Below are 230686 nucleotides of genomic sequence, written 5' to 3'. Positions count from 1 at the left end.
ATATTTGTGCAAAATGAAAAAAACCCAGAAACATTGGATTGCCTCTGGATTTTCTTATTAATTTAGCGCATTTGTTTTTTTCGTTCGTTTGCCATCTTTAACAATTCTGTCGCATGCTGTAAAGTTAAATCGGTAATTTCTGCACCTGACATCATTCTGCTCACTTCTTCAATACGAGCATCTGTATCGATTTCTGCTAAAGAAGTAAATGTCCGATCATGTTCAACCTCTTTTTTAATGAAGTAATGATGGTCAGCCATCGCCGCCACTTGAGGTAAATGCGAAATACACAAAACTTGAGAATTAACAGAAATAGCTGCAATTTTTTCAGCGATTGCTTGCGCTACACGACCGCTTACGCCGGTATCCACTTCGTCAAAAATAATGGATGTTACACCATTGGAAGAAGAAAAAATCGTTTTTAATGCTAACATCATACGCGACAATTCCCCACCTGAAGCAATTTTCGGTAAAGATTTCGGTGGTTCCCCGACATTCGTTGAAATATAAAAGATCACTTGGTCTTTACCATTGACATCAAAGTAAGGTAAAGCATCAAAATTTACAATAAATTTTGCTTTTTCCATATGTAATTCACGTAGCTCTGCCATAATAGCCTCGCTTAAATCATTGGCTGCTGCTTTTCGAACATGCGAAAGTTTTTCAGCAAATTCACTTAATACTATTTCCATTTCAAGTACTTTTCGTTCTTTTAATTGCAATATTTCATCACGATTCAAAAGCTCACTAAGCTCTGTTTTAATCTTCTCATAATAGGCGAGCATTTCTTCAACAGTGGAGCCGTATTTGCGCTTTAAGTTTTGGAAAAGTGCCAAGCGTTGCTCCACTTCATTTAATCGCGCAGGATCAAATTCTAACTCGTCTAATACATTTTTTACCTGATAGGCGGCATCCTGTAAAGCGTAAAAAGCAGTTGTTACCGACTCAGATGCCTCTTTAAACTGTTCATCGATGACCGCCGCATCATCTAATGCGCCCATCGCTGTACCGATCCAGTCAAGCCCTTTTGTCTCTCCCTGAATTGCTTCATAGGCAGCACTCGAGCGTTCGAAAATTTTATTAAAGTTCATTAGACGACGACGTTCATCTAACAGCTCATCTTCTTCACCAAGCTTTAAATTTGCATCTTCCAATTCTTTCATTTGGAATTGGTACAAATCAATGCGTTGCGCCATTAACTGCTCATCAATAGAAATGGTGGCTAATTCTTTTTTTAATGCCCGATATTCGTTATATTGAATACTATATTGTTCAAGAATCGGTGATAGTTGCTCTTCTGCAAATTGATCCAATAAATGAATATGTTGTTTTTCATCCATTAGTTCTTGATTTTCATGTTGGCCATGTATATCAATTAAACTTGCACCAATATCTCGTAAAACCGATAAAGGGACCAATTTGCCATTTACCCGACAAACACTTTTACCAGAGTCATTTAAATCGCGGCGTAAAATAATAGAATCTTCTTCTATTTCAATGCCTGCTTCCTCCAATTTCTTGTATACAGGATGTGCAGTGCTTGAAATTTGAAACAACCCGCCTAACTCTGCTTTTTTAGCACCATGACGAATAAATTCTGAATTGCCTCTACCACCAGCAAGTAAATGTACCGCATCAATAATAATGGATTTCCCAGCACCAGTTTCTCCTGTTAGTACAGTTAAACCATCCGAAAAACTAACCGTTAAATCCTCGATGATGGCAAAATTTCGAATACTAAGCTCTCTTAACACAAATTGTCACCTCTGAATTAAATTCAACTGCTATTATATCTCGTGCTATCAGATGCAAAATGACCGCTTTTTTTAAAACAGGCAAGCAACTGTTAACCTTTGGATTTTTGTTTCTTTCTTATAGCATGTCCAATAAGCGATTTTTTGTATTTTCTCGCTCGGCTTCATCGCGACAAATAATTAAAATAGTATCATCCCCTGAAATCGTACCTAAAATTTCAGGCCAATCTAAATGATCCAGTAATGACGCAATAGCATTTGCATTACCTGGGAGTGCTTTCATTACTAAGAAATGGGATGCTCCGTCAATGCTCACAAAAGCATCCGCTAATGCACGATGTAATTTTTGTACTGGATTGAATCGTTGGTCTGCGGGTAAGCTATATTTATAGCGTCCATCCTGCAAAGGTACTTTTACTAAGTGCAGTTCTTTAATATCACGTGAGACCGTTGCTTGTGTCACATTATAGCCTGCATCCTTTAAAAAATCGACTAAATCATCTTGTGTTTCAATTTCATGATTTGCAATAATATCACGAATCCGTATATGTCTTTGCCCTTTATTCATATCGTTCACCTCTTATAAATAGTTAAATATTTGTATAATTACACTACCATTTTCAGCATAAAAGCACAAGAAAAAACACGGCTCTACTTAATGAGCACGTGTTATTTTAGTGCACTATGCGCTTCTTCAACGAGTGCATTAAAAGCTGTATATGGTGGAATACTTTCATCCCCTATAGGATTCACTAAATGGAATAAAAATTCAATATTCCCCTCACCGCCAGTAATCGGCGAAAAAGAAGCATCCTTCACAACAAAGCCGACTTTTGTTGCCATAGCAGCGGTTTTTTCTAGAACATCGAGATGGACTTTTTTATCACGGACGATACCCTTTTTACCAACATTCTCTTTACCTGCTTCAAACTGTGGTTTAACAAGTGCCATGACATCCCCACCTGGCATTAAAACCGTTTTTAGTACCGGTAAAATCAATGATAGTGAAATAAAGCTCACATCGATTGTAGCAAACTCTGGTAAACCTTCCGTTAAATCTGCCGCTGTTGTATAGCGGAAATTCGTTTTTTCCATAACTGTTACACGTTCATCTGAACGAATTTTCCACGCAAGCTGATTGGAGCCAACATCTAAGGCATAACAATGTCGCGCACCATTTTGTAATGCACAATCTGTAAAACCACCTGTAGAGGAGCCGATATCAAGCATCAGCTTCCCCTCTACAGACATATCAAAAATTTGCAAAGCTTTTTCTAGTTTCAAGCCACCACGGCTCACATATTTTAAATCCGACCCTTTTACTTGCAGCGGTGCATCGATTGCAATTTTTTCTCCTGCTTTGTCGATGCGTATTTCATTAGAAAAGACAAGACCCGCCATAATGGACCGTTTTGCCTTCTCACGCGTCTCACAGAGCCCACGCTCTACAAGTAAAATGTCTACACGTTCTTTCGGTTGTTTTGTCATTATTTGTTCAAACCTACTTGCTGTTTTTGTTGTAGTAACACTTGCATACGTGCCACTGTATCTTCTGCTGTCATATGGATTTCCGCTAGCAGTTGGTCTACGTTTCCATGCTCAATAAATTGATCTGGAATACCCATTCGATCAATGATTGCAGTGAAATAACTATGGTCGTGCGCAAATTCTAAGACGCCACTACCAAAGCCCCCCTGTAATACCGCTTCTTCAATCGTTAGCACTGGTTTATTGCTAGTAAATATACGATGCAGCATGTCCTCATCCATCGGCTTAATAAAGCGAGCATTCACCACTTCAATTTCTACGCCTTGTTGCGCGAGCATATGCGCTGCTTCCATTGCCATTGGAATAGTTGTGCCGAATGTTAATATCGTCGCATCTTTCCCCTCACGCAGCACTTCCCAACTACCTATTGGTAAAGCCATAAGCTCCTCATCGAGTGGGACGCCTATCCCATTTCCACGTGGATAACGAAGGGCAATCGGTCCGCCGTTATAATCAATGGCTGTTTTCACCATATGTTGACCTTCATTCTCATCCTTTGGCATCATAATCGTCATATTGGGAATATGGCGAAGGAATGCTATATCAAAGACGCCTTGGTGTGTTTCACCATCTGCACCAACTAAGCCAGCACGATCAATCCCAATGAAAACGTTTAAATTTGGACGCGCAATATCATGTAGAACTTGGTCATATGCACGCTGTAAAAACGTTGAATAAATCGCTAAAAACGGCTTCATTTTTTGAGTAGCAAGACCTGCAGCCATCGTTGCGGCATGTTGTTCAGCTATGCCGACATCAAAAAAGCGTTTAGGAAAGTCTTTTTGAATCCCTTGCAATTTTGAGCCAACAGGCATCGCTGGCGTAATCGTCACAATGCGTTCATCTTCATGTGCAATTTTACGAACAGTTTCAGCGATTAAACTACTCCACGCAGGACCTTTTGTTTCAGATTTAACAAAGGCACCGGTCTCCATTTTATATGGCCCTGTCCCATGCCAATTCCCGATTGTATCGTCTTCTGCTGGTTTGTAACCTTTTCCTTTTTTCGTAATGACATGCACAAGCACTGGGCCTTTTACTTTTTTAGCATAGGATAAAGTCGTTTCAAGCGCCTCAAAGTCGTGACCATCAATTGGCCCTAAATATTTAAAGCCTAATTCCTCAAAGAAGACACCAGAAACGACTAGATATTTCAAACTGTCTTTCAAGCGTTCAGCAGTTGAAGCTAGCTTCCCACCTAAAACCGGAATTTTATTAATTAACGATTCTAATTCTTCTTTGGCTTTTGAATATTCTTTGGCAGTTCGTAAGCGACCTAATACGTTGTGTAATGCGCCAACATTCGGTGCTATGGACATTTCGTTGTCATTTAAGATGACAATCATATTAGTTTTTGCATGCCCTATATGATTTAATGCCTCAAGCGCCATACCGCCAGTTAAAGCTCCGTCCCCAATAATCGGTACAACGAAGTTTTTTTCGTTTTTAATATCACGTGCTGCTGCCATACCCATGGCTGCTGACAACGATGTCGAGCTATGACCCGTTTCCCATTCATCATGTTCACTCTCCACAAGCTTTGGAAAACCACAAAGCCCTTTGAACTGACGCAAAGTGTCAAATTGACTCGCACGACCTGTCAAAATTTTATGCACGTAAGCTTGGTGGCCAACATCCCATAAAAACTTATCTTTTGGACTGTCAAACATTTTATGAAGCATAATTGTCAGCTCCACAACACCCAGGTTCGGTCCGATATGACCGCCTGTGACAGAACATTTTTCAATTAAGAAAGTTCGAATTTCTTTTGCAAGTTGTTCAAGCTCTCTCTTATCTAAGTTTTTTAAAAAGGATGGACTAGAAATCTTGTTTAAATCCACCTTTCTCACACACCTTTTCAATAAATTATTCACCGCAATCGTGTTTCCACCATTATAACAGTGTTATCCATATGCTAAAAGTACGAACACTTATTGTTTGCCTCTTGGCAAACGTCCTCACCTATTCTAGCATATTCTTTCCCTTTAACGCCCATTTTTTCTCTTAGTTTTTACGATGAACAATATAGGCCGCAAACTCACGCAGTAAGCTGACATCTACTTGTAAGTTATCCAGTGCTGCAATAGCTAGCTGATAATGGTCAGCAAGTTTTTCTTTGGCTCCAGCTAACGTTAGTAATGCAGGATATGTGCTTTTATCGCTCGCTACATCCTTCCCTGCTGTTTTGCCTAATTCCTCTGTTGTGCCTTCAATATCTAAAATGTCGTCTTGGATTTGGAATGCCAGCCCAATATGATGCGCATATTCTTTTAAAGTAGCACGGTCTTCTTGAGAAGCATTGGCTAATACTGCACCCGATTCAATACTAAATCGTAAAAGTGCACCTGTTTTATTGACATGTACATGTTCTAGTTCCGTTAGGCTTAGTTGACGTTGCTCACCTTCCATATCGAGCACTTGACCGCCAACCATCCCTTCAGCACCTGCTGCTACGCTTAGAAGATTGACAAGTTCTATTCGTTGCTCCGCTGAAAGATCCATGCGCGCTAAAATGCCAAACGCTAGCGTATTTAACGCATCGCCTGCAAGTGTTGCAAGGGCATCACCAAACACTTTATGGTTAGTTGGTTTGCCACGACGGAAATCATCGTTATCCATGCTCGGTAAATCATCGTGAATTAAAGAATACGTATGAATCATTTCAATAACAGCACCGACTGTAAGCCCTGCTTTTAGGTCTTTACCGTAGATTTCTAAAACTGCTAATACAAACAGTGGGCGAATACGTTTGCCTCCTGCCTTTAATGAATATAGCATCGACTCTTTTAAATGAGCTGGTGCGTCAATTTTCTCAACAAGTGCAAACATCTCAGCCTCCACTTGTGGTGTGTTGCTCTGAATAAAATGTTTTAATTGTTCGTTCATTTTAACTAGTTCTCTCCCTTTAGCGGATCAAATACTGTTGTTTCGCCTGTTTCTTGAACAATTGAAATTAACTGTTCCTCAGCATGCTGTAGTTTACTATGGCAAAACTGTGAAAGCTCCATGCCCTGCTTATATAAATCAATAGCATTTTCTAATGGCACATCACCCTGCTCTAATTGGCGGACTATTTCTTCAAGTGCCGTCATTGCTTCTGCGAATGTTTGTTGTTTCTTCGCCATTGCTATTCCTCCTTACTATTTGGCAAGACATTTGTCACTTCGGCTATTACTTTCCCATCGTGGAAGGCCAATGTTAGTTGATCTTGCCGCTTTAAGTCAGTAGACGATTTCAACACTTTGTCATCTTTATATGCGACTGTGAATCCTCTTGTTAAAATAGCAAGCGGATTTAATGCTTCGAGTGTTCTTACAGATGCCTCAAATTGTTGTTTTTGCTTTGTTACGTAATGTGTTGCAGAACGTGTTAGCTGTTGAATGCGCTGTTCTAATTCCCTTTGATGAAAAACGAGCGCTTTTTTTGGTGATTGCTGCTCTACTGCGCTATGCAATTTTTGAAGTTGTGCTTCTTTTTTCATCAAATCCACTTGCATCGCTTTTTGTAAAGTTGTTTCAAGCTGTACTAGCCGTTCGGTAAACGGACGATACAATCTTTCTGGCATCGATAAAGGATAGGACTGTTGTAGCTTATTTAGACGTTGTCGCTCCGTTATAAGTTGCGCCCTCACGATTTGGTGAAGCTGCGATTTTTGAGTCAACACTCGTTGATACAATTCTTGCTGGTCAGGAACTGCCATTTCAGCAGCAGCAGTCGGTGTCGGTGCACGTAAATCTGCTACATAATCGGCAATCGTCGTATCCGTTTCGTGCCCTACTGCGCTAATAATTGGAATCCGACTATCAAAAATAGCACGTGCTACAGCTTCCTCATTAAACGCCCATAAATCTTCAATTGATCCTCCACCCCGTCCTACTAACAAGACGTCACAAACAGCATCTTGATTAGCGCGTTCAATATTGTGTACGATGCTTGGTGCTGCTTGTGCCCCTTGTACAAGGGTCGGATAAATGAGAATTTCAGCAAGCGGATACCGTCGCTTTAAGGTTGTACAAATATCTCGAATCGCGGCTCCAGTAGTGGATGTTAAAACACCTATTTTTTCAGGAAACTTTGGAATTGGCTGTTTCCATTCTGGTTTAAAAAGCCCTTCTTTTTGAAGCTGTTCTTTCAGTTGATTAAAAGCAACAAACAGGCTTCCGATTCCATCTGGTTGCATTTCCTGCACATATAATTGATATGTACCATAGCCTTCGTAAACGTTTACATCTCCTCGGATAAATACTTGCATACCCTCTTTAGGCTCGAATGCTAATTTTGTTGCTGCAGTTTTAAACATCGTAGCTGCAATCCGTGCGCCATCATCCTTTAACGTAAAGTAAATATGCCCAGATTGGTGTACTTTAACATTCGATAATTCCCCTTTGACATAAACTTCGCGAAGATGTGGATCTGCATCGAATTTTCGTTTAATATATTTCGTTAACGCTTTTACAGTTAAATAAGAAGCTGATGACATTATTTTCGGCTCCTTTACTAAAATCAAGTTTTTCACAAAACTACACTTATCATAACATTTTTTGTCGCCCCTGACGTGTAAAAATACAGTTTCACGAGAAAAAACGTCTGTCTTTCATCCTATTTTAAAACATTACTGTAACATATTTATTCCAAACTTGGCTCGGATGAAAGTGGCTACTATGTGTCCTTTTTAGTGGCGATTCTTGCAATATTTTATCCGCACACGATGTACTTGCAAAAAGAGAGCCACCTCAAAAGTAATGAGATGGCTCTCTAAGCAAACGAAATTCTATTGTAAGTAATTACTTCATTTTATTCGCAAGCTTTGTTTCTGCCGCTTGCACTGTGTTGAAGAGTAACATCGTGATTGTCATCGGGCCGACACCGCCTGGAACTGGTGTAATGTGAGATGCGATACCGTCAACCTCTGCAAAGTTTACGTCCCCGCATAGCTTGTTGTTTTCATCGCGGTTAATGCCGACATCAATAACAACAGCACCTTCTTTCACATGCTCTTTTGTAATAAAGTTCGCACGCCCCACCGCTGCAATTAAAATATCCGCTTGTTTTGTGAATGAAGGTAAATCTGGTGTTTTTGAATGCGTGTATGTCACCGTCGCATCTTTTTGTAGCAATAGTTGTCCCATTGGTTTCCCTACAATATGACTTCTACCTACAATGACTGCATGCTTTCCAGCGATTTCAATTCCTGAATATTCAAGAAGCTTCATCACGCCAAACGGAGTACATGGTAAAAATGTTTCCTGGCCAAGCATCATTTTCCCAACGCTAACTGGCGAGAAGCCATCTACGTCTTTTTCAACAGCGATTGTCGCAATAACTGTGTCCTCATCAATATGTTTAGGCAGTGGTAATTGTACTAAAATCCCGTGAATATCTTCACGATTATTTAAACATTCAATTTGCCCTAACAGCTCTTCTTGTGTCGTTTCCTCTGGCAGTTTAATTAACTCTGAAAACATCCCAATTGCTTCACAAGATTTTTGCTTATTTCTCACATATGTAGCTGAAGCTTGGTTGTCCCCAACTAGAACAACCGCTAAGCCTGGAATTAAACCTTGCTCCTTTAAACGAGCTACTCGCTCGGCTACTGAACTACGAATTTCTTGACCAATCTCTTTACCATTAATAATTGCACTTGACATAAACCTTAGTTACTCCTTCCAATTCAACACATTTTTATTGTTCTGTAAATTTAGAAAGTACGCCATTAACAAATTTTGACGATTTATCGTCTCCAAATGTTTTGCATAACTCGATTGCTTCATTAAGTACTACTCTTTTTGGTGTTTCTTGCATGTATAAAAGCTCGTATACAGCTAGTCGTAAAACTGTTCTCTCAATTTTTGGCAGACGGGCAAGTGACCACTTTTCTAGATGCTGCGTTAATGCCGCATCAATTTCCTCTAAATGTTCAGCTGTTCCATTTACAATCTTTTCGTAGAAAGCATTTGTCGGTTGACCTTTAATATGTGCTTTTGCTTCTTCGACTGTAAGATCTGTATTGTCTAGCTGAAACAAAACTTGCAACGCTTTTTCACGTGCTTCATGTCGTTTCATGTAAAGCTCTCCTTCTTAAGTGGCATTAAGGTTTATAATAGCATAAATTCGTACGAGAAACACGGATTCAAGCAAGTTTTCAATAATCTGAAACCTTTTTCAAGCAACTTTCTACTTATTTTAACTTCTAATTTGTTGAAATGTTAAAAATGTAGTGCTACCTTATTTTTAACTTGTGGACCTTCTTACAATATATAACGGAAACTTTTTATAATAGGATGCAATCTTATCGAGCCATTTCTTTGCTGAATGCTATAATAAAAAAATACACTTTCTTTAGCGAGAGTTTGACACAAACGCAACATTTTTTACTAGTGGAGGAAAACAGATGAAAGAACATTATTATACAATCGGGGAAGTTGCAAAATTAGCAAACCTTTCTGTGCAGACCCTTCGTTACTACGACCAAATTGACTTGTTTAAGCCTGCTTATACTGATTCCGCTAGCAATTACCGCTATTATAAAGACAGTCAGATTTTTTACTTAGATATCATTAAGTCACTAAAATATATCGGGACATCACTTGAAGACATTAAAAAGGCGCTTATGCTAACGCCTGAAGAGCTGCTTGTTTTTTTAGAACAACAAGAACAACGGTTGGAAGAAAAAATTTCACGTCTGAATGAAGTAAGATACACGCTGTTGAAAACAAAAAAGCAAATGCAAGAGCAAATTGACATCCCCATCTTCGGCGAAGTTTACACGCGTTTTGAAGAAGAAATGCCAATATTACAAGTGACTACGACTGAACTGACACCCACTTCTAGCACCAATACATACTACAGCATTTTAACAAAAATTATCGAGAATGAAGGAAGTGTCTTAAATAGTCGCTATGGATGTATTTATCCGCTCGCTCATTACAAAGATGTAAATGACATTTTTTATGATGCGATTTTCACTCCACTATTAACGGAACGTAGATTTTCTAAACTGACAACGAATATGAAACAAACCATTGTACCAGCAGGTAAGTATGCTTGCATTGCTTTTATTTATCACCCCGATACGTATTTTTCCTTTTACGAAAAACTTAAAAAATATGTAGATGCGCAACAAACAGCATTTGAATCCACCGTTTACGAATTATATATGCCCGCAACCTTAACTGATCAGCAGGAAAAGAAGTTTATTGTAGAATTAAAAATCAGACAAAGTACGACGCTTTAATCACCTTCCTCATTGTAATAAGAATAATTCTAGTGCATTGCATAACTATGCCGTTTTACTTCCACACTAAAAAAATAAAAACAAATCTTTTGACCCTATAGTAACTATAGGGTTTATTGTATTAGATGGAAAATATTCTAGTAGATTATGAATCTCGTGTATCGTGAACTGTTGAAGGAGAGAAAAATGAACAAGAATCAAGCTATAACATTAACTATTTTATTAGCCAATCTCTTTATCGCCTTTTTAGGAATAGGATTGGTTATCCCGGTATTACCAACTATTATGAACGAGCTTAATATTACAGGCTCTGTCGTTGGCTATATGGTGGCAGCATTTGCCATAACACAACTCATTGTATCGCCAATTGCAGGGAAACTGGTGGACCGTATTGGCCGAAAAATCATGATTGTTGTTGGTCTATTTATTTTTGGCCTTTCAGAGCTATTATTTGGGATGGGCCGTTCCATTGAAATTTTATTTTTATCGCGCATGCTTGGTGGTGTAAGTGCTGCTTTTATTATGCCCGCAGTAACAGCATTTATTGCTGATATTACAACAATGGCGCAACGTCCGAAAGCACTTGGCTATATGAGTGCAGCTATTAGTACTGGCTTTATTATAGGACCAGGGCTCGGTGGATTTTTAGCAGAATACGGTACACGTTTACCTTTCTTCGCTGCCGGTGTTCTCGGTTTCGTAGCAGCGTTATTATCGCTCACATTTTTAAAAGAACCGACACGTGCTACGGATGATACAGAAGCCGCATCTTCTATTTTCAGCAGTGCGAAACGAATTTTTAGCCCTTTGTATTTCATTGCATTTGTGCTTATTTTTGTCCTTTCATTTGGTCTTGCAGCATTCGAGTCACTCTTTAGTTTATTCGTTGATCATAAATTTGCATTTACACCATCTGATATTGCTATTATCATTACCGGTAGTGGTATTATTGGTGCCATTGCCCAATTACTATTGTTTGACTGGCTTACGAAGAAAATGGGCGAGATTAATGTTATTCGATACTCCCTCATTCTGTCTGCCACGCTGACTTTTGCCATGACAATCGTTAATCATTATTTCGCAATATTATTTGTGACATTCTTTATTTTTGTCGGCTTCGATTTAATTCGTCCTGCTGTTACGTCCTATTTATCAAAAATCGCAGGAAATGAGCAGGGCTTTGTTGGGGGCATGAACTCTATGTTTACAAGTCTCGGAAATATATTCGGACCAATTATTGGGGGAATATTATTCGACATTGACTTAAATTATCCATATTACTTTGCTACCATCGTGTTAGTTTTCGGCGTAATACTTGCACTGTTCTGGAAGAAACCAAAAGATATCGCGCTATAAAACCTTTTAACCAATTTAAAAAGGAGTTGCCTTCTATGGTGAAATATCACCAAGATGGCAGCTCCTCTTTTTTTATTCTGGTACTACTGTTTCCTCTTTTTCGAAGTGAATACCTGTAATATGGACATTCACCTCTGCTGTTTCAAGTGCAGTCATATTTAAAATTGCTTGGCGAATTTGCGTTTGTACATCCTTTGCCACTTTCGGAATTGAATAGCCATATTTTACAGAACAAAATACATCAATGGTAATTTTCCCATGTTCTGTTATACCAGATTTTATGCCCTTATTGTGTACTTTCTTACCGAAGCGTTCAACGACGCCAGTTGCTATATTACCACGCGTTGCTGCGATACCCTCTACCTCGTTTACTGCGATTCCAGCTACAATTTCAATTACTTCTGCAGCTACTTCAATTTTCCCAAGCTCTTCTTTACCAGAAGGTGTTGGTTGTACGAAAGATTGTCCTACTTTCTCTGCCATACAAATATCATCCTTTCCCTTACACATCGCAAGCAAATGCTGTTGTTATGCTTATTATACTATAAAAAGGAAGGTTTGGCTTAGAAAAGACGTTTTCATTTTTTTACATACAAGTAATCCTAGAAATTTCTTCCTTGTTGAATAGACATTGAAAGTTAATCACCGGCTTCTATTATGCTTTCAATGGGCTTTTTATTGTTGACTGCTAATAACACAAGTTATATCACTAACGATATCTTAACGATTCTATCTACACCTTACACTGCCTACGTGCTACAATTGCTTTATGATTGAAAAATATTCCAGATGTTTTATGGTGGGGGATTGAAGATGGATAATGAAACAATTGAGAAAAACGAACTTTATGGTTATAAAACCTACAATATTTTTGCTTATATCATCGGTTTATTATTATCACCATTACTAGGGGTTATTATGGGCATAGTAGGCGTCAAACAACGTAAGAAATATGCATGGAGTATTATTGTTGTTTCAATTGTAGGTGGGTTGTTGAATTTTTTCTTAGTTAGTAATCTATAAAATTTTTTACGCTTGTAATGATGAACTTGCGTTATTGGATATCCTTACACGCAAGTTCTTTTTGATAGTTCTTCCGTTCTGTCAATAGCGTGTCTATAAAAAACCTTCAAACTTTTCAGTTGCTTATTTTTTTACAAACATAGATTAACTCGTAACTGTCATTCGTAGCAACGGTTTCTTTCCAGTCCTGAAATACATCTACAATTTCAAAACCGTTGTACAATAAAATCCGTTCCATTTCTTTTGGATATACATATCTTAAGCTTATCTTTGTGCTCTTTTCATCCACCATTTGACCTTCACTATTTTTATACTTTCTAATTGTTGTATAGTGTTGGATTTGACTTAAAGCATCATAATGACTAATTGTATAGACATCAACAATATGAATCGAATCGCGATCAGTATACGTTCTCCAATATTCTTCCGTACTTGGTTGAAGTAATTCCTCTGCGCTAGGAAACCTCGTACCAAAAATGAAGATGCCTCCCATTTCCAAATGTTTATTCACTGAAGAAAGTAAACTATCTTGCGCATTGTTCGTCAAAAAATGTTGAAATGAATTCCCAACTGAATAAATGAAATGACTTTTCGTTGGTAATTGCAATTTTGTACAATCTTGTTCCACCCATTCAATCGGCAAATCAAAATCTGCTGATTTTTTCTTTGCTTCATTTAACATACCTTTATGGATGTCTACTCCTATCATTTGATAACCATTTTTAGAAAGTGGAACCGTCAGTCTCCCCGTTCCACAAGCTAAGTCAATGATTGTTCCTTGTGTAGTTGACGCCCACTTTAACAAAAAGGGTAATTCTGCCAAATAGCTTTCATTTTCTATGTCATATAAAATCGGGTCATCGTATTCTTCAAAATTATACATAACCATATCTTCTCCTCTCTTTTCAATTTATTTACAATGTTAACATAAAACAAAAAATAGATATCTACTAAATAAAAAACCTTCTGACTACTAAAAGCCAGAAGGTTTAAGAAATAGATATTCGATTCTATTCCATCGTTTGTTAATTATTTCTTACTTGTTCCTAATACGTCATTTTCTTCCAAGAATTTCGTGTTGAATTTCGCAGATTTGAAGACGTCGTTGTTCATTAATGCTTGGTGGAATGGGATTGTCGTATTGATACCAGGACCAGCTACTTCAAATTCACCTAGCGCACGATTCATTTTCGCAATTGCTTCTTCACGCGTATCCGCATGAACAATCAGTTTTGCTACCATTGAATCGTAATATGGAGGAATTGTGTAACCTGCATATACAGCAGAGTCAATACGTACACCATAGCCACCTGGTGTTACATAAGTATCTACAGTACCAGCTGATGGCATAAAGTTTTTGTATGCATTCTCTGCGTTAATGCGGCATTCAATTGCCCAACCATTTAATTTAATATCATCTTGTGTGAATGGAAGTTTCTCACCTGATGCAATTTTTAATTGTTGTTGAACAAGATCGACACCAGAAATCATTTCTGTTACAGGGTGTTCTACTTGGATACGTGTATTCATTTCCATGAAGTAGAACTTGTCCTCTTGATAGTCATAGATGAACTCGATTGTACCAGCACCTTCATAGTTACATGCTTGAGCTGCTTTCACCGCTGCTGCACCCATTTCTGCACGGCGTTCAGAAGATAGAGCAGGAGATGGAGCTTCCTCTACTAATTTCTGCATACGACGTTGAACAGTACAGTCACGTTCGCCTAAATGTACGACATTACCGTACCCATCAGCTAACACTTGAATTTCACAGTGACGGAAGTATTCAATGAATTTTTCTAAATATACGCCAGGGTTACCGAATGCTGCAGCAGCCTCTTTTTGCGTAATATCAATACCTTTTACAAGGTCTTCTTCTGTACGTGCTACACGGATACCTTTACCGCCACCACCAGCAGTTGCTTTAATGATAACTGGGTAACCAATTTTCGCAGCCCATTCTTTACCTGTTTCGATATCTGGAACAATACCAGTACCTGGTACAAGTGGAACGCCCGCTGCTTCCATTGTTGTACGAGCAACGTCTTTAATCCCCATAATTTTGATGGAATCAGATGAAGGACCAATGAATTTAATGCCCGCATTTTCACATGCTTCAGCGAAATCAGCATTTTCAGAAACGAAACCGTAACCTGGGTGGATACCGTCTGCTCCTGTTTTTTCTGCAACGCTTAACAATGCTGGGAAGCTTAGATAAGAATCTTTAGATAGCTTTGGACCGATGCAATATGCTTCGTCTGCTAACTTCACATGTAATGCATCTGCGTCAGCTTCAGAATATACAGCAACCGATTTGATGCCTAATTCTTTACAGGCACGAATAATACGAACAGCGATTTCGCCGCGGTTTGCGATTAAAACTTTTTTCATGGTTTGCACTCCTTACTCAGCTTTTACAAGGAATAATGGTTGACCGTATTCTACTAAATCGCCATCTTTGGCAAGTACTTCAACGATTTCACCTTTAACTTCAGCTTCGATTTCGTTGAAAAGCTTCATCGCTTCTACGATACAAACGATTGTTTCATCGCCTACTTTGTCGCCAACTTTTACGTATGCTGGTGAATCTGGGTTTGGAGCTGCATAGAACGTACCAACCATTGGTGATACAATTTTATGTAACGATGGGTCGTTGCTTGCAGGTGCTGCTACTGGAGCTGCTGGTGCTTCTTCAGCTTTCGCTGGAGCTGCTGGTGCTACTGGTGCAGTTTGTTGTACAACAGGGGCTGTTTCTTGTTTTTTAGGTGCTACTGTTTCAGTTACGACAACACCATTCTTTTTTAATTTAACCTTTGCGCCATCTACTTCATAAACGAACTCGTCGATTGAAGAAGAATCTACTAATTTGATAATTTCACGAATTTCTTGAATTTTGAACATTTCTAACTCTCCTTATGAAATAAAATCTACTACAATCACTATTCTATATTTTTTTCAAACAATTTGAAACACTAAAATGAAAATTAAGTAAATATAAACAAAATAAAAGGCTTTCTTTTACTAAACGAAAGCCTTTTCATTATGCTGATATATAACAATGATTAATTAATAAACAGAATATTCCTTTTTTTCTTTATTATTTAATAGTTATTTGCACTGAATTTAACTTGAACGTCATTTGCGCCTTCCCACTCTGTTTTTACTAAATAAATAATTTCATTTGCTTGTGATTTTGATAATTCTTCTGCCATAACCGTTACGGAAACTTTTTCACCTTCCGCTCTAACAAACGCATCATTATAGCCTAAAGACTTAATCAACATTTCAAGCATTGCTTCAGCCGATTCCTGTTTAATCAAGCCATCGATTTCATTGAAAGCCTCATTTTTTTCTTCAGCAGTATATTCTTCAGACGCAATTTTTTGCGTTAATTGTTCACGTAATTGGCTTCTTTCATCATTTACTTGCATACGCATTTCTTCAAATAAATGACTTGGAGACAATACTTCTTGGGTTGCATCTTGCTTATTAGTAGCTTCCTGATCTGTAACACCCGTAATTGCTGTTTGTTGTAATGTATCATCTGTAAAAATCGTTAAGCCATTAAACTGTTTTGCAGGATCCACCAAATAATAAACTGAAATAACTGCTACAAGACTTAATAATGTCATAAACCAAACTGTTCTTCTACGTACGCGCATTTACTTTTCCTCCTTATTTTCCATTGGAACAATAATAATTCGATGAATAGGTAATTGCATCACTTGACTAACGACCGCACGAATTTCATTTTTTACAAATATATCTGATGCTCCTTCTGAAACAATTAGCATTCCTGTTACATCTTTCGTACCTTGGTCAGTCCCTCGAAAATACTGGCTAAATAGTTTATTTTCATCCTTGGCATCTGTCATCTCTCCGTAATAAAAATATACTTTAACCTCCCCAACACCATGCATTGCCTTAAGCGTTTGCTCAAGTTTTTCTTCATTCGTATTCGGTGTTACTCGCTCATTTGATGAATTCGTTTGATACAAAGGAAACACGATGAAAATTCCCACGGAGGCAGCAATCAACATTAAGACGATAAATGACGTTGTTTTTTTTCGTGCCTTTTCCACATCACTTGTACATTGCCTCCTTTCATCTTCTCTTTTTCAAGTGTATGTACGCTTGTTTCCTCCTATGAATTGATAAATGGAATCTTTAATAGCAATTGCAAAAATACTAACGTAATGACAAGTTTTGTTAGTGAAATTATTTGTTTATCATCCGTCAGAAATACGAAAAATTGACAAATAAAGAGCAATGCCAATAAAAGAATCAATCTATCTCCCCCCTGCCAGCACTTGCACGAAAACAATAAGGAAAAAACAAGAAAACATAAATGAAAAAGCAATTAGAAATGATACTGCACATAATGTAAAGAGAGATTTACTAACATGATCAAGTAATTTACATATATCATCAAAAGCAATCGGTTCTAAAATAGCGGCTAATAGTTTTAATGAATACGCACTAACCACAAGCTGGACTGTCGGAATAAACGATACAGTTATCACGGCAATAAAAGCACTTATACTACTAATTGAAGTAGAAAATTGGGTCATATGCTGAAACATTGAAAAACTATCTACGATAAAAGAACCGACTACTGGAATATTTTCTTCTATTAACTTTTTCACTGGCTCTGCAACAGCCTTATTGACACTAAATGCAGCAACACCACTTGCCGACATTAAAATGATGTAGCAAATAACAGACGCAGAAACAATACTCATAATAGTAAAACGAATTAATTCTGCAATTCTCGTAAAAGATATTTCTTTGACAATGACACTGCATACATCAAAGACAATGGCAAAGAGTACACCTGGGATAAGCCATTTACTACTAATGATCGTTAAGACTTGTACAAAAAAAAGCAAAAAAGGCTGCCAAGAAGCAATTGCAGTAATACTACTGGATAGCAAAAAACTAGAAGTAAGAATTGGATAAAAGGCTGTGAATATATGAGAAAGTCCTTGTGCAATTTCATCAATAAGTTGAAATGAGTTAACGACTACTGGTCCAATCGTGGCTAACACAATAAGAAAAAAAAGGATTCTTGTCCCTTTTTCAAATTCTGGTAAAAGCATGTTGACAATTAACGTAATGATGACATAGCCACACAATATGAGCGTCATCTTGAGCAAGAGAAAAAATGGATCGATGAAAAACGAAAGTAGTTGCTCCTGCACTGGCTTCGCCCCTTAGTTTAACCTTTGTAAAATAGATGACACCCCCTGTAAAACAACCACAAATTCTTTAAACCAATACAGTAAAATAACAATTTTAACTGCATCGAAAACGATACTACCTAACACTTTATAGCTATGCTCCACTAATAACATCGACACCCATTGCCCTACATAAAAAAGACTAGCACTCATTACAATGGCTTTTGCATAAGGCAAAAATGAAAGCATATCGAGAATTTGTTTGACGAAAGGCAATAGGAGTGTCGTAAACAAAAAACTGAACAGCAAAAAAGAAAACATTACACTAATTAGCGCGTGGAGTGGCTGTATGACTTCTTTTATAAGCAACAATAAAAGCAGCATGACAACAGCAACAATGACAATTTCCATTTACTTACCCAGATGAGGTTAACCACTGGAAGAATGTTAAAATTTCAGTGAAAAATAGACGTAAAAATCGGAGCAATTCTGCTGTCATATATAAGTAGGCAATAAAAAATAAGAAAAATGAAAATTCTTTCTTCCCTGTTTGATCAAAGAAAACATGAAGAAGCGCTACTACTAGTCCCACTCCAGCGACTCTTAATACGTCTTGTAATTCCATTCATACGCCCCCTCGTGTACAGCAATATATGTCGCACTCCAAAAAAAAAGAACAGTGCCAGTCACTCAAACAATTCAGAATTGTTTGAGTGACTGGCACCTATACTAATTTTTCAATAATACTTTTCACTGTACCGGGTTGCACTAAGTGACTGTTTTCCCCCATCCACATCGATAAATATTGTGGATTGCCTTGTGCTGCACTTTCCTTACGAATAGTGGAGGTTAAATGATGTTGCAATGGATACGGTGCTACAATAGCATCCTTCATATGTTCTGTAAAATGATTGGTTAAGCCACGCGCTGCTTTACCAGTAAAAGCATACGTAATCGTCGTCTGTTGTGGCTTCGACTGCAAGATAGCCTTTTTATACAATGGTGATATTTCGCATTCATCAGCTACTAATAATGCAGTACCTATTTGTACCGCCTGTGCACCGCCCGCTAGTGCGCGCTGCACATCTTCATGAGAAACAATGCCCCCTGCAACAATAATTGGGATTGTTATGTTGCCTACTACTTGTTGCAGTAAATCTTCACGGGCAATTAATTGCATGGGGTTCGTAAATGAGCCACGATGCCCTCCTGCCTCACCACCTTGTAAAACAACCGCATCCATAGCTGATTGCTCAACTTGAATGGCTTCTTCTAGCGTAGTAGCTGTCCCAATCACATAAATATTTTTATCCTTTAAACGTTGAATAACTTCTGGAGATGGTATACCAAATGTAAACGAGCACACAGCTACTTGCTCATCAAGAACTGCTTGCAATTGCCCCTCAAAAACTTCGTTTGACATCACACTTTGCACTGGTGATAATCCGAGCTCATCATAGTAAGGCTGTAGCGCCATACGTGCTTTTTGGAGAACATCTATATCAATGCGTGGCTCTTCTTGCACAAATAAATTTACGGCAAATGGCTTTTGCGTAAGCTTTTTTACTTCCTGAATAAAATTCCTTGTCTGCTCACCATCTAAATAGCCCGCTCCAATTGAGCCTAGTATCCCAACTTCCGCACAGGCAGCAACAAATTTTGGTGTAGTAACCCCCGCCATCGGTGCTTGAATAATTGGATAGTGCATTTCAAATTTTTTTAACATTGCATTCACTCCTTACTTTTATTGTAAACCTTATTTCTCTTTCCGACCTCCTTCTATTTTTACATATTTTTGTACTTTACTCGATATATGTATTAAAAAAAAGTAAAAACCTACCCTTTTGAAAGAGTAGGTTTACAAAATATTACTTATGCACGTGATACGTAAGATGCTTCAGTAGTGTTAATCACTAACTTGTCACCTTGGTTCACGAAGAATGGAACTTGCACGATAAGACCAGTTTCAAGTGTAGCAGGTTTTGTACCGCCTGAAGCAGTATCACCTTTAATACCTGGTTCTGTTTCAGTTACTTCTAATTCAACCGTGTTTGGTAATTCTACACCTAGCATTTCACCTTGGTAAGATTGAATGTGTACTTCCATATTTTCTTTTAGGAATTTCAATTCATATTCAATGGCAGTTGAAGCAAGTTCAGTTTGCTCATATGACTCTAAATCCATAAATACATGCTCATCACCTTGAGCATATAAATATTGCATTTTACGATTATCAATTTGTGCTTTCTCTACTTTTTCACCAGCACGGAATGTTTTTTCATTCACAGAACCGTTACGAAGGTTACGTAATTTAGAACGTACGAATGCAGCACCTTTACCTGGTTTAACGTGTTGGAAATCTAACACGCGATATAATTGGCCATCAACAATAATTGTTAGACCTGTACGGAAATCGTTTACTGAAATCATTTGTGTTCCTCCATTGTTTATAAGATAATAAGTTCTTTTGTCGAATGTGTTAGTAGTTCATTACCTGATTCAGTGATCAAAATATCGTCTTCGATACGAACACCACCGACCCCCGGTACATAAACACCTGGTTCAATCGTCACGGCCATTCCCGGCTCTAAAACCGTATTTGATCGTTTCGATAGGCCAGGGCCTTCATGTACTTCAAGACCAATCCCATGCCCTAATGAATGACCAAATGCCTCACCATAGCCTTTTTCTGTTAAATAGTCACGTGCAATGGCATCTGCTTGAATACCTGTTAAGCCAGGACCAACTTTTTCAAGTGCTAAAAGTTGTGACGCAAGGACTGTATTGTACATTTCTACTAATTTTTCAGATGGCTCACCAACTGCCACCGTACGTGTTATATCCGAAATATAGCCATTGTATAGCGCACCAAAATCAAGTGTGACAAAGTCGCCTTTTTCAATAACTTTATTTGTTGCAACACCATGTGGTAGTGCCGAGCGAAGACCAGACGCTACAATTGTATCAAAAGAGGACTGTGTTGCTCCTTGTTGTCGCATGAAAAATTCTAATTCATTCGAAACGTCAAGCTCTGTTTTACCTGGCTTGATGTAGTCTAAAATATGTGTAAATGCGTGGTCAGCAATTTCACACGCAACCTTAATAATATTAATCTCTTGTGCAGTCTTAATCAAGCGAATTTTTTCAATTAATCCAGAAACGGGCACTAAATCAGCTTGAATTACATTTTTATACAACTCATATGTACCATAGCTGACAGAATCTTTCTCAAAGCCCAATAATTTAATACCCATCGCTTTAACTTGTGTCGCAATTTCTTCTAGGAGTGTTGCTTCATGTTGCACAATTCGGTAATCCTTAATTTGTGCAGTTGCTTGCTCTGTATAGCGGAAGTCTGTAATAAACACAGCATCATTTTGGGACACAATCGCTACGCCAGCCGTACCAGTAAAACCTGTCATATAGCGGCGGTTATACTCGTTCGTAATTAAAATGCCATCGATGTTTTGTTCTTGAAGTATTTTACGAAGCTTTTGTAATTTCAACATAATTATTTCTCCCTCTCAATAAAAGTGCGTAGTGCTAGTTCATAGCCTTTTGTACCAAGTCCACTAATTTGACCTAGACAGGCTGGGGCAAGATAAGAATGGTGGCGAAATGCCTCACGTTTGTGGATATTGGAAATATGTACTTCAATAACCGGTACGGTCACTCCTGCAATTGCATCATGTAATGCTACACTTGTATGGGTATACGCACCTGGATTAAAGATAATCCCATCATACTTTTCATCTTCCGCCTCGTGCACCCAATCTACAAGAACACCCTCGTGATTCGATTGACGAAACTCGACTGTAGCACCAAGAGAAGCCGCAAGATTTTGAACATTATTTTTGACATCGTCTAGTGTTTCATGGCCATAAATATGTGGCTCACGCTTTCCCAGTCGATTTAAGTTTGGTCCATTCAAACATAATAACTTCACGCAGTATTCGCCTCTTTCTATGTACTTGTTTTTTATTTTATCATACCAATTGCATACAGCAACTAATTTCCTTTTTGTGCTGTATGCTCTTTGTAATGAAAATTAGCTGTTTCAAGTAAAAAGCGCAAAAGGCAAATAACCACAACCATAAAAGGGATGGATAATTTTTTAAAAGATGAGGATTGTAACGGTAAATCCAAAACAAACCACTCCAATGTGATTGTTACCAAAAGTCCGATTAAAAATGAAGTCAAGATTGCAGGTATAATATGAACATATCGTAACGTCATATATAAAAAGAATCCGACTAAAAACAGTGCTAACGTTAAAAAACTCCAATGAAATAATTTAGAACTATCTTCGAACAACTCCCATTTTTTATAGAAGCCTATTGGATTCCAACGAATAAAATGAAAAAAATGAAGCCCTTTTAAACATAATGCTAACACGATCGCATTAACAGCAGCGGTTATTAGTCCTACTTTCAAAGCTACCCCTCCTATAAATAAGCAGCGTGCACATTGCTTACACGCCCTGTCTTTAGCCAATGGCAATGAAATACATAAGCGCTCTTCCTAAAAAAGCAAAATTATACGATAAGTGTAGCCATAAAGAAAATTTACTATGCGTACCTCTAGAGGTTTTTCGCTAAATTTAGTACAATGGTACAGTTGAAATATATAAAGAGAGTGGTGTTAGCCTTGAGCAATTCACCTGTATACGGGGGACAAGCACAATTAGAGGGTGTGATGTTCGGAGGGAAGGAACATACGATTACTGCCATTCGCCGTAACGATGATTCCATTGATTACTATCATTATAAAAAAGTCCAAAAACCAATCCTGCAAAAGCTTAAAAAAATTCCATTTGTACGTGGGGTTGTTGCACTTATTGAATCAGCAGGTTTAGGTTCACGTCATATGCAATTTTCAGGGGACCGTTATGACGTTACACCTGGCGAAGAAGTCGAAAATGTAGAAGAAAGCGGCTCAAAATTACAAATGATTTTAGGCGTAGCCGTTGTCGGGATTCTTTCTTTCCTATTCGGTAAATTTGCATTTACACTAATTCCAGTGTTTATTGCGGATTTATTCTCACCATGGATAGAAGGGAAAGTTGGTCAAGTGCTACTTGAAAGTGGCATTAAGCTTCTTCTACTGCTTACCTATCTATATTTTATTTCTTTAACACCAATTATTAAACGCGTTTTCCAATATCATGGTGCCGAGCATAAGGTCATTAATTGCTATGAAGCTGGTATGGATATTACTGTGGAAAATGTGCAAGCACAATCTCGTTTACATTATCGATGCGGTAGTAGCTTTATGCTATTCACTGTGTTCGTTGGTATGTTTTTATATTTCTTCGTACCTACAGACCCGCTGTGGTTACGAATTGTAGACCGTATTTTATTAATTCCTGTTGTATTAGGGGTATCATTTGAAGTACTACAAGCAACAAATGCATGCCGCAATATTCCTTTGTTACGCTATTTAGGTTATCCGGGTCTATGGTTACAACTACTGACAACAAGAGAGCCGATGGACGAACAGGTCGAAGTTGCAATTGCCTCATTTAATATGCTACGTCGAGTTGAACAACAACCTGAAATTGCTGCAACATTAAATCACGATTAATAAAGTTCCATAACTAAGACAATACAAAAACGCACAATTGTTGGTTAAACAGCATTGTGCGTTTTGTTTTTCCTAACATCCTAAAAGGGCACTCATCCAGGGATTACAAAGACTGTACCACATTCAATCGTTGCTTTGCGCTTTCATATTCCTCATGTAATGACATAATAATTTCACGCACAGACTCACGTTTTTCAATCGTTGTGACACCATGTCCTGCCGACCAAATATCACGCCAAGCCTTCACATTTACAAGGTGTGTTAAATCAATAGCCTCTTTTGGCGTTAATGTCGACGGGTCAATTCCTTCTTTTATTAAGGATGGAATTAGCACATTGACAGGCACGCCACTAAAGGCATCTGTATACAAAACATCATCTGTTGTACTTTCGATAACCATATTTTTATAAGCCTCTGGTGCATCTCCTTCATGACAAGCAATAAAGCGAGTGCCTAAATAAGCATAGTCCGCTCCAATAATTTGCGTTGCCAATACATCTGCACCACTTGATATAGCACCTGACAAAATAATGGTGCCATTAAAGAATTTTTTGACTGCAGCGACAAAGCCGAATGGATTCAGTTGCCCACCATGTCCACCAGCTCCTGCACACACAAGAATTAACCCATCTACACCCGTGGCTGCCGATTTCTCAGCATGCTTGACATTGGCCACATCCGCATAGACCTTTCCCCCATAACGGTGCACGATATCAATCACACGCTTCGGGTTGCCAAGCGATGTAATGACAATAGGTGGCTCATATTTTTCAATTAATTGTAAATCTTCTTCAAAACGTGCATTCGCTACTGGATGACATATAAAATTGACGGCCCATGGCTCTGTTGGCAACGCCTCTTTAATCTCTTGAAGCCAGTCTACGCAAGTTGAAACGGGTCTTGCATTTAATAGTGGAAACGAACCAATAGCCCCTGCTCGACTTGCCTCGATGACCATCGCTGGATTCGAAATTAAAAACATTGGTGCTACAATAATTGGTAAACGTGACATTCTCTCTCCCCCCTTTCTATATAAACATTCGAGCTACCTTCCAAAATCCCTACTTTAAAATTTAATTAAAAATGCGCTCGCATTTTTTGCTTAAACGCTAAATTGACAATAATAAACGTGAAGAGCGTATAAACAATGACAACAGATAGGGGTAGGATGGCATCATCATAATGTCCATTTAGCACATCTCGTGCAGCATCCACCGCATAAGCAAATGGAAGGAAGTTCGCTATCTTTTGCACTGTACCTCCAATCATATCTAGCTCAAACCATGTACCACTTAACCAAGTAGCAATGTTTACAAATATTGCGAATAAGCCACCAACTTGTTTATCTGTAAATAATGTCCCTAGTAGCAACCCAATTCCAATATATAGTAAGGAAATAATAAGTAGCACGACTACTAACAGTAACGTATAGAAATCCAATGTTAAACCTAGAAACCCTGCTGTTAATAAACATAAAACAATTTGTAAAATGGCAATCGGCAATAAAGGTAAAACATACCCGACAATATAATCCACTGCGACCATCGGAGAAGCAAAGATACGCATTAAAAATGAGGTACTTTTATCTCTCCCGAGTAACATACCCGAGAAAAGTGTGAGGAATGAAAAACTAAAAACAATTACGCCTGGCGTTAGATTGTTGATTTCATATAACCCAAACGGGATATTTTTTTGCATGACAGAAAATAATCCCATCAGTACTATTGGTAAGCCAATACCGAAAAGTAGCGTTAATGGATCTCGTATAATTTCTTTATGATTTCTTGTTGCAAATACAATCGCTTTCAATGTTATACCTCCTTTGTTAACTCTAAAAATACTTCTGTTAATGTTGGTTTTCCCGTTTCATCTATTAATTGCTGTACTGTACCAAGAGCACATAATCTCCCTTGATTCATAATACCAACACGATCAGCTAACATTTCTATTTCCTCTAAATAATGAGTAGTTACAACAATCGTTACATCACCTTTTATTTGCAATAAAATTCTCCATAAATCACGGCGTGCTCGCACATCCATACCTAATGTTGGTTCATCAAGAAAAAGTATTTGCGGTTTCGACATCATGGCCATCGCTACACTTAATCTGTGCAAATAACCGCCTGATAGCACTTTTGCCCTTTTCTCCTTCACCGACGTCAAACCAAATAAATCCATTTGAGAGACTGCATGCTGTTGTGCTATTTGCTTTGAATCTCCGTAAATTTGGCCCATTAACAGCAAATTTTCCTGCACAGTTAAATTGGGAGCAACAGCCGTTTCTTGAGGAGAAATATTAATGATTTTCTTTACAGCCGTTTGACTGAAAATAATACTCTCTCCTTCCAAAATAGCATCTCCACTCGTTGGTGTTAAAAGACCACAAAGCATTTTAATCGTAGTGGTCTTTCCTGCGGCATTTTGACCGAGTAGTGCGAATAGTTCTCCCTTTTTAACGCTTAAGGTCAACTGGTCAACTACCACTTGATTCTTATAATGTTTTGATAGTGCTTTAATTTCAATTGTCACTATACTCACCTCTTAAAAGTACTCCATTTATTTTTTCAATATCGCGTTTTGATAAGTTATATTGCAAAAGCCAAGTCACAACATAAGTACCCAAAAAACTCGCTATTAAAGAAACGATATTTATCATCGTTTTAGGGGTCCACAATATCAAAACAACCGGAATCCATACTAGTGCCGTTATAAAAAAATGTACTGTATATTGTTTCAACATCCCCCATTTCGCCATATCAAAGATTAATGCAGCCAAGGCAAAAACAATACCAATCAAACCTGTTAACAACATTTGTGTAACAACAGCTGCTAGCTCACTTTCAAATAACGCCCGAAATTCAGGTAAAACGAATATATACCTTCCTTGTCCCAAGCCGATAGATAAACAAAGCTGTACAAATTGTCCAATCATAACACCAATGACGTATCCACCTAATATGCGGATCAGCAATTCTTTTTTCATGTTTTTCACCTCATATTCCTAATTGTTTCTTGATTTTTGCAACATAGCGCCTTGATGCAAACGTTTTAACATTGCCTTCTAGGAAAACACCAATCGTTCCTGTTTTACTTATATCCATGTATTTAATTTTCTTCCGATTAACAATCTCAGCATTTGATATTCGCACAAACATTTGTGAATTTAACTTTGCCTCTAGTTCATACATGCGAAAACGAATCGTAAATAGATTATCTGCCGTTTGAACGAGGACTTTTTTCTGCTCCGTATATAACCTTATAATGTCTTCACAATGAATAAGCTCTACCCCCTTATTTGACAAAACCGGTAATGTATCTTCCTCAGTAGAAAAAATATTCCGCATGATGTGCTCGATTTCAGTTGTCATTTTATCTGTGTATATAATGATTTTAGGTTCTCTACATAGTGGATCAATGGATACTTCTACATTCATATCCCACACCCCCTTCATTCGCTTTCACTATAAAGATTTCAACCAACGATGTAAATGCATTTTCGACGACCGGTCGTTTTCAATGAATAAGTGGTTATATAAAAAAGTGGCTATCCGTTTTATTTGACGAGATAGCCACTTTTATTTTAATTTGAAGTTTGATTCTCACTCTCTAAAGCCTTGATTTTACTGTAAATTTCCAACGCAATTGGATAGCAATTCGAAATTGCAAAAACTTCATCTACCGAGAACATTTTTACAAAAACTTCATGTATCCTAAGCGCTAAATTTTCAACAGAAGTTACTGTTGGTAGCAGCTCTACAATCACCCTGATTTCTGGGTCATATTCATCCTCAGGTGTGTAATGCAAAAATCGCTTTGGATCCCAATTATCAATGACTTCCTTAACAATTCGATAGTGCTCCATATTACACCTCTTTAACATTTTTCCTCGTAAATATAAAAAGTGCGTTAAACTTATTAACGCACTTCTAGTATAAAATCATTTTCCTATAAATTACAATAAATCCAATGTTTAATTACTCAAATGTCGTTAACTCTTCGGAAATGGCTGTTAAAAAATCTTTCTCAAACGTAATGTAATATTTTCCATCTATCATATCATCTCGAATGCCGGCACTTAACGATACTGATTTAATTGAATGAAGATTTATGTTGTTTTCAAACAATTGTTCTAGTGGTATATTGGCTTCAATTTGAGTAGAAAGTTCTTTTAATTTCGCTTGCGCCATTTCGTTTTTCGTTTTATTCACCACAATTTGAATAAGATTTAATAAGTTTTCTTCCTTTAAATTTCTCCCGTCTGTAGCAGCCATCATTAATGCCACAACCTCTTCCCCATTTAAACGATTCGTTCCTTTTTTGAAATCTAGCCCTACTTTCGTGATAGCTCTTACGCGAGTATCTTCTTGCAAGTCATAATCTATACCGTTTATAGATGCAATCCATGCTGAAAAGGTCTCTAAGTCGATGACCGCATAATAATCAATGGGTAAATTAAATAGGTTGGAAACGGTCGTTCTTACATTTTCTGCTCCTCCTGAACCAAAAGCATAAGCAAATAATAATTTATCGTACACTGTAGTCCCATCATTGTTCGCTATCGGTGCATACGTTTCACGAGGAATCGACAGAACTTTCATAGCGTTTTTCTCTTTGCTATATGTGAGTAAAAGATTTAGAGGTATTCTATCGTCCTCCTGTTCTGCTTTCACCGTAATTAAAGTAGTGACAATTTGATCTTCCTGAACTACTGTTGCACTATTGTTCCCATCTTCATGAAAGCTCTTAGGCAACATCGATGGCATAAATAAAACTAGACATAAGCCTAGCACTAATAATGAAATGAGCACTGGCACAATCTTTTTTGAAAAAGGAACAAGAGACTTCTTTTGTACTCGGTGTTTCTTTTCCAACCTACGAATTTGTTCAAAAACCTTTTGTCGGTCTTCTTGCGTAAATCTTAAATCTTGATTAGAAATCTTCTGCATTTTATCTCTTAATCGCTTATCTTCCATTCAATTCAGCCTCCTTTATCATCGACTCTAATCGTTGTTTGGCTCTTCTTAATCTCGTTTTCACTGTATTCATTGGAATATCCAATACTTCAGCAATTTCATCTGTCTTTAACGATTCATAGTAGTAGAGATACACCACTTCCCGATACACTTTTGGCAGAGAAAAGATGGTATCCTTTAGTTCTTCATTATTGTATTTATCGATTACTGTTTTTTCTGTTGATGGATAAATCGACTTCGCTGTTTCATGAATAAAACTTTTTACTTGTACCATTTTGAAATGCCAACTTTTTAAATAATCTTTACATTCGTTAATTGCAATACGATAGAGCCATGTCTTTATATGGGCATCATAGCGAAACGTATCCACGTTTTTGTAGCATTTGATAAACGTATTTTGCACCATATCCTTCGCAATTTCAGTATCTTTTACATAAGAAAATGCCAATCGTACCAACTCATCACCATATTCAATCATCATTTTTTCTAATAAGAAATCTTTTTCTGTTCTGTCCATCTACTACCCTCCCTTCCTCTCTTAAATTCTGCTATTAGACGATTAGTAAATGATTATAGGTTCAATTTTTAAAAAATAGTATTTTAAAAGTTTGACAAAAAAACCTGTATTTATGAATTACACACGTAATCATAGATACAGGTTTCTACACGGCTCTTCGTCGTTTAATATGTAAGTGTTAAATAAGTTCTACTAACTCTGGGTTGAATATCACTTGATGGATCCTCCAACAATCAGAGTATTCTGTAGCAATTTCGTGATTATGCAAGCAGACCCTATTCATTCCATCACAACCATCAAGACCACAACAACCATTTAATCTGCTTCTATTTGAATGGCGTTTTGAATTGATTAAATCCTTGATGTTAATAATGATAGAACCTTTTACTATATCGTAAGCTGTCTCTTGTTGAATTAAATAGAAGCCTCTAGGAATGTAATCTTGACCATCATTTTTATTAATCAAATTTAAATCTTTTAATTCTATTAATGATTCAGAAATTTCTAATTTACAAGCTTTACAAAGCACTTTCAACTTGTCGTTTCCTCCTTTTATTGAAAACCTTTTTCTTAATCGCTATGCTAACGATATATTCAATCCTATTAAAAGAATATCCTCTTTCACCTAGTTCGCTTAAGAAAATCAGCAGGCTGATTAAATATTGAAGGTCCTGTCGTTAAAGAAATATTACAACAACTGCATATATCTGATGTTAATGAAGTAAACTATATGATAAAAATCGAACTGATTGGGAGCTTTATTCGTTCGTTTGACCCTTCAATTAGGAAGTAAATATTTCATAATAGAAGGTATTATTAAGAAAAGAGGAGAGATACGATGTTCGATCAAGTTGGGTATTTTATTTTACAAGCTCTGTTAATTCTAACAATTTTAGTTGTTACAGTTGGAATCGCGCTTGGAGAAACGCTGATTCGAAAAAAATAACACTCCACCCAAATGGATTTAGTTGAAGTTACTTTCTTCATTACTATTCAGAACAATACTAACACAATTATCCAATAGAAAACCACCTCATCTCTAATCATCTATAGAGGTGAAGTGGTTTACTTTAGGTTTTATTTTACAAACCGCATTTTAATTGTGCACCACAGTTTGTACATGTGTTACAGCCACCCATTTCTTCGACTGTGCCTTTACGACAAACTGGGCATGTGTTCCCTACATCTGAGCCGATAACTGTTGTTGACTCAAGTGCTTGGATCGTATCCACTAATACGACTGGACGTTTTGCATGCTCTTCTACTAATTCTTCTTCAAATGATAATTGATCCATATCATTTTCTTCTGCTTTTAGTGTCAGCACTTGTGAATCACGGCTACCATCAACATAGACCGTACCACCTTTAGCGCCACCTTTATAAAGGCGCTCGTACACTTTTTCAACTTGTTCGACCGTATAGCCTTTCGGTGCATTTACTGTTTTAGAAATCGACGAATCAATCCATTTTTGGATAATGCATTGCACATCCGCATGCGCCTCTGGTTTTAATTCCATTGCCGTCACAAACCATTCAGGTAACTGATCTTCCGATGCTTCTGGATGACGGTCTAAGTATTCTTGAACGATTTCTGCTTTTACTTCAATAAACTTGCCTAGACGACCAGAACGATAGTATGTGAACGAGAAGTATGGTTCTAGACCCGTTGCTACGCCTACCATTGTTCCTGTCGATCCTGTTGGCGCTACTGTTAGTAAATGCGAGTTACGTATACCTGTTGCTAAAATTTGCTCTTTAATGTGCGCTGGCATTTTTTGCATAAAGCCTGTTTCTGTAAAGGCTTTACGTAAACGTGCCGTTTCTTCCTCTGTCGCCCCTACTAGGAATGGGAAGCTGCCACGTTCTTTTGCAAGCTCTGTAGAAGCCTCGTAAGCAGTTTCTGCAATTGTTTTAAAGATTTCATCTACAAGTGCATTGCCCGCTTCTGAGCCATATTCTTTTTCACAATAAATAAGTAAATCCGCTAAGCCCATTACGCCTAAGCCAACTCGACGTTCACCAAGAGCTTGTACACGGTTTTCTTCAAGGAAATACGGCGTTGCATCGATTACGTTATCTTGCATACGAACACCAACACGAACCGTTTCACGTAATGCTTCGTAATCAACTGTTTGATTTTCTTTATTGGCAAACTGCGCTAAGTTGACAGCAGCTAAGTTACACACTGAATACGGTGCTAGTGGTTGTTCACCGCAAGGATTCGTCGCAACAACACTTTGACCATATGCTTTCGCGTTTGTCATATCGTTGGCATTGTCAATAAAGAAAATCCCTGGCTCTGCCGAATATGTTGCACAGACGTTAATAAGATTCCAAAGCTCTTTTGCTTTAATCGTACGATATGTGCGTACTTTATAGCCCATCTTCTCCCATTCACGTACGTCTCCAACTTTATGCCACTCACTATTGTAAACAGCCATTTCTTCTTTTGTATATTCTTCAACCGCTGGGAAACGCAGATCGAATTCAGCGTCCGCTTCAACAGCTTCCATAAATTCTTTCGTTAACGTTACAGAAATATTAGCACCCGTTAAAAACTCTGGGTTATGAACTGTGTACGTTCCACCGTCACGCAATTTATTTTCGGCTTCACGAATAATGCCACTGTCGAATCCGCCTAAGCCTTCGATGCCTTTATAATTCACAATGCCTTGATACATTGCTTCTTCTTGCATTGAAAGCGGCTTAAAGTTTAATTTTTCTTTCGCTAGACGAATAATCGTCTCATCTGCTGTATTTTCCATTAGGTATCGTAAAATTCGTGGATTTTGCATTTTTGAAATAATAAATTCCACGATATCAGGATGCCAATCTGCTAGCATAATCATTTGTGCCAATTCCCTTGCGCGGGTTCGTTACACCCACTCTCTATGTCGCCATAGAAGTTGAGACCATATCTTACATCTAATTAGATGTCCTCGCACTTCGGAGTGACTTCACTCCTACTCTACTCACTTCCGCTATCCTAGCGTGTTTTCGATGGTCGTTGAACCTTCCTCATCGATAGAGGCTTGGCTGCTGATTGTCTTTATCCCACTACTATTTTTAAGCATTCACGCTTACCGTTTCCAGTTACGTTGTAGCTAGCAGTGCATTTATAATGCGTTTTTTAACATTTTCAAAATCATGTTTTATCTCATCTTCCCAGAAACGGAGTAAATTGTAACCATTTGCTGCTGCAATTTGATTCTTTTCAATATCCCTAGCTTTTATTCGCTTTTGAACTGAATAGAAGGAGGAGTAAAACTTTGGATTTCCATGCCAAAAATCCCCATCACATTCGATTAAGATATTCGTATCTACTAAGTGAAAATCAAATTGTGCGCCTTCGAGTATAAAGGAATATTTATAGGGAATAGATTCTTCTAGCAGGAAAGACTCAATCGTTCTTTCAATGCTCGTTTTTCTATAGGTTGCTCCCTCTATTTGTTTCAAAGCAGCTTGTCTAATTTTTTCTATCGTTTCTTTGCTGTATATCCCAGTCTTGCCACTATTCCAAGACGGGGTGCCATTCAACTTTCGAGTTTTGGCTGTTTTAGAAATAATAGTTTCAAAATGAAGTTTCTTTTGCTCCATAGACATCTCGTTATGCCACTTGCCAGTGTTTTGTGATCTAAGTTGACTTGCACATTCTTTACTGCAAGTTTTTGTCTGACGATGTTTTTCATCAAACAGTTTTCCACATATTACACAAGTTAAAGGGGCACCTTTTCCTCGACAGCTTCTACTGCAAAATTTATTGGGAATGCCTCGCCTTAGTTTAACTATGTTATTACATAAAACATATTGGCAAGTTACCATTTCTTTTGGATAAAAATGAGAAATCAAATAATCATTTAATGTTAAATTATGCTCATTTTTTAAATGAGTTGTAAACCATCCTTGCTTATTGTGATTAATTTTAAAACCACATATTAAACAAGTCTGAGGTTGCTTCGCATCATAAACTTCCATATTTTTCACCTCGATTAAAGTGATAATATTTCAGTCAAAGAGATCCCAGCAATTCACGAGGTTTGTTTACGCAGAAGCACTAAGATTATCCATACCTCTGCGCGATCCACCCTGTTCGACAAGGTGAGTCAGTTTTGCAATGTCATCTAGCCATGATACCGAACCTGACGATTTACCGTTCACACCACGTGCTAACGTGTTGCGAGGACGAAGTGTTGAACCATTTGTTCCTACACCACCACCACGGCTCATAATTTCCATTACTTGCTTGCGGTGATCACTGATTCCTTCACGTGAGTCCGCTACAAATGGCATTACATAGCAGTTAAAGAAAGTTACATCTGTTTCAGATCCTGCTCCATATATGACACGACCAGCTGGTACAAATTTTAATGAAACGAGTTGCTGATAAAATTTTTCAAACCATTCTTGTCGTTTTTCAGCTGTTTTTTCAACAGAAGCAAGCCCTGTTGCATTTCGTTTAGCAATTTGTTCATAAAAAATTTCAAGAGGCTTTTCTAGCACGTCAATTGAACGTGTAATCACACCTGTTTCCTGCTCTTTTGGATCATCTAATGCGCTACGGTAGTCTTCTTCAATCAAAATATCTGCTGTTTTTGTAGCCTTATCAATATGTTGAATTGTTCCTAAACCACGTGCGGGGAATTTTGGATCTGCCTTCACTGTTAATACGACGAAATCACCAGCTTTTAGCGTTTTCTTTTCCGTATCCTTAAACGAGTAGCGGTCGATCATCACAAGTCTTGATACACCTTTATGTGTGATATGCATATCAGGCGTGACAGGGTGAACCTGTGGGAATTGCTCAATATCTTTGTTTAACTGTTCAATTTGTTTGTTTACATCGGGTTGATGATTTGTAAGTACCATCGTTTTGCCTCCCCTTACAATAATAAATACACAATATCATGTGCCGTTAAACACTACATATTGTGTATGTCGCTTTTAAAAAGATACTATATATAGTTTTTAAATTCAACTCTTGCAATTTCGGATAGATTGGTTACTGCTTGCCATTACAAGGTTTAAACGGTGAAAAAATATTTTTCTTATACCACATTTTACTTTTTAAAGTTCCAATCATCATGCGCATATTTTTTTTCCGCTAACTCATGCACATATTTTAATTGCTCCTCAGAAAGTGTAAATGGTTTTAATTCAATTTGCAACGATTTTGCAAAACCATCTCGAAAAGCAGTTACACATTGTTCAATGGACACAGGTTCTTTTACAAGACTATTAATGGCAACTGCCTTCTCTGGTAGCTTTTTGCGCATACGTTCTTTCGCCGCTTCACTTGAAAAATTAAAAACAGATAATAATTTATCCTCATCAAGATCAAGTAAAATCGCGCCATGTTGCAAAATAACACCTTTTTGACGAGTTTGTGCACTACCCGCTATTTTTTTCCCTTCAACGACAAGTTCATACCAACTCGGTGCGTCAAAACACACGGCACTTTTTGGCTGCTTCAAATCTGCCTTTTTTTCCTCTGTGTCAGGCACACTGAAATAGGCATCCATTCCTAAATTATGAAAGCCTTGCAATATCCCTTCACTTAGTACTCGATACGCCTCTGTTACGGATTCAGGCATATTTGGATAGCTTTCCGTAACAATAACGCTATATGTTAACTCATGTTCATGTAATACTGCTCGACCACCCGTTGGACGACGAACAAATCCTATTCCTTGTTCACGTAACGCATCTAAATTAATATCTCTTTTCGCTTGTTGGAAATAACCAATCGACAATGTCGCTGGCTCCCACTCATAAAAACGAATAACAGGGGGAATTAAACCCTCACTATGCCAATCAAGCAATGCCTCATCTAGTGCCATATTAAAAGAGGGACTACATTTTCCTGAATTTAGAAAATACCAAGTTGTCATTATGTCATCTCCTACATCTATCAATCATTTCTAGCCACAATCTAGTTAATTTTATCAAACTCATTGGACTATCGCCAGCGCATCTTTTATAATAATAAAGAAGATAGAAAGGGGTAAGAAGAAATTGGATATACTTATCACAATTGGTGTCGTTTTAGTAGTGCTAATTGCATATATCGCGATTAATGCAATGCGACTAAAAAAAGCCGTAACCAACCTAACACAAGAACAATTTATTGAAGGCTACCGTAAAGCGCAGTTAATCGATGTGCGTGAACAAAAAGAATTTGATGCAGGTCATATCCTTGGCGCACGAAACGTTCCTTCTACAGCATTACGTCAACGTTATAAAGAAATCCGCCCAGATTTACCAGTATATTTATACTGTCAAAATACAGGCCGTAGCGCGCGTGCTGCTCTTTACCTAAAAAAACGTGGCTACAATCAAATCTACCAGCTTGAAGGCGGCTTCCGTAATTGGACTGGTAAAATTAAAACAAAAAAACAATAAGCAAAGTGAATTCAATCAGGCTATAGCAACTATTTAACATAGTCCTTTCCTCAGTGAAGTAGGATACTAGCGCTTGGTTTTTTCATAAAAAGAATCCTTTCCAAATGTTTTGGTAAAGGATTCTTTTTGCTAATATTCAGAGTTTCTTCTATATAATAGTAGTTGTCTAACGACTAACCATCTAGTTCGCTGTCACCATGTCCTTCATCATGCATCGGACAGAAAAAAGTATAACAGCGTGAAGCGATACTCGGCTCATTTTGCAACATAATGTGGTGCTGTAAATGGGCACTGTTCACCCGCTCCATATTCGCTCTAAGCTGCGCCTCCTCTTCTGCTACTTCTTCTTCCGTCCAGCCATATTCCAACGTCTTATTTGCCAAGTCAGCTATTGTTTGCGTACATTCCTCCATAAACGTTGCAATCACTGCTTTTTTATGCGCTTCATCTCCTAATTGGTGAAGTACCCATACATAATCTGCGATCCATTCACCTGTATGGGCATAATGTTGGTAGCCTTTTGCATACCACATAGCGGATTTCTGATAATCTCCAATTCGCCCGTACAACTCTCCTAGCTCTACTTCACCTATAAATCGTTGCTGTTCTTGTTCAATGATTGCTATCCACTTTTTAGCATGCTGAAAATCGTTGGCTAACACAAAACATTCGACAGCATGCATCAGCCCATAGTCCTCGCTTTCATACGATTTTATAAAAAGCTGAGCAGCCTGTTCATATTTTTGTTGTGCCTTGTATAGAGTTGCTAAATTATGCGCTACGACCGGTGATTGAAATCGGTTATATGCTTTTTCTAGCCATTGCTGTGCCGAATGATTGTCACCTCGGCGCATAGACAATTCGCCTAATAATGCATATGGGGAATACGTTTTTGGTTGCCATGCAACAGCCTGCAATGCATAGTGATATGCTTCTTCGTATTGATCCTGTTCTTTATGGTAATCTGCAAAATTATGCGCAACAATACAATTGGGCTGTTCAGAAAATGCATCTAGCAATAATAATTTGGCCTGTTCACTCTCCCCTTCTTGTGCTAACAATCGTGCTGCTTCTTTTACTCGCTCCATTCCTCCACCTCTTTTAGCTTTGTAGTTGTAAAAATAATGATAATGTATTTATTACTCTATGTCTAAAATAACTATTTTTTGTAACAAATATATCATCATGAAACCAATTCTTCTTTTTACCTGCATACTACTGAAAATTTACCCTTGTATTATTGGCTCGTCATTGGTAGGATAAATAATATCTTAAAATAAAGATTGAAGCTATGAATGCTATGGATGAAACTATAGCAGGAGCATTTCTGGAGAGAGCGCAATTAGCGTCGCCGAAGGGTTCACTATCTCAGGCAAAAGGACAGAGGAGTAAGATAAACTTTCACCATGAAAGCTATACCACACGACGAATGTTGCATTGGATATGTTACAAACTAAACCTTCAGTCACGGTATTTTTATTCTGACGTTTACGAGACTAGTGTTGCTACTAGTCTCTTTTTTATTTTCCAGCTAGCGCTTCTACGCATCTTATGGGGGAATAAACTTGGAACAACATCAGTTAAAACGAGAATTAAAAAATCGCCATGTGCAACTTATTGCAATTGGCGGAACAATTGGGACTGGCTTATTTTTAGGATCAGGTAAAGCGATTGCTTTAGCAGGGCCTTCGATTATTTTGGCTTACCTCATTGTTGGGATCGCCTTATTTTTTGTCATGCGGGCACTAGGCGAACTACTATTATCAAACGCAGGCTATACATCATTTACAGATTTCGCCACAGAGTACATCGGCCCTTGGGCTGGGTATGTCACTGGTTGGACCTACTGGTTTTGTTGGATAATGACCGCGATGGCAGATATTATTGCCGTCGGTGTCTACGTACAATATTGGTTTAATATTCCGCAATGGATACCCGCTATTGGCTGTCTAGTACTGCTATTATTTCTTAATTTATTGACAGTAAAGCTTTTTGGAGAACTCGAATTTTGGTTCGCACTGATTAAAGTTGTAACAATTGTTGCATTAATAATTATTGGATTATTCATGCTATTCACAGGCTTTCAAACAACTTCTGGCACTGTATCAGTAAACAATCTTTGGGCACATGGCGGGCTGTTCCCGAACGGTATTTATGGCTTCCTAATGGCCTTCCAAATGGTTGTTTTTGCTTTCGTAGGAGTTGAACTAGTCGGTGTTTCTGCTGCAGAAACAGCAGATCCGAAAAAAAATATTCCATCTGCCATTAATAAAATTCCACTGCGTATTTTACTATTTTATGTAGGCGCATTAACAGTCATTTTATGCATCAACCCTTGGTATGAAATGTCTGCTACAAGCAGTCCATTTGTACAAGTATTTTCATTAGCAGGTATACCTATCGCAGCAGGTATTATCAATTTTGTTGTGCTGACATCTGCGGCTTCAGCAGGCAATAGTGGTTTATTTTCTACAAGTCGTATGCTTTATAATCTTGGCCGTCACAAGCAAGCATCCGCTTCTTTTGCTAAGCTAAATAAAAACAGTGTGCCAAGTAACGCACTTGTTCTTTCAGCCATCGTTGTATCAATAGGAGCATTACTGAGCAAGCTCATGCCAGAAAACGCTTTTAGCGTCGTAACAACGATTAGTGCTATTTGTTTTATTTGGGTATGGAGTATTATTCTAATCTCGCATATTATCTATAAACGTAAAAACCGCGCACTCCACGAAGCGTCGATTTTTAAAGCACCATTGACACCTTTTGTGAACTATTTAGTACTTGCTTTCTTCGCGTTTTTGTTAGTAATTATGTTGATTTCCGAAGCGACTAGAACAGCGCTTTTACTAACACCTATCTGGTTTATCGTTCTTTTCATTCTTTATAAAAGCAAAAATATCAACAATAGATAACAGCAATTTTATAAATTCGCGACAAATCCACTTTAAGACGCAATCACAATGCATTGCGTCTTGTCTTTCATTATAATAGATGATTAAACCGCCTACAGTTCTCCAATTAACCAACACTACTATATGTAGTTATAGAACTGATATCGCTATTGCCTTATACTAGCAAGTTGTCAGGCGATAATAGGGATAAAAAAACGTAGATAAGCCTTTGTGCTTATCTACGGTATTTTTCACCTTATTAAAAAATCGTCATATTCCACTCATCTGCAACATGCTTAAGTAATTTTACACCTGCTACACTATTTCCGATATCATCAATAGCTGGCCCATAAATCCCGATGCCACAACCAGCTGGGAAAGGTGATTCCAAGCTTGCGTGATTGGGAACAGCCGCAACAATGGCACCAGAGACACCACTTTTAGCTGGCAAACCGATAAAAGCAGCAAACTTACCTGATGCATTATACATACCACATGTCACCATTAGGGCTTTCGCTAATTTAGCCACTTGTTTTGGAAAGAGCTGGATTTTCCGCTGTGGATGGTAGCCATCATTCGCGATTACTAAGCCAATCATTGCTAAATCCGAAACATTGACTTCAATTGCACATTGCTTCAAATAAACTTCCAATGCTTCTTCAACTGGACAATCTAAAAAGCCCGAATCCATTAAATAGTAGGCTAATGATCGATTGCGATTAGCTGTTTGCCATTCAGATTGAAACACTTCTTCGTTTACCTTTAACTGTTTGCCAACCATTTGTTCTAAAAACGACAGGATTTTCGCCACTTTCTCCTGTGGCGAACTGCCATCCAGCATCGAGGACACTGTAATCGCTCCTGCATTAATCATCGGATTAAAAGGTTTCCCAGGCTGATGACTTTCAAGACGAATAATGGAATTGAACGTATCCCCAGTAGGCTCAACATCTACCCTTTCTAAAACATAAGGCAACCCTCGGTCCATACAAGCTAAAATAAAGGTCACAACTTTTGAAACACTTTGGAGGGTAAATAATTCCGTTACATCTCCTCCAACGATTTGTTCACTATTCGGTCCGATAATGGAGATGGCTAGTTGCTGTGGATCTTTTTGTGCTAAAGCTGGAATATAGCTGGCACATTTCCCTTCCTTAGCAAAGGGACGGAACTGCTCAACCCACTGCCCTATCGATTGACTATCGTGATGTTCAACTTGATGATGATGTATTCGCATTGCTGTGCTCTCCTTTTCTAGTTAAAAACAGAGCCCTCATAGCTTGAACTACGAAGACTCTATTTGATTCATCTAAGTCAACCATGTATTGTAGCGTCTGTCATAAATTATGACAAGAGAAAATGTCTAAACAGTTACTGCTTTTCGGACTTAGTATACACAATGAATGACTTCTCAAACCTTACCTTAAATATAATACCAAATTAGCCCCTGTTAGACTAAGACAAAAATAGTATGTAAGGTTTGTCTTTCCCCTTACATACTATTTTTACAGATTACACAGAAGTCTGCTTACAGATCGCCTGCGTACATATTCTTATACAGATTTTCTAGTTTTTTAGAGAGTTTACCATAGGCTGTTTGCCAAGCTTTGCGAGCAGCTTCATTGCCATTTGTATCAGATACATATAGCGCATGAACCTCTGCTACTTTTTTCAAGTCATTCTCTGCCTGTGTCAGCTTCGAATAATTTTTTACGACGCTTTTTTCAGAAGCAGTTAATTTATCGTAAGCAGTGCGAATTTGCGTCACTTTCGCTTCTAAATTCGCAATATAATCGCCATTTTGGACAAGTGAATTAATGTCCTCTATTAACGTTAATGCAATATCGTTTGCTTGCTGAAGTTCTTTCTCCTTGGCGATAATTTGTTGGCGAACATTTTCACTGACTAAACTCATTTGTTTAGATGTTAGCTTCGCAAATGCTTTAATAACCGTTGTTGGATTGCTTACAAACGACTTATCGTATTGCTTCATAAATGACTCTACCTTTTTAACATCTGCAATAGCTGCTGTTAAAATTGACGCATTTGTTACGCGTTTTTTATCGCTGGAACTTAGTTTATTATATTGGTTCGCCAAGTTTTGAATATCCTGTATGGATACTTTATATAAATCATCCGTTTCAATTGCCGCAATATCTTGTATTAATTTCGAAATATCAGGTGCAGTCGTGTCTACTAAACGATTTTTTAATAAATCCTCGTACTGCGCTTTCGCTAAATGCTGTTGATTAGCAGGCAGTTTCGCATAAGCCGCTTCGACTGATTCAATTTTTTTCGTTTGCTTTGCAACATCTAGTTCTTCTCGAGCTGCTTGTACTTTTTTATGGAATGCTCTTACCCCAGTAAGATCTTTTGTCGCTGTAGTTAATAAATCATAGTTTGTTACATATTTTCGTGCTGGAGATGATAATTTTTTGTATTGCTTTGTTGCCTCTTCTACTTCCGCTTCAAATTGCGTAAATGTATAACTTGTTACATTGGCGAAAGCTTGTATTTTAACTTTCAGTGCTTCCGCATCTGCCTTATCAGTAGGTTCATTGCCATTATTCCCTACCGTTATATTAGGAGAGCTATTTAAAAATTCCTGCGCGTTATAAACAAGTGATTGCTGTAAAGTCGTTAATTTATTGTATGCTTTTAGTGTATTACTGTAGCTTGTTTTCAGCTTACTTTCTGTCACGCCAGCCGTGTTAGCAAGCTTTTTATAGCCATCTATATCTTTAATCACTTTTTCTGCAGCTTTAAAGTCTTTTTGCAAGATTAAAATACGATCATAGTCGATAATTTTAGCCGCTGAATTTTTTGTTAAACTTTTATAATCCGATACGATTTTATTAATATTGTTTACATAGCCTTGCCATGAATCTGCTGTAGGCTTAATTTGATATTGCTTATCACCAATATACGCTTTAATTTCCTTATTCAAACTATTGATCATATCCTGCTCAGCATTTTCCGCATTAAGCAACTTCACTTTATAGTCATTTGGCACTAAAAGCAATTGTTTATACGTTAATTTTTCATAGCTAGAGCGAATGGATTTAGCAATTGTCACCTGCTTGTTCGCTGTCGTATTCGCTGTCAATTTATCAAAAAGTTTAATAAACTGTTCTATCTTTTTCAAATCTTGCTTAGCGTCTTTAAGTATCGTTTGATTTTGTACAGCTACTTGATAATTTTTCGATAGTTTCGCAATATCAGCTTCTATTTTGTTTACCGCTAGCTGTAACGCTTCGACACTGTTAGGGGCATACTTAATGAGCGCACTATCATAGTTTAATAGCGCCACAATCTCATTATTAATTCTTCTCACTTCCGCTAAATCTGCGGTATCAGATGGTTCTTTTACTAAAGCTTTAATACCACTGTACAAAGTATCATTTACGTCTAAACTACGTTGTAATAAATCAAGCTTGTCATAAGACGCTTCTAGTTCGCTAATATATTTCGCTAGGTCTTTTTGCTCAACTGTTTTAATATTGTCTAATTGCTTATTTAATTTGCTAATAGCCTCAACATCTGCCAGCGCACGCTTTAGTACATCATAGTTCGTAATGCTTGCCTTTGCAGTAGCTGAAAGAGCTTGGTATTTCGTTTCTAATGCTTTTACATTCGCTTCAAATGATGCAAAATCTGTTACCTGATACTTGCTATCGCTTTTGCGTAAGTTGGTAATGCTCGTCACAAGTGTTTCAATTGGCTGTTTTGAAACTGTTAGCACTTCTGTGAAATCAGATTCCACTCTCTTAGTACCGACTTTCGCGATTACTCTGACCGATATATCTTTTTTATTTGTTTCAAGCGCATCTTTAGGAATCGTATAGGACTCTGTATTTACTCCCGAAATAATCGTAAACACATCACCCGTTTTATAAAACCATTCATAGCTATATGTAATTTGATTACTTTGAATTACAGCACCCTTCGTATCAGTAACTTTAGCTCCGATTACTTTCACTGTGTCACCAGGTAACACATTATTTTGAGGACCGTACCCCTCAAAAGAAGGTTTCTCAATTTTTAAGGACAACTCTGGTACCACTATTGGGCTACTCGTATATTTAGTATCTGTCGTCGTCACAGCCTCCACTAGGACTGTTTTACCCTCTGCCTCTACTGGTAATTTAAATGTAGCCTCTGTTGCACTAGGAATCGGTTTATTGGAACCCCCTTCAACATAATACCACTGATAACTTTTTATGTATGTGCCAGCTGGTGCACCTTTTAAGTCGGCATTAAGCGTTACACCTACTAAAGGGTTACCTGTTATTGTAAGGGTCGTTACTTCTTCTGCCCCTGCTACAGCAGGCACAACAAATGCTGCGGGAATAGCCGCTACTGTAAAAAGATATTTTTTATTCAAAACGTGTTGACCTCCTTTTTGTTGCCTACGATATATATCGGTAAATAAACAAAAATTTCCCTTATTATTGTCAAACAATCTAAAAAAGTAAATTCTACCTAATTTCCAGCGTAGTTCTAGTATTCTTTTGATTGTTACTAACTGAAGTACATACATCAAACAGTGCTCTATCCATCCATATTTACAAAAACATAAATCGACGTACAGTAAACTAACAATTAACAAAAGAGGCATCTCAAAACTATAGAGAAACCTCTTCTTTCTTTGTTTTTTAAGGATAACAAATTTCAATTTTTTCTTAAGTAAAATCAACAATGTAGTATATAATTCTGTATACACAATAAAAAGTGATTTAAATGAAAACACAGTAGTAAACAAGAAGTTGTTGTCCCTTGTTCCTACTGCTCTAATACTAATGTTATGTAAAGTCAAAATGTATGAGCATGTAAATAAAACTTTTTTTAAAAATAGGTTGTTAAATCGAATTAAAATTCCCCTTAATAGAGTGTTAGTGCTAACAAAACAAAATCTATTATTAAAATGGAGGAATTTAATTATGGCAACAGCTAAATATTCACGTTATGAGTACAATGCAACAACTTCTATTTCTCGTGCAAATATCGGTGACATGAGTCGAGCTCAAGAGGCATTCATCAATTATTGGAAAGGTAAAGTTTCAAAAGCAGCATTAACAAGTGGGAATGAGTGGGAAAAAAATGAAGTCTTACGAGTAGCAGAAGAAGGTGATTCCCAAATAAATAAACTATTAAGAATTTTTAATGATAACAAAGCTTATATTTCTATTACATTTAGAGTTAACTATTTGGCATTCAAAAATCTCGCAACAGGCAACACTGACTTCACTATTGTTCAAGGTAATATCATTCCAATAAGAGTTCTTACATCAAGTGGCGGTTCAATTCCTTTGTAAAAAAAGAAAGATGGTGAGATAAAAGAGAAAAAGTGTTAGATTGACTTTAATCAATCTAACACTTTTTCTCTTTGACCGTTATTGACCGTTTCGGCGGTGCTTTCCGCTCAGCACCGTAAGTAGCTACCCTCTGCTTACGCTCAGAATGCCCTTGTCTTACGCTGGGTGCATTCTGAGTAGCAGTCATCGCTTTTGCTATTAGCGAAATTCATCAAAACCGATGTACTTCTATAAAAGAATTTTATGATTTTGTCTCAGCCTCTTTTTTACAATATCAAGGAATTTTTTAAATGCCTGCTTATTTTGTATTTCATAAGTTTTGTGATTAAAAGTTAATAGTCCGTTTCTAAGATAAATAACATGCAAATCGTTGTTGTGATAAATAATCATAGAGAACCCTGTGTAAGTAAAAGTAGAGCTAGTTCGTTTTATTTCTAGTTTTTCTAGTAAATTTAGGAAAGTTGGAAATACAGTACTATCTTTTTTGATAGTTTTAACGTTGCGCTCTGTATCTATGATACTAACATCATGGGTTTCTTCTGCTAAAGAATCAGTATCGAAAAAATCTTGTACAAGATTTTTTGTTTTGTATTCATTTTAAAAATATAGTGAGACCATTATTATTAAAAAGAAAGCTATAATAAAACTTATATTTTTCTTCATTTGAAACAACCTCCTATATTAAAATTTTAAAATTTTCAGCTTTTTTTGTCAAAGCAGATTGTTAACTTTTTTCGTTTTCATATTCTCCTGTGTCATTATGCTTATATAGATGAACACACAATCCATATAATCAATAGAGCCTTCCTCTTCTCTTTGCGGAAAAAGGAATAATTATTATTTTTTCAACTCTTTATAATAATAACTTTTCGGTTGAATAAGACGTAGTTCTCTAACAAAAAATTATTCCCTTGGTTTTCCGAATAATCGCTGATTGGGTTCATGCCTAAATTTAAAATAGTTTTATCAGTATTAGTTCCAAATTCGGAGTATATATGCTCTATAAACCTTACTTCAATTGAAGGATAAATAGAGTATCAAAATCCAACTCATGATTAGTATGCGAGAAAGTAAATCAAAAGTGTGCATCTTTATGTGTGTGCGTTTGTATATGGAGATCTTAGTATTTATAATGTTATCTTAAACATAAAAAAACACTTGTTGCTTATTAGGCAATCAAGTGAATAAAGTTCCGTTCTTTGTATGGATTCTACAATTTATTATTCTTTAAAGAAAACAAATTTTAATTTAAGACAATATAATTAGAAGTTGATAAAAACACTATTAAGCATCTCCTATCGAACATCCACTTTCCTCTTTGAAACCCTGGTAATTTTTTACCAATCTCGTTCTCTTACCGCTTCTTCGATATCTATATCAATCTCAAAATATTGTAAAATTTCTTCTACTGTTATGGCGATTGAATCTCGTGCAACCGTTTCAATTTCACTATCGTGTTCATAAAACTCATCCTGTAGTTCATTGATTGCTACAGTCATTTCATCCAACTTTTCCTGCACCTCTTCAATGGTATGATGGCCCTCTTCAATAAAATGGACGACTTTCATAATATTTTCTTTAATTTTATTTACTAAAAACGTTGGATAATACGAATCTTCGTACATATCCGACAAGTATTCGAATTTAGCATCAAGTTTTTTCACAATAGTTCCTCCTTTGATGTTGATTGTCCTATTAAAAATCACTTCTCACAACACATAATACCATTTTTATTCTATCGTAGAAACAACTTACATTTTTTCAAACAGTGATCTTTGCGTAACGTAAGTCATTTTCTTTTGTTGTTTTTATCGCCCAGGCTAAGTCAATATCATTCTTTTCATACTACCTTCACATGTAAAATGTGATCTCACTGACTTCACAGGCTTTTAATTATTGAGTGCACTCCTGTTGGAATGGTCTCCATAGCGAAATGGCATGGTTTACCCAAACGCTATACTATCAATTTCTTTCTTCTAGTTGTTTTATTCTAGAACCTAGTTGTTTTAACAATAACTAAAAACCTTGAAAGGTAGTTAATCAATCAAAGTTATATTACATATTCAAAAGTTTTTTGTTCCTAATCTATTTCCTCATATATTTAACTTCTTTTGAATTTGAGTTAGGTTCTCCTCAACAATTATTTTGTTCTGCGGATAGTTGGATAGGTATTCATTAGCTACTTTAAGTAAATATTCGAAAAACAACTCATTTTCCACAATTGAATATACTTCAGTACTAGTTACTGGAGGAGTTGTTGTAAAATTTACTCCAGTATCACCAAAGTACTCTTCATCATTAGGAGCGCATTCAGTTGCAAAATAACAACTAGTATAACCAATACCAAAGCCTTTGCCATTTTTAAACTCATTAAGTGCCTCTAAAAAATATCCATAACCTAAAGTCCTATAATAAGCCTCCATATTTTGAATTTTTTCTTGTGTATCCTTTACATAATAAATTTCATTATTCATCTATATTAAACTCTGCCTTTCCATTGATGTTACTTATTTATCCATTTACTTACCTTCAACTATCGAATGGAGAACATTACTAAATCGGTGACTCATTTCCTTATTTTTTACATCCTTATAACCTATAACAAATCTATCGAAACCTCTCGCATGTTCTTCCCCTTGTATGCTAGTACTTGTATAAAATTTAACATTTAGTACACTAATTAAATAATCGTAATCTTTTCAATTTACGTATTTAAATATGTAAAAAGCACTTGTCGCCTGTTATAGACAATCAAGTGCTTTAAGTAAGTTTATAAATTCTCTAAATTTTATAATATTTGCAAGTTTTATAAGTTATTTTAGTATTGGCAGTATGACATCTTTTTTACTACATGGCAAGTGTAACGTTTAAACCCTTTAGCTTGTTTAATCTCGTGTGTTTGTTGCTTATGCCACCCATGGGGGGTCCTTATAAGTCTACATTTAGTATTAAATTAAGCTCTCTTAATGGCTTGCCTTCATGAGTTATTAATTCAAATACAAGGATATTTTTATCAGTAATCAAGTTAAACATAAATTTTCTATATAATACCCTTTTAGCGCGACGACCTGTTGCGTTCCCGTTAGTTATAGGCTATCGTTCCAAACAAGCCTCTGATAATTCCAGCCTGCCATTAAGTACTACCCCAGAGTGGGAAATCATGACCCTAAATAGGTGCTTACTGTGCGAATACACACCGCTGTCTTGAATAAGACGAATGGATACGACTAATTTAAATTGTCTGTAAGTTATCTTTTATATTTCTATGTTATTACCTAATACCTCAAATCCTAAAAAACCAAATGCAAGAAGTTCTAAATTATTTTGATAATTGTTTTTTACTTTTTCCATAACTTCTCTGTAGTAAGTTGGTAATCTATCTTCTAAAAAGTCTATATATTCTATTAAGTAATCTTGAAAAAGCTCTACATTCCCTCTAGGAAATAATCGAACAGTCTTTAGCGAAACATATTTTTGCTCATCAGTCATTGTCAAAAAACTTTTTTCACGGATATCACTAATTTCTTGCTCAATTTCTTCCTTTGTGACAAAATCATTCTCGGTCATAGAAATACTAAAATCTTCATTATCCCATATTAACCCTAGATTAATTCTACTATTTTGATATATAGGTGTAATTACTAATTCCGCAAATTCACCCGTTGTAATTACTTCATTAATTAATTGCTTTAACTCTGTGAAATTAATATGTCTTCTATTTAAATCATGATTATAAATTGTGAATTCGTGAATTAAATCACAAATTTTTCCTGGTTTTTTATTTATCATAAGACGTCACTCCTATAGTCCACCTTCCGGGACCCAATCTGCTTTATTTAAATCCGCTACCTGAATAACTTTTCCAGTTCCTGTATCTATCGCAACATAATGTATGTCATCTACAAAATATAGCTCAACCTTGTTACCAGTAGCTTTGTTGACTGATTCTCCCACTTTGACAGGATTATTTATTGCATCCGCTATCTTTTCATTAGTCCATCCTCTCTCAGCTACCTGGTTTTTAAATTTACCTTTACTGAATTTATCACTAAATACAACATCTTCTGCTTTAACCTTACTAACTTCATCCGTACCCTTATCAACCTTCTTCGCATACTCGCCTAGTTGATCGATTTCTTTTTGGGTATACTGAGCATCCTTCGACTTTTTGTTTTTATTGGCAATATCATAGGCTTCTTCTATTCCTTTGTCCCCATATTTTAACGAGTCTAGTGCTTCCTTACCTTTTTTGAACTTCTTGAAAGGATTTATTAATGAAGACGCTGCTCCTACTTGGTCACCTATTGACGCCTCTGCATCAGTCAATGTCACATAATCTTCAATAAACATGGAGTATCCCATTACTGCATATGGGGCTAGACCATCCGGTGTGGCAGTTGATTCAGCACTTACAACCTTTCGCTTATCCATAAGAGTCATTATTGGCTCCCCATCACTGCCTATTACTCTCGTTTTTCTACGCTCATCTAGTAGCGCTTTTAGTTCGTCTTCACTGTTTATCCTATTTTTATGCCTTGTCCAATCTTTTGCCTTTACTCTTGACTTACCCGTTGTTTTTCGAGTTGCTTTTGTCGATAGTACTTTTTCTTTCATTAATTGTTTCGACTTTTTGACAGTAGTCTTTATCTTTTTCTTGGTTTGATTATATACTTCTTTCGTCTTTTGCTTCGCTTGGTTATACACTTCTTTTGTTTTTTGCTTCACTTTTTGACAAGTATTTTTGACCGCTAGCACCGCCGCTTTTGCGCCTTTCTTGGCTTTCTTCGCCATGTCACTTTTGGTTATCTTATTATAGGTTTTGCGTGCCTTGGTATAGATTTTACCCCATATACTCTTTTTCTTCTTTTTTTTCTTTTTCTTTTTCTTTTTCTTCTTCGACTTCGGTTGGTTCTTCTTTGAGGACCCTTTCTTGTTGGAGGATTTTTTAGAGTTTTTCCCCTTCTTCGACCCTCCGCCCTTTCCTTTTTTCTTGCCACCTGCGGAGCCTACTTTTGGAATCATCCCCAGCATACTTCCCGCTATTCCTAAAAGACCCATTAGACGTCACCCCAGCTTTCTTTTTATACCTCATCCATGCTGATATGTAAACTTACTTGAACCTATTTAATATATAATTCCTCCAAATAACATTTTAACATATAATTAACATTTTTTAATCCTTTTAAAATGGTGATTCCGTTTATTATTTTCCTCTGTTTTCTACCTACTCATGCTAGATAGATATTCTTTTATAGTTCTCTCTCTATTTTGCTTTACTTCAGCTATGTCTACCCCTGACCTCCATTACTGTTTGGATAGAATTCGCTGCTAATTCGAATCAAATGAAGCTTTTCTTTATTTCCGTCGCCTATTCTTCCTCTTGTGTGATAATTCTTTTATAAAAGTTAATACTTAGTAAACTAATTAAATAATCGTAATCCATATTAAACATGCAAAAAAGCACTTGTCGCCTGTTACAGACAATCAAGTGCTTTAAGTATTAAATTTTCTAAGTTTATTAATATTTGCAAGTTTTATAAGTTAGTTTAGTATTGACAGTATGACATCTTTTTTACTACATGGCAAGTGTAACGTTTAAACCCTTTAGCTTGTTTAATCTCGTGTGTTTGTTGCTTATGCCATCCATAAGTGGTCCTTGTAAATAAATTGTCATCTCGCCTAATTCTCACACTTTTCTTCCTAGACAACTGTTTACATAGTACTCCCGGATAGTCCAGCCTTCATGAGTTTTCGATTCTCAAACGAATCATTTTCTTATTGTCTCACTCAAATTTCAGTTGATTTAATATAAATTAAAGAAAAAACCTTGAAAGGCATTTAGCCAATCAAGGTGTTTGCTTGGAAACCAGGATTAATCTCTCTTGATACAAAATATCATTACTTGAACCTCAAATTTAATCCATGTACTCCTCGGCAATTTGTATACTTCTCTTTAAGTTTAAGTCTGGGTATCTTTGATCTAGGCAATATAGTAATTCAATATACTTTTTACTTTGTAAATTATATGCCACTTCTTCAAAAACCTCACTTAAAAATGAAAGTTCTGTTTTTGTACAAACTTGTAAGAAATTCAGAGTCAAGTTTTCATCTTCACTTAGTAAAACAATTAGCTCTTCCCATTTTTGCTCAATTCTTGGATCATTATCATCTAGTAATGCTCGTGCACCTAAGACTGCTCTAACTTTTTCCTCAAACATTGTTAATACCTCCCTTTTTAACTACTGTTGTAACATACTATCTGGAAAAATCGTTCCTATCTCTCCATTTGTTTTGATTACGCCTTCCCTAACACCATTGTAATCACCGAATACTGTTACACCATCAGCAATATCTTTGTTTTCAGGCATATTCGTTACATATTTACCATCTTTACTGATATCTTCCTTAGACCAATTTTCAGGAAACCATGCTTGACCAGTACCTGTTCGCTTCCCTTTACTCTTGTGGTCTGGTACATTACCAACCCTGACCCCATTAGGATAAGTTTTTTCAATATTGTATTCCATGCCATTTTGTTTAAGAAACTCTATATTATCTTGACCATGGCCACCACCACTCATTTTAGAAATTTCTCCTGTTTTAGGATTTCTAGTAAAGTCACCTTCATTTGCATGATTCAGAGATTTTTCACTAAAAGTAGTTTTACCTGTACCCTTAGTTCCCTCAGCAGGTTTACTATCTTTTGCTGGTGGTTTGGAACTATTCGATGGTTTTGGATTCGGCGTTGGCTTATTTTTCCCAAATGTTCCCGTATCTTTTATTCCGCTCATATTCACACCAGCAAACTCTAACTGCGGTGTTCCCAACTGACGCAATTGGTCCTTTACTTCGGCTACTTTAGTTTGGAACTTATCTTTTACGGTGTCTAGCTGTTTAGTGGCTTTTTCTTTTACTCACTTTTTTAATTGCTAGTTGGTATATAATTTGTTATCAGTTTTGAATTAATCGGCTCTATATTCTGATTTGGAGTTTTATCCTTCGGCATAGGTCGCCTAAATAATAAAAGGTTGATTATGGTTTAAGTCTAACCACAATCAACCTATCAAATTTAAAGTTTCCATCTTTTCGTTCAAGCTCAAAGTAGAAATTTGTTCTTTTTAGTAAAGATACTGAATAAATTTTTCTTTAGGAGGAATATATTCTTCTTCAAGCAACTCTACTTGTAGTAATTTCGTTTTATTCTCTAATTTGACAATGAATAGAGCGTAAAAGTCACCAGTAGCTGGGTATGAGAATATTCCATACCCTTTGGAAGTAATGACTTTGCTTCCATTATCTTTTCGGGTAAAAACTCATAATCAAATTCTCCTAACTTCTCAAGCTCTTCTTGTGAAGCTAACTCAATATTATTGTCAAATTCATAATCTAAAATGTAGTTTACAATTTTATAATTTTCTTCGCCTTTATAATCAAGTAGAAAATTTTTCTTAAGCATTCCATGTTCTAATACACTTGTATATATACTTTGCATTATTGAATTATTTAAATTGTATATTTTTCATATATTATAGTTAAAGCTGTTAAAGCTTATATCCATAAAAATATTTTTGTCCTTTTTCCCAGTTTTTACTTGAAAGTCTATCAATATAGTCAATAAAATCTTTATAATTGTTCGCATTTATGACAGTATTGTAGTCCGCAGGCACTTTTTCACCGGACCAAATTGATAATAAAGAAGGTATTAATTCCATTTTTAATGGCTCCTCATTATTCGCAGCAATCAAAACACGCTGTATCAACTTTTTAGCTAAGTCGCCAGGAAAAGCTAAATTTTGTTGGAAGTAATAACTCTCTGTATCCATTTCCTCACAATAATTAAAATAGAAATTTCCAATTTCATCTATAGTTGCCTCTTCACCTATTTGTTCCTCAAAATTAATAAAAGAATCAATAGAATCCCTTATAATAATAGCTGTATCACTGATTTCATCCCATTCTTCAAGTAAAGCCAATAAATATGGAATTATATCAAGAGAAAGTGATGTTATGGCTGCTGATGCAAAAGTGTTTACTGTTTCTTCGTTTACCTCACTAAGAAAACGTAGATTATTTGAATCCCTTAAATCATCATGTGTTGCAACAGCTAAGAACATTCTAATACATAAATTCAAAACCGATTCATTTCTAGTCTGATTCATTAATTGGAATAATAATGTTTTTTGAGTAAAATCACCTGTTTTAAATAATTCAATTAAATTAAATAATACTTCCTTTTCCGTTACAGAATTCAAAATTTTTTCTTTAATTTCTAATTTGTCTAAAGTTGTTTTTTCTCCAAACCATATACTATTCATAAGATTTCCCGTTTCTCCCATAGATGCACCTACTTTCATTGAATTATCTTTTGCCATTTTCTTTTTGCCATTTCAAAACTTTATTTTGAAAAACAGTAACTTTAGTATGTTGAGGATTATTACCAAATACAATAATCCCCTTCTCATTTTCATGTATTTTTAGTATCTTAGCATTTTCTTTACCATAACCCATTTCATGATAAAAATCCAAATCTAATTCATCAATTTCTTTTTGACGAATAGTCGATTCTCCTGTCTTTTTAATATTTGAACTTACATTCTCTCCACCAAAAGATAAACCTTGCTTATGATGACCTTTTTCAAGTTCCCCTCTTCTAACCAACGTTTGATAATCTACTCTTGCTTCTTTTAGTTCTTTTCCCTTTACTATTTTAGATTCATCAGGGTTAGGATACCAATCAGGCTTAGTTTCGTGTAATTTTTTGGCCTCATCATAATAAGGTCCATAAACATCCCTACCTGAAGAATTATTACCCGCACCCTTAGTTCCCTCAGCAGGTTTACTATCTTTTGCTGGTGGTTTGGAACTATTCGATGGTTTTGGATTCGGCGTTGGCTTATTTTTCCCGACTGTTCCCGTATCCGTTATTCGGCCAACGTTCACACCAGCAAACTCTAACTGCGGTGTTCCCAACTGACGCAATTGGTCCTTTACTTCGGCTACTTTGGTTTGGAACTTATCTTTTACGGTGTCTAGCTTTTTAGTGGCTTTTTCTTTTAGTTCGCCTATTGGACCTTTATTCGTAACGGTTTTAATACCATCAACTACACCATTAAATGCTTTCGCACCTTTAGTTACTAATTTACCACCTGTCACTGCCATTCCTGCAAATGGTATCATCGCTCTTACGGAGAGGGCTGCATTTACCTTGTCTCCTCTTGCATAATAAATCACCGCATTCAAGCCATCTGCTACTTCACCAACCCGCGGTACCAGCCCTACGAGATCTAACCCTACTTGGAGCGTATCTAACAGGTGTTACTCTTCTTTTGTCTAAACAGGACTTTATTAGCGAAAATAAATGGCATTTATAAGTAAGGACTTCTTGTTTAATAAATCGTTCTAGCATTCTCACAATGCAAAAATAAACAGCTCATACTCCCTTAAAAATGGTTGTATAAGCTGTTTTTTTTTACAGAATTTAAAGTATTTATAAATTAGAATCTTTAAAAGGAGACCAGTTTAATAGCCTCCCAATATATCATTTCGTCGCTGTTATCAATGATAGGTTGCATTTCAAAATAATGTACCAAATAATAGTAAAATCAAATGAAGTTTAATAGTATTTTTCATTTAGTCAAATCGGATTATTAGGAAATTCAATATAGTACTTTTCAATTAACGCTTTATAATTTTCATCATTTGGTACTTCACCTAAATATTTATTTTTCCATATAATCATTTGGTCACTAAAGCTATATTCTGTATCAAACCAATTTGTATAATCATAATGAATCTTAAAATCTCCACTACTCTCAAGAGACATTGTAAAGGAATACCAAAGTTCTTGTTGGTTATCTTTGAAAACATTTCTAAGTTCATCACTCAATTCAAACAGCTTTCTTTTATTAATTTTATATTCATCTTTTTCAATAGCATAGTTAATTGGTATTTTTACACTATAATTAAAAGATTGTCTATTCTCAGGTGTATTGTAAAAAAAATAAGTTCCGCCTCCTGATTCTGATATTTGAGCATAAAAATAAAATTTTTCCCATTTTACTGGAATCATTTCATTAACTGTTTCTGCTATTTCTCTATATAGCTTATTCATTTTTTGTTCCATTTTAATTACCCTCCTGATTGATTCCTAATAGTTTTTTCAACTATCTCTTTTCCTTCTATTTCATAAACTACATCAAAATGACTTGGTCTTTGCGAATTTCCTTGATAAACTGGTTCAATCTTCACATATACATTTTTCGGAGGCGTTTCTTTCAATGCATTAGCCCATTCAGTCTCCATATTAAACCACTCACCGCCTGAGCGGTTAATCTGACTATTTTGTGGAACTAGGTTATCAATATCTTTTGATCCTTTAAACTGTGCTCCTATTAAGTGTCCACCGTCGTCATCAGGTTTTCTGTCTTTTCCTCCTACTGTCCTCTGTGCGTATGCATTCCGTTTTGCTGTACCTAGTACAAGCGTTCCTTCACAATCGGTAATACGTCCATTGCTATCCGTACGATAAGTATAACCTTCTGGTGTTTTGTATTCTACATTTGGTTTTAAAACTTTTTTTCTACCATTCTTCGTGAAATGTTCACCGTACTTCACCGTTTTGGGAGAAGGTGTACCACCTTTACCCGTACCATTATTCGTCTCAGCAGGTTTACTATCTTTTGCTGGCGGTTTGGAACTATTCGATGGCTTGTTTTTCCCAAATGTTCCCGTATCCGTTATTCGGCCAACGTTCACACCGGCAAACTCTAACTGCGGTGTTCCCAACTGACGCAGTTGGTCCTTTACTTCGGCTACTTTAGTTTGGAACTTATCTTTTACGGTGTCTAGCTTTTTAGTGGCTTTTTCTTTTAGTTCGCCTATTGGACCTTTATTCGTAACGGTTTTAATACCATCAACTACACCATTAAATGCTTTCGCACCTTTAGTTACTAATTTACCACCTGTCACTGCCATTCCTGCAAATGGGATCATCGCTCCTACGGAGAGGGCTGCATTTAACTTGTCTCCTCTTGCATAATAAATCACCGCATTCAAGCCATCTGCTACTTCTCCAACTCCCGGTACCAGCCCTACGACATCTAATCCTACTTGGAGCGTATCTAACATATTTTTAGGTGTTACAGTACTTACTAAGGCTTTGCCTGCTGCTTTCGCACCTTTTTTCATTGTTGGCAGTACTTTTTCTTTCATTACCTGTTGGTCTGTTTGACAGTAGTCTTTATCTGTTGCTTGGTTTGATTATATACTTCTTTTGTTTTTGCTTCGCTTTTTGGTAAGTATTTTTGACCGCTAGCACCGCCACTTTTGCAAAATTCTTAACGTTATTCCCTAATTTACTTTTGGTTAGCTTATTAAAAAGTTTGTGCTCTAATATATAATTCACCATTTCTTCAATATTATTAAAATAAATAAACAGCTAGTTACGATAATCGATAACTAGCTGTTTATTTCTATATTTCAGTACTATTCAGCAAGAATCTTACAAGTATTAATTCTATTAATATCAATTATATCATTAATATTAAATTGATCAAACTTCTCAAGTAAGGCTCCAAATCCATTACTTAAATGATACTCCATTTCTTCTTTATATATAGGCATTACTACTAAAAATCGGACCGATTTTTCTTCACTTATCTTTAATTCAAAAAAATGTTCGTCCTCTCTAATAGGTGGTAGTAATAACATACAACAGAAGTTAGTATTATCTGAAATTGACTCAGGTGGATCACCATTAGGAATTGTATCTCCATAACAAAACCACGTATTTCTTTCGTGAGTAAATTTACCTAATTTCCTAAGCCATCCAAAAGGCCAATAATCATTAAATTCCATTATCTGTTCTTTCATTACTGGCCAAGATTTCGGAAGATACATCATCAACTCTGTATGACCCCACTCATTCTCTTCCAAAGGAACATTAGCTGAATTCAAACTCATCCCATAAGTTATAAGAGTATGATAGTCTCTTTCAGCATTCGCCTTAAAAGTAATCAAATTTATATTCATATCTGACACTGTTTCAAGATTAATAAGGCTCGGTTCCCCAATATATTTTTTAATATGTTGGTAAAATTCATTATTTTCATCTAAGTTATTAATTTTCCCCATATTTGCCTCCTTCTTATTAGTGTAACCTTACAAGAATGCTTTAATAAATAAGTAACTTACCTTCTGGCCATTTTCCTTTCCAACCACATGGAATATGCCCGCTTTCGTAAATTTTTAATAGTTCTGTATAAAAACCAACACCAACATAAGGTTTATAATAATATTCCATAATAACAGAAAGCAAATCCCATTCAATACTTTCATATATATTTTCATCTAAGTCATTATCTTTAATATATTGAAATCCTCTTATTAATACATCTTCTTTAAGTAAACCTTTTGCTTCAAGAGTAACAGTATTCCATTCCCTATATTTCTCAGGCCAATTCTCATGAAGATAGGATGTTATTTTATTTCTAGCTTCTAATTTCAAGTTATCCCATTTGTCATTACAATTTTTTTCAGCATCTTTCCAATCATTAACAAATTGATAATTAAAATGAGTATTTAAAGTTGATTTTTTTCCACACATTGAAAAAAACTTAATTTTCTTTATACGTTCATGAATCTCTTGTAACGTCTCCATAGTCTTCACCTATCTTTTTAATTTTATATGTTTATATTGGTATTTCTTTAATGAATTTATTTGTCCTGGGATTCTTGGAATAAAATCATCGTCTTTAAGATTATATTCTATCCTTTGCTCTCTTGCTTTATTTATCGCCTCTAAAGCATGTTTTTCTTCAATTCCTGCTTTTCTTAAAGATTTATATAGAGCAATGTTATATTCTGCATTAGTTGGGATTGTCCCCTTTTTATCACCTTTACGATACCTATTAAAAAATTCTTCCATTGTTTTATGTGCCATAAAATGAGGAGATCCAACATCCTTAAATGCATTTCCTTCCAATTCAATTGTATATCCTTCATTCGATGGAATTACCTCTTTACCTGTCCCATTCTTTTTAAAAGCAGCATCTTGATTAAGATGATGTTTTTGCTTTCCGGAACCATCCTTTTTCCATTCACCATATTTTTTTATTGTGATTTGTTCTGTTTTCACATCTTGCCTTTGTTTTTCAGGTGGTGACTTACTAGTATTATTTGGAGATGAAGCATTGTTCGGCTTTTTATTACTTGTACTATCGACCAGAGTTGAATTCTGTCTATTCGATGGTTTTGGAGTAGGCGATGGCTTATTTTTCCCGACTGTTCCCGTATCCGTTATTCGGCCAACGTTCACACCGGCCAACTCTAACTGCGGTGTTCCCAACTGACGCAATTGGTCCTTTACTTCGGCTACTTTGGTTTGGAACTTATCTTTTACGGTGTCTAGCTTTTTAGTGGCTTTTTCTTTTAGTTCGCCTATTGGACCTTTATTTGTAACGGTTTTAATACCATCAACTACACCATTAAATGCTTTCGCACCTTTAGTTACTAATTTACCACCTGTCACTGCCATTCCTGCAAATGGTATCATCGCTCCTACGGAGAGGGCTGCATTTAACTTGTCTCCTCTTGCATAATAAATCACTGCATTCAAGCCATCTGCTATTTCTCCAACCCCTGGTACCAGCCCTACGACATCTAATCCTAGTTGGAGCGTGTCCAACATATTTTTAGGTGTTACAGTACTTACTAAGGCTTTGCCTGCTGCTTTCGCACCTTTTTTCATTGTTGGCAGTACTTTTTCTTTCATTACATGTTTGGTCTGATTGACAGTAGTCTTTATCTGTTGCTTCGCTTGACTATATACTTCTTTTGTCTTTTGCTTAGCTTGATTATACACTTCTTTCGTCTTTTGCTTCGCTTGACTATACACTTCTTTCGTCTTTTGCTTCGCTTGGTTATACACTTCTTTTGTTTTTTGCTTCACTTTTTGGCAAGTATTTTTGACCGCTAGTAACGCTGCTTTTGCGCCTTTCTTGGCTTTCTTCACAATGTCACTTTTCTTTACCTTATTATAGACTTTGCGTGCCTTGGTAAAGATTTTACCCAATATACTCTTTTTCTTCTTTTTTTTCTTTTTCTTTTTCTTTTTTTTCTTCGACTTCGGTTGGTTCTTCTTTGAGGACCCTTTCTTGTTGGAGGATTTTTTAGAGTTTTTCCCCTTCTTCGACCCTCCGCCCTTTCCTTTTTTCTTGCCACCTGCGGAGCCTACTTTTGGAATCATTCCCAGCATACTTCCAGCTATTCCTAAAAGACCCATCAGACGTCACCCCCACCTACAGGAATCATCCCCATCACGTTTAAGGCTGATTCGAGGTCTACTTCTTCCTGTGATGCGACTGATACAGGGGCTTTGATGGACCCTTCCATCGTAACAACCTGGCCTTGGATATCCGTATTGCCATCAAAAACAATACTACTAGAGCCACATGTCAAATGCATCGATTCAGCTCCACTCATGGATATCCGTTTTCCTGCAAAGGTAATGGTGTCGTTTGCTTTGACCAGCAAAGGCGGCTTACTATGCACAGTGATGCCACTATCCTGATGGAGCTGAAGAAAAACAGCTCCATCCTTGGCGGTAAATGTCACTGACTGTGGGTCTAGCTTCATATCCTTTCCTTTTGGCGTACCCCAGTAAGACGTTTTCGGATCAGCTGTTTTAGGGTTGGACTCGCCAGTCTTTCGTACACTATGCCGAACAACTGCTGCTTCCTCTCGATGTGTCGGCAAAGCGAGGTAAACGCTATCCCCTTCCTCTGGCGGACTATAGAAACCACTATGCCCCTCCGCGGTATACGATGTCGCTAAGGGAAACCACGTTGCCTCTTCCTTTTTTTGTGTTTCATCGATGCTGAGATGGACACGTACTTGGTCCTTTTTGACCTCTAATACCTTACCTTCAATCGCTGTGCCCGGTAAAAAAGGAATACTTTGTCTGTTTTGACGTATGCCTTTTTCAAACAATAGATGATACTCGTAGGTCAGGATGCCTTGCTTCATACGGGCGATGGACTTCGCTACTACAAGCTCCTTACCTTGGAGCTGGACGCGATCGCCAAGCTTCAATGTTTTCCTAGACTCTATCACATAGGCGACTGCTTCTCGTTCTTCAATTGGTCGCTCAATATCATTGTGTTTTATATGTAAATACTTAGAGCGATCCTTTAAAATCGTATAATTGGCCACCGACAGCTTTTCTATCCGCCCTACAGGCAAACCGAACCAGAACTTTGGCTTATCCGCATCCACTGCTGCGACTAACACGGCACGAAAATGGGAGGCCATACGCTGTAAAAATTGCCAATCCGTCTCCTTATATTGTAATATAAATTGCTTGAGAGGAGTAGCTTTCGCCACAGTATCAATCACATCGGCACCCGAATAATCTTCGAGTACCTTTTTAAACAAAGTTTGATACGTCATCTGATTGTCTTGAAAGGAGCGGTATTTTTGTTTACAATCCAATGTGAATGTTGATGTAATAGCTTCTAGTTCAATTTGATAGACTCCTCTTACCGTTCGTACAGCCATTTCTGTTACCTGGCCTTTAAAAAGGGCTTGCAGTCGTTGCCCATTACGTTTTTGATAAAGCTCAATTTGATCTGTTGTGCTTGCAATCTGCATACAACTATCTTTTTGCTCTGCAGGGATAAATCCCGTTATTGATAACCTTGCATGGTCATTCACCGTTTGGGTCAAAGTGATAGTATGCAACGTTTGGATATCATAAGGAGATACGAGTTCAAGTTCACCGTATCCAATTACTTCCTCGTATGTGTTCACATGCTTCCCTTCTTTCCTCAGGGGATAATGGCTTATTCTTGCCCATCATCTTCTACTTTTATCGTTCCACAATACATACACATATTAATAGATTGATTAACTAAAGCTGGATGATTTTCAATTAATTGATCATCCTTCCCATTGATCCAAGGCATTGTAATTACAGGTGTACAAGGCATTGGCTTTAAAACACCGTTATTGGCAGCTGTAGCGGCTGCAACGATAGGATTAGCTAATGTTTGACATAAGCCGAATGGCTGAATATTGATATTGGGCTTATAATCCATCGTATTCATTTGAGCTTTATTTTTTGTATAAACGCCGTGACTAACTGGCATTTTCAAAATGCTTATTTGATCTCCTTGCGAGCAGGATAATTTGGCACCCGCAACAACATAGCTCCGTTGGTCGCCACCCCTTGTCTGCATTTCTTCTGACATCGGGTAATCCTCCTTTCTATACGTAAGGTATTGCAATTTTCTAAACAAGAAGGTTCCACTACAACGTTGTTAGATATGTAATCTCTTCTTGCTCTTCTTCACATGGCCCTGCTTGTCCATTTTATAAAGCTTTTTCTACAGAAAGAATGTCGTTCCATCTTCCTTCAGTTTGTATTTTTTGTAGTCGAATTCCTCTTAAATCTCTGCGCAGAATACTCTCTGCTAATTCAATATTGACTACGATATAATTTTCTTTAATACCCTCTATTTGAAAGAAGGAATAAGGCGCAGCTTTGGCCTCATCGAGAACAAGCTTCTTCAACGTTCCATCTAGACGGAATTCAGTTTGGGTTGAAAGACAAGGTACTCTTGGTGGTATTACTAGCCAATATAATGTTTGCATTAATTTAGGCATGTCCATTAGCACAACAGCTTTAAAGGGCATACTTGGGTTATATTTTTCCACTAACTGTTTAACCGCATCTGACAAGAGCGCGATTGGCTTTTCGATAAAATCGATATACAGCATGTCATTCTTTTCTAATACTGGAAATTGGCGTTCTAGTTCCTCTAATTCATCCATTCTATCTAATGTTAATAACTCTTTTTTAATTACTTGAGCTATACCAACCGGTTCAACAGCATTGGAAATTCGCTCATCCTGAGATAAAATAAAATAGTTCATCTTTGAATCTCCTTTTCACCACATCTACTTCCAAATAACACTTGCTGTCTGAAATGCGTCTAGCTCTAAATATTCCCTTGCTTCCTTAGAAAATATAGCCTTTTCTAAATTAGCTCCTGCAAATTGTGTATCCTTTACATTCGCCCCTAAAAAGCAGGCTCCTCGTAAATTTGCTAGCTCAAAATTAGCGCCCTCTAAATTAGCATCTGTAAAGCGGACAGGTAAATAGCCTGGCATTTCCCACTTTTGACGATCTAAAAGACCACTTGCCCCTTGAACCTGTTGAAAATTTGCACCTTGTAATTGACTATTGCTAAAATCTACCTCATGAATCATGCTAAAGCTCAGATCAGTACCTACTAGCTGGCTATCCCGAAAATTAGCGCCAATCAGAAGAGAATCACGCATATGGCAGTGTGTTAAATTTGCCTTCTGGAAAAATGCATAACGAATATCTATGCCATTATAGTGTCCATTCGCTAAGTTCAAACGGCTAAATACTTCAAATGGGTATTCATTCTCTAAGTTTTCTTCTAACCATGCTTTTATTTCTTCATTATCCTTCATTGCGAAATCTTCGCTATACACTACTTCATTAATATCCATAAACTCACCTATACGTATTTCGACAGCTACATCCCGCTCCAGTGCCATATATTCTGGACATCTTACAATGCCAGGCAGCGCATATCTAGCAAGGCTCAAAATATATTGATGAAAATGATGGGCTTCCTGAAGTTTTATACGTTCAATATCTGCTTGGGTAATGGCACCCATGAAGGTTTTACTATATAAACTTAATTCTTGGATGTATTGCTCTAAAAAACGATGAGCCCAGCTAGCATCATACGTAGTTAAGAGTGGATGAAGATCAAAAAACCACTCTTCGTCAGTACCTTCTACTAGATAATCATGACGCCCTGCTAGCATCTCTGTACGTAGCATAGAAAACGTGATATGGGCAATGGGTCCTTTTTGATGAAGTGATTGCTGCTGTGCTAGCTCGACACATACTTTTTGAAAAGATTTTCTAAATTCCTCGGCAAGCTGTTCTTTGGAGGCTTGGAAATAATCCTCAAGCAGTAAGAGATATTTCAATCTTCTTTTTGCTACTTCTGTGTCATAAAAATGTTGTAAAACTCCCTGTGTCTGCATATAAAACTCCCTCCTTTTTCGAAAGAAACATTCTAATTTGCCTTTACTTCTTTCCCAAAAATTTGCACACTACCATTCATCGTTATTTTACTTTCTTTGCATTGTAAAGAAATTTCTTCCTCCGCAGACAAAAGAATCTTCTTACTAGTATTAACTGAAATATCTGCCTCAGAAATAAGTTTTATTTCTTTTTTACTAAATATTTCAATACCATTGCTTTCATTTAACCGAATAAAAATATCGCCATCCTGCGCTGTAATAACGATTTCTGTTGGACTCATCTTAATTTCTTTACCAAAGGCTGTGCGATAATATTTTGTTGAAGGATCATCAAGTTTGTTCGTAGCCGATGTATCTAAGTTTTTTCGTATAGAGCCACTAGAAATCCCTTCCTCCTCACGATGTGACGGGAAATAAACGTGAACAAAGTCATTGATTTCAGGCATACAATACCATCCACTATGTCCTTCAGCCGAATAACCTGTAGAATACAAAAACCAATGTGCCTTTGCCTTATCCTGCTTTTCATCTATCGCTAAATGCACTTTAATATGATCTTTTGCCACTTCTAACACTTTTCCTTCAAGCGACAATCCCGAGATGGCATAGTTAAAGATTTCACTTTTATTCATGCCATTTTTCGTCGAAAGCGTATAGCAATGTTTTAACAATCCATCCTTCATGGTTGTCAATGCTTCAGAAACATAAAGGGTTTGCTTGTTAAAGGTTACATAATCTCCTAGCTCCAGAACTTTATCGGTTTCCACCTCATAGTAGAGGAAATCATGCTCTCCCATGCCTTCATTGCCATTCTCTGTATATACTAGGTAGTCTGCTAGTTTTTTTCGGGTAGTATAATGATAATCTTCTAATTTGCCTTTTGCCCTGCCAGCAGGCACTCCAAAATGGAACTTCGGCTTATCAAAGGTTACAGCAGGAACTAGACCAGTCTGAAAGCGGGAAGCAAGCCTCTTTAAAAATTGCCAATCTGTTTCAAAGTATTGAAGGGTAAACTTCCCTAACTTTTCTCCCTTCGTCGCTTCATCTATAATATCTAGACCTGGATACGCGGGCTGTAGAAGTTTAAAGAGAGATGAATAGGTCATTTCCTTATCCTGATAAGAGCGATTTTTCTTTTTTATGTCTAGTTGATACGAATTAGATGCCGCCTCCACCTCAATATAATAAATGCCTCGAACGGAACTTACCTTGACATCTAAAATAACACCTTTAAAAAGTGGTGTAGGAACACCAAGATGATTAAGCTGATTAACCTCAATGGCAGATAACACCTCAGTCATTTCAACATAAGTATCTCTAACCTCTTCAGGCACAATACCAGTAAAACGTAGTGTCGCATGCTCATTCATTTTTTTGACAAGGGTAAGATCTTGAATACTAATAAGTTCAAAAGGTTGAATTTGTATATTATGATAAGCTGTCACTACCCCACTCATAATACTGTCCCTCCATTCCTACTAATTGAAGCAAATTGCAAGGATTCCATCATAGCTCTCGCAACTGGACGCCAAGTTTCTAGGTCATCCTCCATACAATTAAAGGTTCCGATAAGCGCTAATCCTTCGATAGAGGCAAAAAACATTAAATTAAAAATATCGCCATCAATAGCCGGTGTAATGATTTCTAAAAAGCCAACTGTCTTTTCATCAATCTTTATGACTTCTGTATCCAACCAATCTGCTGAAGGTTGCGCCTGTTCAAGAATATCAATCATATTTTCTTGGAAAGCAGCCACTCCATCTTCCTTTAATCGATGTGGAGTCAGATTGAAGGCAAGATTAATCGTGGAGGAATCATCTGTATAAATAAGGGTTGGTCTACGCTCTGATGGGTACTTTAATGCTGCTATTTCCTTAGACATCAAGAAAAAAAGATTCGGCATACGGATCGACATTTTGCCATCTAATAATGGCTGCTCCACCACCGATACCTTCTCATCATCAATCATTATGTAATCTTGATAGATGTTTACTTTAGGGAAGTCCTGTTCTTCCTGTTCAGCGTTTTGCTCCTCAGGCTCCTGTTCTTTTTTTAATGCTGCTTCTTTCTGAGCTAGCTCAAATTGCTCTTGCTCTCTCATTTCATTTCTAAGTGCAATAATCTTTTCATCTAAAAATTTCATCCCACTCACCTTCCGTTTCTTAAGCATTTTTCAATAACTAAAATACAGTTAGTCAACTATCATACGATTTGGTCGCCCTGAACTATGCCCTACTAAGCGACCACCGTTCTTTGATTCAGATAATATACGGTACAAATATTTATGAATTTGGTTATTTGAAAACGCTTGAAATTCTAACTCTAATCGATTGCAAATATACATTTCAATGACATCTCGCTGAACTCGTTCTTGATTCAAACACTCGAAAGCAAATGCAATATCATACACATTGGTTGGGCGATTTTTTAATAGTTCCTTTGCATAACGCTGTAAAACTTTTGGGTGATATGTGCTAGCTTGTATTCCCGCATACTGACAGTGGAGATAATTCACTGTATTGTATTCCGTAGCAAAATCTAAAAAATCATTTGGCTCGGATCGTAGGTTTGCTCCAACTTTTAATTTAAAGCGGGCTATTTCTAATTCATTGCTAGCAACATCCAGAGACTCATCAAGAAAAATAGTAGCTGTAAAATCCGTAAAATCTAATCTACTCACTTCTTCAGCAAATTTTATTTTTATAATGGTTTCTTTGCCTGTTGCCTTATATGGTAGTTCATAGCTACTATGCATCAAATAAAGCCTATTGTTATGTTTAACTATCCCTTTTGTAATATGGATAATTGTATCCGTTACAGTAATATGGGCACCTGCTATAATGCCATCTGAATAATCTTGAAAATATAAATCTAAAAATTCTCTTGGATAATCTCGCAAGTTCTCCAACATTTCCCTTTTTAAAATTCTACCTTTTTGAAAATGCGGAAATTGATTAGCAAACATCTGTCACTCACCTCGTTTATTTTTTGGCAGATGCCTACTTACTTTAATCCATCAAAGAAATCTAACTCAGATAAATCTGTTTCAAAGGCAAAGAATTCCTTGTTACCGATAAGTAGCTGCTCCTCTTTCCTAGCAACTGGTACTACATGGAAACCCCAATGATCCTCACTTGCAAAGACAAAGAATTTAACTTCCCCATTGACGATTGAATCTGTTTCATCCTGTGGAATTTTATCAAAATAATATGACGCGATACTCTCATAAAGCACAGGGACAAAATCCTCTTGTCGATTAATATAAGTATATTTATGTGCGGTATGATGATCGCTTCCCGTTAGGAAGAATTCAACCTCAGTCACTCCCCATGGACGGGAGATAGTTCCGTGAATTTGATTCAGCCTCTCTAGACTACTAATAAGTAGCTTCTCTTGACGATTATGCGTATATGCACTAACCGTATATGGTACAATAGGTGCATCATTTGTTACTTTTGTTTCAATCATGCCAATCTTTTTCGCATTTAAGTAGCGTAAGGCTCCTCTTAAACAGGCGAGTTTTAATTCTGCTACTTTTCCAACGTTTTCAGCTTTTTGCCTAAACTCAATGCTACGTCCTGGTACAAATTCCTTTAAAGCCTCTCGAAAAGCATCGATTTTACAGGATTGTCCTGTTAGTTTAATAATTGAATATTCACTAAGCATGCCACTTTCATAAAAGCTTTCTAAAAACTCACGCACAATATCATAAATATCCGCTTTAATAAGATGGTTTATTTCTTTAATATTGAAATAAACATTTGGATAGTCATAAACATCTTTAAATTGTTGATTTTCTAATAAAGATAAACACCAACGATCTACCGTTGTGATATTTAAATCACTCTCTTGCTGTATTTCGCTGTCTGAGTAAAAACGGCTTCTTAGAATACCTGTTTTTCGGAAAAATTCTTTCTTCATTTCTTCTGCCATTTCCCATAGGAAATAATGATTATTACGCACTCTTAGATATTCATCTCGTGTACGATTTTCATATTCTTTAAAACGTGTAGGGATAATAGACTCAGCATCCTTAAACGCCTTTTCAAATTGCTGGTAAACCGCTTCGACGCCATAATCATCAACATATCGATAAATGTCTTTTCCTGGGATATCAATTAACGTATCAATGTCATAAGCATTTTTCCCACGACTATAATAATTCGCAAAGACAATTTTCATAAATTGAAAAATTCGATATGTAATATTATTACCGCCAAAATTGGTATCCCCATTTTCATAGGTTGTATGAATATCAATTTTGTAGGAAATATGTCCGTCCTCTATGCGAAACTTACAAGAGGAAAGGTCTGTTGTTCCCCCACCACAATCGATTACCAAAGCCTTATATTCCTTACCATCCATAAAACTCTGATTCTCAATCTGATTGGCTATTGTATTATAAAGTACTGCCATTCCTTCATCGAGAGAATGCTCAATTTCAATTTGATATTCAGGTAAAATTGCTTGAAACATTTCTAAAAATTGCGTTTTCAGCTTCACTGGACTTGAAATATGTAAATGTTTGAATTGACATTTAAATTGATGCTCAGCCATGTGAATGATATAGAGTAAAAATTCTCTTAGGATTTGACTACGTGGAATAACGGCAGTATTCCCATTTGCATCCATTATTTCTTCTAATTTTGAATAATTACTCACCCAACGTTTGATGCCCTGAAATTTCGTGGCTAATGATGTATAGCTATTTTTTTTCATCACCTTCAAAGCTTCATAGCCAAAATGATAACTTACATGATCAACGCTCGAGCAATCTGCCACTGCAACCACTGTCGGAACGACTTCAATCCATTCATTTTGGTGAAGAGTGTCTGGGAATTGAACAAAATTGATGTTATTGAGTTCAATTCGCTTGTTTAACAGGTCATGACTACAAGGAGATGAGACATAATCACTATCCAAAAATACGCCAGCTGTTGTATTGGTTGTCCCAAAATCAATGGCAAGAATGGCATTGGTTGTCTCTAACTGTTTCATCTCTAAATCCTGTATTGGCACTTTGTAGTAATTTAGGTTTGTTGGTGGGAGCGGCGTTTCCTGATAATATGTTTTATAGATATACTCAGAATCTTGCTTTCGCAAAAAAATAAAGCTATAGTTCTTGTTCTTCGTCTCGCGTATTCCTAGCGCTTGATCTGCCACTAGGTAATAGCAATTTGCTTTTTCATCGTCTTTTACAATATTTAAAATACCACATAATTCCATATGTTCATTTACTAGCATCACATTGGATTCTACAAGATAGCCTCCTGATTCAATAAGGTATTGATCTGGTTTATCGATTTTCATCCCTTTATAAAGATTCATTTTGGCAGGTATTTTAATATCACCATTATCAGAAAGTGGTGTTTTTAAATATTTTTGTAACGCCTCTTCGACTCTTTCAAAGCCTCCATCTTGTTTTTCTTTAATTAAAAGATGCTCTTCTGCTCCACGATATCTTAAAATCTTCTCAATTAGTTCGTCCCTTGTCAGCGTATTAATTAAGCCTGTTATGAGCTTTTCTTTATAACAAATATTTCTAAGTTGAAAAGTGGTCATCTCCATTAACTCTACACGTGTATAGGTCATATATTTCTTTTCTGTATAACGCTTATTCGCATAAAGCTTATATGAATATTTAGTCGTCAACTTATACCCCTCCTCACTTTTTAATAAAGAGCTATTCGATCTAGCTTCATGGTTTCCTCTACGTCAATAATGCCAAAATGGTACTGCCAGTAGACTTCCATATGGAAGCCAATAGGTAAAAATATTTCTTGGATTAGCTGGACTTTATTAATATTTTCTGTTGTCTTTTTTTGATGGATGTAAAGAAGTAACTCATCTTTTTCCTCGGATTTCACATAGATAAAACAATTTCTAAATATATTTTTCAGCGTGTCCTTTATTAAATATAATTCTTCTCCAGTTTGATAGAGTCTGAGCATATTAAGTGCAATAATCTCTTGTTCTTTTTTTGAAAAAGACTTGATTTTATCGCGAACCAGTTCTCCAAATACATTTTCCTCAATGTCTCTGAGCATAAAGCGAATATAATATTCCTTTTTATTTAAACCTTGCATACGATCAATCTCAGCTAAAAAATGCAGTGTAATATCTAATAAAGAGTCCCTAAAAGCCTCATCCGTTGTATGATCAGGTTGAAAGAGTTCTTTAAAAATTTGAAAATAACGATAATAGGGGTTTACTTCCACATGTTGCTCTACTGCCTGCGAATTTAGTAGTTGTGGACTAAGCTCCATATAAGGTGAATAGATTTTGGCAAGATGAAAGTAAATATCCTTTGTTAAAAAGCCCTCTTCTTCGGCTTGTATAAGTAAGTCCCAAATATAATTCATAACCATTTCCCTACACATTTATATTCAGTGAAATATCTTTGAACTTCAGCAAGAAGAAAACCCAAGACATCATTCGTAATAAAATCTTTATCTTGTTTTGATAGGAATTGTAATAGCATCGTCTTCTTGTGACTAGCGTCTTCTGTTGGGTCCTTTAAAAATGGATACACAAAGTTTCGATTTTCTACTTGCCCTTCCAAAATATCTATTCTCAAAAGTTCAAGATTGTCTGCTACCTCAAAGGAGTTAATCAATCGAATGATTTCTCCCTTTGTTGATATATTTACATTATATTTACTAGAAAGCTTGTGCATAAAATGCTCATTTCGTCGATTAGAGACGAGTTCGTAAGTTAAATTACCTACTTGGTCTTTTTCAACTTTTGCAATTTTAAGAAGTTGCCATACGCCTGACTGATCCTGAGGTGAAACAATCGTTAATTCACTATCTGAACGCTTTATATATCGAATATTGTCTTCTTCCGTATCAATAAGATAACCATGTTGTGTACCCGTTTTTCGTAACGATAAGACATGTTCATAATTTATTCGATCGATGGCTGGAAACGGAAAACCGCTATTCTTAACCTCGTGACGTTGAAGATTCCAAAGCGGAACCATATTTAATCGTTTTTGTTGCTCATATTCCTCTAAATCAATCGTCACCTCGAATATTTCTACATCCTCATTTAATGTAGGACAACCAATAAGTTTTACATCAACAAACTTATTCACAAATGGATGGTTGATTGTTTTCCAAGGTAGACCATTGATTTGAAAGATTGAATATAGGTCTTTAATTTTTTGCACATAACGATTATTTTGAGTAAGACGCAGCTTTATTTCAACCAATCCATGCGATGTCACAAGATGACCATTGAAAATTCTTCGCTGCGCAAGTAAATGTTGGATTTCGATAGAATCACACTCTAAAAATAATGTCATAAGCGTAGCCAGTTCATTATTTTTAATGGATTCAAGTAGATGCTCAATGTTTAAATTAGTATCTTCTAAATCTGTCGGACATATTGGAAACAAACAATCATGAATGGGATCAACATCTTCTCGTGCACTAAGGGTTGTGTAAATGTCGTATCTATTTTCATGATCATCGATTTCATTAAAAATACGTTCTTCAAGCTTTTTGTTCATCTCTTCTTGATAATCAATTAGATTTACAAAAACGCCACTTACAATATCTTTTAGTAATTGACGTTGCTCTAAATTTTCAATTTTTTTTAAACGTTCAAACATGAGTTCTTTTAACATTTTACTTTCCTTCTTTCCTTACTCAGGATTTGAATGCTAACTGGCACTGGCATCAGTTGCCTCATCAATCGGCGGCTCAGCTTCATCAGGTAATGCATTGTCTGCTGCTTGACCCTGTGGTACGGGATTTAGCTTATCATTTGCATTCATAATTTTTCTCTCTAGCCCAAGAACTTTTGCCAGTAACTCCGTTTCTTGATAAATCTCCTGCGCAAGAGTATAGGATTCTATCGCTTTAGCGTATTCCTGACGGGCATAGCTCTGATCTCCGGCCTTTTCCAACCCTTCTGCTTGCAATTCTTTTTGGGCCTTTTTCAATTCATTGATTTTTTCTTCTGTTTCTTCAATTTTTGTTTTAATTTGTGCCTCTCCAGTAAAAGAAATGGCAAGTGCTTTTTTTCTAGCTTTTTCGTAAATTGCTAAAGCCCCATTGTAATCCTCTGCCTCAAAACGAAAATCTCCGTCTTTTATAGCATCAACAATCTCCACAACGGAGTCCATATTTGTAATTCTTTGCTCTACTTCTTCTTTACCAAACCCTTTAATGAGTTTGCCCTCTTTTTTAGCTTTTTCATACTGTTCCAATGCCTCTGTAAATTGCCCTGCCTCTGCAGATTTATCGCCATTGATGATTAGTTGAGTCACCCTTAACTTTTTAGCTAGTATATTTCTATGTATTGGATCTTTTATTTTTTTTGCCGCATTTCTTCCCTCGCTATATTCAAGTAATGCTTCATCGTAATTTCCATCTTGAAAGTAAAGATTTCCACTCTTTTCATGGTCCTTCATCTCAACAGTTAACTCTGCTATTTTTTTCGCTTGTTTTACTTGATAAAAAATTGTGCCGCCACTTACAATCAATGCTAAAACTAATGCAACAGCAATCATTTTTATATACTTCATTTTATTTTTGTTCGTTTCTTGATACACTTTGTTCACAAATATGGCAGCAACCGTATAATTTGCTACAACTTTTCTTTGTCTACTCAACAATATTTCTTCCAATAAATCTGTATATTGTTCGGAATCTTTGACACCTTCCAGCGCGTCAGCCATCTCAATCTCACTAACGTCTTCCCAAAAGCCAGCTGTACAAAGTAGTAGGACATCTCCATCTATAAGCTTCATTTTTTTAGATACAAAGGGCTGAAATTTGTTTGGCTTGCCTAGATAGTTCAACAAATTTCCTCTTTCTTCATGCTGGCTAATATCTAATGAACGGTGCTGAATGTCTACTATTTCCTGTGCTAAACTTTGGTCAGTACTTTTATAGGTTAATGTGCCGTTCCGAAAGTGATACAGTCGCGAATTACCTGCTATTCCAACAATCATTTTTGAGTAATCGGAAACGACTATGACAATACTTGCCTTCAATCTTACTCGTAAGCTTTGCGCTTGTAGTATATTTTGAGCATGTTTAAGATATTTATTGATTGCTCTTCTAGACATAGCTGGCTTTTCCATAAATTTTTCTAAAATAGATTTTACGGCTAACTCTGCACTACTAATTTCCTGATCTGCATCCAAGCCCTTTACAGCTACCCAACAAGCTACATCGTCAAGTTCTGTGTAGGCAAAATAATCTTTATTTTGCAGAAAGGACCCTGCTTCAGATAAAAAGCTAGTTTTAAAGTCGCAATTTTCCTTTCTCATAAGTCTCCTCCTTCTCTATTCCCTATCCCACTTCACCAAGATTTTTCTAAAATCACGATTGTCGCATTATCTTGATTTTTTAAGCGTTTTTGTTCAACGGCTTTTATTATGCTTTGTGCTAAATCATAGGGTGGAGCATGCTGAGAAAGAATTTTTTCCATTTCAACTTCCGTTAAAGCATCATAGATTCCATCACTAAAAAGGCATACCTTATCTCCTCTATTTAGCTGAATCGGATTATTTCCAGTGTCTAGATTTTTAAATCCTTCATATCCTAAATAATTTACTAATCTCTTTTTTAGTGGATTTTCTTGAACTTCAAGTTGTGAAATTTCACCGGCTATATATCGTTCCGTTAAAACGGATTCAAAAATATGTTTTTGGTTAATCGCCAAAAACTCACCGTTTCTAAAGATTGTAAGAACACTATCTCCTACTGCTCCCCAATGAAGATAGCCTTCGCTATCAATAATGGCTGTCACTAATGTTGTGCCTCCATTTGAACCATTTAAGTTTTCTACAATCATATGATTACTTGCTCTAGCAGCTTCCTTAAAAAAGTTTTGTAGATTACTTAGGCTACTAAGCTTTTTAAATTCTTCTATGAAAGTTGTCACTGCGATAGTGCTTGCCATACGACCATTAGCTAAACCACTAATGCCATCTGCAAGCACCGCGATTGTGCCATTTGTCGTTTCAGCAGTTGAGAAATAATCATCCTGTTCATCACGTCTGCCAATCGTTTGACCATTCCCAATATAAATTTTTCCTTTATCCATTTTTCGGGAAAGTACTCCCCTTATTAGGAGTAACACGATGAGTACAATAATAAAAATTAATGTAATTATGTAAGATAATAACTTTTGATCCATATGTCATCATTCCTCACTTTGATTGTTTTCCCATTCAAAGTGAACACCACAAAGTGGAATAAATAAAAAGATACTTCTCCCTAGCTGTATCACATCATAGGCTGCTAATTCAGTTGGTGTATATACTGCCTCATTATTCAGATAAGCTAATCCCGATGCATCTCCTGGCAATAGATAAAAATTACGTTTTTTAGGATCATATACTATAACTGCATGATTACGTTTAGAGATTGAATTATCCCCAGCAATACGGATATGCATATCTTCCGCTCTACCTATAAAATTCTTTTCAGATAGAATACGGTAATCTCTACCCATTTGCGGTCCTTCAATACAAACCAGCCATCCTGTTACAGGATCTATTCCATCCATTTCTCCTAAGTAGGGCAATGTTTTATCATCAGCTTCGACTACAGGTGAGGATGGGCTATTTTGTCTTTGCTCCTGTTCTACCATCACGTTACAGTAAGGACAAATATTACGATGTCTCCTCGAACTAAACATGTGACCATTTGTACATCTAATCAAACTCATTTCGATATCCCCCATCTATGTTACGAATCTTTTTCTCTCTATTTGACCAAAATTCGTGTATTCGCTATGTATATTGTGTCTCCATTACCTAATGAGTAAGGAATCTCGTGTTTTAATCTTTTTTTCACACGTTTATTAGCTTTTTTTAAGCCAACACCATTAACTGAATCTATATCCTCTAAATACCAAATGCCAGCTACACAATTAAGGACAGCATGTTCATAATTCACAAGAGATTCATACTCTGTTCCGCTTAGATCAATATCTGCCTTGCATTCAGCTGAACTTTTTCCAATAAGTAATGAAACTTGATCACCAAGTTCCCATTCATCTATTTCTGCTCCACGTTCATTAAGTAAAACAAGCTTAGAGATATCCTTGTTAGCCATCACTTGGGTAATTGCATTTGCTTCGTATTTAAGGGAGGCGTAGATAATGACAAGTATGACCAATACCGTCCCAATAACAAATTTTAAAAGGACATCCTGATTCATTACAAAAACATATAAAATGAAAAAGAAGGCGATTGTGATAATGATGATATCAATAATTTTTACAAACATTTTTTCCCTTGTATTTCCACCGTAATCTTCAGTTGCAAATGGTTCTTTCATTTAATCACGCTCCTTTCTTTTTACCATGACTTATTTTTTGAAAAAACTTTCGAATAAATCCGTTGTATCTAATGGATTTTTCTTAGATTTTTTATTCAGAGTTGAGGACATCTCCTTCGTTTTTGGATTAAAGCCAAAGAAATGTTCAAAGTTTCTTTCAAGGTTATTCATATTAAAATCTGGCTTTTTCTCTGTAGACTGATGTCCATTTGAATGCTTTTCGTTTTTCTGTCCATTTTGCCAGCTATCCCCTGCGCTATCTAAACGGCTATCGTAAGCCTCTTTTAACGTTGGATCTTTCAGCACCTTATATGCATCTTGAACCTCTAAAAAAATTTTCTCTGATTCTGGATTTCCACCACTCACATCAGGGTGATGTTTTTTAGAGAGCTTTCGATAGGCTAATTTTATTTGTTCTTGTGTGGCATTTCGGTTTATTCCTAATGTTTCATAATGCGTTTTCATGTTTTCAACCCCAATTTAGGATTATTAAAAATAATCTAAGGAACTATAAAAGTTCCTTAGATAATTAGTAGTGTCTTATCATGCTGCAATCTTAGACAGCGTAGCCACCCTCGATTTTTGCCAAATCTGTTTTGTCTTTCTTTTGCTTAATAAATAAGTAGAACTCACCAATACCCTCTGTGTCACCATATCTTTCTGAGTAATCTACTACGAAAGCATTTGGGAAATGAATTTTTCTTACTACTTGATCAGCTGAGATAACCTCTAATGTTACTTTACGGTAACAATCAGCTTTTTCAGCTGGTACTAATGACCATAATCCTAATTTCATTGTATCGTCAGAATTATCACCATCAGTGGCAGTTAAAATTTTGCCCTTTACTTTTAAAGTTGCCCCAACATCTGTAGAGCGTGCGTTAGAATCATTCGGAGTATCTGTCTCATATTCGACAGTCATGATGCTTTCTAACCCTAATTCAATTGCTTCTGATCCTTCTACTTTTAATACAAAACCCATTTTTTAGTACCTCCTAAATTTTATTGAATCGTACTTCCAATTGTTCTAATGAAATAAATTTGATACCGCTTTGCATTTCACAGTGCCATGTTTCATATCGAACTGTGAAATATGTAATATTTTTTGTCATTAGCAATTAGTCGTTCGATTCGTATATATGTTAAAAGATTTACAAAAAGTAAATCTTAAACATCCGACTGAAATAATTTAAAATTGAGAAAATGAAATTGTTAGGCTTTAACAGCACTTGTCCCTTTAGTAATCATGACTTCAAGATTCTTCACATTACCGTTAAATACAAGGTCGATTTGACATAAGCTTGTTTTCTCATCGATGATGTAGCCAATATCATCTCCATCATGAATGATCGAGTTTACATAGCCTTTATCATTTAGCCACTTACTTTTTTGACTACTTGGATTATTACTAAAGAAGCGAACGATATTCTCATGCTTAAAGTCACCTGATTGGAATCGTAGAATTCTTTCAATATACGTACTAACTTGTGTTTTGTAGATTGAATCGAATCCATCTTCTTCCATCGCCAAGCTTCTAGCTTTATATACTGTAATACGTTTAATATCTTTATCCTGTAATTGTGCATTTTCAGATGAGAATACAAATCCAAAGCTTCTGCTATTAATCGCATCTTTAATATTATTTGTAAATCCAGAAATTTCTTTCGCCATCGTAGTCACAGCACGTAATGAGTTGTCACCTGCTTCAATGTCAAAACGAACCCCCGGATAATTTCTCTTCACATTTCTAAATGATTCTTTTAAATACTCTGGACATTGATAAGCGGACACAATCCCTGCTGCTACATAGCTTGCGCCTACATATACACCCTCGATCCATAGCTTTAAAACATCTTCCTTTTCCTTCGATAAACGAGCGCCATTTTCGGTAGTATGCATTCTCGTATCAATCACAACACCTGATTTATCTTTTGGAATAATCGTAAAGTTTGGTAAGCATGGTATCGCGAATTCACTATAATCTTTTCTGACAAGAACGGAGCATTTATCGATTAAACGATCAATCCCAGCAGTGGCAATTCCGTTGAAGGTAGTTTCTTCCTCAGCCATAAAGTTAAAGAAAATTTGAATCTTATAATCTTTTACTGTATCTAAAAGGATTGATAAGGATTCCATTGTGTTGCCCTCTTGCTTTGTAACCTTTTCATTCCCTTTGAACCTTGATCGGCTAACTTTCATTTTTCCAGCAGATTCTAGTTCTAAAGCAGGTACAATACCGTACCATACTGTATCTGTGAAATCATTTTTAGCGTTAACGGTATTTAAATACGTGCGTAATCTTGGTAGGTTATTACTTTTCACAAGCATATCAAGCTTTGTATTGGTAACTAGTAATGACGGCTGCATACCTTTATTTTTCGTCGCATATTGATCGAAGTACATTTTGACACCTAATAGCTTTTCAACTAAAGGCTTCACTGTTTTTACAAATTCATCCTTAGCATCCTTATAGAATTCAAGGTAAGTATTGTAATTTTGAACTTCTGTTTCAACATCGAATTCAGCTTTTACAGCTGGTAGAGGCGAGAATGTTCTTACAACTAAATCTTTCACATAGGAAGATGGCGATTCTGTAATGGCTTCATAGTCTTCTTCAAAAACAGTACTCAAACCGTAATTACTATTTTCTTCAATAACCATTAAATCAGAACTATTTGATTGAGGTGCCTCAATAATTTTCAACTCACCATTATCACCAATAGAAAGTGTACCTATTTGTAATTTTTCTGACTCATCTTCATCTTGACTAGCACCTAATAATAATCTTGTTTTAATATCTTCAATTGCTAGAGGTAACATCGCCATTACATTGTTGTAGTTTCTACTAGCTACTTCAAACATAAGGTTTAGTTTGTCACCAGTATCTAATTTTTTCGGATCTCCCTCATCTAGCTTGTCATACTCACCGTACAGGTAATGAATTTCCTTACGAACTTGACGAATATCATCCATGACTTTTTTAGGAGAAATCATATCTAGCAAATTTTCAAATTTAAAATCTACATTCGTGATACCCTGACTTCTTTTAGTATCAATCAACGTAAATAACATCTTTAAAAAATCATTATTTTGGTCAATTGCTATTTCAGAAATACAATCATCTTGAATTCCTTCAGGTTTTTTTAAGGTATACATAACCTTTTGATTGGCCGCATTATAAAATGAATAAACAGTAGGAGAAAATTTATCTAAAAATTCGTCGAAACTTTTTACAAGAAGATGTTGATTAATTTCCTTAATCTTTTCATCACTTAGACTGTCGATTCCTTTTACATCTCCAACAAGCGTAATTAAATCTAATTTCTCTGGGTTTATTTCTTCAAAGAGCATAGTTCTGTTTGTTTGACTAATAATCTCCATTCATTTGGCTGTACATTACTACAGCCATCCCTCCTTTAGATAACGAATTTCGAGTAAGCATAAATATTAGTGAGAAAAAAATACAAGTTAAGAATAGTAAAACTAATTGAATTGAGTATCTTAAAATTTCTATAAATTAGCTAAAAAAGATAATAAAATTATTTTAGGTAAAATGTTACAATATAAAAGATGTACTGTGCTATGTACAAGAAACAACAATCCGTTTTTATGTATTTTTGTATATTTTCACTAAAATTTATGTATCACAAAAGTAACTATACAACACATAAAAATAATGTCAATATTTTCAATAGAATATATTGTAATATAAAGTATTTAAAAGTATTTTTGGTAAAAATATATCTTGTGATTTTTATGATATTTCCTTTATAAAAAAATGTATTATTCCTATTTTTTTATAAAAAAAACAGCTAAAGGTCCAATTACTCTTAGGTCCTAAGCTGTTTTTTAAAATTGTTCTATATAGAAAAAATGAATAAAAAGTAATAATTAAATAGTTAATTTGGTCTTTTAGAATTATTTTGCATTGGATAGTTCTTTATACATTTGAACTTTTTTTCCAGCGTGATCATGCACTTAATAAAAGAAAGGGAAGAACATCTTTTTTTACTCTGTACTCGTAAGCCCCATACTATCGTCAATGCCATAGGAATGCTGACTTTTTTATTAAATTTTCTTACATTTGTAAGTTTATCTTCAATTAGCCTCTGTGAAACATCTATTGGAATTACATTAGTTAAGGAGTAGTATAAAGTTGCCATCAAACTATAAATATCTGTATAAATACCTTGCTCTCCTTTTATGGAATACTGCTCTATAGGTGAGTAACCTGCAGTAGTAAATATTGGATATTTATTATCTTTTTTATAATAAATTGCTGAACCAAAATCTAATAAGCGAGGTTTGCCTTGCACATCAACTATAATATTATTCGGCTTTATATCACGATGTATAATGCCCTTACTATGTAAATATGTGATAGCATCAATCAAAGGAAGGAATATTTCTTCATATAGAAAATGCCTTTCATCAATAGCATATTTTTGTATATATTGATTTAATAATATCCCTTCATAATAATCCGTTACGATATATATCGTTTCATTTTCTGTAAAATGGTCCCGATACTGAACAATATTTTGATGACTCAAACACTTAATCATTAATGCTTCACTTAGAAACCTGTCCTTTAAATCATTAAATTTATCTTTTGTAGACGGTAAGCGATTAATTACAGACTTGTTATCTAAGTCTCGCAAAGCTATTTCTATAGGGAAAAATTCTTTAATGATTAATTGCTCTCCAGAATGGATATGTTCAGCTATATACACAAAGGATAACTTACTAGTAGCTAGAGCTTGCATTATTTTATATGTATTTTTTAATAGACTATTTATTGGTAAGCTCAATTCAAACATTGTTTCCTGCATTTTAATCTCCCTTCCTAATCATACCTACAACAAATATAATTACAAATTAATGTAATTATATCAATTTTTATGTTTTTATCTATAGTTTGGATTATTTAAGTGTAGATACAAAAAAAACCGTTCAACTTGATGTGAACGGTTTTTTATACATTATGCTTTTTGATAACGAAGCACTGGTGTACGGGCAGCGCGTGTTTCGTCTAGGCGAGATACGACTGTTGTATGTGGTGCTTCTTGTACGATCGATGGGTTTTCTTCTGCTTCTTTGGCGATTTGAATCATAATGTCGCAGAAAGCATCTAATGTTTCTTTTGATTCTGTTTCTGTAGGCTCAATCATTAACGCTTCTTCCACATTGAGTGGGAAGTACGTTGTTGGTGGATGGTAGCCGAAGTCTAACAGACGTTTTGCGATATCTAATGTACGAACGCCCAGTTTCTTTTGACGACGACCAGATAATACAAATTCATGCTTACAATGACGGTTATATGGTAGGTCGTAGAATGGCTCTAGGCGACGCATCATATAGTTTGCATTGAGTACAGCATATTCTGTAACAGCTTTTAAGCCATCAGGACCCATCGTACGAATATACGTATAAGCACGTACGTTAATGCCGAAGTTGCCATAGTAAGGTTTTACGCGACCGATAGATTGTGGACGCTCATAATCGAAGTGGTATGCGCCATCTTCTGTTCTGACAAGTACTGGTTTTGGTAGGAATGGGATTAAATCAGCCTTTACGCCTACTGGACCTGAACCTGGACCACCGCCACCGTGTGGACCTGTAAATGTTTTGTGTAAGTTTAAGTGTACACAGTCAAAGCCCATATCGCCAGGACGTGCTTTACTCATTACGGCATTTAAGTTAGCGCCATCGTAGTATACTTTCCCGCCAACTTCATGAATAAGCTCTGCCATTTCGATAATATTTTCTTCAAATAAACCTAGTGTATTTGGGTTTGTTAACATTAATGCTGCTGTGTCTGGCCCTACTACTTTACGTAAATCCTCGATATCGACTAAGCCGTTTTCATCAGATTTAACTGTAATTGTTTCAAAGCCTGCAACTGTTGCTGATGCTGGATTTGTACCGTGTGCAGAGTCAGGAACGATGACTTTATTACGATGTCCTTCGCCATTTGCTTCATGGAAAGCACGAATCATCATTAATGCTGTCCATTCACCATGCGCACCTGCCGCTGGTTGTAATGTGACTTCATCCATCCCTGTAATTTCGACTAAAGACGTTTGCAGTTCATAAAGAAGTTCCATTGCACCTTGAACAGTAGATTCATCTTGTAATGGGTGTACATTGGCAAAGCCAGATAGACGTGCCACTGACTCATTGATTTTTGGATTGTACTTCATCGTACATGAACCAAGTGGATAGAAACCAGAGTCTACACCGTGGTTACGACGAGATAGTGCTGTATAATGACGCATAATATCAAGCTCAGAAACTTCTGGTAACTCCGCCGCTTCTTCACGAATACAGTTTGCAGGAAGTAAATCCGCAAGATCGATTTCTGGTACATCTAACGCTTCTAAGCTATACCCTACGCGACCTTCTTTTGTAATTTCAAAAATGAGTGATTGATTTTCGTTATGCATTGAGAGCCCCCATTTCTGCAACAAGTGCATCAATTTCTTCCTTCGTGCGTAATTCTGTGACAGCGATTAGTACGTGTTGCTTCAGTGAATCGTATGTTTGACCTAATGGATAACCGCCGATAATGCCTTTTTCAAGTAAGCCTTTGTTGATTTCTTTTACGCATTTATTTGTTTTTACAACGATTTCGTTAAAGTGTGCACCTTGGAATGCCACTGTAAAGCCTGCCGCTTCAAAAGCATTTTTTGCGTAGCGTGTTTTCGCAATATTTTGCATGGCCATTTCGCGTACGCCTTGCTTGCCTAAAGCAGTCATAGCAACAGATGCTGCTAGAGCTAACAGCGCTTGGTTTGAACAAATATTCGATGTTGCTTTGTCGCGACGAATATGCTGCTCACGCGCTTGTAGTGTTAACACATAACCACGACGACCTTCACCATCTACTGTTTCCCCAACAAGACGACCAGGCACTTTACGCATTAATTTTGTTGTGACAGCGAAGAATCCACAGTGTGGACCGCCGAAGCTTTCCGCAATACCAAATACTTGTGCATCGCCAACGCAAATATCGGCACCAAGCTTACCTGGTGGTGTTAAAATTCCTAGTGCAAGTGGGTTAGATGATACAACAAATAAACTTTTCGCATCATGTGCAATATCTCCGATAACTTGTAAATCTTCAACTTGACCGAAGAAGTTTGGATATTGTGCAATAACAGCCGCTGTATTTTCATCAATCAGCTCTTTTAAAGCTTCTACATCTGTGACACCATCTTTATGAGGAATTGTGACGATGTCGATTGATTGACCGTATGCATATGTAGCAACGACATCACGATATTCAGGGTGAACCGTTTCAGATACTAAAATTTTCTTACGACGTGTATGACCTGCAGCTAGCATCCCTGCTTCTGCCAGTGCTGTTCCACCGTCATACATTGAAGAGTTGGCAAGATCCATGCCTGTAAGCTCCGCAATCATTGTTTGGAATTCAAAAATCGCTTGTAATTCCCCTTGTGAAATTTCAGGTTGGTACGGAGTATAAGCTGTATAAAATTCTGAACGAGAAATGACATGGTCCACGATAATCGGTTTATAGTGATTGTAGACACCTGCACCTAAAAATGATACGTTCGCATTTGTATCTTTATTTTTTGCAGCGAGTGCTGATAACTCTTTTAAAAGTGCTGATTCTGATTTTGCTTCTTTAATATCATAAAGGCCTTTGAAACGTACTTTTTCAGGAATATCCTCGAATAACTCATCGACTGACGATACACCAACTACGTCTAACATGTCTTGTTTGTCTTGCTCCGTCATTGGTAAATAACGATGTTTCATAAATGTAGGTCCCTCTTTTCAAATTTTATTTTGAACGCTTGTAAAACGGTGTTTCAACTGTTACTACCTTTAAGTGCTTACCACGAATTTCGATTTCCAATTCTGTTCCGATAGTTGCGAATTGGCTGTCAATTAAGGCGTTACCAACATTACGTTTTGAAGAAGGCAACTGCGTACCTGTTGTCACTTCACCGATTTCTTGACCATCCTTGAACACTTTGTAACCATGACGTGGAATCCCTTTATCAATCATTTCAATGCCGACAATTTTACGCGCTAAACCATTCTCTTTTTGAGCTACTAACGCATCATGCCCAATGAAGTCATCTTTATTCAATTTCACAGCAAAGCCAATGCCCGCTTCAAGTGGTGAAATTGTAGCAGAAAGTTCCTGCCCATAAAGTGGCAGACCCGCTTCAAAGCGCAATGTATCACGGCAACCTAAGCCTGCTGGCACAACGCCTTTGTCTTTTCCTGCCTCTAAAATAATATCCCAAAGAGCTTTAATATCCGCTGGAGCACCGTATAACTCAAAACCATCTTCACCCGTGTAACCACTGCGAGATACTAACGCTTTATGTCCTGCAATGTCAACATCCTCTTGGAAGCGGAAATATTTAATCGCACTTAAATCCGTAGCCGTTAATGATTGAAGAAGCTCTTCTGCAAGTGGTCCTTGTAAAGCGATTTGTGCAAAAGCTTCCGATTGATTGTCGATTGTGACATCATACTGATGTTGATTTTCCATCATCCAATCAAAGTCTTTTTCAATATTGGCTGCGTTGACACATAGTAAATAATGATTATCTGCAAGTTTGTAAGTTAATAAATCATCGACAACGCCACCATCTTCATAGCACATTGCATTGTATTGCGCTTGACCAGTAGCAATTTTAGCGATGTCATTGGACAAAAGATTTTGTAAAAACGCTAGTGCATCTGGACCCGTTACTAAAATTTCGCCCATATGAGACACATCAAATAAGCCTGCACGATTACGCACTGCATCATGTTCTTCTTTAATAGAAGTAAATTGTACTGGCAATTCCCATCCACCGAAGTCAATTGTTTTACCACCATACTTTGCGTATTCGTCAAATAGAGGTGTACGTTTTAATTCATTCGTCATTACTATTGCCTCCTTATTGTTTGTATCATTTTACTGGTAGTAGTTCGTCTGCTTTTTTGACATTTCAAGCGCATACGCCGTAACAATGTCTAGACATAAAAAAAGACAGACGAACCCCTTTTCGGGATTCTCTGTCCTTGCACCTGAAAGTTACACCAATCTAACTCGCATTGCGAAAATGCCAATCAGTAGGCTTTCCCCTTTGGTGGCTGTTGTATTACAGCTCTCTCCAGAGTTGCGTCTTGTACGAGTCCTTTTACCTGAGAGATTCATAGCCCTTTGCTACTTGCTCCTTCGGTGGCGTCTACACGCGCTCTCCCCGTACAATCATCCGCCCAAGAATGATCTTGGTACTATTTAGTATTCAATGTACAAAAAGTTATCTTATTAGTCTATATCCTAACATTGATTGCATTGAAAAGGCAAACATTTTTTAATTTAACTTAAAAGACGAATATTACAGTCATATAAATCAATCATCGTTCGCTTTTTAATCTTTTTACTTGAAATACTAAATACTCTAGAATATGCCGAATCGTTCTACCTTCTGTCAGCACTTGAATATGGCCTGCATCGCGATAAAACTTTCTTCTGTAATGATACAGCTCCTCTAACTCTTCCTTGGTTGAGCTTTGTACTATTGGTCGATTTGGATCATGCTGTATTCGTTTATAAATATCTTCGAATGTCGCATCTAAAAAGAATACAAGTCCACTGCGTCTCATAATTTTACGGTTTTCCCCATTTATAGCCACACCGCCACCTGTAGAGATAATACATGCCTCGTCGCGGAAATTTTTCAAAAATTCCGTTTCTATTTCACGAAAACGGGCCTCTCCATACTTCTCAAAAATTTGTGGAATCGTCATTCCCTGCTGTCTGACAATTTCATGATCCATATCATAGTAGGGTAATTTTAATAAATAGCTTAACCGTCTACCTAACGCACTCTTCCCGCAGCCCATAAAGCCAACTAAATATATTTTTCGCATTCGAATCACCTTCTTACTACGATTCTACACTGTCTGACAAAATTTGTCCTAATAAATTTATCGTAGCTCGAACATTCATCTTTTCTAACCCATCATATGTTCGAAACTGAATCTCATAAGACATGCAATACGTAAGAACAAAAGTAGTTACAAAAAATAATAATGCAATTGCGATTAAAAAAACAGCCCCTCTGTCATTTTTCAATAATTGGTACAAAATAGGTCCGCTCCTTCTTTAAACCGCTTGGAAATTCGACAGCGATTGTCAGTTCATTGCCACTCAATTGAAACTGGCAATTGTTTATACCCACAAGCATCGGGACATGACCACCATTCACTCTTTGACGAATCATATTGTGATAGCAGTCAAAATACTGCCATGTATTGGCTGTTTGAAGCATAATCGTTCTTTGATTTTGCCTTACAGATAAGGAAGTAGCATTGGCCAAATTCGTAGTCATTTCGAAAACAAATAACTCCCATTTTGCATGTTCATCCGTCATGATAGAAGTTTTTATTGTAAGAGCCCACAGAATAATCAAGATGAAAACATGGCAAACGAGCACAAAGACGACAAGTTGAATCAGCGCTTCCAATAAAGTATACCCTTTGTTGTTCATCGAATTTCACCTGCTAATTCAATACACTTTTGACGCAGTTCTCTTGTATTTTGAAATGTGACACATATTTTCTGTCCATCAAATAGCCAATGATAATCTACATCGTCAATCGTTTTAACTCCTGCGACTTGCTGGAAATAACGATATTGCTTTAACCCTTCATAAGCCGTTTCGGCAGCGGCAACTTCAAGCTTTTGATGATAGAGGGTTGTATTCATTGTGTAGCTAATCGGAATTAACGTCGAGCATAACAGCATTACAATAACAACAGAAACAATTGTTTCAACAAAGGAGTAGCCCATTTCATTCATTCGACTCTCATTCTCCCTCGCCCTAGCGTTATGACTACTTTTTTAAGCCCTTGAGGTGTATGAAAATAAAGTGTCCCTGGCGTCATCATATTACCGATAAAGTTAAAGCGCACTGTATAAACGTTTGTCCCCTCTGTCAATAGTTCTACCCCTTTTGGAAAGGGGCGAGTATATTCTGTTGTAAAAAAATCTTTTTTAATACTGTAACGTTGTAAGTGTGGTTCAAATTTTATAAATATATAATCCTTCTGGTGCATACTATACGTTTGCAAATAGTGAAGGTCTAATTGCATTTGCATAAAAAAGCGTTCCACTTCTTTTGCTTCAGCTACTTTCACTGATAGTTTTGTCACAATGGCAGTTAATGACATTACTACAAATAACACCATGACCATTTCAAGTAGCGTATAGCCTCGTTCATTTTTAATGTGATTCATTGTCTATCAACCTCTGCTGTAGAGGATTGTTTTGCTAATTGCACTTCTCCTTTAGTGGTAATCACGATCTTTTCCTTATTTGGGCAAGTCGTTCCCTGCTCTTTTAAATATCCCTTTGCCACCAAATCGTCTAATGAAGGATACTCCATAAAATCTACCCGATAAGCCTCAACTTGTCCTTGCACCATCGAGATATATGCAGCACATCCTTTTTCATCAATCGTCGCAAAATGTTTTGTAACATTAGGAATTGTAATAAGTATTAAAATGGAAATAATCAACAGAACGATTAACATTTCAATTAAAGTAAATCCAGCTTCTTGTTGTATATGTTTCATGATAGGTCCTCCTATATAAGTTCAATCATGTGATAAATCGGTAACAATAAACTGACATAGGCCGCAACAATACATAAAGCAATAAAAACAAAAAACGTTGGCTGTACAAATGCAAGCAATCTTTGCAACAGAAGTTCTTGCTTTTCTAACAATAATTCACTATACAATACTAATTCCTTCCCTAAGTAACCGCTTTGCTCCCCATGCTCTACAAACGTAGCAAAATCATTTTGCCACACTGGAAGTAAAGTAACTGCCTGTGTTAGCGTATCACCAAAAGTCACCCTTTCCTTTATGCGACTAGCTAAAAAGCGTACATTCGGTTGGTACCGTTGTCGCTCTAAAATCTGCAAGCTTGCTTGTAAGGAAAAACCACTGTGCAGCAAGCTACCCAAATAAGCAGCAAATTGTTTTGTCATGGTTAAGCGAAAATAGCTATTCACAAAAGGTATTTTTAACATTATTTGGAGCTGTCTAGCAACCGATAACCTTTTTAGCATACGCTGAAAAATGATGCTACCTAAAGTCAAAACAAAAAGGACTACGATAAATACGTCTGGAACATGTAATAATAATTTAGATACGGCAATAGACGACTGTTCCTCTGTTCCATAATCGTTGCGACTTGTCACCATTGCTTCAATATTAGGAAAGAAAAACGTACGAAATAACAGGAACAACAACAGTAAAAATACAATCAATACGACTGGATACAAAAGTAACTTCATTAATTTTTTCTTAGTCTCTTGGCTCAACCTCATTTGCTTGGCCACACCACCTAATGCTTCAACCATATGTCCATTATGTTCAGCAATTGAAATAGCTACCAAATAATGCTTGGCTAATTGTAAAGTGTCAAATACGCCAATTACACCTTTTCCTTGTTTCAGTGCTTCATCTACAAATTGTTGAACCTCCTCATAGTTTTTCACATGGTGTGGCAGCAGCATCGACACCGCTTGAGCAAACAAATAGCCTTCCTGTATTAAGACACTTAAACGCCTAATAAATTGTGCTTGTTCTTTTAGTCGCCACTTTGTTGTTCTTTTATAATCCAGTTGTAGTTTGTCAATAAACGCTCTGAGCTGCAGCATATTGTTGCCTCATAATTTCTTCTTTTTGACCAGCCAACGTAAGATGATAAGGCATTGCATAATGCGATTTTTGTATCAAAGCTTGAATGGCATGATCAAGGTGGCTATCACATAATATTTCAAATAATGCTCGTCTTTCCTCTTGCTGTTGCGGAAGGTGTAATAACATTTGTGCCACAATAGCAATTACTGTTTGACGAAGCTCTTCTGGTGACACCCCTAAATCTAAAAGCCGATAGAGACAACTTACTGAATCCTTCGCGTGAATAGTTGACAGCACTAAATGACCTGTAAGAGCTGCTTCGATAGCAATTTTAGCTGTTTCTTGATCCCGTATTTCACCGATCATAATCACGTCTGGCGAATGGCGCAAAATCGCTTTTAAGCCCGCTGCATAAGTAATGCCCGCTCGTTCATTTACTTGAATTTGAAGAAGATTGACTTGTTTATTTTCTACAGGATCTTCTAATGAAATAACATGGCGTTGAAGCTCGCTAGAACAATGGTGTATTAAAGAGTACAAAGACGTTGTTTTACCAGTGCCTGTTGCCCCGCAAAACAATAAAATGCCTTGTTGATTGTCTACTAGCTTGGTTAACTTATCAGCTGCACATTTGGAATAGCTTAAGGATGTAAGTGGAAATGCGTGGTTTTGAAGAAGAAGCCGTATAATCAGGCTTTCTTTTAAATAAGCAGAAGGAAGTGTGGAAACGCGTAAAGCAAAACGATTTTGCTCCACTATTTTCTGAAAAGAGCCGCTTTGTGGTTTACGCCGCTCACTAATATCTAATGCTGCTAAAAATTTATAATAGGACACGATGCGCTCGGCGAGTTCAGTGGGGAGCTCTCCTGCTGTCAGTAACTTATCATATTTTCGAAAATAGATTATATACCGATTTTCTTGCGGTATGAGTAATAAATCCGAAGCACCAAAATGATAGGCTTTCACTAAAAGATGCTCACTCTTTTGTTCTACAACAGATTCAAAAGTTTGCATAATTACCCCTTCTTTCTAGTTCATTCGAATATGACCGCTCTATTCGTTATTTCCTAGTATAAAGAGGAACACGTTACGAGAAAAGCCCTTTTTCTAAAATAAAAATTTGATGGATATTTCAATAGCAAACGCAGATTTTTCTAAAAATATTGTGGATAACATACAAATTTTCACAAATTATGAACAAAACATATGAAAAAGATAATATTTAAGCCTAAAGAATCTGTATCTTTTCCAATAATGCAATATAATAGAATCAGCATGATTTTTTTCCTAACTTTTCATTAACAGCAATTTTTCAAATAATACAATGAGGTGATGTAAATGATCCATCCATTAAAAATTACTAGTACTTTAGCCGACGAAACGAGGTACTCCATTTATGAGTATATTTTAAAAGAGAAAAAAACGGTAACAGTACAAAATATTGCTGATAAATTCAGCATTCATCCAAATGTTGCACGCCTTCACTTAACCAAGCTCTCAGAAATTAATATTATTACAGCAGATTTCGCAAAAACTGGTAAAGGTGGACGACCTGGTCGTGTTTATAAGGCATCAGAAAAAGGTGTTTCACTAACATTCCCTAGACGTGATGAAGAGCGCTTATTAAAATGGACGATCCAATTAGTACAAGAGTTAGGACCATCTGCTTTAACTAAATGTCAGGAAATTAGTTATCAAGATGGCTATCAACAAATGAGAAATTATGTAAATGCTGAATTAAAACTTAATAACATGCTATCCTTCGAACAAAAGCTTCAGCTATTAACAGACAATGCTGCATTAATTGGCTATACTCCACAAATACAGCAAACGGAAAAAGGGAAAAAAGTTATTTTCTCCATTTTTAATTGCCCATTCCAAGAGCAGCTTAATACCCACTCGGACATCGTTTGTACTTTACACGAATCTTACTTAAAAGGACAATTAAATGCATTATTTTCTAGTAATGAATTTATCCAAATCGAAAGCATGGTACATAACTGCGATTTATGCAAATATGAAATTAACGTGACAGAAATCGATAGCTAATTTGTAAAATCCATTTGTTTGTCACAAAGAAGCAGAAGTTCCAGTTTACAGACACCTTTCATATCATTTATAATGAGTAAGAGATTATTGTGTCGTGGGCAAAAGGAGGGGAAATCTTCATGGATAATATGTATAAAGTTATGGCATTCTGGACAGGTATTTTTGCAGTTATGTTCTACCTTGGTGGTATGAACGAGGTATCGCTATTATTCGTAGGTAATACAGGTTTATTCTTATTATTAGGCTTCTTGAACCTTTCAGAACGTATGTACATGTACATTTTCGGAGCATATTTAACTGTATTCTTCGCTGGCTTCACGTACTATACAACATTCATTCACGTACCTGGTGGCGGTCATTAATACAAAAAATCGCGTGTCTCAAAATCTTGAGACACGCTTTTTTTATTACCTATCGCTATCACATGCCGTTTAAAACGCCATTAAAAGCCATTTAAGAAAGGATTCGTTTCCATTTCTGTACCAATGGTTGTGTAATTCCCATGACCAGGGTAAACAATGGTATCTTCAGGCAATGATAGGAGTTTGTCATGAATGGATGCAAGTAATAGTTTTGTTGATCCTCCAAGTAAATCTGTACGCCCTATACTTTGTTCGAATAATGTATCTCCAACGATGGCAAAACCATCTTGTTCAAAAATATATGAAATACTACCAGGTGAATGGCCGGGAGTAAATACGGCATTAAATACAAAATTACTTATTTCAAAAAGTTGCTCTTTTTTAATAATATGTTCTTTAGCAGGAGCAGCAACCTTATAATCTGGTAAAGAAGCATATTTACCAGAACCATTCTTCATCGGGTCATCTAGCCAGCTAACCTCTTTTTCATGAATCCACACAGGAATATTAAACGCTTCTCTGACTTCATCCACTGCACCAATATGATCAAAATGGGCATGTGTTAAAAAAATGGCCAATGGCTTTAATCCATTGCTGCGAATTACCTTTATAATTTTTGTCGCTTCTTCGCCTGGATCAAATATTAAGCATTCTTTCTCTTTATTCGATACGATATAACAATTCGTTTGGATTGGTCCAAGGGAATAGCTTCGTACGTTCATCATCTTTATCACCTCAACTTCATATTATACATTCTTTGCCACAATTTGACGATAAAAGTTCATACTTTACTCTATATTAGTCCTCGACAAAAACAGGTAGAACGTTTACAATTAAGGAGGAATATTGTTTACGACATTCATTTTCTGATGTCGAAAGGAGTGTCTTTTTTAATGAACTTATTAATGGTTATTTTTGGTCTAGTAGCGATTTTAGCTGTCGTTGGTACATTCCAAGCAATTAAAGAAAAAAACTTACTAAGCATTGTTTTCAACTTAGCAAGTGCTGGGGTATTCGGTTGGTTCGTCATCATGACAATCGTTCATAGTGGATATCCTCCAGCGTTACACTAAAATCCAGACAGAAAAGAGCAGTCTCTATTAGGAGGCTGCTCTTTTTCTTTTCTGTAGAATGTTTTCATCCATGAATCATGCTAACCCTTATAAAAAATAGGAGGTTTTTTCTCATAAATTACGTTATCATATAAGGGAGTATTTTATAAAGATGGTACAATTTATTTAATTTGCCTATATCTATATGCACTAAAAGGAGATTTATGATGAAACGTAAAACGATTTTAATGGTCATCTCGTTAGTAGTTGTACTAGCACTCATTGGTATTGCTGTCAAAAATGAAATATACAAAGAGAGCCAACCTAATTTGATTGTAGATAAACAAACAGGGGCAAAAATGCTTAACTTTAAAAGCCCTTTAACACGCTTAGATGAATCCTCAACAACGTTAGAAGAATATAAAGGGAACATTCTAATTATTAATTTTTGGGCTTCTTGGTGCGGTCCCTGTCATGAGGAAGCGCCGAACTTAAATACTTTTTATGAGCAAAAACCAAATAATGTTGAGTTGCTCGCAATCAATGCAACTTCAAATGATAGTCGTGAAAATGCAATCAAGTTTCAACAATTATACAATTTAAGTTTTCCTATTTTCTTAGATCATGATCGAGCACTCGGGAAGGCTTTCAAAGTCATGGCTTACCCTACTACCTTTATTATTGATGCAGAGGGGACTTTAAGATATACAGTGGAGGGGCAAGTTACACAAAAGGACTTACAACAATTCCTATCGCATCTATAAAGGATAACTAGCAACGATTGCATTGCTAAATTTTCAAAATTACCTGAATTGTTTGGGTGGCTGGCACCAAAAAAAAGGCATACTAGAAGTTCTAGTATGCCTTTTTTGATTTACTTCACTGCATTTTGTTTTAAATTGCCTGTTTTTTCATCATAGAATCGGAGTAAGTCCCCGTTTATGATGGCATCCGAATTTTCTAATTCCGTTGTTGCTCGGTCTGCATAAGGTTGACAAGGCGCTACATCAATTTGTTCCCCTGTTGCTTTGTCGTAGCAAGCCTCACCAGCATAAACATATTTATCTGTAATGAATCGGCCGTCACGGAAAATAACGAAATCCTCGTGCTCTGGTGAGAATAAATCTGCACCAAGTTGCATATCTTTTGACGTTTCAACGCCAAGTAAATGTAAAATAGTTGGTCGTAAATCTATTTGTCCAGATACCTCCGTCATCTCTTTCCCTTGACCATCGCCAGGGATATGGATGAATAAAGGTACTTCTTGCAATAATGCATTATCATACGGTGTAATGCCGTCTTTTTCTAAATATTGTGCCATTGCTTTATTATGGTTTTCGGAAATTCCATAATGGTCTCCATACATAACGATAATCGAATTATCATAAACGCCTTGGTCTTTTAGATCTTGGAAGAAGTCTTTTAGCGCCTCATCCATGTAACGAACTGTTTGGAAGTAGCGATTTAACGTTCCTGAGTTTGATGTGTATTCAGGAATCATCACGTCTTCTGGATCTAAAGTGAATGGATAGTGGTTTGTTAACGTAATTAAACGAGAGTAGAATGGCTGTGGCATGTCTTTCATCAATGCAGCGGACTGCTCCATAAACGGAATATCTTTCATACCCCAGTTGACAGCTTGGCCTTCTTCTACTTTATATGAGTCTACATCATAGAACTTATCAATTTTTAATGATTGGTACATTATATCACGATTCCAGAACGATTTATTGTTCGGGTGCATAACGTTTGTAAAGTACCCATTTTCCCCAAGACGCTCTGCCATTGAGTTATACGTATTACCACCATGTGTGAAGAAGACCGCACCACGGCCAAGACCAAATAATGAGTTTTCTACAATAAACTCAGAGTCCGATGTTTTCCCTAACCCTGTTTGGTGATAGAAATTACTGAAATAATACGTATCTGGATCTTTTGTTAAAGAGTTAAAGAATGGCGTAATTTCGTGTCCATTCATATCATTATTAATCACAAAGTTTTGTAATGACTCGAGAGACACGACAATTAAGTTACGATCTTTGTATTTTCCAAACATATCTTCGTTAATCGCTGCTTGGTTAGAACGAATGTAGTTGTTTACTTCTACTAATTCACTGCCATCCGCTAATGCGCGTTGTGCAGATGATTTTGACTGAATATAAATATCATACAGATGATAGTTATACGTACCTATATTTTTAACAAGTAGTTCGCGGTCGAAGCTACGTGTTAATAATTGTGGACGCTCTGTTTCCGCTAAACCTAAGTTTAAAAATGTCATCGCAATAGCTAACACGAAAAATGCACGGCGGAATTCAACGTTTACTTTTACTGCTGCTTTCATTTTAGGTAAGTACTTATTAGCGATAATAATAATAAAGACATCTGCAAAATATAAAAGATCCCATGGATTAATAATAGCTGCAGCGGAAGTTCCTAAATCACTAAAGTTACTTGTCTGGAATAATACCGGCAATGTAATAAAGTCATTGTAGAATCGATAGAACGCAACGTTTCCGTATAAAACAATCGATAATACGATACTCATAGTGATTATATAGCGATTTCTTATTTTAGGTGTTTTAAAGAATAACGATAATCCATAAACAAACAGTAAAAAACTTAATGGATTAATAAACAAAATAAATTGTTGCATTGCATTTTCAATTTTCAACTCAAAGCTTGTGTGGTACACAATGACCGTTTTTATCCAAGTTGCTACGATTGCTAGTATCATAAATGAATGTTTAGGCCACTTAGTTAATTTCATTCCTAACATCCTCCCTATTCCTTACAAAAAAATAATAAAATTTACAATTTGATTTCTGAAACAAAATATATCTTAATCCATTTTTTACAGATAATCAACAGATATATTTTTGGCAGCCTTTCTCCTCGGCTTCATTATAGCTTAACATTAATATATACGTTTTTAAATGTAAAAAGTTTCGTAAAAACATAAAAACAGTGGTAAACCACTGTTTTTACTAATTTTACATACATATTACGATATTTTTACCGTACCCAAATTATTCGCTATTGAAACATTACTGCTTATTTTGCTCAACCCGCAGTCTTGTCGTTTCTTGTCGTATTAACAACAGTGCCATTTGGTAATCTTTAATGTCGAGTACATTCGCCTTGTACAACTCACGAATTTCATCCTCCATTAACATTAAATCGCCAATAGGATCACGTGTATAAATATAAGTGCCATATGTTTTTAATAAATCATAAATATCTAGCATTTTATCCATTTTATTTCGCTCCTCGTTGCGCTTCACAATCAATGCGTTTTGTCGGTGTGATGATAAGATCTACTGGGTAGTCGTGCGTCTCTACAGGCACCTGTTCATATAGTTGCTCATCAAAAAGCACAGACATTAGTTTACCTTTTTTATAGTGTAATACATAGCGATCGTAATAACCACCACCGTAGCCTATTCGATAGCCTTGTGTGTCAAAAACTACGCCAGGAACAAGTATGATATCCATTTCATTTGCGTCAACAAACTCACTTATTTCCGGAATTGGTTCACGCAAATGCATATAAACAGTTTCTAACTGGGCAAACGATTCTATCGCATAAAATGACATTTCTCTTGTTTTTGCGTTACATTTTGGAACTGCCACTGTTTTACCAAGTTTCCAAAGTGCTTCGATTAGATGAATTGTGTCCACTTCTGGCTTATTAGAAATTGTAATGCCAATCGTATTTGCTTCTATTATATATGGTTCCTGTAGCACTTTTCTTGCGATAGCAAATGATTGTTCGCGATATGTAGCTGCACTCATATTTGAGAGTGCTTCACGCACCTTGTTTCGCAACGATGTTTTATCCACGACATCGCACCTCCTTTTAAAATGTAGAAAGCCAAAACCACGTGTGGTTTTGGCTTAATGAGCGATTACTTTGTTTCACGGTGAAGAGTGTATTTCTTCTCGCGAGAGCAATATTTTTTAAGTTCAAGACGCTCTGGATTGTTACGCTTGTTCTTTTTAGAAATGTAGTTACGTTCGCCGCAATCTGTGCAAGCTAAAGTAATATTTACGCGCATTATTAACCCTCCCACTCTATATCAAGAATTTAAATTTGAGCATGATTTATACGACTAACCTATTATAACATAAACTGAAAAAAAATCTACCTTCATTTCATATTAAGTTTGCATGTGGTAAAATACCTTATAATTACATAATTTAATGGGGTGAAACTAGTGGATTTATCCATCATACTTATGATTGTCGGTATCGTTCTTATCTTTTTATCGTTCTTTTTCAAAGATAGTGCGAAAAAAGTCGAACAAGATGTCGAAGAATTGTCCATTTCTATTTTTCAAGAAACGAATAATTTAAAGCGACGTCTCAAAATTGTTGAAGAAGAGCTATTACTAGAACCTGAATTTCAGGTTAAATCATCCATAGCTAAAAATCCTCCGACGCAAAATCCAAAGGTTCAACAGGTTATGCAGGCTGTTCAACAAGCTGCACAAGTAAAAAAGGCTGAGCCGATGCCAAGCAACTTAAAGCCGATTCATGAAATCATTATCAGTCAGGTACTCGAACTCAACAAGCAAGGACTTTCCATTGCTGATATTAGTATTCGCTCCAATTTAACGGAAGAGCAAGTGCGACAAGTGATTGCAAACGGAGGTAGATAATAATGAATAAATCCGCCATCCGTGCATTTGGTATCGCCCTTTTCCTAGTCGGCGCATTGCTTTCTATAGCCGATCGCTTGGATCTGAATATTGGTCTACCGACAGTTGCCTCCTCAAACGATACGGATGTAGAGGAACTACAAAAAAAACTTGAGCAAGCAACGAAAGAAATCGCAACATTAAAAGCGAACTCGACGAAAGAAACTGGGAATGAAAATAAGCAACAAGAAAATGCAACTGACACGTCTGCAGAAGATAAGCGTACTGATAGTACCCCGAAAGCTGATAAGAACGCTGATAATGAAGTCACAATGACACTTCAAATATATAGCGGTATAACGCCCTATATTGTGGCGCAAAAGCTCGAAGACGGTGGCATTATTACAAATAGTGTAGAGATGGAGCTATTACTTGCGAACGCAAAATATGCTCGAAGTTTACAAATCGGCTCTTATGAAGTTAATTCTTCCATGTCATTAGAGGAAATTGCCAAATTAATAACTGGGAAAAAGCAATAATACATCGTAAATGACAAAAATCCACTTCGCTCTCCGCGTAGCACTTCATAAGTCGCAGGAGGCAAGTGGATTTTTTCTATTGAAAATCAAATTGTTTGGAAATTGTTTGAGTGCCTGGCACGCACCTAAACGAGTGATAAAAAGGCTTGCACGATGTCACTACCTGTCTTAGTGCCTATTGATTCTGGATGGAATTGCAATCCAACAAGTGGATAGTGCTTATGTTGAATAGCCATAATTTCTCCATCATCACGCGAAGTGGCAGTTATAATAAAATCTTCATGCAACGTGGATGGCTCTATGATTAACGAGTGATAGCGCATCACTTCCATATCACCTTCAAATTGCGCAAAAACGCCTGTTTGCTCATACTGTAAAGCAGATAGCTTGCCATGCATTATATTTTTAGCTTGCTCAATTGTTCCCCCAAATGCCTGCCCTATCGACTGATGACCTAAACAAATCCCTAAAATCGGATATTTTGTATATAGTTCTTGTACAACTTGTACTGTGATTCCTGCCTCATTTGGTGTACCTGGACCTGGCGATAAAATAATTGCTTCTGGTTGCATGTCAATTATTTCTTCAATTGTTACTTCATCATTCCTTACTACTTGAACTTCCTTACCAAGCATACTGACTTGCTGAAATAAATTATATGTGAATGAATCATAATTATCGATGAGTAAAATCATTGTTTAACCTCCAGTAGCGCACGAGCTTTATTTAATGTTTCTTCATATTCAGACAAAGGTACTGAATCATACACAACGCCTGCACCTGCTTGCACATGCGCAAACCCATCTTTGATCACCATCGTACGAATAGCCAACGCTAAATCCATATCACCTGAAGCTGAAATATACCCAACTGCACCAGCATAAACGCCGCGCTTCACTGGCTCTAGCTCATTAATTAACTGCATTGCTCGAATCTTAGGGGCCCCCGACACTGTACCAGCTGGCAAACATGCGCTAAGAACGTCTAACACATGGACTTCATCACGAAGTTCACCAATAACTTCAGATACAATATGCATGACATGTTTGTAGCGTTCAATGTTCATATATTTCACAAGCTTTACGGTACCAATCTTAGAAATTCTTCCAATATCATTACGCCCTAAGTCAACTAACATTCGATGCTCAGCGATTTCTTTTTCATCCGTCAATAAGCTTTCAGCAATCGCTTCATCTTGCTGTTGCGTTGTACCACGTGGTTTCGTTCCAGCAATTGGATTTGTTGTAACTTTGCGATCCTTGACCTTTACAAGACTCTCTGGAGAAGTTCCTAAAATTGTGTATGCCTCAAAATCCATATAAAACATATAAGGTGATGGATTCGACGTTCTTAACTGCCGATATAAGGCAAATGGATTGCCTGTAAACGATGAAGAAAAACGTTGGGATAACACGATTTGGAAAATATCTCCCTTCACAATATGCTGTTTTGCGCGCTCAACAATCGCAATAAACTCTTCCTTTGGTATCATTGGTTGAAAATCAATTGTACCTAGCTCCATTGCACCAAATGTCGTACCTGCATGTAGCTGTTGCTCAATTTCAGCAATAGCGGCTTCCATCTTATCTAGTGTGCGCCCTTCATTAAATAAATCGATTGCTGCTAATGTCACCTCTTGCTTTAAATGATCAAACACGATAAACGTATCATAGAAAAAAACATGGACATCAGGCATTTCTAAATTATCATGTAAATATTCACCAATTTTTTCAGCATAAAAGGCGGTTTCATAACCAAAAAAGCCGATTGCGCCACCAAAAAAAGCAAAAGGATAATCCGCTTCATGAAGTGGCATTACTTCTTTTAGTTTTTGTAAGACATTATCGTTAGACGTATCCATTTTCATTCCTTTAGTATATTGATAACCGTTTTTATCCCCAATCAGTTCTGCTATTGGGTTAACGGCGATAAAGGAATAACGCCCACTTTCTTCATGCTTGGCTGAAGATTCAAATAGCATCTTATGCTTTCCTGTCAGAGATTGATACACCGATATAGGCGTCATCATATCTCCCTGTAATACTTTGATGGCAAATCTGCTAAGCTCAACTGTCATTCTTAATCTCTCCTTCACTATGCTCTGCTCTACTACACCAAAAAACCATATAAAAAGGCCTTTCCATCGCAAAGGACGGAAAAGCCGTGGTGCCACCTTTATTGGTCTTAAAAGACCCTCTCAACGCCTTGTAACGTAGGCAAACGCTAATCCATACTTAACTTCTGGATTAGGGCTCCGAAGTCCATTCGCTATTTATTTGTACTAGCTTCCACCAACCGCTAGCTCTCTTGAACAAATAATAATAGCTACTACTCTTCATCTAAGCCGATTATTAGTATATATTGTAATGTAAAATATCGAACAATTCAAATTATTTTTTCTCAAGTTTACACTCGTCCGGTTGTTCTGCAAGTACTATCTCATAATCTTGAACAACTTGGCGAATCACAAATAAAATATCCTGCCGTACATTTAACATAACAGCCGTATCATTGGTTGCAACATAAAAACGAACAAGAACCCGATATGATGCTTGATAGAACTCATCTATATATACATGAATCAGCTCTTTTTCAGTATTTGCATGCAAATGAATTTGCTGATGAATTGTGCTTAAAGCACTACGTAATGTTTCTTCTTCGTTTTCCGCAGCTACATATAAAAACAACTCACATTTTCGTTTCTCTCGTTTTGATAAATTATATATTGGACGATTCACTAAATATGAGTTCGGCACATAAACAAGCCCTTTGTCGCCTGTTTGAATAAGTGTACTGCGAAGGTTGATATCCTCAATGGTACCTTCTATTTTTTGATCCTCTGTCGCAATCCAATCGCCTATTTGAAATGGATTGTCGAGTGCAACGGACATCCCACCAAAAACATGGGCTAGGGTGTCACGAATACCAAAAGCAATCGCTACCCCTGTTAAACCAATTCCTGTTAAAAAGCCATTTAGATTAAAGTTCCAAAAGGACGCAATTGTAAACATAGCTAAAATCATAATAAGCACTTTACCAATACGCAGGAAAAACGGTAAAAGAACATTTTGCTCCTCGTCACTATTTAACTCTAATGGTTTCTTTGTATAGTAGTGAAGCACATCATATACGCCTTTAAAGGCAAAAAATACCATGATAGACAACACAAAATTCTTTGTTGCAAAATGTGTAAATAAAAATACTTTAAGTAAATTCGATAAACTTAGGACAACTACTGCTGACATAAACGCATATCGGATTGCCTTATTAAATTGTCCAAGAACAGTCGCTTGAAAATGACGCTGTCTATTCTTTAAAAATGTAACACTGCTCGTAATGATTTTCTTCAGCACAAAATGCTGAAACAACCATCCCACAACACAAAATGCGACCGCAATGGTAATGTCTATCCACGTTGGTACAGTCAAGTTCGGTAATAACCATTTCAATGAATCCATGTAATACTCCTTTTACATACCTATGTACTTTTTCAATTATACTTGTGCAAAAAATTGATGTTAAGATTTACAGTAAAAATAAGCCGACCAATAACGATTTGGTCAGCTTCGCATTTTATTGAATCGCATCCTCTGAAAAAATGGCTCTATTTGCAAACCAGAAGTGATGCTCATTAAAACAATGCTCATTCATCGCAATAACAGAAAATTCAGCATGATAGCGCTGCTTCATTTCATCTAACATGGTCTTTGCACGCTTTCCTAATAAATGTGGTCCATCAACAGGATTCCCTTCAGTAAAAATAAGAACCTCCGTTTCTGCACATTGCTGATTTTCTTGTAGCAAACCTTTTACAAACTGTAGCACAGGCAAAATAGCTGCTTCACCTTGTGCCTTATATTCAATAAAATCTTTAAAATCAGATAGATTTAAATGACCATTTTCAAAGCGGAAGTGCACGTGAATTTGACAATCGTATGGCACGATATATAGATCTCTTTGCTCTTTATATGCATTCATAAATAACGGCAAAATCATACTTTTACAAAGCGCTGAATACCTCTCCATGCCAAAAGTTTGTTCCAGACAAATAATAATAGGCCCTTGCTCTTCCTTGTAATCAACAAATGGCACATATAGTACATTTCCACTTTTAGTTGTATGCTGCTTTAACTTTTGACGTCTCGCTTCTTGCCATTTTTGCGCATAGTACATGCGTTGCTCTTTACCGTTGGCTAAGCGCTCGGCCTGTTCAATAGCTGGAACGTTTTCTCGGATTTCATGCATAACATCCGCTAGCTCAAGTGCAAATGCTGCCATATTACGCAGTGTCTCACTTTTGTAAAAATAATCAATAAAAAAATGTTGTTCCTTCTCACTTAGCTCTTCTACATGTAAATTTTCATATAGATAATCTAAGTAGTTGCGTTGTTCTGACGAAATCTCTAGACCAAATTTCTTTATAAGTGATTCTACACCGTCTTTCACGAAGCAGCACCTCCTAAGAACATTTTTTTGGATAATGTCTATAGTATAACCAAAAAATTTTTTTGACAATACAAATAAACACACTACAATATTTGACGTAGGTGTAGAGTGTAATGTTGCCGCGATTTCTTATATTTAATAGTGTATTAAAGGGCAAAAAGAGAACGGCCACTTAGTCGCAGCCCTTCTCTTTTAATTATTCAATTCATAATGTTTACCTTTAATTAAGTAAAATAAATGTTCGGCAATATTCGTTGCATGATCCGCTGAACGTTCTAAATGACGACAAACAAATGTTAAATGTGTAAATTGCGAAATATGAGATGGACTTTCTGCACCAGCACGAAGTAATAATGTTACTGTTGCCCCATATAAATCATCTACGTAATCGTCAAGTTCAGCAATTTCTTTTGCTCGGACAGTATCTTCTTCCCTAAAGGCTGTAATAATACTTTCAAGCATTTCGACTGTCTTATTACACATCGATTGTAAATTGGTCGTTGGGAAGATTAGAGGCTCCTTACCTAAACGAATCGTCTCTTTTGCGATATTAACTGCATAATCTCCCACTCTCTCCATATCAGATGCAGCTTTTACAAGTACCATAAGTCGGCGCAAATCTGTCGCTACAGGTTGTTGCTTGGCAATCATCAAAATTACTCGGTCATTAATTTCTTCCTCAAGGCGATTAATATATAAATCATCTTCAATAATTTTTAATGATTTCTCCAAATCTTGCTCTAACAATGCCTCAAAAGATATTTTTAATGCATTAATACTATTTGTTGCAATTTCTACAAACTGTTCTTGAATTTCCTTAAGCTCTTGCTCAAATCGTTCACGTACTACCATCTATAGTTCCCCCTATGCTTAGCCGAAGCGTCCTGAAATGTAATCTTCTGTACGTTGATCTGAAGGTGTTTGGAAAATCACATCTGTTTTGTCATATTCCACAACTTCGCCGCTTAGGAAAAATGCTGTACGGTCTGAAATACGTGCCGCTTGTTGCATATTATGTGTAACAATAACGATTGAATAATCTTTTTTAAGCTCTTGTACAAGCTCTTCTACTTTTAACGTAGAAATTGGGTCAAGTGCAGAAGTGGGCTCATCCATTAAAATAACATCTGGCTCGATTGCTAAACAACGTGCAATACAAATACGCTGTTGCTGACCACCTGATAAACCATAAGCATTTTGATTTAGACGATCTTTTACTTCATCCCAAATAGCCGCACCGCGCAATGATTTTTCAACAATTTCATCTAGAATTTTTTTGTTTTTAATGCCGTGGATACGTGGACCGTAAGCAATATTATCATAGATTGATTTTGGGAATGGGTTAGGTTTTTGGAATACCATCCCTACGCGAGTACGTAATTCCTCAACTGTATAGTTTTTATCTAAGATATTTCGTTCACGGTATAATATTTCGCCCGATGTACGAACTATCGGTACTAGCTCTACCATTCTGTTTAACGTTTTTAAATAAGTAGATTTCCCGCAACCTGAAGGGCCAATAATAGCTGTGACTTCATTTTCATAAATACTTAAATTAACATCTTTTAAACCGTGATGATCACCGTACCATAAATTTAAGTTACGTGTATCATACACTACTTTTTTCGCAACTTCAGCAGATGGCTTTACATTTATATTAATTGATTTGACAACTGAATTTTCCTCTTTAAAATCTAGTACCATAAGGTCACCTCATTAATAACGTTTTTGGAATTTATTTCGAATAAAAATAGCGATGGAATTCATCATTAGCAGCACAATCATCAGCACTAAAATCCCCGCTGCCGCTACATATTGAAATGCCTCTTGCGGACGTTTAGCCCAATCATAAATTTGCATCGGCAATGCAGTAAACTGGCTTAATAAATCATTAGGTAAAAATTGTAAAATAACAGGTATCCCAATTACTACGAGTGGTGCTGTTTCACCTATTGCACGAGATAAAGCTAAAATACTACCTGTTAAAATCCCAGGGATGGCAGCTGGTAATACGACACGTAAAATGGTTTGCCATTTCGTCGCTCCCATCCCATAAGAAGCTTCACGTTGTTCATTCGGTACAGCGCGTATTGCTTCCTGAGCAGCCACGATTATTACAGGTAATATTAGCAAACTCATCGTTAAACCTGCTGCTAAAATACTTTTACCTAGTTCCATCATACGAACAAAAATTGTTAACCCAAGTAAACCAAAAACAATTGAAGGTACACCTGCTAAGTTTGAGATATTCATGCGAATAAAATCATTCAATCTATTTTTCTTTGCATATTCTTCTAGATAAATCGCTGTTCCTACACCTAAAACAATCGATACCGGAGCTACTACTCCCATTAACCAAAGTGAGCCGATTAATGCAGCTTTAATCCCTGCCTTATCCGCAAAGCGTGAAGCAAAATTCGTTAGGAAATCAATGTTTAAGTAACCTACTCCTTGCGTCACAATGCGGTAGAGCAAAATCGCTAGCATTACAAGCGCAAATGTAGTTGCCAAGAAAAATAAGGATTTCCAGACTTTATTGAATGTAATACGTTTAGTCATTCGTTTCTTGACGACTGTATCATCGATATAGCGCATGCTAGTAAACCTCCCTGAAGCGTTTCGAAATATAATGAGCGATTAAGTTCATCACTAACGTAAAGATAAATAATGTGAATCCAACTGAGTAGATCGAGTAATAAATCGTCGTTCCATAACCAGCATCACCCGTAGAAACTTGTACAATATAGGCTGTCATCGTTTGGATGGAATCTGTGACATTTAAATCAAATTTAGGTGTCGATCCTCCTGCTAAGGACACAATCATTGTTTCCCCAATTGCCCGGGAAATAGCAAGTACGACTGATGCCACAATTCCCGATAAAGCGGCTGGTAACACTACTTTTATAGCAACCTCAAACTTCGTAGCCCCTAGCGCTAAAGCCCCTTCTCGCATACTGTTTGGTACAGATGACATGGCATCTTCTGATAGTGATGTAATCATTGGTAATATCATAATGCCCACTACAATCCCTGGACTAAGTGCATTAAATAGTTTAAGCTCTGGAATAATTCCTTGTAGCACTGGTGTGACAAACGTTAATGCAAAGAAGCCATAAACGATTGTCGGTACACCTGCTAATACTTCTAAAATCGGTTTAACTGTACGTCTTGTTTTCTCACTCGCATATTCACTTAAATATATGGCTGAAGCAATCCCAAATGGTACTGCTACAGCAACTGCAATTAATGTAACTTTCAGTGTTCCTGCGATAAGCGGTAAAATCCCAAATAACGGCTCCTTTCCAGAAAACGGTAGCCACTGTGTACCAAATAAAAAATCCGTAATCGAAACACGCTTGAAAAACTCAAACGTTTCAAAAATAAGGGTGAAAACAATGCCAAATGTTGTCAAAATCGAGATAAGCGCTGCAGAAAATAATAAAGCTGGCATGGCTTTTTCCACTATTTTCTTAGTTTTATGATTGCGCGAATTTGCAATTAATTGTTGCACAGATGATGTCTTATTTTCCTTTTGAGAAACCATTGGGTGCTCCTTTCCAATAAGCGAGGGAAAGAGCATCCATCTCTTTCCCTCTATGCATGTCTACTTATTTTAAGCCTTCTAAAGTTTTTAAGCCTTCAGCATATTTTTCTTCAGGTAGACGAACATAACCTACTGCTTCTGCCATATCTCCTGCATTTTCAAGTGTGAACTTAACGAAATCATATGCTGCTGCATTATCTTTCATCGCACTGTTTTTCACATAAGTGAATAGTGGGCGTGAAAGTGGCGTATATTCGCCTTTTTCAATTGTGTCATGTGTTGGTTCAATTCCATTGACTTTAACAATGTTTAACTTATCTTTATTTTCTAAGTAGTAAGCGAAGCCAAAGAAGCCAATTGCATATTTGTCACCAGAAATACCTTGGACTAGCATATTATCATCCTCTGATAATGTCGCTGAACTTACTAGATCAGCACCATCTAAAACGACTTCATCAAAGTAATCATACGTACCTGAGTCAGTACCTGGTGAGTAGAATACGATTTTTTCTGCTGGCCATGAAGGGTCGATATCTGACCATTTTTTCTCTGTGCCATCTTCAGTCCAAATTTTCTTTAGTTGTTCTATAGTTAAATCCTTTGCCCAATCGTTTTCAGGATTCACCACTACTGATAAACCATCATATGCTAAAGCTAACTCAGTGTAAGCTATTCCAGCTTGGTCTAGTTTTTCTTTCTCTTCTGTCTTTATAAAACGAGATGCATTTGAAAAGTCTGTCTCACCTGCGATGAATTTTTCAAAGCCACCACCAGTACCAGAAACACCTACCGATACTTTGACATCCGGTTGTGCACCTGCATACTCTTCAACAACTGCTTCAATAATTGGTGCTACTGTTGATGAACCATCTCCAGCAACTGAACCTTGCAGTTTTTCGTCAGCAGCTTCTTGTCCTGAGTTCGTTTCTGCATTGTTATTGTTTTGCGTTGAGTTGTCTCCGCTACATGCACCAAGCATTAATGCTGAACCCATTACCGCTGTCATCGTTAAGTACTTCCACTTTTTCATCTCATTTGCCTCCGTCACTAACTTTTTTATTTGTGTTTTGCCTTACAATCTTTACTATAATGACTTATTGTTGAATTCGTATAAACCGTTCGTAAAAGACACGTAAAGGAATGTAATGCTTTGTAAACGATTGTAAAGAGACGTTTACAATTGCAATTAAATGATTTGCTTCCTTTAGCAAAGATGCTATAATATTCATTTGTGTCAGGAAATATTATAAGAGGAGTTTGACTTTGTGATTAATCATGCAAATGTACAAAATGCCGATTACTTTAAAACATATTTAACACTTATCATGGATCATCGAGAGTTGTCATTACAGGAGGCTATTGATTTTATGATGACGACGTATTTCTATAATAATATTGAGCTTTATGGAGAAAAACCGAAGGAACAATTTGAATTGGCGATTCAACAGCTTAATCGCTAGTAAAAAGCTATATAGATACTAAAAAACCGCTAGGCATAAAAATATGCGCTAGCGGTTTTTTTATTCTTGTTCATCTTCACCGATTTTATCTTTTGTAATCGCAGGTAAAATTGGTTGTTCTACTTTATTATCTGTCACTTTTGTCTTTTCATATTTTGCTTTTAGCTCATAGTAAGCATCTAAAGCACGTCTTGCAATCACGTTATTATTCGATAAATGTTGATTAAGGTTCGTAGTTGCCCATGGAATGACAACAGCATAAGCAACTTCAGGATTTTCATATGGCGCATAGCCAACATGCGTTAAATTAATCGTATTTGTACCATAACGTTCACGTAATGGTCCATAATATACTACTTCGGCTGTCCCTGTTTTCCCGGCAGCGGTAAAAGGTGCGTTCGAAAATGCTGAACGTGCCGTACCACGAGAACCCGTATAAACACGATGCAAGCCTTTTTTTACATAATTAATTTCTTCTTCTGTATTATCGATATGATTTAAAATTCTTGGTCCTACTTCTGTCACTAATTGCCCTAGCTGCTGACCATCTTTTGATGGATCACGCACTTCTTTCACGACATGGGGCTGAACACGATAGCCGCCATTCGCTATCGTTGAAATATATTGTGCTAGTTGAAGCGGTGTATACGTATCATATTGTCCAATGGCTAAGTCGAGTGTTTTACCACCCATGATTGGGCCTTCTACCCCACTAAATTCATTAGGTAAATCAATGCCTGTTTTAACACCTAAGCCAAACTGTGCATAGGAATTACGCATTTTCGGGAATGTTTGATCATTTAATCGCAATGGCATCATGTAACTGTATGGTGTGCCATTAATAAGCATTGCCGTTTTAAACATATAAACGTTGGAAGATTGCTCAAGTGCGCTTAAACCATCCATTGAAATATAGCCACCTTGGTTGAAAATCGACCTTTTAACGGGTGTACCTAGTAAATGGATTGGTTCATCTCCTAATACTGTGTTCGGAGTAATCACCCCTAGTTTATAGCCTGTCAGCAAAGTGGCTGCTTTTACGACAGACCCTGCCTCATAAGCTGTTGTAAACGAGCCGTATGCATAATCCACAACTACATTTCTGCCCGTTTCCGAATCTTTTTCGATTTTTTTACCTACCATTGATAGGATATCTCCCGTATTTGGGTCCATCATGATTAAGAACGCTCGGTCTAATAAACTTGAGCCAGACATTGCTTTTAACTTCAGCAGTTCTTCTTCTACAATTTTTTCATTAGCGGCTTGTAACTCGCTATCGAATGTTAATACTAAATCTTTTCCAGGCTCGCCTTCATATGTTGTAATGGTATCAACAACTTGCCCTTTTTTATTCGTAATATTTTTGACAACTGTTTTTTGCCCTTGTAAAAGTTCTTCATATTGCGCTTCAATATAACTTTCTCCGACGCGATCATTACGTGAATAATCACGTGCTAAATAATAATTGAGCTTCTCTTTCGGTATCCCTTTTGTTGGTACAGTTGTACGGCCTAACACAGAAAGGGATGATAGTTTAACACGCTTCCAATCTGTCGTTGTGTTGACTCCTGGCAACTCAGTTAAACGCTCTGAAACACGCGCAAATTCATCTGCAGATACATTTTCACTTTTAATGATTTGAGGTGATAAATTGTAGCCTGATACCATCTCGCGGTAAATAGCTAATACTTCTAAATCCGCTTCCGTTAATTGTGCTAATTCTTCGTCTGTAATGCGCTCACGTACAATTTTATCGATTTCTGCATTCGCTTGACTTGTCGTAATATTTTCCTGTGTTTTAATTTTCGTTTGCTCTTCATCAGATATTTTTGCATATGCTGCGTCATGGTTTTTTAAAATCCAAAAATCCAATTTATCGCGTAATGTGACACGATTCGTTGGTTGTTCAATCAATTGAGCCAGCTTTTCAGCAATTGCTAACATATCCTCCGTTTTAGTCGTCTGCATTTTTGTATACGTAATCGCGTTTTCAGGCTGATTATCCACTAAAATACGCCCATAACGATCATACATCCGACCCCTTGGCACACTCGTATTGACAGGTACTTCCTCAGTCCGCTCTAAAATACGAACATAATCTTCCCCTTTAACAATTTGCATATAACCAAGTCTAAAAATTAACATCGAAAATACGATAAATATAGCAAAGAAAAGGACATTCATACGAAATGTTAAATTAGAGTGATGTTTCGCTTTAACACTCGCTGCGCGATTTTTCCCCGGTGCTTTGCGCATATGTATTCCCCTCCTCATCTAATAACTGTTTAAATACACGATACCTAGTATACCATTCGAAGTTGCGTCAGAAAAGCATACTCTTGCATCATTTTCATAATTCGCCTTGTCATCATTAAAATACTAATTATTGAAAAATGTAAAATAGAAGCAATCACATCACTTACACTACAGATGGTCGCTTTTCACACTTCGTTGGAGGAGTCCCAGCCGTTTGCTTCGTCGACCTATTCGTAATTTCCGACTATTTATGAAATGATCTGCCGTAACAATCCTTAACTAGAGGAAGCATCATTTTAAATGACGGTACTTGGCAAGAAAAGTTTCCTTCCGTATATATGGATTTCTGCTATTCGAAAGCAACATTACTAAATGCGCTAAAATCATATAAAAAGGGCCATGCCAAGGTGATTTTTCACCTTATACATAGCCCTTTACATAGAAATAATTAGTAAACTTCCGCTTCACAATAGTTCCGCAGAAACCTAATTATTTTGCTTTTTTATCGCAAATGATTATTTTGCAGCTTGAAATTTAGCTTCTACTGCATCCCAGTTTACTACGTTCCAGAAAGCACCGATATAATCTGGACGACGGTTTTGATAGTTTAAGTAGTAAGCGTGCTCCCAAACATCTAATCCTAAGATTGGTGTTTTACCTTCCATAACTGGAGAGTCTTGGTTTGGTGTAGATGTAACTGCTACTGAATCACCATCAACGATTAACCAAGCCCAACCTGAACCGAATCGAGTTGTTGCAGCTTTTGCAAACTCTTCTTTGAAAGCATCGAAAGAACCAAATTTAGCATCGATTGCTTTAGCTACTTCACCAACTGGAGTTTTTGAACCGCCTGGTGCGATTACTTCCCAGAATAGTGTGTGGTTAGCATGTCCGCCACCGTTGTTACGAACTGCTGTTTGTTTGTCAGCTGGAAGTGCATCGATATTTGCGATTAAGTCATTAATGTCTTTTTCTGCAAATTCAGTACCTTCCACTGCTGCGTTTAAATTTGTTACATAAGTATTGTGGTGTTTAGAATAGTGAATTTCCATAGTTTTTGCATCGATATTTGGTTCTAATGCATCGTAAGCATAAGTTAATTGTGGTAATTCGTAAGCCATTATTAAGTTCCTCCCTAAAATAAAGAAATAATTAGTACATCCTTAGATTATCAAAATTGGTCAAACCATTCAATGAAAAATACCTCAAATTAAAGATTTCAGCCTTTTGACCGAAATAAATAATCCAATTTCTAATATACCCACTTCTTTAATTTGTTAAACTTTATAGTTACCCCCACAATACGTTTAAATAGCAATAAAGAATACGACAATCATCACAATTTGAATAACTGCCTTGGCTACGGTTGACGTTAAAAAACCGATAAGCGAACCCACACCACTTTTTACAGCTTCATTAAAAGTTCTTCGCTCTACAATAAGCTCTGCAATGATGGCGCCTAAAAAAGGCCCTACTAAAATGCCGGCAACAGGAATAACGAATGGCCCAATCAATAAACCGATTGTACTGCCCCACATTCCTGCATTGGAGCCACCGAATTTTTTAATACCAACAGCATTTGCAACCGTATCAGCTCCAAAGAGAAGGACAACAAATAAAATTTCAATTGCCCAGAACCACCAACTTAAATCAGCAAATGAGAAAAATGATCCATAAAGAATAAATCCACCTAGTAAAAATAGAACACCTGGGATTATCGGATACACTAATCCAACAAATGAAACGATAAAGCAGGCAATCACTACGATCCAGCCAACAACTTCCATCAAAGCTCTCTCCTTTTGTCTTGCATGCCTTACATACGAAAAATATTGCCAAAAAGTTTCAATCTAGTGGCGAATTCCTAAAATAGAATCTGCAATATTCACAGCGTGATCCCCAATTCTCTCCAAGTTGCTAACAATATCCGTATAAACAATACCAGCTGCGCCACTACATTCGTTTGTATTTAAACGTGCAATATGCTTTTGTCTTAGTTTATCCTCCATATCATCTATCAAACTCTCTAACTCTGTTACTTCTTGCGCTAAGCTAAGACTCGCCGTATCAAGCGCCTCTAAGCTTTTCCTTACCGCCTCGATGGCAAGACTAAACATACCGATTAAATCTTGCCGCGCTGACTTACTTAAACTCACTTCATGGTGATCCTTATATTGCAATAGCTCCAAAATATTTTCAAAATGGTCGCCAATACGCTCAATATCACGCACATTCGTTAATAGGGTATGGTGTCGTACCGAATCAGCATGAGAAAGCGGCTGCTTGGACACCATCACTAAATAATTCGTTATTTCTTTATCTAAATGATTAAGTGCCACTTCCAACTGTAATACGGTAGGGATATGTGATGACTCCCCTGTTTTCATGTAGTAAAACGTTTCTTCTAAGCCCCTCAGCGCATGTTCACCCATCCGCAAAACTTCTTCTTTAGCTTGCCCTAATGCGATGGCTGGCGAAGAATCAATGAAGGATGGGTCCAGATGTTTCGTTGCAACATCAATACCACCGTCATGTCCAGGCAATAATTTTGTTACTAATAATGATAATCCTGCGATAAACGGTAGTTGAATCAACATATTAAAGACATTAAACGAACCATGTGCGACAGCAATTTGCATTCGAGCTTCTAAATGAAACAACTGACTAATCCACTGCACATAATTTATAAAGGGGGTAAACAGCAACATAAAAATAACCGTCCCAATCACATTAAATAACACATGGGCAGCCGCTGCTCGCTTTGCATAAATCGAAGCACCTAATGAAGCGAGGACAGCCGTTATTGTCGTGCCGATATTTTCACCAAATAAAATCGGTAGCGCACTATCTAAACCGATTAATTGTTCAGCATATAAGCCTTGCAATACGCCAACTGTCGCTGTCGAACTTTGAACGAGCAATGTAAAAATAGTCCCTAAAAATATGCCGATTACCGGTTGATTACTCAAATGAATGGTTAATGATGCGAAGTCTGCTAATTCATGCAGTGACTGCATACTAGCACTCATTAGCTCCAATCCTAAAAACAAACCACCAAAGCCAAATAAAATTTGACCTATGTGATGATAAATAGCCTTTTTAAAGAAAAATAAAAATGCTGCGCCAATCGCGAGGAGTGGATAAAAATAAATACCTATATTAATACCGATAATAAATGCAGTTATTGTCGTGCCAATATTAGCTCCCATAATGACACCTATTGCTTGTCGTAATGTTAAGAAGCCTGCACTCACTAGACCAACAGTAATTACTGTTGTAGCCGAACTTGACTGAATACAAACCGTTACGATTATCCCAACTAACACACCCATAAACGGATTCGTTGTAAATCGATTCAACCATTCACGGAGTCTGTCATCTGCCGATTTTTGTAACCCTTCTCCCATATATTTTATGGAAAATAAAAAGACCCCTAATCCGCCTAAAAATTGAAATAATATGCTTTGCCAATCTATTGTCAATGGTATTCGCTCCAATTCCTACGTCTCTACTAATCTATTCCTAATCATTAAATGAAAATGTACAAAAAGTAAAGAAAACCTTTAACTTCTTTACACAATGTTAACATTTTAGCATCTCATTCTCAGTGAAAGTGATGCAATCCATATCTAGTCATTCACGAACATGTTAGAATAGCGGATGGAGGAGATATAAATATGAAACACTCACAATTATTAATCGATAGCTTAATACACCCTAAAAAACTAGCAGCTTATCGTTTACTACCTATCGGCAAAGTCATTCAATATACCTTTCTATTAATTACCATTGTTACTGTATTTTCATTTGGACGTTTTTCTACTGATATGTCTGTTAATACCCTCGATATAAGTGGGATAACGGAATACATAGATCAAATAAAATGGCTGTTATACCCAGTCACATTCATCATGTTATTTGTACTAACAACGATGTTAGTTTTTGGTCAAATTGCGCTCTATGCTCTAGCAGGTTTATTTATTTTAAAAGTTATGAAACGTCGTGGTGAATACCGCCATATTTGGCGCACTACAACATTCGCTATTACTTGGGCGACTATTTTAAGCATGTTAGCAGAATTCGTACCAACTGCCCGAACAATACTCTCAATCTTGTCATTACTTTTAACCATTACTCTATTAATTATCGCCTTTACAAAATATCCAAAACAACCAATTTCAAAATAATAGGCATGATTCCCCTCTCTTCTCAATATAGTGTAGAAAAAGGAGGGGTTTTTTTGCGAGCATTCTTGTTAACTGTTGCTATTGTGCTTATCGCATTTGTCGTAAAAGTAGATTTAACAGAAGGTACATTATCTCTCGCTGCCTTCTATCCAAAAGATGGGCAAAATACACTTTGCGAAGACCAGCGCGAGCCAGCTTACATTACGGTCCAAACAATTCAAGGCGATACCATCCATAGCTTATTTGCACTACACCCAGCAAAAATGCCGATGACCTTTCCGGAACGACTGGAGCTCTTTTATCAATTAAATCCACATTTACAATTACAAGCACTTGTACCAGGCGAAAATATTAAGCTTCCCCTCTCTTTTGAATTCGAAAACGCATGCGGAAAATGAAAAGTTAACGTTTCTTCCTTGTCCTTATTTTCTTACACTGCTAAAATAAGTGTCAGTGACGGCTGAAAGTAGTGGCCCGAAAAGGAGAGAAAGTTAATGAGTGAAATTTGTCACCGTTCAAAAACACGTCCTGTACGTGTCGGTAATTTAACAATTGGTGGTAGTAATGAATTATTCATTCAAAGTATGTGTACAACAAAAACACATGATGTCGAAGCAACTGTTGCAGAAATTCTGCGACTAGAAGAGGCGGGCTGTCAAATTGTTCGTGTTGCAGTGCCAGATGAGCGTGCGGCTGATGCAATTGCCGAAATAAAAAAACGTATCCATATTCCATTAGTAGCTGATATTCACTTTGATTATAAATTAGCTTTAAAAGCAATTGAAAATGGTATTGATAAAGTTCGTATTAACCCAGGTAATATTGGGCGTAAAGAAAAAGTTGAAGCCGTTGTAACAGCTGCAAAAGCAAAAGGCATTCCTATTCGTATTGGCGTAAATGCCGGTTCATTAGAGCGACACATTCTTGAAAAATACGGCTATCCAACTGCCGATGGTATGGTAGAATCAGCACTACACCATATTAAAATTTTGGAAGACTTAGATTTCCACGATATTATCGTGTCAATGAAGGCATCGGATGTCAATTTAGCGATTGAAGCATATGAAAAAGCTGCACAAGCTTTTGATTATCCGCTACATTTAGGTATTACAGAATCCGGTACATTGTTTGCTGGGACTGTAAAATCTGCTGCTGGCCTTGGCGCAATCCTGTCAAAAGGTATTGGTAATACGCTACGTATCTCTTTATCTGCCGACCCTGTGGAGGAAGTGAAAGTTGCTCGTGAGCTATTAAAATCATTTGGTTTAGCGTCTAACATGGCAACGTTAATTTCATGCCCTACATGTGGCCGTATTGAAATCGACCTTATCTCCATTGCAAATGAAGTGGAAGAATATATTTCAACATTAAATGTGCCATTAAAAGTAGCTGTTCTAGGTTGTGCCGTAAATGGTCCAGGTGAAGCACGTGAAGCCGATATCGGTATTGCAGGTGCACGTGGTGAAGGTCTGCTATTCATGAAAGGTAAAACGGTTCGTAAAGTTCCAGAAGAAACAATGGTAGAAGAATTGAAAAAAGAAATTGATAAGCTAGCTGCAGAAATGGCTGAAAAACGTGCGGCTGAAGAAGCTGCAAAAGCGAACGCCTAAGGGAGGTGCTTGCATGACAAAGCCCCGTTTTGGTATTGATATTGACGGTACAGTGACATGTCCGAGTACACTTATCCCGCATATTAATAAGCAGTATAAGGTCAATATTACACTGGATGATGTTTGTGAATATGATTTTTTATCGGCCTTTCCTTATCCAGTAGATCGCACTGCATTTAACGCATGGTTTAAGGAAAATGAGCCTTATATGTATGAAGTATCAGAAGCTGCAAAGGATGCCAAAGCTATTTTAAATGCTTGGCAACATACTTATGAGCTATATTATATTTCTGCACGTGGTCAGAATGTTTCTGATATTACGATGAACTGGTTTAAATCACAGGCTATTCCGTACGATCACATAGAACTTATCGGAAGTCATGATAAATTAGCGACTGCCAAAAAGCATAATGTCGCCGCTTTCTTTGAAGATAAACATGATAATGCTGTGATGCTCGCTGAAGAATTAAAAATACCTGTTATTTTATTCGATACACCATATAATCGTCTTGCTGTACCTGACAATGTTGTGCGAGTGTATAATTGGCAAGAAGCAAATCAGTTTATTACGAACTACTTTAAGTAATACTGACAAGAAAATATTAAAAAGTAAAAGTGTTAGATTGACTGTGATCAATCTAACACTTTTTGTCGTCAACGTTAATGTATACAACAGAGAACCTAACAGCACTTGTCGTGGTCCTACCCGTTGGACTTCCTTGCGATTTGAATAGACATCACTAAACTTCAAGTATCCCACGCAACCAACGCTCCACAAAATTTTCGAAGGTTATTCCATAATTATCATAGACCGCATGATAAACAAAATATGTTCCTAATCGATCGAGTATCTCATCATTAATTTTCATATGAACCGCTCCCCTTCTTGATTTAAGTTACGTAAAATTTCACTCTAGATAACCATTGCTATTTCCAATTCATTTGAAAAGGTTGTATCGTTGCAAAACCGTCACAATCTGCCTGTTACATACCCTTTCTTCACAATTTTCTTTTCGTTAATATAGTAGTAACAACTAGTAAACTGGGGGTACTCCTTGTGAAATGGATGACAAAACTCACTTTTGTAGCATGCCTGTCTACCTTACTTACCGGCTGTGGCGATCGACTATCTGAAATCAAAGATGCGGCATCGGGCATTAACTCAGCAGCTGATGCTGCCGCGAGCTCTGTTAGTCGTGATGTCCATGCAATAAGAGCGCTAACGATTAACTACAAAGACCAAACATTTACTATTAATGACCTATTTAAAACTATTTTACGTGACATACGCTGGGAATATGACGCCGAATTAAATGAACTACATGTTCAAGGTACATGGCGAGCACCATTATTCTCTGACCAAGCATGGGATACTCCTATGCAAAAGAAGCTTGCTGAAACCGGTTTAGTGACTGTTACGTGTACAATAGATGACGATCAAATTGATAGCGCGCAAACAGCCGTAACACTTGTTTTAAATCAAGAAAAAATACTACAAATGAATGGCGAGGATGCATTACATCATCTATACGATACCTATTTAAATAAATAAGGTCTGTAGCTTTTCTAACGATATTATCGTTTAGAAGAGCTTTTTTTGTAACGATTGACGATTCCTTTAGCAAGCCCTTAGCAACAAGCAGTATTCACAAAAAAATCATATTTTTAAAAATTTTAAAGCGTATTATTTGTATGCTATAAAACTGTCACGTTATAATCAAAGCATCACGTGATGGTTGGGAGGTATTTGCATTGGGACAGAAAAATTAAAAATCGGAGAGCTTGCTCAAAAAACTGGCATTACTAAAAGAACAATTGATTACTATACAAATTTAGGCCTGTTGGAGGCAGAACGGTCCCCATCAAACTACCGCTATTATGATCCTGCCATGATTGAACGACTTCATTTCATCGAGAAACGCAAGCAGGAAGGACTTTCACTCGTAGAAATACAACAAGCACTTAATGTCACAACAACTTATGAAGAAATCGATGTTCAAATACTACGTTTAAAAATGCAAGATTTAGAGCATGATGTAACTTCTTTACTGGAACAAATGAACAATCAAGACACGAAATATAGCCAAACGATTAAAAAAAATGTTTCACCTGAAAGCATTGCATTAATGCAATCATTATTACTACTCATTAATACCTAGGAGGTGACGTTCTGTTTTGCAGAACGACTATTTGGAGACCATATTAAATTTATCGATTTTCACTATTTTATTAGCTTTAACCGCCTTTTTCGTAGCAACGGAATTTGCGATTGTTAAAATGCGTTCCTCTAGACTTGATCAGTTAATTGCAGAGGGCAATAAAAAGGCAATACCTGCGAAGCATGTTGTCAACCATTTAGATGAATACTTATCTGCCTGTCAGCTTGGTATAACAATAACAGCACTTGGTATAGGGATGGTTGGTGAAAAAACCTTTGAATTTATGTTACATCCACTCTTTGAAACAATCGGCATTTCGGATAAATTTATCCCTATTTTCACAATCGGTTCGGCTTTCGCTATCGCTACTTTTCTACATGTCGTTGTCGGCGAATTAGCGCCAAAAACGGCAGCTATTCAAAAGACGGAAACAATCTCATTGCTTTTTGCTAAACCGATTATCGCTTTCTATAAATTGATGTATCCATTCATTTGGTTTTTAAACGGATCGGCGCGTATGCTTCTAAGTTTCTTCGGTATGAAACCGGCTAATGAACACGAGATTTCACATACAGAGGAAGAATTGCGTTCATTGTTATCTGAAAGTTTTAAAAATGGTGAAATCAATAAAACCGAGTTAAAGTTCGTGAATAATGTTTTCGAATTTGACGAACGAATTGCTCGCGAAATTATGATTCCCCGAACAGAGATTGCGGGTATTGAAATTAATGAAACCTTCACTAATATTATTCACTTTATCGCATCCGAGAAATATACTCGCTACCCTGTGTATGATGGTGACCGTGATAATATTTTAGGCTTTATTAATGCAAAAGAGTTGTTTACACATGGCTTATTGGAACAAATAACTGATGATTCTTTAGTGCTCGAAAACTTTATTAACCCTGTTATTCGAGTAATTGAAACAACACCTATACAACAATTACTAGTTCGAATGCAGAAAGATCGCATTCATATGGCGATTTTAATGGATGAATATGGTGGTACCTCTGGGCTTGTGACGGTGGAAGACATTTTAGAAGAAATCGTTGGCGAGATTCGTGATGAATTTGACGATGATGAAGTTGCAGAAATTCGGAAGATTGGTGACAATCATTATATTTTGAATGCAAAAATGCTTGTAGAAGATGTAGAAAATTTATTGCAAGTATCCCTTGATAATGAAGAAGTAGAAACACTTGGTGGTTGGTTCTTAACAGTGAACAACGGGCTCAAAGCGATTAAAAACATCGAGCTAGCGCAATATGTATTTAGCATTTATGAACAACAGGGTCATCAGCTTCACTTTATCGAAGTGCGTCCTCTTCATAAAGCTGCACCCGTTCCTACAGAAGGCTAATAAACGTAAACGAAAGGCTCAGTTGATATAACTTTCACAACTTTAGGGCTATACAAAGTTATCTAAATACTTTTGTCTCATTCCATTATTAGCCATATTTCGATATAATAAATCTGTATATGATTTTATTATCAGGGGGCATTGTTATGAAACTTTTTAAACTTTATCATTCAGACGGTATCCATATTATTACGGATGTAAAAAAACACAAAACAAATATTGAGTTAAAAACAATTACAGGAGAAGTATTATATATTATCGTTGTAACAGATGAAAACTACACAGTATACGATGACCGCTTTGCTGGTGCTTCCAAGCAGTTAAATTCTGTAGAGGCGTTCGATATCGACGGTAGCTTTAGAAGTCTTGACTTTGATAATATGCGCTCATTATTCAAAGAGGCATTCACTAAACTTTTACAGGAAATTGCTGAATGTGTAAACGATGGAGACGAGCTAGTCTATCTTGATACACTTCGACATAAAGTAAGTGCCCAAATTAAAGGAATCCATTTCCGTGTTATTTCGGACACAAAAAAATATGAATATTAAGTAATGGCCTGTTCTACAAATAACAGACTGCTCAATGACTAAGCTTTTTTCTTTGAGCAGTCTATTTCTTTAGCTTAGCCCAAGCTCCCCTTTACCTCTAATTTCAAAATCATCACTTGCACACCTTCCTTTACTTTTTTCATGTATAATGGAGCGTAACAACCTGAAAGAAAGGGTGTTTGAATGAATCGTGAACAACTCATTTTACTCGTTTCAGAAAAACTAAAATTAATTCGAACAGAAAAAGCATTAACGCAAGACCAAATGAGCGATCTCCTTGGGCTTTCCAAAAAAACACTCGTGCAAATTGAAAAAGGTCGCATTAAAACCGGATGGACAACTACAGTTGCAGTATGTGCTTTATGCCGTGAAAGTTCCATATTACAGCATGAGCTAGGTGGTGATCCACTTGAGGTCGTTGACTTAATCGCCAATAACGGCACATTACCGCCAAAGGAAAAAACGATGGGCGGATACATATGGTGGAAAAACCTAAATGAATGGCAAGGCTATCGTTTACAACAAAACGTCATTAGTCAACATTATCGCATTTTAGATACAGACAACTATCGTCTACTGTCAACCTTTGACGAAACACTTGCCATGCAAGAATGGCACAAACTCAAAGAATAATATTAACCGATTTGAATATAAGCCTTGGAAAAAAGGTTTATATTCAAATCACCTAATCTTCTGAATTACATCGCATCTTCCACTAGTACATCCTTCCCCCACTATTCGAAATCTATGGACAAACGAATAATAGTTCTTAAACATTGTGACATAAGATAGAATCACACGACAAACGCTAACAATTACTATGTCGTACAACACTTCTCTTTAAAATATTTCTTCCATACCGAGGAAATCATCAACAAACGAGAAAAGTCGAATTTTGTAAGATTCTTCTATATAATAATTAGTAACGCCTGTTATACTGGAAAGGATGCTTTTTTATGACACGTATACTAGCAATTAGTGATATACACGGTGAATTAGAACTTCTGGAAAAATTATTATTAAAATTGAAGTTCGACGCCACACAAGATAAGTTACTTTTATTAGGGGATTATATTGATCGGGGTCCTGCATCTTGTGGCGTTTTAAATATAATTGAGGAACTACAAGCAACAGGTGCACGTGTACTATTAGGAAATCACGAGGCTATTATGCTCAAAGCTTGTCGTTCTGGTATTCCAAAAGCATGGCATCATTGGATTTCACTTTGTGGCGGAGATGCAACACTTGCAAGCTACGGCTATCAGCCTGAAGATTTTGAAGATGCCATTGCCCAAAACACATTACCTAGCTTTATTCAAACATTGCCAAAGCTTGAAGAACATTTACAGTTTATCGAGACGTTTGAAACGTATATAGAGTTGGAGGATGCCATTTTTGTTCATGGTGGCGTTGTACCTGGTAAAGCCTTAGCGGACACAGATCCTTTACAACTTTTATGGATTCGAGAAGAGTTTCATACAGGCTACAGTGGTGAGAAAACTATAATTTTCGGGCATACACCAACCTATAAATTGCATCAAGACCCAACAAACTACAGTGTTTATTTCGGCGATAATAATATTATTGGTATTGATGGAGGTGCTGTTTTTGGAGGGCAGCTTCATGCACTCGAATGGCCAAATCGACAAATTACATCTGTTGCAAAAGAAAAGCCAACAAGCTTAGAATAACTTGTTGGCTTTTCAATTATGATTCATCGAAATATGCTATTTAATATAATTTAAAAATGACCCCAGCTAGGGAATAAATAATAACTGTTGAGAAGAGAATTGTCATATGGAAAAGCGAGAAAACGAACATTTTCGTCGCCCACTTCACTTGATCCGTGTTACTATGATAACCGTAAATACTCATTACAAGCCATGCCACACTTAATATAAGTGCGACAAGCATAATACCAATACTTAATGAACCAAATAAAAAGCTTGATAATATTAACAGTATTAAATAAAAATTTGTTTGGTAATATGTGCGGCGCATCCCTTTTATTACAGGAAGCATCGGAACGTTAGCTGCTTCATAATCCGCATGTTTACGAATCGCAATCGCATAAAAATGTGGCATTTGCCAGATTACCATCACACAAAAGAGCCCCATTAAAGCAGGATGTGTAATATCAGTAGATACAGCTGCCCAACCAATTAAAGGTGGTACTGCGCCTGATATACTACCAATTTCGGTATTATAAATAGTGCGACGCTTTGTCCACATTGTATACGGCACAACATATAAAAATACACCTAAAAATCCAAATAATGCAGCTAGTGGTGAGGCTAATGCTAGTACAGCTACTCCAACAACAAGCATAATAATCGCTAAACTCATCGTGGATTTTGCTGACATCTCCCCTGTTACAGTCGGACGATTTTTCGTACGCGGCATAATGGCATCTATATCACGGTCATACACATTATTAAAAGCTCCTGCCGCACCTATAACAAGTGCCGAACCAATTGTTGCGAAAATGATTTCTGGTATATTGTCCAATAATGTCATTTTATTTTTATACATCCCTAGCGACAAGCCAGCCCACATAGGAATTAAATTGGATTTTATGATACCTGTTTTAACTGTTTGAGCTAAAACATTAGAGCGCGAATGTTTCTCTATTGTTTTTTCTACAGTTTGTGGATTTTGGTCCGTTTTTAGATTTTGTTCCATTCCTCTTAATTCCTTTTCTCTTATAATTTCTACTTACGTCCTTCGATAGAATGAGACATTTTTTGCATTAAACATATCAAATTATTATTTTACCCCTTTTAGGATAGCTATGTCTCAAAGTTCACATAAAGTACATGATTTTATCAATAGAAGGTATAATGTCAATTCACAACTCCTTCTATGATACCACCGACTTGCATGAATTTGAACCTAATTGCCTTCTTTCCTGCATAATGCTATTCAAGAAAAACAATCTGCACTATACTAATGGGTATGTTCTATCTAAACGAAGGAGTGTCTAACACGTGAAATACGGATTTATTGGTCTAGGTAATATGACCACAGCCATTATTAAAGGAATGTGCAATAGCGGAGATTTTGATTCCTCTTATATATATGGCTATAATCGTACAAAATCAAAAACAACAAAACTCGCAACCTCTTATGGTATACAAGCAACAACTTCCATCGAGGAACTCATGGCAAAATGTGATGTCATTATTTTAGGTGTGAAACCTCAAATGCTACCTGATGTTTTACCTGAGGTCAAAAAACATCTCCAAGAAAAGCATATGATTGTATCCATTGCTGCGGGAAAAAACCTCAATTACTTCCATGGTTATCTTTCAGAGTCCACGCCTATTATTCGCGTAATGCCAAATATCAATGCCCTAATTGGCGCATCAACAAGTTGCTATACAGCAAATGAGCAAGTAACAGAGACACAACTTCGTCTTATCACCATGTTATTTGAAACAATCGGCACGATAATTGAAGTACCTGAACACTTATTCTCCATCTTTACAACAATTGGTGGGGCTTCACCAGCATTCACCTATATGTATATCGATGCCTTAGCTCGCGCTGCTGTGCGTGAAGGCATGCCGAAAAACATGGCACTCGACATTGCTGCAAATGCAGTACTCGGCAGTGCGAAAATGATTTTACAATCAAAAGAGCATCCATGGGCGCTGGTCGATCAAGTCTGCTCTCCAGGTGGAACAACCATTCAAGGCGTATCTTCCCTTCAAAGCAATCATTTCGAAACGACAATCCATGATGCTGTTGCAGCTGTAACAGATAAAGACCGCAGTCTCTCTAAATAAATATTTACGAACAAAAGGCATCGAGAAATTGAATTCCCGATGCCTTTTATCTATTACTTAGGGTTACTGCATATGATCTTGTTCTTGTAGTTGTTGTGCTAAAAACATGCCTAAATCTCGCCAATTTTCTGGTGTAACACCATGTCCATCTGGATATTGCTTGAAAGTAACTGTGGCGCCAAATTGCTCAAACAGTTCTTTACTTTCCATACCCCATTGTGAAGGAATCACATAATCATAATCACCATGAGAAATAAAAGCATGTAAATGATTGACCGTGCGAATCGCATATTCCTCCGTAACAAATTTTGGCGTATATCCGCTTAATGCTACAATGCCTGTAATTAAATTGCCCATAACAAAAGCTAGTGACTGTGCAAGAACAGCCCCTTGGCTAAAGCCAAGGACAAATACTTTATGCGGATCAATTTGAAACTCTTCAATCGCTTCTAAAATAAATCGTTGCAGTGCAATTAACACTTTATCAAAAATAGCACGGTCTGGCTTTCCCACTTCCTGTATCGTGAAAAAGGCAAAACCCGGCTTTTGTGCAATAGGACCTCTCAAACTAATGATATGACACTGGTCTTGAAAATCTTGTACCAATTGCGGTAAATCATCTTCATTGCTACCCATTCCATGCAATAAAAAAATCGCTGGATATTTTTTAGTAGGGTCCATATTTGCTGGTTGTGTATGTTTAAAAGTGAATGGTGTATTCATTGCTATTAATTCCTTTCAAGTAAAATCAAAACTATTTTAACATATTGCCCAATTATACTGCACAGATGTTGATTTTGGAATCTTCCCCTAATTGTTTGAAAATTGTTTGTGTGCCTGACACTACAAAGGCATCGAATTAGAGAAAACGCTCTAATTCGATGCCTACAAATTTTATGTTAAATTTGTTTTCGAAATAAGCCCGTCTGTATGATAGGCTATATATCCGTTAATGATGCGAAGTGTTTCTTGCGGATCAGCGTCAAATAGCACGTTGGATTGTGCAGGCGTTGATACAAGAACCGAGAGTAAATCCATTCGCATCGAATGTCCAGCAGCGCTATAGGCATAGTCATAAATAATCGCTTCCTCTGTAAGACCTTCAGCGTCATACTGTTGATGGAACAATTCTTTTGCCATCTCCATTCGTTCAGCTACTTGCTGACGAATTCGCATTTGATGCATAAGCAATTCTTCTTCAAGTACTGCTGGTTTTACCCATTGTTTCTGTTTTAGCATATTGATAAGCTGATTTTCCCAAACTTGCTCATTGTCAGTAAAATACAACATATTCACCATCAGCCTATCCCAAAAATCTGTTTTCGAACTAGCCGATTGACGTTGCATATCAATCGTCTGATTAAAGTGTTGCTCAACCTTTTCAATATCCATATTACGTACTAAATGGTAACATACATTTTCAATAAATTTATTTGCTACTTCCTGTGCCATGATCGAAACCCGTCCTTATCTCAACAAATCATTACACCTCTATCATACCATGATTGTTAAATAGAAAGAAACGGACAACGTTTAGACATGTTGATGTGGTTGCTGGAATAACACCGATACGCCGGAGTCAATTGCAGCACTGCCAACAGCTTTCGCGACAACGCTCGCTACACGCTCATCCATCGACTTTGGAATAATAAATTCTTCTGATAAGTCTTCTGCTGATACTAACGAAGCAATGGCTTCTACCGCTGCCAGTTTCATCGCCTCATTTATATCTGTAGCGCGGACATCTAATGCCCCCCTAAAAATACCAGGGAAAGCAAGCATATTATTTACTTGATTCGGATAATCTGAACGGCCAGTACCCATAACACGTACACCCCATGCACGAGCATTATCATACGTGATTTCTGGATTAGGATTAGCTAGCGCAAATACTATAGGATTTTCGTTCATTGATTCGATATGCTCTTTCGTTAATAAATTGGCAACAGATACACCGACAAAAACATCACTACCAGCAATCGCGTCTTCTAATGTCCCAACTAATTTGAATGGGTTTGAAATTTTTGCAATCTGGTCTTTGATGCTATTCATCCCTTCCTTACGCCCGTCATAAATAATCCCCTTTGTATCACACATCACAACATTTCTATAACCCATTTGAAGTAATAAGCGCAATATTGCAATGCCAGCCGCCCCGGCACCGTTTATCACTACCTTCATATCTTTTGGTTCCTTGTTGACAATTTTAATCGCATTCATTAAGCCAGCCCCAACAACAATCGCCGTACCATGCTGGTCATCATGGAACACGGGTATATTACACTCCTGTCGAAGGCGATCTTCGATTTCAAAACAACGCGGAGCAGAAATATCCTCTAAATTAATACCACCAAATGTTGGAGCAATCGCCTTAACAGTGCGTACGATTTCATCCACATCTTTTGTTGCGAGACAAATAGGAAATGCATCCACATTGGCAAAACGTTTTAGCAAAATCGCCTTTCCCTCCATCACCGGTAATGCCGCTTCTGGGCCGATGTCACCTAACCCTAGAACGGCTGTCCCATCTGTCACAATGCCAACTAGATTTCCTTTAATTGTATAATCATACACTGCTTGCGGATTGTTTTCGATTTCAATACAAGGCTGCGCAACGCCAGGTGAATAAGCTAAACTTAAATCATATGTATCCTGCACAGGTACCTTTGCTACAATCTCCATTTTCCCTTGTGCTTCTTTGTGCATCTCTTTTGCCTTTTGCATAATATCCATTGTCTAAACTCCTATCTTCTATCTACATGTCATTTAGTTTTTTTCCATTATTCTCAACAAAAAAATTATTATTGTAATACTATTCTAAATAATTAATCTTGTTATATTTTGAAAATTATATTACTTCATCCAACTAAAGTCAACGTCGTCAAGTGCAATCCTATACAAAACTTTTTAAATTGTTAATATTTTTAGAATATTTTAAATAGATGAAATCGTTTTCATTTTAATACTATCCAAAAATAAGTGATTCATACAAAAACACCCTTGTTTCCTTTCGAAACAAGGGTGTTTTAAAGTTTCAGCATTGAGCGTGTAACGCTTCTAAAATAGTTTGTGCATTATCTTGAAGTGCCTGATAGTTATCTTGTAAGTATGTCGGATGCAATGGCTTACTAAATAAAAACCCTTGTACTGTTTCACAATGCCCTGCCATTAAATAATTGAGCTGTGCTACTTCCTCAATTCCTTCTGCCACTACTTTCAAACGTAAATGTTTAGCCATCGATAATATCATATCAACTAATGCTTTATCAGTAGGGTCGCTTTGAATTTTTTGGACAAAAGAGCGATCAATTTTCAAGCAATCGATTGGAAAATCTTTTAAATAGGATAACGATGAGTAACCAGTACCAAAATCATCAACAGCAATTGTCACACCGAGCGTTTTTAATTGATGTAAAATCATCGTGATATGATCGATATTAATGGTCATACTTTCCGTTATTTCTAATTGTAAGTATTTTGGGTCTAAATCAGTATCTTCAAGTACAGATTGAATCATCTCCACTAAATCTTGCTGAAATAATTGGCCTAAAGAAAGATTTACCGCTACTTTGATAGGTGGTAAGCCGGCTTGTTCCCACTGCTTCACTTGCCTACACGCCGTTTCTAATACCCATTGTCCAATCGGAATGATGATACCTGACTCTTCGGCAATCGGAATAAACAAACCTGGTGAAATCATGCCCTTACTTGGATGCTGCCAACGAACTAGTGCTTCAACCGATAAAATTTGCCCTGTCTGCAAATCTATTTGCGGTTGATATTCCACAAACAACTCATGATTATCCAAAGCATGACGTAAATCATTTTCTAAAATAATTTTCTCTGTAATATCGCTAGACATGGAAGTTTCATAAAATACGATGCGTGAAGGTACTTTTCTCGCCTCCTGCATCGCATACACAGCATACCTGACAAGCTCTTCTTCTTTGTAGGCATCCGTCGGGAATAAAGATATGCCAATATTCAAATGCCCATTTAAAGAAATATGTTGTATTTGGAAGGATTTCGCCATGGCCATTTGCAACTGTTTACAAAGCTCCATGATTCGTTGTGTATGATTTGCATCATCAATAAATACGATAAAATAATCTTCTCGAAGCATACTTAGTAAATACTGCTCCGGTATAATATCCTTTAGCCGCTGTGCAACTTGACTAATTAATTTATCTGCATATGAACTACCTAGTGACGCTTTAATAGCTGAAATGCGTTCAATCTCAATAGCTAAAATAGCCTTCTTAACATTCGATTTATATAAGTTCTTATGTAATGTCTCCATTAAAAACCGTTCATTTGGTAGGCTTGTCACCTCGTTATGATAAGCCATATAATGCATCTTCTCTCTAGATTTCTCTAAATGTTTCTGCATTTCTATTAAATCCTGAAACGGTTTTTCAATTGATGAAAAGTAAATGGCTTTAAAAAGAAAATAAAAAGAACACAATTGAAAAATATGTCCAATAAAATTTTTAATATCGTAAACGTCACGATATGTAGTAAAAAGTAAATCACTAATGATTAAATAACTTGCACTACCTAACAACAAGAATATAATATTGGGTGCTACCTTAAATTTTTTTAGTAATAAGTACATGATGAGAAAATGGCATGCCATTGCGACATACTGCAACGAAATTTTTAACGGTGTTGGACCGACTCCTTCAATAACAAGCGGTGGCAGAATAGGGGTAGTCGGTACATATATAAGTATGAATAATCCAACAGTAATAACAAATGGCGTACTATAAATGAACCATCGATACGTTTTATTAAGAATGGCTTTTTCCTTAATAAAAAATATGAGCAAGATACCACATGATAACACTAACCTTCCAATAATATAAAACCATGTTGCAGCATAGGGGGTGCTCTCCATAATAAAATGCGGCATCCCCTTATAAGAAAGTGCATGTGCAATTTCAATTAAGCTATACGTTAAAAATAATGCACCTATGTATAGAGTTCTATTAGATAGAATATAAGGTGTTGTTAACCATGATTGGATGGCAATCGTCATCGTCACAACAATGATCAAAATTTCTATTAGCAAATGAATCGAAACATAATTACTCTTTCCAAAAATCCCGTAAAATTCATCACTCCAATAACCAATGATCATCAATAATACGCTAGAGAATAATATGAATAGTATCCCTTTCCTAAATAAAGAAAAATGTTTATTTAATTCCCACACGATGATCCCTACTTTCACTTGGCTGATAACCGCTACTTTATAATAATTCATTATGTATAAATAATTTTGAGATGATTCTACTAATAGATTACCATGATATACCTAAAATTCAATCAAAGAAAAATGGATAAAATGTTTCAACTGTTGAAAAAAGGAAGAAGACTGAAAATATCCTCGTAATTAACGAGTTTATCTTCAGTCTTAACATGTTCATTTTATGAAAATACATAACTATCCATATTATCAATGGTATTTTGGATTGCATCTTTTAGAGATCGCTGATGCTCGCCACAAGAAGCAATGGCTTCCTCTAATATAATCGCTGCATTCGCTATAAACGGTGCCATCTGTAAATCTTTTGCAAGCTGAATTAACACAAGGGCTTTATTCCACTTCCAGCGAGCATTTGTCGGATCTAAGTCAATGGCTTGCTCTAAATAAGCAAGTGCATCAAAAGGCATCCAACCAAAACGATGCATCGTCTGACCTGTTATGCCCCAATACAAAGCCTTATTAGGATTTGCTTTTACTGCCTGCTTGAAGCAATGGACACTCTCATTGTAATGATGGGCAAATAAAAACAGCTCGCCCTGTGTAAAAAATGATTGTGCCTTTTCATTAGCTGAACCTGATTTAGCCATGTCCTCTAGCGCTTTTACTCGCTTCGCAAATGCCGCTTCATCTTTTATAGCACGTATTGCTAAAACATCATCTGATTCAGGATAACTTTCATTCGCTCGTTCACTATGCTGAGTTTCCAAGAAAAGTGTTGGCTTCGGCAATGTAGCAACATCGTACTCATCCAACAAAGTAATATATTTAGTAGCTAACTCCTTATCAGGCCCATCTGCAATTTGCATAGCAGCCTTATAACATTTCATCAGCTCTCCATTATAAAAGTATTCTTCCATTGTCATCCATTCTTCCTCCAGTTTTCATACACCTCATTCTATATAGTATATATTATACATACTTCACTCTATAAAGCACTCTCCATTTCGTTTGCTATCTATTTGAATAAAAAAGAGACTGTCCCATTGGTTCAGTCTCTTCTGTGCGTTATTTTTTTAATACTTCTTTATCTAAGAAAGCTCGTAAATCTTCTTCAGCTAATGCCCCTACAAAACGTGCAGTTTCTTTGCCATCTTCAAAACGAATAAAAGTTGGCGTTGCTTCGAGATTATACTTATCCCATAAATCTCCATATTCATATACGTTTAATTGTGCAATATTTACGCCTAAATCATCTGCAACCGGCATTAATACGGGTGTGAATGCTTGACAGTGTACACAAACTGGACTAAAGAAATACGCATTGACATCTTCCCCAGCTTTAATCTTCTTTTCTAGCTCATCAGGCAACATAATATTTTGGTAATTTTCATCATCTAATTGGTCAATTGTTTCTTGTTTTAGATTTTTGTCTCCGTATGGATTATTCGCACTCGCCAGTTTGTTTTTGTTTGATACATTTGTAAGTACAATAATCGCTGCAAATAATACAACAATAACCGAACCAATAATTAGTAGCTTTTTCAATTAAACTCCTCCGATTTCACATAAAAAATGTCCTACTTTTAGTGTATTTGGAATTGATTATAAAGTGTTTTTAGAAGCTAGTAAACTAATTCGTCTTTCATAGTAAGTTTTCGCACAATTCAAACATAATTTAATGTATTTATGGAAACCTACTTACTATAATGCGCAAAATGAATTTGGAGTGAAATTTACTATGAAACCTACTTTCCAACATGTTTTTCGAATTTATAAAAGTGATATCTTAAATATAGTATCAAACTGGGTAGTTGCTGTCATTGTTGGTGGGCTCATTTTTTTACCTTCTTTGTATGCATGGTTGAATATCTATGCTTCGATGGATCCATACGCGCACACGGCAAATATGAAAATTGCTGTTGTCAATGAAGATGATGGCACTACAATTAAAGGTGAAAATTTAAACATTGGAAAGGAATTAATGAGCAATTTACAAGCAAACAATAGCTTTTCATGGTACTTTCTCCCAAGGAAAGAAGCGCTCGATTCATTAAACATTGGTGATTATTTTGCAGTACTTATCGTTCCTAACGATTTTTCAGAAAAGCTTACATCCATTTTGACCGATCAACCTACAAAAGCACATATTGATTATTATGTAAATGAAAAAATTAATCCTATTGCTCCCAAAATTACAGGTAAAGGCGCCGGTGTTATTACCCAACAAGTTTCGAGTGAATTTATCTCAACAGTCAATGGCACACTTTTTTCTATGTTCAATACCATTGGCATTGAAATCGAACACGAGATTCCAGACTTCAAAAAATTTGAACATTATATTTTCACAATTGAACAACATCTTCCTGATATTGAATCATTTTTAGCTCAAACTGCAAAAGGTGGAAAAGATGCTGAAAAATTATTGGACACCACTATCAGTGAAATACCCGAGATAGAAAAAATGACAACTAGCGGTCTAACAACTATCCAAAATGGTTTACAGCTGATAAACGAGGCAGATACGCTGTTCACTCAGCTTTCCCCCATTGTAAAAGCAGATTTAGAAAGCGTACAAACAATCGCTCAACGATTCTCACAGCTTTTAGAGCAATTGCAAACTATCCAGACAGATACAGCTACCTTAGCAAAATCTAAAGACGAACTGCAAAAGCAGTTAACATCTTCACAAGATAAAGTAAATAATAGTATCCAAACGTTGGAAGCTTTACAGAAGTTAACACAGGCAGATGCCTCCTCTCGTAAACAACTGGAAAACTCTCTCCAAACGGTGATTTCATCGCTTCAACAGGAGCGATCGAATGATGTTATCGCTCTATTAGATAATAAAGGTATTATTCAGCAATTGGAGTCCATACAAGGAAAGTTACAAGCAAATCCTATTGTTAGCGACTCTATGATTAGTGTGCTCTCTACATTACGTCAACTAAATTCTGTAGTAACGGATGTCTCAAATAAAGTACAACAATTCAATAATATAGACGAGCAAACAATAAAAAAAGATATTGCCGCAGTCCAACAAACGGCTCAAGATGCTGCAAATCATTTAAATCAGTTTCTTAGTTACTATTCAGATAAACTGGAACCACAAATTCATACAACCTTGAATGCTGCAAAGGATACATTAACAAATGCATCAACTATGCTAACGAAAGTGCAAAGCTCCATTCCACAGGCAAAACAACGATTAAGCAATGCCAAAAATACGTTAGTAACGGCCAATAAGGCTATAGCTACCATTCAATCTGACTTCCCTACACTAAGTAAAAAGATTATCGACCTTGCTAATAAGCTACGGACATTAGAAAACGAAACCGATATCTCTGAAATCGTTCAATTATTAAAAAATGATGTCGAAGCAGAGCGAGATTTTTTTGAAGAACCCGTCAAACTAGCAGAACATAGAATATTTCCAATTGCAAATTACGGAACAGCCATGACACCATTTTATACCGTTTTATCTATTTGGGTCGGTTGTTTGTTGCTGATTTCTCTGCTTGCAGTGAATATTCACGACAACCCACAATATAGCATTCGTGAAATATATTTTGGGCGATTAATGACTTTTGCAACTATCTCCATTATACAAACATTGATTATTACAATTGGTGATATTTTACTGTTAGACATCTCCATTCGTGCGCCTCTTTCCTTTATTCTTTTTGGTTTAATCATTAGCTTTGTTTTTATTACAGTGGTCTACACGCTAGTATCTGTATTTGGAAATGTAGGTAAAGCACTAGCCATTGTGATGTTGGTTTTACAAATTGCTGGTTCTGGCGGTACTTACCCCGTTGAATTGTTACCAACGTTTTTCCAAGTAATTAATCCATTTTTACCGTTTACTTATGCAATCGGCATGATGCGTGAAGCAGTTGGTGGCATCATTTGGTCCAAAATATGGCTAGATCTTACATTCTTACTAAGCTTCTGGTTAGTTTTTCTGTTGTTTGGCTTGTTCTTAAAAAAATTGCTAGGCGAAAAAATGGAACTTTTAATGAACAAAACACGCGGATTAGATATTTTTCACTGATTTGTGACTACGCTAGCTATAAATATTGACGTGACCAATGTTATAATGGAAATATTGTAAACATGTAGGAGGCGTTTTTTTGAAAAAATTAATATCCATTTTTACGTTGTTATTGCTCGTTTTAAGTGCTTGCGGAACTGACAAACAAGCGACGGAAGAACAGCCAAAAGATACTCAAAATGAAGCTTCACATGATGGACATGCTCATGTAACAGGAGATATTCAGGAAGAGACAGCAAGTGCTGATGTCCTGCCAACATTTTTAGATAGCCAATCTGAAAATATTCGCTTAGTCTACCAAATAGCTGGACAATCAACCGAAATTTTAGAATGGATGCCATGCTACTGTGGCTGTGGAGAATCTGTTGGACATAAAAGTAATTTAAACTGCTTTATTCAAGAAAAAAAGCAAGACGGAACAATTGTATGGGATGATCATGGCACACGTTGCGCTGTTTGTTTGGAAATCGCACTACAATCCGCAAAAATGCATAAAGATGGCATGACTCTAAAAGAAATCCGCCAAACAATTGATGAAACATACAAAAATGGTTATGCAAAACCAACTCCAACGGAAATGCCTGCATAAAAAGTGCTGACACAAAAGAGAAAAGGTGGCTGGGACAAAACTAAAAAAATTTAAGGAACAGAGGAAAGCTGTCCGTAAATTTTTGCTATATGGAGACCTTAGCTATTCTTGCTTTTGCAATAAAAAAATTAGAAGTGTTCACTAGTTGTTGGTAGCGAAGGCGGTGACTCCAGCTCAGAACAGCACATAATGTTAGCCGCGGGCAGACCGCGCTTAGCGAGGATTGCGGCTTACTGTGCTGAGCGGAAAGCACCGTCGTAGCGGACAACAACGGCATAGCAAAAAAGTGTTAGATTGATTAGGTTCAATTTAACACTTTTTCTCTTATGTCCCCGTCACTTTTTTTGCTATCGCCTTTGTCTGCTATGCATTTACTTTTAAAGGTTGCTGGCAAGTAAATCGTTATTTAACGAGTCGTAACACTGTTTTAAAATATGGATGATTCGCACCTTGTAAAAGCTCATATAAAATCATTTCTGTGCTCGTTGGCAATATACCTAGTGCTTTCATTTTATCTAGCCCTATTTCCTTATTGGCTTTTGTACGAGAGGACACCGCATCCACAACTACTTCCACCTCAAAGCCTTGTTCTTTCAGTTGTCTTGCTGTTTGATAAACGCAAATATGCGCTTCAATACCTGTCACGATAAATTGGGTACGACCACTTGCTTTAACTGCATCGATAAAGGCTTGCTCCTGACAAGCACTAAAAGCCATTTTGGCAATCGGGGCCCCCTGAAGATGCTGCGCTATTTCTAAGGCAGTTCCACCTAAACGACTTGGATTTTGTTCAAGCCATAACACAGGTACATCCAAAGCCTCCATCGCTTGTACTAGTTTTGCTACATTTTGAATGACTGTTTCACTATCCTCTACAATCGTTGCCAATTTGCCTTGGACATCCACAACAATCAGACTTGCTTGTTCTATTGTAAACATACATACACCCCTTTCACTATTTCTTACCTTTCAGTATACCGAAAATTTTTTATCTATGTAGTTTTTCATCAATATGCAATACATAAAACAAATTGTGTGCCAATTGTGTGCGTGCCTGACACTAAAATGCTCGTTTTCATCGTACATAAATAAAAAATTGAGAATTTTGTTTTTTCTCTTGAAAATTAAGTTATAATCCAATAAAGGTGCTTTTATTAAACAAAACAAGGAGTGTACCATTTTGACACAACGAGCATACAATTTTAACGCAGGTCCTTCTGCACTACCCCTAGAAGTATTAGAAAACGCTCAACAACAATTAGTAAACTTCCGTAATTCAGGTATGTCTATTATGGAAATGAGTCACCGTAGTGCAATTTTCGACGAAGTACATAACGAAGCAATTGCTCTATTAAAAAAACTTTATGCTATTCCAGAAAACTATGAAGTACTATTCTTACAAGGTGGGGCAAGCCTTCAATTCACAATGGTACCGATGAACTTCCTCCAAGCCGATAAAAAAGCAAGCTATGTATTATCTGGTTCATGGTCAGAAAAAGCATTCAAAGAAGCTAAATTATTCGGTACACCTGTTGAAGCAGCAAGCACAAAGGAAAATAAATATCGTAATATCCCAGCATTATCAGATATTCAATTTAATGAAGACGATGCATACGTGCACATTACTTCTAACAATACAATTTATGGTACTCAATGGAAAGAATTCCCTGAAACAGGTCATGTTCCTTTAGTAGCAGATATGTCAAGTGACATCCTATCTAAACCTGTAGACGTAAGTAAATTTGGTATCATTTATGCAGGTGCGCAAAAAAACCTTGGTCCTTCTGGTGTAACAGTCGTTATTATTCGCAAGGATTTACTAGAAAAAGCAAATAAAGAAATTCCAACAATGCTTAAATATACAACACATGCGGATGGTAACTCATTATATAATACACCACCAACATTCGGTATCTACATGTTAGGTGAAGTATTAAAATGGGTGGAAGCTAAAGGTGGCGTCGAAGCTGTTGCTAAACTTAATGAAGCAAAAGCACAAGTAATTTACGATGCGATCGATAACAGCAATGGCTTTTATAAAGGTCACGCAACGCCAGAAAGCCGTTCATTAATGAACATCACGTTCCGCGTCGCTGATGAAGAACTTGAAAAACAATTCCTAGCTGAAGCAAAAGCAGCTGGATTTATCGGTTTAAATGGTCACCGCTCAGTAGGTGGTTGCCGTGCATCAACATATAATGCTGTGCCATTAGAAACTTGCGAAGCACTTCGCGATTTCATGGTAGCATTCCAACAAAAACACCAATAATGAAACAACGACGAATGCTTGTAAAAATAACAACATTCGTCGTTTCTTTTTTTTAAATGCATATTCTGCTCTTTAAACATAACATTCTTTCCTATTACCCCACCGATAGACTTCTATCTCTATGACAACCATATCGGTACAATCACACCTTTGCCATATAAAATAAACTTTAACAACATTTATTAAAAGAAAAAAATAGTTTTTTCTTTGTTTATCGGACATATTACCACCCTCCATTCTTCAACAAAACATAGATTATTAGTGTAAGGCAATAGCTTTACATTAAGTGATGGAGAAAGGAGGTAATATGAATGGAAGATAGACGTTATGTTACTCATATGAACTGGGCTCCTTGTAAATGTCATAAACCTTGCAAATGTAGCCACAAAAAAGAACATGAATGTAAAGAAGAGAAATGCCACAAAGCAGTGAACAACTGCAGAAGCTGCATCTGTGAGCAATTAAGAAAATTAGAAGTTGGAGCTGTAGTTGATGTTTTCTTAGCAGGCGGTCTTAGTTTCCTTGGTTTAACTTTTGTGAGCTTCAATTGTAGAAATTGCTGTGCTTATTTCCTAGAAGCTGGTTCAACATCACCACTTATTATCGATTGCAAAAAAATAGATGCTATTCGTGTAGTAAGAGCATAGTAGCCTTCTTTCACTGAGAATGGAGTATACCCTTTCCTTCTAAACATACTCCTTTGATATAAGTAAAAACCCTGTCAAAACTAATTTGACAGGGTTTCATGTTTACATTCTGGGCATTTTCCGTAAATTTCAAATTTATGATTTTCAATTTCATAATCTGGAAGCTTCTCACCTAACATTTCCATCGGGCAAACATTCAGCTCTTTTACATTGCCACAATCCATACAAATGAAATGATGGTGATGATGTTCAGATTCACAATGCATACGAAAATTTCGTTCACCAGACAACTCAGTCTCTTCTAAAATGCCAAGCTTTACAAACGTTGAAAGATTACGATAAATTGTATCGAAGCTCATACCTGGAAAATCTTTTTTCAGCACATCTAATAAATCTCGAGCGGTTAAATATTTATCCGTTTCCGCAAACATATTTAAAATTAACTCACGTTTATCTGTTTTTTTATAGCCGTTTTCTTTTAAAATTTCCCACGCTCTTGAAATATTCACAGTGCTTCCTCCCCTTGTTTTACAGATACCTTTAACATCATTTTCTTCACGATAATAACTAGCAATAAAATAACAATAGACGTAACGACAATCGTACCACCTGGCGCTAAATCTAAGTAAAATGCACTTACTAATCCTATAAACACTGCTACCTCGCCAAATACAATTGCATAGAGTATTGTTTGTTTAAAACCTTTAGCCAGACGCATGGCTGCAGCCACTGGCAAAGTCATTAAAGATGAAACAAGTAAAATACCTACGATGCGCATACTGGCAGCAATTACTAGTGCTGTCACAATCATAAACAACAGGTGAACCCAGCGAGCTGGCAAACCACTTGCTTTGGCATATTCCTCATCAAACGATAGCACAAATAATTCTTTAAAGAAGAAATATAAAAACACAATAACTACAATCGCAATCCCAATAACAACCCATAAATCCTGCCTCGACACAGCCGAAACGGAACCAAATAAATAGCTCATTAAATCGGTACTAAAGCCGCTGGCAAGTGAAATAAAAATTGCGCTAATGCCAATTCCACCAGACATAATAATCGGAATGGCAAGTTCTTCATAATGCTTATATAAACGGCGTAAGCGCTCAATTAATATCGAGCCACTCACAGAAGCAAGTATGCCTAAGTAAATTGGGTTGAGCATTGCTAATGCAGCAACAGACTGACTTACATATAAGCTACCAGCAATCCCCGCAAGTGTAACATGGGATAATGCATCAGCAATAAGTGATAGCCTACGAACTACGATAAATACACCTAATAGTGGTGCGATGATGCCAATTAATAAGCCAGAGAAAAAGGCATTTTGTAAAAACTCATAGTGAAAAATTGCTTCAATCATTGTGCCTTCTCCTTCTAATGAATCTTTCTCACCGAATGGCCATACCAAGCGTCTAGCGCATCCTGAGAAATTGAATCAAATTCGTTTTTGTAGCCGTGGAAATGAATTGTTTGATTAAGGCAAGCAACATGGCTAATGCGGTTTGATACCGTATCAACATCATGTGTAACAAGAATCATCGTAATTCCTTGTTCCCTATTCAATTTCGCCAGCATATCATAAAAGGACTGCACATTCTCGTGATCAATGCCGACTGTTGGTTCATCTAAAATCAGTAATCGTGGCTCACTGACTAAAGCACGTGCAATAAATACGCGCTGTTGTTGTCCACCAGATAACTCGCCAATATTTCGTTTCATAAAGGCGTCCATCCCTACGGCTTTTAATGCCTCGTATACTTTGCTTTTGGCATCCTTCGTAGGACGCTTAAAGAGCCCTAATTTTTTTGATAATCCACTAATAACTACTTCTTGAACTGTTGCAGGAAAACCAGAGTTGAAGGCATTGGATTTTTGAGAAACATAGCCAATCCATTCACGATGTTTAAACGTTGCACTTGGCTCTCCAAATAATGTGATTTCACCAGACATCGGTTTTAATAAACCTAAAATAATTTTCAGTAATGTTGATTTCCCAGAGCCATTCGGACCTAGGAGCGCCAAAAAATCTCCTTCTTCCACACGAAATGAGATGTTTTTTAATACTTGTGTATAGTCATATTGAAATGACACATTTTCAATGTCAATTAATGCTTGTTTCATGCATGATCGCTTCTTTCTAATTCAAAATCATTACGATTTACAAATTGTAAGTATAAATGAAAGTTTAGTATTTGTAAAGAAAACAAAACTTAAAAGGAGGGATTGTTTGTGAGTATTCAATTTTTGCAACAATTATCTCAAAGTAGTGATAAAGAAGTTGTAGCGATTGCCCGTGCCGAAGGTTTTGACATTACCACTTCTGAAGTGAAAAAGCTTCGACCTTATCTAGAGCAATTCTCTTTTTCTTGGCTCTTTTTAGGTATTCCAAAAGATGTACTCAGTGAAGTGGAAGCAGTACTCGGACGAAAACGTTCTCGCCAGCTTATTGCACTTTTTACTAAATAATAGAGTATTGCCCGAAAGTCAATTTAGACTTTCGGGCTTTCCTATGTAATAATCCACCAAAATATACCTATATTTTTAATTTTTTTCGAACTTTTTAGATAAATTATTGAAATTTAAAATTTTAGAATTTTATAATAATTGAAATTGATAATTAGAGAATGAAATACTCTTTCTCTATGCTTGTTGATTGTTGTGTTGCTTGTAGTTAATTTTCAGCAAAATACAAAAAGGAGTTGGATTTTCATGAAGAAAAGACTAGCAACAACAATTTGTGCCTTAGGATTATTGGTGAGTGCAGGTGTTGCAAGTGCAGGAACGAGTGCTATCACCTATGCGAAGGAACTGCCGAGTTTATCGAGAAATATCTATTTAGCAACAGGGACTAAAGACAATAATAGTAACTCAAAAGTTGAAAACTCTATAGTTGGTCAAGATTACAGAGCAACTATGTGGATTGTGGATGCTAAAGGGAAAAAGGTTTCTAATACTGCTAAAGATGTAACTGATAATGATACACGTTTCTTCATTGTAGATCAAAGTGCTGTTGGTGGCGATGTAACACTAGTAGCAGAAAATGACCAAAGAAAATTGGTGAGTGTAGAAATCTCAGGAAGATTTTATCCAGACACAAGATGAAATAGAGCACGTCAAATATTGATATAACAACGTTCATTGTCATTCTTTTATCAATTTTTAGAAAGGGTTGTCTTATTCAAGATAGGGACAACCCTGTTTTTGAGTAGGAGGATATCAATGCTTATCGAATATAAAAAACTATTTAACAATAAAAACTTTTATCTTAGCATTTGTGCCTTAATACTGCTTGTGGTGATTGCTGTCATAATAGGTGTGAAAGAACATAACGATGAGTATCAATTAACTGAACGGATTTATAGCCAATACTATGAAGAAGAAATAGTGAAGGATGTTCTTATTTTCATTTCTCCGCATAAACAATGGCTCGGTTTTACGAATAATTTCGCATCTGAATTGTATTATTTACTATTTCCGTTGTTGATTTCTATTGCACTTGTAGATTCAATTTATCGTGAAAGAAAAAGCGGCTATCAACATTTTATTTTTATGCGCATGGATAGACGGAAATATTACATTGCAAAGTTTGCTACTACTTTTTTCACTGCCTTTTTTATGTTCGTAGTGCCACTATGTTTAGGTGTAGTGCTTGTTAATCTATTTACGAATCATTGGGATTATACAGCCTATGCTAATATTTATATAGGGTTTGTTGAAGGGACATTGGCGATACCTGATAATGCGATAAGTGTTTTTAAAGGAGATATCCAACCTCTTTTTTCGGATTTACTCAGTATATCTCCTTATTTATATGCTGCTGTATTTTATACTATCGGTGGATTGTTTGCTAGTGCGTATGTTTGTATGGGGCTAGCGCTTTCCATGTTTATTAAAAATTATTATTTAATGATTTTTATGCCGCAAATTATTTATACAAGCATTTGGTTTTTAGCTACCAATAGCCCGAAATGGGTTCCCTTTTTCTTTTTAGCCCCAGATGGTATACATGGAGACAACTCCATTTCCATTATGGTTGTCGAATTTCTGATGCAAATTTCACTTACATTTGTCATCTACTTTATTGGCATGAGGAAATATGAAGATGTTTTATAAATACTTGACCTATTGCCTACAGGATATTCGCTTGAAAAAATTGCTCTTTTGGATTGTGGGATGTTTTATGTTCATGCTACATCTATTTGAGGTATTACCTATCACTTCAGTGGCAAATAGATGGCATACGGTGAAAGACTTTATAGTAGCCTCTCGTTATGAGCACTTCTATATTCCTGTTTTTTTATTATTATTAGCGCCTTTTTCATCTAAAGACAATGATTGGCTATTACTTAGAAGATATCGTCACCGAGAGCAATATGCCACGTATAAAATTTGCTTTGTGTTTATCGTGACTGCTTTTTTTACAGTAATTGTTTTTGGAAGTAGTTTGTTGAGCACATCGCTAGCGAAGTCGCTTTTTTCACCGTATCTCACAAATTACAGTGCCCTATTATTATATGTGCCTGAGCCTAAAGAAAACGGTTCATTACTTTACTTTATCTATATGTTTTATTGTGTTACGGCTATTTTCGGGTTGCTTTATATCGTGTTCCAACAACTTTTCAAAAATAACTTCATTAGTGCAATTATAGTTATGATTCTTGGCATGTTGGATCGATATATAAAGCACTTTGTGTTTATTGCCTTTCATAAAAGTGAATATACGTCACCTATTAGTTCATTCTTTATATTAGTGGCTGTTACGATATTATTAATCAATGCCGTTCATTACTTAGTCAATAAACTAGACTTTTACGTGCGAGATGATGATTCATGACAACATTTTCGTTAGAGTGGAAACTACTGCGAGAAGATGCCCTTAAAATTAGTTGTATTTGTATTGTCTATCCATTATGTACTACTTTATTGCTACTCCATATGACATCTCTTTTTGATGGACTGACATTGTACCAATCATATACTGCCCTTTTAGGTAAAGTGGAGGAACTTACTTGGATGTATTGGACTTTGTTATGGTTTGGGTATGTGCTATTAATTCAAATTGTTTGGAAGCCTCGCTCCACTTCTTTTTCCTACAATATGCTATTACGCTATCCAACAAAAGGTTGGTTTTGGCTTAATCGGCTGCTAATCCTACTTATATTCACGGCGTGCTATGTCGCAATCACTTATATCATGTGCTTTTTCCTTTTTTTAAAAGCTCACGTGACGCTACAATTTGATATCTTGATTGTTCTACAGGCATTCTTTCTACTCATTAATATGTACTGTCATGCCTTGCTATGGAAAATAGTTGAATTATTATTTTCAGCGAAAATAGCGACGGTTTTACTGATCGTCCTATTTTTTGCAGGTATTAAACGATCAGCTCCTTCTATTCCGTTCTATTATGGGCTAATGGGAAATTTCGACGTAAACATGTTCGCTGTCATTCTAGTGATTGAAGGGCTATTTATTTGTCTTATGTGTGTATTTATTGTTCAAATCGGCTTAAAAAATGATTATTATTAGGGAGGGTTGCTAGATGTCGATTGAAGTATCAAACGTTTCCAAGGTGATCAAAAAACGCATGGTGCTACAAAATATTAGTTTTCAGCTAGAGCGGGGCAACATTTATGGTTTTGTGGGGCACAACGGTTCAGGGAAGTCAATGTTGTTTCGGGTAATTTGCGGCTTAGTGAAGCCCAGTGCTGGAACAGTAAAATTATTCGGGGAAGTGTTACATCAAGATATTTCGTTTCCTAAAAGTGCAAGTGTTATCCTTGAAAAGCCTGGTTTTTTAGAGCACTACTCAGGATTCTCCAACTTAAAATTTTTAGCAGCGATTCGCAATCAAATTACTGACCAGAATATTAAAGCTGCGATAGCAAAAGTAGGTTTAGACCCCGAAGATAAACGCCCTGTTAAAGCATACTCTCTTGGGATGAAACAAAAACTAGCCATTGCTCAAAGCATTATGGAAACACCTGAATTGATTTTACTAGATGAACCCATGAATGGTTTGGATGAAGATTCTGTACAAAATGTCTATGACATTATTAACGCTGAAAAACAGCGAGGAGCAACTATTTTATTAACATCCCATAATAAAAATGATATTGAGTCTTTATGCGATCAAGTTTATAGACTGCGTGAAGGCGTGTTAAATGAAACCTATTAAATTTATTTTCTAAAGTTAAGCGAAAAACCGCCATTTAGCGAAGGGCTATATGGCGGTTTTTATTGTCTTACTCTTCCCAAAATAATTCATCCAACGTTTTATTTAACGTTTTACAAATCGCAATACATAAGTTTAACGTCGGATTATATTTCCCAACTTCAATTAAACCGATTGTTTGGCGGGTAACCCCTACTTTTTGAGCTAAATCTTCCTGTGACAAATCATGCTCTATTCGAGCCATTTTTAAACGGATGTTTTTCATGCTTATCACCACTGTTAATCTTCTAGATTTTTTTGTACGACTTGGTCACTTTTCTTTTTTGCAGCCATATATGATAAGCCTAAAAATCCTGCAAAAAATGGTACATAGATAATTAGCGATACTAAGAAAACCATGAAGAAATATTTATATGCTTGTTGTGTGCTATCTGCATAGTTAAAGGCACTATTAAGACCAAAAAAAATCGCCAGTACCAAACCAGTAGCCACTCCATAAATGATATTTTTCGTCTGTAATTTTATTTTACTGTTACTATCATGAACCTCTACTTCATCTGTTAAGATACCTAGATAAGCCGTCCTAACATAATAATAAACAGATGACACACATATAATCAACCACTCTGTTAATACATTGTCCAAGGACACGCCCATTTTAAAGAACTTTATTACAATAGAAATGGAACAGACAATCATAATCAGCACATACATCTCTTTGTATATTTTATTTTGTAAATTTTTAACACGTTCATCTACTTGCTTTTTTTGTTTCTTATACATAATTTCCCTCCATTTGTTTTATTACTATTAGTATATGAAATCATATTGCTTTTTGCAACATATAAATTGCATTTAGTTGTTTATAAATTACAAAATGCAAAGTGATTTACAGTGAAGACATAAAAAAAGACACATTTCCTTGTAGAAAATGTGCCTTAAAATCTAAACTATATTATAGGATTAAGCTTACGATATGTTGTAATTCTTACTTCTTCCAGTAGATGAATGCCTCGTTTTAACAGCTATTTCTGTCTTAGCACCTAAGTAATAAGCTTTGCAAACCAAGATACATAATGTGCCCCAGGTATAAATAATACTTGCGCCAAAATCGTTCCTAAAAATCTAGAGGTCATCATCATAACAGATGCTCTTTTTAAATCAAGATAACTTCCCCGCTGATTGATAACATCATCCGCAAGTATAGAAATTTTAGGGTCAATAAAAATAATTAACAAAATTGTTGCTACGCCATTGATTAATCCAGACGCCATGACAGCTGTTGCCTTTAATTCAGGGACTAATAAACCCGCATATAAAGAAGATAAAACACCAATAGTATAAATTGCTGTAATCACAATGTTCATCACAAATAGTTTAACTGGAATATCTCGTAAACCAATGCCCTTTACATAAGCCAAGCTTGGCTTGCGAATATGTTTAATACCTCTTCTTACATAGTCAAATGTGAAGCCTTTCTTCAATAAAGCTGGAATCGACCCTCTTTCCTCAGCCAAATGAATGATGCCTCGTGAAAAGATGGCTACGAACGTCGGCAGTAATAATATCCCCATTAGTGTCCCTAAGGATGCCGCTCCTATAATAAAGCGATATTGGCTTTCTACAAAAGCTAGCGCATTGTCAGCAGGCGCTGTATCCACTAAACTCCCCGTAAACGGTTGTTGCATCATATTCGCTAGCCTTGAAACCATCACCATTACATTAAACAGAGATAAAGCTGAAGCTAGTAACTTTACACGTGCCCCTGATAAACGTACCGCATAGGCAAGTGTCTCGATTGAATGAATGATGAGAATAAATAAAGCAATCATAATTAATTTATCTGTAATTATTTCCATTCTCTATACCTAATGTTCTTTGCCATTATTTCACATGTAGACGTTTGAATTTCAAAATAGTTCCGAACCGCACGATTGAGATACCCGCGAATTTAAACTGTTTACCCGCGATTGGTGTTTAAATACCCGCGATAAAACTCTCTTTACCCGCGGAAGCCGTTCAAATACCCGCGATATAGCCTCGTTTACCCGCGATTCATAAAAAAACGTAGACCAAACACAATTTGCATTGCGTTGGTCTACGGTTCTCTTACTCTCCTCGTAAAGCGTTAATAAGCTCTGGCTTATATTCTCCACTACGTAGCATATCAATTTCATATTTATACGGTGCTGTTTTAGTTTTCGCATCACTATTTAGAGCAACAAATGGTGTTTCTAAAATCTTCGGTACCGCCATTAATTGCGGATGATGAACCACGTATTTTAATGCATCAAATCCGATATGTCCAAAACCGATATTTTCATGGCGGTCTTTACCTGCACCACGAACGTTTTTAGAGTCATTTATATGAAGAACTTTGATGCGATCTACACCGATTATTTTATCAAACTCGTTTAATACCCCATCAAAATCTTCAACAATATTATAGCCAGCATCATGTGTATGGCATGTATCAAAGCATACAGAAAGGCGCTCGTTATGTGTCACACCATCGATAATTTTTGCAAGCTCTTCGAAAGAACGTCCACACTCTGTTCCTTTCCCTGCCATTGTTTCTAATGCAATTTGCACGGGATAGTCCTGCGATAGTACTTCATTTAAACCTTCAATAATTTTAGCAATACCAGCATCTGCCCCTGCACCTACATGAGCACCAGGGTGTAAAACTATTTGTGTAGCTTCCAACGCAGCAGTGCGTTCAATTTCAGATTGTAGGAAATCTACACCGAGACGGAATGTTTCTGGTTTTTCTGTATTTGCAATATTAATAATATAAGGAGCATGCACAACAATATTTGTCATGCCGTGCTCTTTCATGTGCAACAGACCATTCATAATATTAAGGTCTGCAATGGATTTTCGACGCGTGTTTTGTGGAGCACCTGTATAAATCATAAAGGTGTTCGCACCATAAGAAAGAGCTTCTTTACTAGAGCCGAGCAACATTTCTTTGCCGCTCATTGAAACATGTGAGCCAAGTAACATATTTATGCCTCCTTATTTTTTGCCGCGAGCTTTTATGCGACGTTCGCGTTTTTTAATTTTTTCCATTTCCCATTTCATATTACGTTTGTAGCCTGGTTTTACTTTTTTCGGCTTACGTACTAAAGATTTTGCTTTCGCATCAATCTCATTTTCGTGCTTCACGCGGTTTTTACGTGCATGACGCTCTTTTAGTTCCGACCATTCACCATCTTTGACATCCTTTTGTACAAACGGTATACCCATTTTCTCAATACGAGCTAATGCATCCTCGTCAGAAGGCTCAAATAATGTAATCGCTGTTCCTTTATTGCCTGCACGTGCTGTTCGTCCAACACGGTGAATAAAGAATTCTAGATCTTCTGGAATTTCATAGTTAATGACATGTGAAATTCCTTGAATATCGATACCGCGCGCTGCAAGATCTGTTGCTACGATATATTGAAACTCTAAATCGCGAATTTGCTTCATCATTTTTTTACGATCACGTGGCGTTAAATCACCATGAATTTGTCCACAACGAATCCCTTGCTCGTTTAAATAGCCCGCAACTTGCTCTGCATTTTTACGTGTATTGGTAAAAATGACCGCTAAAAACGGGTTAATGCCTTCAATAACATCCTGTAAACGTCTGTTACGAGATTTCGAACGAACAGGTACAAGGACGAAATCAATACCTTCTGCCACGGGACGTTTATCGTTCATATGAACATGAACAGGCGCTTCCATGTATTTTTTTAAGAATGGCTGTAAGCGTTCTGGAATTGTTGCAGAGAACACGAACATTTCAAGCTTTTCTGGCATTTGAGAAGCAAAGCCATCAATCTCTTCGATAAAGCCCATATCGAACGCTAAGTCCGCTTCGTCCACAACTAACATTGGTGCCGTATGCACAAATAACGCTTGAGCTGAAACAAGGTCACGAATACGTCCTGGTGTACCAACAACGATTTGTGGTTGCGTTTTTAACTTATCAATGGAGCGTTGTTTGTCCGTACCCCCAATAAATAATTTCGCTTGAATGTCTGTTCCTTCTATTAATTGATTTAACGCATCAAAAATTTGTTGAGCCAACTCGCGTGTTGGAGAGGTAATAACCGCTTGTACCTCTTGTTTGTCAACTTGAATGCGTTGTACGATTGGAATAAGGAAACTATGTGTTTTCCCTGTACCCGTATGTGCTTGTCCAATCGCACTTTTCCCTTTCAGGATTAGTGGAATAATTTCCTTTTGTATTGGTGTTGGTTCTGTGAAGCCAAGCTTTGCAATTGCGTCCTGCAAAAATGGCTGAAAATTATAATCAGTATATTTTGACATAATTCGTTCCTCCTTACATCTTTCCCATTGTACCATGATTCGGCCTTTTAGGGATGTTTACGTACTATTAACATAAGCATTTACAATATTCTCTTGTTTTTTTCATCGATGCAACGCTAACCCTTAACAAACTTACTTTAATTACGACTATTATGCAATGAAAAAAGTAAAGTGTGAAAAATGTGAAATAATTTAATGGACATTTCGTATTTTTTATGTCAATTTTTGTCCAACTAATGATTTGCATATTTTCCACATGTTAATATAAACATGAATAATAGTATTGGAGGTTGATAGTGATGAAAGCAGCAAGATGGTATAAAGCAAGAGATATCCGTGTAGAAAACATTGAGGAGCCTTCCATTGCATCCGGTAAAGTAAAAATTAAAGTACATTGGACAGGCATTTGTGGAAGCGATTTACATGAGTATGCAGCAGGACCAATCTTTATTCCAGTTGAACAGCCACACTCTATCAGTAAAGATATAGCGCCTATTGTAATGGGCCATGAGTTTTCTGGCGAGGTAGTTGAAGTTGGTGAAGGTGTTACAAAAGTAAAAATTGGAGATGCTGTCGTTGTCGAACCTATTCTCTCTTGTGGCGAATGTGCTGCTTGTAAAAAAGGGAAGTACAACATTTGTAAACAACTAGGTTTCCACGGACTTTCTGGCGGCGGTGGCGGATTGTCAGAATATACTGTGGTAGATGACCACATGGTACACAAAATGCCAGCAGGACTTTCTTATGAACAAGGTGCTCTTGTAGAACCAGCCGCAGTAGCTTTACATGCAGTTCGCCAAAGCAAATTAAAAGCTGGCGATAAAGCCGCAGTTTTTGGAACAGGGCCAATTGGTCTTCTTGTTATCGAAGCATTACGGGCATCTGGAGCTTCCGAAATTTATGCGGTAGAACTTTCAGCAGAACGTGCTGCAAAGGCGATGGAACTAGGAGCAACAGCTGTTATTAATCCGCAAGATGAAGATGCTGTTGAACGTCTTCATGCCTTAACAAATGGCGGTGTGGATGTGGCATTTGAAGTTACTGGTGTTCCTGTTGTTTTACAGCAAGCTATTGACTCCACTACGTTCGAAGGTGAAACAATCATCGTTTCGATATGGGAATCAAGCGCTTCTATCCAGCCAAATAATATTGTATTGTCTGAGCGTACTGTGAAAGGTATTATTGCCTATCGAGATATCTTCCCAGCTGTTATGGAGTTAATGACCAAAGGATATTTCCCAGCGGACAAACTTGTAACTAAGCGCATTGGGCTCGATGATGTTGTAACAGAAGGCTTTGAAGCGTTAATGAAAGAGAAAAACCATATTAAAATTCTTGTCAATTCACAAAGCTAACATAGACCCTTTTATTGTAAGCAGATAGAGAAAATACCTCTATACCATTCTCTCTATCTGCCTTATTGAAGTTATACTTTACACTACTTATTCATTGTCCTTCATTTGTTTAAAGATAGCTAAATTCGCCATTAAGAAGTTCACTTTCTCTTCCCCAAATAGACCGAGCGCCCGCCCTTCTGTATTAGCCTCCACAATTTTTTCGATTTCCTTCTCTGACAGCCCGCTTGCATTGACAATTCGATCGATTTGAATGCGCGCTGCTTGCACACTAATATGTGGGTCTAAACCCGATCCGGAGGCCGTCATAAGATCAGCAGGAATGTCTTGTCTTTTTATAGTCGGGTTTTCCTGTAAAAACGCTTGAATATCTCCCTCTATACGTTTTGTTAATTCTGGATTGGACGGAGCATAATTGAACGTTCCAGAGCTCACGCCACCATAAGCTATCTCACCATTGTTATCTGGTACAATATCTTCTTGTGTATAAACATTATAGTTAATGGATGAAACACGGCCCTTAAAAAACGCTGCTGATGTAAAGGCTTGCCCAAGCTTTTCCGAACCAACAGCTTTTCCGTCAACTTCCACAATACTACCATTCGCCTGATGCTTAAATAGCCCTTGTGCGATACCCGTTACCGTCACAGGGTAAATTAAACCACAGACTACAAACATGATGAAAGAAACCATTATTGCTTGCTTGACATTGTCCCAAAATCTATTCATATTATTTTCCTCCTATAGACCAAGCATGGATAACAGTGGCCCTGTTAGTAAATCGATCACCTTTATACCGATAAACGGCGCAAGGATACCACCTAGTCCATAAACAAATAAGTTTTTCTGTAATAATTTTGTAGCACTCATCGGCTTATACTTTACGCCTTTTATCGCAATGGGAATTAACATCGGAATAATCACCGCATTGAAAATTAAAGCAGAAATGATGGCACTTGTCGGCGAATGAAGTTGCATAATGTTGAGCGCATTCATTTCAGGTACTGCAACCATTAACATAGCAGGTATAATAGCGAAATATTTTGCCACATCGTTTGCAATACTGAATGTTGTAAGTGCACCACGCGTCATTAATAATTGCTTTCCAATCTCTACAACTTCAATTATTTTAGTTGGATTTGAATCTAAATCAACCATGTTGGCAGCTTCTTTTGCTGCATTCGTTCCTGAATTCATAGCAAGACCGACATTCGCCTGTGCTAAAGCTGGTGCGTCATTGGTACCGTCCCCAGTCATCGCCACAACTTTTCCAAGTGCCTGCTCATCTTTAATCACCTTTATTTTATCCTCTGGCTTACTTTCAGCAATAAAACTGTCAACGCCGGATTCTTTAGCAATAGCGGCTGCTGTTAGTGGATTATCCCCTGTGCACATAATTGTTTTTATGCCCATTGCTCGCAACTGTTCAAAGCGTTCTTTCAAACCGGATTTTACAACATCTTTCAGATGGATGACACCCAAGATATTATGATTCAACGACACAACAAGTGGTGTGCCCCCAACAGCAGATACTTGATGCACTAACTGTTCCAAATTTGTAGGAATATGTTGTCCTGCTGCAAGACTATCTTGTTTAATCGTATCATAAGCCCCTTTTCGAATGATCGTCCCATCCTGCAAGTTCAATCCACTCATCCTTGTCTGTGCAGTAAAGGGAATATGCTCACTATATTGAATCAGTTGTTGTTCATCCGTTGTAGTTACCCCTAAATCACATGCCAATGATAAGATAGATTTCCCTTCTGGTGTATCATCTGTCAGCGAACTAAGCCATGCAGCTTGCATCAAAGTTTGTTGGTCAACTCCTTTGACTGGTAAAAACTCAGTTGCCATGCGATTACCGTACGTTATTGTGCCTGTTTTATCTAATATAAGTGTATCTACGTCTCCGCAAGCTTCCACAGCTCTACCAGACATTGCAATGACATTAAACTGCGTCACTCGGTCCATACCAGCAATACCAATAGCAGAAAGTAAACCGCCGATGGTCGTTGGTATTAAGCAAACTGTCAGTGCAATTAACGTTGCAATGGAAATGTGTACATTTAAATAAGTAGTCATTGGATATAATGTCACGACCACTAATAAAAAGATGATTGTCAAGCTAACTAACAATGTATTTAACGCTATTTCATTAGGTGTTTTTTTCCGACTTGCTCCTTCAATGAGGGCAATCATTTTATCTAAAAATGACTCTCCTGGCAGTGAAGTAATTTCAATCATTAGCCAATCACTTGTGACAGTCGTACCACCAGTAACAGATGAAAAATCTCCACTGCGTTCTTTTACAACTGGTGCAGACTCACCAGTAATGGCTGATTCATCGACTGTGGCAATCCCTTCAATGACCTCGCCATCATTTGGAATCACTTCCCCTGCTTGCACTAAAACAATATCCCCTTTTTTCAGCTCATGTGCCTGTTTCATCACTTCTGTACCATCCGCTAAAAGGACGCGTGCTTGTGTATCTGTCTTTGTATTTTTTAACGTTTGTACTTGTGCTTTTCCCCGCCCTTCAGCGATGGATTCTGCAAAGTTAGCAAATAAAATCGTAACAAAGAGAATGATAGCGACAATGGTATTATAGAGCTGAGCATGCTCTCCTTCCGCGCCGCCAAGTAGATTAGGAAAAAACGATAACAACAGAACAAAAATAAAACCGATTTCTACGACAAACATGACGGGATTTTTTATCATCGTAACTGGATTAAATTTCTTTAATGCGCCTATCAATGAGCTCTTTACTAAATCGCTCGTGATAAAACCTTTTCTTACAGTTTCCATTTGATTCTCTCCTCATTAGGAATGTATTTGTAAATGCTCCGTAATTGGTCCAAGTGCTAATGCGGGTAAAAATGTTAGCGCACCAATCATCAGTACAATGGCAACAAGCAAAAATGTAAACATTGAGGTATCTGTTTTCAATGTTCCAACTGAATCGCTGTGCCACATTTTTTTAGCAAGTAGTGAAGCAATTGCTAATTGAAGGATAATGGTTAAATAGCGACCAAAAAACATAGCTAACCCTGTCGTCACATTCCAAAACGTTGAGTTATCAGCTAATCCTTCAAAGCCAGAGCCATTGTTGGCAGATGCTGAAGCAAACTCATATAGTACTTGCGATAAACCGTGTGCCCCTGGATTTGTAATACCAGCTACCCCAGATGTTGTGGCAACAGCAAGCGCAGAAAACAGTAGGATAATTGCAGGATGAATTAAAATACAAAGTGCTATTAACTTCATTTCCTTTTCCTCAATTTTCTTTCCTAAAAACTGTGGCGTACGACCAATCATTAAACATGCGATGAAAATCGTTAGTAAGACATACATCATCATATTCATCAGCCCAACACCCTTGCCCCCAAATACAACATTTAACATCATATTAAACATCGGCACCATTCCACCAATTGGGGTTAATGTATCGTGCATGTTATTGACCGAGCCCGTAGTAAAGGCAGTTGTGACTGTAGTGAAAAGGGCAGATTGGGCTACCCCAAAGCGCATTTCTTTTCCTTCCATACTACCAAGCTCCTGAGTAATTCCCAGGTTACTAATAAGGGGATTACCCGCACGCTCAGCAATATACACTGTCACTAACCCTATAAGAAATAGCATACCCATTGCAGCAAAGATCGCTAGCCCTTGCTTGCCGAATATTGTTTTTTTCTTTCTATAAGCAACCATTAGACTAAAGGCAACAACACAAGCACCTGGTAGCAACATCATAGATAGCATTTCTACGATATTAGATATAACCGTAGGGTTTTCAAAAGGCGTTGTGGAATTAGCACCATTAAACCCACCTCCATTTGTACCTACATGTTTAATAGATTCAAGTGAGGCAACTGGTCCCAATGCGATATCTTGCATTTTTCCTTCGATTGTTTGAACAGTTTGATTGGCACTGAATGTTTGAGGTGCTCCTTGCGATACTAAAATAATGGCAACTACGATGGAAATAGGCATTAATACACGTGTAATCACACGCACAAAATCTACAAAGAAATTGCCTAATGTATCACTTTTTGCAACTAATCGTCTACAGAACGCCATACAAGCAGCGTAGCCAGTCGCTGCAGATGTAAACATCATAAAAATAATAACGAGCATTTGTGACAAATAACTTAAACCAGATTCACCACTATAATGTTGTAGATTGGTGTTGGTCATAAACGAAATGATGGTATTAAAAGAAAGTGATGCCTCCATATTTTCTATATCATTTGGATTTAACAGCAAAAAAGATTGAATGCGTAAAAGAATGTATCCGATAAAAACCATAAAAGCATTTGAAATAATTAATGACAATACATATTGCTTGCCTGTCATATCCACTTGTTTAATGCCGCATACCTTATAAATCACATGATCCACTTTATCCATTAATGGATCGAGCCATGTTTTTTTATGCATTGTCACACGAAAAAGATAATGGCCGGTCAGGATAACAAGCGGTAAATAAATAATACAAACAATGGCTATTTGCCACATACTCTATTCCTCCTAAATACCTATTAATATTTTTCCGGATATAATAGGGCATGCCCTAAATATCCAAAAAGCAATATAAGTATTATTCCAATAACAATCCACATAGCAATTCCTCCCCTTACTCTTCGACTAGCTTGTAGCACCAAGTCGTTAACGCATATAGACTGGCAAAACTAATGAGTAATAAGCCAACCATATATAAATCCATCAATTGCATCACCCTTCTCTCTATTTGATGTTTTTATCATACTGACTTTCAAATTAATGTAGTGTTAGGAAATCGCTTCTTTGTATTAAGAAACAATAAAGGTGTTAAATCTTTACACTTTCTTAATGGCAGATAACGCTATAATACAAATGAGGTGAAGGATGATGGAAAAAATGCGCCCCACTCCCGAAGAGCTTTTAACAAGGTTTCATCAGGAACAAACAACTGTCGGTAGATTGAAGATATTTATTGGGTATGCAGCCGGCGTCGGAAAAACGTATGCTATGCTAGATGCCGCACATTTAGCAAAAAAACTTGGAAAAGATGTAGTAATTGGCTATATAGAGCCACATCCTCGACCAGAAACATTAGCATTACTTGATGGGCTTGAACAAATACCTACTAGAACAATCCATTATAAAGGGAGAACTTTTCAAGAATTGGATATTGATGCGGTATTGGAGCGTAAACCGGAAATTGTCCTTATCGATGAGTTGGCTCATAGCAACGTTCCGGTTATGCGACATACAAAACGTTTTGGAGACGTGGAAGAATTACTAGCAAAAGGCATTCATGTCTATACAACCGTTAATATTCAACATATTGAAAGTCTTCATGATGTTGTAGAAGAAATTACTGGGGTAAAAGTGCGCGAACGTATTCCAGATTATTTAATCGATCAAGCCGCGCTTATAAAAATTGTAGATATCGAACCTGATGAGTTAATTCAACGCTTAATAGAAGGAAAAATATATTCCAAACAACAAGCTGAAAAAGCGTTAGCATCTTTTTTTCGCAAACAAAATTTAGTAGCACTGCGGGAAATTGCCCTGCGTAGAACGGCAGATACGATTAATTACAAACAAATAAATGACAGCGAATCGATTAGGCAAACGACACAAATTGAAGAGCATATTTTAGTTGGTATTAGTAGCTCCCCAACCAACGCAAAAGTCATTCGCACTGCTGCCAGACTTGCTCAAGCCTTACATGGTAAATTCACGGCGCTTTATGTACAAAAGGTGAAAGAAGGTGACGATAACGACGCGAATTCCGAGCGGTTACAACAGCATATTAAATTGACCGAACAACTTGGCGGACATGTCGTAATCGTGCAGGAGAATGATGTCGCAGCAGCGCTTGCTAATTATGCTCAAATGAGTGGCGTCACAAAACTGGTACTCGGCAGGACGGTGATGAAAAAGAAATGGTGGCAGCCCAATGCAAAAATCATCGATCGACTCAATGATTATGTACCAAATCTCGCTATTCATATCGTGCCAGACCAAGAAAACGAACAATTTTATTTTCCAGATCTTCGCAATCGACTAACTTTTGAATGGTTAGATTTGTTGAAGATGTCCGTCGTGTTTAGCTTGGCGTCATGTTTAGCCTTATTTTTCTTCACAATGGGCGTCAGCGAATCGAATATTATTACAATTTATATTCTTAGTGTGTTAATTCTTGCGATTTGGTCATCTGGATGGCTCATGACTATTATTAGCTCGGCTGTAGCTGTACTATTATTCAACTTTTTATTTACAGAGCCACGATTTTCACTGGAAGCATATCATCGAGACTATCCGATGACATTTATGATTATGTTTTTCTCTGGCATTATTACAAGTAGCTTAACGAAAAAGATAAAAGAGCAGGCCATCGTAGCCGTCCGAAAATCCTATCGAATGGAAGTGTTGCTTGAAACGAATCGCAAATTACAACACGCTAAGTCCATTGAAGATATCATTACAGAAGGCATGTCTCAAATTGTTAAATTAGTAGAGAAACCTGTCCAATTTTTTGAAATAGAAAATAACATGATTGCTAAATCTGTTTTTTTTCCAACACCAACTCTATCAAATACTGAAAATACGAAAGTAGCTACCCTATTTAAAAATACAAATGAACTAGGCGTCGTTCATTGGGTCATCAACAATAACCACTTTGCTGGCGTGTCAACTGACATTTTCCCAGAAGTAAACGGCTATTATTTGCCCGTTCTTTCAAGTGGCAGTGTAAAGGGTGTCGTTGGCATTGCGCTTTCAAAGCAAACCCCATTACCTGCATTTGAACGCCATATTTTAAATGCCATTATGAATGATTTTTCGTTTGCGTTAGATAAATGGTATTTGCAAAACTTAAATGAAAAAGTTGCAAGAGAAGCTGAACTTGAACAAATGAGAGCGAATCTTTTGCGTGCTATCTCGCATGATTTACGGACACCACTGACTACGATTTCTGGGAATGCGGATATATTGTTAACGAATACAGTTCAAATTCCAGATACAGAAAAAACTCGGTTATATGAAGATATCTATAAAAATTCAAGATGGCTTGTGCAAATGGTCGAAAACTTACTAGCCGTTTCGATGTTAGAGGATGGACAATTTGCCCTCGAGATGCAGTTGGAGCTAGTGGAGGATATTATTCAAGAGGCGTTGCTACATGTAATTCCACGCAACAATACGCATCATATTTCTTATCATGTAGAGCCCGAATTAGTCATGGCTTTGATGGATGCACGTCTGATTATTCAAGTGCTTATTAATATTATTAATAATGCCCTAACGTATACACCTGCTGGTAGTGACATCTCTTTTATCGCAAAAGAGGAAGGCGAATATGTACATTTTAGTATAGCTGATAATGGACCAGGTATTGACGATTCATTAAAAGAAAAGCTGTTTGAACCATTTATCACTGGGAAAGTGCAGCGCAGTGATAGCCGAAGAGGCTTAGGGTTAGGATTAGCATTGTGTCAGACGATTTTAACTTTACACGATAGTAAATTAGTAGTTGAAGATAACTACCCGCACGGAACCATCTTTCGTTTTACTTTAAAAAAAGGAGTTGTCAGTATCGATGAATAAACGGATTTTAGTCGTTGAAGACGACATAGCAATTGGCAATTTAATTAAAATGACCTTAACTACCCAAAATTATGAATTCGATATTATGCAAGATGGTTCAAGTGCTTTACAAAAAGCCATAACGTTCAAACCGAATGTAATTATCCTTGACTTAGGATTGCCTGATATGGATGGCCTAGACTTTATTCACAAAATCCGCAGTTGGACACAAACGCCGATTATCGTTGTTAGTGCACGCGGTGCAGAGCTTGATAAAATTAATGCGCTTGATGCAGGGGCAGATGATTATGTTACAAAACCTTTTAGTGTCGAAGAGCTACTTGCACGCATTCGAGTAGCTTTAAGAAGAACGGTCAGCGAACATCAAATAGAAAATGAATCAGCCGTGTTTGTCAATGGTCATTTAGAAATTGATTACTTGGCTAACACAGTGTTTGTCAACGGTGTGGAAGTACATTTAACCCCCATCGAATATAAACTATTAGTCGTGCTATCCAAGCATGTAGGCAAAGTGTTGACACATAACTTCTTATTGAAGGAAATTTGGCAAAATGTACTACAATCGGACGTCCCTAGTCTTCGAGTTTTTATGGCAACCCTGCGCAAAAAAATAGAAGATAATCCATCCCAACCAAAGTACATTCAGACACACGTTCGTGTTGGCTATCGCATGCTTCGTTATCATGATGATGACTAAAAAACCGATAGGGCAAGTTAGCAAGCGCATTTACCTCTAGTAACCACACTCCTATTGGGGAAAAGTCCGTTATGCCTTTGAATAAGGTGCCAGTTACATGACATGACACCTCTTCATTGGCGACAGACAACTTCCCCTATTGGATTGTCTCCTTTTTACTATCTACCTGCTTTAAAGGAAGCATGACTATCCCCCAACCATACTTATAGCTTAAAGCGACTTTCATATTGTTTCCTACTGTAAACCTCTTATTGATAGATTGCATAAAAGGTGATACTATATTATTTATTTTGACAATGATTATCACTCACAAGGAAGTAGGTAGATTTCATGGACCTTCATGCGGTTCAATTGGGTGAAAAAGTTAAAGTTAAAGACCTACAGCAAGTCGATGCACTCTTAATGAAACGTTTAAATGCATTTGGCATAAAAGAGGGCTGCCAAGTATGTATGGTTCAAAAAGGTTGGTTTTCTGGCGCCTGTATTATGGAATGCCAAGGTCAGAAAATTGGCCTGCGTAAAAAAGACTTAATGAACATAAAGGTAGAACAATTATGAGGCGATTAGCTTTAATAGGAAACCCTAATATTGGAAAAACATCATTATTTAATACATTAACAAATTCATACGAATATGTTGGCAATTGGAGTGGTGTAACGGTTGAAAAAAAGGTAGGACAGGTAAAGAAGCTCAATAAAGAAATAATCGATTTGCCTGGTGTTTATACACTTAATCCTATTTCTAGAGATGAAAGCGTCGTTACTACATTTTTACTAGAAGAACAAATAGATGGGCTTTTAAATATTATCGATGCATCCAATTTTGAACGAAATATGCAACTAACACTCGATTTGTTAGAACTAAGAAAGCCTATTATTATTTGCTTAAATATGATGGACGTTGCGAAGAAAAAAGGCATCTCCATTAACATAGAGAAATTACAAAGTACTTTAGGTGTACCTGTAATTCCAATTGTCGCTCGTACAGGAAAAGGCATCGAGGGGATTTATCAAGCATTAGAAAGCACTTCCCAACTCGAACAACATTTTACGTTAACATACGACACCCCTATCGAAACAGCCATTGCAACGATTGAAGACCTGCTACAAAATGTGGCTGCTGAGCAAAAAAGATGGTGTGCGATTCAATTTTTAATGGGCAATCAGGCTATCGATGCTTTCTTACAAAACGAGGACTACTTGCATAAAATACAAACGATTCGAACGGCACTAGCAACTGAAATAGGTGAGTCGTTAAGTGGCGCCATTACAAATCAACGGGACAGCTACATCGCAACCATTAAAAATGAATTGGTCATTCAAGAGAAAAGTGAAAAACAATGGACCGAACATATAGATAAAGTTTTAACACACCCTGTTTTAGGTGTACCAATCTTCTTAGCGTTGATGTATTTCATGTTTCAAGCAACGTTTGCTTGGATTGGCGGGCCCCTTTCAGATCTTTTGGATCGCTTTGTTGGTGGACCTTTTAGTGAAACGGTTTATAATGGGTTAACGGCAATCGGCGCATCTTCTTTTATTATTCATTTAATTTGTGATGGTATTATCGCCGGTGTTGGAGGGGTAATCGTTTTTATTCCTCAAATCTTTGTCTTGTTTTTCTTTATTTCTTTACTAGAGGATTCGGGCTATATGGCAAGAATTGCAGTCGTTATGGACCGTCTAATGGAATTCTTTGGCTTGAACGGGAAAGCTTTTATTCCCATGATTATCAGTTTTGGTTGCAATGTTCCCGGCATTATGGCGGCTAGAACAATTGAACAACCAAAGGAAAGACTTTTAACTATTCTTGTAGCTCCCTTTATGAGTTGTTCAGCTCGGTTACCGGTTTATGCTTTGTTTGGCGCAGCATTCTTTGCAAAACATCAATCATTGGTTGTCTTATCTTTATATCTATTAGGAATTGTAATAGCATTACTTGTCACAAAGTTATTGTCTATGACACTCCTAAAAAATGAGACGTCAGTTTTCTTTGTCGAATTGCCTTCCTATCATATGCCCCAGTTTAAAACCCTTTGGCGTTCAACATGGGAAAAAGGGAAAGGATTTCTTCGCAAAGCTGGGACAATTATCTTTGCGGGCTCCGTTATCATTTGGCTATTATCCTATATAGGACCACATGGCACAAATGTAGCGATGGATGAAAGCTTTCTCGCAATGATTGGCGGCGCTTTTGGGGTCCTCTTTATACCGCTTGGATTTGGGACATGGCAAGCTGGAGCATCCCTTATATCGGGCTTTTTAGCAAAAGAGGTAATTGTTTCAACAATGGCAATTATTTATGGTGTAAATGAAGGTGTATTATCGTCCACTATGACAACCCATTTTAATGCATTAAGTGCCTATACCTTTTTAGTTTTTGTGTTGCTCTACATGCCTTGTTTAGCAACGGTTGGCGCTATTAAAAGAGAAACACAATCTACTAAATGGACGTTATTCGCTACTATTTATCCGTTTGTTGTTGCCTATTTAATTGCACTCGTTGTTTACGCAATTGGGAATCTATTTATTTGAGGTGTAGAAGATGTCGATAATCATCAATGTAGTCATTGGCAGTATTATTTTTGGCTATGCAGGGGTTACTTTATATAAGAGCATTAAGAAACAGAAAAAAGGGAAATGTGCAGCCTGTTCTTTACAGAAAAGTTGTACAACCAATACGTGCGCACCTCCGGCTAAAATAAACGATTCCAATCAACATTAACATAGCAACTTTACAAAGGTATTAAAATAGGCATGGCTCCCAAGTAGAGGAGTCATGCCTTTTGTATTTCGCATATGAAACGACAACGTATTAGATATTAAATTTATTGATAACTTCTTTCACTGATAACGCTTCCTCACTTAACGATTTAGCAACCGTGTTAATCTCCTGTATAGTTGCCACTTGTTCTTCAATGGTCGCTGCAACGGCATCTGACTGTTCAGCAGCATGGACAGCAGCAGAAGACATTTCATTTACCGAGGCGGCCATTTCTTCTGTACTTGCTGAAATTTGTTGGGTTGAAGCCGAGACATCTTCAATTTGGTCCGTCATCTCTTCAATAGATTTTAAAATATTATCGAAGGAATGTTGGGCATTGCGAATAAATTTCACGCCTTCCTCAACATTGCCTACTGTTTCCCCTACCGCCTTTTCCACTTCTTGCGTATCTTGTTGAATAAGCGTTACTAGCTCGACAATTTGTTTTGCGGATTCTTTGGATTCCTCTGCTAGTTTGCGTACTTCATCTGCAACAATTGCAAAACCTTTCCCATGTTCTCCTGCACGGGCTGCTTCGATTGCGGCATTAAGTGCCAACAGATTCGTTTGTTCCGTAATAGCAGAAATCACTTTTGTAATATTGACAATTTCAGCAGATTGAGTACTTAGCTGATCGATTCGATCACTTGTTGATTGAGATGATTGTTGAATAATCGACATTTGCTTTTCTGCAATTTGTAAGGTTTGTTCGCCTTCGTTTGCAGCAGATTGTGTACTGATTGCTTTTGTATGAAGCATTTGTGTAGCTTCTGCAATACGTTGAACACCTTGTGCAGTTTCATCCATCGCTATTGAACTCTCCCGCCCAGTTGCAGCAGATTGATTATCACTAAATGCCATTCGTTCGACAAGATTGGCAATATCGTTTGAAGAATGTGATATCTCGTCCGTACTAGCTGCTAATTGCTCCGCTGCGGAAGTGGTATGTTCCACATTCAATGTCATGTTATGAATAAGTGAATGTAAATTAGATTTCATCAAATTAAATGAATCTGCTAATTTTCTTATTTCATCATTTGTTCGAACTTCTATATCTTTTTGACATAAATCGCCTTTTGCAATCACTTCAGCCGCTGCCGCCAATTTATTTACTGGCACAACAATTGAACGAACTAACAAGACGCCAACTGCTAAACAAATGACTAAAATAATGCCAAATATCCATAAGAACACATCTCTATTATGGTCGACAAGATGTTCAACATTGTCTAATTTTTTTTGCATTTCGGCAATGCTATCTTGTTGGAATACATCTACTTTTTCATTAATTTCTATTGACGTTGTATCAAATTCAAGCATTATTTGATTACCAGCCTCATGGCCACCTTCTATATAACTAGTTGCCATTTTCTGCCCAGTGCTATAGTAGGCATCAAATGCACGTTTGATCGTATCTAATTTTTCTTGCTGTTGGGGATGAAGGCTTTTCAATTGTTCTAAGTCTCGATAAAAAGTTTCACTATATTTTTGTGCCAAGTCAAACCCATCATCTAAATTATTTTGGGCACGTGTGGCACTAATATCCGTTAAATACTGTTGTACCTGCACAACTGACAACTTCATTTCATCTGCTAGCAATGTAGATTGAAATGTCTTTTCCTTTATTACTTGTATTTCCTCTAGCTGCGAAGATGCATTTCGTTGTTGAACAATCCCCATTACTAGAACAAGCAATATAATAATACCAAACGATAACACACTTCTTAATTTAATTGTCACAAAAAACCCTCCTCAATTGGACCCGACTATTACAGTTTTGTAAAAATAACAAACCACATTTACATAACTGTAACATATTTCTTACAATCCAATCGCTATTATTCATTTTTCCACTAATATAATCCATAATACACATTCTTTTTGCCTAAGTTAGCACTTACCAACAAATTATTATACGCTTGCTCAAGTAAAAATATTGTGTATTTTTTTAGAATTTTATTTACAAAGCAGTTGATGGAACGATGTTTTTACAGCTGTTCTTTCATGATTCCTTACGATTTCTTCCACTTTCTAGTTATTAGTCGTTGTCGAACGCTAACATCAGCGTCTGCATATCATATCTATAATCAGGTATGTCATCAATGAAAAACGTACAATGAAAGGAGATCATTATGGTATTTAGACCACCTTATCAATTCCCTATGTATCCAAATGGCATGCAAATGCCTGCGCAAATGCCCATGCAAATGCGGATGCCAACACCTCCACAAATGCCACCGCAGTCCTTTTACCCGCCTGGAGGCTTTCCTCAACCACGAATTCCAGGTGGCTTTCCAATGTCTGGGGGCATGAGGGGGGCATTCGGAGGGCAAATGCCGACACCACCTGTACAGGAGCCTTCTAAAATCGGTTCATTTTTACAACAGGCAAATAGTTTATTTAACTCTGCCAAAACGTATACCCCTTATATACAACAAGCAATGCCTATGGTAAAAAACATTCCTTCACTATTAAAACTATATAAAGGTTTTTCAGGGCTCCCTGCAGCTGGAGCGGCGGCGGGTGCGGCAGCGGCAGCAACTGATGCAGCCGCTGCTAGCAATGTCGCAGGTTCAACAAGAACTAGACGTTCAACACAACAAAGTGCGTCGACTACTCCGCGACAACCACTTCCATCGAAGCCGCGCATTTTCCAGCCACCTATGGAGTGAAGGTTTCTTTGTATTCGCCGTGCCTGTCCGTTATAATGTAGGTAGGTAAGCTTGAAAGGAGTCACAACCATGCAAGTATTAAAAATTAATCCACGTGGCTATTGCTACGGTGTTGTTGATGCGATGGTCATTGCACGTAACGCCGCACTCGATAAAACATTACCAAGACCTATCTACATTTTAGGGATGATTGTGCACAATAAGCATGTTACAGATGCCTTTGAAGAGGATGGTATCATTACACTAGATGGTGATAATCGCTTAGAAATTATTGAACAGGTTGAAACAGGCACTGTTATTTTCACAGCACATGGTGTTTCACCTGAAATTCGTGAAATTGCGAAACGCAAAGGCCTAGTATCCATTGATGCTACATGTCCTGACGTAACAGTAACACACGATTTGATTCGTGAAAAATCAGCTGAGGGCTATGATATTATTTATATCGGTAAGAAAGGTCATCCAGAGCCAGAGGGGGCAATTGGTGTTGCTCCAGACCATGTTCATTTAGTACAATCTTCATCGGATATCGATGCATTAAACTTAACGAATGATAAATTGCTCGTCACGAACCAAACGACTATGAGTCAATGGGACGTTGCACATTTAATGGATAGTTTAAAAGAAAAGTTCCCACATATCGAAGTTCATAAAGAAATTTGTTTAGCGACACAAGTACGTCAAGAAGCAGTTGCCAAACAAGCAGGGGAAGCTGATTTACTAATTGTTGTTGGTGATCCAAAATCTAATAACTCAAACCGTCTTACACAAGTATCAGTAGAAATTGCTGGCACACCTTCGTATCGTATTGCAGACGTTTCGGAGCTTAAAATTGATTGGTTAAAAGGAATTAATACTGTTGCTGTCACTGCCGGTGCCTCAACTCCAACCCCTATTGTAAAAGAGGTTATTACTTTCCTTGAGCAATTCGATGAAAAAGACGAAACAACGCATACGATTCAACGGACGGTGACACTTGATAAAATTTTACCAAAAATTAAAACGCCTAAACCTGTCGATAAAATTATGCCTTACTAATTGACTTAGGGCGATGTTAAAGTACTTGAACAAAACGAAAAAGTGTTAGATTGATTGTCATCAATCTAACACTTTTTTGCTACGCCGTTGTTGTCCGCTTCGGCGCTATTTCCGCTCAGCACACCTTAGTGTCATTTACTAAAATAATAATTAATTGGGCGACCAATGCCACCGTAATGGACATCCATCGTAATTTCCTGTTGTTTTTCTAAATAATCTAAGTACCGTCTTGCTGTTACACGCGCAATCCCCACCCCACTGGCAACATCTTCTGCTGATGCACCGTCCACTGATTGTAAATAATGAACCACTTTTTCAAGTGTTGCTCGATTAAAGCCTTTCGGCAACGTTTTTTCAGACTTTTCTTCATTTGCTAGCTCACGTTTTTCTTGCTCATTATGATAATGGAATAATTGATCGAGCTCTCCTTGCGTAAATTCTCTTTCTGTTTGCATTTGTTGCTTAAAGCGCTTGTAATTTTCCAGCGTTCCTTGTACGCGCTCAAATGAAAAAGGCTTCATGATATAATCGAAGACACCAAGGTGCAAAACTTGTTTAACGGTTTCCATATCATTGGCTGCTGTTACGGTAATAACGTCGACTGGTATTTTCAATTCTCGAATTTTCCGCAAGCTTGTTAGGCCATCCTGCTCTGGCATAAAAATATCCATAAATACAAGGTCTGGTTGTAGTGAACAAATTTGCTCTATGCCCTCTACGCCGTTTGAGGCTTGTCCTATTACCTCAAATCCGGCTACTTTTTCGATGAATTGACGGTTTACTTCCCGCACCATCGGATCGTCCTCTATTAATAACACGTTTATTTGTGTCACTGTCAAGCCCTCCATATACTCTAGTACAACTCATTAGCGAAAAAATCGCTGTATATTAAGAATGATAAAATGTTAATAAAAAGCTCGTCCCTTTGTTCGGCTCACTTATTACTTCAATTTCACCCTGTCCTTTTTGGACAATTTCTTTTATTAAATATAGTCCAATTCCTCGACCCTTTTTTTCTTTCGTCGAATAGCCATTATCAAAAATATGTGCCTTTACTGCCTCTGACATGCCGACACCGTTATCCGTTACTAATATTGCCAGTACATCTTCATCTTCATCCACCGAAATATGCACAACCTTTTCTTCCATCGGACTATCCTTTAATGCATCAAAGGCATTTTCGATTAGATTTCCAAAAATAATAACAAAATCGTGATGATCTAAATTTTTCGGAAATGTTGTCAGACGACTAGCTCTGTCTATTTCAAGTGTAATCCCATGCTCTTTCGCATGAGCAATTTTACTGAGCAATAGACCCGATATATTTTCATTTTTAATGCGCTCATTTAAAAACTTCGTAATTTCATCATGTTCTTCTTTTACTTGCGTTAAGTAAGTAAGTGCCTGATCATAATGGCCAAGCTGTAAAAGACCAGCAATCGTATGCAATTTATTTTTATGTTCATGCGTTTGGACACGTAATGCCTGTACAAACGCCTTTACACCTGTAAGTTCTTCGGCTAGCTTTTTCACTTCTGTACGATCCTTGAACATAGCCACCGCACCAACGGTTTCACCATTTACCTGTATAGGAATCCGATTGCTCATAATACTATGATTATTGATATAAAGTTCACGATTATATAGTGGGCGATCTAGCGCTAATATCTCGGGTAGACGTGTATCTGGTAATACTTCGAAGATTTTTTTGCCTATTAATGCCGAAGGTCGGTGTGCTACGCCTAATATATCACATGCTTTTTCATTAAAGATTGTAATTGTAAATTCTTTATCAATGGCAATAATTCCCTCATGCATTGCGTTAAATGTTTCAGTTCGTTCCACATACATTTTAGCAATTTCGTGTGGTTCTAATCCAAACATTTGCTTTTTCATATGTCGCCCTAAAGTTTGAGCACCCCATGCGCTAAATAACAATGACATAACTAATGTAATGATTAGCTCTTTTTGTATAGACGATAGTAGCTCGCTAACTGTTAACACACTAAACCCTACAATCACTACGCCAATTTGACGTCCGTCATCATTCATAATCGGGACAAAAGCACGCACCATATCGCCATGTTCACCATGCGCGATTGATGTATAATAATGCTCCGAAAATGCCGCGTTTAAATCACCTGACTGTGATATGGTCCCTATTTCTTCCGAGTTCGGATGGGAATACTTGCGTCGTTGCATATCGAGAACCACAATATACTGTGCTCCGTTAATATCCCGAATTTCTTCCACAACAGGATTAATATGTTTAGTTGCTTCTAAAAAATCGCTGTTTGCAATGGCCGATTTTAATTCTGGTAACTGTGATACGGTTTTTGCTACCAATAACGCCTGTTCTGCTAACTTTTCTTTTTGCTCGTTCATCACAAACCCTAGTAAAAACGTACCACCAATACTAAAGGAAAGCATGAGTATAAAAAAAGTAAGAGACATGATTTTTCCCTTCATCGATAATTTTTGAAATTTCAATATCATTGCCTCCTTCTTACTATGTATTAGCTTTCTCCCTATGTTAGAATAACAAAAACATGTGAAAATACGAATCAATTGGGTGTATTATATGAAAAATTTTATTTTTGGAACGATTGCCACTGTTTTCGTTTTAACGATTGTATTTAGTATACAGCAAGGTTTTCTGTTTTCGAAAACCTTGCCGTATGATGATGAACAAAAAGGACTCGACAAACAAATTACCATCCATTTAAGTCATGTTGTAGCGGAGAATACGCCGAAAGGACAAGCTGCAACTAAATTTGCAGAACTTGTTGAAGAAAAAACAAATGGTAAGGTTAAAGTACATGTCTATCCAAATGCCTCGCTATATAACGATGAAAATGAATTCCAAGCGTTACAAGATGGAAAAGTTGAAATGATTATCCCTACTTTTTCTAAAATGACTTCTTACCTACCAGATTGGCAAGTACTTGATCTGCCCTATCTTTTTCATACAGATGATGAAGTACGTGAAGTTTTGACAGGACCCATCGGTGAACAATTACTAGATGAGCTGAAGCCTTTTAATGTTCGCGGCCTCGGTTTTTGGCATAATGGCTTTAAACATTTAACTGCCGAGCATCCAATTCATTCATTTGAGGATTTACAAGGGTTACGCATACGTACCATGCCAAGCAAAACACTTGAAAAACAATTCAGCTTAGTAGGTGCAACGCCAGTATCGATTTCCTTTAGTGAAATTTTTACTGACCTTGAAGCACACGCTATCGATGCACAAGAGAACACGGCATCTAATATTTTTTCCAAAGGCTTTTACAAAGTTCAAAAAAATATGACATTAACTAAACATGGTATTTTAGGTTATTCGGTTTTAATGAATGAAAAATTTTGGGAACAGCTACCACCCAAAGTTCAAAAACAACTAATGGAAGCGATGAAAGAAACTACTGACTGGCAATTTAAGCAAGCAGTTTTTATGAACAGCAATGATTTACGTAAACTACAGCAAGAGAACGATTTTGAAATTTACACAATGAGTGATGCAGAACGACAACGTTTTCAAGAAAAACTAGCTCCTGTCTATGATTTCTATAAAGCAGATGTCAAACAGCATCATATACTATCTGAAATCCAAAAAATTGTTTCTCCCTAAACTTTTTGGTCATTTTGGCTAAATCCTCACTTTTCATGAGGATTTTTTCTTTTGTATTATAATAGATTCAATAATTTACAATCTACTATAAAACAGCCTTCAACCCTTGATATTACTAACTTCCAAACTATCGAAACGAAAAATGAACAAAATGAACAATAGAAACTTTACGGTCATAAAAACTATTGTCGGAAAATTTCAGCTATGATAACCACATGAAAGCGTTCACAAATTATACATTTTTCAAGGGGGAAGTATTATGCGTATAAATTTTAAAAACTTAACGGTACAAGTGCTGATTGCCATCGTACTCGGTATTATTGTTGGAGCCGCATTCCCAGAGTTCGGTGCTAGCTTAAAAATACTAGCTGATATATTTATTAAATTAATTAAGATGTTAATTGCACCTATAATTTTCTTAACGGTCGTTATCGGAATTGGTAGCATGGGCGATGTGAAAAAGGTCGGAAAAATTGGTGGGAAAGCATTAATTTATTTTGAAATTGTCTCTACTTTCGCACTTGCGATTGGCTTACTTGTAGTAAATATTATTCAACCTGGTAAAGGATTTAATACTGATGCAGCCAATGCTGCAGATGTTGCTCAATATACAGAGCAAGCTGCTGCTGCTGAGCATGGATTTGGAGCATTTATAATGCAAATTATCCCTGATAATGTAGTTGGTGCACTAGCAAATGGCGAGTTATTGCCTGTCTTATTTTCTGCAGTATTATTCGGTTTAGCTGCTGCTGCTATAGGTGAACCAGCAAAACCTGTTATCAAATTTTTTGAACACGTTGCAGATATTTTCTTTAAAATTGTCAATATGGTGATGAAAATTTCTCCAATTGGTGCATTTGGTGCGATGAGTTACACAATTGGGAACTTCGGTTTAAAATCGCTTGGTAATTTAGGTTTCTTAATGCTCTCTGTGTACCTTACAATGTTCCTATTTATTGTTGTCATTATTGGTTTAATTACACGTTACTTTGGCTTTAATATTTTTAAATTTATTAAATACATCAAAGATGAAATTTTTATCGTAATCGGTACTTCTTCTTCAGAATCTGCGCTACCTTCTATGATGCGCAAATTAGAAAATTACGGTTGTTCAAAACAAGTTGTTGGACTTGTTATGCCAACAGGTTATTCTTTTAACTTGGACGGTACTTCCATTTATTTATCCATGGCGGCTATTTTTATTGCCCAAGCTTATGGGGTAGATTTAGATATTTGGCATCAGCTTACTTTACTAGGGATTTTAATGTTAACTTCTAAAGGTGCTGCTGGTGTCACAGGCTCAGGCTTTATTACGCTAGCTGCAACACTTGCTGCATTCCCGATGATTCCTGTAGAAGGTATTGCTCTGTTAATAGGTGTAGACCGCTTTATGTCAGAGGCTCGTGCTGTCACTAACCTAATTGGTAACGGTGTAGCAACAGTTGTCGTATCGAAGATGGAAAAAGAATTTGATACGGACCAAGAAAAACGCGCTCTTTCAGGTGAAATGATTCACAACGCTTAAACATAAAACATCCAATCTACTAGTAAAGTTAGTAGATTGGATGTTTTTTTATAGTAAGTCAATCCTTTTGCTAGTTTTCTTCCACGCCCCGTGTCTTAAGAAATTTTGTAGTCAAGCGAATCAGAAAAGCACTTACTATTGCTATTCCCAAAAACGACGTCACTATAAAAACGATCGGGGAACCTATAAAAACGAACATCACATCGGTATGACTTTCTGCTACATATCTCTCCCCTAGTTTTACCTTTCCGAAAATCTCTTTACTATATGACCATCCATACATAATGAAAACGAATAGTATATGTAGGACTAACGAACAAAAAAATGCCTGCACAGCCGTTTTCAGCATAAACTTTTCCTAGTTAGCTGAAACATAGGAAAGAATGTACACCAAATCATCAATTTTTCCACTTCCCTTTTCTATGGAATAAATAACTATTTTAACATAAAAAGAAAAACCGTAACGCCTTCATTAGTAGCAAGAAGTTCGGTTTATCTTTTCTCTAAAAGGTTAAATATGTTCAAAATGGTTACTTTATTTCTCCTTCCAACACTTCAATCACTTCTTTTAGCGTATTGATTGTGCCGACATTGCCAGGGAAAATGATCGATTCGGAGCAGACAGCATGCACAAAGTTAAAATGATTCCCAACACTCAATAATGAAACCTCCAGTCTTGCTTACTCGTATAGTAAGTAAATTGGAGGTTTTTTTATGGCAACATTTACACTTACATATTCCCAAGCATTTGATAGACCGTCAAAGTACCCTATCCTAAATAGTCACCATGAAACAGTTTGTATTCTCCAACCTGTCGAACGTTCCAATATTGTAAAAGTACTGAATGTAGCTGCACTAGTAGCAACACAACAATCGTTGCCACATCGCTATGAAACGTGCACTACGAAAGGAGAAGCTCTTTTTCAAGTGCGTTCCACACTGATAACACAAGGTGTAAGCCATCACTTAATCATGCCAGATGGAAGCATGATACCTATTCAGCGAAAAACGGTTCAATTATTGGAATCTTCCTATTCCTTTACAATGGATGGCCTCGTCTTTCGTTTTGAGAAAGACTTTACTTCAACCGCATTTTTATATTGCAATGATGAAAAAATTGCGAGTGCAAGCTTTGTAGATAGTGGGATTCGTCGCGAAGGAATTGTCTTTAAACTGTTTCAATCAGATGATACTTTATTTGTCGCTTTAGTAGCCTCACTTTTTCAATCTCTATTCGCCATAGGTAACTAACGACACATATGCTATAATTTGAGTCATGCTATATAAATGTGAGGTACAGTATGAACGGTCAAAATCGAAAAGATATTTATCCGGGCCTAGAGGTCAATATAATTCTTAAAAAAGATCAGCGAACAGGTGTTAAAACGAGAGGTATCGTGAAAGATATTTTAACCAACTCCTCGAACCATCCACATGGTATTAAAGTTCGTTTAACAGATGGCCAAATAGGTAGAGTGTGTGACATACTATAAAAGTAAAGAACGTATAACAAAAGAGACTGTTCTAATAAAGAACAGTCTCTTTTGTTTGAAATTGTATGAGAATTGTTTGAGTGACTGGCACTTAAATTTGGACTTTTAATTCCTTTACATAGACAGCTGTTCCTGTGATTGAAATGTCCAATTCACCATCTACTTTGTTTACATGAACATGGACGCGACCATCTCGGTCAAGCTCTTGACCTTGCTCAACAACGAGTGTTTTTGGATATAACACTTCAGAATCGATGTACTTTGCGTAATATGCTCCCATGACGCCTGAAGCCGTCCCCGTTACGATATCTTGTATTGTGCCAGAGTATGGCGATGAAAAATGTCTAGCATGCATATCTGCCGACTTATCGAATGCTTGTAAACAAAATGGATGCAACGATGCTGTTGGCATTTCTTGTAATATAGACGGAAATGTAGCAGTTTGTGGACTCATTTTTTCAAACGAGGCTAAGTGTTGGACAGGTATTAATAAAGTCCATAAGCCTGTGCTCCCATAGACAATGGGTAATTCTGCATGTAATTCATCCTCGTTTAAACCGATCGACTGTGCAAGCGCTGCCTTAGAACCGTTAAAATCTACGAATTGTGGTGCCGCATGTTGCATTGTTATGTATAGCTTTTCCTCTTTTTCTTCCAGCAGGATTGGCAATATCCCCGCCTTCGTTTCAATTGTAATGCTTGATTTATTTGCTAAAAACCCTTGTGTTTGTAGAGCATAAATGGTTGCCATTGTGGCGTGTCCACATAAATCCACCTCGTGCCCTGGTGTAAAATAACGGATACGTATGTCTGCTTGATTAGATGGCAAGGCAAAGGCAGTTTCATTAAAGCCTACCATTTTAGCAATCTCTTGCATTTCTTGCTCACTGTATTGGCTTCCTTCCACTACAACCCCAGCAGGATTCCCCTTATTAGGCTCCGTACTAAATGCATCATAATGTTGAACAGTTACTATTTGCATAAACTTCCCCACTTTTTGTTAGAATGTTATCATGGTATTTGCCAGAACTTTTTTCTAATGAATTCTGCTACCTTTATCATAATGCATTTGATTATCCTATGGAGAAGTTTCTTTGAATTTTCATAATTGTTTGGGTGACTGGCACTGTCATTTTATTTTTATCGGGCGTTCCAAAGCCATCAGTTCTTCGTCCAGCGCTGATAATTGACTTTCCACTACATATTTTGCATCTGAAATGGCCGCATTATAAATATATGGAGCAATATTCTCTTTTATAAAATCAAATACCCTTTGTGCCTCAAAATCGGAAATATCCTCTTCACGTTGATTATAGAAAAAGCGTTGTATATCAGCGATGATTTGTTCTTGTTGCTCCTTAGTTAAACGAATAAACACAATTCGCCACTCCCTTCTGCATTGCGTTAAATCAAGTATAGACGAAGGTAGAAATTTGTATAGTGAATTTTTATTTTAATCGCATTTAAATGTAGGCTGTCATGAAGCGCTGGAACATCAGAACAATAATCCACCGTTTCGCTTCTCTTACATAAATGGATTCAAATTTATACTTCGATCACAAACACTTACAAGCCTTTCATCATGCGTTGCAATAATCACACTAGCACCGTTTTCACTACACTTTCTTAGTAGATTAATAATGATTTCTCTGTTCGATTGATCAAGAGAGGCTGTTGGTTCATCCGCAAAGATAATTGTGGCTTTCTTATAAATGGCGCGTGCTACGCCTAGACGCTGTTTTTCTCCTCCTGATAACACAGCCGCCATTTCCTGACCTCTTCCCCCAAGTCCAACCGTATGTAGAATTTCCTCCACAATCTTTGCCTTTGCTTGTTGCTTATTTAATGTCACGTTATAACTAATGTTTTCATCCTCAATAATCCCATAATCTTGATAAATAAATGCCGCTTTATCTTTCCAAAAACTTGTTTTTTCTTTTTCCTTCCATTTACTAGCATTTTGATTTTCTATTAGGATGTCCCCGCTATTAACTGATTGGATAAGCCCTAAACAATTTAACAGTGTTGTTTTGCCACTACCAGATGGACCGGTAATGGCAATCATTTCATTCGGGTTGATCTCAAGAGAAATATTAGAAAAAATCGTTTTGCCACTAATTTCAATGCCAATATTTTTCGTTTGAATAATCATATTCATTACTCCTTTAAGACATTAATTGTGCCGATGACTCGTACGATAAAATGCTTGTTTTGCGGAATTTTGAAAGGAAATGTAACTACCTAGCCAATATAAGATTCCGACAAGCAATGCAGATGAAAGTATAACGCTAAGTTGCATATAGTGGATAAAATAACCAATTATGGAACCGATAATTGTTGTTAAAATGATTGTCATTAGTTGTCGCTTTAAAGCCGGTCTAATAATCGATGTGTATGGGTAACCAAAGGTGTGCAAGGTAAAAATACGTTTACCATTCGTGCCTGCCCACAGTCTGCCATTTAATATAGCAGTCAACAGCATTGTTACGACAATAAGTATTCCTGATACAATATAGTAAACGTATTGTTGTTTAAACCTTTGAGCCGTTTCCAAAGCAACGTCTGCTATCCCATTAATCGACGTGATAGAAGGTTTCATAACGGAGTTAGCTAAAGCTGCTTGTAAATGATTCTCATCAAAAAAAACGATATTTCCACTAGAAGCTAAAGATATTAAGAACCCTTTCGTTTTTACAATGTCTGTTAGCTGACCATCTATCAGTATAACTAACGGATTTTCTGCTTGCACTGTTTCCCCTGCTAAACCAACATTTGGTGGTAATGCAAGAAATTTCGTTCCCACATATTCGTAAAAAGTTAAACCTTGCGCTGGATAAACATCATTATGTTTCGTCCATAGCGGAATTTGCCCTTCTAAAAAGGAAGCCAATTCATCTGGTAAATCTTTAACATTTTTTGCAATGAGTTTCCCGCCCTTGCCTTCTGTTTCCACACCTATTTCTAGCAAATCAATCCAAGCTCGATCTGTCATAATAATATGATCATAGCCACTCATCTCAGATGGCTCTAAAAAAATCGCTTTATCAATAACGTAAGAAAGGCTTACATTATTAGCTTTTTGCATTTTAGAAAAAAAAGCTTCTACCTCGGGAAGTGTCGACTCTTGTTCTAATGAATCCAAGTCAGACATGGATAGCCGAACGATATTGTGCATTTTGTCCCAAAGCGCATAGTCTTTTGACAGTTGATTGGTTATTAGTATAGATGTGATAATGGTCGGGATAACAATTAGCGATAAAATTATAACAAGAACATGACTTAGCTTTCCCATTATGGAAAACCGCTTCAACGGAATTTGTCTTTTGGCTATATGGGCAGCTTTTGGACTAGCAATTAGCGAAAGCAATGCTGTGATGATGGCAACGCCAATTAAGAATAGTATTAGACAAAGTAGTAGAGGATTCAATACGAATGGAATTTGTCGAATGTCCTTTACGACACCTACATAGCCTAATGAAATGAACAAACCTAACAAAAATCCGACAAAGATATAAGATAAAATTGTCGTTGTATCCTCCACATGGATTTTCCTTGTTTTGACACCGCCTAATAATCGAATAGACCTTGCTTTTGCGTGTTGAAATATCCACGTACTAATGGTCGTTACTAATAACAGCAAGGAAGCGAGCACTGCATTTCCTGTACCATTTTGAAATAAGAATGCATAAACTACTGTAAGTAGCGATGGTTCTTGAACAAATAAAATCCTAATTTGATGCTGTTGCGCCCAATGTTTCAGTGCTTCTTGGAAATCTTTTCCGGCGTTAAAAGCATAGGTGCCAGATAAAGAACGGGTGCCTATATCTGCAGTTGAAAGTAATTCACCTGTTAAAGAAGATTCGAACCATTTAATCGCATTCTGCTCTATAAGCAAGCCATGAAATGCTGGTTTAGCAGTCCCAAAATAAATAATATCTTTTTTATTGTCGTAGTTTTCTGGATCAACTGAAGTTTTGACTACAATTGCATTATATTGATCTGTTAGTCGGTTCAGATCCGAAATCAATTGATCTCTTGCAATAGTAGTTTCAGCAAGATTTAAATCAAATTGATTCGTAGTGCCTAATGGCAACCGCTGTTGGACAAGTGACGTATATTGAAAAATAAGCAGAGACAGCATCATTACACAAATCAAAGATGTCAGTTGCACTGCTCTTTTAAGCATAACCACTCCCCCTAAGTACTTAATTGAGAAGCTTGGAAAGCCTACTGCGAAAGACATTCCAAGCCTCTAAAGGATTAAAGTTCTAGTAATTAATCGCTTACCTTATAGTAATCTTCTCTAGAATTTTAAAAATGATGTATCTATTTTAAACATCGACATAGTATTAAAGAGATTATGTGTTTACAGCAACCTTATTTCTATCTAGTCTTTTTTCATCAAATTCATAGCTAAACAATTTCTTACATGAATTTATAACAATACCTACACTAAATAGTTCTGTTAATAATTGTCTTGTATCAGCACCTAATTTTCTTCTATCGACAATATCAGTTATTGCTTTATTTAATGAAGTTTGAACAGAATATTTTTGAGATCGATAATACTTATAGTTTGTATGAATAGCACGAATGGCTCTAGTAGCCCCGCCTAAAGCTTGTAAAGTAGATCTAATTTTCACCACTTTTGTTATTGGTAATGCATTTTGTAGTGCTGCTAATCCAACAGCACCGATACACCCAGCATAATCAGTCCAAGAGGCAAAAGTTGTCCTGCTTTTCCTTGAAGAAAGCTCAATTGGAACTTCTTTATTTTTAATAGTAGGGAAAACTAACGAATCCCCTTCTGCATACACTTCTACACCGGATTCTAAAAATAGCCACTCTGCCATTTCATCGGCACTAAGTTCCTCAATATCAGAAGGTAGCAACTCAATTGCTGCTAATATTTTATAAAAATCGGTATCTTCATTAAAAACAAAATCAATTAGATATTCTTCTAAATAAGGGTCCATTGTTACTGACTTATCCGAATTTGAATCCATTTGAACTGCATGTACATTCGTTAAATCAAATGAAAACATACTCACTAATAATCCTAAACAACAAACCATTAATGCGACTTTTTTAAATTTCATAATTATCTCCTTCCATAAATCATGTATAAAAATTTGATAGACTTTTTACTTTTTGAAAAATTTATCTCTATCCAAATATGTGAGTACGGAAAATCCTAAAATGCCAAATATCCCAAAAACCTTTATCCAAATAGGCGTACTTTCATAATCCCTGATTAATGATAGTAACGAAATAAATATTAGCATTAGATAAACATATGGTGCTGGAATCTTTTTAATTTTCACCTTCACCGCCTCTTTTCATACATCTCCAAAAATCAATAATTCTATTAATTTTTGCTAATTTGATTGTTCAAATTACGCTAAGTAGATTTTAACTGGTCACAGTAATTCAGTATCACTGTGCTTCCATGACAGCGATCCACTGTGTAGTAGGAACGCACTTTAACATCCCAAAATCCATACTCCCAAGTGCCACCTTCATTTGGATATTGTGTGATTGGTCCTGGTGCTAGCCATTTACGAGAAATGTCTCCTCGGTTGAATGGATCACTTTGTGTGGCAACCATTGATGTTGTAGCAATTAAAGGTTCCTGAATAGCTTTATGGGACACTGCCAAAACGCCAGATGGCAATAACAATAATGCCACCAACGCTAACACTACTATTTTCACCCTCACAGTTTTTTGGCTAACATATGGATCACCTCCTTTCATTTGACAAGGAAGAATTTTGCATAATAGCTATGTTTTATTAAGTACTTTACTTTTTGAAAAATTTATCTCTATCCAAATAGGTGAATACGGAAAATCCTAAAATGCTAAATATCGCAAAAACCGTTATCCAAGTAGGCTGACTATCATAATTCCTAATTAATATTATTAACGAAAGAAAAATTAGCATTAGAGTAAGATACGGTGCTGGAATCTTTTTAATTTTATCGCCTCTTTTCATATAGAAATATACCTCCTATTTCTAGCATTTTGTTATCGTCAACACTGTTCCATATTCCTACAATTTACATTCTCAATGGATTCTCATTTAATTATTTTTTATATAGCATAAGATGATAGAAAAATCAATATTTTTTAAATATTTATATAACAATAAAAAAATAGTAGATTTATCTGTAAGTCCATAGCAAAAAAACGCAACCTTTAAAGGAACTTCCTTTAAAAGTTGCGTTCATTCATACGCGAATCATACTATTTTTTACATTCAAACGAATAATTTGTTGCTAGAAAGCTCTTTTCTTTTGACACGATGGCTTTGCCTCCATCGTTTTCACATTGCGCAGTCATGGCATTTATTTTTTTCTCATTCATCATATTTGTCATAAGTGTCATACCGCCACCAAACACAGCAATTAGTAAGCCGATAATAATCCATAACTTGCCTGCATTATTCCCAGCAGGTTTCCCATTTGCCACATGTATTCCCCTCTCTTAAACAAATAAAAATGGTTCTGTATGAATAGTAGATTGGACAAATTCTACTCTATATTTTTTGGTCTCACACAATGTTGCCATTTTTTTCGCAACACCCGTAATCATTACTTTTTCAACATGATGACCTGGGTCTACAATTTGCAAACCAATTGCTTGTGCATCCTGTGCCGTATGGAAATACATATCGCCTGTTAAAAAGACATCGGCACCTGCACGCTTTGCCGTATAAATATACTTATTTCCATCTCCACCGACTAGTGCAATCTTTCTTACTGTTGACTGCAAATCGCCGACAACACGAACAGTTGGTACATCTAGTTGTTTCTTTACAAACTCTGCAAAATCTTGTAACAGCATTTCTTTTGGTAAATAGCCAACACGACCTAATCCCATACGATTCGTTTGTTGCTCCAAGCGAATGATATCATACGCAGGCTCCTCATATGGATGGGCATTTAACAGTGCCTTCAATACGCGGTTTTTAATGGACGCGGGCAAAACCACTTCCACTTTGACTTCTTCCTCGACATGTAATTCTCCAATAGAACCAACATGCGGATTTGCCCCTTCAAGTGCACGGAAACGCCCTTCTCCACTCGATGTATAACTGCACGCTTCATAAGAACCTAATCGACCTGCTCCCGCTTTTGCTAATGCCTCACGCAGCACGTCTGCATCGGCAGTCGGTACAAAAACGGTTAGTTTTAAAACATCCTCAGCATACGTTTCTTGTAAAATAGAGCGATTTTCGAGCAGCAATGCATCAGCTAATAAATCATTGACGCCACCTTCCGCTACATCTAAATTTGTATGTGCGGCATAGACCGCAATATCATGTTTAATAAGTTTTTCGTATAATTGTCCAGCGGGATTGTCCGTACGAATATTCGCTAGTCGACGGAAAATAGGCGGATGATGCGCTATAATCAGTTCACAGCCTTGGGCAATCGCTTCGTCTGCTACGGCGTCATTCACATCTAATGTCACTAATACTTTGTTTACAGGTTTATTTAACGTTCCAATGGCAAGTCCAATTGGATCATTCTCCATACATGCAAGATGCTTTGGTGACCATGATTCAAATAGTTGTATAATTTCCTGACCATTTACTGATTTCATGCTATAAAACTCCTTCCACTAACTCAAGTAGTGCTGTTAATTCTGCACGTTTTTCCTCAATTTCAAGAGTTGGCTCTGCCCCTTCAATGGACTGTAAAACACGTTGCCAATTTTCTTTTTCTCGTTGCCATTTCTTTAAAAAAGCTGGTGCTTTACGTAACAATAATTTAGGACCAAATAAGATTTCCGATGGAGATAACGTCATCGCTCCTCTTTGTAAGACAAGAATTTCGTATATTTTTTCATCTTCTTCTAAAATATCTTCATCGAGAATGGCCCAATTATTTGTTAAAGCCCATTCCCGGATAACTTTTGCATGAATATTAGGTTGCAAAATCAGACGTGTAACACCTTGTAAGCTTTGTGGATGTTTCTCTAATATCGACACAATGAGTGGTCCACCCATGCCAGCTATTGTTACAGTATCTACATGATCAGTTGCCTCCACTGCAGCTAAGCCATCTGCAAGTCTAACAGTAATTTTCTCCGTTAACCCTTCTTTTTTTACTTGTCCTAGCGCCGATTCATACGGTCCTTTTACAACCTCGCCAGCTACTGTGCTCGCAGCAATCCCCTTATGAATTAAATAGCATGGTAAATATGCATGATCACTGCCAATATCTGCTACAACCGCACCAGTTGGAACAAATTTTGCCACTGTTTCTAAACGTTTTGATAATTTTTGTGCGTTCATTTTAAACCGCCTACCTTATAAATATAGAGTCCACTCTAGTATGTATGATGTTGAACAAAAAAACAAATGGAGTTGTCTCAGATTTTTGAGCAACTCCATCATAATAGAAGCTGTACTAAAAGCGTAAAGACACTTTTTAGTACAGCCATTTTTTAAAACTATTTTAGAGTAGAAATGTACTCAGCGATTGCTTTTGCTTCCGCTTCGTTTTTCATTCCTGGTGTCATAGGTGTGCCTTCGATACCGTTTGTTAACACGTCTACGATACGAGCTTCATCTAAACCGTGTAGGTTTGGACCAACACCACCAGTTAAGTCACCACCGTGACAACCGATACAAGTTTGTACTAATGCAGAACCATCATCATTAGCTTCTGTAGTTTCGCCACCGCCCTCTTGTTCAGCAGCAATTTCTTTCTTGTTATCTGCGCCTTGTAAAGACATGAAGAAAATAAGACCTATACCAAATGCCAGAATCAAGATGTAAGGAACGACTGGATTGTTTTTCATATGTTTCCCCTCCTCATAATAAGTCTACTTCTATTATAATATAGAATCAGTCAACATCTAATATTGTACTGCATTAAACAAGAAACGAAAAGCCCCATTCGCTAAGTTTTCCTTTGTTTGTAACAATTTCGACATTTCTGTATCAATTGGATAAATTATGTCTTGTTAAACCCAAAATATGGACTGATAATGTACCTTCTAATAACTCAACTCTTTCACTTCTCGCCAATATTTTGCCACCATATTGGCAATCATATACGTCCAATGAAAAATTTAATAGCTGTCGTATAAAACCTTTATGTCCTATTATGCTGTTGATTTATCCTAACAATTTCACAAATAGGTTATACTATTATTTTGATATATTATTATTCGATGTTTTTTCTATTTTTTCTTCTATTTATACTTTTTTAAAAAAGTCATACTACTATATTACAAAAATAAAATACACTGCTATGAATGAAAAGTTCGTCATAGCGGTGTATTTTTTTACATAAAATTATACAAATAATAACCAATAAGTGCTAATAACCCGAGACCACCAGATACTGTGAAATAAAGCAACTTCATTTTGATACCTGATACTAGCCATACCCCACAATTTGCAGCGATAATGACAAACAGCACAGTATTATTTCCACTAAAATATGTAGTATACATGCGAATAGATAAGCTAAATAACAAGATAGCAGCAATAATATGAAAGACAGGTGCTAATAAGTTATTTTTGGTCGCAACTCGAAAAGCCATTATGAATAATGTAATTGTAGCAATGGCTACAATACCTGTTAATAAAAGCAATAAAGAAGTGACTGTAAAATAAATATACAAGAGCAGTAGCATACCCAAGCATAATCCCACTATGAAGAACATCATTTTTCGTTTTTCTAAAGGCAATACTGCCTGTTTATGAGTTGCTTCCTCTAGCTCTTCCACATCATTTCCCTCTGCATAAAGAGTGGCTAGAAAGTCACAGTAGTGCTCTGGTAATAGCTTATTTTGCTTCCAAAACAATATCTCATTTAAAATAATTTTTTTCCGTGGATTTGTCATCGTATTTTCTCCAAACATTGCTTAATAATGGTTGTACTACAATTTTATCTCACAATTAAAGAAAGAACATCTGTAAAAAGTCGCAAAAAACGGAACTTATCATCCGTTCAAATTATGTATTTTTACATCTCTTATATCATTATGTTAAATTAACATGGTTTAATAGTGTTCAAACTGCTAAATGTCCCAAAGAAGGACAGCTACTTTAAAAATAGCTTATAAAGAATAAACCCCGCTACAAAATTTAAGTGGCGGGGTTTGCATATATAAGTTTGAAGTTCTGTTTTACTCTAAGAAATCTTTTAAACGTTTACTGCGAGAAGGGTGGCGCAATTTACGAAGTGCTTTTGCCTCAATTTGACGAATACGTTCACGTGTTACACCAAATACTTTCCCTACTTCTTCTAACGTGCGTGTACGTCCATCATCTAAGCCAAAACGTAAACGTAGTACGTTTTCTTCACGGTCTGTTAATGTATCTAATACATCTTCTAGCTGTTCTTTTAACAATTCATAGGCTGCATGATCAGAAGGAGATTGAGCCTCTGAGTCTTCAATGAAGTCCCCTAAATGTGAATCGTCTTCTTCACCGATTGGCGTTTCAAGAGATACTGGTTCTTGCGCGATTTTTAAAATTTCACGTACTTTTTCAGGTGTTAAATCCATTTCCTCGCCAATTTCTTCTGGAGACGGTTCACGACCTAAGTCCTGTAATAATTGACGTTGCACACGAATTAATTTGTTAATTGTTTCTACCATGTGCACAGGGATACGTATTGTACGTGCTTGGTCTGCTATCGCACGTGTAATCGCTTGACGAATCCACCATGTTGCGTAAGTGGAGAACTTAAAACCTTTACGATAGTCGAATTTTTCAACTGCCTTAATAAGTCCCATATTCCCCTCTTGAATTAAATCAAGGAATAACATTCCACGGCCCACATAGCGTTTGGCGATTGATACAACAAGACGTAAATTCGCTTCAGCTAAACGTTTACGCGCTTCTTCATCCCCTTGCTCAATACGTTCTGCCAGTGCAATTTCTTGCTCAGCAGAAAGTAAATCTACACGACCAATCTCTTTCAAATACATACGAACAGGATCATTAATTTTTACCCCTGGTGGTACGCTTAAATCATTTAAATCGAACGTTTCTTCGTTAGCTTCTTCTTTCATTAAGCTTTCTTCTTCAAATTCTTCTTTACCGATAATTTGAATGTCTTTATGTTTTTCAAGATCTTCAGCGAAATGAAAAACTTCTTCATTTTCCAACTCATAGGGCAGTAATTTCTCTGAAATTTCTTTCATTGAAATTTCACCTTCTGTTTTCGCCTTTTCTTGTAGTAATTTTTTTGCTTCATCTAATGTAATTTCTACTTCTACCTCTTTTGAACGTTCAGACTTGTCCGCCATAAACCTTCCTCCTTCTAAACAACCGAATCGGGTTAAATCGCCGATAACGATTTTCTTAAATGAATAATCTGTTGGGCGATTTCAAGTGCACGCGCATACTCGTGCATCTTCTCCGCTTCCTTTGACTCATGCATCTTTTGATGAATTTCCTGCTCAATTCTATATTTTTGAAGCTGTCGAATAGAATCTGTAACCTCTGACTCTGCTTGGTCTGGATCCCTTTCCACTAAAGCAGCTTCCATCACAATTTTGCGTAATTCAGCGTCATCTAATATCTCGACAAAGCGCTGATAATCTGGATGACCATATTCCTCATAAAATCCTACCAATCGAACAAAAACTGCCATATATGCATCTCGTACAAAAGGCTCTTTTTGCTCACTACGTAATACCCTGTCCACTACATCTATATTATGAAGCATATGAGCCAGTAATAAACGTTCGGCACGTTCTGCTGCGTCCATAGGCTTTTGTCGCTGCGTGACTGGCATCGAAGGTGTATGCGTTGGCATTTCCACTTTCGCAGTGCGTACCTGATTTGCCTCTAGTTTTCGGAATTGGGCATAAATTGCTTCTTCCGAAATCGTTGTTTCATTCGATAGCTGTCGGATATACAAATCTCGTTCAATCGGTGAGGAGCTACCCACTAATTGTTCGAGTACTTCTTGAATATATTGAAGCGTATCATTTTCAAACTGAAAATTCTTATTTCGTCTAGCATGCATCATCATAAAAGCAATATACGTATGTGGGTTTTCCAAAATCTGTTCCTTAAAAGCCTGTCCACCTAGACTTTGAATATACTCATCAGGATCTAGTTTATCTGGTATCACCGCAATATTCACTTTCATGCGCTCCGTTTGTAATAACTGTGCCGCTCGTTTCGCCGCATCAAATCCAGCATTATCACCGTCATAGCAAATCGTAACTTGCTCTACTAAGCGCTTTAGCTTTGTGATATGCTGATTCGTAAGCGAAGTACCCATTGTTGCTACGGCATTTGTTACACCAACTGAAGTTGCAGCTAAAACATCCATAAAACCTTCCATCAACACTACTTGACGATTTTTTCTAATAGAGGTTCGTGCTTTGTCTAGGTTATATAGCACTTCACTCTTTTGAAAAATTGGTGATTCTGGACTATTTAAATATTTTGCCTCTTCACCTGTCGATGACAGAATTCGCCCTGAGAAGGCAATAATTTTACCGTTCTCATCACGAATTGGAAACATAATACGTCCCCGAAAACGATCAAAATAGCGTTCTTCTCCTTCACGTTTGATTACTAGACCACTATCTGCGATTTCTTGTAAGTTATAACCTTTTCTTTCAAGCAATATCGTTAATGCATCAAAGCTTGGGAGAGACCATCCAATGCTATTAGATTCGATAAGTTCCCTTGTAAATCCTCTTTCTAGCAAATAATTTAAAGGCTCTTCCCCATCTTCTGTGTTCAGCAATAAATGATGAAAAAAATCTGCCGCAAAAGCATGTGCTTCTTTCATCCTTTCTTCCGCTTTTGAAATCTTTGTCGTCGCTTGAGGCAAAGTTGGACCAACATCTAAATGTACACCCACACGTTCACCTAGTTTGACGACTGCATCTGGGAAAGAAATCCCTTCGATATCCATGACGAAAGTAATGGCATTACCGCCTGCACCGCAACCAAAACAATGAAAAATCTGTTTGTCGGTTGACACAGAAAAAGATGGCGTTTGTTCTCCATGAAAAGGACAGAGACCAAACCAATTGCGCCCGCGCTTTGTTAGCTGCATATATTCGCTAATAACATCGACAATATCCGATTGTGTACGAATCTGCTCAATCACTTCTTCTGGTATTTTCCCTGCCAAATTCATCACCATCTTTAATTTACGTTCTAGAACACAATTCGATATCCGTTTTAAAAATCCTTTATTTCTCGACAAAAAAATAGGATTTTTCTCTTTTTAAATATTTTTACCACAATTTTATTATTATAAAACAAAAATTAGTATTTATCTATACCAATTTCAAAACCCACTCAAAAAAACCGCCTCTACTACCCCGAGGTGGTTTACACAATTTGGTTTCTTATTTACAACTTGCTAGCTGTTCAATAATAATATTCGCTGTTTCCTCTACAGCTTTATTTGTTACATCAATCACTTTACAACCTATTTTCTCAACAACTTGTTCAAAATGTTGAATCTCCTCTAAAATACGGACATGCTGAGCATAGATGGCATCATCATTTAACCCTAATGTCATTAATCTTTCTTTTCGGATTGAATTTAATTTATCAGGAGAGATAACTAAACCAAAGCATTTCTTCGGATCGATTTTAAATAATTCTTCTGGTGGCGCGACCTCCGGGACTAATGGTACATTTGCCACCTTATAACGTTTATGTGCTAAATACTGTGAAAGAGGCGTTTTTGATGTACGTGAAACACCCACAAGTACAATATCAGCTTGCAATAAGCCTCGTGGATCTCTGCCATCATCGTATTTCACCGCAAATTCTATCGCCTCAATTTTTTTAAAATAGTCGTCATCAAGTTGATGCACAATGCCCGGTGTCTCTAATGGCATTTCTTCCATAAAGGTTGCCATCGATTTCAACGCTGGTCCTAAAATATCTACAGCATGTACTTTTTCTTTCTCACATAAATCATGTAGTAATGTACGCATGTCTTGTCGAACAAGTGTATAGACAACAAATGCCTTCTGTTTTGCAGCGAGGCACACAATTTTTCGAACAAGCTCCTCTGTTTGAATATGTGGAAAGCGCCGAATAATCGTATTTTCCAAGCCTGGTCGGAACTGGCTAATTACGGCTTTGGCTACTTGATCCCCAGTTTCGCCGACTGAATCAGATACAACAAAAACTCGTAGTCTTTTCATGCTGTTCCCCTTCAATTTTTAGACATTTTGCGCAAGCGACAGGAAAGCACGTGTAATGGTCGTTTTAGTAAGACGACCTACAATCGTCAATCCACCCTCTTGTGGTTCGATTACCGGTAATGAATCTACTTCTCGTTCTATTAGCTTATTAGCTGCAACAACTAACGAATCGGATCTTTCACAGTACGAGATATTTGGCATTCGTGTCATAATAATATGTACAGGAATTTTATTTAAATCCTGCGTGCCAATACTTGTACGCAGTAAATCTTTACGAGACAGAACACCTGTCAAAAATTCGTTTTTATCGACAACGAAAAGGGTCCCGACATCCTCTGAAAACATGAAGCAAATGGCATCATACACCGTCATTGTTTCAGGTACAACAACAGGTCCAGAGTGAAAATCTTTAACTTTTAAATTGTTAATGCTATCCGTTAATGTTACGGATGTTTTTTTACCAGAATAGAAATAACCAACTCTTGGTCTAGCATCTAAAAAGCCAGCCATTGTCAAAATGGCTAAATCTGGTCTTAAAGTCGCTCTTGTCAGATTGAGACGTTCTGCAATATGTTCCCCTGTTATCGGGCCGTTCTCTTTCACAATTTGTAAAATGTCTTCCTGACGTTTATTGAGTTCGATTGGACTCACCGCCTCAAATCTAATAGTGTTATACTTATGCTCAATTATTATATACTATTTTAATGGTTATTGCGAAGAAAAGAACTACATGCTACAATATTGACACAGACGCTTGCTCTCCATGTATTTTCGAGCAATCTTGCGTTATACAGGCGATGATAGGAAAAAAGTATCTGTTCATTTATTTAGCGAGTAGAAGATGGTGAAAGTCTACATAGCAACAGAGAAAGGCACTCCTTGAGCTAACTTTTTGAAAAGAGGTTTTAAACAAAGCGTTTAAAACAATCAGGGTGGAACCGCGGGTATTAGCACTCGTCCCTGGGCATTTTCGTGCCCGGAGACGGGTGCTATTTTTATTTTGGATATGGCGAATTCTTATTTTCAACAAATATGAGGGTAATCTATCATGATTGTTGTCTATCTATTCGTCCTATCAGACAGTTACGTTTCACTCAAATGCAAGGAAAAATTACGAAGGAGGCTATTATTATGGCTAACAAATCAATGGAAACAATTGTATCTTTAGCAAAGCATCGTGGCTTTGTCTTCCCGGGTTCTGAAATCTACGGAGGTTTAGCAAATACTTGGGATTATGGTCCACTGGGTGTGGAATTAAAAAACAATGTCAAAAAAGCTTGGTGGCAAAAATTTGTCCAAGAATCTGAACATAATGTTGGAATCGATGCGGCTATCCTGATGAATCCAAAAGCATGGGTTGCATCTGGTCACGTTGGCAACTTCAACGACCCAATGGTAGACTGTAAAGCTTGTAAAGCGCGTCACCGTGCAGATAAAATCATTGAAGATGCTGCGCTAGCAAAAGGTGATGAAATTATCGTTGATGGTATGACATTCGATCAAATGAAAGAAACAATGGTGAAATACGATGTTGTCTGCCCTGATTGCGGCAAAGCAGATTTCACTGATATTCGTCAGTTCAACTTAATGTTTAAAACATTCCAAGGTGTAACAGAATCTTCAACAAATGAAATTTACCTTCGTCCAGAAACAGCACAAGGAATTTTCGTTAACTTTAAAAACGTACAACGTTCTATGCGTAAACGTACACCATTTGGTATCGCACAAATCGGGAAGTCTTTCCGTAACGAAATTACGCCAGGGAACTTCACATTCCGTACTCGTGAATTTGAACAAATGGAGCTTGAATTTTTCTGCAAGCCTGGTGAAGACCTTGAGTGGCATGCCTATTGGAAAGAATTCTGTAAAAACTGGTTGTTAAACTTAGGTATGAAAGAAGATTCTATGCGTCTACGTGACCACGAGGAAGATGAATTATCGCATTACTCAAATGCAACAACTGATATCGAATTTAAATTCCCATTCGGCTGGGGCGAGCTTTGGGGTGTAGCTGATCGTACAGACTACGACTTAAAACAACATATGGAACATTCAGGCGAAGATTTCACTTATATTGATCCAGTAACAAACGAGCGTTATGTACCATATTGTATCGAACCATCTTTAGGTGCTGACCGTGTGACATTAGCATTTTTATGTGACGCCTATGATGAAGAAGAGCTTGAAGGTGATGACAAACGTACCGTATTACGTTTCCACCCTGCTTTAGCACCATTTAAAGCAGCTGTTCTTCCACTTTCTAAAAAATTATCTGATGAAGCTGCAGATGTATGGTCAGCGTTACGCAAATCATTCCCTGTTGATTTTGATGAGTCTCAATCAATCGGTAAACGCTACCGCCGTCAAGACGAAATCGGTACGCCATTCTGTATTACATTCGATTTCGATTCAAAAGAAGATGGTCAAGTAACTGTTCGTCATCGTGATTCAATGGAACAAGTACGTATGCCAATCGCTGATGTGAAAGCATATATCGAAAAGCATCTTCAATTTTAATTCAAACGATTAGTTAGGTTTTAAGCAAAGAAAACGTGTTAGATTGATTACAGTCAATCTAACACGTTTTTGCTTCGGCAATGCTTTTTGTGGGCATACACGTAAGCTGTAACACTAGTGTATGTCTAGTTGTTTACAAGAGTCACTGCCCACTTCCGCTTTTAAAACTAGCGCTCTAATTACCATCAATTGGATGAAAGGCTTTTAAACGCTTTATCGCCGAATGCACAGTAAGTCGATGAAAGGCTAGTAATTTTCCTTTATAGATGACTCCATAGACACCATAAGGCGTAGGAGAAAGTCTGACTAATTCTTCTCTATTTTGCACATCAATGATTTCAGCATGAATGCCTAGTTTTTTTGCAGCCTCTACAACATTATCCGTTGCAATATCTACAAAGGGACATTGAGGGGTTCGGAATATTGTTAGCTCCTGATAAGATGCTAGCCGCTTATCCCAATCGTTCGGAAAATATGGATTTGGTGCATTTCTGAACTTATAAACAAGCAATTCAAATCCATTTGGTACCTGCTCTACTTCTTTAAAGTTATGTTTCAAAAAAATTTGCTTACTCGGAACCCACGAACTATTTGCGTTTGTAATGACAATGACACCTGATTTCTGTTGTTTCTTTGCATCTTCTATACAACTATCAATCAATTTCGAGGCATAGCCCTTTCCAGTAATACTTACCCACAAACAATGAATCACAACATAGTTTTCACCAAACACAACCCTTGAAGAATACTCAATCGGCGTATACTCAATAAAACCTGCCTGCTTATTATTGTCCATTATTTTTATATACTTTAATCCTTCATGAAATCTTTCATAAAGCCAGTTACTTTTATTTATATATCCTGTAGCATGTGGATTACTGCGTAGACAAAAGCATCCACTTTGAACAATATTTTGTTCATTCAATTCGATGATACTATCAATTGCCAATCGAACTCCCCCTTTAAATTGCAACTGCCTTATCTAATCCCTCTTGCAAGCTTACAAAAAAAACCAAATCAACTGTTGATTTGGTCGTCATAAATATCTTGCTTTATGCTTTTAACGATATAAATAATCGCTCTTGCATTTTTTCTTCAAATAGAAACTTTTTCATACTCATCCCTACTAAGTTTACTAACAGTTCCTCAATATCACTTAGAGAATAATAGAGAAATGTCCCTTCGCGCATAGGACGCACTCGTCTGTCTATCGTCAATTCTTCCTCAATAAAATAGGCAACATTGACTCCACAATGCTCCATTAGTTGCGTAATGCGCTGGTCATCTCCCGGATTGATAAAGAATGGTACAATTTTGTCAATATACAAAATACTCTGAACAAGTTTGATGAAAAAATTTTCTCGAACAGCCGTTTCAACAACTAAAATAGTTGTTTGCTCATGCTGATAATCCATGTACAAAACATTTAATTGTTCTTCCAACAATTTATTTAATATGAGTATGGAATTTTTATATTTCTTCATATCGGTTTGTATTTCTCTCGTTAGTAGTCGAAGAATACGAAAAGCTGGGAGAAAAATTTTTAAAACAATTTCTTTCGGATGTAAATGGTCAATCAATTTATTGAAATGTACCCTTAAAGAATTTTCATCATTACGTATCAACTGCTCGATAAATAAATTAAAAATCTCCTCAAAACTATTGGCACGATAATCAATCATTTTAACAATTTTGACACTATAATTCAGTGGTAAGTTCATGGACGTTTGTTCATCTAGTAACTTTACTTTCGGCAATGTTGGGAACATATCATAGACAAGCTCTACTTGAGCACTACGATTATCTGATAGTAACACAACTGAGTTTACAGGATAGATGCCAAGACATTCTACAAATTTGTTCATAAACTTTTCATTATATAAATGCCGATCACGATATAGAACTGCTAAAGCATCCGTCGCACCATATCCAGAATGATATACACGCTTTGAGGTCATTGCAGAATAGACATCAATAATTTGTAATAACTGAACACCTTCACTCATATCATCTGCACACAGTTGGTTAGGGTACCCTTTTCCAGCAAAGCGTTCGTGGTGATCGCGCGCCAAATAGGCAATATCAGCTTCACCATTTTCTATAAGAAGCTCGTAGCCTTTCGTCGTATGTGTTTTGACTATATCAAATTCATCTTCGGACAGTTTTCTTTTTACACTTAAGATTTCTTGTGGAATAAAAACTTTGCCGATATCGTGAAATAAATAACCTCTGGCAAGCATCTCAATGTCCGTTAAGCCTAATTGTCTTGCAAAAATTGTTCCAAGAACAAAGACATCAAATGAATGGACAAATGAGTATTCATCCCACTCCTTTAAACGCATAAGCAAATCGTAGCGACTCTTTTCTGCTAAAATCCGTTCAAATATACCTCTGACATATGCCGTATCCTGCGTACTTTTTAATATTTGACCATAACGTAATTCATGTACAACATTTTCTAACGTTGACATAAATAGATTACTGACCGCTACTTGATATTCATCTATCTCTTCATTTTTCTCCAACAGTGGTGCAAAAATATCTTCGTACTCCATTGTACGTTGTATACTTAAATCATGAACAATTCTTACTGAATCTGATGATAGATAAACTGACAATTCTTCTACTCTTCTAAGTTTAAGTAATGCAATAATTCTTTCAGTTAGCACTAAATCTTTTTTAGCTAATAGGCGATACTCGGAAAAAATATCTTCTGCTAAAATATCACCGGCTTCTACTTCATCAATACATAATATCACTTTTTTTAGCATTTTATCAGCCACACACGCATGGTTAGAGCATTATGTGACCTCCCTCCCTTTTCCATAGGACTGCATTAATCTAATAACGTACAATAGTACGTTTTGCTGATAGAGGCATGGTTTTAAAATAGTTTGAAATTACATTCCTAAACTTTATTTCGTATAATTATACAAGAATAATTAATATTACATTTCTTTGTATCTTTACAATATCATAGGTTAAAATGCCTTTTCAACTAGTATATGGGGCTTAAATGATTAGTTAATACTATGCATATATTATAAACCACCTAAAAATTAGTTATTTATTCTTATTTATTTTATTTATTTTTATCGATATTCAGGCAATGTTATATTTCATTTGACCTATTTAAAAATATAAATAAATGTATATTTATAAAAAATAGCCATTTTTCTATTAATATAAAGAATGGCTTAAAAAACAAAAAATTTCTCACTAAATGTTATCTACTAATCTTTTTTTCCTAGTAGCATAAGCTCATTGCTATTTATATCTCATAATTCCCATTTTATAGTGGATAATATTCCCTCTATTCTCACCTTCAACAATTTGTTATAAATATATTATTATAGTTAATCTTTTGTGTTAAAGTACGTATTTTTAACAATACATAGTAATACCAACCATTCGCAATCAATCGTCCGGAAGTTTGAAACTGTACATAGGAAGGATCTTTACTAGAAAAAAGCAAGCTATAAAAATGGACATTGGAGGAAACAAATTGAATACACATCGTTTTTATCAACTGGTTATGGCAACAACTATCGCAACGAGCGCCATTGTCATAGCACCCCCAGCATATGCTGCTTCATCATTCCCCGATATAAATCCCTCAACAGAGGAAGGGAAAGCAATCATAAACTTAGCAGAGCGTGGAATTATATCCGGCTACCCAGATGGCACGTTCAAGCCCGCAAATTTTATTACCCGTACACAGGCTGCCAAAATTTTAGCAGGCATTTTACATCTTGATACTGTTCATGTAAAAAATCCTAACTTTAAGGACATTACTCCTGACAATGAAAACTACGGTGCCATCGCTGCACTAGCAGAAGCAGGGATCATCCGAGGCTCTAATGGGTATTTCAACCCAACGAAACAAATTACACGAGGTCAATTGTCGAAAATGATTGTCAAGGGCTTTGATTTAACAATTACTGATGATATCGATATTCCCTTTACAGATGTAGAAGCTGGCAGTGAATATGAGCCATATATTCAAACATTATTTTCTAATAACATTACAAAAGGCACGACACCGACTACCTTTGGCCCTCAAAGCTATGTAAAACGTTCTCAACTGGCTTCTTTTGTAGTAAGAGCAGAAAACACTCAACATAATGCTATGATTTCTGCAAGTCGTTTTAACCAAGATTATATTTTCGCTTCTTATGGTGGAATTGAACCCGCAGAGGATATTTTCACATGGGATGACGAAGAGATGATGACAAATACCATTACGATTAAGCCTTTAAAAGAAGGTACTGGTAAATTAGTCATTTCTGGTTTTAGCGAAGAGACAGAAGAGTTCACAGATTTCTTTTTCTTAGTTCATGTAAAAACTGTAGACGGTAAGCTACAAACAACGCTTGAAGAAGTAAAGGAAGAAGACTATTTAGAATATCTACCGCTCAACTTAAATGAAACGGATTTAACGTTCACACCTACAGAAGTAAGTATACAAACAGCCGATGGACAAGCTTTATCTTCAGATTCCTATGCACTAGAAACGAAAGATAATAATACAACACTATCGATTTTTAAAGATGGACAATACTTATTAACTTTCACAAATGGTACCCAACAACAAATAATGGCGGCTGATGTATATACGTATGATTTTGTACGTAGTATTGACCTTTACGAATTAACCGACGAACTAACATTTACAAGCGATTATTTATCATTTGAACCGGTACAAGTTGCATTAGAAGATTTAGATGATGGTTCTGATCCAACTTACAAAGTACCAGTCAAAGCAGTACTTAATGGAAACAAATTGATTGTAACACCGTTAGCAGAGGGCAATGCCATGATACATGTAACTGGAAAAAATGGAGAAACTGCATATTTAAATGTTGAATTTATGAAAATTGCAGGTAAATGGGCAACTTATTACGATTTATACGATGATATGGAAGACTACTAATTCATTATGTAAAAAAGCCAGAGGGTACATTAATTGTCCTCTGGCATTTCTGTTTTATCTGTAGATGGTCTTAACTGTAATTCAGGCGTTCTTTCTAATTGCTCAATAAATTTCTTTGTTTTAAAGCGGATTCCAGTTTGTTCTTCATAAATCGTTGTAATAATTTTTTTTATGAAATATTTTGTTTCTTTTTTCAATTCCAGTTTACCAATCTGATCAATTGGAACGGTATAAAACATTCGGATTAACTTTAACTGTGTTGGTGTTAGGCGAATAATATATGGATCATGCTGATAACAGCGGTGGCATAAGAAACCTCCTTGTGCAAAAGAAAAGGCAAATTCCCCATCCACTGCACCACAAGAAGCACAAGCATGGAGTATCGGTTGCACACCCGTATAAGGGAGCATTTTCCACTCTACAAAAAGGGTAATAGCTTCCGGATCATAGCCATCTTCAATTGCTTGTAATGCTTGCAAGAGTACTTCAAATGCAAAAGGTTCTGCTTTTCCCTCTTCCACTACACGTTCCACTAGTTCCATAATATAGCTCGCATAGGCTGTCGCTATAATATCCTCACGTATATGACGCATTGAATTGAGATGCTCTCCCTGTTGCAAAGTGCCCATACCTGTATGATGCTGCACCATAAACATGCCATATGTAAAGGGCTGTGTCACAGCTGATAATCTGCTTGAAGGTTTTTTGGCCCCTCGCGCCATCGTTGCTACTTTACCAGCTTCTCGCGTTAGTAGCGTCACAATCTTATTGGATTCCCCGTACGCACGCACCTTTAGCACAATACCTTCCCATTTATAAAGCATCCATCCCCCTCCTTTTTTTCAAGTTTTCCATGAAAATAGAGCTCTCCAAACATATTTGGACAGCTCCATTTTCCCTTCTTCTGAATCAAGCATTACTTCAACTAACACTTGTCCACTGCAATACTCGATACGGTAGACTTCAGTTGAAACAATTAAGCCCTACGAAGAAAATTAATATTCATCATCGCGGAATCCAAAGTCACGAAGATGTGTCGATTTATTACGCCAATCCTTTTGCACTTTTACCCATAGCTCTAAATACACTTTAGAACCCAATAACATTTCGATATCTTTACGAGCTCGGATTCCTACTTCTTTCAGTAATGCTCCACGCTTCCCAATCACAATGCCTTTTTGAGAATCACGCTCTACAATAATTGTCGCAGCTACACGAATTTTTCCTTCGTTTTCTTCATCACGACGAATTTTATCAATGACTACTGCAATGGAATGCGGAATTTCCTCACGTGTTAAATGTAACACTTTTTCACGAATCAACTCGGAAATGATAAAGCGCTCGGGGTGGTCTGTTACTTGATCGGCAGGATAATATTGTGGGCCTTCAGGTAAATATTTAGTAAGTGTTGCTAGTAAGTTTTCAACATTATTACCTTGAAGTGCTGAAATCGGCACAATTTCCGCAAAGTCATAACGTTCCTTATAACTGTAGATAATACCCATTAATTCATCTGGGTGAACTTGGTCGATTTTATTTATTACTAGAAACACAGGCGTTGGATTACCTTCGAGCATTTCTAAAATAAACTCGTCACCTTTTCCAAGCTTTTGCTCCGCATTTACCATAAACATGATAACGTCCACTTCACGCAATGTATTTTTAGATACTTTTAACATGAAATCGCCTAGCTTATGCTTTGGCTTATGGATTCCTGGTGTATCAATAAAAATCATTTGGCTATCATCTGTTGTCAGTACACCTTGTACTTTATTTCGTGTTGTTTGTGGCTTATCGCTCATAATGGCAATTTTTTGACCAATGACTCTGTTTAAAAATGTAGATTTCCCAACATTTGGTCTTCCAATAATTGAGATAAAGCCTGACTTATAGCCAGTATTATTTTCCAGCATTCTCTAAATCCTCCGTTGTAAATGCAAACGGTACTAATTCGCCAACTGACGTTACCGTGACATCACCTTTTAAATTTGTTAAATAGACAGGCATTGTTGGTGGGCAAAACTCCACCATCACTTGGCGACAAGCTCCACAAGGCGCACAGGGGCCTTCCGTATCCGCTACAATCGCAATTGCCTCAAAATCATAAACACCTTCTGAAATGGCTTTAAAAAACGCCGTACGCTCCGCACAATTCGTCATACTATAGCCAGCATTTTCAATATTACAGCCGTGGATGATATCGCCATTTTTAGTCAAAAGCGCAGCTCCCACTTTAAATTTTGAATAGGGAACATATGCCTTCTCGCGTGCTTTTTTTGACTCTTCTAGTAATGCATGCATATCTATCTTCATCTATGCTAATTCTCCTCTACATAAAAATCAAATATACCTCTTTGACTAGGCACTATCCATTACGCCACAGCGTAATTGCGTCTAGATTTTTTCGAGCCTGCTTGAAAAGCGCCTCTCCAAAATCTGTGACATTTGCTGGGGTTTTCAATTGATTTTTGCCAGCGTTTAAACCACACATGCATAAGAGCATAGTTGGCGTTTATCCTCACATAGCGAAGTGGTAGCTTGTAATGGAACAAAACTAAAACCATTTCGGTATAAAGATAAGTAAACCGATTATAGCACTGAATACCGCAAATACAAGCACCGCACCCGCTGCAACATCCTTAGCTTGCTTAGCGAGTGGGTGAATGTCTGTTGATGCTAAGTCTACAACTCGCTCAATCGCAGTATTGATCATTTCAAGCGCAAACATCAGTGCTATTAATAATAGCACAATCAACCATTCAACTCGTGATAAACCTGTGAAATAACCTGCAATGATAACAATGCACGCACTAAGCAAATGAGATCGAAAATTTTGCTCTTTACATGCTGTGATTATTCCTTCAAAAGCATATCCAAATGAACGTAAATATTTGCGTAAGTTCATTTAGTCACGTCCTAAGCCAAAAGTTTGTAAAATCTCCTCTTGTTTGCCGAACATCACCTTTTCATCTTCAGGTACCATATGGTCATAACCTAATAAGTGCAAGAAGCCATGGACAGCTAAAAAGCCCAATTCTCGTTCAAATGAATGTCCATATTCTTCTGCTTGTTCCTTAGTGCGATCCGTGGAAATTATAATATCACCTAAAATGCGCGGCATGCCTTCAAATGTTACTTCCATTTCTCCCTCGCCTAATTCTTCTAGCGCGAAGGAAATCACATCTGTTGGTTGATCTTTATCGCGGTATTCTCGGTTAATTTCTTGGATAGCCTCATTTGTGACAAAAGTTACTGATACTTCTGTTTCAGGTTCAATCTTTTCCACTTTTGCAGCATGTTGTAAAAGCTTTTCTACAAGCTCCGTATGTTGTGCTGTCACTTCATTTGTTTCATCTGTAAAATCAATCGTTAAAATCATTAGTGCCTCCTACTTATCTGCCTTTGGATATTCAATACGGGAATGGAAAATCCCATTCAACGTCTCACAAAGTACTTGCTCTATACATTTTAACTCTTTTATCGAAATATCGCATTCATCAAACTGATGATCTTGTACACGGTCATCAATAATTGCTCGAACGAGTTTATGAATTTTCTCAGCATTTGGCTCTTTCATCGAACGAACCGCCGCTTCCACACTATCAGCAACGCTTATTACCGCGGCTTCCTTCGTTTGAGGTTTTGGTCCTGGGTAACGGAATTTTGCCTCATCTATTACTTTTCCTTCTTCCTTCGCTTTGTAAAGGAAAAATTTAAGCAGACTTGTACCATGATGTTGTAGCGCAATATCAATAATTTCTTGTGGCATTTTATAACGTCTTAGCATTTCTGCGCCATCAGTTGTATGCGCAATAATTATTTCAGCACTTGTTTCTGGAGGCATGGAATCATGCGGATTCATACCTGACATTTGATTTTCAATGAAGAAAGCTGGTCGTTTCGTTTTGCCGATATCATGATAATAACAACCGACACGTGCGAGCAATCCGTCCGCACCTATCGCTTCGCATGCCGCTTCAGCTAGATTCGCTACCATTACACTATGATGATATGTTCCCGGTGTCTCCATTAGTAGCTTTTTCAGCAATGGATGATTTGGATTGGATAGCTCAATGAGACGTAATGTGGAGAGCAAACTAAAGGCTGACTCAAAAAATGGCAATAGTCCCATCGTTAGCGCACCAGATAGTAGTGCTGATAATATCGCGGCTATAAAGTAAAACAATAGCTCAGATAAACCATAAGATGATTGTGTCATTAATAAATAAAATGCGATAAAGCCCATATTTACAACAGAAATCACGGCAACCGCCTGCATAATATGCGAGCGTTTTTCTACACTACGCATAAAGAATAGACTCGCAAAGCCACCAAATATGATATACAAAGTAATTTCCATCTGCATTACAGAAGAATATCCTTCTTGGAAAATAACCCCTGCTGAAGCAGCTGTCATGACAGTAATAAGGACTGCAGCTCGATCATCAGCGAGTAGACGTACAAGCATTGTAGCTAACGCTGTTGGGAATAAAAAGGCAATTGTCACATCAAACCCATCTGCCACTAAGCTTATAAACTTCATTAGCAGGATTGAAAAACTATACACAATAACTGTTACGAGTAATGCATTGCGCTTTTTCTGTTCTTCGATTTCCCAGCGATCAAAATAAATATACATAAATATCATTTGAATGAACGTTAAAATAATTAGCCCTGCAATCGGCTTCAGTGATGCTTTATTACTCACCATACCCAGTAGCTCTAACTGGCGATAAGCCTCATTATCAATAATCTGACCTTCTTGTACGATGATTTGACCTTGTAGAATACGTGTTGGTTCAACGGCTTCCTTTGCTTGTTCTATTCTAACTTTCGTTTGTTCCTCATTAATGGTTTCGTTTTCGATAATACTAGCACGTCCAATTGATACGACGGTACTTAAAATCCTATCAGGATAGCCACGCTGTCCACGTATTTTTGTTTCAAAATCATTTTGAGCAGCTAACACATTTTCTTTTCGAATTGATTTTTCTAGGTATTCTTGTACAAGTTTTGATAGTTGTATGCTTGTTCGCTTTAAATCGGCTTCACTTTGTTGTAATAAGCCTTCTAACTGTGCATCGGTAAAGACGACAGGCATTTGATCCACATCAATGGATTCTAATTTTTTCCGGAGCTTTGCCACTTGGTCGACAGTTGCAACAGGGTCCTTACTACTTTCGACATCCTTTTTCACTTCGAGGACATAATCAAATAAAGACGTCACGATTGCTACACGTTGCTTAGCGACGTCTTCAGAAAATTGATAGACGGGCGTAACTGCGTTAGCAGCCTTTTCTCGTTCCTGCTGTGTCTTCACGGTATCTTCGATGGTTTTCGTTGATCTTACTGTTTCTGACGCAAGTTGCAACGGTTTAAAATCATATGTAACACCCTTTACATTGCCATACATAAATGTAAATTGTAATGCTCCTGTAAGGATGAGAACGACAATCAAAAAGTAGCGGAATCCAATAAGCTCCGTAATTTTCTGAAGTTGTTTCTCCATTTGGCACCTCCCCTATCTATCTTCTATCATACCAATTCAAAAAACATTTTTCCCGAAAAATGTATAAAGAAAGCAAAAAAACAGCTATACGTATATGTATAGCCGTCACATTTAACCTTATATATGCATAATTCGCTGACTTGTCACTTCGCTTTGGTCTCAAACTTTTGCCATTGATTTCCGTTACGGATTGCTCGCTTTCCGCGGGCGTTGCTTAAGTCTCCTCCACCGCTACGCTGTGTTCAGGCTTATCGTTGTACCTGTCGCTTCGCTTTCGGTACAGACTTTAAAATAACCGCCTTAGGCGGTTATTTTAAAGTTGTTGCTCCTCATAAGCTTGGATGATTTTTGCTACGACTGGATGGCGGACAACGTCGCCTTGCTCTAAAATTTGGAAATGTATTGGTTTGACATATTTTAACGTGCGTTCCGCAACAATCAATCCTGACTCTGTATTTTTAGGAAGGTCAATTTGCGTTTTATCGCCAGTAATAACCATTTTTGAACCAAAGCCAAGACGTGTTAAAAACATCTTCATTTGCATATGTGTTGTATTTTGCGCTTCATCTAAAATTACAAAAGCATCATCTAATGTACGTCCTCGCATATACGCTAATGGCGCGATTTCAATCGTTCCTCGCTCAATTAGGCGTTGAGTTTGTTCCGAGCCATAAATATCGTTTAATGCGTCGTAGAGTGGACGTAAATACGGATCCACCTTTTCCTTTAAATCGCCTGGAAGGAAGCCCAATGACTCTCCCGCTTCTACGGCAGGACGAGTTAAAATAATACGCTTTACATGCCCATTTTTAAGCGCTTGTGTAGCCATTACTACCGCTAAATACGTTTTTCCGGTACCTGCTGGACCAATACCGAAAACAACGTCTTTGTGACGAATCGCTTGTATGTATTCTCGTTGACCAATTGTCTTAGCACGAATTGGTTTCCCTTTTGTCGTGCGTGCAATTTCTTCATCATAAAGTTCTGCAAAATATTCAATTGTTCCTTTTTGTGTCATTTCAATTGCGGTTGCTACATCCCGTTGGTCGATATTAATGCCTTTGCGAATAACTTTTAATAATGCATGTAAAAGATATGTCGCTTGTTCTTTTGCCTCTTCTTCACCTGCAAGCTGAATTTGCTCACCGCGCGTAATAATATGAACGCGAAGTGCCTCTTCAATCAATTTCATATTCGCATCAGATATACCTAGTAACATGACCGCTTCATTTGGATTATCCACTTGTAATACAGTTAAATGTTCTGACATAATCATTCTCCTTGTGGCCCTTGTATTGGACTTGCAATGTTTTCATTGACTAAAAATAGAACTTTCCCTTCAACTGTACCATTCCCCCACTTCGCCTGTAAAAGGTTTTCTTTCTTAATAACTGTTTTTGCAGGAAGGGATTGCAACATCTTTTCATGAAGTAGTGGCATTAACAACGTGTCTATTTTAGATTCATCTAATGTAATTTCCATCGTTTTTGTTTGCTGTTCCTCCACAATGGAAACATAAGGATCTAGCCAACTTGGTAAGTCTTTCTTTTGTACATAATCAACCGCTTCTTTATGAATACCTTTCACGACTACACGCCATTGCTTTTGTTGCAAAGATTGGAGCGTTAGCTTCGTTGGTATTTTAAATGTGCATTCAAGCCAATAGTCAGCAAATACCTCTCCCTTTGCCCCAACAAAAACATGATCATCCCCACTTTCAATGACACCACTAACTAGAACGTCCCCATCATACGCTGTATCATTTACAGAAATTTTTCGCTCACCATGTTGAATATTAAAGTGTGTAATAACACCACTTTTTGTAGCGACTAAATGCGTGGCAAGTTTTTCTGTTGTCAGCTCCGTTTTCTTAGGCGATTCCTGTGGTCTTAAAATAACTCGACCACCGTGTTTTTCAATATGCACCCATGCTAAATCTCGATGCTTTTCTAACAGACTTTGCCGAATTACTGCATCTGACGGTAACACTTTTTTCGTCATAGGTGTTTCTAGCCTAAAAGTTTCTTGAAACGTTCGCTCTATTTGTTGTTGCAATTCTGGTGTAGCCGCTTCAATATCGACGCGCCAAACTACTTGCGCACATAGTAAAGGGATTAAAATCATAATAAACAAACCAAGCAATGTCCAAAGTTGAGCTCGAAAAACATGTTGTTCATCTGCATAATGAACAGTCATTTTAAGCCGATAGCGACTGCGTATACGGCGAATTTTAGACAAGTACCCCATATGCGTTTCAAATGTCACTTCTTGCTCCCGAAAGACGACACGCTTTAATGGTATGTGTTGCGCATGCAATGCTTGAATAAAAGGATGAACATTTTCATGACGCTTTATACGTATGATAATCGGTCGATTATTCCACATGATTGCTCACACCCAAATCTTTAGTCATTTTCACATGTAATTCTTGCAAATCCTCTACTGAAAGATGAAGCATTTCTTCTTTAATTGCATTTATAGCAACGGATTTTCCACGCACAATAATATGATAATCTGCATAAATAAACGAGCACGATGTAGCGTCCGCATGTAAAAAGCGATATGGACCGATAATTTTTAATGTTTCATACTGTGTTAATTCAAGTAGTGGCGTTAATTGAAATAATTTTTTCATAAAAAATGCCTCCTTCTTCGGCAATATATGCGCCAAAAAAGGAGGACATGCTAGTTATTTTCGTTTTGCTTTTGGTGGACCTAAAATTTCAGCCATTACCACTGCTTGCACAATTGCCTTTTGAGAATTTGGTAGTTGAAATCCATTATTGGATGCTGCAACTGTTCTTTCTTTTTTCCCTGCAGCTAAACGACCAAGGCTAGGTCGTTCAATTTTACGACTAGAAGGTTCAGTCGGCGTTAACGGTGGTGCTACATAGCTAGGAATGTGTTCCTTCACACTTTCCTCTCTTGGTTCCACTCGTTTTTCCGGCATGTCTGTCGTCATTTCCGCTTTCATTTCCCCTAAAAACTCTCGTGCAAAATCCTCGAAGCTCTGCCTTTTAGTCGTTGGCTGATGTTGCATCGGCTCATCTACTTCCATATGAGTGGAAGGTTGAGCCGATTTATTGAAAGGGGGCATTGGCTTTTGTTCTTTTGGGTTTTTTAATTTTCCGAAAAGCGAGCTGACTATGGCAATAATTGCAAATAAAATGAGTTGTTCCATTTGTTAGCACTCGCTCCTTTCCGTATGTTATACGTTCGGTTCATTTGGTTCTGATTTATCTAGGCTTACTTTAGAAATAGAATCACGCATAGCTGTATCCGCTTGAATGTTACGATAATTCATGTAATCCATAATACCAAGATTACCAGAGCGTAAAGCTTCTGCCATCGCTTGCGGAACTTCTGCTTCTGCCTCCACTACTTTCGCTTTCATTTCTTGAACGCGGGCAATCATTTCTTGCTCATTTGCTACCGCCATCGCTCGGCGTTCTTCTGCTTTCGCTTGGGCGATGTTTTTATCCGCCTGTGCTTGTTCAATCTGTAATTCCGCACCGATATTTTTACCGATATCAACATCCGCAATATCAATCGATAAGATTTCAAATGCTGTTCCCGAGTCTAAGCCTTTAGATAACACGGTTTGCGAAATCATATCCGGATTTTCAAGGACTGTTGTATGGCTTGTTGCACTACCGATTGTAGAAACGATCCCTTCACCTACACGGGCAATAACTGTTTCTTCCCCTGCACCACCGACTAAACGTTCGATGTTAGCACGCACAGTAATACGTGCTTTCGCTTTTACTTCAATCCCGTTCATTGCAACACCTGCAATAAATGGTGTTTCAATTACTTTTGGGTTAACTGACATTTGTACCGCTTCTAATACATCACGACCCGCAAGATCAATCGCAGCACAACGTTCAAATGTTAGTTCAATATTCGCACGGTGAGCAGCAATTAGTGCATTTACGACACGATCTACATTACCACCTGCTAAATAGTGACTTTCTAACTGATTAATAGTTACTGGTAAGCCAGCTTTATGGGCTTTAATTAACGGATTGACGATACGCGATGGAATGACACGACGTAAGCGCATTCCGATTAATGTGAAAATACTAACGCGGACACCTGCTGCAAGAGCTGAAATCCACAGCGCCACTGGTACAAAAGTAAAGAATACAGCGACTACAATAAATAATAAGACTAGCCCGACAATTGGACCCATTAGAGCTAAATCAAATCCCATGTTATTATTCCTCCATCTCTTTTTCTGTTTGTCTCACGACAATGCGTGAGCCTTCAACTTTAATTACTTCTACATTTTTGCCTACATCAACGTAGCCACCTTCTGATACTACATCAATACGCTCATTAACAAAACGAATTGTACCTGCAGGACGAAGCGGTGTAATTGTTACTCCCACTTTTCCTAACAACTCTGTGCGATTAACGTTAGACACATAGCCTTCTTCCGTCGTTGTTGCATCCATCAACACTAACTTGTTTAAAACATGCATTTTTTTACCGAAAAATTTCATCAGGACCACCATTCCTATTATGGCTACTACAAGTGCAATAACGATCGCTATAATCATTTGTGTTATATTCGCACCTGCTAGCAGCAAGCTAAGTATTATAAGCACACCACCTAAAATACCAACAATGCCTCCGGGGACAAAAAATTCTGCGATAACGAGGGCTAGCCCTGCGATGAAAAGTAACAATGTTTCATATCCTGCAAAGCCTGCCACCATATGACCGAAGAAAAATAATCCGAGAGCTGACAATCCCATTATACCCGGAACGCCAAATCCAGGCGAATAGAGCTCCATAACAAGCCCTAAACTAGCAACGGACAACAAAATAGGTATAATTAGCGGGTTCGTAATAAAACGAGCAATTTTTTCAGCGAATGTTGGCTCAATCGGTACAATATCACTACCTTTTAGCCCCGTTACCGCCAAAAGCTCTTGAAAGTTAGCAACCGTTCCTTCAGAATAGCGGACCTTTTTTGCTTCTGCAGCAGATAATGTCAATAAATTATCTCCCCCAGCACGATATTCTGGCAAATTAATCTTTGGATCAGCCATTGCTAATGCATATTTCGGGTCACGTTCAGATGTTTCGGCTGCTGCCTGCATTTGTGCTAACCACGCACTATGCGCCTTATTGTCCGCTGCATTCCCCACTGAATCGATGACAGCCGCTGCGCCAATTGTTCCATTTGGTACCATATATATTTCATCTGCATGTAAGGCTAAAAAAGCACCAGCGGAATGCGCATCTTTGTTAATAAAAGCAATTGTACGAATTTCTGTGGCATCCATAAGCATGGCGATGTCACTAGCTGCATTGACGAATCCACCCGGCGTATGTATCTCCAGTACAATCGCTTCTGCATAATTTTCTTCTGCCTCTTTAAAAGCTCGTTCCAAAAATGCGTGAAGTCCACGTTCTACTTCATCATGAATCGGTACGTGGTAAACCTTGCTACTCGCGAAAGCTGTAGTCAATGGAAACGCTACCAAAACTGTCATCCAAATGATGATGATATAGCTTAGTATTCTCCTTTTTTGTCGCATCTTTTTCCCTCCCTTCTAACATGCTTCTCTACTGTATATACGAGAGACTTTGTAATAAGTTTCACAAAATATTGTTTATTTTTATTATACAGTGAAATTTTAATGAAAGGTTGTTTTTTATCTTCGGTTGGATGGATTTAATAGTTGCGTTGATAATGGATATGAAAAAACCGAATGAAATCTTGAGTGACTTCATTCGGCCTTTTTTTCGAATATGTACCGCAAAATGGAGCATCATGCAAAATACCCAGAATTAATCGCTAGTGCAATTAATTCCAGGTATATCATTGTCTGCTCAGTGAATCATACAATTGCGTGTTTTGAACGTAGGGATTTTTAATGGGAAATTAAATTACCACTTACGTTTACGTGCAGCTTCTGATTTCTTTTTACGTTTTACGCTAGGTTTTTCGTAGAACTCGCGCTTTCTAACTTCTTGAATTGTACCACTTTTTGATACAGTACGTTTGAAGCGGCGAAGAGCATCTTCAAGCGATTCGTTTTTGCGAACGACAGTTTTTGACATCTCTCTTTCCCTCCCTCCGAACACACGTCAATACACAATCGAATTAGGCTAATAACTAACTGTTGTGTACTAAAAAATTATACCGTATTGTCTTTTAACGGTCAATAGAAAGTATTCGAAATAGCGCAGAGAATTTTTTACACCCACTTTGTCCGAATTTTATAGCGCTTTAACGTGAACAATAAGGTGAAGAAATTTTATTTTAAATAAGGGCTTTACAAAAAATATTAGTTGGGCGTAAAATAATCCCATTCAATTTCATAACAGCCAAATCTCAAATTTTTTGTGAGTACGGAGGACCCAATATTTTGGGGTTAATTCTGCATATGTAGAAGGGATGAGTTCTCTTTCGCCATCCTACCCGTCAGCTAACTTCGTCGGCTAAAGCGAAGGAGGTCATAAAGACCACCATTCATTAGTTTTTTTGTGATGCCCAATCCAACATTCTAACCATGAGGGTCTTTTTCTTATGCCCAAATATGGATATGAAAGGCTCACATGTTTTGTAAACAGTTAGGAGACATCGATGAAAAAATTGATACATTATTTAAGTCCACCAAAAATTCTTGTACTTGGTTTTGCCATTATTATTTTTATTGGGGCATGTTTGCTCACTTTGCCGATTGCTACAGAGGATGGTAATGGCCTACCTTTTTTAAATGCCGTGTTTACTGCTACTTCCGCCACATGTGTAACAGGTTTAATTGTAGTTGATACAGGAGACACCTTTACAATGTTTGGTGAAATCGTTATTCTGGCTCTTATTCAAATCGGGGGCTTAGGATTTATGACTTTTGCAACATTGTTATTTTTGTTGTTAGGGAAAAAAATCTCTTTAAAAGAAAGGCTATTGTTAAAAGAAGCCTTTAATAATATTTCGATGGCTGGTCTTGTGAAATTGGTGAAAAGAATTTTGTTATTTACAGCACTTATTGAACTAATTGGAGGGCTTATCTTATCGATTCGATTTTCATTTGATATGCCGATTGGCAAAGCCATTTACTTTGGTTTTTTCCACTCAATTTCGAACTTTAACAATGCTGGCTTTGACTTAATGGGAGGGTTTCAAGGTTTAACAGCATATGTAGCTGATCCATTTGTTGTGTTAACCATTTGTGCGCTGATTACAATTGGTGGTTTAGGGTTTATCGTCATGAATGAGTTATATGAATATCGTGAAACAAAACGTCTTTCGGTCCATTCTAAAATTGTATTATCAGCCACAGTTATTTTAACAGTGGGTTCTACCCTTTTAATATTTTTATTTGAATTTACCAATAGTAAAACAATTGGTGATTTAACGGGAATGGGTAAAATTTTGGGCTCTTTCTATCAAGCTGTTACACCAAGGACTGCTGGATCAAATACTTTACCTATCGGGGATTTGACTCACTCTACATTGTTTTTAACTATTTTATTGATGTTTATCGGAGCGGGGTCTGGTTCTACCGCTGGTGGGATTAAAATAACAACGTTTGCCGTTTTAGCTGCTACGCTTTGGGCGCAAATTAGAGGGAAGGAAGATGTTGTTTTATTTCGTCGTAGAATTGTGATTGAAACCATTTTAAAGGCATTAACCGTGGCAATGTGCGGGATGGTCATTGTGGTGTTTGTCACCATCTTTCTTAGCATTACCGAACAAAAACATAGTTTTATGATGTATTTGTTTGAGGCTACATCTGCCTTTGGTACTGTTGGACTTTCCATGGGGCTAACTCCTGAATTGACGCCTGCTGGTCGTATACTCATTATTTTAACAATGTTTGCTGGTAGACTTGGTCCTCTAACGATTGCTTTTGCTATTACAAAACGACGAAAGCCAGAAGCTTTCCATCATCCAAAAGGAAATATAATGATCGGTTAATTAAATTCAAGAGGAGCTAACGACTATGACCATCAATCAATATGCCATCATCGGCTTAGGTAGATTCGGAGTAAGTGTTGCTAGAAGATTACATGAAGCTGGCCAACAGGTGCTTGGAATCGATATTAACGAGGAGCGGGTTGAAGATGCCGAGCTTTATGTAACACATGCAGTCGTTGCGGATACGACTGAAGAGAAGGCGCTAACCTCCATTGGAATAGGAAATTTCGACTGTGTCATTGTTGCTATAGGTAACGATATGCAATCCAGTATTTTAACTGTTTCATTGCTAAAAGAACTTGGCATAAAAAAAATTATTGCTAAAGCGCTTGGGAAAAGACATGGGCAAGTATTAGATAAAGTAGGCGCAGATTGGATTATTTATCCTGAACGCGATATGGGTGAGCGAGTAGCAAATCAGTTGCTCTCCCCTAATATGTTAAATTATATTGAGTTATCGAAAGACTATAGTATAGAAGAAATAATGATTCCTCCCAAAATGGCTAATAAAAATTTACGCGATTTAGATCTACGTGCTAAATACAATGTCAGTGTTATTGCCATTGTAAGAGGAGTAGATATCATTATCTCTCCATCTCCAGAACAATTAATTGAACAAGAAGATATTTTAGTCATGATTGGTCATCGTAAAGATATTGCGCAATTTTCCAATATTGAATAGGCTAATTAGCAAAATGAGAAAAAGTGTTAGATTGACTACCAATAATCTAACACTTTATTGCTTTACCGTTGATTTTCACTACGGTGTTGTTATCCATAAACGTTTGCCTTATCAGCTAAGTTTTATCTCATCTACGTTTTGTTACAGAAGCAAACCTGTACGAATATCCCTTATGTCGTATTTTAAAAAATTTTCTTTGTGTTACCATCTTCTTTTAATAGTTCGACCGCTTCTCTAAAGCGTTGGGAATGGATGATTTCTCTTTCTCTTAGGAAAATTAAACTATCATTCAAATCAGGGTCATCGGATAAGTCGATAATCCATTGGTATGTGGCACGTGCCTTTTCTTCTGCAGCAATATCTTCATAAAGGTCAGCAATGGGATCCCCCTTTGCCTGAATGTAGCTTGCGGTAAATGGCACACCGGCTGCATTTTGATAAAACAAAGCTTTATCATGATTCACATAATAATCACCAATTCCCGCTTCTTTTAACTGCTGTGGCGTGGCGTCCTTCGTTAATTTATAAATCATCGTCGCAATCATTTCGAGATGTGAAAACTCTTCCGTCGCTATATCCGTCAGCAAACCAACTACTTTATCAGGTAAAGTGTAACGCTGATTCATATACCGAAGTGCTGCAGCCAGCTCCCCATCAGCACCCCCGTACTGCTCTATTAAAAATTTCGCAAGCATCGGGTTACATGTACTAACTTTCACTGGATATTGGAGCTTTTTTTCATAATACCACAAACATCTTTCCCCCTAATCCAAACGTTTTTCATAAGATGTTACACTTGCCAAGGCCATGGCGTGTCGACCCAATTAAACGGATAATTCGAATAGCTTCTTCCAAAGTTCATGAGTGGTCCATATTTTTGCTCAAAATCAATTTTTAAGCGCATACTTTTTTCAGCATTTTCATTAAATTGTGTGATCGCTGTATAATCGTGAGGATGTGTATCTAAATAAAGATTTAATTCAACTAAAACAAAATCGATGGCCTGAATTTCCTCGAGAAGCTCATAAAATTCTGGTGGCATTTTTTTACTCACCTTTCATCTCACCTCTCTCAGGATTCGGATATGGGCTAAAAAATTCAGGCCATAAAGTGCCAAATTTCAGCGCTTCCTTGGCAGTTTGAAATTGTGGTAGTCCAGGTGGTTGAAAGCCTATATACAATTGCGGAGGTGTTGAATAACTTTTGACTTCAATCGGTTTACAAGGGTCGAATGGACTGATATAAGGCCGCCAATATTTAAATTGCGTAAACATAAAATCCTCCTTTCAAAACGCATTTACGTCATTCGAGTATATGAGAAGGAAAAATCAATTATTCTATAGACAAGTTAGCGTAATATAGATGGTTGATTGGAAGTACGGTCTTTAGTGGTAATTAAAAAAATAGTGTACCGGAGAAATCCCCCATACACTATTTTCTAAAGATCGCTATTAAATGATGTGAACATTAATAATTAGAATCTGCAATTAAGCCTTTCACAATCGCTACACCAGAGCTTGCCCCAATTCGGGTAGCACCTGCTTCGACCATTTTTTGCATATCTTCTAAACTGCGAACGCCACCAGAAGCTTTTACACCTAGCTCTGGACCAACTGTTTTGCGCATCAAGGCAATGTCCTCTGCTGTTGCTCCACCTGTAGAAAAACCTGTTGACGTTTTGACGAAATCTGCTCCAGCAGCCACTGAAAGTTCACATGCCTTTACTTTCTCTTCTTCGGTTAGTAGGCATGTTTCGATAATCACTTTAACAATCGCATTGCCTTTAGCCGCTTCCACCACTGCAGCAATATCTGATTGCACTAATTCAAAGTTTTGGTCTTTTAATGCCCCAATATTAATAACCATGTCCACTTCTTGTGCACCGTTAGCAATTGCATCTTTTGCCTCAAATACTTTTACAGCGGTTGTATTAGCACCTAACGGAAAACCAATAACGGTACAAACTAAAACATTTGAATTTTGTAATAGCTCGCTGCAATATTTTACCCAAGTTGGATTTACGCAAACCGATGCAAAGCCAAATTCTTTAGCCTCAGCACATAACTTTTCAATTTGCTCTTTCGTTGCCTCCGCCTTTAATAACGTGTGATCAATCATACTTGCATAATTTGTTTTCATTTAACAAGCGCTCCTTCTAACTTAAGTTGTCCGTACCTCTTTGGAATGATAACATGTTTTCACGTTTCCGTCTAATAATCGTTACACGAGAGCCAGTCTAGCCAATAAAAATATGTGCTACAAACACTATAAATTATTAAATTTTATCATGCCCATACAAGCTCATTATTATGAAGTAAAAAGGATTGTCCATCTTCAACAGATAGACAATCCTTTATCAATTATTTTACCGTTTCTAGTAAACGTACAAACTGCCCTTTAGAATGTGGATAGCCTGCTTGTGTAATTTTGACTTTTACAAGTTGACCAATAAGGTTTTCAGGTCCTTCAAATACTACTTTTAAATAGTTATCAGTATAACCTGTTAATAAACCTTCTTCATCACTACCATCATGAACAAATTCCTCTGGGATTACTTCTAACACATCATTTTCAAAACGACAAGCATATTCCTTTGCTAGTTGGTCGTTTAAAGCGATTAAACGATGCACGCGCTCATTTTTAATGTCCTCATCCACTTGGTCTTCCATACGTGCTGCCGGCGTGCCTGTACGAGGTGAGAATGGGAAAACATGTAATTCAGAAAACTTATGGTCACGAATAAAGTTGTAGGTTTCCATAAATTCTTCTTCTGTCTCCCCTGGGAAACCAACAATTACATCGGAAGTAACAGCTAAATCTGGTAAAGCTTCATGTAATTTTGTTAAGCGCTCACCGAAAAATGCCATCGTATATTTTCGACGCATACGTTTTAAAACCGTATCCGAACCAGATTGAATTGGAATGTGTAAATGATTGACAACGATTTTTGAGTCACGTAAAACCTCAATGACTTCATCTGTTAGTTGGCTTGCTTCAATAGAAGAAATACGTAAACGTTTTAATCCTTTTACATTCGCTTCTAAATCACGTAACAACTGTGCAAGATTATAGTCTTTTAAGTCTTGACCATAACCCCCTGTATGAATACCTGTTAGTACAATTTCGAGATAACCAGCATCTACTAACTGCTGTGCTTGTTTGACAACTTCTTGTGGATCACGAGAGCGCATTAAACCACGCGCCCAAGGAATAATACAAAATGTACAGAAGTTATTGCAACCCTCTTGGATTTTTAACGATGCACGTGTTCGGTCTGTAAATGCCGGTACATCTAACTCTTCATATACACGGTTTTTCATAATGTTGCGTACAGCATTAATCGGTTGACGCTCATTACGATATTGTTCAATATAGCCTAGTAATTTTGTACGGTCCTGTGTCCCTACCACAATATCAACACCAGGAATAGCCATAATTTCTGCTGGCGATGTTTGCGCATAACAGCCTGTTACACAAATAACAGCATCCGGATTTTGACGGACAGCTCTGCGAATAACTTGACGTGATTTTTTATCACCCGTATTTGTTACTGTACATGTATTAATCACATAAACGTCCGCTTTATGATCAAACTCCGTACGTTCATAGCCTTCTTCTTTAAACAGTTGCCAAATAGCTTCTGTTTCATAATGATTTACTTTACAACCTAGCGTATATAGAGATACGGTTTTTGGAGGCGCGTAACTCATAATTAATTTCATCCTTTCAACATCACATAACATTGTGTTTCGTATTTATAAGTATTTTTTTGTGTTCTTATTTTAGATACGAGAACTATAATAACACAAACCTTTTAAAATCAGTACTTATTAGATTTTTTTATAAAATAACTAAGCATAACAAATAGCTACTGCCGAACTTTAACACGCTCTGCTATCAATTATCTCAATATAATATCACCTTTGAAAACGAAACCTTCTATCAGTAATTGCCATCCTTTTTTATCATTTAATTGTTTTTTATTGTCATATTATAAAATACATTTCTTTTTTCCAATATAGCAACAAAGCTGGTGAAATGATATACTTTCAATGTAATTGTATGATTACATAACTAATAGTGCCCTTAAACGGTTTACAAAAAACGGAGGAATTAGTATGAACATTCTTGAAGCATTATCTCTTTCAGTACCCTATATTCACTTAGCATTAAAAGAAGAAGCAATAGTAGCGGTTATTGATAAAGAAACTGAAACTGTTGTAAAATGTTTAGCTGGTAAACGCATCGATGTAGGTTATCAAGACGGGCACAAAGTAAACGCTAACGATGAGAATATTTACACTGCTTTAAAAGGGCAAAATTCAGATATCATTATCCCAGAAGATGTTTACGGAATTTTCATTTATGCATTTGCTTTTCCAATTCGTGAACATGGTAAAGTTGTGGGAGCACTTGCTTTTGGTTTACCAATCGACAACAAACTTAAACTTGAAGAATATATGAATAAAATGGAAGCTATTATTAACAGTTTACAAGATAAAGTACATAACGTAGCTTCTCATTCTGAGGAGCTAGCAGCCACTAGTGACGAAATTAACACGCAAGCACAGCACGCACTAGATGATGCTAAAAAAACACACGAAGTAACCAATTTAATAAAAAGCATCTCGCGTCAAACAAATTTACTTGGCTTAAATGCATCGATTGAAGCAGCTCGTGCTGGTCAACATGGCGCTGGTTTTAATATTGTGGCACAAGAAGTAAGAAAACTTTCTTCTGAAACATCGAACGCGACAGAAAGTATTGAAACGTCATTACGAAATATTAATAGTAGCCTTGAAAATCTGAAACAAAACATGGGGCAAATTAATGGTGCAACAAATGAACAGGCTCAACTAGTTCAAGATTTCAGCGAGATTATTGGTGAATTAACAGTATTAAGTAGCAAGATGAAAGTTTTTATGCAAGAAGCCTTAAAATAAATAAACTGCTCTAACAGGCAACTTTCAAGCACTGTAATCGCTCCAATTGTTAGATAAAGCTAACAATTGGGCTTTTTTATTCCTGTAATCCTTTGACATTAACCAATCTATTTTTTCAAAAACTTTCCCCTTCTCAGCACTACTTTAAAATTTGCTACTACGGTAAATTCGCTCGATTGCATCATGCTTTTCTTATCTAGCAGTAATTCCCTACAACCGTTGGACGGCAATCGCACTAAAAAACTGCCACCTGCATGTGCAGACAGCAGCTTTCTTAAAACGCGCTTTACAAAGGGATTTACACACTGGTAAAATGCTTTACTCCGTGACAGTTCCACTTGCAAAAAATAGCAATACCACAAGGCTAAACCGCAGTTTTATTCAAATTCATATGATATTGCAGATAATGCATAAAGAGGCGCCGTTTCTGCTCGTAAAATTCTTGGTCCTAGAGACATTGTTTGGGCACCTGCTTGCATTAACATTTCAGCTTCCTTACGCGCAATCCCACCTTCTGGTCCAAAGACGATAAGGATGGATTTTGCTTGCTTGTCAACCATGGTTTTTAGCTTATCTGCAAACCTTGTTCGTTTTTCGGCTTTGGCATCCTCTTCATCTGCAATAAAAACCGCATCGAAATCTCCAATTTGTGACACAAGCTGCTTAAAGTGAATCGGTTCATAGATTTTGGGAATATGTGTGCGATGTGATTGTTCCGCTGCCTCTTTTGCAATTTTTTGCAAGCGCTCTTGTTTTTTCGCACCCTTTTTCACATCCCATTTCACAATGGAACGTTCCGCTTCAAATGGTAATAAAGCATACATGCCTAGCTCCGTTGCCTTTTGCGTGATAAGCTCTAGTTTATCGCCTTTAGGCAACCCACACGCCACTGTTACACGCACTGGTAGTTCAGGGGATGGAATGGTTTGTCCCGTCGCTTGCACTAAGACATCCTCATCTTCAAAGGCCGTAATCGTACAAATATAAGCTGTGTCTTGTGCCACAACGATGATTTCAGCACCTTCTTTCATCCGCATAACACGCATAATATGACGGGCATCTTCACCTGTAATGCGCGCTTCATGAATGGCCGTCTCAATAAAATAGCGTTGCATACTGCTCACTCCTCTCAATAGAAGAAGCGCCAAATCGTCAGCACTCGGCTCACAATTTGCGCTTCCTCGGTTCATTTATAGTGGACGACGGGCGATAATCGCTACCCAATCTTCCATTAATAATACTTCTTCAATAACAAAGCCAGAAGCTTCTAGTGCTGCTTTTACATCATCTCGTTTCGCTCCGATGATGCCTGAAGTGACGTATAATCCACCCGGTTTGACAATCGTAAATGCATCGTCAGTAAAGGACATTATGATTTCCGCTAAAATATTGGCAACAACAACATCTGCTGGCTCCTTGACAGTATCCAATAGGTTACCATGGAAAACTTGCACTGTATCGCTTACTTTGTTCAACGCAACATTTTCTTTAGCAGAACGTACAGCAACTTCGTCTAAATCAAGGGCATGCACACTTTTTGCACCTAGCATTGCAGCACCAATGGACAGAACCCCTGAACCTGTGCCAATGTCAACAACCGTGTCGCCTTCTTTCACGACCTTTTCCAGCCCTTGTAAGCACATTACTGTCGTTGGATGTGTTCCTGTTCCAAATGCCATGCCAGGATCTAACTCAATGATTAACTCATCCGTTGAAACGGGTGAATAGTCTTCCCATGTCGGTACAATTGTAAAGCGTTCCGAAATTTTAACAGGGTGATAATATTGCTTCCACGCTGTTGCCCAATCTTCCTCGTTCACTTCTACAATCGAAACAACATTTTCGCCAATATCAATGTTAAATTTCGTTAAATTTGTAATGGCCGCCTTAATCTCTTCGACTGTTTCATTTAAAAAGCTAGACTCTGATAAGTAAGCTTTAACGATGACTCCCTCTTTTGGAAAATCATCTTCATTTAGCGCATAAATTTCTCCATACTGATCTTCCCGTGGCTTCGCATATTCAGCTGAATCTTCAATAACAACACCGCTAGCCCCTGCTTCATGCAAAATGTTTGAAATTGCTTCCACCGCTTCATTTTTTGTATGAATGGATAATTCTGACCACTTCACGTAGCTCTTCAGCTCCTCTAATTATTCACCTTGGAATTTTTTCTTGATTTTATCAAATAGTGAGCTTCCTTGTTCTTCTGGAATATCACCACTGATTTCTGCAAATTCACGTAGTAATTGTTTTTGTTTCTCTGTTAGTTTTTCTGGTGTGACAACTTTAACTGTGACATATTGGTTACCTGTTCCATACCCATGCACATTTTTAACGCCTTTATCTTTCAAGCGGAATTGAGCACCTGATTGTGTGCCTGCAGGAATACGTAATTTTACTTTTCCATGCACAGTTGGTACCTCAATTTCATCACCTAGTGCTGCTTGAGGGAATGTTAATTTTAATTCGTAGTAGATATCATCTCCATCACGTTCAAATTCATTGTGCCCTTGAACACGGAACATAATGTATAGGTCACCAGCTGGACCGCCATTAATACCTGGTTCACCCTGACCCGACACACGAATTTGTTGACCGTCATCTACACCTGCTGGAATAGACACTTTGATTGTTTTACGTTTTTGAATTTTCCCTTCTCCACGACAAGTTGAACATTTTTCTTTAATGATTTTACCTGTTCCTTGACATGTTGAACAAGTACGACGATTCATCATGCGACCAAAAGGTGTATCGACTGCTTGGTTAATTTGCCCAGCACCTTTACATGTCGAACATGTTTCTGGTGATGTCCCTGGTTTTGCTCCAGAGCCATGACAAGTATCACATGTTTCATCTTTTGGAATCTCGATTTCTGTTTCTTTCCCGAAAATCGCTTCCTCAAATTTAATATTCATGCGATATTGCAAATCATCACCTTTGCGTGGTGCATTCGGATCTTGACGTCGTCCACCGCCACCAAAGAATGAACTGAAAATATCCTCGAAGCCGCCAAAGCCGCCGCCTCCGAAGCCACCGCCGCCAAAGCCTGCGTTAGGATCTTCGTGGCCAAATTGGTCATAGCGCGCTTTTTTCTGATCGTCACTTAGAACTTCGTAAGCCTCAGCAATTTCTTTGAATTTTTCATCTGCACCTGGCTCTTTATTTAAGTCAGGATGGTATTGCTTTGATAATTTACGATATGCTTTTTTAATATCATCTTTAGAAGCCGATTTCGTTAAACCAAGCACCTCGTAGTAATCGCGTTTCTCCATGATTCACACTCCGCTCTTTTTGCATAAAATCTATTGTAACATGCAGTTTAAAAAACTGCTTTAATTTTCGCCATAATTTTCTCATTACTATCATTGTATCTATGATATCTCTAGCATTATAGAAATGTAACTGACATGCCCATTCTTTTTTCTATAAAGAATAGAAAGAGAAAAGCCAAAGCCGCAAGCGGTCTTTGGCTTCTTCACTTTACTGTGCTGTTGATATCTTATTTATCGTCTTTTACTTCTTCAAAGTCAGCATCAACGATACCATCGTCTTTTTTGTCAGTTCCAGCCTCTGGACCTGCTTCGCCACCTTGAGCCGCTTGAGCCGCTGCTGCAGCTTGTTCGTAAACTTTCATTACTAGAGGCTGTAATACGCCTTCTAATTTTTCTTTCGCTGATTTAATACCTTCTAATTCACCAGCTTCAAGCGCTTTTTTAAGCTCATCACGAGCATCTTCTACAGATTTTTTCTCATCTTCTGTAATTTGCTCACCTAAATCAGCAATTGTTTTGTCAACTTGGAACACTAATTGGTCTGCTTCGTTGCGAAGATCAGCTTCTTCTTTACGTTTTGCATCCGCTTCTGCATTTGCTTCAGCATCTTTTACCATGCGTTCGATTTCTTCATCTGATAAACCAGAATCAGATTGGATAACGATTGTTTGTTCTTTATTTGTACCTAAATCTTTCGCTTTAACAGACACGATACCATTTTTGTCAATATCAAATGTTACTTCGATTTGTGGAATACCACGTGGAGCTGGTGGGATATCCGCTAATTGGAAGCGACCTAATGTTTTGTTATCCGCTGCCATTGAACGCTCACCTTGCAATACGTGAATATCTACTGCTGGTTGGTTATCTGCTGCAGTTGAGAATACTTGTGATTTAGATGTTGGAATTGTTGTGTTACGATCGATTAATTTTGTGAACACGCCACCCATTGTTTCAATACCTAAAGAAAGTGGTGTTACGTCAAGAAGTACTACGTCTTTCACATCACCTGTTAATACGCCACCTTGAACTGCAGCACCCATTGCTACTACTTCATCAGGGTTTACACCACGGTGAGGCTCTTTACCAGTTTCTTTACGTACAGCTTCTTGTACGGCAGGAATACGAGTAGAACCACCAACTAAAATTACTTGGTCAATTTCTGAAGTAGATAGACCTGCATCAGATAATGCTTGACGTACTGGACCTACTGTACGATTTACTAATGGTAATGTAATCTCATCGAATTTCGCACGAGTTAAAGAGATTTCTAAGTGTAATGGACCTGCTTCACCAGCCGTAATGAATGGTAATGAAATTTGTGTAGACGTTACACCTGATAAATCTTTTTTCGCTTTTTCAGCAGCGTCTTTTAGACGTTGCATAGCCATTTTGTCTTTAGAAAGGTCAATGCCATTTTCTTTTTTAAATTCGGCAACTAGATATTCGATTACTGCGTCATCGAAATCGTCCCCACCAAGTTTGTTATCACCAGCTGTAGCTAATACTTCGAATACACCGTCACCTAATTCAAGGATTGATACGTCGAATGTACCACCACCAAGGTCAAATACTAATACTTTTTGGTCTACATCTTGTTTATCTAAACCGTAAGCAAGTGCAGCAGCTGTTGGCTCATTAATGATACGTTCTACTTCAAGACCAGCAATTTTACCAGCGTCTTTTGTAGCTTGACGTTGTGCATCGTTAAAGTAAGCAGGTACAGTAATAACTGCTTTCGTTACTTTTTCACCTAAGTAATCTTCTGCATAGCCTTTTAAGTATTGAAGAATCATTGCTGAAACTTCTTGTGGTGTGTATTCTTTATCCTCCACTTTTACTTTTTCAGCTGTACCCATTTTAGATTTAATTGAAATAATCGTATTTGGATTTGTTACTGATTGGCGTTTTGCTACTTCCCCAACTTGTTTTTCACCATTTTTGAATGCTACTACAGATGGAGTCGTACGGTTTCCTTCTGGGTTTGGAATAACTTTTGGCTCTCCGCCTTCAAGTACAGATACACAAGAGTTTGTTGTTCCTAAGTCAATACCGATAATTTTGCTCATAGTAAAATTTCCTCCTATTATTAAAACGCAAATGCGTTAATTAACTAATTATTTTTTCAAATAGTACGATGACTATTCGTTTACAGATACCATAGTTGGGCGTAATACGCGATCTTTTAAAATATACCCTTTTTGAAGCTCACGTAATACAACACCTTGTTCTTTTTCACTATCTTGTTCTTGCATAACAGCTTGGTGAACATTTGGATCAAATTGCTCTCCTTCAGCTTTTATCACTTGTAAGCCTTCTTTTTCAGTTGCTTCTACTAGTGATCGGTAGACCATTTCAATACCTTTTACAATTGAGACTGCTTCTTCAGAAGTTGGCTCTATTTGTAAAGCACGTTCGAAATTATCTAATACCGGCAATAAATCCGATAACAGACTTTGTGCACGATATTTTTCAGCCGCCTCACGATCAAGTTGTGTACGGCGACGTAAATTGTCAAAGTCAGCACGCAGGCGTAGATGGCGATTTTCCTCATCATCTAGCTTTGCTTGTAATTCTGCTAGTTTCGCTTCATACTGCTCTTCAATCGTTAGTTCTTTCACTTCTTCTGGCGTTTCTGTTTGTTCTACAGTTGCCTCATTTTCAGCTTGTACATTTTCTTGTACAAGGTCTTTGTTTTCTGTTGTTTCAGTCACTTAAATCCTCCTCATTATCATTCACTACGATTCTTCGTAAAGGCTTGAGATAAGTCCATGCGCATTACTTCAAGCAAAGCAACAACACGCTTGTAATCCATACGCGTTGGACCAATAATTGCAATGGCCCCCTGTTGATCCTCACCTATTGAATAAGTCGTCGTGATGACACTACAGTTTTCCATTTCTAACTGCTGATTTTCCGAGCCTATACGAATATGAATACCCGATTCGTTCGGATGGAAAAGCGACTGCACTTGGCTAGTCGTTTCCATTAAGTCCAAAATCATTCGGACTTTATTTAAATCGTGGAATTCCGGTTGGTTGAACATATTTGTTTTACCACCATAGAAAATTTTACTTTCCGAATTTTGCATCGTAGCTGAAACGAGCGAATGGATAAAATCATCCGCCGATCGAACATGTTGCTGCAAGATAGCCAGAATTTCAATTTCCAGCTTTTTATGGATTTCATCTAACGAAACACCGACTAAGCGCTCATTTAAAATGTTCACCATTTTTTCTAGTTCAGCAGCGGTAAAATTAGGTGGTAAACTAAACATGCGGTTCTCAACATGTCCGTTATTCGTTACGATAATCGCTACTGCCGCGTCGCTTGAGAGTGGCACGATAGAAAAACGCTTTACTCGATGTCTTTGGACATCTGGTCCTAAAAGAATCGATGTATACGATGTCAGCTCAGATAAAATATTCGCTGATTTTCGGATAATGTGCTCTACTTCTACTAGACGTTCGTTGAAAATCGATTGAATTTGCTGAATATCCCATGAATTAATGCCCTGTGGATTCAACAAATGATCTACATAAAATCTATACCCCTTTTCCGAAGGCACTCGACCAGAGGACGTATGGGTTTTTTCTAAGAACCCTAATTCCTCTAAATCCGCCATTTCGTTTCTAATAGTGGCTGGACTAAATGTAATCTCTTGTTTTTTTGAGATTTGGCGAGAACCTACCGGCTGTGCAGACATAATGAAATCGTCTACGATTACTTGCAATATCTGTAATTGCCGATTTGTTAGCATGATCATCACCTCTGTTAGCACTCAACTAAGAGGAGTGCTAATACTATTATTAAGTTATCAAATCCCACATTTTATGTCAACGATATCGCTCAATCTTCTAGCAAAAATTGTTGAAAAACTTCATTCCCGACAAATCGTCCCTTGCGTGTAAGCCGAATGCCTACAGCATCGTGTGCCAAAAGCCCTTCTGATACTAGCTTATCAATGACATGTCCATAACGGTCCATCATTGACTCATTAAATCTTTCTTCATATATATTGTGTGTAATTCCATCCGTTTTACGCAGCCCTAAAAACATTTGTTCTTCGCGTTGTTCAGTTGCTGTTACAACATGCTCCTGCATGATAGGTAAGTCCCCCGCATTTACAGCATCCATATATTTTTTTAAAGGACCATAATTTGAATAACGCGTGCCATTCATATAGCCATGTGCACCTGCGCCAAAACCAGCATATTCATCATTTTCCCAATAAATTTTATTGTGCGTTGAAGTAAAGCCTGCTTTCGCAAAATTGCTGATTTCATATTGCAAATAACCATGCAATTTCATTTCTTGCATTAGCACTTCATACATATCCGCTTCTAAATCTTCCGTTGGTAAGCTCAGTTTCCCTTTCGCATATTGATTATAAAAAATTGTTTTTGGTTCTACGATAAGAGAGTAAGCTGAGAAATGTGGTAGCTCAAGCGCAAACGCTTTATCTAGTGAATCTTTCCATTGCGCCATCGTTTGACCAGGCAAACCATACATTAAATCGATGCTTATATTTTGGAAACCGACCTTTTTAGCGAGTGCAATTGTATCGTAGACGTGCTTATTGCTATGTGTGCGACCAATTTTTTTCAATAATTCTTGGTTAAATGATTGAACGCCCATACTTAAACGATTGACGCCTCCATCAAACAAGGCATGCATTTTCGCCTCTGATAATTCATCTGGATTCGCCTCTGATGTAAATTCTGTCACACGATCCATTGGAATATACGTGCGAATCTTGTTGAGCAATCTCGTCAATTGTTCTGGAGATAAAGCAGTCGGTGTTCCACCGCCAAGAAATATCGTTTCAATTTGTTGAAAATGTTGCGGATATTTTTCCGTAGCAAGCGCCATCTCCTTGCCAAGTGATTCTATATATTCATCCACAGGTTGATTTTTAAAGTAAAATTTGTTGAAATCGCAATAATTGCAAATTTGATGACAAAAAGGAATATGAATGTAAACACCTCGTGCCATAGCTATCCCTTCTTTCTTGTTGAGTTTTTCCATTTCTTCATTATAAACAAACGAAATAAAGAACGCTATGAATCCATCCAGATATTTAAAAGAACTGTAAAAACATTGTTTTATAAAAGTGAACTCTCATAACGTCTTTGCAAAAATTAAAAAGCAAAAACTAGTATCAAGATACGTACGCAATATATTTTATATAGAAGATAGAACATGACAATTCAGCTAACATGATGACACACCGCTCGCGGAACCTACCTTTGGAATGGAAAAGTTTCATTTGCTTCTACAATAAGGAACACTTTATCTAAAAAAAAAATCAAAACTACCATCATCATGAGTAGTTTTGATTTTTTTATGTTTGCTCTTAATAACATAGCAATCCCACTATTATGCCAAGCACGACCAGTATATAAGGCGGGACTGCCCAGCGCAAGGATAGCAACAAAAATATAGCCGCTAAAAGAATATCTAATCCACTTAGAATTGTTTGGGTCACAATTGGATGGATAAAAGCACTAGCTAAAATCCCAACAACCGCAGCATTAGCACCAGCCATTGCACCTTTTAAAGCCACATGCCTGCTCATAGTGAGCCAAAAAGGCATTGCCCCAACAATTAAAAGAAATGCAGGTAGGAAAATTGCAATCGTTGCAACCACTGCTCCTGGCACGCCAGCAATGACCATCCCAATATAAGAAGCAAATGTGAACAATGGACCTGGAACTGCCTGTGTAAGACCATAGCCTGCTATAAAGTCAGATGCGCTCATTAACCCACTTTGCACAAACTGCGTTTCGAGTAACGGTAATACTACATGGCCGCCACCAAATACGAGGGCACCTGCTAGATAACATTTTTCTATAATTGTTAATAAGTCATCTTTTACAAATGAATTAGCTATTGGTAATGCAATCATTAACATAGCAAATAATGCTAAAAGTAAACCACCTGTTGTTTTAGATATAGGTAAGTTTTTTTGCGCGGTATCATCTACACCGTTCGTTTGCTTAAACAGCCGTGCACCTATTGAAGCTGCCAATGCGATGACAGTAACTTGTGCAAATGGATTTCCCCAAAATTGGAGCGTTAAAAGCGCCAAAATTGCTATTATCAAGTGCACTACGCTAGGAATTAACTTTTTGGACATATCCCAAATGGCTTGTGCCACGATGGCAACAGCAACCAATTTCAAGCCTTGAATCCATCCCATATCTATCTCTAGATGCGAGTAAAAATAGGCAAATAGAGTTAATAGTAATACAGATGGTAACGTAAACCCAAGAAAGGAGGCTAAGCTTCCCAACAGTCCACCACGTAGTAAACCAATGCCCATTCCTACCTGACTGGATGCAGGCCCAGGGAGAAATTGACTAAGTGCCACTAAGTTACTGTACTCTTTATCTGATAACCATTTTCTTTTTTGCACGTATTCAATTTGAAAAAAACCTAAATGCGCTGTTGGACCCCCAAAAGACGTACAGCCTAATTTAAAGGAAATAAGAAAAATCTCTAACAACTTTGGCAAACTGTTCACTACTTTCCATGTGATATACAATCATATTACACGGAGAATATCTTATAATAGATTAAGATATTGTAAAATTTACTTAAAGCATCGAATATTCATTTCTCGCGTATTTTGATAGCTGGGCCACTTTTAACATCACTTGCAGTAACAGGAATCAGTTTATATGTCTTATCTGTTAGATAGCGTGCATCGAAGCGAATCCCCCACTTTGTATGTTCTTCATTTAATGTATAAGAAGAATCTTGACGCCATGTTTTGCCTGATTGCGATACAATATTAAAATTTAACGATTCATTTGTAGTTTCTTGTGTCTCAACGTATACTGTAGTTGAAATCGGTGTAGATACAACTTTTTCTACCTTAATTTCCTGACCATCACTAAGCTTAATGGTTTTATTAACCGCAATTACTTTTCGATCCGCTTGCAGTTGCTTTTGAGATGCTTCTACCTTAAATGCCCAAGGCTCAGGAATGGGCTTTTCCCAATTCCAATCGTTATAGAGGATATTCAGCTGCAACAGTTCATCTTGAGGTAAATCACGCATTTTAACACTGCTATATATTGTATAAGTATTTTCTGATTGGGCAATGGTCTGACCACCATTTCGAACGGTATAATTTTGACCGTTCACGAGTACTTGCGGAAAGAAAAAAATTTGATAGTCGAAATTTACATCTTTCGCCGGTTCAAAAGTTGCATTTAACAATAGTTGATTATCATCAACCATCACCTCGTTTAAAGTCAATCTCCCAAAATCATTTTCTGTTGATTGACCAACAAGTGTTTTATAAGCTGCAAAATCCGACTGATTATCATTAAAAATAGAAGAGACAACGCGGCTACCTACCATTAATAAACCGGCAACAAATAAAATACTTACTACAATGATTACCCATTTACGTTTTCCTTTTTTTTCGGGATACACTTCATGCACATGCGATTCAATTGACAAACAAACACCCCCAATCCCTTTAATCTATCAACGAGTACTTCCCTATGATTCATTGTAATAACGAGCTAGGCATTATATAACTAAATAAGTGCCAGTCACTTACACAATTTAATAAAAATCCACGTAGATTTCTGTGAACTACTTTGTACCCGCAGAAACCGAAGTGAATTGTTATACTTTAGGAAAACTGATTTTATCCCCTCTTCTTCAACCATAGCAACGTTTGTTGTAAGCCTTCCTGATAACTAGTCTGTGGCAACGTGCCAATCAAGCTTTCATACTTTGCCCCGCTCAAAATAACAGGCTCCTCTGTTAAATACATCATCTCCTTCATTTCCTTCATAAACGGAGAAAAGATTGCTAAAATACCAATCATTGCGTTGGAAACCGTTCGTACTTTCTTTTTATAACCCGTAATATCTCGAATTATCTCCAATAATTGTTCTCCTGTAATAGGATGCACAGCCGGCACATTCCAATTCTGATTATATGTGTCTGAGCGCAATGCCAATTCAACGATTGCTTTAGCTCCATCGACTGTATAGAGGAATTCTCTAGCCACTTGCATATGCCCAACGAAGTTTGCCTTTTTATTACTAATAACACTTTTTAATGTTTCATTTAGAATTGTATTTTCTGCATTGGGGCCATATAAATCAGGCATATGGACGATTAATGAAGGCACACTACTAGCCTTCAATTTATTTTCCATTGCTAATCGTATCTTCCCCTTTTTCGTATGAGGTTCTTTAATTGCCTCCTCTGTTACAATAGAAGATTGCCTACCATATGCGTAGATATTGTCCACTAGTGCAATCTTTGCTTGTTGCGTTTGTGCGACATTGATAATTGAATGGATACACTGAATATGTGTTTCTTCCCATTCTTGATAAGGGAAACTAATTGCATGAAACATAACATCAATCCCAACAGATGCCTTCCTTACATGCTCTTCATTAAAGACATCCCCAGGAAAAATCGACACATTCGAGTAACTTTCAAAAAGCGCTTGCAACTTCTCTTTCCCCCTAGCGAAAGCCACAACTTGTATGCCTCTAGCTGCTAATTCACTCACTATCGCAAAACCTATTCCACCTGAAGCACCCATGACTAATGCTTTTTTCATCATCTATTCCTCCTTTTAATTAACCACTGGTCAATAGATGTTAAAAGAAAACTCTAGATTCACTTTCACATCTAGAGCAACATTATTTAAGCCAATGCTTTAACGAGAAATTTAGCATGGACATCTACCGCCTCTTGCGCTTCATCATAGTTCATCACATAATGGTGATAATGTGAAACAAAACCGTGTAATGCAAGAAATGTTGAATGAATATCCGAAATGAACAATGTTTTTGCTGATAAAGCTTGAACCGATTGCGCAAATTTTTCATAGCTAAGATTAGCAGCCTCTTGCGATAATCCATCGATATGAAGATCTTTCGTCATAAACATCAATTCATATTGGCTTTGATAGTTTAATCCAAATTTCATAAAGCCAACAAAGACATCGTAAAGTTTGTTTTGATACTCTCCAGTTCCATTTACAATGTCATCTAACATTTGATTTATTTCAGTAAAATACTCACCTATAATGCAATAAAATAATTCCGCTTTATTTTTAAAATGATAGTAAATTGCTCCATGACTACATCCAAGTTCTTTCGCGATACTACGCATGGAAACTTGGTGAAAACCCTTTTCAATAAACTGTTTATGAGCTTCGTCAACAATCATCTTGAGTGTCAATTCTTGTGCTGATGGTTTACGTGGCGACATGGAATCCTCCTTCAACTGACCAGTGGTTAATTATTAGTATAGAATGTTTTCATTTATTTGGCAAACCTTAATTTTAATAGAAATCATTTTACGGTTCCTCTTCTAAACATTGTATTAAGCAAAACCTCTATTTTCTGACAGTGATTAAATGGTGCAATCCTGCACAGACAATAAATAAAGGATGCCAACACTACTTCGTCAGCGATCCTTCAATTTATTATTAAATTAAACTTTTTACTACTTTAGATATAACGGCACCTTCTGCTTGACCAGATAATAATGGTTTTGCAATCTTCATCGCTTCACCCATATTCATACCTTTACTAACGCCTGCTGCTAGTAATTTTTCAGCAATTTCCGCTTCGCTTAATTGCTTAGGAAGGAAGGTTTTTAATAACACTAATTTTGCTTCTTCTTTTTCGATTAAATCTGCACGGCCAGCATTTTGCGCGCCTTCTAATGCCTGATTCGTTTGTTTTACTTCACGATTAATAATGGCAATCTCCTCTGGTTGAGTTAGAGGTTCACCTTTTTCTTTCTCTGCTAAATCTAATGCTGATTTAACTAGTGTTAGCACACCTTTTGCTAAGACATCCTTTTCCTTCATTGCTGTTTTTAGTTGTTCAAATACTGCTATTTTTAACATCCAACTCACTCCTCTATCATTGCTAATTGTCAATGATTATTGCACATTGTGACGACCAAAACAAATTATTTTGCTTTCTTCAACATTTCCACATCGGCCTTTGTTTCTAATATGTCAAGTGTTAACACGTTCATCTTTGCATCTACTTTATCTATTTTTGCACTAAGATTTTGTTCTACTGAATCTAGTTTCGTTTCTAGCGAATTTAGTCTTGTTTCAACCGATCCTAATCTTATTTCTAGTGAATCTAGTCTCGTTTCAACCGACCCTAGTCTTGTTTCTAATGAATCTAGTCTCGTTTCAACTGAATCTAGTCTTTTGTCTAGCGCTTTGATTTGTTGTTGAATCTCTGTTTTCACGCCCTGCACTTGTGTAGAGAGCTCCAAAATAGCTTGAAGAATTGCATTTTGATTGATTTCAGGATTCATAATCGACTTCCTTTCTTCAAATTTATCTATTCGTTATTTATACACTCGTTATGTTCACTGATAAATGTTGCTAATCGACTAGAGTTATTCAAACTCTACTACACTATTCTATCTATGCTTTTTAATGAAGTCAAAACATCAAAAATTTCAATTTGTCAAGAATTCGTCTTGCAATTTCACTTCATAAAATCGCATTGCCTTCAAATCTCCTTGATATGAAAAAACCCCCTGCTTGATTAACGTTCGTAAACGATACTCAATCCACTCGTCTCCTGTAAATTGTTGCATATGTCCGTATACTTCACCTATTAAACGTGCCGCTTTCTTAAACGTTACGGTACCCTCTTCTTGATACATCCGCTTGGCACATTCAATAATAAAATCATCATCTCGATTTTCATGTAGGCTATGTAATAGCCCATCACATGTCCATGTTCGTAACAGATGGACTTTATCTGCTAATAAGCTTTTACCTTCCTTCATTAAGGCTTCCCTTGCTTCATTTTTTAGTTCATCCATAGCAAACTGTTCATAAAAATACAGGAGGTTTTCTTCATTCAATTCTCCTGAAGTTCGTGGATAATCCGCTATTTGTGGATGCATCTCCTTTTCATGAAAAGCCTTGTACGTATCAATGACTCGCACTGCATTCACTTTGCCTTCTAGCATGGCTAGTACAAGTCGTAATCCTGTTTGTTCATGTGCATTTTGGCATGTCCAAATAACGATTTTTTGATGTGGTAAAATATTGTTTATTTTCTCTATTGCAGTTTGCATACATTGTCGATAATGATTACGTTCATCCTCGTCCATATTGTACCGCTTGTTGAACCATTCAAGTCTCGCTTCTATTCCCGAAGCTTGATGTATATCTTTTACTGGCCCAATCGATAAATTATCTGGCCAAACAATAATATCCTCTGTCTTTTGATATTCTAACGTTCTAAATGCTGCTTTTAGACTTCCTGCTGGCGAATCACCAAAAACAATATGTATTGTCTGCGCTTTATCCATTTGTTCCTTATCTTCTGTCATATGTAGGAGTATTTGCTGCATGTCCTCTCTCGACTTTCCATTTAATAGAGATATGAAAAGCATTGACTTTGCTTCCGCTTCACTTAGTTGATTGATTCTTTCTTTTAATCGATTAACATCTTCCAACATTCCATTCAAATCCTCTCCACCATTCATTTTTCCAGTTACTATCATAACAGCATTCCCATTTCTCTTATCATAGCGCAATTCATGTTTTTTCTAAAATGTTCAACAACGCAAATAATTGACCTTACCCTCCACTTCTCTTTAAAACAACTAAAACTTTAAATTTAACTAAACTGATTACTTTTTTCTATTAATCGAACCATTCTTTCTATCAGAAAATGTATTGCTCATAAGGATTTATCATGCTAAGATGCCAATAATTCCTACAAAACTAATTTGTTAAGTAGGTAAAACAAAGGGGATGATGATATGGGTCAAATTATTGCCAATACCATAAAGCAGTCGATAATCGATTTAATAGGGCATACACCACTATTAGCGTTAAATCAGTATACGAAAGAACTACAACTTGAAGCGGAAATTATTGCGAAGCTAGAATATTTTAATCCTGCGAATAGTGTAAAAGATCGTATTGCTAAAGCGATGATTGAGGATGCTGAAGCACGTGGAGTTTTAACAAAGGACAAAACGATTATTGAAACAACAAGTGGGAATACTGGTATTGGGCTTGCAGCTATCGCAGCAGCAAAGGGCTATAAGTTACGTATCTACATGCAAGATGGTGTAAGCGAAGAACGAACAAAGGTTGTGAAAGCATATGGAACCGAGGTTGTGCCATTTTCCGATGTACCAGAGATGGTAGCGGCATTTGAAGAAACTGATGGCGATTTTGTTGAAACCATTAAAGTATTTAGAGAAACTGTCGTTGATAAGGATGAAAATGTCGTCTTTCTAAATCAACTGGATAATGAAGCCAATCCTAACATTCACGAACGCACTACTGGGCCAGAAATTTGGGAGGACACAGCAGGACAAATTGATATTTTTGTTGCTGCAATAGGTACAGGAGGCACCATTAGTGGTGTAGGTGCTTATTTAAAATCCAAAAATCCAGCCATACAAATTATAGGCGTAGAACCCGCTATTAATTCTATCGCTACAGTTGAACAGCCTGATATTATTGAAATTACAGGTGTGCATCGCTTTTCAGATGCACATGAAGCGCGCGTTCCGTCTAATGTTCATCTTGATCGGATTGATGAAGTGTTAGAAGTAGAAACAGATGAGGCCTATAAAGCTGCTCGCACTGTAGCGCAAACAGATGGTGTTTTAGTAGGTACATCCTCTGGTGCGGCATTGTTTGTTGCAACAACGCTTGCTAAACGTCCCGAAAACAAAGGAAAACGTATAGTCGTACTCTTTCCAGATACAGGATTGCGCTATTTATCTACCGATTTATTTTAACGATAAAACGAAGGATAGCCTTGTTATCTATCCTTCGTTTGTTCTGAAATAGCAAAATTGCCCTTAGCTGTCATAGATATCACAATCTCTTTATTTACCTCTATTTGAATAGGGCTGATAATCGCTTTACGCGTAGAGAAATACCAAAGACGTTCACTTGGACCAATTAATAGATGGGCACTCTCTTCGTAATTTCCCATAAAGGTTAGCGCATCTGGGCGAATATCTTCTCCCTTTAATGGTGTTATATCATATTCCTTTAAACGGTCTACGAGGTCTGCAATCGCATCTGTGGTTAAATTTATTTCTGCTATATTCAGTATATGTTGAATAGAAAATGTATCGGCATTAACGCTCGGATTGATTTGCTGCCGTGCTATCAACTCTACTACATTGTTCTCAGCATCATAAAAATAGCATGAATAGGCATCGATTGTTTTAAAATACACTTCATCGACTCCGTCCAAACTTAATACGTCTACACGCTCTTTTGCCCATTTTTTCGCTAACTGAAATAAATTACTAGGGATATTGAAGGCGAAATGATATTGCTTTGCAACAGAAGCCTCTATTTTTTCGAATCGAACTTTGCTCTCCCCAGCAGCTATGTCAAAAAAATGGGTCCCCTCATCTAATAATTCAAATCCTAATAAGGTACAGTAAAATTCCCTCATTTTATGTAAATCATACGCATAAAGTTTTATTTTAGAAATTTTCATAAATCACTCATCCCCTTAGCTTCTGATACCATTTACTGTACTAAATAACAGATGAATGTTCCTCATGCAAAAGAATGAAAATTTAGAAAATATACTTTAGGTTCCTATATAACCTTATATCGGCGTACGATCTCCGCTACTATTTGGCTGTGAAACAACTAAAAATTCCACATCCTCCTGTGAATCATTGCGCATTTGGTGTGGTTGAAATGGTGGTACTTCAACCCCTTCATGAGGCAATAATATAATCCGATCTTCGCCTATTTCCATTGTTGCTATACCTGATAGCACGAAAAAGAATTGTTGTGCTTGATGGTGGTAATGACAAACTTCCGTTGTATTGGCAGGCATCCGTTCATGAATAATACTTAATTCATTATTTTTAACTAAATGCCAGCCATCACATTGTTTACCCCAAATGTAATGCTCCGCATGTTCTTTACTAATTTTCAACTAAAACAACTCCCTGTTCAAATAGGCCATCTATTCTAATTTCCCTTTTAGAATCAGCCATTCTCGTTTGCGTGAATTTGGACTGCTATTGTACTTTTATTTTTTCAACAGTGGCAACATACATCGATTCTTTTTGTATTTTAATGTACTGATACTTGGTTTCCTTGCAGTACCCTTCACTCTTCAAATACTTTTTTAATTGCGATTTTTTAACAAAAACTTTTTCTGCTTCTTCATATTCTTGGTCATCTGTTTTTTTGGTAATAGCCATCATATAAAACTTCGTCACATTATTCCCCCTTTATTGCCATACTTTATCTAATTGATGTGCATAAAAATGAATCGCATTTTTATAACTAAGTATTTCCGCATCTCTTGTCGTATGTAGCAAGCATTCTAGTAAAAGCTCCATCGCCTTACTATGCTCGTCTAGATTATATAAAGTCATGGCATAAAAGACTTGTAATGCTTTATTAGTCGGAAATAAGTCAATTCCTTTTAAAAACGTCGATTGTGCTTTTTTATACTGTCCTAACGTTCTATATGTACTACCAAGCCCTATAAACGCACCCTCTAACTCTTTGCCTGATAGCCCTTGCTGAATTGCTTTTTCATAGTATGGTACCGCTTGAGACTCTTCTCCTAAAACATCAAAGCTCCAAGCACATTGATAGTTCACAAACGCATCATTCGGGTATTGTTCTACCATTTTTAACAACAAGTGATTTGATTCTTTCTTCTTTTCCTCATTACGTAATTGGATTGCCCTTGCAAGTTGTTGTTCGTACAATGTTATTAGCTCCTTTTAAACAATATGACACTTTTCTTAAGCCCCGTCATGCATCCCAAATTAAATTGTTAATTTCATTAAACTTCTAAATCGTTTTGCATTTTGACTGTCTGGTAAAAGACCACTTCTAGCATTCGATGTAAATGCTAGCCACTGCCAATCTTCACCACCAACAAATGCTAACCTAGACCATTTTTCCAGAAAATCAATAAAGTTGTCCGCTAATTTATAGCCATGTCCTTCCCCATCATCATGACTTAAATAAACAATAGAAGCATCAGCATTGTTATCAACGACATCAAATGCAATGTAGTCTCCATTGCCGACCTCGTAAAAAGCAAATGTTTGATGCCATACTTTATCGTAGTCATGTTGTGGATTTGAAAAAACTTCCTTAATCCACGCATTTTTAGAATTATTTATCTCGTTCAATAATTCTAAATCCCAGTGAAGCATTCCGCTAAAGATTCCGTCCAGTTCACCCTCCAATTGGTAATCATCTAGAAAACCCCAACGGAAGTAAAATGCTGATGAAAACTCCACAAGCACTTTTTTAAAACTTTCAGGAATTTGGAAACCTAATTGGTTCTCACAGTGCGCAATTTGTTGTAGCGTCGCAGGGGCACCAATATCTACTGTTGATACTTCTCCACCAATCGCAACTATTCGCTCCACTATATTCTGAACTCTCTGCTCAAATATACGATAATCCATGGCAATCCCCTCTCTCCTACAACCAAAATGTGTTACTTTCTTATTCTTTTATCATAATACACATACGGTATTTCGTCAGTTATATTTTTCCATTATTTCAGGATTCGTTGCACAATAAAAAATGACCAAGGTCACATCGTTTGCTTACTTGGTCATCTTATACCCGTATATTAACACGTTGTCTTTTTACACTTTTTAATTTGAAGACGACGCCAATAATTACATTTGTAACAAAAAGAAAATTAAATGGATAAAAAACTATCCACATTACATTGGCTTCTAAAGCAAGTTGTAATAGAATCCATAAAATCCAAATAACAATTTGACTTAATATCATTGGTATACTAAACCAATCTCTTATTTCCATATATCAACATCCTATTAATCTATTAAGATCACGACTCTCTTTTCGACTTTTTGTATTCTTTATAACTCAAATAAATGGAAATAATTATTAAAATAGCCATAAAAAAGTTAATGGTAGATTTGGCATCTGAAGATATTGATAAATATGATGCACTACAACTTATCACGGCTGCTATTATTGCTAAATAATATGGTCTTATTTCCATATAACTAGCCCCCTTACCAAGTACTGATTTTCATCAATGCTTGTAAATACGTTAATTCTTCATTATTAATAGACTTTAATAACGATATAATCGTATCATCAGTTAACGCTACATTTTTCGAAAAGGCATAATCTTTTAATAGTGCAATATAGCCTGATATTAAGGCTGTTGCCTGCGATGTACCAGTAGTTTTAATTATAGTCCCATCGGAATGGATTGTTGATATCTCGTGACCAGGTGCGTTAATCGTTGTTTGTTGCGAACCGCTTGTTAAATCAAGTACATTTCCTGAAGTATCTATCGCCCCAACTGAAATAACTTCATCTAAAATTGCAGGATACATCAATTCAGTATTTCCATAATCTCCTGAGGAAGCTACTACTGTAACACCTTTATTTACTGCTAATTTTATCGTTTCCGTAATATCTTTATCTTCAAAATGGCTAGCCATACTTAAATTAATAATAGAAGCATCTTTTTGGACAGCCAATTCAATTGCATTCTTGATAATTGTAGGTGCAACTGAATCAATTACGATACCTCTAGTCAGTATAACTTCACCCTATTAATTAAATGTAAAACCTAAAACTTCATTTGTGATGTCAATTTGAAAAGTAATATTATATAATATCAACAGCGTATAACTATAGCTAAACTATCCCCGAGTTAACAATAATTTATCATTGATAATGATTCTCACACAATAGTCAAATTACTTTATTTTTTAAGAAAATTTAGACATTTTTTTAATAATAATTTTAGGATTACATAAAAAAATATCATCTTTCCGATGGCTTTTATTTTTCTTTTTTAAATTCTACCCTCCCAATTTGGCAGCCTTTTTGATACGAATAGACAATAAAAACCACCCTAAATCGAGTGGCATTTATCCTAACCTATATAACTATTGTGCTTCTTTCTTGAAGTGTCCGCCCAATAATCCACTGCGCAACTATAAGATTTGGCACCCAACATAACCACGAAATAATAGGATAACTAATCATAAAATTTTCGAATCCAAATAATGCAGTAAATAATGGTAGCCAGATTCTTAAAGTCACTGCAGCAAAAGTTAATGAATAATTGCGTATCATCCATTTTTGGTGTTCATAAACATTATGTTTTTTAATGTTCGTAACCGCTTGATAGCCGGTAATGATCCAGAAAATAGCTAACAAACTAAAACCGAGCTGTGACACAAATCCGCCTGTAGCATAAAACGCTAAATAAAGACCTGCAATACTGCCGAATAAAATGCCTATCACATAGACCTTCCCTGCTATACGATGACACTTCCTATTTTTTTCTCTAAACTTTGAAGATAGCGTAAAGGGTCCTATTACTAAAGCCACTATACTAAATACAATATGGATATAAAGCAAGGTATACCAAAGCGAATCCAATGTATCCATAAACATCAGTTTCATGCGAACAAAGCCTGCCTGATGGCATCCATTATTAAATATTGAACTATGGAGTATCCAGCTATTCCAATAGCTAAGCAGCTAAATATTAACGTAATTTTTTTCATTTTACAGTCCCCTAAAAAATGATTTATCAAAATATATCGTGCTACATTCTTAATGTAACACGCCATTTTAGAAGATTTGTAATTCATACAGTAAGTGGTAACTTAATGTGTATAAGAGGTTTTAAATTGTGACTATCATTGCATTTAGCTATTGTAAAATAAAGTAATCTCCCCATAAAAAATATTCAATACATATAATATAGTCAACAATTAACGATGTCTGCTGGCATTACCCAATACAAATGTACATAAGCGAATCTTCTTTGGCGGAGATATATTTATTTCTTAATCTTTTTTTCAAACCAGCCAAATGCCACTTCTGCCTCGATATATTCATCATTGGGTGAAACTAAAAAAATAACAAATGACTCTCCTGATGGAAAAATAAATTTTCCATCTTCATCACTTACCAATGTACTTTGTGGTGGTACAATTCGTTTAAATACATTTACGCCTTGTTTTGGAAATCCACTTACAAGTTCAGCAAACTCAATTTTCACTTCGGGCTTTGGAAGTGGCGAAATGGCTTGATTTGCAGATGTTACGTTTTTAGAAATCATCGCATTTCCAGGAGGTATTGCATTAAACCAAATTTCAGCAACAAACGGTTGATTCGAATGATTTGTAATGGTAAACGCATTTACATATAAATCTACATTTGAATAATGCGGATTACTCAAGCTTCCCCAGGCATTCTTCCCTTTCCCTAAACAAATCGGTTCCGTTTGACCAACAAAATATCGTCCTTGTATGGATTGATACAATGGATTAGGAATATTAACAGCTTTAATAAAACGGTCATGATTTTTCATAAATACACACCACTCCTTTTTACACTGTATGTAGAGAGGATAAAAATGTGTATTCGAAAATTAAACTAATGCAACCTAATTTATTTCTCTAGTAACTACATTTCATGATTTTTCACTCGCAATATATAGGTGATAATTTACAAGATATAAAATGAATAGCTATATTGTATGTAAACACAGCCTTTTCTTCTAACTTTTGAATAAGTTAGCGTAAGGAGGTGATAAAACTTGAGTGAGAATAAAACTAGAAATACGAACACTGAAATCAATCAATTTTATAAAGCTGTGGAAGATTTAAATGATGCAGCAGGTGCATTTTTCCGCATTCCTGTTTTTTTTAGCCATCAAAACCTTTTTACTTTAGGATCAGCACAACCACCACTATCTAATGAGCAACGATTTATTATTCGGATGTTTAACGAAATTAAACAGGTGCTTCTTTTCCCAAGAACCATTCCGAATACAGACCAATATCCCAATACTACAATAGAGAATGTCCGGACAATAGTAAACTCTAGTTATGGAACAGCTGCGGCTCTATTAAAACCAACTCGGCGAACGGATCAACTTGAACCTTATTCGCCTTTCTTACAAATAGAACCATCCATGTCTCTACAACGCGGACTTCCTTTACTTCTTGTAAAACAAAGTACAATCAAAGCAGGTGGTATCTGGGGAGATGCAGGTCCACTTGCCCCTTATACCCCATTAATATGGTTTTCTGAAACGACAACTGTAGATGAATTTTTTGATAGTATAGCTTGGAAAGAAGCATTACAAAACTGGGCAGGGCAAGTACGAAGTGGCTATTTTATTCAAACAAACCCTGAATATAAATACACATGTGATTAATAGCTATTTTGCTACCATGCATATGGCTACGATCCTTTTGCCATGTCCATAATAATTAGATCGCGCCCAAAAGCCCAGTCTCATAATTTTGAGAACTGGGCTTTTTTCAATCTTCACAATAACAGTTAATCTGTCAAATTTGCTCAATATGGTGATGGCTAGTTACTTTAACTGCCTTCTTCCGCTGTCAGTTTATCCTGTTGTTGTTTGGTTTTAGATTCTTTAAGCTCATCAATAAGAGTAGTTAAAGATGCTTCTTTATGTAAATCTTTATCTTCAGCATTTTGAAGGTGATCGGCTACTTTTTCTTGCACAGTTTGAATCCGATCCTCTAAATCTGAGAGTTTTTCATATTTTTTATCAATAAAAGTACCCCGGCTAGCATCTAACGCTACTTCACTCGCAAGACGATTTTGTTCGCGTCCTAATGAATTTCTCGACAATTCTAATGTTTCCATTTGTTCTAGTGAAACAGATTTGCCCAAAATATCCTCCAGTGAATTGGCAGGTTGTTCTTTCTTTATTTCTTGATCCTTTTGGTTTGTCGCTTTCTTTTGCTCTTCCATCTGCTGTTCAGCTATTTGGGCATCAATTTCAGCTATTTGTTTTTCAAAATCCTTTAGCTGTTCTTTAATAGACGATAAGTCGCCTCCGTTTTCTAACGTCCGTTCGCTTAAATCACTTTTCATTTGTTGAACGCTCTCACGTTGCTTCATTAAACTTTCAATCAGACTCGTTTTAGCTTGCTGACCTTTAAACAAATTTCGTGCTTGTTGCCCTATTGTTAATGTATCTTTACGAATTAGAGCATTTTGCTGAATCGTTTTAGGTCTATTGGAAGATACATTTGACACTTTAATGAAGTTCGTAGAATTACTATCATGCGTTATTTTCATATTTTACCACCTCATAATCTATATCGACAATTTTTGGGCATTTTTAATGAAATCTAGTTAAACCTAATATTGCCTCAATCTAGAAAAAACAGCTACTCACTTTGTAAATAAATGTTTGATTCATTATTTACAGTACCTGTAGAAGCAAGACGAGTTGCCATTACACGTTATTTTGAGCACCGCGGAACAAATCACAATCAATTTGTTGATCTTTATCTAGACCTTTTATAGCTGCATATGTATTTCCCCATTCACACATTGTGTTTAATACTGGTACAAAAGATTTGCCTAAATCCGTTAAGCTATATTCTACTTTTGGTGGTACTTCTTTAAATATTTCTCTTCGTACAAGGCCATCTCTTTCTAACTGTTTCAATTGATCTGTTAAAACTTTTTGTGTAATGCCAGGTATTAACTCATAAAACTCTTTTGTTCTTACTGATTTTTGACTTAAGAAAAAAAGAATTAAACATTTCCATTTACCACCTGCTATATTCATAAAAATATTAATTCCCGTATTATAGTTCACCATCTAGTTTCCTCCTAACGCTAAATAGGCACCTTTAAGTGGCTATACCACTTTAAAGTGCGTTATTTTCTTCTATATTATTGCTTACTATAATTAAAGCTGCAAGACAATAAAAATTTCGGAGCTGATAGCATGAGTGTAAAAAATATTTTGGAAAAAAGACGTTCAGTTAGA

The 230686-nt window shown here is 36.9% G+C and carries 237 protein-coding genes, 3 pseudogenes, 3 riboswitches and 2 other annotated features (1 of these 245 only partly in view); of the genes and pseudogenes, 55 read left to right on the top strand and 185 right to left on the bottom strand.

Annotated elements, in window-relative coordinates; translation table 11 throughout:
- Positions 1 to 62: 62 nt before the first annotated feature.
- From recN to nusB, 9 genes are all read right to left on the bottom strand, one after another.
- A complete protein-coding gene (gene recN, locus FC748_RS03410; RefSeq protein WP_108029718.1) occupies positions 63 to 1754 on the bottom strand; it encodes a DNA repair protein RecN in 1692 nt (563 codons plus the stop codon).
- Positions 1755 to 1872: 118 nt separating this feature from the next.
- Positions 1873 to 2322, bottom strand: coding sequence for a transcriptional regulator AhrC/ArgR (gene ahrC, locus FC748_RS03405; RefSeq protein ID WP_024361172.1), 450 nt, complete (start codon positions 2320 to 2322; stop codon positions 1873 to 1875).
- A gap of 101 nt (positions 2323 to 2423) precedes the next feature.
- Positions 2424 to 3242, bottom strand: a complete 819-nt coding sequence (locus FC748_RS03400; RefSeq protein ID WP_108029719.1) for a TlyA family RNA methyltransferase — start codon at positions 3240 to 3242, stop codon at positions 2424 to 2426.
- Positions 3242 to 5143 (bottom strand): 1-deoxy-D-xylulose-5-phosphate synthase, encoded by a 1902-nt coding sequence (gene dxs / locus FC748_RS03395; protein ID WP_024361174.1) that lies wholly within the window; start codon positions 5141 to 5143, stop codon positions 3242 to 3244. Before dxs ends, FC748_RS03400 begins: the two co-directional genes overlap by 1 nt.
- 163 nt (positions 5144 to 5306) lie before the next feature.
- On the bottom strand, positions 5307 to 6188 hold the full coding sequence (locus FC748_RS03390; RefSeq protein WP_024361175.1) for a polyprenyl synthetase family protein: 882 nt from the start codon (positions 6186 to 6188) through the stop codon (positions 5307 to 5309).
- Between the two features lie 5 nt (positions 6189 to 6193).
- Positions 6194 to 6427, bottom strand: a complete 234-nt coding sequence (gene xseB, locus FC748_RS03385) for an exodeoxyribonuclease VII small subunit (RefSeq protein WP_024361176.1) — start codon at positions 6425 to 6427, stop codon at positions 6194 to 6196.
- 2 nt (positions 6428 to 6429) lie between these two features.
- A complete protein-coding gene (gene xseA / locus FC748_RS03380; RefSeq protein ID WP_108029720.1) occupies positions 6430 to 7782 on the bottom strand; it encodes an exodeoxyribonuclease VII large subunit in 1353 nt (450 codons plus the stop codon).
- A gap of 304 nt (positions 7783 to 8086) precedes the next feature.
- Entirely contained in the window at positions 8087 to 8950 is an 864-nt protein-coding gene (gene folD / locus FC748_RS03375; protein ID WP_108029721.1) for a bifunctional methylenetetrahydrofolate dehydrogenase/methenyltetrahydrofolate cyclohydrolase FolD, read from the bottom strand.
- Between the two features lie 34 nt (positions 8951 to 8984).
- Positions 8985 to 9365 carry a transcription antitermination factor NusB gene (gene nusB / locus FC748_RS03370; RefSeq protein ID WP_024361179.1) on the bottom strand — a complete coding sequence of 127 codons (381 nt, stop codon included), beginning with the start codon at positions 9363 to 9365 and terminating at the stop codon, positions 8985 to 8987.
- A 328-nt stretch (positions 9366 to 9693) separates the two neighbouring features.
- Here nusB and FC748_RS03365 point away from each other — a divergent pair, with 328 nt between their 5' ends.
- Positions 9694 to 10536, top strand: a complete 843-nt coding sequence (locus FC748_RS03365) for a MerR family transcriptional regulator (RefSeq protein ID WP_108029722.1) — start codon at positions 9694 to 9696, stop codon at positions 10534 to 10536.
- Positions 10537 to 10722: 186 nt separating this feature from the next.
- Positions 10723 to 11892 (top strand): MFS transporter, encoded by a 1170-nt coding sequence (locus FC748_RS03360; protein ID WP_024361181.1) that lies wholly within the window; start codon positions 10723 to 10725, stop codon positions 11890 to 11892.
- Between the two features lie 72 nt (positions 11893 to 11964).
- On the opposite strand, the gene FC748_RS03355 is transcribed toward FC748_RS03360, so the two are convergent.
- Positions 11965 to 12375, bottom strand: a complete 411-nt coding sequence (locus FC748_RS03355) for an Asp23/Gls24 family envelope stress response protein (RefSeq protein ID WP_108029723.1) — start codon at positions 12373 to 12375, stop codon at positions 11965 to 11967.
- A 330-nt stretch (positions 12376 to 12705) separates the two neighbouring features.
- Between FC748_RS03355 and FC748_RS03350 the strand changes: the two genes are divergently transcribed.
- Positions 12706 to 12915 carry a hypothetical protein gene (locus FC748_RS03350; protein WP_024361183.1) on the top strand — a complete coding sequence of 70 codons (210 nt, stop codon included), beginning with the start codon at positions 12706 to 12708 and terminating at the stop codon, positions 12913 to 12915.
- Positions 12916 to 13030: 115 nt separating this feature from the next.
- On the opposite strand, the gene FC748_RS03345 is transcribed toward FC748_RS03350, so the two are convergent.
- The 14 genes from FC748_RS03345 to FC748_RS03285 form a co-directional block, all read right to left on the bottom strand.
- Positions 13031 to 13804, bottom strand: coding sequence for a class I SAM-dependent methyltransferase (locus FC748_RS03345; protein WP_193768776.1), 774 nt, complete (start codon positions 13802 to 13804; stop codon positions 13031 to 13033).
- A 140-nt stretch (positions 13805 to 13944) separates the two neighbouring features.
- Entirely contained in the window at positions 13945 to 15306 is a 1362-nt protein-coding gene (gene accC, locus FC748_RS03340) for an acetyl-CoA carboxylase biotin carboxylase subunit (protein WP_024361185.1), read from the bottom strand.
- 12 nt (positions 15307 to 15318) lie between these two features.
- Positions 15319 to 15816, bottom strand: a complete 498-nt coding sequence (gene accB / locus FC748_RS03335; protein ID WP_024361186.1) for an acetyl-CoA carboxylase biotin carboxyl carrier protein — start codon at positions 15814 to 15816, stop codon at positions 15319 to 15321.
- Between the two features lie 200 nt (positions 15817 to 16016).
- Positions 16017 to 16577, bottom strand: coding sequence for a SpoIIIAH-like family protein (locus tag FC748_RS03330; protein ID WP_024361187.1), 561 nt, complete (start codon positions 16575 to 16577; stop codon positions 16017 to 16019).
- A complete protein-coding gene (locus FC748_RS03325; RefSeq protein WP_108029725.1) occupies positions 16578 to 16997 on the bottom strand; it encodes a SpoIIIAG-related protein in 420 nt (139 codons plus the stop codon).
- Between the two features lie 62 nt (positions 16998 to 17059).
- Positions 17060 to 17203 carry a hypothetical protein gene (locus FC748_RS21925; RefSeq protein WP_162832708.1) on the bottom strand — a complete coding sequence of 48 codons (144 nt, stop codon included), beginning with the start codon at positions 17201 to 17203 and terminating at the stop codon, positions 17060 to 17062.
- A 1-nt stretch (position 17204) separates the two neighbouring features.
- The gene (locus FC748_RS03320) at positions 17205 to 18116 is read right to left on the bottom strand and encodes a stage III sporulation protein AE (protein ID WP_024361189.1); all 912 of its coding nucleotides are present in this window, start codon (positions 18114 to 18116) and stop codon (positions 17205 to 17207) included.
- 12 nt (positions 18117 to 18128) lie between these two features.
- Positions 18129 to 18506, bottom strand: a complete 378-nt coding sequence (locus tag FC748_RS03315) for a hypothetical protein (RefSeq protein WP_024361190.1) — start codon at positions 18504 to 18506, stop codon at positions 18129 to 18131.
- A gap of 4 nt (positions 18507 to 18510) precedes the next feature.
- Complete coding sequence (locus FC748_RS03310; protein ID WP_008179863.1) at positions 18511 to 18720, bottom strand: hypothetical protein; 210 nt, start codon at positions 18718 to 18720, stop codon at positions 18511 to 18513.
- A 99-nt stretch (positions 18721 to 18819) separates the two neighbouring features.
- Positions 18820 to 19821 (bottom strand): NAD(P)H-dependent flavin oxidoreductase, encoded by a 1002-nt coding sequence (locus FC748_RS03305; protein WP_108029726.1) that lies wholly within the window; start codon positions 19819 to 19821, stop codon positions 18820 to 18822.
- A gap of 146 nt (positions 19822 to 19967) precedes the next feature.
- On the bottom strand, positions 19968 to 20525 hold the full coding sequence (gene efp / locus FC748_RS03300) for an elongation factor P (protein WP_108029727.1): 558 nt from the start codon (positions 20523 to 20525) through the stop codon (positions 19968 to 19970).
- Positions 20526 to 20542: 17 nt separating this feature from the next.
- Positions 20543 to 21604 (bottom strand): M24 family metallopeptidase, encoded by a 1062-nt coding sequence (locus FC748_RS03295; protein WP_024361193.1) that lies wholly within the window; start codon positions 21602 to 21604, stop codon positions 20543 to 20545.
- Positions 21605 to 21606: 2 nt separating this feature from the next.
- On the bottom strand, positions 21607 to 22041 hold the full coding sequence (gene aroQ / locus FC748_RS03290; protein WP_024361194.1) for a type II 3-dehydroquinate dehydratase: 435 nt from the start codon (positions 22039 to 22041) through the stop codon (positions 21607 to 21609).
- 62 nt (positions 22042 to 22103) lie between these two features.
- Positions 22104 to 22529: a hypothetical protein gene (locus FC748_RS03285; RefSeq protein ID WP_108029728.1), complete on the bottom strand. Its 426-nt coding sequence runs from the start codon at positions 22527 to 22529 to the stop codon at positions 22104 to 22106.
- A gap of 174 nt (positions 22530 to 22703) precedes the next feature.
- Here FC748_RS03285 and FC748_RS03280 point away from each other — a divergent pair, with 174 nt between their 5' ends.
- Positions 22704 to 23678, top strand: a complete 975-nt coding sequence (locus FC748_RS03280; protein ID WP_029747087.1) for a DUF1385 domain-containing protein — start codon at positions 22704 to 22706, stop codon at positions 23676 to 23678.
- A 103-nt stretch (positions 23679 to 23781) separates the two neighbouring features.
- On the opposite strand, the gene FC748_RS03275 is transcribed toward FC748_RS03280, so the two are convergent.
- From FC748_RS03275 to FC748_RS03215, 13 genes and pseudogenes are all read right to left on the bottom strand, one after another.
- Entirely contained in the window at positions 23782 to 24690 is a 909-nt protein-coding gene (locus FC748_RS03275) for an NAD(P)H-dependent flavin oxidoreductase (RefSeq protein ID WP_108029729.1), read from the bottom strand.
- Between the two features lie 65 nt (positions 24691 to 24755).
- Positions 24756 to 25487: an ABC transporter permease gene (locus FC748_RS03270; RefSeq protein ID WP_108029730.1), complete on the bottom strand. Its 732-nt coding sequence runs from the start codon at positions 25485 to 25487 to the stop codon at positions 24756 to 24758.
- A gap of 2 nt (positions 25488 to 25489) precedes the next feature.
- A complete protein-coding gene (locus tag FC748_RS03265) occupies positions 25490 to 26209 on the bottom strand; it encodes an ABC transporter ATP-binding protein (protein WP_108029731.1) in 720 nt (239 codons plus the stop codon).
- Positions 26199 to 26663, bottom strand: coding sequence for a DUF3021 domain-containing protein (locus FC748_RS03260; protein WP_108029732.1), 465 nt, complete (start codon positions 26661 to 26663; stop codon positions 26199 to 26201). The genes FC748_RS03265 and FC748_RS03260 overlap by 11 nt, the downstream gene beginning before the upstream one ends.
- Before the next feature lie 10 nt (positions 26664 to 26673).
- On the bottom strand, positions 26674 to 27114 hold the full coding sequence (locus FC748_RS03255; RefSeq protein ID WP_108029733.1) for a LytTR family DNA-binding domain-containing protein: 441 nt from the start codon (positions 27112 to 27114) through the stop codon (positions 26674 to 26676).
- Positions 27115 to 27260: 146 nt separating this feature from the next.
- Positions 27261 to 27542, bottom strand: a complete 282-nt coding sequence (locus FC748_RS03250; protein WP_167492620.1) for a DUF1871 family protein — start codon at positions 27540 to 27542, stop codon at positions 27261 to 27263.
- Positions 27543 to 27654: 112 nt separating this feature from the next.
- Positions 27655 to 28653: an LCP family protein gene (locus tag FC748_RS03245; RefSeq protein WP_108029735.1), complete on the bottom strand. Its 999-nt coding sequence runs from the start codon at positions 28651 to 28653 to the stop codon at positions 27655 to 27657.
- Positions 28643 to 29170: a sigma-70 family RNA polymerase sigma factor gene (locus FC748_RS03240; protein WP_024361204.1), complete on the bottom strand. Its 528-nt coding sequence runs from the start codon at positions 29168 to 29170 to the stop codon at positions 28643 to 28645. Before FC748_RS03240 ends, FC748_RS03245 begins: the two co-directional genes overlap by 11 nt.
- A 178-nt stretch (positions 29171 to 29348) precedes the next feature.
- Entirely contained in the window at positions 29349 to 29699 is a 351-nt protein-coding gene (locus FC748_RS03235) for a hypothetical protein (RefSeq protein WP_227665464.1), read from the bottom strand.
- Between the two features lie 553 nt (positions 29700 to 30252).
- Positions 30253 to 32037 (bottom strand): annotated as a pseudogene (locus FC748_RS03230) (vitamin B12-dependent ribonucleotide reductase); the annotation flags it as partial.
- A 226-nt stretch (positions 32038 to 32263) separates the two neighbouring features.
- Positions 32264 to 33145 carry a DUF559 domain-containing protein gene (locus FC748_RS03225; RefSeq protein ID WP_108029736.1) on the bottom strand — a complete coding sequence of 294 codons (882 nt, stop codon included), beginning with the start codon at positions 33143 to 33145 and terminating at the stop codon, positions 32264 to 32266.
- A 93-nt stretch (positions 33146 to 33238) separates the two neighbouring features.
- Positions 33239 to 34036: pseudogene (locus FC748_RS03220) on the bottom strand (ribonucleotide reductase N-terminal alpha domain-containing protein); the annotation flags it as partial.
- A 191-nt stretch (positions 34037 to 34227) separates the two neighbouring features.
- The gene (locus tag FC748_RS03215) at positions 34228 to 35058 is read right to left on the bottom strand and encodes an octanoyltransferase LipM (protein WP_024361207.1); all 831 of its coding nucleotides are present in this window, start codon (positions 35056 to 35058) and stop codon (positions 34228 to 34230) included.
- Between the two features lie 124 nt (positions 35059 to 35182).
- On the opposite strand from FC748_RS03215, the gene FC748_RS03210 reads away from it, so the two are divergent.
- Positions 35183 to 35569, top strand: a complete 387-nt coding sequence (locus FC748_RS03210) for a rhodanese-like domain-containing protein (RefSeq protein WP_024361208.1) — start codon at positions 35183 to 35185, stop codon at positions 35567 to 35569.
- A gap of 173 nt (positions 35570 to 35742) precedes the next feature.
- Here FC748_RS03210 and FC748_RS03205 read toward each other — a convergent pair whose 3' ends face one another.
- On the bottom strand, positions 35743 to 36657 hold the full coding sequence (locus FC748_RS03205; RefSeq protein ID WP_108029738.1) for a tetratricopeptide repeat protein: 915 nt from the start codon (positions 36655 to 36657) through the stop codon (positions 35743 to 35745).
- 229 nt (positions 36658 to 36886) lie between these two features.
- A riboswitch (glycine riboswitch) is annotated at positions 36887 to 36963 on the top strand.
- 171 nt (positions 36964 to 37134) lie between these two features.
- Here FC748_RS03205 and FC748_RS03200 point away from each other — a divergent pair.
- Positions 37135 to 38481, top strand: coding sequence for an amino acid permease (locus FC748_RS03200; RefSeq protein ID WP_108029739.1), 1347 nt, complete (start codon positions 37135 to 37137; stop codon positions 38479 to 38481).
- A 238-nt stretch (positions 38482 to 38719) separates the two neighbouring features.
- Here FC748_RS03200 and FC748_RS03195 read toward each other — a convergent pair whose 3' ends face one another.
- Both FC748_RS03195 and FC748_RS03190 read right to left on the bottom strand, forming a co-directional pair.
- Entirely contained in the window at positions 38720 to 39697 is a 978-nt protein-coding gene (locus FC748_RS03195) for a glutaminase (RefSeq protein ID WP_108029740.1), read from the bottom strand.
- A 291-nt stretch (positions 39698 to 39988) separates the two neighbouring features.
- A complete protein-coding gene (locus FC748_RS03190; protein ID WP_108029741.1) occupies positions 39989 to 42844 on the bottom strand; it encodes a hypothetical protein in 2856 nt (951 codons plus the stop codon).
- 556 nt (positions 42845 to 43400) lie between these two features.
- Between FC748_RS03190 and FC748_RS03185 the strand changes: the two genes are divergently transcribed.
- The gene (locus FC748_RS03185) at positions 43401 to 43775 is read left to right on the top strand and encodes a hypothetical protein (protein WP_108029742.1); all 375 of its coding nucleotides are present in this window, start codon (positions 43401 to 43403) and stop codon (positions 43773 to 43775) included.
- 1337 nt (positions 43776 to 45112) lie between these two features.
- Here FC748_RS03185 and FC748_RS03180 read toward each other — a convergent pair.
- The 42 genes from FC748_RS03180 to comGA all read right to left on the bottom strand — a co-directional run bounded on the left by FC748_RS03180 (position 45113) and on the right by comGA (position 86868).
- The gene (locus FC748_RS03180; RefSeq protein WP_258842098.1) at positions 45113 to 45439 is read right to left on the bottom strand and encodes a DUF5713 family protein; all 327 of its coding nucleotides are present in this window, start codon (positions 45437 to 45439) and stop codon (positions 45113 to 45115) included.
- A gap of 429 nt (positions 45440 to 45868) precedes the next feature.
- Positions 45869 to 46249, bottom strand: a complete 381-nt coding sequence (gene cdiI / locus FC748_RS03175) for a ribonuclease toxin immunity protein CdiI (protein ID WP_108029743.1) — start codon at positions 46247 to 46249, stop codon at positions 45869 to 45871.
- Between the two features lie 781 nt (positions 46250 to 47030).
- Complete coding sequence (locus FC748_RS03170; RefSeq protein ID WP_108029744.1) at positions 47031 to 47564, bottom strand: hypothetical protein; 534 nt, start codon at positions 47562 to 47564, stop codon at positions 47031 to 47033.
- Between the two features lie 12 nt (positions 47565 to 47576).
- The gene (locus FC748_RS03165) at positions 47577 to 48833 is read right to left on the bottom strand and encodes a colicin E5-related ribonuclease (protein WP_108029745.1); all 1257 of its coding nucleotides are present in this window, start codon (positions 48831 to 48833) and stop codon (positions 47577 to 47579) included.
- Positions 48834 to 49690: 857 nt separating this feature from the next.
- Positions 49691 to 49993 (bottom strand): hypothetical protein, encoded by a 303-nt coding sequence (locus FC748_RS03160; protein ID WP_108029746.1) that lies wholly within the window; start codon positions 49991 to 49993, stop codon positions 49691 to 49693.
- Positions 49994 to 50014: 21 nt separating this feature from the next.
- The gene (locus tag FC748_RS03155) at positions 50015 to 50611 is read right to left on the bottom strand and encodes an EndoU domain-containing protein (RefSeq protein WP_238600129.1); all 597 of its coding nucleotides are present in this window, start codon (positions 50609 to 50611) and stop codon (positions 50015 to 50017) included.
- Between the two features lie 368 nt (positions 50612 to 50979).
- Positions 50980 to 51231: a hypothetical protein gene (locus FC748_RS03150; RefSeq protein WP_238600130.1), complete on the bottom strand. Its 252-nt coding sequence runs from the start codon at positions 51229 to 51231 to the stop codon at positions 50980 to 50982.
- Positions 51232 to 51316: 85 nt separating this feature from the next.
- Positions 51317 to 52111 (bottom strand): Imm47 family immunity protein, encoded by a 795-nt coding sequence (gene imm47 / locus FC748_RS03145; protein WP_038510435.1) that lies wholly within the window; start codon positions 52109 to 52111, stop codon positions 51317 to 51319.
- Positions 52112 to 52133: 22 nt separating this feature from the next.
- Entirely contained in the window at positions 52134 to 53006 is an 873-nt protein-coding gene (locus tag FC748_RS22215; RefSeq protein ID WP_238600149.1) for a hypothetical protein, read from the bottom strand.
- A gap of 403 nt (positions 53007 to 53409) precedes the next feature.
- On the bottom strand, positions 53410 to 53898 hold the full coding sequence (locus tag FC748_RS03135) for an antitoxin YezG family protein (protein ID WP_108029747.1): 489 nt from the start codon (positions 53896 to 53898) through the stop codon (positions 53410 to 53412).
- Between the two features lie 5 nt (positions 53899 to 53903).
- Positions 53904 to 54986 carry a DNA/RNA non-specific endonuclease gene (locus tag FC748_RS03130; RefSeq protein WP_238600131.1) on the bottom strand — a complete coding sequence of 361 codons (1083 nt, stop codon included), beginning with the start codon at positions 54984 to 54986 and terminating at the stop codon, positions 53904 to 53906.
- Between the two features lie 273 nt (positions 54987 to 55259).
- Entirely contained in the window at positions 55260 to 55907 is a 648-nt protein-coding gene (locus FC748_RS03125; protein WP_108029748.1) for a suppressor of fused domain protein, read from the bottom strand.
- 40 nt (positions 55908 to 55947) lie between these two features.
- On the bottom strand, positions 55948 to 56433 hold the full coding sequence (locus FC748_RS03120; RefSeq protein WP_108029749.1) for a hypothetical protein: 486 nt from the start codon (positions 56431 to 56433) through the stop codon (positions 55948 to 55950).
- A gap of 9 nt (positions 56434 to 56442) precedes the next feature.
- Positions 56443 to 58056: a hypothetical protein gene (locus FC748_RS03115; protein ID WP_167492611.1), complete on the bottom strand. Its 1614-nt coding sequence runs from the start codon at positions 58054 to 58056 to the stop codon at positions 56443 to 56445.
- Positions 58056 to 59582: a contractile injection system protein, VgrG/Pvc8 family gene (locus FC748_RS03105; RefSeq protein WP_108029752.1), complete on the bottom strand. Its 1527-nt coding sequence runs from the start codon at positions 59580 to 59582 to the stop codon at positions 58056 to 58058. Before FC748_RS03105 ends, FC748_RS03115 begins: the two co-directional genes overlap by 1 nt.
- 32 nt (positions 59583 to 59614) lie before the next feature.
- A complete protein-coding gene (locus tag FC748_RS03100; protein WP_025219960.1) occupies positions 59615 to 60022 on the bottom strand; it encodes a DUF4280 domain-containing protein in 408 nt (135 codons plus the stop codon).
- 121 nt (positions 60023 to 60143) lie between these two features.
- Positions 60144 to 60707, bottom strand: a complete 564-nt coding sequence (locus FC748_RS03095) for a serine protease (RefSeq protein ID WP_108029753.1) — start codon at positions 60705 to 60707, stop codon at positions 60144 to 60146.
- 24 nt (positions 60708 to 60731) lie between these two features.
- Complete coding sequence (locus FC748_RS03090) at positions 60732 to 61862, bottom strand: pentapeptide repeat-containing protein (protein ID WP_025219962.1); 1131 nt, start codon at positions 61860 to 61862, stop codon at positions 60732 to 60734.
- Between the two features lie 32 nt (positions 61863 to 61894).
- Complete coding sequence (locus tag FC748_RS03085) at positions 61895 to 63319, bottom strand: hypothetical protein (protein ID WP_025219963.1); 1425 nt, start codon at positions 63317 to 63319, stop codon at positions 61895 to 61897.
- Positions 63316 to 64005: a hypothetical protein gene (locus FC748_RS03080; protein ID WP_227665358.1), complete on the bottom strand. Its 690-nt coding sequence runs from the start codon at positions 64003 to 64005 to the stop codon at positions 63316 to 63318. The genes FC748_RS03085 and FC748_RS03080 overlap by 4 nt, the downstream gene beginning before the upstream one ends.
- Before the next feature lie 48 nt (positions 64006 to 64053).
- Positions 64054 to 64827: a hypothetical protein gene (locus tag FC748_RS03075; RefSeq protein WP_025219965.1), complete on the bottom strand. Its 774-nt coding sequence runs from the start codon at positions 64825 to 64827 to the stop codon at positions 64054 to 64056.
- Positions 64828 to 64865: 38 nt separating this feature from the next.
- Positions 64866 to 67454 (bottom strand): acetate and sugar kinases/Hsc70/actin family protein, encoded by a 2589-nt coding sequence (locus tag FC748_RS03070; protein WP_052599591.1) that lies wholly within the window; start codon positions 67452 to 67454, stop codon positions 64866 to 64868.
- Between the two features lie 80 nt (positions 67455 to 67534).
- Positions 67535 to 68230, bottom strand: a complete 696-nt coding sequence (locus FC748_RS03065; RefSeq protein ID WP_108029754.1) for an iron-dependent peroxidase — start codon at positions 68228 to 68230, stop codon at positions 67535 to 67537.
- The gene (locus FC748_RS03060) at positions 68221 to 69492 is read right to left on the bottom strand and encodes a normocyte-binding protein (protein WP_167492619.1); all 1272 of its coding nucleotides are present in this window, start codon (positions 69490 to 69492) and stop codon (positions 68221 to 68223) included. The genes FC748_RS03065 and FC748_RS03060 overlap by 10 nt, the downstream gene beginning before the upstream one ends.
- 36 nt (positions 69493 to 69528) lie before the next feature.
- Positions 69529 to 71145 (bottom strand): PP2C family protein-serine/threonine phosphatase, encoded by a 1617-nt coding sequence (locus FC748_RS03055; protein ID WP_025219969.1) that lies wholly within the window; start codon positions 71143 to 71145, stop codon positions 69529 to 69531.
- A 32-nt stretch (positions 71146 to 71177) separates the two neighbouring features.
- Positions 71178 to 72017 carry a PP2C family protein-serine/threonine phosphatase gene (locus tag FC748_RS03050; protein WP_025219970.1) on the bottom strand — a complete coding sequence of 280 codons (840 nt, stop codon included), beginning with the start codon at positions 72015 to 72017 and terminating at the stop codon, positions 71178 to 71180.
- Positions 72018 to 72023: 6 nt separating this feature from the next.
- Positions 72024 to 72551, bottom strand: coding sequence for an FHA domain-containing protein (locus tag FC748_RS03045; protein WP_025219971.1), 528 nt, complete (start codon positions 72549 to 72551; stop codon positions 72024 to 72026).
- Positions 72552 to 72589: 38 nt separating this feature from the next.
- On the bottom strand, positions 72590 to 73165 hold the full coding sequence (locus tag FC748_RS03040; RefSeq protein ID WP_108029755.1) for an FHA domain-containing protein: 576 nt from the start codon (positions 73163 to 73165) through the stop codon (positions 72590 to 72592).
- A 30-nt stretch (positions 73166 to 73195) separates the two neighbouring features.
- Positions 73196 to 73630, bottom strand: coding sequence for a J domain-containing protein (locus tag FC748_RS03035; RefSeq protein ID WP_108029756.1), 435 nt, complete (start codon positions 73628 to 73630; stop codon positions 73196 to 73198).
- 91 nt (positions 73631 to 73721) lie between these two features.
- Complete coding sequence (locus tag FC748_RS03030; RefSeq protein ID WP_025219974.1) at positions 73722 to 74147, bottom strand: hypothetical protein; 426 nt, start codon at positions 74145 to 74147, stop codon at positions 73722 to 73724.
- 230 nt (positions 74148 to 74377) lie between these two features.
- Positions 74378 to 76546, bottom strand: coding sequence for a transcriptional regulator (locus tag FC748_RS03025; protein WP_108029757.1), 2169 nt, complete (start codon positions 76544 to 76546; stop codon positions 74378 to 74380).
- 518 nt (positions 76547 to 77064) lie between these two features.
- Complete coding sequence (locus FC748_RS03020; RefSeq protein ID WP_108029758.1) at positions 77065 to 77997, bottom strand: serine/threonine protein kinase; 933 nt, start codon at positions 77995 to 77997, stop codon at positions 77065 to 77067.
- A 150-nt stretch (positions 77998 to 78147) separates the two neighbouring features.
- The gene (gene gcvPB / locus FC748_RS03015; protein WP_024361260.1) at positions 78148 to 79611 is read right to left on the bottom strand and encodes an aminomethyl-transferring glycine dehydrogenase subunit GcvPB; all 1464 of its coding nucleotides are present in this window, start codon (positions 79609 to 79611) and stop codon (positions 78148 to 78150) included.
- A complete protein-coding gene (gcvPA, locus tag FC748_RS03010) occupies positions 79604 to 80950 on the bottom strand; it encodes an aminomethyl-transferring glycine dehydrogenase subunit GcvPA (protein WP_024361261.1) in 1347 nt (448 codons plus the stop codon). Before gcvPA ends, gcvPB begins: the two co-directional genes overlap by 8 nt.
- A gap of 25 nt (positions 80951 to 80975) precedes the next feature.
- Positions 80976 to 82079, bottom strand: a complete 1104-nt coding sequence (gcvT, locus tag FC748_RS03005) for a glycine cleavage system aminomethyltransferase GcvT (protein WP_024361262.1) — start codon at positions 82077 to 82079, stop codon at positions 80976 to 80978.
- Positions 82080 to 82317: 238 nt separating this feature from the next.
- A riboswitch (glycine riboswitch) is annotated at positions 82318 to 82410 on the bottom strand.
- Positions 82411 to 82555: 145 nt separating this feature from the next.
- Positions 82556 to 83071: a shikimate kinase gene (locus tag FC748_RS03000; RefSeq protein WP_024361263.1), complete on the bottom strand. Its 516-nt coding sequence runs from the start codon at positions 83069 to 83071 to the stop codon at positions 82556 to 82558.
- A gap of 194 nt (positions 83072 to 83265) precedes the next feature.
- Positions 83266 to 83691, bottom strand: a complete 426-nt coding sequence (comGF, locus tag FC748_RS02990; RefSeq protein ID WP_108029759.1) for a competence type IV pilus minor pilin ComGF — start codon at positions 83689 to 83691, stop codon at positions 83266 to 83268.
- Positions 83688 to 84002, bottom strand: a complete 315-nt coding sequence (locus tag FC748_RS02985) for a hypothetical protein (protein ID WP_108029760.1) — start codon at positions 84000 to 84002, stop codon at positions 83688 to 83690. The genes comGF and FC748_RS02985 overlap by 4 nt, the downstream gene beginning before the upstream one ends.
- Positions 83999 to 84439: a competence type IV pilus minor pilin ComGD gene (gene comGD / locus FC748_RS02980; RefSeq protein ID WP_108029761.1), complete on the bottom strand. Its 441-nt coding sequence runs from the start codon at positions 84437 to 84439 to the stop codon at positions 83999 to 84001. The genes FC748_RS02985 and comGD overlap by 4 nt, the downstream gene beginning before the upstream one ends.
- Positions 84436 to 84777 (bottom strand): competence type IV pilus major pilin ComGC, encoded by a 342-nt coding sequence (gene comGC / locus FC748_RS02975; protein ID WP_108029762.1) that lies wholly within the window; start codon positions 84775 to 84777, stop codon positions 84436 to 84438. Before comGC ends, comGD begins: the two co-directional genes overlap by 4 nt.
- A gap of 11 nt (positions 84778 to 84788) precedes the next feature.
- Complete coding sequence (gene comGB, locus FC748_RS02970) at positions 84789 to 85871, bottom strand: competence type IV pilus assembly protein ComGB (RefSeq protein WP_238600132.1); 1083 nt, start codon at positions 85869 to 85871, stop codon at positions 84789 to 84791.
- Complete coding sequence (gene comGA, locus FC748_RS02965; protein WP_108029763.1) at positions 85846 to 86868, bottom strand: competence type IV pilus ATPase ComGA; 1023 nt, start codon at positions 86866 to 86868, stop codon at positions 85846 to 85848. Before comGA ends, comGB begins: the two co-directional genes overlap by 26 nt.
- A gap of 324 nt (positions 86869 to 87192) precedes the next feature.
- Here comGA and FC748_RS02960 point away from each other — a divergent pair, with 324 nt between their 5' ends.
- Positions 87193 to 87903, top strand: coding sequence for a helix-turn-helix transcriptional regulator (locus FC748_RS02960; RefSeq protein WP_025219980.1), 711 nt, complete (start codon positions 87193 to 87195; stop codon positions 87901 to 87903).
- A gap of 119 nt (positions 87904 to 88022) precedes the next feature.
- Positions 88023 to 88265: a DUF2626 family protein gene (locus tag FC748_RS02955; RefSeq protein WP_024361272.1), complete on the top strand. Its 243-nt coding sequence runs from the start codon at positions 88023 to 88025 to the stop codon at positions 88263 to 88265.
- An 80-nt stretch (positions 88266 to 88345) separates the two neighbouring features.
- On the opposite strand, the gene FC748_RS02950 is transcribed toward FC748_RS02955, so the two are convergent.
- Positions 88346 to 88990, bottom strand: a complete 645-nt coding sequence (locus FC748_RS02950; protein WP_024361273.1) for an MBL fold metallo-hydrolase — start codon at positions 88988 to 88990, stop codon at positions 88346 to 88348.
- A 168-nt stretch (positions 88991 to 89158) separates the two neighbouring features.
- Here FC748_RS02950 and FC748_RS02945 point away from each other — a divergent pair, with 168 nt between their 5' ends.
- The gene (locus FC748_RS02945) at positions 89159 to 89338 is read left to right on the top strand and encodes a DUF2759 domain-containing protein (protein WP_024361274.1); all 180 of its coding nucleotides are present in this window, start codon (positions 89159 to 89161) and stop codon (positions 89336 to 89338) included.
- Positions 89339 to 89544: 206 nt separating this feature from the next.
- Entirely contained in the window at positions 89545 to 90081 is a 537-nt protein-coding gene (locus FC748_RS02940) for a TlpA family protein disulfide reductase (protein WP_167492618.1), read from the top strand.
- Positions 90082 to 90191: 110 nt separating this feature from the next.
- Here the strand turns inward: FC748_RS02940 and FC748_RS02935 are convergent, their stop codons facing one another.
- The 4 genes from FC748_RS02935 to rpmG form a co-directional block, all read right to left on the bottom strand.
- Positions 90192 to 92087 carry an LTA synthase family protein gene (locus FC748_RS02935; protein WP_024361276.1) on the bottom strand — a complete coding sequence of 632 codons (1896 nt, stop codon included), beginning with the start codon at positions 92085 to 92087 and terminating at the stop codon, positions 90192 to 90194.
- 277 nt (positions 92088 to 92364) lie between these two features.
- The gene (locus FC748_RS02930) at positions 92365 to 92574 is read right to left on the bottom strand and encodes a YqgQ family protein (protein WP_024361277.1); all 210 of its coding nucleotides are present in this window, start codon (positions 92572 to 92574) and stop codon (positions 92365 to 92367) included.
- A gap of 1 nt (position 92575) precedes the next feature.
- Positions 92576 to 93160 carry a 5-formyltetrahydrofolate cyclo-ligase gene (locus FC748_RS02925; protein ID WP_107893982.1) on the bottom strand — a complete coding sequence of 195 codons (585 nt, stop codon included), beginning with the start codon at positions 93158 to 93160 and terminating at the stop codon, positions 92576 to 92578.
- 65 nt (positions 93161 to 93225) lie between these two features.
- Positions 93226 to 93375 (bottom strand): 50S ribosomal protein L33, encoded by a 150-nt coding sequence (gene rpmG, locus FC748_RS02920; RefSeq protein WP_008408521.1) that lies wholly within the window; start codon positions 93373 to 93375, stop codon positions 93226 to 93228.
- Positions 93376 to 93534: 159 nt separating this feature from the next.
- Here rpmG and FC748_RS02915 point away from each other — a divergent pair, with 159 nt between their 5' ends.
- Positions 93535 to 93978, top strand: coding sequence for a hypothetical protein (locus FC748_RS02915; protein WP_108029765.1), 444 nt, complete (start codon positions 93535 to 93537; stop codon positions 93976 to 93978).
- 2 nt (positions 93979 to 93980) lie between these two features.
- Complete coding sequence (locus tag FC748_RS02910; protein ID WP_108029766.1) at positions 93981 to 94496, top strand: hypothetical protein; 516 nt, start codon at positions 93981 to 93983, stop codon at positions 94494 to 94496.
- Between the two features lie 125 nt (positions 94497 to 94621).
- On the opposite strand, the gene FC748_RS02905 is transcribed toward FC748_RS02910, so the two are convergent.
- The 9 genes from FC748_RS02905 to FC748_RS02865 form a co-directional block, all read right to left on the bottom strand.
- A complete protein-coding gene (locus tag FC748_RS02905; RefSeq protein WP_108029767.1) occupies positions 94622 to 95191 on the bottom strand; it encodes an anthranilate synthase component II in 570 nt (189 codons plus the stop codon).
- Positions 95188 to 96573: an anthranilate synthase component I gene (trpE, locus tag FC748_RS02900; RefSeq protein ID WP_108029768.1), complete on the bottom strand. Its 1386-nt coding sequence runs from the start codon at positions 96571 to 96573 to the stop codon at positions 95188 to 95190. Before trpE ends, FC748_RS02905 begins: the two co-directional genes overlap by 4 nt.
- A 68-nt stretch (positions 96574 to 96641) precedes the next feature.
- Positions 96642 to 96847, bottom strand: a binding site (T-box leader).
- A 39-nt stretch (positions 96848 to 96886) separates the two neighbouring features.
- Positions 96887 to 97954, bottom strand: a complete 1068-nt coding sequence (locus FC748_RS02895) for a mechanosensitive ion channel family protein (RefSeq protein WP_025219984.1) — start codon at positions 97952 to 97954, stop codon at positions 96887 to 96889.
- 115 nt (positions 97955 to 98069) lie between these two features.
- Positions 98070 to 98942: a hypothetical protein gene (locus FC748_RS02890; RefSeq protein ID WP_025219985.1), complete on the bottom strand. Its 873-nt coding sequence runs from the start codon at positions 98940 to 98942 to the stop codon at positions 98070 to 98072.
- 192 nt (positions 98943 to 99134) lie between these two features.
- Positions 99135 to 99794, bottom strand: coding sequence for a phosphate signaling complex protein PhoU (phoU, locus tag FC748_RS02885; RefSeq protein WP_024361283.1), 660 nt, complete (start codon positions 99792 to 99794; stop codon positions 99135 to 99137).
- An 18-nt stretch (positions 99795 to 99812) separates the two neighbouring features.
- Entirely contained in the window at positions 99813 to 100604 is a 792-nt protein-coding gene (pstB, locus tag FC748_RS02880; protein WP_172583046.1) for a phosphate ABC transporter ATP-binding protein PstB, read from the bottom strand.
- 54 nt (positions 100605 to 100658) lie between these two features.
- Positions 100659 to 101537, bottom strand: a complete 879-nt coding sequence (pstA, locus tag FC748_RS02875) for a phosphate ABC transporter permease PstA (protein ID WP_024361285.1) — start codon at positions 101535 to 101537, stop codon at positions 100659 to 100661.
- A gap of 1 nt (position 101538) precedes the next feature.
- Positions 101539 to 102486: a phosphate ABC transporter permease subunit PstC gene (gene pstC / locus FC748_RS02870; protein WP_024361286.1), complete on the bottom strand. Its 948-nt coding sequence runs from the start codon at positions 102484 to 102486 to the stop codon at positions 101539 to 101541.
- A gap of 64 nt (positions 102487 to 102550) precedes the next feature.
- On the bottom strand, positions 102551 to 103516 hold the full coding sequence (locus FC748_RS02865; protein WP_024361287.1) for a PstS family phosphate ABC transporter substrate-binding protein: 966 nt from the start codon (positions 103514 to 103516) through the stop codon (positions 102551 to 102553).
- 235 nt (positions 103517 to 103751) lie between these two features.
- Between FC748_RS02865 and FC748_RS02860 the strand changes: the two genes are divergently transcribed.
- Entirely contained in the window at positions 103752 to 103946 is a 195-nt protein-coding gene (locus FC748_RS02860) for a hypothetical protein (protein ID WP_036204720.1), read from the top strand.
- 60 nt (positions 103947 to 104006) lie between these two features.
- Here the strand turns inward: FC748_RS02860 and FC748_RS02855 are convergent, their stop codons facing one another.
- The 4 genes from FC748_RS02855 to FC748_RS02840 form a co-directional block, all read right to left on the bottom strand.
- On the bottom strand, positions 104007 to 106202 hold the full coding sequence (locus FC748_RS02855; RefSeq protein ID WP_108029769.1) for a peptidoglycan D,D-transpeptidase FtsI family protein: 2196 nt from the start codon (positions 106200 to 106202) through the stop codon (positions 104007 to 104009).
- 515 nt (positions 106203 to 106717) lie between these two features.
- Positions 106718 to 107323: a superoxide dismutase gene (locus FC748_RS02850; RefSeq protein WP_024361290.1), complete on the bottom strand. Its 606-nt coding sequence runs from the start codon at positions 107321 to 107323 to the stop codon at positions 106718 to 106720.
- A gap of 186 nt (positions 107324 to 107509) precedes the next feature.
- A complete protein-coding gene (locus tag FC748_RS02845; RefSeq protein ID WP_108029770.1) occupies positions 107510 to 107989 on the bottom strand; it encodes a DUF456 domain-containing protein in 480 nt (159 codons plus the stop codon).
- 63 nt (positions 107990 to 108052) lie between these two features.
- Positions 108053 to 109684 carry a Na/Pi cotransporter family protein gene (locus FC748_RS02840; RefSeq protein WP_024361292.1) on the bottom strand — a complete coding sequence of 544 codons (1632 nt, stop codon included), beginning with the start codon at positions 109682 to 109684 and terminating at the stop codon, positions 108053 to 108055.
- A gap of 195 nt (positions 109685 to 109879) precedes the next feature.
- On the opposite strand from FC748_RS02840, the gene FC748_RS02835 reads away from it, so the two are divergent.
- From FC748_RS02835 to FC748_RS02820, 4 genes are all read left to right on the top strand, one after another.
- Positions 109880 to 110389, top strand: a complete 510-nt coding sequence (locus FC748_RS02835; protein ID WP_024361293.1) for a DUF1189 family protein — start codon at positions 109880 to 109882, stop codon at positions 110387 to 110389.
- Between the two features lie 53 nt (positions 110390 to 110442).
- Positions 110443 to 110787, top strand: a complete 345-nt coding sequence (locus FC748_RS02830; protein WP_024361294.1) for a protein YqfZ — start codon at positions 110443 to 110445, stop codon at positions 110785 to 110787.
- A 96-nt stretch (positions 110788 to 110883) separates the two neighbouring features.
- Positions 110884 to 111999, top strand: a complete 1116-nt coding sequence (gene ispG / locus FC748_RS02825; protein ID WP_024361295.1) for a flavodoxin-dependent (E)-4-hydroxy-3-methylbut-2-enyl-diphosphate synthase — start codon at positions 110884 to 110886, stop codon at positions 111997 to 111999.
- A gap of 13 nt (positions 112000 to 112012) precedes the next feature.
- Positions 112013 to 112585 carry a 5' nucleotidase, NT5C type gene (locus FC748_RS02820; RefSeq protein WP_024361296.1) on the top strand — a complete coding sequence of 191 codons (573 nt, stop codon included), beginning with the start codon at positions 112013 to 112015 and terminating at the stop codon, positions 112583 to 112585.
- Positions 112586 to 112739: 154 nt separating this feature from the next.
- On the opposite strand, the gene FC748_RS22365 is transcribed toward FC748_RS02820, so the two are convergent.
- Positions 112740 to 112868, bottom strand: coding sequence for a hypothetical protein (locus FC748_RS22365; RefSeq protein ID WP_255313805.1), 129 nt, complete (start codon positions 112866 to 112868; stop codon positions 112740 to 112742).
- 197 nt (positions 112869 to 113065) lie between these two features.
- On the opposite strand from FC748_RS22365, the gene FC748_RS02815 reads away from it, so the two are divergent.
- From FC748_RS02815 to FC748_RS02790, 6 genes are all read left to right on the top strand, one after another.
- Positions 113066 to 113551, top strand: coding sequence for a hypothetical protein (locus FC748_RS02815; RefSeq protein ID WP_238600150.1), 486 nt, complete (start codon positions 113066 to 113068; stop codon positions 113549 to 113551).
- 184 nt (positions 113552 to 113735) lie between these two features.
- On the top strand, positions 113736 to 114158 hold the full coding sequence (locus FC748_RS02810) for a MerR family transcriptional regulator (RefSeq protein WP_227665360.1): 423 nt from the start codon (positions 113736 to 113738) through the stop codon (positions 114156 to 114158).
- 31 nt (positions 114159 to 114189) lie between these two features.
- Positions 114190 to 115518, top strand: a complete 1329-nt coding sequence (locus tag FC748_RS02805) for a hemolysin family protein (RefSeq protein ID WP_024361299.1) — start codon at positions 114190 to 114192, stop codon at positions 115516 to 115518.
- Between the two features lie 146 nt (positions 115519 to 115664).
- Complete coding sequence (locus tag FC748_RS02800; RefSeq protein WP_024361300.1) at positions 115665 to 116069, top strand: hypothetical protein; 405 nt, start codon at positions 115665 to 115667, stop codon at positions 116067 to 116069.
- 183 nt (positions 116070 to 116252) lie between these two features.
- Entirely contained in the window at positions 116253 to 116702 is a 450-nt protein-coding gene (locus FC748_RS02795; protein ID WP_108029772.1) for a helix-turn-helix transcriptional regulator, read from the top strand.
- 323 nt (positions 116703 to 117025) lie between these two features.
- On the top strand, positions 117026 to 117760 hold the full coding sequence (locus tag FC748_RS02790) for a metallophosphoesterase (protein ID WP_108029773.1): 735 nt from the start codon (positions 117026 to 117028) through the stop codon (positions 117758 to 117760).
- Between the two features lie 40 nt (positions 117761 to 117800).
- On the opposite strand, the gene cyoE is transcribed toward FC748_RS02790, so the two are convergent.
- Positions 117801 to 118751, bottom strand: coding sequence for a heme o synthase (gene cyoE, locus FC748_RS02785; RefSeq protein ID WP_024362958.1), 951 nt, complete (start codon positions 118749 to 118751; stop codon positions 117801 to 117803).
- 305 nt (positions 118752 to 119056) lie between these two features.
- Here cyoE and proC point away from each other — a divergent pair, with 305 nt between their 5' ends.
- Positions 119057 to 119857 (top strand): pyrroline-5-carboxylate reductase, encoded by an 801-nt coding sequence (proC, locus tag FC748_RS02780; protein WP_024362959.1) that lies wholly within the window; start codon positions 119057 to 119059, stop codon positions 119855 to 119857.
- A gap of 63 nt (positions 119858 to 119920) precedes the next feature.
- Here the strand turns inward: proC and FC748_RS02775 are convergent, their stop codons facing one another.
- The 6 genes from FC748_RS02775 to FC748_RS02750 all read right to left on the bottom strand — a co-directional run bounded on the left by FC748_RS02775 (position 119921) and on the right by FC748_RS02750 (position 126611).
- Entirely contained in the window at positions 119921 to 120580 is a 660-nt protein-coding gene (locus tag FC748_RS02775) for an alpha/beta hydrolase (RefSeq protein WP_024362960.1), read from the bottom strand.
- A 171-nt stretch (positions 120581 to 120751) separates the two neighbouring features.
- Complete coding sequence (locus FC748_RS02770) at positions 120752 to 121309, bottom strand: hypothetical protein (RefSeq protein ID WP_108029774.1); 558 nt, start codon at positions 121307 to 121309, stop codon at positions 120752 to 120754.
- A gap of 81 nt (positions 121310 to 121390) precedes the next feature.
- Positions 121391 to 122590: an NAD(P)-dependent malic enzyme gene (locus tag FC748_RS02765; protein WP_024362962.1), complete on the bottom strand. Its 1200-nt coding sequence runs from the start codon at positions 122588 to 122590 to the stop codon at positions 121391 to 121393.
- Between the two features lie 301 nt (positions 122591 to 122891).
- Complete coding sequence (locus tag FC748_RS02760) at positions 122892 to 125072, bottom strand: bifunctional diguanylate cyclase/phosphodiesterase (protein ID WP_052599506.1); 2181 nt, start codon at positions 125070 to 125072, stop codon at positions 122892 to 122894.
- 215 nt (positions 125073 to 125287) lie between these two features.
- Positions 125288 to 125989 (bottom strand): tetratricopeptide repeat protein, encoded by a 702-nt coding sequence (locus tag FC748_RS02755; protein WP_108029775.1) that lies wholly within the window; start codon positions 125987 to 125989, stop codon positions 125288 to 125290.
- A 142-nt stretch (positions 125990 to 126131) separates the two neighbouring features.
- On the bottom strand, positions 126132 to 126611 hold the full coding sequence (locus tag FC748_RS02750) for a thioredoxin family protein (protein ID WP_024362965.1): 480 nt from the start codon (positions 126609 to 126611) through the stop codon (positions 126132 to 126134).
- 193 nt (positions 126612 to 126804) lie between these two features.
- Here FC748_RS02750 and FC748_RS02745 point away from each other — a divergent pair, with 193 nt between their 5' ends.
- Both FC748_RS02745 and FC748_RS02740 read left to right on the top strand, forming a co-directional pair.
- Positions 126805 to 129117, top strand: a complete 2313-nt coding sequence (locus FC748_RS02745) for a YhgE/Pip domain-containing protein (protein WP_108029776.1) — start codon at positions 126805 to 126807, stop codon at positions 129115 to 129117.
- Positions 129118 to 129196: 79 nt separating this feature from the next.
- On the top strand, positions 129197 to 129706 hold the full coding sequence (locus FC748_RS02740) for a PCYCGC motif-containing (lipo)protein (RefSeq protein ID WP_024362967.1): 510 nt from the start codon (positions 129197 to 129199) through the stop codon (positions 129704 to 129706).
- 402 nt (positions 129707 to 130108) lie between these two features.
- Here the strand turns inward: FC748_RS02740 and FC748_RS02735 are convergent, their stop codons facing one another.
- Entirely contained in the window at positions 130109 to 130645 is a 537-nt protein-coding gene (locus FC748_RS02735) for a hydrolase (protein WP_108029777.1), read from the bottom strand.
- 241 nt (positions 130646 to 130886) lie between these two features.
- Here FC748_RS02735 and serC point away from each other — a divergent pair, with 241 nt between their 5' ends.
- Together serC and FC748_RS02725 are read left to right on the top strand one after the other, a co-directional pair.
- Positions 130887 to 131975, top strand: coding sequence for a 3-phosphoserine/phosphohydroxythreonine transaminase (serC, locus tag FC748_RS02730; protein ID WP_024362969.1), 1089 nt, complete (start codon positions 130887 to 130889; stop codon positions 131973 to 131975).
- 311 nt (positions 131976 to 132286) lie between these two features.
- Entirely contained in the window at positions 132287 to 132622 is a 336-nt protein-coding gene (locus FC748_RS02725) for a hypothetical protein (protein ID WP_024362970.1), read from the top strand.
- A gap of 80 nt (positions 132623 to 132702) precedes the next feature.
- On the opposite strand, the gene FC748_RS02720 is transcribed toward FC748_RS02725, so the two are convergent.
- The 3 genes from FC748_RS02720 to FC748_RS02710 are packed head-to-tail and all read right to left on the bottom strand — an operon-like array spanning position 132703 to position 134752.
- Positions 132703 to 133131 (bottom strand): Fur family transcriptional regulator, encoded by a 429-nt coding sequence (locus FC748_RS02720; RefSeq protein ID WP_024362971.1) that lies wholly within the window; start codon positions 133129 to 133131, stop codon positions 132703 to 132705.
- Complete coding sequence (locus FC748_RS02715) at positions 133128 to 133991, bottom strand: metal ABC transporter permease (RefSeq protein ID WP_108030015.1); 864 nt, start codon at positions 133989 to 133991, stop codon at positions 133128 to 133130. The genes FC748_RS02720 and FC748_RS02715 overlap by 4 nt, the downstream gene beginning before the upstream one ends.
- Positions 133992 to 134005: 14 nt before the next feature.
- Positions 134006 to 134752, bottom strand: coding sequence for a metal ABC transporter ATP-binding protein (locus tag FC748_RS02710; protein ID WP_107893949.1), 747 nt, complete (start codon positions 134750 to 134752; stop codon positions 134006 to 134008).
- A gap of 108 nt (positions 134753 to 134860) precedes the next feature.
- Between FC748_RS02710 and FC748_RS02705 the strand changes: the two genes are divergently transcribed.
- From FC748_RS02705 to FC748_RS02680, 6 genes are all read left to right on the top strand, one after another.
- Entirely contained in the window at positions 134861 to 135097 is a 237-nt protein-coding gene (locus FC748_RS02705; protein WP_024362974.1) for a Nif11 family protein, read from the top strand.
- Positions 135098 to 135340: 243 nt separating this feature from the next.
- The gene (locus FC748_RS02700; RefSeq protein WP_108029778.1) at positions 135341 to 135733 is read left to right on the top strand and encodes a hypothetical protein; all 393 of its coding nucleotides are present in this window, start codon (positions 135341 to 135343) and stop codon (positions 135731 to 135733) included.
- 117 nt (positions 135734 to 135850) lie between these two features.
- Positions 135851 to 136744: an ABC transporter permease gene (locus FC748_RS02695; protein ID WP_108029779.1), complete on the top strand. Its 894-nt coding sequence runs from the start codon at positions 135851 to 135853 to the stop codon at positions 136742 to 136744.
- Between the two features lie 73 nt (positions 136745 to 136817).
- Positions 136818 to 137465, top strand: a complete 648-nt coding sequence (locus tag FC748_RS02690) for a hypothetical protein (RefSeq protein WP_137102281.1) — start codon at positions 136818 to 136820, stop codon at positions 137463 to 137465.
- Positions 137462 to 138160, top strand: a complete 699-nt coding sequence (locus FC748_RS02685) for a hypothetical protein (RefSeq protein ID WP_108029781.1) — start codon at positions 137462 to 137464, stop codon at positions 138158 to 138160. The genes FC748_RS02690 and FC748_RS02685 overlap by 4 nt, the downstream gene beginning before the upstream one ends.
- Before the next feature lie 13 nt (positions 138161 to 138173).
- Positions 138174 to 138809 carry an ABC transporter ATP-binding protein gene (locus FC748_RS02680; RefSeq protein WP_108029782.1) on the top strand — a complete coding sequence of 212 codons (636 nt, stop codon included), beginning with the start codon at positions 138174 to 138176 and terminating at the stop codon, positions 138807 to 138809.
- Between the two features lie 67 nt (positions 138810 to 138876).
- Here FC748_RS02680 and FC748_RS02675 read toward each other — a convergent pair whose 3' ends face one another.
- From FC748_RS02675 to FC748_RS02655, 5 genes are all read right to left on the bottom strand, one after another.
- Complete coding sequence (locus tag FC748_RS02675) at positions 138877 to 139071, bottom strand: helix-turn-helix transcriptional regulator (RefSeq protein WP_024362980.1); 195 nt, start codon at positions 139069 to 139071, stop codon at positions 138877 to 138879.
- A gap of 14 nt (positions 139072 to 139085) precedes the next feature.
- The gene (locus tag FC748_RS02670; RefSeq protein ID WP_108029783.1) at positions 139086 to 139589 is read right to left on the bottom strand and encodes a DUF6773 family protein; all 504 of its coding nucleotides are present in this window, start codon (positions 139587 to 139589) and stop codon (positions 139086 to 139088) included.
- Positions 139590 to 139849: 260 nt separating this feature from the next.
- Positions 139850 to 140665 carry a lipid II flippase Amj family protein gene (locus tag FC748_RS02665; RefSeq protein WP_193768777.1) on the bottom strand — a complete coding sequence of 272 codons (816 nt, stop codon included), beginning with the start codon at positions 140663 to 140665 and terminating at the stop codon, positions 139850 to 139852.
- A gap of 250 nt (positions 140666 to 140915) precedes the next feature.
- Entirely contained in the window at positions 140916 to 141812 is an 897-nt protein-coding gene (locus tag FC748_RS02660; protein WP_024362983.1) for a deoxyribonuclease IV, read from the bottom strand.
- Positions 141813 to 141824: 12 nt separating this feature from the next.
- Complete coding sequence (locus tag FC748_RS02655) at positions 141825 to 143126, bottom strand: DEAD/DEAH box helicase (RefSeq protein ID WP_024362984.1); 1302 nt, start codon at positions 143124 to 143126, stop codon at positions 141825 to 141827.
- A gap of 299 nt (positions 143127 to 143425) precedes the next feature.
- Between FC748_RS02655 and FC748_RS02650 the strand changes: the two genes are divergently transcribed.
- On the top strand, positions 143426 to 144481 hold the full coding sequence (locus tag FC748_RS02650) for a 2,3-butanediol dehydrogenase (protein ID WP_024362985.1): 1056 nt from the start codon (positions 143426 to 143428) through the stop codon (positions 144479 to 144481).
- 87 nt (positions 144482 to 144568) lie between these two features.
- Here the strand turns inward: FC748_RS02650 and kdpC are convergent, their stop codons facing one another.
- Genes kdpC through FC748_RS22540 form a run of 4 tightly spaced genes read right to left on the bottom strand, consistent with a single transcriptional unit; the run spans position 144569 to position 149100 of the window.
- Complete coding sequence (kdpC, locus tag FC748_RS02645; RefSeq protein WP_108029784.1) at positions 144569 to 145210, bottom strand: K(+)-transporting ATPase subunit C; 642 nt, start codon at positions 145208 to 145210, stop codon at positions 144569 to 144571.
- Positions 145211 to 145222: 12 nt separating this feature from the next.
- The gene (kdpB, locus tag FC748_RS02640; RefSeq protein WP_108029785.1) at positions 145223 to 147286 is read right to left on the bottom strand and encodes a potassium-transporting ATPase subunit KdpB; all 2064 of its coding nucleotides are present in this window, start codon (positions 147284 to 147286) and stop codon (positions 145223 to 145225) included.
- Between the two features lie 15 nt (positions 147287 to 147301).
- Positions 147302 to 148996, bottom strand: a complete 1695-nt coding sequence (gene kdpA, locus FC748_RS02635; protein WP_024362988.1) for a potassium-transporting ATPase subunit KdpA — start codon at positions 148994 to 148996, stop codon at positions 147302 to 147304.
- Positions 148997 to 149019: 23 nt separating this feature from the next.
- Positions 149020 to 149100 carry a potassium-transporting ATPase subunit F gene (locus FC748_RS22540; protein ID WP_108029786.1) on the bottom strand — a complete coding sequence of 27 codons (81 nt, stop codon included), beginning with the start codon at positions 149098 to 149100 and terminating at the stop codon, positions 149020 to 149022.
- Between the two features lie 265 nt (positions 149101 to 149365).
- Here FC748_RS22540 and FC748_RS02625 point away from each other — a divergent pair, with 265 nt between their 5' ends.
- The 5 genes from FC748_RS02625 to FC748_RS02605 all read left to right on the top strand — a co-directional run bounded on the left by FC748_RS02625 (position 149366) and on the right by FC748_RS02605 (position 155495).
- The gene (locus FC748_RS02625; protein WP_238600134.1) at positions 149366 to 152074 is read left to right on the top strand and encodes an ATP-binding protein; all 2709 of its coding nucleotides are present in this window, start codon (positions 149366 to 149368) and stop codon (positions 152072 to 152074) included.
- Positions 152067 to 152771, top strand: a complete 705-nt coding sequence (locus tag FC748_RS02620; protein ID WP_024362990.1) for a response regulator — start codon at positions 152067 to 152069, stop codon at positions 152769 to 152771. The genes FC748_RS02625 and FC748_RS02620 overlap by 8 nt, the downstream gene beginning before the upstream one ends.
- A gap of 330 nt (positions 152772 to 153101) precedes the next feature.
- Entirely contained in the window at positions 153102 to 153329 is a 228-nt protein-coding gene (locus FC748_RS02615; RefSeq protein ID WP_024362991.1) for a FeoA family protein, read from the top strand.
- On the top strand, positions 153326 to 155305 hold the full coding sequence (gene feoB / locus FC748_RS02610; protein WP_024362992.1) for a ferrous iron transport protein B: 1980 nt from the start codon (positions 153326 to 153328) through the stop codon (positions 155303 to 155305). The genes FC748_RS02615 and feoB overlap by 4 nt, the downstream gene beginning before the upstream one ends.
- 16 nt (positions 155306 to 155321) lie before the next feature.
- Positions 155322 to 155495 (top strand): FeoB-associated Cys-rich membrane protein, encoded by a 174-nt coding sequence (locus tag FC748_RS02605; RefSeq protein WP_081769960.1) that lies wholly within the window; start codon positions 155322 to 155324, stop codon positions 155493 to 155495.
- A 90-nt stretch (positions 155496 to 155585) separates the two neighbouring features.
- Here FC748_RS02605 and FC748_RS02600 read toward each other — a convergent pair whose 3' ends face one another.
- Positions 155586 to 157274 (bottom strand): methyl-accepting chemotaxis protein, encoded by a 1689-nt coding sequence (locus tag FC748_RS02600; protein ID WP_108029787.1) that lies wholly within the window; start codon positions 157272 to 157274, stop codon positions 155586 to 155588.
- Between the two features lie 392 nt (positions 157275 to 157666).
- On the opposite strand from FC748_RS02600, the gene FC748_RS02595 reads away from it, so the two are divergent.
- Together FC748_RS02595 and FC748_RS02590 are read left to right on the top strand one after the other, a co-directional pair.
- Positions 157667 to 158206, top strand: a complete 540-nt coding sequence (locus tag FC748_RS02595) for a 4-hydroxy-3-methylbut-2-enyl diphosphate reductase (RefSeq protein ID WP_024362994.1) — start codon at positions 157667 to 157669, stop codon at positions 158204 to 158206.
- Positions 158207 to 158275: 69 nt separating this feature from the next.
- Positions 158276 to 159244 (top strand): 4-hydroxy-3-methylbut-2-enyl diphosphate reductase, encoded by a 969-nt coding sequence (locus FC748_RS02590; RefSeq protein ID WP_024362995.1) that lies wholly within the window; start codon positions 158276 to 158278, stop codon positions 159242 to 159244.
- A 131-nt stretch (positions 159245 to 159375) separates the two neighbouring features.
- On the opposite strand, the gene FC748_RS02585 is transcribed toward FC748_RS02590, so the two are convergent.
- Both FC748_RS02585 and FC748_RS02580 read right to left on the bottom strand, forming a co-directional pair.
- Positions 159376 to 160077 carry a response regulator gene (locus FC748_RS02585; protein ID WP_024362996.1) on the bottom strand — a complete coding sequence of 234 codons (702 nt, stop codon included), beginning with the start codon at positions 160075 to 160077 and terminating at the stop codon, positions 159376 to 159378.
- A gap of 55 nt (positions 160078 to 160132) precedes the next feature.
- Entirely contained in the window at positions 160133 to 161740 is a 1608-nt protein-coding gene (locus FC748_RS02580; RefSeq protein ID WP_038509802.1) for an ATP-binding protein, read from the bottom strand.
- 85 nt (positions 161741 to 161825) lie between these two features.
- Between FC748_RS02580 and FC748_RS02575 the strand changes: the two genes are divergently transcribed.
- Both FC748_RS02575 and FC748_RS02570 read left to right on the top strand, forming a co-directional pair.
- Positions 161826 to 162872, top strand: a complete 1047-nt coding sequence (locus tag FC748_RS02575) for a TRAP transporter substrate-binding protein (protein WP_025220011.1) — start codon at positions 161826 to 161828, stop codon at positions 162870 to 162872.
- 259 nt (positions 162873 to 163131) lie between these two features.
- Positions 163132 to 164397 carry a dicarboxylate/amino acid:cation symporter gene (locus FC748_RS02570; RefSeq protein ID WP_024362999.1) on the top strand — a complete coding sequence of 422 codons (1266 nt, stop codon included), beginning with the start codon at positions 163132 to 163134 and terminating at the stop codon, positions 164395 to 164397.
- Between the two features lie 530 nt (positions 164398 to 164927).
- Here the strand turns inward: FC748_RS02570 and FC748_RS22360 are convergent.
- Complete coding sequence (locus tag FC748_RS22360) at positions 164928 to 165056, bottom strand: hypothetical protein (protein ID WP_258842304.1); 129 nt, start codon at positions 165054 to 165056, stop codon at positions 164928 to 164930.
- A 55-nt stretch (positions 165057 to 165111) separates the two neighbouring features.
- On the opposite strand from FC748_RS22360, the gene FC748_RS02565 reads away from it, so the two are divergent.
- Together FC748_RS02565 and FC748_RS02560 are read left to right on the top strand one after the other, a co-directional pair.
- On the top strand, positions 165112 to 165648 hold the full coding sequence (locus FC748_RS02565) for a tubby C-terminal domain-like protein (protein ID WP_108029789.1): 537 nt from the start codon (positions 165112 to 165114) through the stop codon (positions 165646 to 165648).
- Positions 165649 to 165698: 50 nt separating this feature from the next.
- The gene (locus FC748_RS02560) at positions 165699 to 165890 is read left to right on the top strand and encodes a YwbE family protein (protein ID WP_108029790.1); all 192 of its coding nucleotides are present in this window, start codon (positions 165699 to 165701) and stop codon (positions 165888 to 165890) included.
- 91 nt (positions 165891 to 165981) lie between these two features.
- Here FC748_RS02560 and FC748_RS02555 read toward each other — a convergent pair whose 3' ends face one another.
- The 15 genes from FC748_RS02555 to ccpN form a co-directional block, all read right to left on the bottom strand.
- Complete coding sequence (locus FC748_RS02555; protein WP_024363007.1) at positions 165982 to 166872, bottom strand: PhzF family protein; 891 nt, start codon at positions 166870 to 166872, stop codon at positions 165982 to 165984.
- Positions 166873 to 167019: 147 nt separating this feature from the next.
- Complete coding sequence (locus tag FC748_RS02550) at positions 167020 to 167268, bottom strand: DUF2164 domain-containing protein (protein WP_108029791.1); 249 nt, start codon at positions 167266 to 167268, stop codon at positions 167020 to 167022.
- A 147-nt stretch (positions 167269 to 167415) separates the two neighbouring features.
- The gene (locus FC748_RS02545) at positions 167416 to 168042 is read right to left on the bottom strand and encodes an ABC transporter ATP-binding protein (RefSeq protein ID WP_108029792.1); all 627 of its coding nucleotides are present in this window, start codon (positions 168040 to 168042) and stop codon (positions 167416 to 167418) included.
- A 21-nt stretch (positions 168043 to 168063) separates the two neighbouring features.
- On the bottom strand, positions 168064 to 170076 hold the full coding sequence (locus FC748_RS02540; RefSeq protein WP_108029793.1) for a bacteriocin-associated integral membrane family protein: 2013 nt from the start codon (positions 170074 to 170076) through the stop codon (positions 168064 to 168066).
- A gap of 172 nt (positions 170077 to 170248) precedes the next feature.
- Positions 170249 to 170989, bottom strand: coding sequence for a hypothetical protein (locus FC748_RS02535; RefSeq protein WP_108029794.1), 741 nt, complete (start codon positions 170987 to 170989; stop codon positions 170249 to 170251).
- Between the two features lie 302 nt (positions 170990 to 171291).
- The gene (locus FC748_RS02530) at positions 171292 to 171591 is read right to left on the bottom strand and encodes a lactococcin 972 family bacteriocin (RefSeq protein ID WP_244311189.1); all 300 of its coding nucleotides are present in this window, start codon (positions 171589 to 171591) and stop codon (positions 171292 to 171294) included.
- Between the two features lie 543 nt (positions 171592 to 172134).
- The gene (locus FC748_RS02525) at positions 172135 to 172359 is read right to left on the bottom strand and encodes a hypothetical protein (protein ID WP_025220024.1); all 225 of its coding nucleotides are present in this window, start codon (positions 172357 to 172359) and stop codon (positions 172135 to 172137) included.
- Between the two features lie 15 nt (positions 172360 to 172374).
- Positions 172375 to 173496, bottom strand: a complete 1122-nt coding sequence (locus tag FC748_RS02520) for a Nif3-like dinuclear metal center hexameric protein (protein ID WP_108029796.1) — start codon at positions 173494 to 173496, stop codon at positions 172375 to 172377.
- Between the two features lies 1 nt (position 173497).
- On the bottom strand, positions 173498 to 174190 hold the full coding sequence (locus FC748_RS02515) for a tRNA (adenine(22)-N(1))-methyltransferase (RefSeq protein WP_108029797.1): 693 nt from the start codon (positions 174188 to 174190) through the stop codon (positions 173498 to 173500).
- Positions 174191 to 174348: 158 nt separating this feature from the next.
- Positions 174349 to 174699 (bottom strand): cytochrome c550, encoded by a 351-nt coding sequence (gene cccA, locus FC748_RS02510; protein ID WP_024363017.1) that lies wholly within the window; start codon positions 174697 to 174699, stop codon positions 174349 to 174351.
- Between the two features lie 489 nt (positions 174700 to 175188).
- Positions 175189 to 175752, bottom strand: coding sequence for a hypothetical protein (locus FC748_RS02505; RefSeq protein WP_024363018.1), 564 nt, complete (start codon positions 175750 to 175752; stop codon positions 175189 to 175191).
- Between the two features lie 285 nt (positions 175753 to 176037).
- Entirely contained in the window at positions 176038 to 177165 is a 1128-nt protein-coding gene (rpoD, locus tag FC748_RS02500; RefSeq protein ID WP_024363019.1) for an RNA polymerase sigma factor RpoD, read from the bottom strand.
- A gap of 32 nt (positions 177166 to 177197) precedes the next feature.
- Positions 177198 to 179030 (bottom strand): DNA primase, encoded by a 1833-nt coding sequence (gene dnaG, locus FC748_RS02495; RefSeq protein WP_029747262.1) that lies wholly within the window; start codon positions 179028 to 179030, stop codon positions 177198 to 177200.
- 208 nt (positions 179031 to 179238) lie between these two features.
- Entirely contained in the window at positions 179239 to 180051 is an 813-nt protein-coding gene (locus FC748_RS02490) for a pyruvate, water dikinase regulatory protein (RefSeq protein WP_024363021.1), read from the bottom strand.
- 18 nt (positions 180052 to 180069) lie between these two features.
- Entirely contained in the window at positions 180070 to 180702 is a 633-nt protein-coding gene (ccpN, locus tag FC748_RS02485) for a transcriptional regulator CcpN (protein ID WP_024363022.1), read from the bottom strand.
- A gap of 137 nt (positions 180703 to 180839) precedes the next feature.
- Positions 180840 to 181016, top strand: a binding site (T-box leader).
- A gap of 166 nt (positions 181017 to 181182) precedes the next feature.
- On the opposite strand from ccpN, the gene FC748_RS02480 reads away from it, so the two are divergent.
- A complete protein-coding gene (locus tag FC748_RS02480) occupies positions 181183 to 182568 on the top strand; it encodes a glycine--tRNA ligase (RefSeq protein ID WP_024363023.1) in 1386 nt (461 codons plus the stop codon).
- Between the two features lie 175 nt (positions 182569 to 182743).
- On the opposite strand, the gene FC748_RS02475 is transcribed toward FC748_RS02480, so the two are convergent.
- Both FC748_RS02475 and FC748_RS02470 read right to left on the bottom strand, forming a co-directional pair.
- On the bottom strand, positions 182744 to 183511 hold the full coding sequence (locus FC748_RS02475; RefSeq protein ID WP_108030019.1) for a GNAT family N-acetyltransferase: 768 nt from the start codon (positions 183509 to 183511) through the stop codon (positions 182744 to 182746).
- 109 nt (positions 183512 to 183620) lie between these two features.
- On the bottom strand, positions 183621 to 185339 hold the full coding sequence (locus FC748_RS02470) for an HD-GYP domain-containing protein (RefSeq protein ID WP_024363025.1): 1719 nt from the start codon (positions 185337 to 185339) through the stop codon (positions 183621 to 183623).
- A 734-nt stretch (positions 185340 to 186073) separates the two neighbouring features.
- On the opposite strand from FC748_RS02470, the gene FC748_RS02465 reads away from it, so the two are divergent.
- Positions 186074 to 187501 (top strand): S-layer homology domain-containing protein, encoded by a 1428-nt coding sequence (locus FC748_RS02465; protein ID WP_108029798.1) that lies wholly within the window; start codon positions 186074 to 186076, stop codon positions 187499 to 187501.
- 29 nt (positions 187502 to 187530) lie between these two features.
- Here the strand turns inward: FC748_RS02465 and recO are convergent, their stop codons facing one another.
- The 13 genes from recO to rpsU all read right to left on the bottom strand — a co-directional run bounded on the left by recO (position 187531) and on the right by rpsU (position 199085).
- The gene (gene recO, locus FC748_RS02460) at positions 187531 to 188325 is read right to left on the bottom strand and encodes a DNA repair protein RecO (RefSeq protein WP_024363027.1); all 795 of its coding nucleotides are present in this window, start codon (positions 188323 to 188325) and stop codon (positions 187531 to 187533) included.
- Positions 188326 to 188496: 171 nt separating this feature from the next.
- On the bottom strand, positions 188497 to 189414 hold the full coding sequence (gene era / locus FC748_RS02455) for a GTPase Era (RefSeq protein ID WP_108029799.1): 918 nt from the start codon (positions 189412 to 189414) through the stop codon (positions 188497 to 188499).
- A complete protein-coding gene (locus tag FC748_RS02450) occupies positions 189401 to 189814 on the bottom strand; it encodes a cytidine deaminase (RefSeq protein ID WP_029747264.1) in 414 nt (137 codons plus the stop codon). The genes era and FC748_RS02450 overlap by 14 nt, the downstream gene beginning before the upstream one ends.
- Positions 189815 to 190055: 241 nt before the next feature.
- Positions 190056 to 190406, bottom strand: coding sequence for a diacylglycerol kinase family protein (locus FC748_RS02445; protein WP_024363030.1), 351 nt, complete (start codon positions 190404 to 190406; stop codon positions 190056 to 190058).
- Complete coding sequence (gene ybeY, locus FC748_RS02440; protein WP_024363031.1) at positions 190407 to 190880, bottom strand: rRNA maturation RNase YbeY; 474 nt, start codon at positions 190878 to 190880, stop codon at positions 190407 to 190409.
- A gap of 9 nt (positions 190881 to 190889) precedes the next feature.
- A complete protein-coding gene (locus FC748_RS02435) occupies positions 190890 to 193010 on the bottom strand; it encodes an HD family phosphohydrolase (RefSeq protein WP_024363032.1) in 2121 nt (706 codons plus the stop codon).
- Between the two features lie 313 nt (positions 193011 to 193323).
- Positions 193324 to 194280 carry a PhoH family protein gene (locus FC748_RS02430; protein WP_024363033.1) on the bottom strand — a complete coding sequence of 319 codons (957 nt, stop codon included), beginning with the start codon at positions 194278 to 194280 and terminating at the stop codon, positions 193324 to 193326.
- Between the two features lie 2 nt (positions 194281 to 194282).
- The gene (locus tag FC748_RS02425) at positions 194283 to 195395 is read right to left on the bottom strand and encodes a sporulation protein YqfD (RefSeq protein WP_024363034.1); all 1113 of its coding nucleotides are present in this window, start codon (positions 195393 to 195395) and stop codon (positions 194283 to 194285) included.
- Positions 195385 to 195645 carry a hypothetical protein gene (locus FC748_RS02420; protein WP_024363035.1) on the bottom strand — a complete coding sequence of 87 codons (261 nt, stop codon included), beginning with the start codon at positions 195643 to 195645 and terminating at the stop codon, positions 195385 to 195387. Before FC748_RS02420 ends, FC748_RS02425 begins: the two co-directional genes overlap by 11 nt.
- 54 nt (positions 195646 to 195699) lie before the next feature.
- Positions 195700 to 196191, bottom strand: coding sequence for a YqfB family membrane protein (locus FC748_RS02415; protein WP_108029800.1), 492 nt, complete (start codon positions 196189 to 196191; stop codon positions 195700 to 195702).
- Between the two features lie 27 nt (positions 196192 to 196218).
- A complete protein-coding gene (floA, locus tag FC748_RS02410) occupies positions 196219 to 197202 on the bottom strand; it encodes a flotillin-like protein FloA (protein WP_370510659.1) in 984 nt (327 codons plus the stop codon).
- A 25-nt stretch (positions 197203 to 197227) separates the two neighbouring features.
- A complete protein-coding gene (locus tag FC748_RS02405) occupies positions 197228 to 198559 on the bottom strand; it encodes an NfeD family protein (protein ID WP_024363038.1) in 1332 nt (443 codons plus the stop codon).
- Between the two features lie 352 nt (positions 198560 to 198911).
- Positions 198912 to 199085, bottom strand: a complete 174-nt coding sequence (rpsU, locus tag FC748_RS02400) for a 30S ribosomal protein S21 (RefSeq protein ID WP_004227078.1) — start codon at positions 199083 to 199085, stop codon at positions 198912 to 198914.
- Positions 199086 to 199340: 255 nt separating this feature from the next.
- A riboswitch (cyclic di-AMP (ydaO/yuaA leader) is annotated at positions 199341 to 199483 on the top strand.
- Between the two features lie 128 nt (positions 199484 to 199611).
- Here rpsU and FC748_RS02395 point away from each other — a divergent pair.
- Positions 199612 to 200949 carry a TrkH family potassium uptake protein gene (locus FC748_RS02395; protein ID WP_108029801.1) on the top strand — a complete coding sequence of 446 codons (1338 nt, stop codon included), beginning with the start codon at positions 199612 to 199614 and terminating at the stop codon, positions 200947 to 200949.
- Between the two features lie 25 nt (positions 200950 to 200974).
- Positions 200975 to 201631 (top strand): potassium channel family protein, encoded by a 657-nt coding sequence (locus tag FC748_RS02390; protein WP_024363040.1) that lies wholly within the window; start codon positions 200975 to 200977, stop codon positions 201629 to 201631.
- 182 nt (positions 201632 to 201813) lie between these two features.
- Here the strand turns inward: FC748_RS02390 and FC748_RS02385 are convergent, their stop codons facing one another.
- The 5 genes from FC748_RS02385 to mtaB form a co-directional block, all read right to left on the bottom strand.
- Positions 201814 to 202383, bottom strand: coding sequence for a manganese catalase family protein (locus FC748_RS02385; RefSeq protein ID WP_024363041.1), 570 nt, complete (start codon positions 202381 to 202383; stop codon positions 201814 to 201816).
- Positions 202384 to 202421: 38 nt separating this feature from the next.
- On the bottom strand, positions 202422 to 202673 hold the full coding sequence (locus FC748_RS02380) for a spore coat protein CotJB (protein WP_029747265.1): 252 nt from the start codon (positions 202671 to 202673) through the stop codon (positions 202422 to 202424).
- 4 nt (positions 202674 to 202677) lie between these two features.
- A complete protein-coding gene (locus tag FC748_RS02375; protein WP_108029802.1) occupies positions 202678 to 202905 on the bottom strand; it encodes a spore coat associated protein CotJA in 228 nt (75 codons plus the stop codon).
- 193 nt (positions 202906 to 203098) lie between these two features.
- The gene (gene deoC / locus FC748_RS02370) at positions 203099 to 203770 is read right to left on the bottom strand and encodes a deoxyribose-phosphate aldolase (RefSeq protein ID WP_024363044.1); all 672 of its coding nucleotides are present in this window, start codon (positions 203768 to 203770) and stop codon (positions 203099 to 203101) included.
- A gap of 221 nt (positions 203771 to 203991) precedes the next feature.
- Complete coding sequence (gene mtaB / locus FC748_RS02365) at positions 203992 to 205341, bottom strand: tRNA (N(6)-L-threonylcarbamoyladenosine(37)-C(2))-methylthiotransferase MtaB (protein WP_024363045.1); 1350 nt, start codon at positions 205339 to 205341, stop codon at positions 203992 to 203994.
- 408 nt (positions 205342 to 205749) lie between these two features.
- On the opposite strand from mtaB, the gene FC748_RS02360 reads away from it, so the two are divergent.
- The gene (locus FC748_RS02360) at positions 205750 to 206574 is read left to right on the top strand and encodes a methyl-accepting chemotaxis protein (protein WP_025220032.1); all 825 of its coding nucleotides are present in this window, start codon (positions 205750 to 205752) and stop codon (positions 206572 to 206574) included.
- Positions 206575 to 206951: 377 nt separating this feature from the next.
- Here FC748_RS02360 and FC748_RS02355 read toward each other — a convergent pair whose 3' ends face one another.
- The 14 genes from FC748_RS02355 to FC748_RS02290 form a co-directional block, all read right to left on the bottom strand.
- A complete protein-coding gene (locus tag FC748_RS02355) occupies positions 206952 to 207689 on the bottom strand; it encodes a 16S rRNA (uracil(1498)-N(3))-methyltransferase (RefSeq protein WP_025220033.1) in 738 nt (245 codons plus the stop codon).
- A 75-nt stretch (positions 207690 to 207764) separates the two neighbouring features.
- A complete protein-coding gene (gene prmA, locus FC748_RS02350) occupies positions 207765 to 208706 on the bottom strand; it encodes a 50S ribosomal protein L11 methyltransferase (protein WP_024363048.1) in 942 nt (313 codons plus the stop codon).
- A 21-nt stretch (positions 208707 to 208727) separates the two neighbouring features.
- Positions 208728 to 209849 carry a molecular chaperone DnaJ gene (gene dnaJ / locus FC748_RS02345; RefSeq protein ID WP_024363049.1) on the bottom strand — a complete coding sequence of 374 codons (1122 nt, stop codon included), beginning with the start codon at positions 209847 to 209849 and terminating at the stop codon, positions 208728 to 208730.
- Between the two features lie 227 nt (positions 209850 to 210076).
- Entirely contained in the window at positions 210077 to 211918 is a 1842-nt protein-coding gene (gene dnaK / locus FC748_RS02340) for a molecular chaperone DnaK (RefSeq protein WP_025220034.1), read from the bottom strand.
- A gap of 72 nt (positions 211919 to 211990) precedes the next feature.
- Complete coding sequence (gene grpE / locus FC748_RS02335) at positions 211991 to 212563, bottom strand: nucleotide exchange factor GrpE (RefSeq protein ID WP_024363051.1); 573 nt, start codon at positions 212561 to 212563, stop codon at positions 211991 to 211993.
- Between the two features lie 17 nt (positions 212564 to 212580).
- On the bottom strand, positions 212581 to 213609 hold the full coding sequence (gene hrcA / locus FC748_RS02330) for a heat-inducible transcriptional repressor HrcA (RefSeq protein ID WP_108029803.1): 1029 nt from the start codon (positions 213607 to 213609) through the stop codon (positions 212581 to 212583).
- An 89-nt stretch (positions 213610 to 213698) separates the two neighbouring features.
- Positions 213699 to 214844: a radical SAM family heme chaperone HemW gene (hemW, locus tag FC748_RS02325; protein ID WP_108029804.1), complete on the bottom strand. Its 1146-nt coding sequence runs from the start codon at positions 214842 to 214844 to the stop codon at positions 213699 to 213701.
- Positions 214845 to 215205: 361 nt separating this feature from the next.
- Positions 215206 to 216375 carry a chromate efflux transporter gene (chrA, locus tag FC748_RS02320; protein WP_238600136.1) on the bottom strand — a complete coding sequence of 390 codons (1170 nt, stop codon included), beginning with the start codon at positions 216373 to 216375 and terminating at the stop codon, positions 215206 to 215208.
- Positions 216376 to 216464: 89 nt separating this feature from the next.
- The gene (locus tag FC748_RS02315) at positions 216465 to 217322 is read right to left on the bottom strand and encodes a DUF4179 domain-containing protein (RefSeq protein WP_238600137.1); all 858 of its coding nucleotides are present in this window, start codon (positions 217320 to 217322) and stop codon (positions 216465 to 216467) included.
- Positions 217323 to 217515: 193 nt separating this feature from the next.
- A complete protein-coding gene (locus tag FC748_RS02310; RefSeq protein WP_108029806.1) occupies positions 217516 to 218448 on the bottom strand; it encodes an SDR family NAD(P)-dependent oxidoreductase in 933 nt (310 codons plus the stop codon).
- Between the two features lie 86 nt (positions 218449 to 218534).
- Entirely contained in the window at positions 218535 to 219104 is a 570-nt protein-coding gene (locus FC748_RS02305) for a TetR/AcrR family transcriptional regulator (protein ID WP_108029807.1), read from the bottom strand.
- A gap of 220 nt (positions 219105 to 219324) precedes the next feature.
- Positions 219325 to 219750 (bottom strand): GatB/YqeY domain-containing protein, encoded by a 426-nt coding sequence (locus FC748_RS02300; RefSeq protein ID WP_108029808.1) that lies wholly within the window; start codon positions 219748 to 219750, stop codon positions 219325 to 219327.
- A 65-nt stretch (positions 219751 to 219815) separates the two neighbouring features.
- Positions 219816 to 220178 carry a DUF7310 family coiled-coil domain-containing protein gene (locus tag FC748_RS02295; RefSeq protein WP_024363059.1) on the bottom strand — a complete coding sequence of 121 codons (363 nt, stop codon included), beginning with the start codon at positions 220176 to 220178 and terminating at the stop codon, positions 219816 to 219818.
- Positions 220179 to 220325: 147 nt separating this feature from the next.
- Positions 220326 to 221387: a DUF1835 domain-containing protein gene (locus tag FC748_RS02290; protein WP_238600138.1), complete on the bottom strand. Its 1062-nt coding sequence runs from the start codon at positions 221385 to 221387 to the stop codon at positions 220326 to 220328.
- A gap of 261 nt (positions 221388 to 221648) precedes the next feature.
- On the opposite strand from FC748_RS02290, the gene FC748_RS02285 reads away from it, so the two are divergent.
- The gene (locus tag FC748_RS02285; protein WP_108029809.1) at positions 221649 to 222644 is read left to right on the top strand and encodes a PLP-dependent cysteine synthase family protein; all 996 of its coding nucleotides are present in this window, start codon (positions 221649 to 221651) and stop codon (positions 222642 to 222644) included.
- A gap of 23 nt (positions 222645 to 222667) precedes the next feature.
- Here FC748_RS02285 and FC748_RS02280 read toward each other — a convergent pair whose 3' ends face one another.
- The 9 genes and pseudogenes from FC748_RS02280 to FC748_RS02235 form a co-directional block, all read right to left on the bottom strand.
- On the bottom strand, positions 222668 to 223363 hold the full coding sequence (locus FC748_RS02280; protein ID WP_108029810.1) for a toxoflavin lyase-like VOC family protein: 696 nt from the start codon (positions 223361 to 223363) through the stop codon (positions 222668 to 222670).
- Positions 223364 to 223477: 114 nt separating this feature from the next.
- On the bottom strand, positions 223478 to 223816 hold the full coding sequence (locus FC748_RS02275) for a cupin domain-containing protein (RefSeq protein WP_108029811.1): 339 nt from the start codon (positions 223814 to 223816) through the stop codon (positions 223478 to 223480).
- 85 nt (positions 223817 to 223901) lie between these two features.
- On the bottom strand, positions 223902 to 224105 hold the full coding sequence (locus FC748_RS02270; protein ID WP_025220044.1) for a hypothetical protein: 204 nt from the start codon (positions 224103 to 224105) through the stop codon (positions 223902 to 223904).
- 12 nt (positions 224106 to 224117) lie between these two features.
- A complete protein-coding gene (locus FC748_RS02265; protein WP_025220045.1) occupies positions 224118 to 224606 on the bottom strand; it encodes a tetratricopeptide repeat protein in 489 nt (162 codons plus the stop codon).
- A gap of 60 nt (positions 224607 to 224666) precedes the next feature.
- Positions 224667 to 225320: an SMI1/KNR4 family protein gene (locus FC748_RS02260; RefSeq protein WP_108029812.1), complete on the bottom strand. Its 654-nt coding sequence runs from the start codon at positions 225318 to 225320 to the stop codon at positions 224667 to 224669.
- 157 nt (positions 225321 to 225477) lie between these two features.
- Entirely contained in the window at positions 225478 to 225687 is a 210-nt protein-coding gene (locus FC748_RS02255; protein WP_108029813.1) for a hypothetical protein, read from the bottom strand.
- A 218-nt stretch (positions 225688 to 225905) separates the two neighbouring features.
- Entirely contained in the window at positions 225906 to 226400 is a 495-nt protein-coding gene (locus FC748_RS02245) for a S8 family serine peptidase (protein WP_274519742.1), read from the bottom strand.
- A gap of 388 nt (positions 226401 to 226788) precedes the next feature.
- Positions 226789 to 227423, bottom strand: a pseudogene (locus FC748_RS02240) (DUF2306 domain-containing protein).
- A 278-nt stretch (positions 227424 to 227701) separates the two neighbouring features.
- Positions 227702 to 228235 (bottom strand): DUF6143 family protein, encoded by a 534-nt coding sequence (locus tag FC748_RS02235; RefSeq protein WP_024363068.1) that lies wholly within the window; start codon positions 228233 to 228235, stop codon positions 227702 to 227704.
- Positions 228236 to 228463: 228 nt separating this feature from the next.
- On the opposite strand from FC748_RS02235, the gene FC748_RS02230 reads away from it, so the two are divergent.
- On the top strand, positions 228464 to 229087 hold the full coding sequence (locus tag FC748_RS02230; RefSeq protein ID WP_024363069.1) for a hypothetical protein: 624 nt from the start codon (positions 228464 to 228466) through the stop codon (positions 229085 to 229087).
- Positions 229088 to 229254: 167 nt separating this feature from the next.
- On the opposite strand, the gene FC748_RS02225 is transcribed toward FC748_RS02230, so the two are convergent.
- On the bottom strand, positions 229255 to 229983 hold the full coding sequence (locus FC748_RS02225) for a coiled-coil domain-containing protein (RefSeq protein ID WP_024363070.1): 729 nt from the start codon (positions 229981 to 229983) through the stop codon (positions 229255 to 229257).
- A gap of 160 nt (positions 229984 to 230143) precedes the next feature.
- Positions 230144 to 230515, bottom strand: a complete 372-nt coding sequence (locus tag FC748_RS02220; protein ID WP_108029815.1) for a winged helix-turn-helix transcriptional regulator — start codon at positions 230513 to 230515, stop codon at positions 230144 to 230146.
- Positions 230516 to 230644: 129 nt separating this feature from the next.
- Between FC748_RS02220 and FC748_RS02215 the strand changes: the two genes are divergently transcribed.
- Positions 230645 to 230686: the beginning of a nitroreductase family protein gene (locus FC748_RS02215; protein WP_108029816.1), read on the top strand. Its footprint extends 585 nt past the window's final position; 42 of the gene's 627 nt are visible here — the first part of the coding sequence; the start codon lies at positions 230645 to 230647; its stop codon lies off the right edge, out of view.

It is taken from the genome of Lysinibacillus sphaericus, assembly GCF_005217585.1.
Taxonomy (GTDB): domain Bacteria; phylum Bacillota; class Bacilli; order Bacillales_A; family Planococcaceae; genus Lysinibacillus; species Lysinibacillus sphaericus.
The sequence above is the reverse complement of the archived record's forward strand: the minus strand, read 5'-3'. Positions and strand labels throughout refer to the sequence as shown.

Bases quoted from the DNA above. Each gene is read 5' to 3' on its own strand.
- FC748_RS03095 (WP_108029753.1), bottom strand. From the start codon at position 60,707: ATGAACTATTTTATTTTATCTCAGGATGAGCGAATTTCCAATGCTGTT.
- FC748_RS03330 (WP_024361187.1), bottom strand. From the start codon at position 16,577: ATGCGCGTACGTAGAAGAACAGTTTGGTTTATGACATTATTAAGTCTT.
- FC748_RS03275 (WP_108029729.1), bottom strand. From the start codon at position 24,690: ATGTCACGTTTACCAATTATTGTAGCACCAATGTTTTTAATTTCGAAT.
- FC748_RS02445 (WP_024363030.1), bottom strand. From the start codon at position 190,406: ATGAACTTACGCAAATATTTACGTTCATTTGGATATGCTTTTGAAGGA.
- hemW (WP_108029804.1), bottom strand. From the start codon at position 214,844: ATGGCACGAGGTGTTTACATTCATATTCCTTTTTGTCATCAAATTTGC.
- deoC (WP_024363044.1), bottom strand. From the start codon at position 203,770: ATGAAAACAAATTATGCAAGTATGATTGATCACACGTTATTAAAGGCG.
- FC748_RS03245 (WP_108029735.1), bottom strand. From the start codon at position 28,653: ATGGAAGATAAGCGATTAAGAGATAAAATGCAGAAGATTTCTAATCAA.
- FC748_RS02420 (WP_024363035.1), bottom strand. From the start codon at position 195,645: ATGAAAAAATTATTTCAATTAACGCCACTACTTGAATTAACACAGTAT.
- ybeY (WP_024363031.1), bottom strand. From the start codon at position 190,880: ATGATTTTAACGATTGATTTTACAGATGAAACAAATGAAGTGACAGCA.
- FC748_RS02700 (WP_108029778.1), top strand. From the start codon at position 135,341: ATGAAGAAAAGACTAGCAACAACAATTTGTGCCTTAGGATTATTGGTG.
- feoB (WP_024362992.1), top strand. From the start codon at position 153,326: ATGAGGCGATTAGCTTTAATAGGAAACCCTAATATTGGAAAAACATCA.
- FC748_RS03070 (WP_052599591.1), bottom strand. From the start codon at position 67,454: ATGACCTATACACGTGTAGAGTTAATGGAGATGACCACTTTTCAACTT.
- FC748_RS02560 (WP_108029790.1), top strand. From the start codon at position 165,699: ATGAACGGTCAAAATCGAAAAGATATTTATCCGGGCCTAGAGGTCAAT.
- FC748_RS03295 (WP_024361193.1), bottom strand. From the start codon at position 21,604: ATGTTGAAATTACAAAAGCTTCGTAAAATACTTCAAGAACAAAACATC.
- FC748_RS03090 (WP_025219962.1), bottom strand. From the start codon at position 61,862: ATGCAGACACAGGGAGTTTTACAACATTTTTATGACACAGAAGTAGCA.
- pstA (WP_024361285.1), bottom strand. From the start codon at position 101,537: ATGCGCTATATCGATGATACAGTCGTCAAGAAACGAATGACTAAACGT.
- recO (WP_024363027.1), bottom strand. From the start codon at position 188,325: ATGCTTTATAAATGGGAAGGTATTGTGCTAAAGGTGCGTGCGTACGGG.
- FC748_RS03035 (WP_108029756.1), bottom strand. From the start codon at position 73,630: ATGAAAACGCATTATGAAACATTAGGAATAAACCGAAATGCCACACAA.
- FC748_RS02235 (WP_024363068.1), bottom strand. From the start codon at position 228,235: ATGAAAAATCATGACCGTTTTATTAAAGCTGTTAATATTCCTAATCCA.
- FC748_RS02850 (WP_024361290.1), bottom strand. From the start codon at position 107,323: ATGGCTTACGAATTACCACAATTAACTTATGCTTACGATGCATTAGAA.
- FC748_RS02505 (WP_024363018.1), bottom strand. From the start codon at position 175,752: ATGACAAATCCACGGAAAAAAATTATTTTAAATGAGATATTGTTTTGG.
- FC748_RS02865 (WP_024361287.1), bottom strand. From the start codon at position 103,516: ATGAAAAAGTGGAAGTACTTAACGATGACAGCGGTAATGGGTTCAGCA.
- FC748_RS02665 (WP_193768777.1), bottom strand. From the start codon at position 140,665: ATGGAAATAATTACAGATAAATTAATTATGATTGCTTTATTTATTCTC.
- FC748_RS02735 (WP_108029777.1), bottom strand. From the start codon at position 130,645: ATGTTTACAATAGAACAAGCAAGTCTGATTGTTGTGGATGTCCAAGGC.
- FC748_RS02295 (WP_024363059.1), bottom strand. From the start codon at position 220,178: ATGAATCCTGAAATCAATCAAAATGCAATTCTTCAAGCTATTTTGGAG.
- rpsU (WP_004227078.1), bottom strand. From the start codon at position 199,085: ATGTCAAAAACTGTCGTTCGCAAAAACGAATCGCTTGAAGATGCTCTT.
- FC748_RS02555 (WP_024363007.1), bottom strand. From the start codon at position 166,872: ATGCAAATAGTAACTGTTCAACATTATGATGCATTTAGTACGGAGCCT.
- FC748_RS02225 (WP_024363070.1), bottom strand. From the start codon at position 229,983: ATGAAAATAACGCATGATAGTAATTCTACGAACTTCATTAAAGTGTCA.
- FC748_RS02660 (WP_024362983.1), bottom strand. From the start codon at position 141,812: ATGTTACTTGGCTCACATGTTTCAATGAGCGGCAAAGAAATGTTGCTC.
- era (WP_108029799.1), bottom strand. From the start codon at position 189,414: ATGCTGGAAAATAATACTGGCTATAAGTCAGGCTTTATCTCAATTATT.
- dnaK (WP_025220034.1), bottom strand. From the start codon at position 211,918: ATGAGCAAAATTATCGGTATTGACTTAGGAACAACAAACTCTTGTGTA.
- FC748_RS02260 (WP_108029812.1), bottom strand. From the start codon at position 225,320: ATGGATTATCGTATATTTGAGCAGAGAGTTCAGAATATAGTGGAGCGA.
- FC748_RS02570 (WP_024362999.1), top strand. From the start codon at position 163,132: ATGCGTATAAATTTTAAAAACTTAACGGTACAAGTGCTGATTGCCATC.
- hrcA (WP_108029803.1), bottom strand. From the start codon at position 213,609: ATGCTAACAAATCGGCAATTACAGATATTGCAAGTAATCGTAGACGAT.
- mtaB (WP_024363045.1), bottom strand. From the start codon at position 205,341: ATGAGTTACGCGCCTCCAAAAACCGTATCTCTATATACGCTAGGTTGT.
- FC748_RS03045 (WP_025219971.1), bottom strand. From the start codon at position 72,551: ATGAGTTTGATTAGATGTACAAATGGTCACATGTTTAGTTCGAGGAGA.
- FC748_RS02425 (WP_024363034.1), bottom strand. From the start codon at position 195,395: ATGTGGAATAATCGACCGATTATCATACGTATAAAGCGTCATGAAAAT.
- FC748_RS02950 (WP_024361273.1), bottom strand. From the start codon at position 88,990: ATGATGAACGTACGAAGCTATTCCCTTGGACCAATCCAAACGAATTGT.
- FC748_RS02375 (WP_108029802.1), bottom strand. From the start codon at position 202,905: ATGTTTACGCAATTTAAATATTGGCGGCCTTATATCAGTCCATTCGAC.
- FC748_RS02790 (WP_108029773.1), top strand. From the start codon at position 117,026: ATGACACGTATACTAGCAATTAGTGATATACACGGTGAATTAGAACTT.
- efp (WP_108029727.1), bottom strand. From the start codon at position 20,525: ATGATTTCAGTAAACGATTTCCGTACAGGTCTAACAATTATTGTTGAT.
- FC748_RS03305 (WP_108029726.1), bottom strand. From the start codon at position 19,821: ATGTTAAAAAAATTTGAAATGCACTATCCAATTATTCAAGCACCGATG.
- FC748_RS02650 (WP_024362985.1), top strand. From the start codon at position 143,426: ATGAAAGCAGCAAGATGGTATAAAGCAAGAGATATCCGTGTAGAAAAC.
- FC748_RS02725 (WP_024362970.1), top strand. From the start codon at position 132,287: ATGGAAGATAGACGTTATGTTACTCATATGAACTGGGCTCCTTGTAAA.
- ispG (WP_024361295.1), top strand. From the start codon at position 110,884: ATGAGTGAAATTTGTCACCGTTCAAAAACACGTCCTGTACGTGTCGGT.
- FC748_RS03120 (WP_108029749.1), bottom strand. From the start codon at position 56,433: ATGGAGACGTTACAAGAGATTCATGAACGTATAAAGAAAATTAAGTTT.
- FC748_RS02220 (WP_108029815.1), bottom strand. From the start codon at position 230,515: ATGGTGAACTATAATACGGGAATTAATATTTTTATGAATATAGCAGGT.
- rpoD (WP_024363019.1), bottom strand. From the start codon at position 177,165: ATGGCGGACAAGTCTGAACGTTCAAAAGAGGTAGAAGTAGAAATTACA.
- FC748_RS03100 (WP_025219960.1), bottom strand. From the start codon at position 60,022: ATGTCAGAAGAAATGCAGACAAGGGGTGGCGACCAACGGAGCTATGTT.
- FC748_RS02380 (WP_029747265.1), bottom strand. From the start codon at position 202,673: ATGCCACCAGAATTTTATGAGCTTCTCGAGGAAATTCAGGCCATCGAT.
- comGD (WP_108029761.1), bottom strand. From the start codon at position 84,439: ATGAATCACATTAAAAATGAACGAGGCTATACGCTACTTGAAATGGTC.
- FC748_RS03020 (WP_108029758.1), bottom strand. From the start codon at position 77,997: ATGCAGGAAACAATGTTTGAATTGAGCTTACCAATAAATAGTCTATTA.
- rpmG (WP_008408521.1), bottom strand. From the start codon at position 93,375: ATGCGCGTAAATATTACTTTAGCTTGCACAGATTGCGGCGAACGTAAC.
- FC748_RS02355 (WP_025220033.1), bottom strand. From the start codon at position 207,689: ATGCAACGCTATTTTATTGAGACGGCCATTCATGAAGCGCGCATTACA.
- FC748_RS02575 (WP_025220011.1), top strand. From the start codon at position 161,826: ATGAAAAATTTTATTTTTGGAACGATTGCCACTGTTTTCGTTTTAACG.
- FC748_RS02655 (WP_024362984.1), bottom strand. From the start codon at position 143,126: ATGTCAAAATATACTGATTATAATTTTCAGCCATTTTTGCAGGACGCA.
- cccA (WP_024363017.1), bottom strand. From the start codon at position 174,699: ATGAAAAACAATCCAGTCGTTCCTTACATCTTGATTCTGGCATTTGGT.
- FC748_RS03185 (WP_108029742.1), top strand. From the start codon at position 43,401: ATGGCAACAGCTAAATATTCACGTTATGAGTACAATGCAACAACTTCT.
- folD (WP_108029721.1), bottom strand. From the start codon at position 8,950: ATGTCAAGTGCAATTATTAATGGTAAAGAGATTGGTCAAGAAATTCGT.
- FC748_RS02520 (WP_108029796.1), bottom strand. From the start codon at position 173,496: ATGAAATCAGTAAATGGTCAGGAAATTATACAACTATTTGAATCATGG.
- FC748_RS02835 (WP_024361293.1), top strand. From the start codon at position 109,880: ATGAAACACTCACAATTATTAATCGATAGCTTAATACACCCTAAAAAA.
- FC748_RS02755 (WP_108029775.1), bottom strand. From the start codon at position 125,989: ATGACAATGGAAGAATACTTTTATAATGGAGAGCTGATGAAATGTTAT.
- FC748_RS03085 (WP_025219963.1), bottom strand. From the start codon at position 63,319: ATGAGTGGGGTAGTGACAGCTTATCATAATATACAAATTCAACCTTTT.
- FC748_RS02745 (WP_108029776.1), top strand. From the start codon at position 126,805: ATGAAACCTACTTTCCAACATGTTTTTCGAATTTATAAAAGTGATATC.
- FC748_RS02470 (WP_024363025.1), bottom strand. From the start codon at position 185,339: ATGCTAAAAAAAGTGATATTATGTATTGATGAAGTAGAAGCCGGTGAT.
- FC748_RS03240 (WP_024361204.1), bottom strand. From the start codon at position 29,170: ATGGACAGAACAGAAAAAGATTTCTTATTAGAAAAAATGATGATTGAA.
- FC748_RS02535 (WP_108029794.1), bottom strand. From the start codon at position 170,989: ATGAAATTTAAAAAAGTCGCATTAATGGTTTGTTGTTTAGGATTATTA.
- FC748_RS02390 (WP_024363040.1), top strand. From the start codon at position 200,975: ATGACCATCAATCAATATGCCATCATCGGCTTAGGTAGATTCGGAGTA.
- FC748_RS02435 (WP_024363032.1), bottom strand. From the start codon at position 193,010: ATGGAGAAACAACTTCAGAAAATTACGGAGCTTATTGGATTCCGCTAC.
- FC748_RS02930 (WP_024361277.1), bottom strand. From the start codon at position 92,574: ATGGATAAAATGCTAGATATTTATGATTTATTAAAAACATATGGCACT.
- FC748_RS03050 (WP_025219970.1), bottom strand. From the start codon at position 72,017: ATGGATCAAAAGTTATTATCTTACATAATTACATTAATTTTTATTATT.
- FC748_RS03065 (WP_108029754.1), bottom strand. From the start codon at position 68,230: ATGGTTATGAATTATATTTGGGACTTACTTATACAAGCCGAAGAAGAG.
- FC748_RS02895 (WP_025219984.1), bottom strand. From the start codon at position 97,954: ATGGATTCATTGAAATGGTTATTACCGAACTTGACTGTACCAACGTGG.
- FC748_RS02670 (WP_108029783.1), bottom strand. From the start codon at position 139,589: ATGTATAAGAAACAAAAAAAGCAAGTAGATGAACGTGTTAAAAATTTA.
- dnaG (WP_029747262.1), bottom strand. From the start codon at position 179,030: ATGGTGATGAATTTGGCAGGGAAAATACCAGAAGAAGTGATTGAGCAG.
- FC748_RS02855 (WP_108029769.1), bottom strand. From the start codon at position 106,202: ATGCGCAAAGCACCGGGGAAAAATCGCGCAGCGAGTGTTAAAGCGAAA.
- FC748_RS03025 (WP_108029757.1), bottom strand. From the start codon at position 76,546: ATGGAGATTATTAGTCAAACAAACAGAACTATGCTCTTTGAAGAAATA.
- gcvPA (WP_024361261.1), bottom strand. From the start codon at position 80,950: ATGAAACATCGTTATTTACCAATGACGGAGCAAGACAAACAAGACATG.
- cdiI (WP_108029743.1), bottom strand. From the start codon at position 46,249: ATGAATAATGAAATTTATTATGTAAAGGATACACAAGAAAAAATTCAA.
- gcvT (WP_024361262.1), bottom strand. From the start codon at position 82,079: ATGACGAATGAATTAAAACGTACACCTCTATTTGACGAATACGCAAAG.
- comGF (WP_108029759.1), bottom strand. From the start codon at position 83,691: ATGAACAACAAAGGGTATACTTTATTGGAAGCGCTGATTCAACTTGTC.
- FC748_RS02360 (WP_025220032.1), top strand. From the start codon at position 205,750: ATGAACATTCTTGAAGCATTATCTCTTTCAGTACCCTATATTCACTTA.
- FC748_RS02770 (WP_108029774.1), bottom strand. From the start codon at position 121,309: ATGGCACAGGAAGTAGCAAATAAATTTATTGAAAATGTATGTTACCAT.
- FC748_RS03150 (WP_238600130.1), bottom strand. From the start codon at position 51,231: ATGCTTAAGAAAAATTTTCTACTTGATTATAAAGGCGAAGAAAATTAT.
- FC748_RS02905 (WP_108029767.1), bottom strand. From the start codon at position 95,191: ATGATTTTACTCATCGATAATTATGATTCATTCACATATAATTTATTT.
- FC748_RS03030 (WP_025219974.1), bottom strand. From the start codon at position 74,147: ATGGGTTTTGTATTAAAAGTAGAAGGATCAGAAGCAATTGAATTAGGG.
- FC748_RS02710 (WP_107893949.1), bottom strand. From the start codon at position 134,752: ATGAAACAAGCATTAATTGACATTGAAAATGTGTCATTTCAATATGAC.
- FC748_RS03250 (WP_167492620.1), bottom strand. From the start codon at position 27,542: ATGGAGCACTATCGAATTGTTAAGGAAGTCATTGATAATTGGGATCCA.
- xseA (WP_108029720.1), bottom strand. From the start codon at position 7,782: ATGTCATCAGCTTCTTATTTAACTGTAAAAGCGTTAACGAAATATATT.
- FC748_RS03160 (WP_108029746.1), bottom strand. From the start codon at position 49,993: ATGTTTGAGGAAAAAGTTAGAGCAGTCTTAGGTGCACGAGCATTACTA.
- FC748_RS02775 (WP_024362960.1), bottom strand. From the start codon at position 120,580: ATGAATACACCATTCACTTTTAAACATACACAACCAGCAAATATGGAC.
- FC748_RS02565 (WP_108029789.1), top strand. From the start codon at position 165,112: ATGGCAACATTTACACTTACATATTCCCAAGCATTTGATAGACCGTCA.
- FC748_RS03260 (WP_108029732.1), bottom strand. From the start codon at position 26,663: ATGAAAAAAGAATTGCTGATCCGCATATTAGGTGGATACGTCATTGGT.
- FC748_RS02690 (WP_137102281.1), top strand. From the start codon at position 136,818: ATGCTACATCTATTTGAGGTATTACCTATCACTTCAGTGGCAAATAGA.
- FC748_RS02815 (WP_238600150.1), top strand. From the start codon at position 113,066: ATGACAAAACTCACTTTTGTAGCATGCCTGTCTACCTTACTTACCGGC.
- FC748_RS02955 (WP_024361272.1), top strand. From the start codon at position 88,023: ATGGATAATATGTATAAAGTTATGGCATTCTGGACAGGTATTTTTGCA.
- FC748_RS02395 (WP_108029801.1), top strand. From the start codon at position 199,612: ATGAAAAAATTGATACATTATTTAAGTCCACCAAAAATTCTTGTACTT.
- FC748_RS03280 (WP_029747087.1), top strand. From the start codon at position 22,704: ATGGTACAGTTGAAATATATAAAGAGAGTGGTGTTAGCCTTGAGCAAT.
- FC748_RS02695 (WP_108029779.1), top strand. From the start codon at position 135,851: ATGCTTATCGAATATAAAAAACTATTTAACAATAAAAACTTTTATCTT.
- ahrC (WP_024361172.1), bottom strand. From the start codon at position 2,322: ATGAATAAAGGGCAAAGACATATACGGATTCGTGATATTATTGCAAAT.
- FC748_RS03350 (WP_024361183.1), top strand. From the start codon at position 12,706: ATGGATAATGAAACAATTGAGAAAAACGAACTTTATGGTTATAAAACC.
- FC748_RS02540 (WP_108029793.1), bottom strand. From the start codon at position 170,076: ATGCTTAAAAGAGCAGTGCAACTGACATCTTTGATTTGTGTAATGATG.
- FC748_RS03355 (WP_108029723.1), bottom strand. From the start codon at position 12,375: ATGGCAGAGAAAGTAGGACAATCTTTCGTACAACCAACACCTTCTGGT.
- FC748_RS02545 (WP_108029792.1), bottom strand. From the start codon at position 168,042: ATGATTATTCAAACGAAAAATATTGGCATTGAAATTAGTGGCAAAACG.
- FC748_RS02430 (WP_024363033.1), bottom strand. From the start codon at position 194,280: ATGTCAGAACATTTAACTGTATTACAAGTGGATAATCCAAATGAAGCG.
- FC748_RS03115 (WP_167492611.1), bottom strand. From the start codon at position 58,056: ATGGGTCTTTTAGGAATAGCTGGAAGTATGCTGGGAATGATTCCAAAA.
- xseB (WP_024361176.1), bottom strand. From the start codon at position 6,427: ATGGCGAAGAAACAACAAACATTCGCAGAAGCAATGACGGCACTTGAA.
- FC748_RS03205 (WP_108029738.1), bottom strand. From the start codon at position 36,657: ATGGAGCGAGTAAAAGAAGCAGCACGATTGTTAGCACAAGAAGGGGAG.
- FC748_RS02615 (WP_024362991.1), top strand. From the start codon at position 153,102: ATGGACCTTCATGCGGTTCAATTGGGTGAAAAAGTTAAAGTTAAAGAC.
- FC748_RS02685 (WP_108029781.1), top strand. From the start codon at position 137,462: ATGACAACATTTTCGTTAGAGTGGAAACTACTGCGAGAAGATGCCCTT.
- FC748_RS02595 (WP_024362994.1), top strand. From the start codon at position 157,667: ATGGTATTTAGACCACCTTATCAATTCCCTATGTATCCAAATGGCATG.
- FC748_RS03165 (WP_108029745.1), bottom strand. From the start codon at position 48,833: ATGGGTCTTTTAGGAATAGCGGGAAGTATGCTGGGGATGATTCCAAAA.
- FC748_RS22540 (WP_108029786.1), bottom strand. From the start codon at position 149,100: ATGTGGATTGTTATTGGAATAATACTTATATTGCTTTTTGGATATTTA.
- FC748_RS02800 (WP_024361300.1), top strand. From the start codon at position 115,665: ATGAAACTTTTTAAACTTTATCATTCAGACGGTATCCATATTATTACG.
- FC748_RS03255 (WP_108029733.1), bottom strand. From the start codon at position 27,114: ATGAATGTAGAAGTATCCATTGATCCACTATGTAGAGAACCTAAAATC.
- FC748_RS02255 (WP_108029813.1), bottom strand. From the start codon at position 225,687: ATGGAAATAAGAGATTGGTTTAGTATACCAATGATATTAAGTCAAATT.
- FC748_RS03125 (WP_108029748.1), bottom strand. From the start codon at position 55,907: ATGGGGAAAATTAATAACTTAGATGAAAATAATGAATTTTACCAACAT.
- dnaJ (WP_024363049.1), bottom strand. From the start codon at position 209,849: ATGGAGAAACGCGATTACTACGAGGTGCTTGGTTTAACGAAATCGGCT.
- FC748_RS02795 (WP_108029772.1), top strand. From the start codon at position 116,253: ATGAATCGTGAACAACTCATTTTACTCGTTTCAGAAAAACTAAAATTA.
- nusB (WP_024361179.1), bottom strand. From the start codon at position 9,365: ATGAAACGACATGAAGCACGTGAAAAAGCGTTGCAAGTTTTGTTTCAG.
- FC748_RS02675 (WP_024362980.1), bottom strand. From the start codon at position 139,071: ATGAAAAACATCCGTTTAAAAATGGCTCGAATAGAGCATGATTTGTCA.
- FC748_RS03215 (WP_024361207.1), bottom strand. From the start codon at position 35,058: ATGACAACTTGGTATTTTCTAAATTCAGGAAAATGTAGTCCCTCTTTT.
- FC748_RS03225 (WP_108029736.1), bottom strand. From the start codon at position 33,145: ATGGAAGTTTATGATGCGAAGCAACCTCAGACTTGTTTAATATGTGGT.
- FC748_RS02845 (WP_108029770.1), bottom strand. From the start codon at position 107,989: ATGGAAGTTGTTGGCTGGATCGTAGTGATTGCCTGCTTTATCGTTTCA.
- FC748_RS02515 (WP_108029797.1), bottom strand. From the start codon at position 174,190: ATGAACGCACAAAAATTATCAAAACGTTTAGAAACAGTGGCAAAATTT.
- FC748_RS02910 (WP_108029766.1), top strand. From the start codon at position 93,981: ATGAATAAATCCGCCATCCGTGCATTTGGTATCGCCCTTTTCCTAGTC.
- FC748_RS03400 (WP_108029719.1), bottom strand. From the start codon at position 3,242: ATGACAAAACAACCGAAAGAACGTGTAGACATTTTACTTGTAGAGCGT.
- FC748_RS02490 (WP_024363021.1), bottom strand. From the start codon at position 180,051: ATGAAAAGACTACGAGTTTTTGTTGTATCTGATTCAGTCGGCGAAACT.
- FC748_RS02945 (WP_024361274.1), top strand. From the start codon at position 89,159: ATGAACTTATTAATGGTTATTTTTGGTCTAGTAGCGATTTTAGCTGTC.
- FC748_RS03360 (WP_024361181.1), top strand. From the start codon at position 10,723: ATGAACAAGAATCAAGCTATAACATTAACTATTTTATTAGCCAATCTC.
- accB (WP_024361186.1), bottom strand. From the start codon at position 15,816: ATGTTCAAAATTCAAGAAATTCGTGAAATTATCAAATTAGTAGATTCT.
- accC (WP_024361185.1), bottom strand. From the start codon at position 15,306: ATGAAAAAAGTTTTAATCGCAAACCGCGGCGAAATCGCTGTTCGTATT.
- kdpC (WP_108029784.1), bottom strand. From the start codon at position 145,210: ATGAATAGATTTTGGGACAATGTCAAGCAAGCAATAATGGTTTCTTTC.
- FC748_RS03080 (WP_227665358.1), bottom strand. From the start codon at position 64,005: ATGAAATTTTTAGATGAAAAGATTATTGCACTTAGAAATGAAATGAGA.
- FC748_RS02450 (WP_029747264.1), bottom strand. From the start codon at position 189,814: ATGAAGATAGATATGCATGCATTACTAGAAGAGTCAAAAAAAGCACGC.
- FC748_RS03055 (WP_025219969.1), bottom strand. From the start codon at position 71,145: ATGAGAAAGGAAAATTGCGACTTTAAAACTAGCTTTTTATCTGAAGCA.
- comGA (WP_108029763.1), bottom strand. From the start codon at position 86,868: ATGCAAACTTTTGAATCTGTTGTAGAACAAAAGAGTGAGCATCTTTTA.
- FC748_RS02405 (WP_024363038.1), bottom strand. From the start codon at position 198,559: ATGCGACAAAAAAGGAGAATACTAAGCTATATCATCATCATTTGGATG.
- FC748_RS22365 (WP_255313805.1), bottom strand. From the start codon at position 112,868: ATGAAAATTAATGATGAGATACTCGATCGATTAGGAACATATTTTGTT.
- imm47 (WP_038510435.1), bottom strand. From the start codon at position 52,111: ATGGGAGAAACGGGAAATCTTATGAATAGTATATGGTTTGGAGAAAAA.
- FC748_RS03000 (WP_024361263.1), bottom strand. From the start codon at position 83,071: ATGCGAAAAATATATTTAGTTGGCTTTATGGGCTGCGGGAAGAGTGCG.
- FC748_RS03310 (WP_008179863.1), bottom strand. From the start codon at position 18,720: ATGGAATTACAAGACGTATTAAGAGTCGCTGGAGTGGGACTAGTAGTA.
- phoU (WP_024361283.1), bottom strand. From the start codon at position 99,794: ATGGTAGTACGTGAACGATTTGAGCAAGAGCTTAAGGAAATTCAAGAA.
- FC748_RS02625 (WP_238600134.1), top strand. From the start codon at position 149,366: ATGATGGAAAAAATGCGCCCCACTCCCGAAGAGCTTTTAACAAGGTTT.
- FC748_RS03170 (WP_108029744.1), bottom strand. From the start codon at position 47,564: ATGATAAATAAAAAACCAGGAAAAATTTGTGATTTAATTCACGAATTC.
- pstC (WP_024361286.1), bottom strand. From the start codon at position 102,486: ATGGTTTCTCAAAAGGAAAATAAGACATCATCTGTGCAACAATTAATT.
- FC748_RS02590 (WP_024362995.1), top strand. From the start codon at position 158,276: ATGCAAGTATTAAAAATTAATCCACGTGGCTATTGCTACGGTGTTGTT.
- FC748_RS02715 (WP_108030015.1), bottom strand. From the start codon at position 133,991: ATGATTGAAGCAATTTTTCACTATGAGTTTTTACAAAATGCCTTTTTC.
- FC748_RS02680 (WP_108029782.1), top strand. From the start codon at position 138,174: ATGTCGATTGAAGTATCAAACGTTTCCAAGGTGATCAAAAAACGCATG.
- FC748_RS03365 (WP_108029722.1), top strand. From the start codon at position 9,694: ATGAAAGAACATTATTATACAATCGGGGAAGTTGCAAAATTAGCAAAC.
- FC748_RS02960 (WP_025219980.1), top strand. From the start codon at position 87,193: ATGATCCATCCATTAAAAATTACTAGTACTTTAGCCGACGAAACGAGG.
- FC748_RS02580 (WP_038509802.1), bottom strand. From the start codon at position 161,740: ATGATATTGAAATTTCAAAAATTATCGATGAAGGGAAAAATCATGTCT.
- FC748_RS02415 (WP_108029800.1), bottom strand. From the start codon at position 196,191: ATGGAACAACTCATTTTATTTGCAATTATTGCCATAGTCAGCTCGCTT.
- FC748_RS02940 (WP_167492618.1), top strand. From the start codon at position 89,545: ATGAAACGTAAAACGATTTTAATGGTCATCTCGTTAGTAGTTGTACTA.
- FC748_RS02765 (WP_024362962.1), bottom strand. From the start codon at position 122,590: ATGGATATTATGCAAAAGGCAAAAGAGATGCACAAAGAAGCACAAGGG.
- FC748_RS02620 (WP_024362990.1), top strand. From the start codon at position 152,067: ATGAATAAACGGATTTTAGTCGTTGAAGACGACATAGCAATTGGCAAT.
- FC748_RS03135 (WP_108029747.1), bottom strand. From the start codon at position 53,898: ATGGAACAAAAAATGAATAAGCTATATAGAGAAATAGCAGAAACAGTT.
- FC748_RS02285 (WP_108029809.1), top strand. From the start codon at position 221,649: ATGGGTCAAATTATTGCCAATACCATAAAGCAGTCGATAATCGATTTA.
- FC748_RS03315 (WP_024361190.1), bottom strand. From the start codon at position 18,506: ATGGAAATTGTCATTGTTGCTGTTGTCATGCTGCTTTTATTGTTGCTT.
- FC748_RS02300 (WP_108029808.1), bottom strand. From the start codon at position 219,750: ATGTTAAAAATAGCAGTATTTGAACAACTAAAAACAGCAATGAAGGAA.
- comGC (WP_108029762.1), bottom strand. From the start codon at position 84,777: ATGAAACATATACAACAAGAAGCTGGATTTACTTTAATTGAAATGTTA.
- comGB (WP_238600132.1), bottom strand. From the start codon at position 85,871: ATGCTGCAGCTCAGAGCGTTTATTGACAAACTACAACTGGATTATAAA.
- FC748_RS02305 (WP_108029807.1), bottom strand. From the start codon at position 219,104: ATGTCGCCACGTAAACCATCAGCACAAGAATTGACACTCAAGATGATT.
- FC748_RS03390 (WP_024361175.1), bottom strand. From the start codon at position 6,188: ATGAACGAACAATTAAAACATTTTATTCAGAGCAACACACCACAAGTG.
- FC748_RS02290 (WP_238600138.1), bottom strand. From the start codon at position 221,387: ATGATAGTAACTGGAAAAATGAATGGTGGAGAGGATTTGAATGGAATG.
- cyoE (WP_024362958.1), bottom strand. From the start codon at position 118,751: ATGGAACAAAATCTAAAAACGGACCAAAATCCACAAACTGTAGAAAAA.
- FC748_RS03060 (WP_167492619.1), bottom strand. From the start codon at position 69,492: ATGTTAAAAGAACTCATGTTTGAACGTTTAAAAAAAATTGAAAATTTA.
- FC748_RS03130 (WP_238600131.1), bottom strand. From the start codon at position 54,986: ATGAAAGAAAAAGTACTGCCAACAATGAAAAAAGGTGCGAAAGCAGCA.
- FC748_RS02820 (WP_024361296.1), top strand. From the start codon at position 112,013: ATGACAAAGCCCCGTTTTGGTATTGATATTGACGGTACAGTGACATGT.
- gcvPB (WP_024361260.1), bottom strand. From the start codon at position 79,611: ATGCATAACGAAAATCAATCACTCATTTTTGAAATTACAAAAGAAGGT.
- FC748_RS03195 (WP_108029740.1), bottom strand. From the start codon at position 39,697: ATGCGAATACATCATCATCAAGTTGAACATCACGATAGTCAATCGATA.
- FC748_RS02480 (WP_024363023.1), top strand. From the start codon at position 181,183: ATGGCTAACAAATCAATGGAAACAATTGTATCTTTAGCAAAGCATCGT.
- kdpB (WP_108029785.1), bottom strand. From the start codon at position 147,286: ATGGAAACTGTAAGAAAAGGTTTTATCACGAGCGATTTAGTAAAGAGC.
- FC748_RS02935 (WP_024361276.1), bottom strand. From the start codon at position 92,087: ATGAAATTAACTAAGTGGCCTAAACATTCATTTATGATACTAGCAATC.
- FC748_RS02985 (WP_108029760.1), bottom strand. From the start codon at position 84,002: ATGAATGAAATGGGCTACTCCTTTGTTGAAACAATTGTTTCTGTTGTT.
- trpE (WP_108029768.1), bottom strand. From the start codon at position 96,573: ATGACAGTTGAGCTTAGCAGATTTGCCATCAAAGTATTACAGGGAGAT.
- FC748_RS03040 (WP_108029755.1), bottom strand. From the start codon at position 73,165: ATGAAAGAACCATTTGCAACTGAAGATTACGGTGGAAATACAAGGGAA.
- FC748_RS02280 (WP_108029810.1), bottom strand. From the start codon at position 223,363: ATGAAAATTTCTAAAATAAAACTTTATGCGTATGATTTACATAAAATG.
- FC748_RS03345 (WP_193768776.1), bottom strand. From the start codon at position 13,804: ATGGTTATGTATAATTTTGAAGAATACGATGACCCGATTTTATATGAC.
- floA (WP_370510659.1), bottom strand. From the start codon at position 197,202: ATGGGTCCAATTGTCGGGCTAGTCTTATTATTTATTGTAGTCGCTGTA.
- FC748_RS03075 (WP_025219965.1), bottom strand. From the start codon at position 64,827: ATGTTTGCTAATCAATTTCCGCATTTTCAAAAAGGTAGAATTTTAAAA.
- kdpA (WP_024362988.1), bottom strand. From the start codon at position 148,996: ATGTGGCAAATAGCCATTGTTTGTATTATTTATTTACCGCTTGTTATC.
- FC748_RS02310 (WP_108029806.1), bottom strand. From the start codon at position 218,448: ATGAAAAAAGCATTAGTCATGGGTGCTTCAGGTGGAATAGGTTTTGCG.